At 66.3% G+C, this 228,350-nt stretch carries 204 protein-coding genes and 4 tRNA genes (1 of these 208 cut by a window edge); 95 read left to right on the forward strand and 113 right to left on the reverse strand.

Annotation, left to right across the window (positions count from 1 at the left end):
• Positions 1-753 carry the 5' portion of an aldo/keto reductase gene (locus HLH35_RS02895; RefSeq protein WP_182977707.1) on the reverse strand. The gene continues 135 nt to the left of window position 1, outside the view, so 753 of the gene's 888 nt are visible here — the first part of the coding sequence; it begins with the start codon at positions 751-753; the stop codon falls past the left edge of the window.
• Positions 754-895: 142 nt separating this feature from the next.
• On the reverse strand, positions 896-1,963 hold the full coding sequence (gene hrcA / locus HLH35_RS02900; protein ID WP_182977708.1) for a heat-inducible transcriptional repressor HrcA: 1,068 nt from the start codon (positions 1,961-1,963) through the stop codon (positions 896-898).
• A 248-nt stretch (positions 1,964-2,211) separates the two neighbouring features.
• Here hrcA and rph point away from each other — a divergent pair, with 248 nt between their 5' ends.
• Positions 2,212-2,961 (forward strand): ribonuclease PH, encoded by a 750-nt coding sequence (gene rph, locus HLH35_RS02905; protein WP_182977709.1) that lies wholly within the window; start codon positions 2,212-2,214, stop codon positions 2,959-2,961.
• On the forward strand, positions 2,958-3,575 hold the full coding sequence (gene rdgB / locus HLH35_RS02910; protein ID WP_182977710.1) for an RdgB/HAM1 family non-canonical purine NTP pyrophosphatase: 618 nt from the start codon (positions 2,958-2,960) through the stop codon (positions 3,573-3,575). The genes rph and rdgB overlap by 4 nt, the downstream gene beginning before the upstream one ends.
• 150 nt (positions 3,576-3,725) lie before the next feature.
• Here the strand turns inward: rdgB and HLH35_RS02915 are convergent, their stop codons facing one another.
• From HLH35_RS02915 to truB, 4 genes are all read right to left on the reverse strand, one after another.
• Complete coding sequence (locus HLH35_RS02915; protein WP_182977950.1) at positions 3,726-5,144, reverse strand: NAD(P)H-dependent flavin oxidoreductase; 1,419 nt, start codon at positions 5,142-5,144, stop codon at positions 3,726-3,728.
• 111 nt (positions 5,145-5,255) lie between these two features.
• On the reverse strand, positions 5,256-7,397 hold the full coding sequence (pnp, locus tag HLH35_RS02920; RefSeq protein ID WP_182977711.1) for a polyribonucleotide nucleotidyltransferase: 2,142 nt from the start codon (positions 7,395-7,397) through the stop codon (positions 5,256-5,258).
• A 314-nt stretch (positions 7,398-7,711) separates the two neighbouring features.
• Positions 7,712-7,981: a 30S ribosomal protein S15 gene (gene rpsO / locus HLH35_RS02925; RefSeq protein WP_182977712.1), complete on the reverse strand. Its 270-nt coding sequence runs from the start codon at positions 7,979-7,981 to the stop codon at positions 7,712-7,714.
• A gap of 24 nt (positions 7,982-8,005) precedes the next feature.
• Positions 8,006-8,926, reverse strand: coding sequence for a tRNA pseudouridine(55) synthase TruB (gene truB / locus HLH35_RS02930; protein ID WP_182977713.1), 921 nt, complete (start codon positions 8,924-8,926; stop codon positions 8,006-8,008).
• 156 nt (positions 8,927-9,082) lie between these two features.
• On the opposite strand from truB, the gene HLH35_RS02935 reads away from it, so the two are divergent.
• Positions 9,083-10,060 (forward strand): MlaD family protein, encoded by a 978-nt coding sequence (locus HLH35_RS02935; protein ID WP_246384800.1) that lies wholly within the window; start codon positions 9,083-9,085, stop codon positions 10,058-10,060.
• A gap of 300 nt (positions 10,061-10,360) precedes the next feature.
• On the opposite strand, the gene rbfA is transcribed toward HLH35_RS02935, so the two are convergent.
• From rbfA to rimP, 5 genes are read right to left on the reverse strand one after another with little or no spacing between them, the layout of a single operon-like run.
• Complete coding sequence (gene rbfA, locus HLH35_RS02940; RefSeq protein ID WP_182977714.1) at positions 10,361-10,798, reverse strand: 30S ribosome-binding factor RbfA; 438 nt, start codon at positions 10,796-10,798, stop codon at positions 10,361-10,363.
• Positions 10,795-13,479 (reverse strand): translation initiation factor IF-2, encoded by a 2,685-nt coding sequence (gene infB / locus HLH35_RS02945; RefSeq protein ID WP_182977715.1) that lies wholly within the window; start codon positions 13,477-13,479, stop codon positions 10,795-10,797. Before infB ends, rbfA begins: the two co-directional genes overlap by 4 nt.
• Before the next feature lie 12 nt (positions 13,480-13,491).
• Positions 13,492-14,133, reverse strand: a complete 642-nt coding sequence (locus tag HLH35_RS02950; RefSeq protein ID WP_182977716.1) for an RNA-binding protein — start codon at positions 14,131-14,133, stop codon at positions 13,492-13,494.
• A 32-nt stretch (positions 14,134-14,165) separates the two neighbouring features.
• Entirely contained in the window at positions 14,166-15,701 is a 1,536-nt protein-coding gene (gene nusA / locus HLH35_RS02955; RefSeq protein WP_182977717.1) for a transcription termination factor NusA, read from the reverse strand.
• A gap of 18 nt (positions 15,702-15,719) precedes the next feature.
• A complete protein-coding gene (gene rimP, locus HLH35_RS02960; protein WP_182977952.1) occupies positions 15,720-16,328 on the reverse strand; it encodes a ribosome maturation factor RimP in 609 nt (202 codons plus the stop codon).
• A 174-nt stretch (positions 16,329-16,502) separates the two neighbouring features.
• Between rimP and HLH35_RS02965 the strand changes: the two genes are divergently transcribed.
• From HLH35_RS02965 to HLH35_RS02975, 3 genes are read left to right on the forward strand one after another with little or no spacing between them, the layout of a single operon-like run.
• Complete coding sequence (locus tag HLH35_RS02965; RefSeq protein ID WP_182977718.1) at positions 16,503-17,105, forward strand: hypothetical protein; 603 nt, start codon at positions 16,503-16,505, stop codon at positions 17,103-17,105.
• Positions 17,102-18,370 carry an AAA family ATPase gene (locus HLH35_RS02970; RefSeq protein WP_182977719.1) on the forward strand — a complete coding sequence of 423 codons (1,269 nt, stop codon included), beginning with the start codon at positions 17,102-17,104 and terminating at the stop codon, positions 18,368-18,370. The genes HLH35_RS02965 and HLH35_RS02970 overlap by 4 nt, the downstream gene beginning before the upstream one ends.
• A 26-nt stretch (positions 18,371-18,396) precedes the next feature.
• A complete protein-coding gene (locus HLH35_RS02975; RefSeq protein WP_182977720.1) occupies positions 18,397-19,395 on the forward strand; it encodes a hypothetical protein in 999 nt (332 codons plus the stop codon).
• A 94-nt stretch (positions 19,396-19,489) separates the two neighbouring features.
• Here the strand turns inward: HLH35_RS02975 and HLH35_RS02980 are convergent, their stop codons facing one another.
• The 4 genes from HLH35_RS02980 to acnA all read right to left on the reverse strand — a co-directional run bounded on the left by HLH35_RS02980 (position 19,490) and on the right by acnA (position 25,628).
• Positions 19,490-20,377 (reverse strand): LysR family transcriptional regulator, encoded by an 888-nt coding sequence (locus HLH35_RS02980; RefSeq protein WP_182977721.1) that lies wholly within the window; start codon positions 20,375-20,377, stop codon positions 19,490-19,492.
• Between the two features lie 232 nt (positions 20,378-20,609).
• On the reverse strand, positions 20,610-22,103 hold the full coding sequence (locus tag HLH35_RS02985; protein WP_182977953.1) for an ABC transporter substrate-binding protein/permease: 1,494 nt from the start codon (positions 22,101-22,103) through the stop codon (positions 20,610-20,612).
• An 11-nt stretch (positions 22,104-22,114) separates the two neighbouring features.
• The gene (locus HLH35_RS02990; protein WP_182977722.1) at positions 22,115-22,858 is read right to left on the reverse strand and encodes an ATP-binding cassette domain-containing protein; all 744 of its coding nucleotides are present in this window, start codon (positions 22,856-22,858) and stop codon (positions 22,115-22,117) included.
• Positions 22,859-22,934: 76 nt separating this feature from the next.
• Complete coding sequence (acnA, locus tag HLH35_RS02995; protein WP_182977723.1) at positions 22,935-25,628, reverse strand: aconitate hydratase AcnA; 2,694 nt, start codon at positions 25,626-25,628, stop codon at positions 22,935-22,937.
• A gap of 221 nt (positions 25,629-25,849) precedes the next feature.
• Here acnA and ccmA point away from each other — a divergent pair, with 221 nt between their 5' ends.
• From ccmA to HLH35_RS03015, 4 genes are read left to right on the forward strand one after another with little or no spacing between them, the layout of a single operon-like run.
• Positions 25,850-26,524: a heme ABC exporter ATP-binding protein CcmA gene (ccmA, locus tag HLH35_RS03000; RefSeq protein ID WP_408870088.1), complete on the forward strand. Its 675-nt coding sequence runs from the start codon at positions 25,850-25,852 to the stop codon at positions 26,522-26,524.
• An 11-nt stretch (positions 26,525-26,535) separates the two neighbouring features.
• Positions 26,536-27,216 (forward strand): heme exporter protein CcmB, encoded by a 681-nt coding sequence (gene ccmB / locus HLH35_RS03005; RefSeq protein ID WP_182977955.1) that lies wholly within the window; start codon positions 26,536-26,538, stop codon positions 27,214-27,216.
• An 18-nt stretch (positions 27,217-27,234) separates the two neighbouring features.
• Entirely contained in the window at positions 27,235-28,494 is a 1,260-nt protein-coding gene (locus HLH35_RS03010; protein ID WP_182977724.1) for an acyltransferase family protein, read from the forward strand.
• The gene (locus tag HLH35_RS03015) at positions 28,385-28,810 is read left to right on the forward strand and encodes a GNAT family N-acetyltransferase (protein ID WP_182977725.1); all 426 of its coding nucleotides are present in this window, start codon (positions 28,385-28,387) and stop codon (positions 28,808-28,810) included. The genes HLH35_RS03010 and HLH35_RS03015 overlap by 110 nt, the downstream gene beginning before the upstream one ends.
• A gap of 11 nt (positions 28,811-28,821) precedes the next feature.
• On the opposite strand, the gene HLH35_RS20135 is transcribed toward HLH35_RS03015, so the two are convergent.
• The gene (locus tag HLH35_RS20135) at positions 28,822-28,953 is read right to left on the reverse strand and encodes a hypothetical protein (RefSeq protein ID WP_275944208.1); all 132 of its coding nucleotides are present in this window, start codon (positions 28,951-28,953) and stop codon (positions 28,822-28,824) included.
• A gap of 517 nt (positions 28,954-29,470) precedes the next feature.
• Entirely contained in the window at positions 29,471-30,601 is a 1,131-nt protein-coding gene (locus HLH35_RS03020; RefSeq protein WP_182977726.1) for a type III PLP-dependent enzyme, read from the reverse strand.
• Between the two features lie 318 nt (positions 30,602-30,919).
• Between HLH35_RS03020 and HLH35_RS03025 the strand changes: the two genes are divergently transcribed.
• Positions 30,920-31,843 (forward strand): YihY/virulence factor BrkB family protein, encoded by a 924-nt coding sequence (locus tag HLH35_RS03025; RefSeq protein ID WP_408870083.1) that lies wholly within the window; start codon positions 30,920-30,922, stop codon positions 31,841-31,843.
• 66 nt (positions 31,844-31,909) lie between these two features.
• On the opposite strand, the gene HLH35_RS03030 is transcribed toward HLH35_RS03025, so the two are convergent.
• Positions 31,910-32,560: a septal ring lytic transglycosylase RlpA family protein gene (locus HLH35_RS03030; protein ID WP_408870084.1), complete on the reverse strand. Its 651-nt coding sequence runs from the start codon at positions 32,558-32,560 to the stop codon at positions 31,910-31,912.
• Positions 32,561-32,868: 308 nt separating this feature from the next.
• On the opposite strand from HLH35_RS03030, the gene aroQ reads away from it, so the two are divergent.
• Genes aroQ through accC form a run of 3 tightly spaced genes read left to right on the forward strand, consistent with a single transcriptional unit; the run spans position 32,869 to position 35,124 of the window.
• Positions 32,869-33,327 carry a type II 3-dehydroquinate dehydratase gene (aroQ, locus tag HLH35_RS03035; protein ID WP_182947759.1) on the forward strand — a complete coding sequence of 153 codons (459 nt, stop codon included), beginning with the start codon at positions 32,869-32,871 and terminating at the stop codon, positions 33,325-33,327.
• Positions 33,324-33,770 carry an acetyl-CoA carboxylase biotin carboxyl carrier protein gene (locus HLH35_RS03040; RefSeq protein WP_182977728.1) on the forward strand — a complete coding sequence of 149 codons (447 nt, stop codon included), beginning with the start codon at positions 33,324-33,326 and terminating at the stop codon, positions 33,768-33,770. The genes aroQ and HLH35_RS03040 overlap by 4 nt, the downstream gene beginning before the upstream one ends.
• A gap of 1 nt (position 33,771) precedes the next feature.
• A complete protein-coding gene (gene accC / locus HLH35_RS03045) occupies positions 33,772-35,124 on the forward strand; it encodes an acetyl-CoA carboxylase biotin carboxylase subunit (protein ID WP_182977729.1) in 1,353 nt (450 codons plus the stop codon).
• Positions 35,125-35,273: 149 nt separating this feature from the next.
• Here the strand turns inward: accC and HLH35_RS03050 are convergent, their stop codons facing one another.
• The 4 genes from HLH35_RS03050 to HLH35_RS03065 all read right to left on the reverse strand — a co-directional run bounded on the left by HLH35_RS03050 (position 35,274) and on the right by HLH35_RS03065 (position 40,616).
• The gene (locus HLH35_RS03050; protein ID WP_182977730.1) at positions 35,274-37,508 is read right to left on the reverse strand and encodes an FUSC family protein; all 2,235 of its coding nucleotides are present in this window, start codon (positions 37,506-37,508) and stop codon (positions 35,274-35,276) included.
• A 215-nt stretch (positions 37,509-37,723) separates the two neighbouring features.
• Positions 37,724-38,254 carry an adenine phosphoribosyltransferase gene (locus HLH35_RS03055; protein ID WP_182977731.1) on the reverse strand — a complete coding sequence of 177 codons (531 nt, stop codon included), beginning with the start codon at positions 38,252-38,254 and terminating at the stop codon, positions 37,724-37,726.
• 149 nt (positions 38,255-38,403) lie between these two features.
• Positions 38,404-39,744, reverse strand: a complete 1,341-nt coding sequence (locus HLH35_RS03060; RefSeq protein ID WP_182977732.1) for a multidrug effflux MFS transporter — start codon at positions 39,742-39,744, stop codon at positions 38,404-38,406.
• A gap of 179 nt (positions 39,745-39,923) precedes the next feature.
• On the reverse strand, positions 39,924-40,616 hold the full coding sequence (locus tag HLH35_RS03065) for a TVP38/TMEM64 family protein (protein ID WP_338029278.1): 693 nt from the start codon (positions 40,614-40,616) through the stop codon (positions 39,924-39,926).
• A 164-nt stretch (positions 40,617-40,780) separates the two neighbouring features.
• Between HLH35_RS03065 and HLH35_RS03070 the strand changes: the two genes are divergently transcribed.
• Positions 40,781-41,881: a COX15/CtaA family protein gene (locus HLH35_RS03070; RefSeq protein ID WP_182977733.1), complete on the forward strand. Its 1,101-nt coding sequence runs from the start codon at positions 40,781-40,783 to the stop codon at positions 41,879-41,881.
• 547 nt (positions 41,882-42,428) lie between these two features.
• Here the strand turns inward: HLH35_RS03070 and treA are convergent.
• On the reverse strand, positions 42,429-44,231 hold the full coding sequence (gene treA / locus HLH35_RS03075; RefSeq protein WP_408870085.1) for an alpha,alpha-trehalase TreA: 1,803 nt from the start codon (positions 44,229-44,231) through the stop codon (positions 42,429-42,431).
• 232 nt (positions 44,232-44,463) lie between these two features.
• On the opposite strand from treA, the gene tldD reads away from it, so the two are divergent.
• A complete protein-coding gene (gene tldD / locus HLH35_RS03080) occupies positions 44,464-45,924 on the forward strand; it encodes a metalloprotease TldD (protein ID WP_182977734.1) in 1,461 nt (486 codons plus the stop codon).
• 147 nt (positions 45,925-46,071) lie between these two features.
• Here the strand turns inward: tldD and HLH35_RS03085 are convergent, their stop codons facing one another.
• The 9 genes from HLH35_RS03085 to HLH35_RS03125 form a co-directional block, all read right to left on the reverse strand.
• Entirely contained in the window at positions 46,072-48,498 is a 2,427-nt protein-coding gene (locus HLH35_RS03085) for a TonB-dependent receptor (RefSeq protein WP_182977735.1), read from the reverse strand.
• A gap of 354 nt (positions 48,499-48,852) precedes the next feature.
• Positions 48,853-49,884 (reverse strand): redoxin domain-containing protein, encoded by a 1,032-nt coding sequence (locus HLH35_RS03090; protein ID WP_182977736.1) that lies wholly within the window; start codon positions 49,882-49,884, stop codon positions 48,853-48,855.
• 97 nt (positions 49,885-49,981) lie between these two features.
• Complete coding sequence (locus tag HLH35_RS03095; RefSeq protein WP_338029279.1) at positions 49,982-51,907, reverse strand: CocE/NonD family hydrolase; 1,926 nt, start codon at positions 51,905-51,907, stop codon at positions 49,982-49,984.
• Between the two features lie 69 nt (positions 51,908-51,976).
• Positions 51,977-54,505: a TonB-dependent receptor domain-containing protein gene (locus tag HLH35_RS03100; protein WP_182977737.1), complete on the reverse strand. Its 2,529-nt coding sequence runs from the start codon at positions 54,503-54,505 to the stop codon at positions 51,977-51,979.
• A 362-nt stretch (positions 54,506-54,867) separates the two neighbouring features.
• Positions 54,868-56,361: a cytochrome P450 gene (locus tag HLH35_RS03105; protein ID WP_182977738.1), complete on the reverse strand. Its 1,494-nt coding sequence runs from the start codon at positions 56,359-56,361 to the stop codon at positions 54,868-54,870.
• A gap of 301 nt (positions 56,362-56,662) precedes the next feature.
• Positions 56,663-57,649, reverse strand: a complete 987-nt coding sequence (locus tag HLH35_RS03110; protein WP_220790512.1) for a lysophospholipid acyltransferase family protein — start codon at positions 57,647-57,649, stop codon at positions 56,663-56,665.
• Positions 57,650-57,738: 89 nt separating this feature from the next.
• Positions 57,739-58,941, reverse strand: coding sequence for a DUF1501 domain-containing protein (locus HLH35_RS03115; protein WP_182977739.1), 1,203 nt, complete (start codon positions 58,939-58,941; stop codon positions 57,739-57,741).
• Positions 58,942-58,943: 2 nt separating this feature from the next.
• Positions 58,944-60,251 carry a DUF1800 domain-containing protein gene (locus tag HLH35_RS03120; protein ID WP_182977740.1) on the reverse strand — a complete coding sequence of 436 codons (1,308 nt, stop codon included), beginning with the start codon at positions 60,249-60,251 and terminating at the stop codon, positions 58,944-58,946.
• A gap of 26 nt (positions 60,252-60,277) precedes the next feature.
• The gene (locus HLH35_RS03125) at positions 60,278-61,360 is read right to left on the reverse strand and encodes an FUSC family protein (protein ID WP_182977741.1); all 1,083 of its coding nucleotides are present in this window, start codon (positions 61,358-61,360) and stop codon (positions 60,278-60,280) included.
• A 108-nt stretch (positions 61,361-61,468) separates the two neighbouring features.
• Between HLH35_RS03125 and HLH35_RS03130 the strand changes: the two genes are divergently transcribed.
• Positions 61,469-61,933 (forward strand): MarR family winged helix-turn-helix transcriptional regulator, encoded by a 465-nt coding sequence (locus HLH35_RS03130; RefSeq protein WP_182977742.1) that lies wholly within the window; start codon positions 61,469-61,471, stop codon positions 61,931-61,933.
• 105 nt (positions 61,934-62,038) lie between these two features.
• Positions 62,039-63,547: a DHA2 family efflux MFS transporter permease subunit gene (locus tag HLH35_RS03135; protein ID WP_182977743.1), complete on the forward strand. Its 1,509-nt coding sequence runs from the start codon at positions 62,039-62,041 to the stop codon at positions 63,545-63,547.
• A gap of 44 nt (positions 63,548-63,591) precedes the next feature.
• Here HLH35_RS03135 and HLH35_RS03140 read toward each other — a convergent pair whose 3' ends face one another.
• A complete protein-coding gene (locus HLH35_RS03140) occupies positions 63,592-64,227 on the reverse strand; it encodes a TetR/AcrR family transcriptional regulator (RefSeq protein ID WP_338029280.1) in 636 nt (211 codons plus the stop codon).
• Positions 64,228-64,587: 360 nt separating this feature from the next.
• Between HLH35_RS03140 and HLH35_RS03145 the strand changes: the two genes are divergently transcribed.
• Entirely contained in the window at positions 64,588-66,168 is a 1,581-nt protein-coding gene (locus tag HLH35_RS03145; RefSeq protein WP_182977745.1) for an acyl CoA:acetate/3-ketoacid CoA transferase, read from the forward strand.
• A gap of 333 nt (positions 66,169-66,501) precedes the next feature.
• On the opposite strand, the gene HLH35_RS03150 is transcribed toward HLH35_RS03145, so the two are convergent.
• The 15 genes from HLH35_RS03150 to HLH35_RS03220 all read right to left on the reverse strand — a co-directional run bounded on the left by HLH35_RS03150 (position 66,502) and on the right by HLH35_RS03220 (position 83,665).
• Positions 66,502-67,536 (reverse strand): zinc-dependent alcohol dehydrogenase, encoded by a 1,035-nt coding sequence (locus HLH35_RS03150; RefSeq protein ID WP_182977746.1) that lies wholly within the window; start codon positions 67,534-67,536, stop codon positions 66,502-66,504.
• Between the two features lie 35 nt (positions 67,537-67,571).
• Positions 67,572-68,528, reverse strand: a complete 957-nt coding sequence (locus HLH35_RS03155) for an ABC transporter permease (protein WP_182977747.1) — start codon at positions 68,526-68,528, stop codon at positions 67,572-67,574.
• Entirely contained in the window at positions 68,525-70,030 is a 1,506-nt protein-coding gene (locus HLH35_RS03160) for a sugar ABC transporter ATP-binding protein (RefSeq protein ID WP_182977748.1), read from the reverse strand. Before HLH35_RS03160 ends, HLH35_RS03155 begins: the two co-directional genes overlap by 4 nt.
• A gap of 6 nt (positions 70,031-70,036) precedes the next feature.
• A complete protein-coding gene (locus HLH35_RS03165; protein ID WP_182977749.1) occupies positions 70,037-71,002 on the reverse strand; it encodes an ABC transporter permease in 966 nt (321 codons plus the stop codon).
• A 59-nt stretch (positions 71,003-71,061) separates the two neighbouring features.
• Positions 71,062-72,174 (reverse strand): sugar ABC transporter substrate-binding protein, encoded by a 1,113-nt coding sequence (locus HLH35_RS03170; RefSeq protein ID WP_182977750.1) that lies wholly within the window; start codon positions 72,172-72,174, stop codon positions 71,062-71,064.
• Between the two features lie 168 nt (positions 72,175-72,342).
• Positions 72,343-73,356: an aldo/keto reductase gene (locus HLH35_RS03175; RefSeq protein WP_182977751.1), complete on the reverse strand. Its 1,014-nt coding sequence runs from the start codon at positions 73,354-73,356 to the stop codon at positions 72,343-72,345.
• 66 nt (positions 73,357-73,422) lie between these two features.
• Positions 73,423-74,751 (reverse strand): MFS transporter, encoded by a 1,329-nt coding sequence (locus HLH35_RS03180; RefSeq protein WP_182977752.1) that lies wholly within the window; start codon positions 74,749-74,751, stop codon positions 73,423-73,425.
• 65 nt (positions 74,752-74,816) lie between these two features.
• Positions 74,817-76,016, reverse strand: a complete 1,200-nt coding sequence (locus HLH35_RS03185; RefSeq protein ID WP_182977753.1) for an MFS transporter — start codon at positions 76,014-76,016, stop codon at positions 74,817-74,819.
• A gap of 69 nt (positions 76,017-76,085) precedes the next feature.
• Positions 76,086-77,630, reverse strand: coding sequence for a carbohydrate porin (locus HLH35_RS03190; protein WP_182977754.1), 1,545 nt, complete (start codon positions 77,628-77,630; stop codon positions 76,086-76,088).
• Positions 77,631-78,014: 384 nt separating this feature from the next.
• Positions 78,015-78,941 carry an electron transfer flavoprotein subunit alpha/FixB family protein gene (locus HLH35_RS03195; protein WP_182977755.1) on the reverse strand — a complete coding sequence of 309 codons (927 nt, stop codon included), beginning with the start codon at positions 78,939-78,941 and terminating at the stop codon, positions 78,015-78,017.
• Complete coding sequence (locus HLH35_RS03200) at positions 78,941-79,702, reverse strand: electron transfer flavoprotein subunit beta/FixA family protein (RefSeq protein ID WP_182977756.1); 762 nt, start codon at positions 79,700-79,702, stop codon at positions 78,941-78,943. Before HLH35_RS03200 ends, HLH35_RS03195 begins: the two co-directional genes overlap by 1 nt.
• Positions 79,703-79,742: 40 nt before the next feature.
• Positions 79,743-80,600 (reverse strand): sugar phosphate isomerase/epimerase family protein, encoded by an 858-nt coding sequence (locus HLH35_RS03205; protein WP_182977757.1) that lies wholly within the window; start codon positions 80,598-80,600, stop codon positions 79,743-79,745.
• 1 nt (position 80,601) lies between these two features.
• On the reverse strand, positions 80,602-81,756 hold the full coding sequence (locus HLH35_RS03210) for a dihydrodipicolinate synthase family protein (RefSeq protein ID WP_220790514.1): 1,155 nt from the start codon (positions 81,754-81,756) through the stop codon (positions 80,602-80,604).
• A 2-nt stretch (positions 81,757-81,758) separates the two neighbouring features.
• Positions 81,759-82,526: a 3-ketoacyl-ACP reductase gene (locus tag HLH35_RS03215; protein WP_182977759.1), complete on the reverse strand. Its 768-nt coding sequence runs from the start codon at positions 82,524-82,526 to the stop codon at positions 81,759-81,761.
• Positions 82,523-83,665 (reverse strand): acyl-CoA dehydrogenase family protein, encoded by a 1,143-nt coding sequence (locus tag HLH35_RS03220; RefSeq protein ID WP_182977760.1) that lies wholly within the window; start codon positions 83,663-83,665, stop codon positions 82,523-82,525. The genes HLH35_RS03215 and HLH35_RS03220 overlap by 4 nt, the downstream gene beginning before the upstream one ends.
• Before the next feature lie 587 nt (positions 83,666-84,252).
• Between HLH35_RS03220 and HLH35_RS03225 the strand changes: the two genes are divergently transcribed.
• The 3 genes from HLH35_RS03225 to HLH35_RS03235 all read left to right on the forward strand — a co-directional run bounded on the left by HLH35_RS03225 (position 84,253) and on the right by HLH35_RS03235 (position 89,175).
• Positions 84,253-85,752, forward strand: coding sequence for an aldehyde dehydrogenase family protein (locus HLH35_RS03225; RefSeq protein ID WP_182977761.1), 1,500 nt, complete (start codon positions 84,253-84,255; stop codon positions 85,750-85,752).
• A complete protein-coding gene (locus HLH35_RS03230; protein ID WP_182977762.1) occupies positions 85,749-87,347 on the forward strand; it encodes a GMC family oxidoreductase in 1,599 nt (532 codons plus the stop codon). Before HLH35_RS03225 ends, HLH35_RS03230 begins: the two co-directional genes overlap by 4 nt.
• A 358-nt stretch (positions 87,348-87,705) precedes the next feature.
• Entirely contained in the window at positions 87,706-89,175 is a 1,470-nt protein-coding gene (locus HLH35_RS03235) for a carbohydrate porin (RefSeq protein ID WP_182977961.1), read from the forward strand.
• Between the two features lie 107 nt (positions 89,176-89,282).
• Here the strand turns inward: HLH35_RS03235 and HLH35_RS03240 are convergent, their stop codons facing one another.
• The 5 genes from HLH35_RS03240 to HLH35_RS03260 all read right to left on the reverse strand — a co-directional run bounded on the left by HLH35_RS03240 (position 89,283) and on the right by HLH35_RS03260 (position 93,420).
• On the reverse strand, positions 89,283-90,035 hold the full coding sequence (locus HLH35_RS03240) for a pyridoxine 5'-phosphate synthase (protein ID WP_182977763.1): 753 nt from the start codon (positions 90,033-90,035) through the stop codon (positions 89,283-89,285).
• Positions 90,032-91,018, reverse strand: a complete 987-nt coding sequence (gene pdxA, locus HLH35_RS03245; protein ID WP_182977764.1) for a 4-hydroxythreonine-4-phosphate dehydrogenase PdxA — start codon at positions 91,016-91,018, stop codon at positions 90,032-90,034. Before pdxA ends, HLH35_RS03240 begins: the two co-directional genes overlap by 4 nt.
• A 1-nt stretch (position 91,019) precedes the next feature.
• Positions 91,020-92,450, reverse strand: coding sequence for a dipeptidase (locus HLH35_RS03250; RefSeq protein WP_182977765.1), 1,431 nt, complete (start codon positions 92,448-92,450; stop codon positions 91,020-91,022).
• A 97-nt stretch (positions 92,451-92,547) separates the two neighbouring features.
• The gene (locus HLH35_RS03255; RefSeq protein ID WP_182977962.1) at positions 92,548-93,039 is read right to left on the reverse strand and encodes a protein-export chaperone SecB; all 492 of its coding nucleotides are present in this window, start codon (positions 93,037-93,039) and stop codon (positions 92,548-92,550) included.
• A gap of 90 nt (positions 93,040-93,129) precedes the next feature.
• On the reverse strand, positions 93,130-93,420 hold the full coding sequence (locus tag HLH35_RS03260) for a hypothetical protein (RefSeq protein ID WP_182977766.1): 291 nt from the start codon (positions 93,418-93,420) through the stop codon (positions 93,130-93,132).
• Between the two features lie 140 nt (positions 93,421-93,560).
• Between HLH35_RS03260 and HLH35_RS03265 the strand changes: the two genes are divergently transcribed.
• The 3 genes from HLH35_RS03265 to HLH35_RS03275 are packed head-to-tail and all read left to right on the forward strand — an operon-like array spanning position 93,561 to position 95,261.
• The gene (locus HLH35_RS03265; protein WP_182977767.1) at positions 93,561-93,905 is read left to right on the forward strand and encodes a LapA family protein; all 345 of its coding nucleotides are present in this window, start codon (positions 93,561-93,563) and stop codon (positions 93,903-93,905) included.
• Positions 93,902-94,609 carry an orotidine-5'-phosphate decarboxylase gene (gene pyrF, locus HLH35_RS03270; RefSeq protein ID WP_182977768.1) on the forward strand — a complete coding sequence of 236 codons (708 nt, stop codon included), beginning with the start codon at positions 93,902-93,904 and terminating at the stop codon, positions 94,607-94,609. Before HLH35_RS03265 ends, pyrF begins: the two co-directional genes overlap by 4 nt.
• A 4-nt stretch (positions 94,610-94,613) precedes the next feature.
• Positions 94,614-95,261, forward strand: coding sequence for a phosphoribosylanthranilate isomerase (locus HLH35_RS03275; RefSeq protein ID WP_182977769.1), 648 nt, complete (start codon positions 94,614-94,616; stop codon positions 95,259-95,261).
• Here the strand turns inward: HLH35_RS03275 and HLH35_RS03280 are convergent.
• Positions 95,246-95,617: a hypothetical protein gene (locus tag HLH35_RS03280; RefSeq protein ID WP_182977770.1), complete on the reverse strand. Its 372-nt coding sequence runs from the start codon at positions 95,615-95,617 to the stop codon at positions 95,246-95,248. The two genes, HLH35_RS03275 and HLH35_RS03280, sit on opposite strands and share 16 nt — an antisense overlap.
• A 170-nt stretch (positions 95,618-95,787) precedes the next feature.
• Positions 95,788-96,285 (reverse strand): DciA family protein, encoded by a 498-nt coding sequence (locus HLH35_RS03285; protein WP_408870086.1) that lies wholly within the window; start codon positions 96,283-96,285, stop codon positions 95,788-95,790.
• Between the two features lie 9 nt (positions 96,286-96,294).
• On the opposite strand from HLH35_RS03285, the gene mutY reads away from it, so the two are divergent.
• From mutY to hemH, 3 genes are all read left to right on the forward strand, one after another.
• Positions 96,295-97,362, forward strand: coding sequence for an A/G-specific adenine glycosylase (gene mutY / locus HLH35_RS03290; RefSeq protein ID WP_338029282.1), 1,068 nt, complete (start codon positions 96,295-96,297; stop codon positions 97,360-97,362).
• 201 nt (positions 97,363-97,563) lie between these two features.
• Positions 97,564-97,710, forward strand: coding sequence for a hypothetical protein (locus HLH35_RS03295; protein ID WP_182977990.1), 147 nt, complete (start codon positions 97,564-97,566; stop codon positions 97,708-97,710).
• Between the two features lie 92 nt (positions 97,711-97,802).
• Positions 97,803-98,840 carry a ferrochelatase gene (gene hemH / locus HLH35_RS03300; protein WP_182977772.1) on the forward strand — a complete coding sequence of 346 codons (1,038 nt, stop codon included), beginning with the start codon at positions 97,803-97,805 and terminating at the stop codon, positions 98,838-98,840.
• A gap of 46 nt (positions 98,841-98,886) precedes the next feature.
• Here hemH and HLH35_RS03305 read toward each other — a convergent pair whose 3' ends face one another.
• From HLH35_RS03305 to ppdK, 4 genes are all read right to left on the reverse strand, one after another.
• Entirely contained in the window at positions 98,887-99,225 is a 339-nt protein-coding gene (locus HLH35_RS03305; protein ID WP_408870089.1) for a hypothetical protein, read from the reverse strand.
• A gap of 187 nt (positions 99,226-99,412) precedes the next feature.
• Positions 99,413-100,012 carry a hypothetical protein gene (locus HLH35_RS20140; protein ID WP_182977773.1) on the reverse strand — a complete coding sequence of 200 codons (600 nt, stop codon included), beginning with the start codon at positions 100,010-100,012 and terminating at the stop codon, positions 99,413-99,415.
• 123 nt (positions 100,013-100,135) lie between these two features.
• Complete coding sequence (locus tag HLH35_RS03315) at positions 100,136-100,987, reverse strand: pyruvate, water dikinase regulatory protein (protein ID WP_182977774.1); 852 nt, start codon at positions 100,985-100,987, stop codon at positions 100,136-100,138.
• 125 nt (positions 100,988-101,112) lie between these two features.
• Complete coding sequence (ppdK, locus tag HLH35_RS03320; protein WP_182977775.1) at positions 101,113-103,797, reverse strand: pyruvate, phosphate dikinase; 2,685 nt, start codon at positions 103,795-103,797, stop codon at positions 101,113-101,115.
• Positions 103,798-104,063: 266 nt separating this feature from the next.
• On the opposite strand from ppdK, the gene HLH35_RS03325 reads away from it, so the two are divergent.
• Entirely contained in the window at positions 104,064-104,240 is a 177-nt protein-coding gene (locus HLH35_RS03325) for a DUF3311 domain-containing protein (RefSeq protein ID WP_182964735.1), read from the forward strand.
• On the forward strand, positions 104,240-105,718 hold the full coding sequence (locus tag HLH35_RS03330) for a sodium:solute symporter family protein (RefSeq protein WP_182977776.1): 1,479 nt from the start codon (positions 104,240-104,242) through the stop codon (positions 105,716-105,718). Before HLH35_RS03325 ends, HLH35_RS03330 begins: the two co-directional genes overlap by 1 nt.
• A gap of 20 nt (positions 105,719-105,738) precedes the next feature.
• On the opposite strand, the gene HLH35_RS03335 is transcribed toward HLH35_RS03330, so the two are convergent.
• On the reverse strand, positions 105,739-106,875 hold the full coding sequence (locus HLH35_RS03335; protein WP_182977777.1) for a glycosyltransferase family 61 protein: 1,137 nt from the start codon (positions 106,873-106,875) through the stop codon (positions 105,739-105,741).
• Positions 106,876-107,217: 342 nt separating this feature from the next.
• On the opposite strand from HLH35_RS03335, the gene HLH35_RS03340 reads away from it, so the two are divergent.
• Positions 107,218-108,324: a rhamnan synthesis F family protein gene (locus HLH35_RS03340; RefSeq protein WP_182977778.1), complete on the forward strand. Its 1,107-nt coding sequence runs from the start codon at positions 107,218-107,220 to the stop codon at positions 108,322-108,324.
• 161 nt (positions 108,325-108,485) lie between these two features.
• On the opposite strand, the gene HLH35_RS03345 is transcribed toward HLH35_RS03340, so the two are convergent.
• From HLH35_RS03345 to HLH35_RS03355, 3 genes are all read right to left on the reverse strand, one after another.
• Positions 108,486-108,562 (reverse strand) — tRNA-Pro (locus HLH35_RS03345).
• A gap of 118 nt (positions 108,563-108,680) precedes the next feature.
• Positions 108,681-109,262, reverse strand: a complete 582-nt coding sequence (locus tag HLH35_RS03350; protein ID WP_182977779.1) for an LOG family protein — start codon at positions 109,260-109,262, stop codon at positions 108,681-108,683.
• 72 nt (positions 109,263-109,334) lie between these two features.
• On the reverse strand, positions 109,335-110,540 hold the full coding sequence (locus HLH35_RS03355; protein ID WP_182977780.1) for an MFS transporter: 1,206 nt from the start codon (positions 110,538-110,540) through the stop codon (positions 109,335-109,337).
• Positions 110,541-110,650: 110 nt separating this feature from the next.
• Between HLH35_RS03355 and HLH35_RS03360 the strand changes: the two genes are divergently transcribed.
• Positions 110,651-111,247 carry an NUDIX domain-containing protein gene (locus HLH35_RS03360; RefSeq protein ID WP_182977781.1) on the forward strand — a complete coding sequence of 199 codons (597 nt, stop codon included), beginning with the start codon at positions 110,651-110,653 and terminating at the stop codon, positions 111,245-111,247.
• Between the two features lie 21 nt (positions 111,248-111,268).
• Here the strand turns inward: HLH35_RS03360 and HLH35_RS03365 are convergent, their stop codons facing one another.
• From HLH35_RS03365 to folD, 3 genes are all read right to left on the reverse strand, one after another.
• The gene (locus HLH35_RS03365) at positions 111,269-113,335 is read right to left on the reverse strand and encodes a M1 family metallopeptidase (protein ID WP_246384802.1); all 2,067 of its coding nucleotides are present in this window, start codon (positions 113,333-113,335) and stop codon (positions 111,269-111,271) included.
• Positions 113,336-113,490: 155 nt separating this feature from the next.
• A complete protein-coding gene (locus HLH35_RS03370) occupies positions 113,491-114,237 on the reverse strand; it encodes a methylenetetrahydrofolate reductase (protein ID WP_182977782.1) in 747 nt (248 codons plus the stop codon).
• Positions 114,238-114,250: 13 nt separating this feature from the next.
• The gene (folD, locus tag HLH35_RS03375) at positions 114,251-115,168 is read right to left on the reverse strand and encodes a bifunctional methylenetetrahydrofolate dehydrogenase/methenyltetrahydrofolate cyclohydrolase FolD (protein ID WP_182977783.1); all 918 of its coding nucleotides are present in this window, start codon (positions 115,166-115,168) and stop codon (positions 114,251-114,253) included.
• Between the two features lie 44 nt (positions 115,169-115,212).
• On the opposite strand from folD, the gene HLH35_RS03380 reads away from it, so the two are divergent.
• Both HLH35_RS03380 and HLH35_RS03385 read left to right on the forward strand, forming a co-directional pair.
• The gene (locus tag HLH35_RS03380; RefSeq protein ID WP_182977784.1) at positions 115,213-116,268 is read left to right on the forward strand and encodes a beta-eliminating lyase-related protein; all 1,056 of its coding nucleotides are present in this window, start codon (positions 115,213-115,215) and stop codon (positions 116,266-116,268) included.
• 409 nt (positions 116,269-116,677) lie between these two features.
• Entirely contained in the window at positions 116,678-117,259 is a 582-nt protein-coding gene (locus tag HLH35_RS03385; protein WP_182977785.1) for a CC0125/CC1285 family lipoprotein, read from the forward strand.
• A gap of 143 nt (positions 117,260-117,402) precedes the next feature.
• Here HLH35_RS03385 and HLH35_RS03390 read toward each other — a convergent pair whose 3' ends face one another.
• Positions 117,403-118,974 (reverse strand): Do family serine endopeptidase, encoded by a 1,572-nt coding sequence (locus HLH35_RS03390; protein ID WP_182977786.1) that lies wholly within the window; start codon positions 118,972-118,974, stop codon positions 117,403-117,405.
• Positions 118,975-119,115: 141 nt separating this feature from the next.
• On the reverse strand, positions 119,116-119,580 hold the full coding sequence (locus HLH35_RS03395) for a nucleoside deaminase (RefSeq protein WP_182977787.1): 465 nt from the start codon (positions 119,578-119,580) through the stop codon (positions 119,116-119,118).
• A 316-nt stretch (positions 119,581-119,896) separates the two neighbouring features.
• Between HLH35_RS03395 and HLH35_RS20145 the strand changes: the two genes are divergently transcribed.
• The 6 genes from HLH35_RS20145 (at position 119,897) to HLH35_RS03420 (ending at position 125,891) form a co-directional block, all read left to right on the forward strand.
• Positions 119,897-120,022, forward strand: a complete 126-nt coding sequence (locus tag HLH35_RS20145; protein WP_275944147.1) for a hypothetical protein — start codon at positions 119,897-119,899, stop codon at positions 120,020-120,022.
• A 141-nt stretch (positions 120,023-120,163) separates the two neighbouring features.
• Entirely contained in the window at positions 120,164-120,895 is a 732-nt protein-coding gene (locus HLH35_RS03400) for a gamma-glutamyl-gamma-aminobutyrate hydrolase family protein (protein WP_182977788.1), read from the forward strand.
• On the forward strand, positions 120,892-121,668 hold the full coding sequence (locus HLH35_RS03405) for a pseudouridine synthase (RefSeq protein ID WP_182977789.1): 777 nt from the start codon (positions 120,892-120,894) through the stop codon (positions 121,666-121,668). The genes HLH35_RS03400 and HLH35_RS03405 overlap by 4 nt, the downstream gene beginning before the upstream one ends.
• Before the next feature lie 7 nt (positions 121,669-121,675).
• Positions 121,676-122,254 (forward strand): 16S rRNA (guanine(966)-N(2))-methyltransferase RsmD, encoded by a 579-nt coding sequence (gene rsmD / locus HLH35_RS03410; protein WP_182977790.1) that lies wholly within the window; start codon positions 121,676-121,678, stop codon positions 122,252-122,254.
• Positions 122,255-122,421: 167 nt separating this feature from the next.
• Positions 122,422-125,127 (forward strand): FtsK/SpoIIIE family DNA translocase, encoded by a 2,706-nt coding sequence (locus HLH35_RS03415; protein WP_182977791.1) that lies wholly within the window; start codon positions 122,422-122,424, stop codon positions 125,125-125,127.
• Entirely contained in the window at positions 125,124-125,891 is a 768-nt protein-coding gene (locus HLH35_RS03420; RefSeq protein ID WP_182977792.1) for an RluA family pseudouridine synthase, read from the forward strand. The genes HLH35_RS03415 and HLH35_RS03420 overlap by 4 nt, the downstream gene beginning before the upstream one ends.
• On the opposite strand, the gene HLH35_RS03425 is transcribed toward HLH35_RS03420, so the two are convergent.
• The gene (locus HLH35_RS03425) at positions 125,849-126,394 is read right to left on the reverse strand and encodes a hypothetical protein (RefSeq protein ID WP_182977793.1); all 546 of its coding nucleotides are present in this window, start codon (positions 126,392-126,394) and stop codon (positions 125,849-125,851) included. The genes HLH35_RS03420 and HLH35_RS03425 overlap by 43 nt on opposite strands.
• A gap of 201 nt (positions 126,395-126,595) precedes the next feature.
• Here HLH35_RS03425 and HLH35_RS03430 point away from each other — a divergent pair, with 201 nt between their 5' ends.
• Entirely contained in the window at positions 126,596-126,841 is a 246-nt protein-coding gene (locus HLH35_RS03430; protein WP_182964717.1) for a DUF3126 family protein, read from the forward strand.
• A gap of 106 nt (positions 126,842-126,947) precedes the next feature.
• On the opposite strand, the gene HLH35_RS03435 is transcribed toward HLH35_RS03430, so the two are convergent.
• Positions 126,948-127,565, reverse strand: a complete 618-nt coding sequence (locus HLH35_RS03435; RefSeq protein WP_246384803.1) for a DUF2939 domain-containing protein — start codon at positions 127,563-127,565, stop codon at positions 126,948-126,950.
• A 189-nt stretch (positions 127,566-127,754) separates the two neighbouring features.
• Here HLH35_RS03435 and HLH35_RS03440 point away from each other — a divergent pair, with 189 nt between their 5' ends.
• From HLH35_RS03440 to pyk, 4 genes are all read left to right on the forward strand, one after another.
• On the forward strand, positions 127,755-128,588 hold the full coding sequence (locus HLH35_RS03440) for a HesA/MoeB/ThiF family protein (RefSeq protein WP_182977795.1): 834 nt from the start codon (positions 127,755-127,757) through the stop codon (positions 128,586-128,588).
• The gene (locus HLH35_RS03445; protein WP_182977796.1) at positions 128,578-128,970 is read left to right on the forward strand and encodes a DsrE family protein; all 393 of its coding nucleotides are present in this window, start codon (positions 128,578-128,580) and stop codon (positions 128,968-128,970) included. Before HLH35_RS03440 ends, HLH35_RS03445 begins: the two co-directional genes overlap by 11 nt.
• 151 nt (positions 128,971-129,121) lie before the next feature.
• Entirely contained in the window at positions 129,122-130,153 is a 1,032-nt protein-coding gene (locus HLH35_RS03450) for an SH3 domain-containing protein (protein ID WP_182977965.1), read from the forward strand.
• Between the two features lie 87 nt (positions 130,154-130,240).
• Positions 130,241-131,680 carry a pyruvate kinase gene (gene pyk / locus HLH35_RS03455; RefSeq protein WP_182977797.1) on the forward strand — a complete coding sequence of 480 codons (1,440 nt, stop codon included), beginning with the start codon at positions 130,241-130,243 and terminating at the stop codon, positions 131,678-131,680.
• Positions 131,681-131,759: 79 nt separating this feature from the next.
• Here the strand turns inward: pyk and HLH35_RS03460 are convergent, their stop codons facing one another.
• The 4 genes from HLH35_RS03460 to HLH35_RS03475 form a co-directional block, all read right to left on the reverse strand.
• On the reverse strand, positions 131,760-132,440 hold the full coding sequence (locus HLH35_RS03460) for a YoaK family protein (RefSeq protein WP_182977798.1): 681 nt from the start codon (positions 132,438-132,440) through the stop codon (positions 131,760-131,762).
• 407 nt (positions 132,441-132,847) lie between these two features.
• Complete coding sequence (locus tag HLH35_RS03465) at positions 132,848-134,365, reverse strand: efflux transporter outer membrane subunit (protein ID WP_182977799.1); 1,518 nt, start codon at positions 134,363-134,365, stop codon at positions 132,848-132,850.
• 4 nt (positions 134,366-134,369) lie between these two features.
• A complete protein-coding gene (locus HLH35_RS03470) occupies positions 134,370-137,531 on the reverse strand; it encodes an efflux RND transporter permease subunit (RefSeq protein WP_182977800.1) in 3,162 nt (1,053 codons plus the stop codon).
• 6 nt (positions 137,532-137,537) lie between these two features.
• Complete coding sequence (locus tag HLH35_RS03475) at positions 137,538-138,701, reverse strand: efflux RND transporter periplasmic adaptor subunit (RefSeq protein ID WP_182977801.1); 1,164 nt, start codon at positions 138,699-138,701, stop codon at positions 137,538-137,540.
• A 206-nt stretch (positions 138,702-138,907) separates the two neighbouring features.
• On the opposite strand from HLH35_RS03475, the gene HLH35_RS03480 reads away from it, so the two are divergent.
• The 3 genes from HLH35_RS03480 to HLH35_RS03490 all read left to right on the forward strand — a co-directional run bounded on the left by HLH35_RS03480 (position 138,908) and on the right by HLH35_RS03490 (position 141,527).
• Complete coding sequence (locus HLH35_RS03480) at positions 138,908-139,621, forward strand: TetR/AcrR family transcriptional regulator (RefSeq protein WP_182977802.1); 714 nt, start codon at positions 138,908-138,910, stop codon at positions 139,619-139,621.
• 247 nt (positions 139,622-139,868) lie between these two features.
• Positions 139,869-141,281, forward strand: a complete 1,413-nt coding sequence (locus tag HLH35_RS03485; RefSeq protein WP_182977966.1) for an MATE family efflux transporter — start codon at positions 139,869-139,871, stop codon at positions 141,279-141,281.
• Between the two features lie 42 nt (positions 141,282-141,323).
• Positions 141,324-141,527 carry a hypothetical protein gene (locus HLH35_RS03490; RefSeq protein ID WP_182977803.1) on the forward strand — a complete coding sequence of 68 codons (204 nt, stop codon included), beginning with the start codon at positions 141,324-141,326 and terminating at the stop codon, positions 141,525-141,527.
• 42 nt (positions 141,528-141,569) lie between these two features.
• Here the strand turns inward: HLH35_RS03490 and HLH35_RS03495 are convergent, their stop codons facing one another.
• From HLH35_RS03495 to HLH35_RS03530, 8 genes are all read right to left on the reverse strand, one after another.
• Complete coding sequence (locus HLH35_RS03495; protein WP_182977804.1) at positions 141,570-143,774, reverse strand: methyl-accepting chemotaxis protein; 2,205 nt, start codon at positions 143,772-143,774, stop codon at positions 141,570-141,572.
• 312 nt (positions 143,775-144,086) lie between these two features.
• Complete coding sequence (locus tag HLH35_RS03500) at positions 144,087-145,019, reverse strand: electron transfer flavoprotein subunit alpha/FixB family protein (RefSeq protein WP_182977805.1); 933 nt, start codon at positions 145,017-145,019, stop codon at positions 144,087-144,089.
• A gap of 2 nt (positions 145,020-145,021) precedes the next feature.
• Positions 145,022-145,771 carry an electron transfer flavoprotein subunit beta/FixA family protein gene (locus HLH35_RS03505; protein WP_182977806.1) on the reverse strand — a complete coding sequence of 250 codons (750 nt, stop codon included), beginning with the start codon at positions 145,769-145,771 and terminating at the stop codon, positions 145,022-145,024.
• An 83-nt stretch (positions 145,772-145,854) separates the two neighbouring features.
• Positions 145,855-147,504: an electron transfer flavoprotein-ubiquinone oxidoreductase gene (locus HLH35_RS03510; RefSeq protein ID WP_182977967.1), complete on the reverse strand. Its 1,650-nt coding sequence runs from the start codon at positions 147,502-147,504 to the stop codon at positions 145,855-145,857.
• Positions 147,505-147,616: 112 nt separating this feature from the next.
• Positions 147,617-148,261: a 2OG-Fe(II) oxygenase gene (locus HLH35_RS03515; protein WP_182977807.1), complete on the reverse strand. Its 645-nt coding sequence runs from the start codon at positions 148,259-148,261 to the stop codon at positions 147,617-147,619.
• 16 nt (positions 148,262-148,277) lie between these two features.
• Positions 148,278-149,651: an oxygen-independent coproporphyrinogen III oxidase gene (gene hemN / locus HLH35_RS03520; protein WP_182977808.1), complete on the reverse strand. Its 1,374-nt coding sequence runs from the start codon at positions 149,649-149,651 to the stop codon at positions 148,278-148,280.
• A 5-nt stretch (positions 149,652-149,656) separates the two neighbouring features.
• Positions 149,657-150,445, reverse strand: coding sequence for an OmpW/AlkL family protein (locus HLH35_RS03525; protein ID WP_182977809.1), 789 nt, complete (start codon positions 150,443-150,445; stop codon positions 149,657-149,659).
• A gap of 85 nt (positions 150,446-150,530) precedes the next feature.
• On the reverse strand, positions 150,531-151,007 hold the full coding sequence (locus HLH35_RS03530) for a hypothetical protein (protein WP_182977810.1): 477 nt from the start codon (positions 151,005-151,007) through the stop codon (positions 150,531-150,533).
• A gap of 183 nt (positions 151,008-151,190) precedes the next feature.
• Here HLH35_RS03530 and HLH35_RS03535 point away from each other — a divergent pair, with 183 nt between their 5' ends.
• Positions 151,191-151,943 carry a Crp/Fnr family transcriptional regulator gene (locus HLH35_RS03535; RefSeq protein ID WP_182977811.1) on the forward strand — a complete coding sequence of 251 codons (753 nt, stop codon included), beginning with the start codon at positions 151,191-151,193 and terminating at the stop codon, positions 151,941-151,943.
• Positions 151,944-151,961: 18 nt separating this feature from the next.
• On the opposite strand, the gene HLH35_RS03540 is transcribed toward HLH35_RS03535, so the two are convergent.
• On the reverse strand, positions 151,962-153,191 hold the full coding sequence (locus HLH35_RS03540) for an AI-2E family transporter (RefSeq protein ID WP_182977812.1): 1,230 nt from the start codon (positions 153,189-153,191) through the stop codon (positions 151,962-151,964).
• 299 nt (positions 153,192-153,490) lie between these two features.
• On the opposite strand from HLH35_RS03540, the gene pqqA reads away from it, so the two are divergent.
• From pqqA to HLH35_RS03570, 6 genes are all read left to right on the forward strand, one after another.
• Positions 153,491-153,571, forward strand: a complete 81-nt coding sequence (pqqA, locus tag HLH35_RS03545) for a pyrroloquinoline quinone precursor peptide PqqA (RefSeq protein ID WP_012224451.1) — start codon at positions 153,491-153,493, stop codon at positions 153,569-153,571.
• Positions 153,572-153,631: 60 nt separating this feature from the next.
• Positions 153,632-154,555, forward strand: a complete 924-nt coding sequence (pqqB, locus tag HLH35_RS03550) for a pyrroloquinoline quinone biosynthesis protein PqqB (protein ID WP_182977813.1) — start codon at positions 153,632-153,634, stop codon at positions 154,553-154,555.
• A complete protein-coding gene (pqqC, locus tag HLH35_RS03555) occupies positions 154,552-155,289 on the forward strand; it encodes a pyrroloquinoline-quinone synthase PqqC (RefSeq protein ID WP_182977814.1) in 738 nt (245 codons plus the stop codon). The genes pqqB and pqqC overlap by 4 nt, the downstream gene beginning before the upstream one ends.
• A complete protein-coding gene (gene pqqD, locus HLH35_RS03560; protein ID WP_182977815.1) occupies positions 155,286-155,579 on the forward strand; it encodes a pyrroloquinoline quinone biosynthesis peptide chaperone PqqD in 294 nt (97 codons plus the stop codon). The genes pqqC and pqqD overlap by 4 nt, the downstream gene beginning before the upstream one ends.
• Complete coding sequence (pqqE, locus tag HLH35_RS03565) at positions 155,576-156,676, forward strand: pyrroloquinoline quinone biosynthesis protein PqqE (protein ID WP_182977816.1); 1,101 nt, start codon at positions 155,576-155,578, stop codon at positions 156,674-156,676. Before pqqD ends, pqqE begins: the two co-directional genes overlap by 4 nt.
• 136 nt (positions 156,677-156,812) lie before the next feature.
• On the forward strand, positions 156,813-157,694 hold the full coding sequence (locus HLH35_RS03570) for a CPBP family intramembrane glutamic endopeptidase (RefSeq protein ID WP_182977817.1): 882 nt from the start codon (positions 156,813-156,815) through the stop codon (positions 157,692-157,694).
• Between the two features lie 72 nt (positions 157,695-157,766).
• Here HLH35_RS03570 and HLH35_RS03575 read toward each other — a convergent pair whose 3' ends face one another.
• The 3 genes from HLH35_RS03575 to HLH35_RS03585 all read right to left on the reverse strand — a co-directional run bounded on the left by HLH35_RS03575 (position 157,767) and on the right by HLH35_RS03585 (position 160,471).
• Complete coding sequence (locus tag HLH35_RS03575; RefSeq protein WP_182977818.1) at positions 157,767-158,243, reverse strand: TM2 domain-containing protein; 477 nt, start codon at positions 158,241-158,243, stop codon at positions 157,767-157,769.
• 169 nt (positions 158,244-158,412) lie between these two features.
• Positions 158,413-159,867 carry a DHA2 family efflux MFS transporter permease subunit gene (locus HLH35_RS03580; RefSeq protein WP_182977819.1) on the reverse strand — a complete coding sequence of 485 codons (1,455 nt, stop codon included), beginning with the start codon at positions 159,865-159,867 and terminating at the stop codon, positions 158,413-158,415.
• A gap of 34 nt (positions 159,868-159,901) precedes the next feature.
• Positions 159,902-160,471, reverse strand: coding sequence for a hydrolase (locus tag HLH35_RS03585; RefSeq protein ID WP_182977820.1), 570 nt, complete (start codon positions 160,469-160,471; stop codon positions 159,902-159,904).
• Positions 160,472-160,576: 105 nt separating this feature from the next.
• On the opposite strand from HLH35_RS03585, the gene HLH35_RS03590 reads away from it, so the two are divergent.
• On the forward strand, positions 160,577-161,206 hold the full coding sequence (locus HLH35_RS03590; protein ID WP_182977821.1) for a TetR/AcrR family transcriptional regulator: 630 nt from the start codon (positions 160,577-160,579) through the stop codon (positions 161,204-161,206).
• Here the strand turns inward: HLH35_RS03590 and HLH35_RS03595 are convergent.
• Positions 161,167-162,123, reverse strand: coding sequence for a serine hydrolase (locus tag HLH35_RS03595; protein ID WP_338029283.1), 957 nt, complete (start codon positions 162,121-162,123; stop codon positions 161,167-161,169). The genes HLH35_RS03590 and HLH35_RS03595 overlap by 40 nt on opposite strands.
• A gap of 199 nt (positions 162,124-162,322) precedes the next feature.
• On the opposite strand from HLH35_RS03595, the gene HLH35_RS03600 reads away from it, so the two are divergent.
• The 7 genes from HLH35_RS03600 (at position 162,323) to HLH35_RS03630 (ending at position 172,849) form a co-directional block, all read left to right on the forward strand.
• Positions 162,323-163,570 carry an FAD-dependent oxidoreductase gene (locus HLH35_RS03600; RefSeq protein WP_182977822.1) on the forward strand — a complete coding sequence of 416 codons (1,248 nt, stop codon included), beginning with the start codon at positions 162,323-162,325 and terminating at the stop codon, positions 163,568-163,570.
• A gap of 22 nt (positions 163,571-163,592) precedes the next feature.
• Entirely contained in the window at positions 163,593-163,985 is a 393-nt protein-coding gene (locus HLH35_RS03605; protein WP_182977823.1) for a c-type cytochrome, read from the forward strand.
• A gap of 169 nt (positions 163,986-164,154) precedes the next feature.
• Entirely contained in the window at positions 164,155-165,045 is an 891-nt protein-coding gene (locus tag HLH35_RS03610) for a LysR family transcriptional regulator (protein ID WP_182977824.1), read from the forward strand.
• A 168-nt stretch (positions 165,046-165,213) separates the two neighbouring features.
• On the forward strand, positions 165,214-166,806 hold the full coding sequence (locus HLH35_RS03615; RefSeq protein ID WP_246384805.1) for a serine hydrolase: 1,593 nt from the start codon (positions 165,214-165,216) through the stop codon (positions 166,804-166,806).
• Between the two features lie 233 nt (positions 166,807-167,039).
• Positions 167,040-168,260 (forward strand): FAD-dependent oxidoreductase, encoded by a 1,221-nt coding sequence (locus tag HLH35_RS03620; protein ID WP_182977826.1) that lies wholly within the window; start codon positions 167,040-167,042, stop codon positions 168,258-168,260.
• 31 nt (positions 168,261-168,291) lie between these two features.
• On the forward strand, positions 168,292-170,679 hold the full coding sequence (locus HLH35_RS03625) for a penicillin acylase family protein (RefSeq protein ID WP_182977827.1): 2,388 nt from the start codon (positions 168,292-168,294) through the stop codon (positions 170,677-170,679).
• 82 nt (positions 170,680-170,761) lie between these two features.
• Entirely contained in the window at positions 170,762-172,849 is a 2,088-nt protein-coding gene (locus HLH35_RS03630) for a S9 family peptidase (protein ID WP_182977828.1), read from the forward strand.
• A gap of 9 nt (positions 172,850-172,858) precedes the next feature.
• Here HLH35_RS03630 and HLH35_RS03635 read toward each other — a convergent pair whose 3' ends face one another.
• Both HLH35_RS03635 and HLH35_RS03640 read right to left on the reverse strand, forming a co-directional pair.
• Positions 172,859-174,616, reverse strand: coding sequence for a stimulus-sensing domain-containing protein (locus HLH35_RS03635; RefSeq protein ID WP_246384831.1), 1,758 nt, complete (start codon positions 174,614-174,616; stop codon positions 172,859-172,861).
• 65 nt (positions 174,617-174,681) lie between these two features.
• Positions 174,682-175,392 carry a response regulator transcription factor gene (locus HLH35_RS03640; RefSeq protein ID WP_182977969.1) on the reverse strand — a complete coding sequence of 237 codons (711 nt, stop codon included), beginning with the start codon at positions 175,390-175,392 and terminating at the stop codon, positions 174,682-174,684.
• Between the two features lie 257 nt (positions 175,393-175,649).
• Between HLH35_RS03640 and HLH35_RS03645 the strand changes: the two genes are divergently transcribed.
• The 6 genes from HLH35_RS03645 to trmB all read left to right on the forward strand — a co-directional run bounded on the left by HLH35_RS03645 (position 175,650) and on the right by trmB (position 182,754).
• Positions 175,650-176,279, forward strand: a complete 630-nt coding sequence (locus HLH35_RS03645) for a nucleotide exchange factor GrpE (protein ID WP_182977830.1) — start codon at positions 175,650-175,652, stop codon at positions 176,277-176,279.
• A 202-nt stretch (positions 176,280-176,481) separates the two neighbouring features.
• A complete protein-coding gene (dnaK, locus tag HLH35_RS03650) occupies positions 176,482-178,383 on the forward strand; it encodes a molecular chaperone DnaK (RefSeq protein WP_182977831.1) in 1,902 nt (633 codons plus the stop codon).
• A 190-nt stretch (positions 178,384-178,573) separates the two neighbouring features.
• Positions 178,574-179,698, forward strand: coding sequence for a molecular chaperone DnaJ (gene dnaJ / locus HLH35_RS03655; RefSeq protein WP_182977970.1), 1,125 nt, complete (start codon positions 178,574-178,576; stop codon positions 179,696-179,698).
• A 158-nt stretch (positions 179,699-179,856) separates the two neighbouring features.
• A complete protein-coding gene (dapB, locus tag HLH35_RS03660) occupies positions 179,857-180,633 on the forward strand; it encodes a 4-hydroxy-tetrahydrodipicolinate reductase (RefSeq protein WP_182977832.1) in 777 nt (258 codons plus the stop codon).
• A 167-nt stretch (positions 180,634-180,800) separates the two neighbouring features.
• On the forward strand, positions 180,801-181,988 hold the full coding sequence (metK, locus tag HLH35_RS03665) for a methionine adenosyltransferase (RefSeq protein WP_182966371.1): 1,188 nt from the start codon (positions 180,801-180,803) through the stop codon (positions 181,986-181,988).
• 16 nt (positions 181,989-182,004) lie between these two features.
• Entirely contained in the window at positions 182,005-182,754 is a 750-nt protein-coding gene (gene trmB, locus HLH35_RS03670; RefSeq protein WP_182977833.1) for a class I SAM-dependent methyltransferase, read from the forward strand.
• Positions 182,755-182,871: 117 nt separating this feature from the next.
• On the opposite strand, the gene HLH35_RS03675 is transcribed toward trmB, so the two are convergent.
• Together HLH35_RS03675 and HLH35_RS03680 are read right to left on the reverse strand one after the other, a co-directional pair.
• Positions 182,872-183,819 (reverse strand): SDR family oxidoreductase, encoded by a 948-nt coding sequence (locus HLH35_RS03675; RefSeq protein ID WP_182977834.1) that lies wholly within the window; start codon positions 183,817-183,819, stop codon positions 182,872-182,874.
• The gene (locus HLH35_RS03680; protein ID WP_408870090.1) at positions 183,816-184,397 is read right to left on the reverse strand and encodes a DedA family protein; all 582 of its coding nucleotides are present in this window, start codon (positions 184,395-184,397) and stop codon (positions 183,816-183,818) included. Before HLH35_RS03680 ends, HLH35_RS03675 begins: the two co-directional genes overlap by 4 nt.
• A gap of 164 nt (positions 184,398-184,561) precedes the next feature.
• Here HLH35_RS03680 and HLH35_RS03685 point away from each other — a divergent pair, with 164 nt between their 5' ends.
• Positions 184,562-186,538, forward strand: coding sequence for a S9 family peptidase (locus HLH35_RS03685; RefSeq protein WP_182977835.1), 1,977 nt, complete (start codon positions 184,562-184,564; stop codon positions 186,536-186,538).
• Between the two features lie 131 nt (positions 186,539-186,669).
• On the opposite strand, the gene HLH35_RS03690 is transcribed toward HLH35_RS03685, so the two are convergent.
• From HLH35_RS03690 to HLH35_RS03700, 3 genes are all read right to left on the reverse strand, one after another.
• A complete protein-coding gene (locus HLH35_RS03690) occupies positions 186,670-188,118 on the reverse strand; it encodes a sugar porter family MFS transporter (RefSeq protein WP_182977836.1) in 1,449 nt (482 codons plus the stop codon).
• A 101-nt stretch (positions 188,119-188,219) separates the two neighbouring features.
• Positions 188,220-189,638, reverse strand: coding sequence for a protein adenylyltransferase SelO (locus HLH35_RS03695; RefSeq protein WP_182977837.1), 1,419 nt, complete (start codon positions 189,636-189,638; stop codon positions 188,220-188,222).
• A gap of 70 nt (positions 189,639-189,708) precedes the next feature.
• Positions 189,709-190,764, reverse strand: a complete 1,056-nt coding sequence (locus HLH35_RS03700) for an enoyl-CoA hydratase/isomerase family protein (RefSeq protein ID WP_182977838.1) — start codon at positions 190,762-190,764, stop codon at positions 189,709-189,711.
• A 105-nt stretch (positions 190,765-190,869) separates the two neighbouring features.
• Between HLH35_RS03700 and HLH35_RS03705 the strand changes: the two genes are divergently transcribed.
• Together HLH35_RS03705 and HLH35_RS20150 are read left to right on the forward strand one after the other, a co-directional pair.
• A complete protein-coding gene (locus HLH35_RS03705) occupies positions 190,870-191,367 on the forward strand; it encodes a flavin reductase (protein ID WP_182977839.1) in 498 nt (165 codons plus the stop codon).
• A 37-nt stretch (positions 191,368-191,404) separates the two neighbouring features.
• On the forward strand, positions 191,405-191,530 hold the full coding sequence (locus HLH35_RS20150; protein ID WP_275944209.1) for a hypothetical protein: 126 nt from the start codon (positions 191,405-191,407) through the stop codon (positions 191,528-191,530).
• 60 nt (positions 191,531-191,590) lie between these two features.
• Here HLH35_RS20150 and HLH35_RS03710 read toward each other — a convergent pair whose 3' ends face one another.
• From HLH35_RS03710 to HLH35_RS03720, 3 genes are read right to left on the reverse strand one after another with little or no spacing between them, the layout of a single operon-like run.
• Positions 191,591-192,406, reverse strand: a complete 816-nt coding sequence (locus HLH35_RS03710) for a metal ABC transporter permease (RefSeq protein WP_182977840.1) — start codon at positions 192,404-192,406, stop codon at positions 191,591-191,593.
• A gap of 58 nt (positions 192,407-192,464) precedes the next feature.
• Positions 192,465-193,310: a metal ABC transporter ATP-binding protein gene (locus tag HLH35_RS03715; RefSeq protein WP_246384806.1), complete on the reverse strand. Its 846-nt coding sequence runs from the start codon at positions 193,308-193,310 to the stop codon at positions 192,465-192,467.
• A complete protein-coding gene (locus tag HLH35_RS03720; RefSeq protein WP_246384807.1) occupies positions 193,307-194,230 on the reverse strand; it encodes a metal ABC transporter solute-binding protein, Zn/Mn family in 924 nt (307 codons plus the stop codon). Before HLH35_RS03720 ends, HLH35_RS03715 begins: the two co-directional genes overlap by 4 nt.
• Positions 194,231-194,400: 170 nt before the next feature.
• Between HLH35_RS03720 and HLH35_RS03725 the strand changes: the two genes are divergently transcribed.
• The 4 genes from HLH35_RS03725 (at position 194,401) to HLH35_RS03740 (ending at position 197,290) form a co-directional block, all read left to right on the forward strand.
• On the forward strand, positions 194,401-194,892 hold the full coding sequence (locus HLH35_RS03725; RefSeq protein ID WP_182977841.1) for a transcriptional repressor: 492 nt from the start codon (positions 194,401-194,403) through the stop codon (positions 194,890-194,892).
• 124 nt (positions 194,893-195,016) lie between these two features.
• Complete coding sequence (locus HLH35_RS03730; RefSeq protein ID WP_246384808.1) at positions 195,017-195,739, forward strand: hypothetical protein; 723 nt, start codon at positions 195,017-195,019, stop codon at positions 195,737-195,739.
• 22 nt (positions 195,740-195,761) lie between these two features.
• Positions 195,762-196,760, forward strand: coding sequence for an asparaginase (locus HLH35_RS03735; RefSeq protein ID WP_182977843.1), 999 nt, complete (start codon positions 195,762-195,764; stop codon positions 196,758-196,760).
• Between the two features lie 17 nt (positions 196,761-196,777).
• The gene (locus HLH35_RS03740) at positions 196,778-197,290 is read left to right on the forward strand and encodes a peptide deformylase (protein WP_182977844.1); all 513 of its coding nucleotides are present in this window, start codon (positions 196,778-196,780) and stop codon (positions 197,288-197,290) included.
• Between the two features lie 133 nt (positions 197,291-197,423).
• Here HLH35_RS03740 and HLH35_RS03745 read toward each other — a convergent pair whose 3' ends face one another.
• The 8 genes from HLH35_RS03745 to trpB form a co-directional block, all read right to left on the reverse strand.
• Positions 197,424-198,311, reverse strand: a complete 888-nt coding sequence (locus HLH35_RS03745) for a sigma-70 family RNA polymerase sigma factor (RefSeq protein WP_182977845.1) — start codon at positions 198,309-198,311, stop codon at positions 197,424-197,426.
• Complete coding sequence (locus HLH35_RS03750) at positions 198,304-198,762, reverse strand: carboxymuconolactone decarboxylase family protein (protein ID WP_182977846.1); 459 nt, start codon at positions 198,760-198,762, stop codon at positions 198,304-198,306. Before HLH35_RS03750 ends, HLH35_RS03745 begins: the two co-directional genes overlap by 8 nt.
• Positions 198,763-198,835: 73 nt before the next feature.
• Complete coding sequence (locus HLH35_RS03755) at positions 198,836-199,801, reverse strand: nucleoside hydrolase (RefSeq protein WP_182977847.1); 966 nt, start codon at positions 199,799-199,801, stop codon at positions 198,836-198,838.
• Positions 199,802-199,946: 145 nt separating this feature from the next.
• Complete coding sequence (locus tag HLH35_RS03760) at positions 199,947-201,260, reverse strand: bifunctional folylpolyglutamate synthase/dihydrofolate synthase (RefSeq protein WP_182977848.1); 1,314 nt, start codon at positions 201,258-201,260, stop codon at positions 199,947-199,949.
• A 7-nt stretch (positions 201,261-201,267) separates the two neighbouring features.
• On the reverse strand, positions 201,268-202,143 hold the full coding sequence (gene accD, locus HLH35_RS03765; protein ID WP_182966330.1) for an acetyl-CoA carboxylase, carboxyltransferase subunit beta: 876 nt from the start codon (positions 202,141-202,143) through the stop codon (positions 201,268-201,270).
• A 119-nt stretch (positions 202,144-202,262) separates the two neighbouring features.
• A complete protein-coding gene (locus tag HLH35_RS03770; protein ID WP_182977849.1) occupies positions 202,263-203,018 on the reverse strand; it encodes a class I SAM-dependent methyltransferase in 756 nt (251 codons plus the stop codon).
• Between the two features lie 22 nt (positions 203,019-203,040).
• A complete protein-coding gene (gene trpA / locus HLH35_RS03775; RefSeq protein ID WP_182966325.1) occupies positions 203,041-203,868 on the reverse strand; it encodes a tryptophan synthase subunit alpha in 828 nt (275 codons plus the stop codon).
• A complete protein-coding gene (gene trpB, locus HLH35_RS03780) occupies positions 203,865-205,118 on the reverse strand; it encodes a tryptophan synthase subunit beta (protein ID WP_338029284.1) in 1,254 nt (417 codons plus the stop codon). Before trpB ends, trpA begins: the two co-directional genes overlap by 4 nt.
• Before the next feature lie 167 nt (positions 205,119-205,285).
• Here trpB and corA point away from each other — a divergent pair, with 167 nt between their 5' ends.
• Complete coding sequence (gene corA / locus HLH35_RS03785) at positions 205,286-206,260, forward strand: magnesium/cobalt transporter CorA (RefSeq protein WP_182977850.1); 975 nt, start codon at positions 205,286-205,288, stop codon at positions 206,258-206,260.
• A 239-nt stretch (positions 206,261-206,499) separates the two neighbouring features.
• Positions 206,500-207,810: a transcription termination factor Rho gene (gene rho / locus HLH35_RS03790; protein WP_182977851.1), complete on the forward strand. Its 1,311-nt coding sequence runs from the start codon at positions 206,500-206,502 to the stop codon at positions 207,808-207,810.
• Positions 207,811-208,014: 204 nt separating this feature from the next.
• On the opposite strand, the gene HLH35_RS03795 is transcribed toward rho, so the two are convergent.
• Both HLH35_RS03795 and HLH35_RS03800 read right to left on the reverse strand, forming a co-directional pair.
• Positions 208,015-208,986 (reverse strand): quinone oxidoreductase family protein, encoded by a 972-nt coding sequence (locus HLH35_RS03795; RefSeq protein ID WP_182977852.1) that lies wholly within the window; start codon positions 208,984-208,986, stop codon positions 208,015-208,017.
• 35 nt (positions 208,987-209,021) lie between these two features.
• On the reverse strand, positions 209,022-209,495 hold the full coding sequence (locus HLH35_RS03800; protein WP_182977853.1) for a methylated-DNA--[protein]-cysteine S-methyltransferase: 474 nt from the start codon (positions 209,493-209,495) through the stop codon (positions 209,022-209,024).
• 132 nt (positions 209,496-209,627) lie between these two features.
• Here HLH35_RS03800 and mnmE point away from each other — a divergent pair, with 132 nt between their 5' ends.
• The 6 genes from mnmE to HLH35_RS03830 all read left to right on the forward strand — a co-directional run bounded on the left by mnmE (position 209,628) and on the right by HLH35_RS03830 (position 215,327).
• On the forward strand, positions 209,628-210,962 hold the full coding sequence (gene mnmE, locus HLH35_RS03805; RefSeq protein WP_182977975.1) for a tRNA uridine-5-carboxymethylaminomethyl(34) synthesis GTPase MnmE: 1,335 nt from the start codon (positions 209,628-209,630) through the stop codon (positions 210,960-210,962).
• 14 nt (positions 210,963-210,976) lie between these two features.
• The gene (gene mnmG / locus HLH35_RS03810; RefSeq protein ID WP_182977854.1) at positions 210,977-212,839 is read left to right on the forward strand and encodes a tRNA uridine-5-carboxymethylaminomethyl(34) synthesis enzyme MnmG; all 1,863 of its coding nucleotides are present in this window, start codon (positions 210,977-210,979) and stop codon (positions 212,837-212,839) included.
• Positions 212,836-213,468 carry a 16S rRNA (guanine(527)-N(7))-methyltransferase RsmG gene (gene rsmG, locus HLH35_RS03815; protein WP_182977855.1) on the forward strand — a complete coding sequence of 211 codons (633 nt, stop codon included), beginning with the start codon at positions 212,836-212,838 and terminating at the stop codon, positions 213,466-213,468. Before mnmG ends, rsmG begins: the two co-directional genes overlap by 4 nt.
• Before the next feature lie 19 nt (positions 213,469-213,487).
• Complete coding sequence (locus HLH35_RS03820) at positions 213,488-214,276, forward strand: AAA family ATPase (RefSeq protein WP_182977976.1); 789 nt, start codon at positions 213,488-213,490, stop codon at positions 214,274-214,276.
• Positions 214,273-215,166: a ParB/RepB/Spo0J family partition protein gene (locus HLH35_RS03825; protein WP_182977856.1), complete on the forward strand. Its 894-nt coding sequence runs from the start codon at positions 214,273-214,275 to the stop codon at positions 215,164-215,166. Before HLH35_RS03820 ends, HLH35_RS03825 begins: the two co-directional genes overlap by 4 nt.
• A gap of 85 nt (positions 215,167-215,251) precedes the next feature.
• Positions 215,252-215,327: transfer RNA gene (locus tag HLH35_RS03830), tRNA-Lys, on the forward strand.
• 169 nt (positions 215,328-215,496) lie between these two features.
• Here HLH35_RS03830 and HLH35_RS03835 read toward each other — a convergent pair.
• Complete coding sequence (locus tag HLH35_RS03835) at positions 215,497-216,183, reverse strand: arylesterase (RefSeq protein WP_182977857.1); 687 nt, start codon at positions 216,181-216,183, stop codon at positions 215,497-215,499.
• Between HLH35_RS03835 and HLH35_RS03840 the strand changes: the two genes are divergently transcribed.
• Both HLH35_RS03840 and HLH35_RS03845 read left to right on the forward strand, forming a co-directional pair.
• Positions 216,182-216,943 carry an ABC transporter ATP-binding protein gene (locus tag HLH35_RS03840; RefSeq protein ID WP_182977858.1) on the forward strand — a complete coding sequence of 254 codons (762 nt, stop codon included), beginning with the start codon at positions 216,182-216,184 and terminating at the stop codon, positions 216,941-216,943. The two genes, HLH35_RS03835 and HLH35_RS03840, sit on opposite strands and share 2 nt — an antisense overlap.
• Positions 216,940-219,495 carry an FtsX-like permease family protein gene (locus HLH35_RS03845; RefSeq protein ID WP_182977859.1) on the forward strand — a complete coding sequence of 852 codons (2,556 nt, stop codon included), beginning with the start codon at positions 216,940-216,942 and terminating at the stop codon, positions 219,493-219,495. The genes HLH35_RS03840 and HLH35_RS03845 overlap by 4 nt, the downstream gene beginning before the upstream one ends.
• 74 nt (positions 219,496-219,569) lie before the next feature.
• On the opposite strand, the gene HLH35_RS03850 is transcribed toward HLH35_RS03845, so the two are convergent.
• Together HLH35_RS03850 and HLH35_RS03855 are read right to left on the reverse strand one after the other, a co-directional pair.
• Positions 219,570-219,645, reverse strand: a tRNA-Ala gene (locus HLH35_RS03850).
• A gap of 248 nt (positions 219,646-219,893) precedes the next feature.
• A complete protein-coding gene (locus HLH35_RS03855) occupies positions 219,894-220,532 on the reverse strand; it encodes a Maf family protein (protein ID WP_182977860.1) in 639 nt (212 codons plus the stop codon).
• A 431-nt stretch (positions 220,533-220,963) separates the two neighbouring features.
• On the opposite strand from HLH35_RS03855, the gene hemE reads away from it, so the two are divergent.
• Genes hemE through HLH35_RS03880 form a run of 5 tightly spaced genes read left to right on the forward strand, consistent with a single transcriptional unit; the run spans position 220,964 to position 224,784 of the window.
• A complete protein-coding gene (gene hemE, locus HLH35_RS03860) occupies positions 220,964-222,031 on the forward strand; it encodes a uroporphyrinogen decarboxylase (RefSeq protein WP_182977861.1) in 1,068 nt (355 codons plus the stop codon).
• Positions 222,028-222,747 carry an HAD family hydrolase gene (locus HLH35_RS03865; RefSeq protein ID WP_182977862.1) on the forward strand — a complete coding sequence of 240 codons (720 nt, stop codon included), beginning with the start codon at positions 222,028-222,030 and terminating at the stop codon, positions 222,745-222,747. Before hemE ends, HLH35_RS03865 begins: the two co-directional genes overlap by 4 nt.
• Positions 222,744-223,193: a protoporphyrinogen oxidase HemJ gene (hemJ, locus tag HLH35_RS03870; RefSeq protein ID WP_182966294.1), complete on the forward strand. Its 450-nt coding sequence runs from the start codon at positions 222,744-222,746 to the stop codon at positions 223,191-223,193. The genes HLH35_RS03865 and hemJ overlap by 4 nt, the downstream gene beginning before the upstream one ends.
• A gap of 37 nt (positions 223,194-223,230) precedes the next feature.
• Positions 223,231-224,115, forward strand: a complete 885-nt coding sequence (locus HLH35_RS03875; RefSeq protein ID WP_182977863.1) for an aldose 1-epimerase family protein — start codon at positions 223,231-223,233, stop codon at positions 224,113-224,115.
• 3 nt (positions 224,116-224,118) lie between these two features.
• Complete coding sequence (locus tag HLH35_RS03880) at positions 224,119-224,784, forward strand: SOS response-associated peptidase (protein WP_182977864.1); 666 nt, start codon at positions 224,119-224,121, stop codon at positions 224,782-224,784.
• 232 nt (positions 224,785-225,016) lie between these two features.
• On the opposite strand, the gene HLH35_RS03885 is transcribed toward HLH35_RS03880, so the two are convergent.
• Positions 225,017-225,361, reverse strand: a complete 345-nt coding sequence (locus tag HLH35_RS03885; RefSeq protein ID WP_182977865.1) for a hypothetical protein — start codon at positions 225,359-225,361, stop codon at positions 225,017-225,019.
• 178 nt (positions 225,362-225,539) lie between these two features.
• Positions 225,540-225,615, reverse strand: a tRNA-Ala gene (locus tag HLH35_RS03890).
• Positions 225,616-225,742: 127 nt separating this feature from the next.
• On the opposite strand from HLH35_RS03890, the gene HLH35_RS03895 reads away from it, so the two are divergent.
• The 4 genes from HLH35_RS03895 (at position 225,743) to HLH35_RS03910 (ending at position 228,055) form a co-directional block, all read left to right on the forward strand.
• Positions 225,743-226,051 carry a YggT family protein gene (locus HLH35_RS03895; RefSeq protein WP_182977866.1) on the forward strand — a complete coding sequence of 103 codons (309 nt, stop codon included), beginning with the start codon at positions 225,743-225,745 and terminating at the stop codon, positions 226,049-226,051.
• 102 nt (positions 226,052-226,153) lie between these two features.
• Positions 226,154-226,585, forward strand: a complete 432-nt coding sequence (locus HLH35_RS03900; RefSeq protein WP_246384809.1) for a YjjA family protein — start codon at positions 226,154-226,156, stop codon at positions 226,583-226,585.
• 52 nt (positions 226,586-226,637) lie between these two features.
• Entirely contained in the window at positions 226,638-227,387 is a 750-nt protein-coding gene (locus HLH35_RS03905; RefSeq protein WP_182977868.1) for a fumarylacetoacetate hydrolase family protein, read from the forward strand.
• Between the two features lie 155 nt (positions 227,388-227,542).
• The gene (locus HLH35_RS03910) at positions 227,543-228,055 is read left to right on the forward strand and encodes a UPF0262 family protein (protein ID WP_338029285.1); all 513 of its coding nucleotides are present in this window, start codon (positions 227,543-227,545) and stop codon (positions 228,053-228,055) included.
• A gap of 6 nt (positions 228,056-228,061) precedes the next feature.
• On the opposite strand, the gene HLH35_RS03915 is transcribed toward HLH35_RS03910, so the two are convergent.
• A complete protein-coding gene (locus HLH35_RS03915; protein WP_246384810.1) occupies positions 228,062-228,295 on the reverse strand; it encodes a RidA family protein in 234 nt (77 codons plus the stop codon).
• Positions 228,296-228,350: the final 55 nt, after the last annotated feature.

A 228,350-nucleotide genomic window follows, 5' to 3' on the forward strand; every position in this document is an offset into this window, starting at 1 on the left:
CAGCATCACCGGGGCCCGGCGCAGCAGCCAGGCCAGCGCCACCTGTCCCGGCGTGGCCCCCATATCGCGCGCCGTCCGGTCCAGCACACCCCCTTCCCGCGCCAGCGAGCCCGCCGCCAGCGGCGCCCAGGGAATGAAGCCGATCCCACGCGCGGCGCAATAATCCAGCACGTCCTCGGACGCGCGATTGACCAGATTATAGCGGTTCTGCACCGTCACGACCGGGAAGAAGCGCTGGGCCCGCTCGATCATCTCCACCGACACTTCGGACAGGCCGACATGGCGGATCAGCCCTTCCGCGCGCATCGCGGCGATGACCTCGAACTGCACCTCCGGCGGGCAGTCCGGCCCCACGCGATGCAACTGCCACAGGTCGATCCGCTCCACGCCCAGGCGGCGCATGCTCATCAGCACGCACTGGCGCAGATAGTTCGGATTGCCCACCGGCCGCCAGATGTCCGGTCCATGGCGGGTGTGGCCGCCCTTGGTCGCGATATGCAGCCCGGCATAAGGGTGCAGGGCCGCGCGGATCAGATCCTCGCTGACATAAGGGCCGTAACTGTCGGCGGTGTCGATCAGGGTAACCCCGCAGGCCACCGCGCGGCGCAGGGTTTCCAGCGCGCGCTCGCGGTCGGGCGGGTCGCCCCAGATTCCGCGCCCGGTAATGCGCATGGCACCGAACCCCAGGCGCGCGACCGGCAGGTCGCCGCCAATCAGGAACGTGCCGGCCTGGCGTGCATCGGGACGGGGCATGAAGGCTCTCCTCGAACATGCGCGCCGGGCGGAAACGAACGCACCGTCCCGGCAGCTAGGGCAGGAAGATGGCGGCACCAAGGCAGCCCGGCCTTTCACACCCGCGTCGGATCGCCACCAGCGCGCGTGTCCGGGCCGAGATTCAGCCGAGCATTCTGCCTATGACGCGCGCGGTATAATCCACGACGGGAATAATGCGCCCATAATTGAGCCGCGTGGGCCCGATCACGCCGATCGCACCCACGATGCGGTTACTTTCGGTCCGCGCCGGCGCCACCACCACCGAGGTGCCGGACAGGCCGAACAAGCCACTTTCGGCCCCGATGAAGATCCGTACGCCGTCCGATTCCTGGGCCAGTTCCAGCAGGCGCAGCATCGTCTCCTGCGTTTCCAGCCGCTCGAACAGCATCTGGATGGTGGACAGGCGCTCGATCTCCGTCACGTCGGCCAGCAGACGCGCCTGGCCGCGCACGAACAGCGTGCCGCCACGGTCCACGTCGCTCCACGTCGCCAGCCCGCTGGCCACGATCTCGGCCGTCAGATGGTGCAGTTCGCTGCGATTGGCGCTCATATCCGCACTGACATGCGCGCGCAGATCCTCAAGCGAGCGGCCGGCCAGCTGGGCATTGAGGTAGTTCCCCGCCTCGACCAGCGCCGAGGGCGGCAGGCCGATCGGGGTCTCGATCACCCGGTTTTCCACCTGCCCGTCCGCGCCCACCAGGATCACCAGCGCGCGCCGGGGGCCCAGGGCCACGAATTCGATATGCTTCACCGCCCCATCACCCTTGGGCGCCAGCACCAGCCCGGCGGCCGAGGACAGGCCGGACAGCATCGACGACGCCTCGGCCAGCGTGTCCTGCAACGAGCGCCCGCGCATCTCCAGCGAGTTGGTGATGGTCTCGCGCTCATCCTCGCTCAGGCTGCCGAACTGCAGCAGGCCGTCGACGAACAGCCGCACCCCCTTTTCCGTCGGCAGCCGGCCGGCCGACGCGTGGGGCGAGAACAGCAGCCCGGCCTCGGTCAGGTCCGCCATCACATTGCGGATGGTGGCGGGCGAGAGCGGCAGCGGCAGGCGCCGCGACAGGGTGCGCGAGCCGACCGGCTCGCCGGTTTCGACATATTGTTCGACGATCTCGCGCAGGATCGCCGCCGAACGGGCATCCAGCCCCGGCGGCAGGGCCGGACGGGAAGACAGCGTGCCGGGATTCATCCTGCTTGAAGCCTCCACGTTCGCAGCCGGAAATACCGGCCGAATTGAGCACTATACGAGGTTGCCGCCAAAGTTTCGATGCCGCCTGAACAGGTGGCGCGCGGGGCAACCGCTGCAACGGAATCTGGAGGCGCCGGCAGGCGATGACAAGCGCGGGCTGGCCATTATCCCCCGGCTCGGGCTATGCCCGCCTTTTCGGCGGCCCGCCCCGGAATACCCTGCCTGTCGATGCGGAGTATCGTTTGCCCATGACCACCCGCCCCTCGGGCCGCGCCCCCGACGCGCTACGCCCCGTCTCCATCGAAACGGGCTTCGCCCGCCACGCCGAGGGATCGGCCCTGATCCGCATGGGCGGGACGGAGGTGCTGTGCGCCGCCAGCGTCGAACCGCGCGTGCCGCCCTTTCTGCGCGGCCAGGGCAAAGGTTGGGTGACGGCGGAATACGGCATGCTGCCCCGCGCCACCCACACGCGTGGCGCCCGCGAGGCCGCAAAGGGCAAGCAGTCGGGCCGCACGCAGGAAATCCAGCGCCTGATCGGCCGCTCGCTGCGCGCCGTGACGGATTTGAGCGCGCTGGGCGAAATCTCGATCACTGTCGATTGCGACGTGCTGAACGCCGATGGCGGCACCCGCTGCGCCTCGATCACCGGCGCCTGGGTCGCCCTGCGACTGGCGCTGGAAAAGCTGGTGCGCAACCGCGTCCTGGCCCGCGTGCCGCTGACGGCGCAGGTCGCCGCGATCTCCTGCGGCCTGACCGGGGCCGGGCCGGTGCTGGACCTTGATTATGACGAGGACAGCGCGGCCGCCGCCGACGCCAATTTCGTCCTGACCGAGGCCGGCGGCATCGTCGAGATCCAGGGCACGGCCGAGCAGGCCCCCTTCTCGCAGGCGCAGTTCGAGGCCCTGCTGCGCCTGGCGCAGGACGGCACGCAGCATCTGTTCGCCGCCCAGCGCGCGGCGGTGGACGCCGCACTGGGCGCGCGGAGCGACGCGTCGTGAGCGGGGCGGAGGCACGCCGCCTGGCCGGTGGCGAACGGCTGGTCCTGGCCAGCCACAACAAGGGCAAGCTGGCGGAATTCGACGCCCTGCTGAGCGGGTATGGCATCACCATCGTCTCGGCCGGCCAGCTTGGCCTGCCCGAGCCCGAGGAAACCGCCGACAGCTTTACCGGCAACGCGGCGCTGAAGGCCGTGGCGGCGGCACAGGCCAGCGGCCTGCCGGCACTGGCCGACGATTCCGGCCTGTGCGTCGCCGCCCTGGGGGGCGCGCCGGGGATCTATTCCGCCCGCTGGGCCGGCCCCGACAAGGATTTCCCCGGCGCCATGGCCCGCATCCACGAAGGCATCGGCACGGACGAAGACCGGTCGGCCTGGTTCATCTCCGTCCTGTGCCTGGCCTGGCCCGACGGCACCGTCCGTACGTTCGAAGGCCGGATCGACGGGCAGATCGCCTGGCCGCCCCGTGGCGCCCACGGCCATGGCTACGACCCGATCTTCATGCCGGACGGCGAGACCCGGACCTTCGCCGAGATGCCGGAAGCCGAGAAGAACGCCATCAGCCACCGCGCCCGCGCCTTCGCTGCCTTCCGCGCCGCCTGCCTGCCTCCCGGATGAGGCAGGGGACAAGGGCGTTGCCCGGCTCTGCCCTTGACCCACCAAAGGGCAGCGCCCTTTGGAAACCCGTTCGTTATCAGCAGATTATCATAATTGGTCGCTTGAAACGCGAACGGGCCCCGATGGGGCCCGTTCCAACACTGCGCCGTGTCAGCGTCCGGTCAGGATGCGATCGACCAGTTGGCCGACCGTCGGCACGAACCCGTTGGCGTAGAACGGGTCGGTGCCGAAGCGCCACGCATTCGTGCCGCCGAACATCAGGTTGTTGTCCATCACTTCGTCGGCGCCCTCGGGGCCGGCATGGGCGATGGACTGAAGCGTCTTCTGGATGCAGAACGAGCGCGGATCGGCCTTGTGACCGTTGGAATAGTCCGGCCCCCGCTGGCTCCAGTTCGAGAAGCGGCATTCCGACAGGCAGCCCATGCATGCCACCTGATCGGCCAGGATCTCCCGCGCCTTCTCGGGCGCGACGAAGATCAGGGTGGAATCCGGGGTGCGCATGGCCTCGGTATAGCCCTCGCGCTCCCACAGAAGGACATGCGCGCGGTCGGCTTCGGTCATGAAGACCAGCCGGCCACGTGCACCCACGCCATAGGACGCCGTATGCTCGCCCACCGGTTCGGTGGAATAGGCAACCTGGCGCTCGGACCGCGCCTGGAGTTCCAGCAGGAACGGATTGTTCACCGCCGAGGAATAGAATCCGGTCGGCGAGAAGCGGTTCAGGAAGACATCGCCCTTCTTCAGGGTCAGCAGCCTGCGCTTCCACGCGTCGGGGATCGGGCTTTCCTGCGTCAGCAGCGGCCGGGTGCCGAACTGGAAGGCAATCGGCCCCAGTTCGGGATTGTCGATCCAGTCTTCCCATTCCTCCAGGCACCACACGCCGCCGGCCATGATGATCGGCGTCTCGTGCAGGCCGAAGCCGCGCATCGCCTGGCGCAGCGCCAGCACGCGGGGGAACGGGTCCTCGGGGTTGAGCGGATTTTCGGTGTTCGACAGGCCGTTATGCCCGCCGGCCCGCCACGGGTCTTCGTACACCACCCCGCCCAGCCCGTCGGGGTTCTTGTGGAACGACCGCTTCCACAGGGCGCTGAACGCCCGGGCGGATGAGACGATGGGATAATAATGGATGCCGAACCGCGCCGCGATCTCCGACAGGCGATAGGGCATGCCCGCGCCGCAGGTCAGGCCATGGATCAGTCCCGGCGCGCCTTCCAGCACCCCGGTAATGACTTCCTCGGCGCCGCCCATCTCCCACAGGATATTGGCGTGGATACGTCCGCGCCCACCGGCCAGATCATGCGCGATCTTCGCCTGCGCGATGCCGCCATTGATGGCATAGGCAATCAGTTCCTGCTGCCGTTCGCGCCGGTTGCGGCCATGATAGACCTGCGGGACGCGTCGTCCCTCGGCGTCATAGGAATCGGCATTGACGATCGACACCGTGCCGGCGCCACCCGCCGCCGCCCAATGTCCGGACGATATACCGGTCGAAACCGACACGCCCTTTCCACCTTCGATCAGCGGCAGGACATCCACCCCGCCCATGCGGATCGCATTGATCGCCTTCATCACTACCCTATCGTCCTCGCGCGGTCCCGACGGACCGGCGTCTCGTCCATACGTGCCCCGCACCCCGCGGGGCCGCGGCGGTGGAGCAGGCTGCCCCACCGCCGACCGGCTTCAGCGCGCCGGCGGCCGAGCGGGCTTGGCTCCGACATTCTCGGTGATGTCGGCGCCGGTCTCCTGATCGACGACGCGCATCGACAGCTTGACCTTGCCGCGATCGTCGAAGCCCAGGACCTTCACCTTGACCACATCGCCCTGGTTGACGACGTCCGTGGTCTTGGCAACCCGGCCCTGCGACAGTTCCGAGATATGGACCAGACCGTCGCGCGCGCCCAGGAAGTTCACGAACGCACCGAAATCGGCGGTCTTGACCACCTTGCCGGTGTAGATCGCGCCGATCTCGGGCTCGGCCACGATGCCGCGGATGCGCTCGATCGCCTTGTTGGCCTGCTCTTCGGCCGACGCCGCGATCATGATCGTGCCGTCATCGTTGATGTCGATCTTGGCACCCGAATATTCAACGATCTCACGGATCACTTTACCGCCCTGGCCGATCACATCGCGGATCTTTTCCTTGGGCACGGTGATGGTGGTGATCTTCGGCGCCGTCGAGGACACGTCGCTGCGCCCCTCGGTCAGGGCCTTGGACATCTCGCCCAGGATGTGCAGGCGGCCGTCGCGCGCCTGGCCCAGGGCGATCTTCATGATCTCCGGCGTGATGGACGTGATCTTGATGTCCATCTGCAGCGCGGTGACGCCCTGCTCGGTGCCGGCCACCTTGAAGTCCATGTCGCCGAGATGGTCTTCGTCACCCAGGATGTCGGACAGCACGGCGAAGCCGCGATCTTCCTTGATCAGGCCCATGGCGATGCCCGCCACCGGCCGCTTCAGCGGCGCACCGGCATCCATCAGCGCCAGCGAGGTGCCGCACACGGTCGCCATCGAGGACGAACCGTTGCTCTCGGTGATCTCGGACACCACGCGCATCGTGTACGGGAAGGTATCCTTGCCGGGCAGCAGCGGATGCACCGCGCGCCAGGCCAGCTTGCCATGGCCGATCTCGCGACGGCCGGGCGAACCCATGCGGCCGCACTCACCCACCGAGTAGGGGGGGAAGTTGTAGTGCAGCATGAAGTTGGTGCGGTACTCGCCTTCCAGCGCGTCGATCACCTGCTCGTCCTGGGCGGTGCCCAGGGTGGCGACCACCAGGGCCTGGGTCTCGCCACGGGTGAACAGGGCCGAGCCATGGGCACGCGGCAGGATGCCGACTTCCGACATGATCGGGCGAACCGTCTTCAGGTCGCGGCCGTCGATGCGCAGGCCGGTATCCAGCACCGCGCTGCGCACCACGTCGGCTTCCAGGTCCTTCAGGATCGGCTTGGCCGCATTGGCGTCCAGGCCTTCTTCCGTCAGCGCCGCCAGCACGGCGTCCTTCGCCGCGCCGACCTTCTTGTAACGCGCCTGCTTCACGCGCTCCTGATACGCCTCGGCGATCGAGGCGCGGCCCAGCTCGTCGACCCGCTTGCGCAGCGCCAGCTCCTCGGCCGACGGCTCGGCCAGGTCCCACGGCGCCTTCGCGGCATGCTCGGCCAGCGCGATGATGGCGTCGATGACCGGCTGGAACGATTCATGACCGAAGGTCACGGCGCCCAGCATCACCTCTTCGCTCAGTTCGCCCGCCTCGGACTCGACCATCAGCACGCCTTCCGACGTGCCGGCGACCACCAGGTCCAGCGCGCTGGTCTTCAGCTCCGCCAGGGTCGGGTTCAGCACATAGGCGCCGTTCTCGTAGCCGACGCGGCAGGCCGCGACCGGGCCGAAGAACGGAATGCCCGACAGGGTCAGCGCCGCCGAGCAGCCGATCAGGGCCACGATCGACGGATCGTTCTCCAGATCATGGCTCAGCACGGTCGCGACGACCTGCACTTCGTTGCGGAAGGCTTCCGGGAACAGCGGACGGATCGGACGGTCGATCAGGCGCGAATTCAGGACCTCGATCTCCGACGGGCGCCCTTCACGCTTGAAGAAGCCGCCCGGGATCTTGCCGGCCGCATAGGCCTTTTCCTGGTAGTTGACCGTCAGCGGGAAGAAATCCTGGCCCGGCTTGACGCTGCGGGCACCGACGGCGGTGCAGAGCACGACCGTGTCGCCATAGGTCACGACCACGGCGCCATCGGCCTGGCGGGCGATCTTGCCCGTCTCCAGCACCAGCGTGCGGCCGCCCCACTCGATCTCTTTGCGGTAGTAATTGAACATTCAGACACTCCCTGTCCGAAAGCCGCCCCGGACGGATGGGAGGGGTCCGGACAAGGGGATGAAGGACAGCGTCTCGGACGGCATGGAGCGATGACGGTGGCCCGCCAGAACACCATGTGGCCTGAAACGCTGCGACCCGGTCCGGATGTCTCCACCGACATAGGGGCAGCGTGTGACCCGGCCCACGATTGGGCATCGGGCAATGGCGGCCCCGCGACAACGGGGTGGCCACGCCATCCCGTCGGCGGAACGCACCAACGCGACCCGGCCCGTTGCCACGCATTGCGCGGCAGCGGACCGGATCGCGTGTCATCTCAGCGGCGCAGACCCAGGCGGCCGATCACGGCCTGGTAGCGGGCCTCGTCCTTGCGCTTCAGATAGTCCAGCAGGCCGCGGCGCTTGCCGACCATCACCAGCAGGCCGCGACGCGAATGGAAATCCTTCGCGTGGGTCTTCAGGTGCTCGGTCAGGTTCGTGATCCGCTCGGTCAGCAGGGCGACCTGGACTTCCGGCGAGCCGGTATCCTGGGCGGCGGTCTGGTATTCGCCAATCAGCGCCGTGCGGCGTTCAGCAGTAATCGACATCGGGTTCTCCACATTCAGATTCGGTTAAAGCATGCGGTCCGGGCGCAGCCAGCCATCTTCCAGCCGGCAAAGCCCGATCACGCGCCCCCCGTCCATCCCCCGGACAATCCCCTGGTCGGGATCGGCGGCGTCCGGAATGCGTCCCATCAGGCCCAGCAGGCTGATCGCCTGCCCGTGCGAAAGGGACTCTGCTTCCTCGTGGGTCAAGGCCAGCGCCGGGATGTCGGCCAGCGCGGTCGCGACCGGAAGAAGAAGATCCGGTGAGGCAGGCGCGTTGTCGTCGTTTGGCGCCAGTTTGTCCAGTGGAATCGCGTCTTCCTCGGCAAAAGGGCCGACCCGCAGGCGGCGCAGGGCGGCCACATGGCCGACCGTGCCGCAGGCCCTGGCAATGTCGCGCGCGAGCGAGCGCATATAGACGCCCTTGCCGGATTCCACCTCGAAAATCGCGGTGTCCTCATCGGGCCGCGCCACCAGCTCGAACCGGTCGATCCGCGCCGGCCGGGGCGGCAGCTCGGGCGGGCGACCGTCGCGCGCCATGTCATAGGCCCGCTCGCCCGCCACCTTGATCGCGGAATAGACGGGCGGCACCTGCATGATGTCGCCCCGAAAGGCCGGCAGCGCACGGCGGAAATCATCGTCCGAGGGACGAACCGGCGAGGTCTCGGTCACCGCGCCGTCGGCATCGTCCGTGTCCCTTGCCTCGCCCAGGCGCAGGGTGAACTGGTAGCGCTTGGTCCCATCCATGATGTAGGGCACCGTCTTGGTGGCCGCGCCGAAGGCGATGGGCAGCAGCCCGGTCGCCAGCGGGTCCAGCGTGCCGCCATGCCCCGCCTTGGCGGCGTCGAACAGACGCTTCACCCGGTTGACGACATCGGTCGATGTCATCCCCGTCGGCTTGTCGATGACCAGCCAGCCATCGATCGGACGTCCGCGCTTGCGTCGCATGGGGCAAAACCTTCTTGATCAGAATCCTGGAAGAGGCGTGCGTGTAGACGAGCCCTGAATGAGGAGCAATGCCGGATTGTGCCATGCCTGCTTTCTCATGAGGCCGGGGAGGTCCGAATAAAAGCCGATGATCACTCTTCTTCGTCCCCACGGCCGATGAGCATGCATCCGGGCCGGGTAGCCCGATGGGCGGCCATCCTGCTCTTCGTCGCCGGCGGGATCGCGCTGGGCTGCGCCTTCCTGGGCTCGTTCGGCCAGTTCGGCCTGCTGGCGCGCACCGAACGGGCCATGATCGTGTTCGACCATCCGGTGGGCGGCCTGCGCCCCGGCGCGGCCGTCACATTTCGCGGCGTGATGCTGGGCCGGGTCGAGCAGGTCGCCCTCGACGCCGATCCGCAGCAGGGCCGCACGCTGATTCCCGTCATCATCCGCATCCAGCCCGAGCGGATTCATATGACGGCCGGCGCGGATGCCTCGTCGCCCCACCAGATCCTGGTCCGGCTGGTGCGCGACGGATTACAGGCCGAACTCCATACCGCCAGCCTGGTCACCGGCCGCGTCGGCATCGATCTGGATATCGTCTCCGGCCCCATTCCGCCGCCGCATCCCGGCCTGTCGGACCTGGTGGAAATCCCGGCCCACGAATCCCGGCTGGCGATCCTGCGCCGCACCCTCACCACCCTGCCGATCCACAAGATGGCCGCGGAATGGCGACAGGCCGTGCAGGAAAGCCAAAAAATAGCGCAGACTCTGGATACCAGCCTGCCGCCCGTCCGCGCCAGCCTGGCGGCCACCGCATCAGCCCTCCAAACGGCCTCGGCCACGGCGAAAGCTGCCCGGCAAAAGACTGAAAACGACTGGCACGCCACCCGCACCGCGATCGCGCAGGCCCGGGCCACAGCCCACCAGCAGATCCATGATCGCGGCAGGGACATCCAGGCCCTCACCCGCGACAGCGAAACGGCCATGGCAGCCGCCCGGCAGGTCCGCTCCGACCTGCACACGCCCGACGATGCGTTGAAGGCCGACCTGGAGGCCACGCGGCGCGATATCGCGGCCGGCGGCACCGCGCTGCATGACGCGGCGCATAAGATCCGACAGGCGCCGGGGGTGCTGCTGCTGGGGACGAAATAGTCTTCGTTCTTTTTTGAAAAAAAGAACCAAAAAACTCTGATTCGTTCAGGAATTTTTTGCCGGGGCACACGATGCCCCTGAACAGATCAGAAGTCTTTTTGCTTCTTTTTCTTCAGAAAAAGAAGAGACCTTCTCTTGGAGGCCGTTTGCAAAGTCGCCCTGCCGAGCGAGAGTGCCGCGTAGCGGCACGCCCGGCGTGTATTTTTGAGCATCGGAGCGGAGCGGCCTTGATGGCCGTGAGCACCGAAGTGCCGCAAATGCGCGTCGGATCGCCGGCAGGGCGACTTTGCAAGCGGCCTCTCAGTCCAGGTCGCGCGCCACGTCGGGCTGGCTCAGCAGCGCACTGACTTCCATCGCATAATCCAGCGCCGTATCGGGCTGGAAATGGATTTCCGGCACCACCCGCAGCCGCAGATTACCCGACATGCGCGACCGCAGGAACGGCGCCACCCGCCGCAGCGCCGGCATCAGCGCGTCGACATCGCTCCGCCCCAGCCGCGCCACGAAGGCCGTGGCGTGCTTCAGGTCAGGCGACAGCCGCACTTCGGTCACGGTGATGCGGGCATCGACCAGTTCCGGGTCGCGGAATTCCGTGCGGGCGAACAGGTCGGCCAGCACGCGGCGCACTTCCTCGCCCACGCGCAACTGGCGCTGGCTGGGGCCGGAAGCGGCAAGACCGGCGAGTTTCCCCGCCGGCCCAGCCGTATTCACCTTCCCACGTGATGGGTTGCGGCTCATGCGGGGACCAGTTCCATTTCGTAGCACTCGACCACGTCGCCTTCACGCAGGTCGTTGTAGCCGGCGAAGGACAGGCCGCACTCATAACCGCGCGCCACTTCCTTGACATCGTCCTTGAAGCGCTTGAGCTGGCTGAGATCGCCCTGGTGGATGACGACGTTGTCGCGCAGCAGGCGCACACCGCACCCACGCTTGACCACGCCCTCGGTGACGTAGCAACCGGCAACCTTGCCCACCTTGGTGATGTCGAACACCTTGCGGATCTCGGCATAACCCAGGAACTTCTCGCGGTGCTTGGGCGCAACCTTGCCCTTGACCAGCTGCTCGACGTCGTCCGCGACCTGATAGATGATCGAGTAGTAGCGGATATCGACACCTTCGCGCTGCGCCAGCTCCCGCGCCTGCGTCGTGGCACGGACGTTGAACGCGATGATCACCGCGTCCGACGCCTTGGCCAGCTGCACGTCGCTTTCGGTGATCTGGCCGACACCGGCCGTCAGCACCCGCACCTTGACCTCTTCATGCTCCAGCTTGAGCACCGTGGTCTGCAGCGCCTCGGCCGAACCCTGGACGTCGGCCTTGATCAGTACGGCGACTTCCTTCTGGGCACCGGCCTGGATACGCGCCAGCATCTGGTCCAGCGTGCCGCGCGCGGCCGTCTGGCCGGCGGCCATGCGGTCCTTGATCACGCGCTGACGGAATTCCGAGATCTCGCGGGCGCGGTTCTCGTTCTCCACCACCACGAACGGCTCGCCGGCACCCGGCACGCCGGCAATGCCCAGGATCTCGACCGGGGTCGAAGGCAGCGCCTCCTGGATCTGGCGGTTGCGGTCGTCCAGCATCGCACGGACACGGCCCCATTCGGCGCCGGCCACCACGATGTCGCCACGCCGCAGCGTGCCCTTCTGCACCAGGATCGTCGCCACCGGGCCACGACCGCGATCCAGCCGGCTTTCGATCACCGAACCTTCGGCCACCCGGTCCGGGTTGGCGCGCAGGTCCAGGATTTCCGCCTGCAGCAGGATGGCTTCTTCCAGCTTGTCCAGCCCGGTACGCTTCAGCGCCGAGACCTCGACATCCTGGGTGTCGCCGCCCATCGATTCGACCACGATCTCATGCGACAGCAGTTCCTGACGCACCCGATCGGGGTTGGCGCCCGGCTTGTCGCACTTGTTGATCGCAACCACGATCGGCGCATTCGCCGCCTTGGCATGGCGGATCGCCTCGATCGTCTGCGGCATCACGCCGTCATCCGCCGCCACGACCAGCACCACCACGTCGGTCACCGACGCGCCACGGGCACGCATGGCGGTGAACGCCTCATGGCCCGGGGTGTCGATGAAGGTGATCTTGGCGCCCGAAGGCAGCGTCACCTGATAGGCACCGATATGCTGGGTGATGCCACCGGCTTCGGCCGCGGCCACGTCGGTGGTGCGCAGCGCATCCAGCAGCGAGGTCTTGCCGTGGTCGACATGCCCCATGACCGTCACGACGGGCGGACGCGGCAGCAGGTCTTCCGGCGTATCCTCGATGCCTTCGATGCCGATTTCGACATCGCTGTCGGCCACGCGGCGGACCCGATGGCCGAATTCCTGAATGACCAGCTCGGCCGTATCGGCATCCAGCGACTGGGTCACGGTCGCCATCACGCCCATCTTCATCAGGGCCTTGATGACTTCGCCCTGGCGGGCCGCCATGCGGTTCGCCAGTTCCTGGACCGTGATCGTCTCGGGCAGCACCACGTCGCGCACCACGCGAACCTGGTCGGAGCGCAGGCGCTCCAGCTCCGCCTGCCGGCGCTCACGCTCGCGCTGGCGCCGGACCGAGGCCAGCGAACGCGTCTTGTCGTCGTCACCCTCGATCGCCGCCTGAACGTCGATGCGGCCGGAACGGCGGTTGTCACCACCCTTCTTCGCCGGCGCGCCGCTCGGCTTGCGGCTGGGCACGACGCCGGGGCGACGCGGGGCACGGCGTTCTTCTTCCGTGTCGGGACCACGCCCCGTGCGCAGGCGCAGGGTCTCGCCCTGCGGCTGGGCCGGCGTCGCGGCCTGCGGGGCCGGACGGGTGGGCGTGACCGGACGGGCCGGCATGATGGCGCGCTCGGCCAGCGGGCGCAGGCGCTCCATCGGCGGGGCCAGCGTGACCTCGCCGGGGATCGGCACGGCCGAGACCACGGGACCGGCCGCCGTCGGGGCTTCCGCCGGCTCGGGGGCCGGCTGCGCGGCCTGCTCTGCGCGGGCACGGGCCGCCTCTTCCTGCTCGCGGGCTTCTTCCTCGGCTGCGCGCCGGGCTTCTTCCTCGCGCCGCCGCGCTTCCTCGGCGGCGGACAGGATCATGATCTTTTCCTGCTCGCGCCGCTCCTGCTCGCGGCGAACGGCTTCCGCCCGCTGCTCCTCGAGTACGCGCTGGCGGGTGGCCAGTTCGGCGGCGGTCAGCGCGCGGCCGCCATTGCCACCGCGCCCGCCAGCCCGGCCGCCACCGGACGAACCGGAGCCGCTGCCCGCGGGGGCGGGACCGGGGCCGCGCTTCTTGCGCACCTCGACCTGCACCACCTTCGAACGACCATGGCTGAAACTCTGCCGCACGGAACCGGCGTCAACCGTCCGTCCGACCTCCCTCCGGCCCGCCGGCCGCAGGGACAAGCGTCCCTTACCCTGATCCTGATCGTTGCCTTCGCTCATGTACCCGCCTGTTCACCCAAGTTCGCCGGATTGGTCCGACGAACCCGGAACCGCCCTGCCGGACAGCCCCGCAAAACGTTCACTATCAATGCGGACGCGCCGTGCCAGTTCGCCACGCGACATCGCCGCATGCACGACATGGTCACGGCCGAATGCCGCCCCCAGACCCGCCGCCGTAGGAACAACCGCTATCGGCAGATCCCGTGCGCCGGACAATAACCTCGTCCTCTCGTCAGGGCTGCCATCCTCGGCCTGTATCACCAGACCGGCGCGACCGCCCTCTATCCATTCCCGCACCTTGACGAAACCGTATGTCACCTGACCGGCCCGTCGTGCGAGTCCCACCGTCTCCAGTATCCGGCGCACCAGGCCGGCTTCCAGGATCGTATCCAGGTCGGGCGGAACAACGACCTGACCGCGGGCGGCGCGTGAGAACGCCCCCCGTGTCCGGGCCGTTTCTAGCACATCCCGCCGCGCGCTCAACCAGATTCCCCGTCCGGGCAGACGCGCGGAAAGATCGGGTGTCACAATCCGGTCGGGCGAGACCACGAAACGCAGCATCGTCTCGGGCGCCGCACGCTCCCGCGTGACGATACAGCGGCGGAGTGGCCCCCGCTCGTCGTCGTCCGGCTCGTGTTCGGCGTCCGCCGTCATATCCTGCCTCGCCTGCTCCGACACGCCGTGGCTCAGGCCTCCGGCACCTCCGGCGCGTCGGCCGGCTGCTCGCCCTCGAACCAGTGGGCACGCGCCGCCATGATGATCTCGTTCGCCGCTTCCTCGTCGATGACGTCGCCACCCAGGAACTCGACCAATTCGTCGCCGGCCAGGTCGGCCAAGTCGTCCAGGGTCTTCACACCCTTTTCACCCAGTGTCACCAGCATCTGGTTGGAAAACACGCCCAGGACCGCGATCTCGTCCGACACGCCAAGCCCACGGCGCTTCTCGTCCAGCTCGTCCTCGCGGCGCGCCAGGAAGCCTTCGGCGCGGCGGACCAGCTCGCTGGCCACATCCTCGTCGAAACCCTCGATCCCGGCCAGTTCGTCGGGGTCGGCATAGGCCAGTTCCTCGATCGAATGGAAGCCTTCCGTCACCAGAAGGCCGGCGATGACGTCATCGACGTCCAGCGCCTCGACGAACAGGCTGCTGCGACGGCGGAATTCCTCCTGCCGGCGCTCCGATTCCTCGGCCTCGGTCAGGATGTCGATATCCCAGCGCGTCAGCTGGCTGGCCAGGCGGACATTCTGTCCGCGCCGGCCGATCGCCAGGCTGAGCTGCTCGTCCGGCACCACCACCTCGACGCGCCCGGCTTCCTCATCCATCACCACCTTGGTGACTTCCGCCGGCGCCAGGGCGTTGACCACGAAGGTCGCCGCCTGGGGGCTCCAGGGAATGATGTCGATCTTCTCGCCCTGCAGTTCCTGCACCACGGCCTGGACGCGCGATCCGCGCATACCCACGCAGGCACCGACCGGATCGATCGAGGCATCGCGCGAGATCACCGCCATCTTGGCGCGCGACCCCGGATCGCGGGCCACGGCCTTGATCTCGATGATGCCATCATAGATCTCGGGCACTTCCTGGGCGAACAGCTTGGCCAGGAAGGCCGGATGGGTGCGCGACAGGAAGATCTGCGGCCCGCGCGGCTCGTCGCGCACATCATAGATATAGGCGCGCACGCGGTCGGAATTGCGGAAGCTCTCGCGCGGGATCAGCTCGTCACGGCGCAGCAGCGCCTCGGAACTGCCGATCTCGACCATCAGGTTGCCGTATTCCGTGCGCTTGACCGTGCCGTTCACGATCTCGCCCACGCGGTCCTTGAATTCCTCGAACTGGCGCTTGCGCTCATATTCGCGCACGCGCTGCACGATCACCTGCTTGGCCGTCTGCGCCGCGATACGGCCGAAATCGATCGGCGGCAGCGGGTCGACCAGATGCTCGCCCAGCTGGATCTCGGGCTTGAACTTGCGGGCGATGTGGAGCGGGATCTGCGTTTCCTCATTCTCCACGACCTCGACGGCCTCGGTCCAGCGGGACAGGCGGACATCGCCGGTCTTGCGGTCGATGGTCGCGCGAATGTCCTTCTCATGCCCATATTTGGCACGCCCGGCCTTCTGGATGGCCTGCTCCATCGCTTCCAGGACTTCCTCCCGGTCGATCGCCTTCTCGCGCGCGACGGCATCCGCCACCAGCAGCAGCTCGGGACGGGAAACGGACGTATCCATCAGAACCTCCAGGACGTCTTAGTGAGTCTTCCGCGCCGGCTTCTCGCCGGGCGGGACAGGGGTTTCCGGGTCTCCGTCGTCGGAGACCCCCATCATATGAGCGCTGGCGGCGATCAGCTCATCAGTCAGAACCAGTCGCGCGCGACGCATATCCGACAGCGGCAGCGCCACTTCGGTTCCATCTTCCAGCCGCAGCCGCCCGACCCCGTCCGCGGCACCCAGCAGGATGCCCGAAAAGCGCTTGCGGCCGTCGATCGGGATATTCACCTCGGCCTTCGCCAGATGCCCGGCGAACCTGTTCCAGTCCTTCGCCCGCGTCAGCGGACGGTCGATGCCGGCCGAGGAGACTTCCAGCGTCCAGGCACCCGGCAGCGGGTCCTCGATATCCAGCACCGCGCCCACCGCGTGGCTGATCTGTTCGCAATCCTCGATCGCGATCAGGCTGCCATCGGCACGGTCGGCCATGATCTGCACCGTCGGGCTCTCCCGGCCCAGGATCGCCACACGGACCAGTTCGAATCCCATATCGGCCAGGACGGGCGCCACGAGGGCGGCCACCTTGGCGTCCAGGCCGGTGAGGTAGGGTAGATCTGCGTCCAAAACAAAAAAGGCGGCCGGCAAGGCCACCCCCCAAGAAAAGCGGAAGATGAAGGAATGCAGCTGATATAGGCGATAACGCACGCCGCCGCAAGGTGCATGCGCCGGCAGCACCCCGGCGGTCCCCTGGGGCTACATTACATTACAATCACGTCCTCGTTTGCATGCTTGCCCAACCGCATGGGGCGCACGCATGATACGGACATGAGGCAGACGCCCGACCCCGAAGCACGCGCCGCGCCCGACGAGGCCGGACCCGGCAAAGGCCGGCCCCTATGGTACGGCCTGGCGGCGGGCATGATCGTCGTGGCCGGTTTCAGCGCCCGCATGGCCAGCCAGAGCGACCACCCGGCCCCGGCACCCGCCCCGATCGTCAGCGATGCCGCGCATGGTGCCGCCGCCGGGGCCGGCACCCTGAGCAGCACCCAGCAATTCGCCATGATCGCGCCCGACAACGCGCCGCGCGCCCTGCAGCAATCGGGACTGACGCCCGACCAGCAGGCCCGGATCCTGGCCGGCATCCGCAAGCGGGAATACCGGCTGGTCCAGATGCCGATCTATGACGAGGGCGGCACGGGCGGCATCGTGACCGTCAGCTCGGGCGGCATCACCCAGACCGTACCGCTGACCCCCAAGCCGCGCACCGTGCTGCTGCCCATCCGCATATCCGGCGAGGTCGATATCGCGCCGGTTTCCGATCCTGGCCCGGCCGGCGTGGCGCCGGGGGCCATCACGGTCCTGGGGCCGACGCCGCTGCCGGTCATTCACCGGGACCAGATGCTTGTTCTGGATGTGATCGTCCAATGAAGGCTCTTCTGCCCGCCCTCAACCGGCTGATGCCGGTCATGATGGTCATTTTCCTGGTCCTGGCCAGCCTGCAGGCCGCGGCCTCGCTACATCTTTCACTCGCCAGTCTGGCGCATTTCATGGAATGGTGTGCGCCGGCCTTTCCGGTGCTGATGGGCGGGAGCAGCCTGCTGGCCTTGGCGGGACTGATGTTCGAGACCCGCGCCGAACGGCTGGCGCGCAAGGGGCTACGGCGCCGACGGGGGTGGATGATGGATGTACTGGCCAGGCTGACCAATCGCACCGCGCTGGAAGAAATGCTGGCGCGCGAACAGAAAGAAACGGTGATCGATGCCGAGGAACTGGCCGCCAGCCTGCGCGCGCGGGTGATCGGGCAGGACCAGGTCTGCGAGGACATCGCCGCCCAGCTCCGCCGCCGCATGGCGCTGCAGGTGCGCGGCAAGCCGGTCGGCATCTTCCTGCTGGCAGGCCCGCCGGGCACCGGCAAGACCTACCTGGCCAAGCAGATGGCCCGGCAGCTCGACCGCCCGCTGCTGCATTTCGACATGACGCAGATGAGTTCGCCGCATGCCGCGACGCAGCTTTTCGGCTCGCCCAAGGGCTATGTCGGCTCCGACACGTTCGGCAAGCTGACCGGCGGCCTGAAGGAAAAGCCCGACGCCGTCGTCCTGCTCGACGAAATCGAGAAGGCGCATCCCGACGTCTTCAAGAAATTCCTCACCGCGTGGAATGACGGGCACGTCACCGAGGCCTCCACCGGCCAGCAGATCTCCACCGTCCGCGCCATCTTCGTGCTGACGTCGAACATCGCGACCGATGCCCTGTCCGAGATCGCCGACCGCCTGGCCGACGAACCCGACCGCATGCGCGCCGAGTCGGTCGAGGCCCTGCGCCAGGCCGGCTTCGCGCCCGAGGTGCTGAACCGCCTGGACCGCATCTTCGTCTTCCGCGCCCTGACCGGCCTGGACGTGGCCCGCGTCGCGGCGCTGGAGATCGAGGCCATGATCGAAAGCTACGGCCTGAAGGTGGAGACCGGCGGCATCGACGCGTCGCTGCTGTTCGAGGTCATGCGCCGCCAGAGCAAGATGGGCGCCGCCGCCAGCGCCCGCGACCTGGTACGGTCGATCGAAGACATGATGAGCGACTCGCTGATTTCCGCCCGCCAGCAGGGGGCGAAGACGGTGCGCGTCATTTCCGGCGAGAACGGCGTGAGCGCCGAGATCGCCAACGATACCGAGGCCCAGCGGGCCCGCGTCCTGCGCTGACCCGCTTTTCCCGTACGGCGACCTGAATGTCCGCAGCTTCCCGTCTCTGGCATCGCGCGCCGATCTGGCGCGCGATGCTCTATTGCATCCCCCTCTTCACGGCGCTGACGCTGCTCTATCCGCCGGCGTACCTGACGCGTGCGGTCCCGGCCCTGCGGCCGGTGTTCGACCGGATCAACCGCACCCTGGGCCGTACCCCGCCACCGCCGGCACCGTCATCCTCCCCCGACGCGCCGCCCGACGCCGCACCGCCCGCCCCACCAGTGGACGGCGCGCCGGACAATGGCCAGCAGACGGCGGGCGGCCCGCAACTGGCGGCCCCGCCCATCACCTCGGACCTGGCGGGGGCCATCCCCTTCGCCGGGCGCATCCTGCCCCTGCCCGCCGGCACCTGGCACCCGGTGCTGACGACGCAGAGCGGCCCGCACGGCGAACTGCTCAGCAACGTGCTGGTGCGTGCCGAAGGCGGCGTCGTGACCGGGGTGATCATCGCGCGCGCCAGCACGCAATCGCTGCCGCTCTCGACCGTCGATTCGATGAACAATGGCTGCCACGACGACCGGAACTACCTGTCCAAGATCGTCCCCAGCGCATCGAAAGTGATGGAATGCTGGTTCACCAGCCATGTCCAGATCGAGGGCCAGCCGCTGAGCGACAGCGTGGATATCCAGACCGCGTTCAACCGCCTGCACGTGCTGGGCTTCCCGATCCCGTATGTCATGCTGGTCGCGACCTGGAACTACGCCGAGGCCGCCGCCGATCGCGGTGCGAACATCGAAAACGTGACCATCCTGCTCAGTCCGGCCCGCAAGGGCACCATGACGCTGCCCGCCCCGCCGGAACAATGGCTGAAACAGGCCCTGCCGCAGAACCCGGGCGCCGAGCGCTTCGTCAACGCCGCCAATGGCTGGATGGACGGCTGGACGACCATGCTGCGGCGCGGCTTTCATGGCGACCTGACGAATGGCAGCCCCGAGCTGGTCCGCGCCAGCCGCGATCCGGCTTCGGTCCTGCCGGGCGAGTAATCTGTTCAGGAGCCTTGGCTTGAGCAAGCACAAGGCTCCTGAACGAACAAAAGTCTTTTTGCTTCTTTTTCTTCAGAAAAAGAAGATCCTTCCCCTACCGCAGCACATCCGAGATATCGATCAGGAAATCCAGCACCGTGCGCGTCCGCAACGGCAACGTGCGCGGCCCGGTATGCACGGCGTAGAACGGCAGTTCCGGCACCGCCCATTCCGGGAACAGGCGGACCAGCCGGCCGGCGGCGATATCTTCCATCACCTGGAAGGACGGCAGCAAACCGATCCCCAGCCCCGCGAGGGTAGCCTGGAGCACCGCCTCGCTGCTGTTGGCGCGGAAGGGGCCGCTGGCGGCGACCACGCTTTCCTCGCCATTGCCTTCGAAATGCCAGTCATGGCGCGTGCCGCCATAGGTATAGGCGATGCAGGGATGATTCAGCAGGTCACGCGGATGGGCGGGCGCGCCACGCCGGGCCAGATAGTCCCCGCTGGCAACTGCGATCCGCTTGACGGTGCCCAGGCGGCGGGCAATCAGCGATCCTTCCGCGATCTCACCCACGCGTACCGCCAGGTCCAGCCCTTCCTCGACCAGATCGCCGAACCCGTCGCGCATGATCAGTTCCACCGCCAGGTCGGGATGCTTGTCCAGCAACTCGCCCAGCCGGCTGGTCATGTACAGGCCGAAAGCCGTCGTGACCCCCAACCGCACCAGGCCGGACACCGACGCCCGGCGGCGGCCCAGCGCGGTTTCGGCGGTTTCCAGGATTTCCAGCACCTCGTAGGCATGGGGCAGCAGGCTGCGCCCATCCTCGGTCATCATCAGGCTGCGCGTCGTCCGGGCGAACAGAGTGGCGCCATAATGCGCCTCCAGCAGCGCAATATGGCGGGAAATCGTCGGCTGACTGGCGCCGGTTTCCCGCGAAACCGCGGAAAACGACCCGGTGGCAGCGACGCGAACAAAACTGTGAAGAGCGGATAGCAGATCCATGACCACATGACGTTCGGGTTGTCTTCGACTGGTTTTCTTTAGGCTTCCCGCCATTTATGCACAACGCGACATAAAACAGCACCGACATGTGCCAGACGCATCAACCATATTCCCGGCAAGAGCTTTGCCCTTGACCCACCAAAGGGCAAAGCCCTTTGGAAACCCATTCATTATCAAATAATTGGGGTGCAGGGCCTCAGGCCTTGGCGGGTCCAGGGCAGAGCCCTGGTTCTTAAATATGCCCCTGCCGCTGGCGCCCGGTATGAAACCGCGCTTCGGCCATACGGGCCAGCCGCACGAAGGGCAGACCCAGCAACAGATAGGCCACCCCGATCAGCAGGCCGGTGCCGAAATAATCATAATAGGTCGAAGACAGCCGCACATAGGTCTGGCTGAGCTCGGTCAGCGTGATCACGCTGACCAGCGACGAATCCTTCAGCAGCGAGATGAAATCGTTGGTCATCACCGGAATGACCATCCGCACCGCCTGCGGCACCACGACGAAGCGCAGGGCCTGGAAATGCGTCATGTTCAGCGCGATTGCGGCCTCGATCTGGCCGCGCGCCACCGATTGCAGCCCGGCACGGTAATTCTCGGCCTCATAGGCGGCATAATTCATGCCCAGCGCCAGCACGCCGGCCACGAATGGCGACAGGCGCAGGCCGATGCCCGGCAGGGCATAGAAGATGAACAGGATCTGGATCAGCAGCGGCGTACCGCGCACGATCTCGACATAGAGCGTCGCCAACGCACCCAGCCAGCGCGGCCCATACCGGCGCATCAGCGCCAGGGCCAGCCCCAGCCCCACCGCCAGCACCATGGCACAGGCTGAGACCGCGAAGGTCAGCAGCGCACCATGCAGCAGCAGCGGCAGGAAGCTGACATAGCGATCGAACCGCGCCCGCCAGCCGGCCGTCGGCGCGGTGGCGGCCCGGTAATGGTCCCAGGCATCAGGCGCAATCTCGGGCGTCGAGGCATCGCCGGTCAGCGCGGCCATGGCCGGCGTCCATAATTTCCAGCGCGCCAGAATGCGGTGCAGTTCGCCGTCCCGCATCATGCCGTCCAGCGCGGCATTCACCTGGTCGCGCAGCACGCTATTGCCCTGGGCGAAAGCGACGCCATACGCCACCTGCCCGATCGGCGCGCCCACCAGCTTCAGGTCCGGGTCCGGCGACCCATAATAAAGCGCGATGGTACCGTCCAGCAGCACCGCATCCAGCCGTCCGTTCTTCAGGTCGGTATAGGCGTTGGTCTCTTCCTCGTAAGACCGGATGCGGATCGACGGATCGGCCTGCAACATACGCTCGGCCGTGGTGTCCTTCAGCGTGCCCACGACATGCCCGTGCAATGCCGCCAACGTGTCCAGCCCCTGCTGGTCGCGCCGCACGGTGATGCGTTCGGTCGTCATGTAATAGGGCCGGCTGAACAGCACGCCCTGTTCATGCTCGGGGGTGATCTCGATCCCGTCGATCACCATGTCGTACAGCCCGCGCTGCAGGCCGGGAATCAGCCCGTCCCAGTCATTCTGGACGAACTGGGTCTGTCGGCCGAGGCGGCGGGCGATCGCCTGCGCGATCTCGTATTCATAGCCGGTCAGACGGGACTGGTCGGCCGGATCGTGAAACACGAACGGCACATTGGCCTCGGCATCAGACGCCCAGCGCAGGGGCGCGGCATGGCTGGCCACGGGCAGAAACGTCACCGCCAGCGCCAGCAGCAGGACCATCAGGCCGGCCTTCACAGGACGGACCTCAGGAACCGCCGCGTGCGCGGGTCTTCCGGCGCGACGAACAGCCGGTCGGGATCGTCGGCCTCGACGATCTCGCCGCCATCCATGAACACCACGCGGTCGGACGCCGCGCGGGCGAAGCGCATGTCATGCGTGACCACAAGCTGGGTCATCCCCTCATTGTCCAGGGTGCGCATCACCGACAGCACCTCTTCGGCCAGTTCGGGGTCGAGCGCGGATGTCGGTTCGTCATACAGCATCACGTCGGGGCGCATCGCCAGCGCCCGCGCGATGGCCGCGCGCTGCTGCTGGCCGCCCGACAGCGTATCGGGATAGCGTGTGGCCATGGCGGACAGGCCCACCTTGTCCAGCAACGCCAGCGCCTCGGCCCGCGCTTCGTCGGCCGGCATGCGCTTCACGCGCACGGGCGCCAACATGACATTGTCCAGCACGGTGCGGTGGGGAAACAGGTTGAAGGACTGGAACACCATGCCGACATGCGCGCGCAGGCGATGGGCGGCGTCCTCCTCCTGACGGGTCCAGCGTCCGCCGGTACGCGTGATCGTCACGCCGGCGATATCCACCGTCCCGGAATCGGGAATTTCAAGAAAATTGAGGCAGCGCAGGAATGTCGACTTGCCGCAGCCCGACGGCCCGATGATCGAAATCAGCTCGCCGCGCGCCACGTCCAGCGAGATGCCGCGCAGCACCGCGTACCCGTCGAAAATCTTGCGCACCTGATCGGCCCGCACGACGGACTCAGCAAAAAACGCCGGCCCGGGGAAACCCGGGCCGGCGCCAGACTCATCAAGCGGAAGAAGAGACCGTTCAGGCAGCTTTGGTCATCCCACGCAGCACATACTGAAGGATGCCACCATGCCGGTAATACTCGACCTCGTCCAGCGTATCGACGCGGCAGAGCAGCGGCACCGTTTCCTTGGTGCCGTCGGCGCGGGTGATTTCCATGTCGATCGTCATGCGCGGGGTGATGGTCTCCAGCCCCTTGATGTCGATGATTTCATCACCCTTCAGGTTCAGCGACTTGCGCGTCGTGCCGTCCTTGAACAGCAGGGGCAGCACGCCCATGCCGACCAGGTTGGAGCGATGGATGCGCTCGAAGCTCTCGGCGATCACGGCGCGAACGCCCAGCAGCAGGGTGCCCTTCGCCGCCCAGTCGCGCGACGAACCCATGCCGTATTCCTTGCCGCCGAACACGACCAGGGGCACGCCCTCGGCCTTGTATTCCATCGCGACATCGTAGATCGAGCCTTCCTTCCCGTCGGGGAAGTGCTTGGACAGGCCCCCTTCGGTGCCCGGCAGCATCTCGTTCTTGATGCGGATGTTCGCGAAGGTGCCACGGACCATGATGCGGTCGTTGCCGCGACGCGAACCGTAGGAGTTGAAGTCCTTCGCCGAGACCTGATGCTCTTTCAGGTAGACGCCGGCAGGCGAGCTTTCCTTGATCGAGCCGGCCGGGGAGATATGGTCGGTCGTGATGTTGTCGCCCAGCAGCGCCAGGACGCGAGCACCCACGATGTCACCCTTGGGCTTGGGCTCCGGCGTGATGTCCTGGAAGTACGGCGGGTCCTGCACGTAGGTCGAGGTCGGATCCCACTTGTAGGTCTCGGAACCGGTCGCGACCTTCAGGGCCTGCCATTCCTTGGTGCCCTTGCCGATCTGGCTGTAGCGCTTGATGAACTCCTCACGACTGATCGAGGAACCGATCAGGTCCGCGATCTCCTTGTTGGTCGGCCAGATGTCCTTCAGATAGACCGGCTTGCCGTCCTTGGAGGTGCCCAGCGGCGCGGTGGTGATGTCCTCGCGCATCGTGCCGAGCAGCGAGTAGGCGACCACCAGCGGCGGGCTGGCCAGGTAGTTGGCGCGCACGTTCGGCGAAATGCGGCCTTCGAAGTTGCGGTTGCCCGACAGCACCGACACGGCGACCAGCTTGTTGCCTTCGATCGCATCCACGATGTGGGACTCGAGCGGGCCGGAATTGCCGATACAGGTCGTGCAGCCATAGCCGACGGTGTTGAAGCCCATCGCGTCGAGTTCTTCCGTCAGGCCGGCGCGGTCCAGATAGTCGGTCACGACCTGCGAGCCCGGCGCCAGCGACGTCTTCACCCACGGCTTCGGCTTCAGGCCGAGCGCGCGCGCCTTCTTCGCCACCAGGCCGGCCGCGATCAGCACCGCCGGGTTGGAGGTGTTGGTGCACGAGGTAATGGCCGCGATCACCACGTCGCCGTGGCCGATCTCGTAGTTCGTGCCGGCCACCTTGGCCTTCTTGTGCGCATCGGCGGCGGGAACGCCCAGGCCACCGGTCAGCTCGGTTTCGAACGCGCCGGTCGCGTCCTTCAGGGTCACGCGGTCCTGCGGGCGCTTCGGGCCGGCCAGCGACGGCACGACGGTCGACAGGTCGAGTTCCAGCGTGTCGGTGAACACGGGCTCGGCCGTCTCGACCGTGCGGAACATGCCCTGCGCCTTCAGATATTCTTCCGTCAGCTTGATGCGGTGTTCGTCACGGCCGGTCTGGCGCAGATAGTCCAGCGTCAGATGATCGACCGGGAAGAAGCCGCAGGTCGCGCCATATTCCGGCGCCATGTTGGCGATCGTCGCGCGATCGGCAACCGGCAGATGGTCCAGCGCCGGGCCGAAGAATTCGACGAACTTGCCGACGACGCCCTTCTTGCGCAGCATCTGGGTAACGGTCAGCACCAGGTCGGTGGCCGTCGCGCCCTCGGGCAGCTTGCCCGTCAGCTTGAAGCCGATGACGTCGGGGATGAGCATCGCGATCGGCTGGCCAAGCATCGCGGCCTCGGCCTCGATACCGCCCACGCCCCAGCCCAGCACGCCCAGGCCGTTGACCATCGTCGTATGGCTGTCGGTGCCGTACAGCGTGTCGGGATAGACGTAGCTCTTGCCGTCGACGTCGGCCGTCCACGCGACCTGGGCGATATATTCCAGATTCACCTGATGGCAGATGCCCGTGCCCGGCGGCACGACCGAGAAATTCTCGAACGCTTCCTGGCCCCAGCGCAGGAACGCATAACGCTCGCCATTACGCTCGAACTCGATGGTGACGTTCTTCTGCAGCGCGTCCGGCGTGCCGGCCACGTCCACCATCACCGAGTGATCGATGACGAGGTTGACGGGCACCAGCGGGTTCACCTTCTGCGGGTCGCCATTCAGCTTCAGGATACCGTCGCGCATCGCGGCCAGATCGACCACGGCGGGCACGCCGGTGAAGTCCTGCATCAGGATGCGCGAGGGCTTGAAGGGAACTTCCTTCGCGCTGCTGCCTTCCGGCAGCCAGCCGGCAATCGACTTGGCATCGTCGACGCTGTACGACCGGCCGTCTTCGAAGCGCAGGATGTTCTCCAGCAGCACCTTCAGGCTCACCGGCAGGCGCGTCACATCGCCAATGGTCTTCTCAGCTTCCGGGATCGAGAAATAATGGTACGTCTTGCCGTCGACATTAAGCGTACGGCCTGTCTTGATTGAATCGTGCCCAACCGACTTCATTGGTTTTTCCTCCGTGGCGTCAGCAACGGATTATCCAATTGGGGCACGTGCTCCGCATATGAAGGCGGTGTGTTCCCTCTGGACAACCGGCTTGATCTCCCAACGGTCGTAGAACATACCCGGACGCAGTGACGACACAAGCTGGCCCCGGTAACAAGAACGCGGGAACACGCCTCCGCCGCCGTGCCGCCGCCGCCGACCCCAATCCGAGGACGATCGCCATTTCTGCCCCCCGCCCCCCCGCCGGCCCCTTGCTGAACGTCGAAAACATCTCTGTTTTCAGAGGGGAAAGACTGGTTCTCGACGGTGTCGGACTGCGGCTGGATGCCGGCGAGGCCCTGCTGCTGACCGGGCCCAACGGCGCAGGAAAGTCGACCCTGCTCCGCGTTCTCGCCGGATTGCGCAAACCGGAAGGCGGCCATGTGCTATGGGCGGGTATCGATGCCCTGGCCGACCGCACGGCCCATGCCGCGCGGGTGGCCTATCTCGGCCATCAGGACGCGCTGAAGCCCGGCCTGACCCTGCGCGAAAACCTCGCCCTGCCCGCCCGCGCGGCGGGGTCGGACCCGAAACAGGCCATGGAGGCACTCGATCTTCTGCCACTGGCCGACCTGCCGGCCCGCATGCTCTCGGCCGGGCAGAAGCGCCGCGCCGCGCTGGCGCGCGTGATGCTGGCCCGCGCACCGCTCTGGCTGCTCGACGAACCCAGCCTGGGGTTGGACACGAGCTCCATCGGGCTGCTGGAAGCCCTGTTTCACGCCCATCGCGAGACGGGCGGAATCATAATCGCAACCACCCATGTTCCCCTGCCCCTCCCCGATGCGCGGACCCTGGCCCTGCCGGGCGCGAGCGGCCTTGAAACCATGGAAGAGATGGACATGGAGTCGTGGTCATGAAGGCCGAGAGCATGCAGGCCTCCCTCCCCGCCCTGCTGGCGGCCGTCATCGGGCGCGACCTGCGGCTGGCGCTGCGCCATGGCGCCGACACGCTGGGCGCGGTGCTGTTCTTCATCCTCGCGGGCGCGCTGTTTCCCCTGGCGCTCGGCCCCTCGCCAGAGCTGCTGCGCCGGATGGCCCCTGGCATCGTCTGGGTCTGCGCCCTGCTGGCGGCCCTGCTGCCGCTGGACCGGCTGTTCGGATCGGAACTGGAAGACGGATCGCTGGACCAGTTGATGCTGTCCGGCCTGCCGCCGGCGCTGGTGGCGCTGGCCAAGATGATCGCGCACTGGCTGACCACCGGCCTGCCCCTGCTAATCGCCGCCGCCCCGCTGGCCATCATGCTGGGCCTGCCGATGCCGGTGCTGCCGATCCTGCTCGCGGGACTGGCATTGGGGACCGCCATCCTGTCGCTGATCGGCGGCATGGCGGCGTCGATCGTGCTGGGCGCGCGCCGGGGCGGCGTGCTGCTGCCGCTGCTGGTGCTGCCCCTGGCCACCCCGGCGCTGATCTTCGGCGCGGCGGCACTGGACGCGGCGCAAACCGGCCTGTCCTGGCGACCGGACCTCGAACTGCTGGGCGCCTTCCTGGCCGGCGCGCTGCCGCTCTGCCCACTGGCAGCCGGCGCCGGCCTGCGCGCGGCCGTCGAGTAAGGCCGCAGAACCGCATCCATGGCCGACACCCCGTCTGGAACCGGCAGGCTCGATGGCCGCAATCCCGGGATCGACCTCGTGCGCGGCGCATCGATCCTCCTGGTCGTCTCGCACCACATGGCCCTGCGGATTCCGCTGGCAAAGGCCGGCCTCGCCGGGATCGTCCCCCTGCCGATCCTTCGCCTCTTCAGCTGGTTCGGCGCCGAGGCCGTCTTCCTGTTCTTCGTCGTGTCCGGCTTTCTCGTCACCAGCCACACGATCCGGCGATGGGGCGCCCTGTCCACGCTGGACCCGCGCGCCTTCTATAGCCGGCGGCTGGCCCGCATCGCGCCCTGCCTGCTCGCCCTGGTCGGCATCCTGACGCTGCTCGATCTGCTGGGCGTCCCCAACTACGTCATCACCCGCGCCGACCAGTCCCTTGGGCGCGCGATCTTCTCCGCGCTGACCATGCATCTGAACTGGTACGAAGGGCGGACCGGCTACCTGCCGGGCGGCTGGGACGTGCTGTGGTCCCTCTCGATCGAGGAACTCTTCTATCTCGGCTTTCCCGTCCTCTGCCTGTGCCTGGCGCGCACTCCCCGGCTCCGCACCGGCCTGTTCGCACTCGTCGCACTCTCGCTGCCGCTCACCCTCGACGCCTTGGCCACCGCGCCGGAGGTCTGGCAGGAAAAGGCTTACCTGCCCGGAATCGCGGCCATCGCGGCCGGCGTCTGCGCGGCGATCATGGTGGCGGGCCGGCCCGCTCCGCGCCCGGCGATCGTCACGACCCTGGGCTGTCTCGCCACCCTGGCGCTGCTGGCAGTCTTCCTGCAGGAAAATGCCCTTTTCCGGATTCTGGGCAATAGCACGATGCTGGTGCTGACACTCGGCTGCGCCGCCATACTGGTCGCCTTCCACTGGGGCTGGGGACAACGGTGCCTGGCGCGCGGCACCAGATGGCTCCGCTCCTTCGGCTTCATGAGCTACGAAATCTACCTGACCCACATGTTCGTGGTGTTCCCGCTCGTCGGCCTGTTCCACCTCAGCGGCGGTACCATGCGCACCGGCTGGCTCTGGTTCGCCCCCGCCTTCATCCTGTCCTGGCTGCTGGGATGGTTGACCGATAGGCTGGTCTCGACACCAGCCAATCGTCGGCTTCGGATGTGGCTTCAGGTCGAGGCGGATACACATGACAGACACGACGATACGGATCACCGATCAGCCGACCGCCGAGGAATGCGCCGCTGTCCTGAACACGCTGCGGCGATTTACGCGCGCCACCGTTCCCGTCCTCGATAATCAGGATTTCGCCGCTCTGGTCAGCATGGATGGCGACACCATCGTTGGCGGCCTGATCGCATCCTCCCGCTGGGGCGGCTTTCACATCGAAATGCTGGCATTGCCCGACATAATGCGCGGCAAGGGCCTGGGCTCCCATCTGCTCACGCTGGCGGAAGAGGAGGCACGGCGGCGGGCCTGTCATCACATGTGGCTCGATACGCAGGCCTTCCAGGCCAGGCAGTTCTACGAACGCCACGGCTTCGCGGTCTTCGGCCAGATCGACGGACCGGCCCCGTATTACCCGCGCTATTTCATGCAGAAGGTTCTGGCATAACCCCCACCTGCTTACTGGATGTTGTCGCCCTCGCGCCGGCTGGTCCGCATGAGCCAGTCGATCTGGTTACGGACCTTCAGCCAGAACATGACGTCATCGGGCCGATCCTCCTCCAGGCAGCGGACGATATGACGCATCGTCATGCCGCGCGCCCCAGCGCCACACACAGCGATCAGAGAATGCGCCATCGCCCGGACACTGACCTTCTTCCGCGCACTCGGCTGCGATCCCTCCCGCGTATTTGCCTTGAACATTGATGATGATCCACAAGCCGTTTCGTCATGAGAGAGAGAGCCCCGCACACCACGCCGGGCCGTCACTTCCCGGATCGGCAACGCGCACGCCCCGGCATCGATCAGCAAAAAATGGCCGATCGAGTAGGAAGCGATCGTGCCCCTGCCCGCTTCATGGCGTGAGAATATAAAACAAGACCTTTCCAGTCCTATTTCGACTTACTCAAGCCCTTCAGGTTACCCCCGCTATTCTTGCTTAGATAGACCCGTAACGATGGTTTCATTATGGCTTATCGACAACGAATTATGTCGACCCACCCGCCAGGAGGAATCATCCTGAAAACAGAAAACTCGTCGCGAAGGGCGACGGGTTTCAGCAGCGGGCCGACCATCGGAAGCACCCCGCGAAAGGGCGCGTCCGCAATCGTCAGATATAATGCTCGGTCAGCGGCGCGAAACCGTTGAACCGGGTGGAGCAGTAGGTCGAAACATAAGCCCCGGTCGACAGCAGCTCGATCCGGTCGCCCGACGCCAGATCCAGCGGCAGGGCGTAGGGCGCCTTTTCGTACATGATGTCCGCACCGTCGCAGGTCGGGCCGGCAATCGCCACCTTACCCGTGGCGCCACCATCATGCGGCGTGCGGATGCCGTAGCGGATCGACTCGCCCTCGGTCTCGGCCAGGCCGCCGAAACGGCCGATGTCGAGATAGACCCAGCGCGTATCGTCCTTCAGCCCGCGGCGGGTCACCAGCACGACCTCGGACGACACCACGCCGGCATCGCCGACGATGAAGCGCCCGGGCTCGACGATCATCTCCGGCAGGTCGTTGCCGAAATGCTCGGTCATCGCATGGCTGATCGCCAGCGCGAACCGGTCGATCTCGGGCACGTCCTCACGGTAACGGATCGGGAAGCCGCCGCCCAGATTGACCATGCGCAGGTTCAGCCCCGCCGCGGCCAGGTCGGTGAACAGCATGCCGACCCGCGCGATCGCGGCTTCGTACGCATCGGTCGTCGTCTGCTGGCTGCCGACGTGGAACGACAGGCCATACGGGTCCAGCCCCAGCTCGCGGGCGCGCAGCATCAGGTCGCGCGCACTGTCCAGCGTGGTGCCGAACTTGCGCGACAGCGGCCATTCCGCACCCTCGTTCTCGACGATCAGGCGGCAATAGACGCGCGATCCCGGCGCATGGCGGGCCAGCTTTTCCAGTTCCTCGATGCAGTCGAAAGCATACATCGTCACACCGGCCGCATGGGCATTGGCGATCGCCGATACCTTCTTGACGGTGTTGCCGAACGAAATGTCCTGCGCCTGCGCACCCGCATCGAGGCACATGCGGATCTCTTCCCACGACGCGGCGTCGAAGGCCGAGCCCAGCGACACCAGCCGGCGCAGAATGGCTTCCGCCGGATTGGCCTTCACCGCATAATAGATGCGCGCCAGCGGCAGCACGTCGTGCAGCGAGCGATAGCGGGCCTCGACGCGGTCGACATCGACGACGAGGCAGGGCGTGGCGGGAGCATGCTCCGCCAGAAAATGGGCGATTTTGGGAGTCATCGCACCCAAATCCCTTCTGTGAAATCTACCCGGAACTTGCGCCGGACAGGTGTTGCGAAACGGTCTAACGGACCAGCGACCAGAACCGGGCCCCGAAGGGCCCCCAATTGCCAGAACGCTTGACGTCGTTGCGTAACCTCAGAGGGCCAGTGGCACGTGCGTTGTTGCGTGGAGAGCGCATATGGGGGCAAAGCACCTTGCGCGCAACAGAAAAATCGTCCCCTGCGCATGTTTTTTCGTTAGGTAGTGCAAACCCGCCGGGCGATGGCCGCCCACCACGGGGCGCACGCCGCCCCACACCCGACCGACGGAGCGAACTTGATCGTCCTGCAGCCAGACAAACCCGATCATCTTGCCGATACGCCCCCTGATCTGAGGCGACTCTGGCGGCCGGTCCTGCGCCGCATGCTCCATAACCTGACGTCGGACCAGATCACCCTGGCCGCGGCGGGATGCGCGTTCTATGCGACGCTGTCCCTGTTCCCGGCCATCAGCACCCTGATCTCGATCTACGGGCTGGTGCTGAACCCGGACACGGTGGAGCCGCAGCTCGACCTGCTGCGGCACCTGCTGCCGCCCTCGGCCTTCACCCTGATCGGCGAACGGATCCACACGCTGGCGGCCGAGCCCCATTCGTCGCTGACGCTCAACCTGATCATCTCCACCACCATCGCACTATGGTCGGCCTCGGCCGCCACGCGCTCGATCATCGCCGCCGTCAATATCGCCTACGGCACCACCGAGACACGGGGCTTCATCCGGTTCCAGATGGTGGCGCTGGGCATGACGCTGTGCGCGATCTGCGGCGCGGTGCTGACGCTGGCGGTCATGGTGGCGCTGCCGGTCCTGATCAATTTCATTCCCGAACGGCTGGGCCTGGCGCCGCCGCCCTGGTCGATCGAACTGCTGGTACAGATGGGCGGCCCGCTGCTGCTGCTGCTGTTCGTCCTCGTGGCCTGCACGCTGCTCTACCGGCTCGGGCCCAGCCGCCCCGCCGTCCCGTGGCGCCGCATCCTGCCCGGCTCCTGCGCGGCAACCCTGATCTGGATCGTCACTTCGGTCGGGGTCTCGTACTATATCGGCACCATCGCCACCTACAACGCCACGTACGGGCCATTGGGCGCGGTGGTGGCGACGATGATGTGGTTCTTCGTGACCGCCTATGTCGTCATGCTGGGCGCGGAACTGAACGCGGGGCTGGAAGAAGAAATGGAGCAGGCCCGCTCCGCCAAGCCCCAGTAACATGCGGTTTCAAAGGCCCCGCCGACCGCGGCAAGGCCGGCCCGCCGGCGACCGATACCAACCGGCTCAGTGGCGGTGGGCGGCGTCCGTCACGCGGCGCACCGCATGCGGCCCGGCGGCGGCAATCGCGTCCGCGCTGCTGTCCGAGGCTTCGGCCTGCGCGACTTCAACGGGCGAAGCCGGCTGAATCACGACATGGGCGGTCCCGGCATTGAGCATCCCCAGCTGTGCCGCAGCAGCGGGGGACAGGTCGATAATCCGGCGACCGAGGAACGGGCCACGGTCATTCACCGTCACCACCACCGAACGACCGGTATCCTGCGAGCGCACCAGCACCCGCGTCCCCATCGGCAGGGTCGGATGCGCGGCCGTCAGCGCCCTGGGGTCGAAATTGCTGCCCGACGAGGTCCGGCGCACCACCTCATGCCGGGGACGGCGCGCATGGCCATACCAGCTGGCCACCCCCTGCTCGGACCAGGCGAGCGCGGACCGGCTGGCGGCCGCCAGCGCATGCGACCGCCGCGCCAGCGCCGCGCGGACCGAGGCCGCCCACGCCGTCACGGGGCGGCCATCGGCCCCCGGGGCCTGGGCATCGGACATCGCGGCATCGGACGATGCACGCACCGGCGCCGTATCCACCCCCTCATGGGCACAGGCGGCCGACACGAAGAAAACGAGGCAGAGCAGCGACAGCATCGCCTGGCCACCCATTCGCATTCCTCGTCGTGTCCGGTGCAGTTCCAATGCGCTTTCAGTCCTCTTCGGATCAATCAGCCAGTATCGGGTCACAATAAAGCAGTCCCGCGACCGTTGAGTCCAGTTTTTTCCACCACGATACCGGCGCGACAGCCTGGCAAGATTCGGTGCCGCCCCGGTTTTCCCGTGCCGCCGGCATTTGCACCGTCAATTATGGCAATTTTCAGCCTTCATTACTGCCGCCCCCGATACAGGGCTGCGGCAGGGCCGCCGCACCGGCCATGATCATTCTCTTGGAACCGGCCGAAGGTCGTGCTACGGCGCCTGTGATGATAAAGCGCCCTCTGATCGCGGTCCTGAACGGGCCCAACCTGAACATGCTCGGAATGCGCCAGCCCGAAGTCTATGGTCGCGCGACCCTGGACGACGTGGAACAGATCTGCATCCAGGCCGCCGAGCGGCTGGATGTCGCCATCGACTTCCGCCAGACCAACGGCGAGGGCGAGCTGGTGTCGTGGGTGCAGGAATGCCGCAACCGCGCGCAGGGGATCGTTATCAATCCGGCCGCCTACGGCCACACTTCAATCGCCCTGCTCGACGCGCTCCTGGCCGTCGAGCTGCCGGTGATCGAGGTCCATATCTCCAACATTCACCGCCGCGAAGAATTCCGCCATCATACCTATTGCTCCCGGGCCGCCGCAGGAATCATCTGCGGTCTGGGCGTGCGTGGCTATGCAATGGCGCTTCAGGCGATGACAGACATGATTCTGGACGAGAACGATCGATGAGCCGACTGCTCGTGGACGCGGATGCCATTCGGGCATTGGCTGAAATTCTGACCGAAACCGGCCTGACCGAGATCGAGATCGCGGAGAAGGACAACCGCATCCGCGTTGCCCGCGCCGCGCCCGGCGTGGTCCATGCCGTGCCGGCGGCCCCGGCCGCCCCGATCGCGGCCGCCCCCGTCGCCGCCGCGCCGGCCGACCCGGCCAAGCATCCGGGCGCCGTCACCAGTCCGATGGTCGGCGTGGCCTACCTGACGCCCGACCCCAGCGCGCCCCCCTTCGTCACCGAAGGGCAGAGCGTCACCGCCGGGCAGACCCTGATGCTGATCGAGGCGATGAAAACCTTCAATCAGATCAAGGCCCCGCGCGCCGGCACGCTGAAGCAGTTCCTGGTCGTGTCGGGCGATCCGGTCGAATTCGGCGAAGTCCTGGCCATCATAGAGTAAGATGTTTTCCAAGATCCTCATCGCCAATCGTGGCGAAATCGCCCTGCGGGTCCTGCGCGCGTGCCGCGAAATGGGGATCCGCACGGTCGCGGTCCATTCCACGGCCGACGCCGACGCCATGCATGTGCGCCTGGCGGACGAAGCCGTGTGCATCGGCCCGCCGGCCTCGCGTGACTCGTACCTGAACGTTGCCGCCATCCTGTCGGCCGCGACCATCACCGGGGCGGACGCGATCCATCCGGGATACGGGTTCCTGTCCGAGAACGCCGATTTCGCCGAGACGGTCGAGGCCCATGGCCTGGCCTTCATCGGGCCGACCGGCCAGCACATCCGGATGATGGGCGACAAGATCACCGCCAAGACGACCATGCGGGCGCTGGGCGTGCCGCTGGTGCCTGGCTCGGACGGCGCGCTGGCCAGCCTGGACGAGGCCCGCGCGGTGGCCGAACAGGTCGGCTATCCGGTGCTGATCAAGGCCGCCGCCGGCGGCGGCGGGCGCGGCATGAAGGTCGCCCAGACCGCCGACGAGCTGGCCGAGGCCTGGAGCGTCGCCCGGACCGAAGCCCGTGCCGCGTTTGGCAATGACGAGGTCTATCTCGAAAAATACATGGACCGGCCCCGGCATATCGAGCTGCAGATCCTGGCCGATACCCATGGCAACGTCGTGCATTTCGGCGAGCGCGACTGCTCGCTCCAGCGGCGCCACCAGAAGCTGCTGGAAGAAGCGGGCTCGCCGGCCCTGACCGCCGAGCAGCGCGACGCGATCGGCGCCACCGCCACGGCGGCGCTGCGCAAGCTGGGCTACCGCAACGCCGGCACGCTGGAATTCCTGTATCAGGACGGCCAGTTCTGCTTCATCGAGATGAACACCCGCCTGCAGGTGGAACATCCGGTGACGGAAATGCTCTGCGACGTCGACCTGGTGCGCGAGCAGATCCGCATCGCCGCCGGCGAACCGCTGGGCTACGAGCAGTCGGACATCCGCTTCAGCGGCCACGCCATCGAATGCCGTATCAATGCCGAGGACCCGGCGACCTTCATGCCCACCCCCGGCACGGTGACGGTCTACCATCCGCCCGGCGGCCTGGGCGTGCGCATCGACAGCGCGCTCTATGCCGGCTATCGCGTGCCGCCCTACTACGACAGCATGATCGGCAAGCTGATCGTCCACGCCCCCACCCGGGCCGAGGCGATCGCGCGGATGCGCCGCGCGCTGGACGAATTCGTGATCGACGGCGTCAAGACGGTGATCCCCCTGCACCGCAAGATCCTCGACGATCCCGAATTCCAGAAGGGCGACTACACCATCCACTGGCTGGAACGCTTCGTCGCCTCCCAGGCCGGATCGCTTTAAGATTGAGCATACTCAGGGCTCTGCCCTGGACCCGGCAGGGCCTGAGGCCCTGCACCCCAATCATTTGATAACGAATGGGTTTCCAAAGGGCATCTGCCCTTTGGTGGGTCAAGGGCAACGCCCTTGGCAACGCCGGTCTTTCAGCGAAATTACCCGAAAGCGGTATCCAGATACGGGCTCGACGCGTCGAAGAACATCCGGTTGGTGTCCAGCTCGTAGGAAATCACGTTCAGGCTGGCCAGGGCGCGGTCCATTTCCATCCGCACGCCCAGATTGTCTTCGTGCCCGGCCTGGGCCGCGATCCGCTGGCTGGCCAGCTTGGCCGCGCGTGCGGTGCGGCCGTAATGGCCGCCATAGCGGCCGCTGAACTGCTCCATGCGGCCCATCATGGCCTCGATCACCTGGGTAGCAGCGACCGGCAGCAGATTGCGCGCCAGGATGCGGCGCAGGCGGATGATGTTCAGGCCGATCGTCATCGCCGAGAGCGTACCTTGCAGATAGGCATCGATCACCGGTTCCGGCGTCTCGCCGGCATTGGTCAGCAGCCGCACGAAACGGTCCACGTTCCGTTCGACCACGAAGATCGTGGTGGGCAGGCTGGGCGCCCGCGCCACATGCCGCAGGCCTTTCAGGATCTCGCTGCGCATCTGCCAGCGCATGGCGTTGGTATCGTTGGGCAGCACCAGCCGGAACGACCACATCGCGTACCACAGCGCCAGGATCAGCGGCATGGCGGTATTGAAGAAGGTGACTTCGTCCAGCCGCCCCTGATTGTCCGGGCCGAGCAGGATGGGCAGGAACAGATTATAGGATACGGCGGCCAGGATGATCGTGGGATAGGCAAATGCCAGCCCGCCCGCCAGCATCGGCAGGCTGAGGCACAGGGCCAGGACTTCGAAAGTCGACGGCGTCGCCAGCGTCCACAGCACCAGCACCGCCGACACCCCCACCGCCCACAGCGCCCCGGTCAGGAAGGCCTGCGTCGCCAGCGCCGGCTTCTCCAGCGTCGAGAACAGGCTGCACACGATCGAGACGAACATCAGGAACAGCAGCCCGACCGACCAACCGGTGGTCATCCAGATCACCCCGGCACCGAAGATCGTGATCGACGCACGCAGGCTGTTGGCGCCCGCCAGCCGCCAGTCGCGGAACGTCTTGATGCGATAATGGAAATGGTCGTGCGGCAGCGGGTGCAGGCTGGCCTCGAACTGGGTGATCGCCCCTTCCAGATCTTCCAGCATCGCATCCAGCGCGTGATGCAGCATGCGCTGCCATTGCAGGCCGCGCGCCTCGTCCTCGCTGGCCGGGGCCCGGCTGTCGCTGCCCATCTCTTCGCCCAGCGAATCCGCGATCGCCTGGCGGCAGGTGGCGCGCAATCCCGCCAGTTGCAGCAGGCTGGGCTGGATGTCGCCGGCCTGCAGCCGCGCGGGCAGGGCCAGCAGGAAGGTCCGCACGGATGCGGCCGTCGTGCTGAAGACATCGCCCTCCACATGGCCGGGCATGTGCAGCAGCGCCGACAGGTCCAGCCCGCGTGACAGCAGCACCGCCACGCGCGCCAGCGCGGCGCGGGCATGGTCGCCCTCATGCCCGTGATGGCGGCCCAGTTCCACCTCGGCGAACTCGATCTGGTCGCTCAACGTGGTGATGGTCGAAAACACGCCCCGCGCGCGCGTCAGGGCCTGCCCGTCGCCCCCCAGCAGGTCCGACAGCGCACGGGCGGCGCCGTCGATGGCGGTCAGGAAGTTGTGGGACAGCCGGTCGCGCGCCCGCTCGCCCAGCCGGAACTGGAACAGCGAGGAGACCGAGCTTTCCAGCACGATGCCCAGCACGATATAGGTCGCGCGCGCCATGGCGATCTGGAAGATATGTTCCGGGTCGGCAATGCCGTCCAGCGCGATGATGGCGTAGGTGAAGCCGCTGGCCCGCATCCCGTGGATGCGATAATTGGTCATGGTCGCCGGCCCGGGCAGCAGCGTGCCCACGAAGCAGAACAACCCGATCCCGACCGCCAGCAGCAGGATGAACAGCAGCGGCTGCTGCGGACAGGCCGCCACCAGCGCCACGGCGAAGATCGTGCCGACGACCATGCCGAACAGATGCCAGCGCGCCTTGGCCACGCTCTTGCCGCGCGTGCCCTGCGCGACCATCCACACCGTCAGGGCCGCCCATTGGGGGCTGCCCAGCTCCCACCACAATGCGATGCCCAGGGCGATCAGCGAGGTGATCGTGGTCCGCAGCGCATAGCCGAATGTCAGCAGGTCGGGGGCGAAGAGCCAGCGCAGATGGTCCTGCCGGCGGGAAAACCCCGACCAGAGCTGGGACCAGAGATCGCGCAGCCGGGCCAGATCAGGGGTCAGCGACGGCTCGCGACTATTTCCCGGCATCCATGCTCCTGCACTGCACCCGCCGCCGGACGGCGGTTTCACGTCCTCTCTCAGAGCCTGACCAAAAAGGCACACTGGCGGCGATCCAGCGCGCGTTTTCGGTCGGGCTCTTTAATCACCATTAGATCACCGCGCCATCCGCCGACAGCACAGGGACCGAATAGCAGAGGTCACGAAACCGTATTCCCCGGCCGCCGGGGCGGCCGGGGACAGTGTCAGTCGTCGTACGAGACCAGGGCCTTGACCGGCACATCCAGCCGCGCGCGTCCGCCCAGCGCGGTCAGTTCCACCAGCACCGAGGCCCCTACGACATTCGCGCCGACCTTGCGCAGCAGCGCGACCGAGGCCGCGAGCGTGCCGCCGGTCGCCAGCAGGTCGTCCATCACCACCACCCGCTGGCCGGGCACGATGGCGTCGGCCTGGATGTGCAGCGTGTCGCTGCCATATTCCAGCTCGTAGGAATGCGAGACCGTCTCGCCCGGCAGCTTGCCCGGCTTGCGCAGCATCACCAGGCCGCAGCCCAGCCGGCTGGCCAGCGGGGCGGCGGTCAGGAACCCGCGGGATTCGATCGCGGCCAGCATGTCCGGCGCCCAGGGGGCGACCTGGTGCGTCACCCGCCCCATCGCCACCTGCCACGCATCCGCGTTCCGCATCAGGGTGGAGATATCGTAGAACAGGATACCCGGCTTCGGAAAATCCGGAATGCCGCGAATGTGCTGCTTCAGGTCCATCGTGGCGGTCGTCATGTCCGTGTCCAAATCCATCCCGTAATAAACCGAATTCCATGGCGAAAGCCGGCCAGGACCTGTCGTCCGGGCCGGAAAAACCGCCGTGCTGTAGCTAGCCCGCCGCCGCCATCGCCCGCAAGCCCGGCGGCGGCCGGCATCAATGGATATCAATGGACCAGGGGCGGGGCGCCCGGTGCCTCTCCATCCATATGGACCGTATCGGCCGTCTCGGCCGCCTCGCCTGCCGGGCGCGCGGGCCGCAGCAGGACCATCAGCAGCATGATGACGGCCCCCATCAGCATCACGCCCGACATCGGCACCGGCGTGGTGCGCGGCAGCATGCCGACAAAGGCGCCGGCGACCGCGCCCAGCACATATTGCAGCGTGCCGATGAAGGCGGCGGCACTGCCGGCCAGGCGCGGATGGTCGGCCATCGCCCCCACGGCGGCATTCGGTCCGATGATGCCGGTCGTGCCCAGCGCGACCATCATCGCGAGGATCAGCGGCACCAGGGCGATCCCGTGCGGCACCGCCCCACCCCGGATCGCAAACGCCATGACGACCGACACCACCAGCATCCCCACCGTGCCCAGCACCGCAGTACCCACCGACATGCCGAGGATACGCCCGGCATCGATCCGCCCCACCAGCATGCCGTTGAGCTGCGAGGCCCCGATCATGCAGGCGGCGAACACGCCGAACAGCATGCCGAACCCGGCCGGCGTGAAGCCGAACAGATGGATGAAGACCGACGGCGCCGCCGACAGATAGGTAAACGACATGAAGCAGCCGAAACCGGCGATCATGGCATTGGTGATGAACCCCCGGTCGCGCGCCAGCGTCACATAACGGGTGGCCAGCGCAAGCGGGGAGAGGATGCTGCGCTCGCGCTCCGGCAGGGTTTCGGGCAGCACCCGCGCCACGAGGGCAGTACAGACCAGCCCATAGACCGCCGAGGCCCAGAAGATCGACCGCCAGGTGGTGAACGACAGCACGAAGCCGCCGAGCGTCGGCGCCAACACCGGCACCACCCCCATGACCAGCACCAGCCGCGACATCAGGCGCGCGGCCTCGTTGCCGTAGGAGATGTCGCGCACGCAGGCACTGGGAATCACCAGGCTGGCCGACGCCCCCAGCGACGCCAGCAGGCGAAAGCTGGAAAAGGTCCAGATATCGCCCGCCATGGCGCAGCCGACCGAGGCCAGCGTATAGACCAGCGTGCCGAGCAGCATGGGCATGCGCCGCCCGAACCGGTCGGACAGCGGCCCCATCGTCATCTGCCCGATCGCCAGGCCGACGAACCAGATCGCCAGGGTCATTTCCGCCGAGCCCGCCGGGGCGTGCAGCGACGCTTCCAGCGCCGGGAAGGCGGGAAGGTAGATATCCGTCGATACCGGCCCCACAGCCGTCAGAAACCCAAGCAGGATGGCGATCCAGTTCATGGGCCGGGAAGCGGAAGCAGTGGCAGGGGCATCGTCGGATCTCGCGGCTATCGCGGATGGCGCCATCAGCGGCACTCCATATAGAGATCGTCGGGACCTACTATCTCAGCGTGTCACCGTTTTTCATCATATAAATACTGTAAGGCTGCATTTCGCCTGACGCTGTGCATACGCGCAACAGCCCCCGGCAAGGCGGCCCGTGTCCCCGGATCAGACGGGCGGAACAGGGCTACAAGATGGCACGTTCACGGCACCTCCGGGGCATTCTCCCGCGACGCCATGCGCCGCGCCAGCCACAGGCCCAGCGCGCCGGACCCGGCGAACAGCACCGCCGCCAGCGCCACCTGCCAGCCATGGCCGATCCGCGCCCCGCCGCCCAGCAGCACGAACACCACCGTCTGCGGCAGGCTGCCCAGCAGCGTCGCCAGCACGAACGGCACGAACCCCGCCCCCGAAACCCCGGCCAGCAGGTTGAGCATCAGGGCCGAGCCCACGGGCAGCAGGCGGATGGTCAGGATGGCGGTGAAGGGATGCGCCGTGACAAACCCGTCCAGCCGGGCCAGGCGTCCGGCCAGGCGCCGCCGCACGCCGGCCCGCCCCACCCCGCGCGCCCAGCCGAACCCGCCGGCCGCCCCCGCCAGCGTGGCAAAGCTGGCCAGCACGATGCCCTCGGCCGCGCCGTAGGACACGCCGGCGGCGAAGCAGACCAGTTGGCGCGGCAATCCCACGGCACAGATCGCCGAACCGGCCAGCAGAAAGACCAGCCGCCCGCCCATGCCGTCGCGCAGCAGGGCGGTATCGCCCAGCACGCCCCGCAGGCCGGGCGCGTAGCGCAGGGCCAGCCCCACCGCCACGCAGGCCGCCACCATCAGTGCCGGCCGCACCAGCACGGCCAGCCCGTCGGCACGGGAAGACGGGGCAACGAGGCGATCGGTCACGCAGGGCGCCGGTCAGGACAGGGAAGGAAAGAGGCCACGGCGTCAGGTCCGATGCTGGAATCATTCATGGCGTGACGGGAGGCGCCGCACCCTGGCGGGCAACGCATGGGCCATGCACTAGCATCGGCTTGCGACCGGCGGCAAGGCGGGTCTAAATCCACCTCATGTCCGCACACACCATTCCGCAATCCGCCGCCCGCCGCGACGGGGCCTCGTCCCTCTCGTCCCGCAACCGGCAGCGCATCTCCACCTGGCTGTTCGTCATCTGCTTCATGCTGATCGGCATGATCGCGCTGGGCGGCTATACGCGCCTGACGGGCTCGGGCCTGTCGATCATGGACTGGCGGCCGGTGACGGGCATGATCCCCCCGCTGTCCCATGCGGAATGGGAGCGCCAGTTCGCGCTGTACCAGACCATCCCGCAATACAAGATCCTGCATGACGGGTTCGGGCTCGCCGGGTTCCAGAAGATCTTCTGGGCGGAATGGACCCACCGGTTCTGGGGCCGGCTGATCGGGCTGGTGCTGCTGGTGCCGCTGATCTGGTTCGCGGTCACGGGCGCGCTGACACGCGGCCTGATCGCGCGGCTGCTGCTGTTCTTCGTGCTGGGCGGGCTGCAAGGGGCGGTGGGCTGGTTCATGGTCGCCTCGGGCTTCGACCAGAACAGCACGGCGGTCGAGCCAGTGCGGCTGGTGCTGCATCTGTGCTGCGCCTTCGCCCTCTATATCGCGATCCTGTGGACGGCGCTGTCGGTGCGCACGCCGGTCGCCCCGTTCATTCCCGCCACGGTCGCGGTGGTGCGCACCAAGCGGCTGGTCTGGGCCGCCACGTTCCTGATCGGCCTGACGATCATCGCCGGCGGCTTCACCGCCGGCACGCATGCGGGCTTCGCCTACAACAGCTTCCCGCTGATGGAAGGGCACCTGGTCCCGCAGGGCTATGCCAAGCTGTCGCCGTTCTGGCTGAACTGGTTCGCCAACATTCCCGCCGTCCAGTTCGACCACCGGCTGCTGGCGACGGTGACCGCGCTGGTCATCGGCGGCACCGTGCTGAGCGGCCTGCGCACGCCGCAACTGGGCAAGAAGGCGCAGGACATCCTGATGCTCCTGGGCTGGGCGGTGCTGATCCAGTACGCGCTGGGCGTCACCACCCTGCTGCTGGTCGTGCCCGCCTGGGCCGGCACCGTGCACCAGACCTGGGGCGCCGTCCTGCTGACCGTCGCCATCGTGGCGCTGCACCGCCTACGCGGCGTCGGCCGCGTCTGAGAGCCTGGGCGGAAATGCGCGCTGGCGGCGATGACGCGCGTTGCCTGCGCTTCGGTGCTCATGGCCATCAAGGCCACTCCGCTCCGATGCTCGGAAACACACGCCGGGCGCGGCCCTTTGGGCCGCTCTCGCTCGCCAGCCCACATTTCCGCCCAGGCTCCCCAACCCCCGCCCACGTTCCAGCCCGTATTTTCAGTCATGCCCTGAAGGTGATCCGACGCGCATTGCCTGCGTTTCGGTGCTCATGGCCATCAAGGCCATTCCGCTCCGATGCTCGGAAACACACGCCGGGCGCGGCCCTTTGGGCCGCTCTCACTCGCCAGCCCACATTTCCGCCCAGGCTCCCCAACCCCCGCCCACGTTCCAGCCCGCATTTTCAGTCATGCCCTGAAGGCGATCCGACGCGCGTTGCCTGCGTTTCGGTGCTCATGGCCATCAAGGCCATTCCGCTCCGATGCTCGGAAACACACGCCGGGCGCGGCCCTTTGGGCTGCTCTCGCTCACCAGCCCACATTTCCGCCCAGGCTCTCCAAGGCCGCCCGAATTTTCAGTCCCGCTCTGAAGGCGGGGCGTTGGATGACGCAACGCTGGGCGGCGGCGTATTGGGCACCGGCACCGAGGGCGGAACGATGGCCGGATAGCGGTTCATCAGGCCCAGCAGCGTGCCGTTGGTCCAGCCGAAGCCGATCTGCATCGGATATTCGCCGCCCCCGGCCCCGCCCATCGGGCTGACCGACGGGTCCACCACGTCGTATTTCTCCAGCAGCACGCCCGATTTCTGGTAGGTCGTGACCACCCGCACCGTCCACCGGGCGGCGATCTCCCGCGCCAGATCGTCCTGCCCGTAGCGGACCAGCCCCATGATGGCCATCCATTCCTCGGGCGCCCAGCCGTTCGGCGCGTCCCATTGCTGGCCGGTGGCCTGTTCGGTCGTGACCAGCCCACCCGCCCGCAACAGCCGGGCCCGCGCCGTCGCCGCCACCATGCGCGCCTGCTCGGGCGTCGCGGCTTCCAGGAACAGCGGCACCATCGTCGCCACCGACAGAACCGGCGACAGCGCCTGTTTTTTCCAGTCGTAATCGAAGAACGCACCCTGGGCCGGGTCCCACAATACGCGCCGGATGGCGGCAATCCGCTCGGTCGCCAGTTGGGCGTAGCGCTGTGCCTGCGCCTGGTCCCCCCGCAGGCCATAGGCATGGGCCAGCGTCTGTTGCAGATGCGCGATCAGGCTGTTCAGATCCACCGGCAACAGGTCGGTGGTATGGATCGTGGTCAGCGTATGGCCGTCGGCCAGCCAGCGCGAGGAATAATCCCACCCGCTTTCCGCCCCGGCACGCAGGTTGCGATAGATCTCGGCGGCGGGCCGGTCGGACGCGGCGGCCGTGGCGATATCCTGCGGATAGCTCTCGTCGCGCGGCGTGTCCCGGTCGTCCCAGTAGCGGTTCATCACCGTTCCGTCCGCCAGGCGTACCACGCGGCGATGGGCCGTACCGGGCGCCAGCCCATCGGCCCCCTCCATCCAGTACTCATATTCGCGCTGCAATTGCGGCAGGAAAGTCGTGTAGGCGTCCGGCCCGTCATGCCGCGCCAGCAGGTCGACCATCAGCGCGAAGAAGGGCGGCTCCGACCGGCTGAGATAATAGGTGCGGCTGCCATTGGGCATGTGCCCATAGCCGTCGATCAGCGAGGCAATATCGCGCACCGTGCCGCGCAGCAGGTCGAACCGCCCGCTTTCCGACAGCCCGATCAGCGTGAAATAGGAATCCCAGTAATAAAGCTCGCGGAACCGCCCGCCGGGCACGACATAGGGCTGGGGCAGCGGCAGCAGCGACGAATAGGCGGGCGGCCGGTCCGGCGGCCGGCTCAGCACATCCCACATGCCATCGATATATTCGCGCACGCTCTCGTCCTGATGCCGGCGATAGGACACCAGGCGCTGCTGCGGCACCGAGAAATGCTGGGCCACGAAACTGTTGAGGTCGAACCCCGATTGCGCCTTCGCCTGCTCATACGCCGCCAGCAGGTCGCCCGGCGCGCGGTCGGGCACGGCATCGGCCGCCGTCTTGGCATCGGCGAAGATATGGGCGGCGGAAATGGCGGCAAACAGCCCGTCCAGCGCGATCGAGGGCGGCAGAAGATCGGCGGCCGGTGCGGTGACAGGCAGCGTCGCGGGCGCCGATGCGGGCGCGGACGCCATGACGGGCTCCGCCGACGCCGGCTGCGTGACCGGCAGCGCCAGCCAGGCGGCCAGCAGCATCCCCCCGCGCGACATCGCGCGGCGGCAGCGGCGGGGCATGGCGGAACCGCGACCGGGCCAGACGGCGCGTCGCACCGGAAGATGAAGCGTCACCAGGCGGGAAATCCTCGTTCGGTCAGCATGTTGGCAGGACAGAATGCCCTGCGGTGCCGAGGGCGCATAAGAAAAACGACCCGGATGGCGTGAAGTTCATCCCAAGGACGGACGATGGCGGCACTGGTCAAGCGCACGCTTTCGCCCCACATCGGAATACGATTATGAATTCCGGCAGGGCACCACCCACCCTGCCCTCCCGTTCCCGCGCACCGTCCGGAGTCCGCCCCCGATGACCTTGACCGACCAGATCCTGAATCCGCTGACGGCGACCGACCGGCTGTTCTTCGACCGCGCGGGCGCCACGCTCGACCGGTCGGCGACCGAGGCGCTGGTGCGCCGCACGCTGGACGGCATGGATGACGGCGAACTGTTCCTGGAATATCGCGAGAGCGAATTCATCTCGCTGGATGACGGGGTGATCCGCACCGCCACCTTCGACACCTCGTCGGGCTTCGGGCTGCGCGCGATCCTGGGCGAGGAAACCGGCTTCGCCCATTCCGACGAGCTGAGCGAATCCGCCCTGAAACGTGCCGCCGACACGGTGACGCAGGTGCGCGCCGGCCGCTCCGGCACCATGGCGGCGGCCCCGCAGGCCACCAACCAGCGCCTCTATGGCGACGCCAACCCCCTGGGCGACACCGATTTCGCCTCGCGCGCCGCCCTGCTGTCGGCGCTCGACACTTACGCCCGGGGCCGCGATCCGCGCGTGGTGCAGGTTTCGGCCTCGCTGGTGGCGGAATGGCAGGCGGTGCAGATCGTCCGGGGCGACGGCACCCGCGTCGCCGACCTGCGCCCGCTGGTACGGCTGAACGTGTCGGTGGTGGTGGAACGCGACGGACGGCGCGAAAGCGGCGGCCACGGCATGGGCGGGCGCTATGCCTATACCCGCCTGCTCGACGAAGCGGTGTGGAAAGGCGCGGTGGACGAAGCCCTGCGCATGGCCCTGGTCAATCTCGATGCCGTGCCCGCCCCGGCCGGCGAGATGGAAGTGGTGCTGGGCGCCGGCTGGCCGGGCATCCTGCTGCACGAGGCCGTGGGCCACGGGCTGGAAGGCGATTTCAACCGCAAGGGCACCTCCGCCTTCGCCGGGCTGATGGGCCAGCGCGTGGCCGCCCCCGGCGTGACGGTGGTCGATGACGGCACCCTGCCCGAGCGGCGCGGCAGCCTGACGGTCGATGACGAGGGCACGCCCTCCGGCCGCACGGTACTCATTGAGGACGGCATCCTGACCGGCTATCTGCAGGACCGGATGAACGCGCGGCTGATGGGCGTGCGCCCCACCGGCAACGGGCGGCGCCAATCCTACGCCCACGCACCGATGCCGCGCATGACCAACACCATCATGCTGGGCGGCAACGCCACCACCGAGGAGATGATCCGCTCCACCAAACGCGGCCTGTACGCCGTCAATTTCGGCGGCGGCCAGGTGGACATCACCTCCGGCAAGTTCGTCTTCGCGGCCTCGGAAGCCTATCTGATCGAGGACGGCCGCGTGACCACACCGGTGCGCGGCGCCACCCTCATCGGCAACGGCGCCGACGCGATGACGAAAGTGTCGATGATCGGCGGCGACATGGCGCTTGACCCCGGCATCGGCACCTGCGGTAAAAGTGGGCAGGGCGTGCCGGTGGGTGTCGGCCAGCCGACCCTGAAGATGACCGGCCTGACGGTCGGCGGCACGGGAAAATAAGGAGACATCTTCATGGCGCAGGACGAGCAGGATGACGCTTTTCCGCGCCTCTCGGACATGAAAAAACCTTTCAACGAACCCGTTCGCTGAAAGGCTTTTTCAGAACTCGGATTTCCCTGAACGGCGCCCCGAAGGGCGCCGCATGCATCAGAAGCCGGTCGAAACCGTCACGACCGCCGTGAAAGGCGTCTGGAGGTAATAGACAGGCTGCGCACCGGCAATGGTGCCGCCCCTCACCCCCGTCGTCCCATTGAGCGTGTTCTGGAACGTGTAGACACCGCTGCGGAACTTCGCATTGGTCAGGTTGGTCATGTTGAGCTGGATCTGCGGCGACTTCAGGAAGCCGAGGCTGCCGAAACGATAGCCGATATTGACGGCATCGGTGATGTAGTTCGGGATCGAACTGTCGTTCATCAGCGTGGCGTACTGCTTGCCGACATATTTGATCTGCGCACCCACGAACAGGCGCCCGTCATCATAATCCAGTCCGAGTGAGGCCATCACTTTCGGGCTGTTGATCTGGGTCTTGCCCGCCGTCGGCAGGTAATCGGATATGGTGACGCCGTTGCGCACACTGGTCGTCCCGATATTGTTGTCGATCCGCGCGGCCAGATACTCGAACGAGGCATAGGGACGCAGGTGATACAGGATCGGGCGTGTCGACACCTGCACATCGACACCGCGCGACGTCTGCCCACCGGCGTTGACGGTCTGGCTGTAGCTGGCCCCACCCGCCGAATCATACTGGGTCAGCGTCAGCAGGCGATTGGTCATGTTGTAGTTGAAGAAGGACACGCTGCCGATGACCGTATCGCCGTTATAGCGATAGCCGATTTCCTCGGAGATCGAATATTGCGGCGCCGAAGCCCCGCCACGCTGGGTCTGCGCCGCCGAGGTATTGGAGTAATAGTCAACGAGCGAGGTGTTCGACGGCACCTTGAAGTTCGTCGCGCCATCCACGAAAATCTGATGGTGGCGGTTGAAGTTCCAGGCAATGCCGATCTGCGGCAGCGGCTCGGCCACATGCAGGTTGCGATCGTAGGTGCCGCCGGGGCCCGTGACGTAGTTATAGACCCGGCGCGTCATCATGGCTTCCTTGAAGCCCAGATCGATATGCAGCTTGCGGTCGAAATAATCCATGCTGTCACCGATGAACAGCATGTTGATCTGCGACAGGCTCAGGAAGTCGCGATAATTATAGGGCTGGCCGTTGGGCATCTTGATCAGCGCATCGGTGCCCCAGACATTGAACGGCTCGCCCGTCGCCTGGTTGACCATACCCACGGGCGAATATTGCAGCAGGTTGGAATATTCATACCACCAGCCGGCCGTCAGATGATGATGGCTGCCGAGCTGGTAATTGACCTTGATCGTATTGCCGGGGCGGAACTGCTCCTGGTTCGAGGGCGTCAGCGCCAGATAGGTGGAACCGTTCGTCACCCGCCCATCGCCGTTCAGGTCGATCGGCACATACCGGCCACCGTAATAGGTCTTGCCTTCGGTCAGCGTGGAAGCGCCGGTGCCGTTGCCGATACCATGCCAGAAATAGGCGGTGTCATCGATCGACAGGCGCGAATTGATGACGATATGGGTCGGCAGGACGGCGACGACGTTGCGGAACGGGTTGACGTGCAGCTTGTAATAGCCGGTATCCGTCACGCCGCCGTAATTGGCGTCATAGTTCGTGCTGTAACCGGTCGTGCGATATTGCGACAGACTCGGGTTCAGAAAGAAATCACTGACCTGGTCGTTGTATGACACGGTCAGGCCGGTATGGCTGCCGTTTTCGAAATCCTTCACCAGCTTGAAATCGTAATGGAATTTCTCGGTCAGACCGGGGCCGCGATAGTTGTTGGCCTGGGTATGGCTGAAGGCGAACATGAACCGCACGCCGCTATTGCCGATATCGCCTGAATTCAGGCGCAGGAACTGGCGCGTCATGTCGAACGAACCGAACGAGATATCGAGCAGGCCGCCCATCTTGTGCGAGGGATTGCTCATCGTCGCGGCCACCAGGCCGCCGGCACCGCTGACGATCGGGCTGTCGAGATTGACCGAACCGGGCAGCAGCGAAACCGTCTCCAGGTCCTCGGCTTCCAGCACTTCATTCGAATAGAACTGGCCGCCGCCGATATCGTTCAGCGGCATGCCGTCCAGCGTCCAGCCGATATTCGTCTGGTCCAGGCCGCGGATCATCGTCGATCCGGAGTACAGGCCGAAGGAATCCTGATCCATCACGTTGGCGCTGGGCAGCATCTTCAGGATCTGCTGGATGTTCGTGGTCGGCGATTGTTTCGAGATAAAGTCGCGCGTGATGGTCTGGATCGCCTTTGGGTCCTTTTCAACCCGCATCAGTCCCGCGCCGGGCGAGCGGGTGAGCGCGGTACGACCGGTCACGTTGACGACCTCCGCCTGCGGTTCGCCCTGGGCCGGCGCGGCCGCCGAAGCTGCAGGCGTCACCGTTGCCGTGGCACTGGGGGCAACGCTGGTCGTCTGGGCACGCGCCGCCACGCCGCTCAGACCGGCGACGGCAGTGCTGGCAAGAAGAATACTCAGGCGAAGACGTGTGACCATGTACATGTACAGGACGGCCTTTTTCTTTTCATAAGGGGAAGAAGCAACAAAAGCCCCCGGACTCATCGAAGACTCACAATAGTTCCGGGAAACCTGACCACTCCGTCAAGCTCGTATCAGCAGCCAGCTTTCGCAAGCAACTGCCATTATCATGGCCGATCGCCTTCACCGGAGCCTGTTGCAAAATTGCATCGTTTCGGCCGACTGAACGCCCAGTTCATCAGAGCCTGTTGGGAAATGCGCGCAGGCGAGCGGGAGCGGCGCGCGAGGGCCGCGTCCATCGTGTGTTTCCGGGCATCGGAGCGCATGAAATGCGCGTCGGATCGCCGCCAGCCCACATTTCCCGACAGGCTATCAGGCCTTCGCAGCGCCCGGCGCGTCATGGAGGAAGGGGAGGCAGGCATAGCGGCGGCCACGCGTCACAGGCGCGACCGCATGCAGCACCGCGCAGGAAAACACGATGGCCCCGCCCAGGGGGGCGGTATATCGCGCCGGACCGATTTCCGGAAAGCTCAGTCCACCCCCGTCAAAATCGTCATTGAGATTGATCGAGACGGCGAAGCGGCGATGGGCCGTGGCCGTAACCGTATTGTCACGGTGCGGGCCGAAGCACCCATGATCGGCGGCGTCATAACAGGCCACGATCATGCGTTCCATGCGCGTGACCTGGAACTGGAAATATTTTGATATTTCCGGAACGATACGATTTATGACATGATACTGAAGCCGGGCGACCAGCGCCGGATCGCGCAGCACGCAGTCCCGTCGGCTCTTGAAGCCGATATCCGTCACAGGCAGGGAGCGCCCCGGTTCCTGCTCGGTAAAGATGGCCGACTGCACGCTGGCCTGCGCATGGAAATAGCGGATGAGCATCTCGCAGAGCGCGGGCTCCAATACGCCGGGCAGCATCAGGGCGGGCGTTGGCACCTGCCGCTGCACGGCCAGGGGGTCCGGGAGATGACGCAGGAAGGACAGGATCTGCCCGATCGAGGAGAGCGTATCGTCCGCGATCGCGGCGATCCGCAGCATCGGATCGACCAGCACCAGGCTCCTGCCGCCGGCCGGCACACCATAATGGTCGGCGGCCAGACGGTCCGCATCCAGGAAATGCCGCACCCCCGGCGGCTTCGCGCGCAGCAATCCCGCCACTTCGTCGCCAGGATCGGCGCTGACGCCGAAGAACTGGCAACGGACCCCGTCGAAGACCGGGTCGCCCGCCAGATGCCCCAGCCGCTCCCCGATCTCGGGACTGGCAGCGGAGGGAAAGAAATAGAGCAGGTTGTAACGGCCGGCCGCCATATCGAAACTGTACCGGCCCGACGGCGTGGTGCAGCGCTGGGTGAACCAGGGGGCCGGATCACCGGGTGCGAGGGATCGCCTGTTCATGTCATGATCCTTCGCCGCGAACACGCAGGCACGAAATCTGCGCGAAGCGGCATCGGATGCACAAGAGAGAAAAAGCGTCCCCCGAGGCGGCGAACGATCAGGGCGCCTTCACCGGGGCCCCATGAACCTCCAACCAGCTTTGCGCGATATCCACGCTGACCGTGGCCGGACGATAGGCGTCCTTGGGGGCGAGGAAGATATTGTCCACATAAGTCTGCGGATTGCGGTCATAGAGCGGGAACCAGCTCGACTGGATCTGGATCATGATCCGGTGCCCCGGCAGGAACGTATGGTTCGCCAGCGGCAGCACCATGTCATAGGCCTGCGCGACATTGGCCGGAATGGGATGCGGCTGCGCGAAGCTCTCGCGATAGCGGCCGCGCAGGATGTCCGCGCTGATCATGAGCTGATACCCGCCCATTTCGGGCTGATCGGCCACTTCATCCGGATAGACGTCGATCAGCTTCACGACGAAATCGCCGTCGGTGCCCGTCGTGGCAGCCGTCAGATGCATATGCGGCTGGCCACGGACGACGAACGGCGCCGTCAGCACCGGCGAGGTAAAGCTCAGCACGTCGGGGCGGGCCGCCATGTTGCGCTGGTCGGTCGCCAGCCAGTCCCGCCAGTTCGAACCCGGACGCCCCTTCGAGACGACAGGCCGCGCCACATACGGCACCGGATGATCGGGATCGGATACATAGCGCACGATCCCAGCCCACGCTGGCGGCGCCTGCAGGCCGAGGCCCTGGCCGGGTTCGAGATGCAGGGTGGTGCAGCCTGAAGCGCAGTCCCGCGGCGGCAACGCGTCCACGCTCTCCCACATATTGTCGCCGCTGCGGAAGGCGGTGACGCGCGCGGGCAGCGGGACGCTGCCATCCTTGAGGTAATGGGCCAGGAACGGTTCCAGAATATTCTTGCGGAAATACAGTCCGGTGTCGGACCGCAGCTTGACCGGCCCCATCGTGCTGGCCTCGCGGATCTCGCCGCCATGGCTCCAGGGGCCGACAGCCAACCAGAGATGCGACGCCGCCGCCGGATCTTTCTCCAGCGCATGATAGAGGGCAATGGCGCCGTAATTATCCTCCTGGTCCCACAGGCTGTGGACCAGCAGCGTCGGCACCGCCAGCCCCTCGCGCGGCAGCAGCCGGTCCATCGCCTGTTGCTGCCACCAATCGTCATAGGCCGGATGGGCCAGGATCTGGCGAAAGAAGCCGATCTGCTCCATGCCGCGCATACGGCCCGCCGCCCCGGCCGAACCCGCCCGCAGGAAAACGTCGTAGGAATCATACTGGCTGGCCCACCAGGTGGCCGTATTCTTCGGCGTGCCGTCCTGCTCGTAGATATAGGGCAGCATTTCCTCGCGGAACGCGCCGTTATGGAACCAGTCGTCGCCCATCCAGCCATCGACCATCGGGTTCATCGGCACCGAGACCTTCAGCGCCGGATGCGGATGGAACAGCGCGGTCAGGGCGGTATAGCCGTCATAGGACACGCCGATAATGCCGACCTTGCCGTTGCTTTCAGGCAGGTTATGCACCAGCCATTCGATGGTGTCCCAGGTGTCGGTGGCATGGTCGACCGAGGTACCGTTCAGCGGGCCGCGCAGCGGGCGGTTCATCACATACCGCCCCTCCGACCCGTATTTGCCCCGCACATCCTGGATGACGCGGATATACCCGCCATCGGCGATCACATCCGGCATGTTGTCATAGCCTTCCAGCATCGGCCCCATATTGCCGCTGGAGGCGAAGGCGACCATGTGGTCGGCATTATAGGGGGTGCGCGTCAGCAGGATCGGCGCACCATGGGCCCCCTTGGGAATGATGATGACCGTATGCAGCTTCGCACCATCCCGCATGGGAATCATCACATCCCGGCGGACATGATCGAAGCTGACATCCTCCACCTGGAAATGTTCCGGCATGTCAGGGGCGATGCCACCGCCGGAGACGGCGTGCTCCCCCGCCATGGCCGTCCATGGCAGGATGGCAAGACAGGCCGAAAGCAGCAGGATCTTTCTCACGCGACACTCATCCTCGGGCGCAGGCAGGGACAGCAGGCCGGGCCATGCGGGCCCGGCCTGCAAGCGGCATCAGAATTCGGCCGAGACGGTGCCGTAATATTCGCGCGGCGCCGCAACGAACAGGTTGGCGTTGTCATCGCCCGACACCGACGCCGCGCCATAGACACCGCCGATGTAATTCTTGTTGAACAGGTTGGTGACCCCCAGCGTGGCCTTGAGGTTCTGCGTGAAGCCGATCCGGCCGAAATTATAGGCCAGGTTGAGGTTCGTCACCCAATAGGCCGGGATATACTGGTCGTTGAGATAGGTCATGGGGCGCGAACCGATATAATTCGCGTTGAAATTGAACATCACCTGGCGCCAGGTATAGTTCAGGTTCGCCTTGTACATGAACTTCGGATAATAGACCTGGTGCTTGCCCTTCAGGCTGTATGTCGTGCCGCCATAGTTGATGGAGCGGCTTTGATATTCCGCGTCGTTCCAGCTGAAGCTGTTGGTGATTTCCAGCCCCCGCACAGGGCGGACCGTCGCCATCACATCCGCCCCGTTCATGGTCTCCCGCCCGACATTCAGGTACGCGCTGTGCGCCGTCGCAGCACTGCCTTCGGTGATGGAAGCCAGGCGGTTGTAGTAATCGGTATGATAGAAATCGACCGATCCCGAGAAGATGCGCGAATCATACCGGTATCCGACGATATAGTTCCATGTCCGCTCCGGACGCAGCAGCTTCGTGTTCGCATTGAAGACCTGCTGGGCCGTCAGGGTTGAATTGCCCAGCCCACCCCACGCCGTGCCGCTCTGCGTCTGCGAGTAATAATCGTAGGCGCGCATATTCTCTGCGATATCCCAGTAGAATTCATGGTGATCGAGAAAATGGTAATCGAAGTTGAAATGGGGCAGGAAAGCCGACGACGCGGTCATCGTGCCGTTCGCGGCATGGCGATAATAGGTGTTCCAGCCTTCGGCATCGAGTTGGCTGGTGAAATCCTTCTTCGTTCCGCCATGCGTCGTCTGGGTCAGGGATTTGAACCCGGCCAGCAGGGTCATGCCGGGGATGATCGTCCAGCGATCCTGCAGGAAGAACTGGAACGTATTGGTGTTGTACGTATCGTCGAACCACGTATGGGCCTGGCTGGGCTTGAAGTCCGAGTTCCAGTTATGCGCGTCGGTCAGATAATCTTCATACAGGCGCTCGTTATAGATCCACTGGTTGTTCTCGTACCACAGGCCGGTATCGATATGGTTGTTGTGCGGCGCCTCGATCGAGAATTTCTGCGTGAAGCCCAGGCGGCGCATGGCGGCATGGGCCATCTGCAAGGCCATCGGCACGCCCGAGACCGTACCGTCGGCCAGCAGGGCCGGCACCCCATAGCTGGGCGAGGTCACGAAATTATTGGTCCCGCCATGGATGGCGCTGCTGATATCGCCATAGGCGACCGTATCCGAGGCGAGGTTCCTGAGCAGGTCGAAATGCCCCGTGACCGCCGAGAGATAGGTGCGCTGCACCTGGGACGCATCCCAGGCATAATCGCCGATCTCGTCATTGGACAGGATACCCTCGTACCCCGGCGGGACATCACTGGTATATTGCGCATAATAGGCCCAGAGCTTGGCCTTTTCGTAATCCGGCTTCAGATAGGTCGAATAGCGGCCCATCTTTTCCCACATGTTCTTCGTCATGGTCAGGTAATTTCCCTGCGTGAAATTACCGTACCCGAAGAAGGCGGTTATCCTGCCCCGATCGCCGACCGGCTGCACGACCTTGGCATCGGCCTGCAATTCGCTTTGATAGCCCCACCCTTTCCACATATTCGTATTGGTGCGGGCAAAGGAGGCATAGAATTTGGTGCCGGTCGGGTTCAATATGCCGCTGTCCACGCGCCCATAGGTGCGATAGGCATTGTAGCTGCCGAATGTCTGGCTGATCTTGCCGCCGGCCTTGTCCTTGGGGTCGGAGGTCGTGTAGGTCATCGCGCCGCCGAGATTCTGCGCCGAGAACGAATCCAGCGCGCCGGCCCCCTGCGACATCGTCATGCCCGCCAGATCGTCCTGGATCATCGCCTGGGTGATCGACACGCCATTATAATTGGCAAAACCCTGGGTGCCGAGCGGAATGCCGTCCAGCGTCGCGCCGATCTGCATCTGGGTAAAGCCGCGCACGTAGAACGTATTGCCGTACGTATCCAGGCCGAAGGCATCGGTCGAAGCGAAATTGGCCCCCGGTGTCGTCAGGGAGAGAATCTGCATCGGGTTCGTGCCGGCAACGAAGCGATCCATCACCGCACGCGTCACGGCGACTTCGGCACCATGGCTGCGAACGCGCGATGCCTCGACCTGGATCGCTTCCGGGTCGTCATGGGCCGGCGCGGCACGGCGGGGATGCTGCGCGGCGGCAGGCCGCGCCGAACCGGCCGTGACCGCCTGCGCCGCCGCGCCCTGATGCGCCTTCTTCGCATTCTGCTTATGGGCAGGCGTCGTGACTTCGGCGGCGCCCGCCGAGGAAACGACCGAAACCACCGCAAGGCCCGCGATCGCCGTTGTGCGAAGCAACCCGGCCCTGACACGCGAGCCCTGCGTCGACCACCGCCGAACAGTCATTTCATCTTCTCCTGCCAGATGCGCCATATGCCGACACGGCAATCCTCCGGCCCGATCCGAGCGCCTGGTGCCGGATGAGCCATGCCGCGTTAACTCTTTGTCTGAATAGACTTTATTAGATTACCGTAACGTTACGGCGCAATAATATTGTCCGTCAACGATCAAAAAGAACCTTCTCTCATAACCTGAGGTTAAGAGGCTCCAAGAGGGTGCCTTGAAAGGCCCCTGCCGCGCGCGGCAGGGACACGCGCCGTCGATGATGATTTCACGGATGCCGGCAGGCACCGGCGTCGCTGACCTGCCCCAGGTCAGAACATCAGGAATACGGCCCCGTGGAACCGGTCACACCGTCCGGCCGCCGGTCAGGCGGAGTAAGGACAGCCGACAGCCGCCATCTCCCTTTCCCGCGCGGGCGGGGAAGTCACGGTGTCGCCTGTGGGGCCGCGCTGCCGGTGGACCAGCATCCCCGGCAGGCCATCGCGCGGCCGCAGCGTCAGCCGGCATTGCGGCACGATCTTCTGCTCCGGCGGCAGGACGATGCGGAACCGCTGCGCCAGGATGGCCAGGCAGAGAATGGCCTCGGTCATGCCGAAATGCTGGCCCGGACAGACGCGCGGGCCGCTGGCGAAGGGGATGTAGCTGTAGGGTTCGGGCCGCCCCCCGTCCATGAAGCGTTCGGGCCGGAATTCATGCGGGGCCTCGAACAGGCTTTCGGTCCGGTGCAGCAGCCACGGCACGATCAGGATCAGCGAACCGGGGCGGACCGCGATATCCCCGATCTGGTCCGCATCGCGATTCTGGCGGGCCAGGATCGGCACCGGGGGATAAAGCCGCAGGGTTTCCTCGATCACCGCCTGGCACCAGCGCAGGCGCGGCAGGTCTTCCACCGTCGGAGCACGGTCGCCGCACACGGCGGCGATTTCCTCATGCACCGCCCGTTCCACCCACGGCGCCCGCGCCAGCAGATACCATGCCCAGGTCAGCGTCGCCGCCGTGGTCTCGTGCCCGGCCATGAAGATGGTGGCCGCCTCGTTGCGCAGGGCCACCGCGTCCAGCCCCAGTTCGGGGTTGCGCTTCTGGCGCCGGATCAGCAGCTCCATCATCGAATTATGGCTGCCCCGGCCGGCCAGATGATCCTCGACGATCCGGTCGATCACATGATGCAGGCGCCGCACCGCGCGCCGCAGGGCCGGCGTGCGCATCATCGGCAGCCCCTCGTCCAGCCCCAGGAAATATCCGGGATTGGTCGAGTCCACCAGCGCCTGATATTGGGTGAAGCTTTCGGACACTTCGGCCGTGTCCGCATGGCCCAGTTCCTGGCCGAACACGCTGCGCGAGATGATCTCCGCCGTCAGCGCCGCCATTTCGGGCAGGATGTCGATGGTGGTCCGATCGGGGATCTGCTGCCAGCGCCGCGCCATTTCCAGGGCGGTCCGCTCGATGATGGGGCTGAAGGCGGGAACACGGTCCTTGTGCACGATGTCCGAGACCAGGGCGCGCCGCTGCCGCCAGGTCGGGCCGTCGGAAATGAACAACCCGTCGCCCAGCAGATATTCCAGCGCCCGCCGCATCTGGGGGCTCTTGCGCTCGTAATTGTCGCGCCGTTTCACCAGGATGTCGCGAATCACCTCGGGCGCATTCACCAGGACGATCTGGCGCCCGAGGATCCGGATCTGCGACACTTTTTCCTGATAGTCGCTCCTGCGCCATATCGAGAGAAAATCCTGCCGGGCCTGCAGCAGCAGATTCAGATATTTTCCCGGAGGTCCGGCATAATACGCGGCATGTACCGGTTCCAGGACGTGGTCGGAAACATGTTCCACAATCTCGACCGGCTGCAGGAACCGTGCGCGCATCAAAAAGCCCCTGACACCTCTATCGGAGACCGAGCATTCATTCACAACCCGCCAGAGATGTCAATAAATGAGGCGAATTTCCCGGTTGCCGTCACATTTCGAAAAAGTAATAGTGTATTTTTATCAAAATTCCTCATAACATCCATCCACGCCTCGCCCTCCCTTGAGGAAGCCATACAAGGATCATATTGCGCGAATTCTTTGGAACGACAGGCTCCGCCCAGTCAAATCCATGAGAATTTGACCGTTTTAGAACCTGTCCGGACATGCGCACTGGCGGCGGGAGCCGGCAGCCGGATCGTCAGGATACGAGGCGATTATCGACAAAATACCATTGCGGCGCATGCATGCGCACAAGCGGTTCCACAATCCCGTTCAGGCGCTCGACATCGTCCAGCAGGGATGACGCCGCGCCATCCAGCACGAAAGGTTCCAGAATCGTCAGGGTGAACCGCACCCCCGCTTCCCGCGTCAGATAAACCGGGCAGATCCGCGCGCCCGTGCGGCGGGCCAGGCGCGCCACCAGGGCATAATTGGTCTGGAGATTGGCGGCCCGGCCCAGGAACGGCGCCCGAATCTGGCCGTTGAACCCTTCGTCGCAGAACACCAGGAGCTGCCCGCCCTCTTCCAGCACACGCAGGGCGGGCCGCACGGCCTGGCGGCCGGGCGGCAGAAGCGCGATCCCCGCGCGCGTGCGCACATACCGCACGATCCAGTGCCGGGCCCGGCTGCGGGGCGGATCGTAATTGAGCGAGACCTTCAACCCCAGATCGGTCAGGCACTGCATCAGAACTTCCCAGTTGCTGAGATGCAGCCCCATGAAAATGACCGGACCATCCTGGCACGCTTGCAAATGGTCCACACCGACGCGGCGCACGCCGCCCGGCCTGCGGGCCAGGCGCGAAACCGCGGAATATTCGACCATCTGCCGCCCCTGCGAGTCCACATAGGCATCCACCATGCCCGCGATGGCATCCGAAGCGTGGTCTGGAAAGAGCGTTTCAAGATTGGCCCGGGCCCGCTGCAGGGGGACGACATAGGCACGCGGCACAAGCACCCGCCCCAGCCACCCACCGAAGCGCGAGCACAGGGCGGCCGGGACCATCCTGAATGTAAAAAAGAACGCCAGGTCAAAGAGGTTTCCGCGATTATCCCGCACCCAGTAGCGCAGGAAACGCTGACGGGCCTCGCCGCCGGCCAGCAGATCGGCCAGCGCGGGCCTCGCCGCCGGCTGGTATGTCCACGCCTTGCGTTTGCTCGGCGGCGGAGGCGGCACCATCAGGGACATGGGTGGAGGACCTGTGCATCGGAAGGAACATGTGTGGGCGAGACCGATCAGACCGCCCTTATCCGTCCGTCACGATGAAAAAACAATTCCTAGGCGACCCGCACCAGCCCATGCATCCTCTCGACCCTCGTCCCGGGAAAGATCCGCGCCAGCGCGCCGCCGGGCACGCCCAGATGGTCGCACAGCACCCCGGCCGCGACGGCACGCAGATCGGTCGTGGGCGCCAGGTCCCGGTTTTCGAAAAGCTGATCCTGCCGCAGGCCGGGCCATATGCCGCCGACCCGCCCCCCGGCAACGGCCCCGCCCATGAGGAGAGCAACGGTTGCCGTGCCATGGTCCGTGCCGCCGGTACCGTTCATGCGCACGGTCCGCCCGAATTCGGTCATGGCCAGCACGACCGTCCGGCTCCAGTCCGCCCCCAGCGCCCCGCGCAACGCCTGCACGCCGCGATCAAGCTGGGTCAGGGGCCCCTTGAGGCGGCCGACCTGGCCGGCATGGGTATCCCAGCCGCCGATCTCCAGCGCCGCGACACGGGGGCCGTTCGGGGCCGTCAACATGCGGCCCGCGGTGGCGGACAGGACGGAAAACGGGTCCGGCCTGTGCCCGTCGCCCGAAGGCGGCGCGGCCGCTTGCATGACGGAATCGGAGAAGCCGCGCGCCCTCAGCGCATCGCGAAAACCCGGCCCGGTGAGAGGATCGGCCGCGTTGAGCGCCGCGATCTGGCTGTAGAGTGCCGGGTCCGGATGCTGGCTGCCGGCCGGGGCGAAGGTGCCGACAGGCGCGGGCCCGCGCAGCATCAGCGGCACGGACAGGCCCATGGCCAGCCCGTAGCCGTCCAGGCGGTGCCCGCGCCCGGGCAGGGCTGCAACGGCGCGGTTCAGCCACCCGCTATCCAGCCGCCGGTCCGCGCCGCATTCAAGGTAATCCTGGGCCTCGAAATGCGACCGGCTGCGATAATGCCCGGCCACCGCGTGGATCGGCAGCATCTGTCCCACGCCATACAGATCATGCATCCCCGCCAGCGCGGGATGCAGGCCGTAGAAGCCGCCCAGATCCAGCAATCCTCCCTCCCGCCCCGGCTGCGGCAGCAGAAGACCCTGCCGATGCGTCGCAATGTCGGGGTCGCCATAGGGCGTGACGGCGGCAAGCCCGTCGAGCGCGCCGCGCAGGATGATCACGACGAGACGCGGATCATCCGGTCCGCTGCCGGACCCGGCGAGGGCCAGGGAGGCACGCCCGCAGGTCCAGCTTGCGGCAAGCCCCAGCAGGGCGGAACGGCGACGGAGCATCATGGTCAGCGCCTCTGGAATTCGGGGGAGGAAAACAGCAGGGCCAGCGCGTCCTGCCGCGATCCCGCCTGACGCATCGCCAGCACGGTCGGCCGGCGCAGGGCCGGTCCCAGCGCGGCATGGGCGATATCCAGCGGATCGCCCGAGCGGACATGCGCCGCCATGCGCCAGGCCCAATCTGTGCGTGCCAGCAGGTCGGCCGGGGCCGACCAGTCCGCCGCCCGGTCGCTCCATCCGTTCGGCAGCGGTGCCGTCCACAGCGGCTGGCCCAGCCTCGCGAAGGCATCGAGCAGAATATGCGCCGGGGCATGCGGGTCGTCCGGGCCGCTTGGCGCACCGCCCAGCGACAGGGCGCGCATGACCGCGGTGGCATAATCCATCGGCGAGCGGAACTTGCCGCCGGGCCGGCCGGCATCGGGCAGGTCGGCCAGCGCCAGCGACGCCGCGCCCAGATCGCCCCCGCTGGCCCGCAGGACCGACACGATCCGCGCGACATCGCGCGGTGCCGGCGTGTCGGAGATGAAATGGCCGACCAGTTGGGTCGCGATGTGGCGATAGGTCGCCGAATGCGTGCCCAGGACATGCAGCGCCTGCAGCCCGCCTTCCTCGCCTTCGGCAAACACCTGCCCCATCAGGGTTTTCGCACCGGGTTCATGCGCCTTGCCGCGAAAGACGAAGCCCGGCCTGTCGGCCTGCATGTCGATGCCCCAGCCGGTCAGGATGGCGGCGAACGCCGTCACATCGGCCTGGGTATAACCGGCGGCGGGCGAGACCGTATGCAGCTCCAGGCATTCACGGGCCAGGTTCTCGTTCAGGCCCTTGTGGCTCTTCCGCCCGGCCGGACTGTTCGGCCCGATGGAAGACGCATTGTCCAGATACATCAGCATGGCCGGATGACGCATGACGGCCAGCAGCATGTCCTCGAAACGCCCGGTCACATGCGGGCGGATCGCCTCGCGCATATAGGCGCCCACCACGCCGCGCGTGCTGCCCTGGCGCAGGCTGACAGTGAAATGGTTGAACCAGAACCACGCCAGCCGCTCGCGAAACGGCTGCCCGGTCATCAGCAGGCCGTCCAGCTGGGTCGCAATCTCGGCCCGAAGGATCGGCTTGATCAGCGGATCGCCCTGAAGCTTCTCCTTCTGCTGCGTACGCTGGGCAATCAGCCCGTCGGCGGTATCGCCAACCCCCGTGAAACGGGCCTCATCCGGCCCCTGGAGCTGGGCGGCCAGCCAGTCGCGCGAGGCCTCCTGCGGCAGATCCAAGCCGCGTTCGCCCCAACCGAACCGGTTGATGACACCGGAAAGCTGCATGACACTCTCCCGCCCCCATGCCTCCATTACTCTACAGCATGGGGCCGCTTTATGGCAGGAACCCGCCCATCAGAGCCCCGAGGGCCAGATATCCTGTTTTCATAAGCTCTTATCATTCTTGCAACGATGATATTCACCACGACAACCAGCCCCGCACCAACGATCGTGGCGATCAGGCGGTCGACCAGGATCGATTCACCGATGCTCTTCCCCCCGACCAGAATCATGATCAGCGGCGTCGTAACCATGCTGTAGAGCATATAGTTCTGTTTCCTGGCCACCATGCCCGCAACGCCAAGTCCGGTCAGGAACAGCATGAATTCCTCCCGCGAAGGATCATGAAACAGGAAGACGCACGACAGCAGCACGCCCAGCGATGCGCCAAGCGCACGCTGCGAGGCCCGGACCGGAACCGGGTCCAACGGTCGCCGGCACAGCAGCGCCACGGTCAAGGCCGCCCACAGGAGATGCCGATCCGGCCAGCGAGCATCCATCGACAGCGTCAGCGCCATCAGGACGGAGAGCCGGAGCGGAAACTGGCAGGACGACAGGCTGCGAAACGACCGGACCCATCGTCCGGCCTTCGCCCCCAGCCCGATATCGCGGGACGGCAAAACGCAGGCGGGCGCCCCTCTCCCCAAAACGGAGACCAGGCACGCCGCCGCAACACCCCCCGCCATCACCAGCACGACCATGGCATGCGGATGACGCGCCTGCCGGGCCATCTCGGTCAGGATCACGACAAAGACGATGAACCGGCCACAGACGAGCGCGGCAATCCGGTCGAAATTGCCGCACAATGCGGCAAGCGTCATGACACCCCACAACGCCAAATCGGCCCAGCCGCCCCAGCCGGCGATACCGACGCCGACCAGACAGGCCAGAAAAAGCGCAAGCGCAATCAGGACGATCTCTTCCCCCTGCGCCCGCGCAGACCCATGGCGCGTCGCATTGCTGCCGAGCATCGCCCCCATCGCGACCGCGAGCCCCGCCCGCTCCTGCCCCGCCAGAAGGCCGAACACGATCGGCAGCACGATCAGCGCACTGGAAACCACGACCTCCAGCCATCGCAGTTCCGCCTGCCGATCCAGGCGCAGCATGTCAGCCATATGGCTCTTGAAACCCACGGGGCCAGCCTCTTTGCTGTCATGGGCATACGCGAACCCATACGCTATGCGTAGCATATGACCGTCCAGAAGATACGCAGTACGTACCAAATGACAGACATACACACACGCGACATCGCCCGGCTGATGAGCGGCATGCTCTGGCTGGGGCGCCGCCTCCGCCGCGAGAGGCCGGAGGAGTCCGTGCCTCTCACCATGATCGGCATCATGGGCACGCTCTACCGGTTCGGCCCCATGCCGGCCGCCCGGCTCGCGGCACACGAGCTATTGCAGCCCCAATCCCTCACCCGGACCATCGCCGCGCTGGAACAGCGCCGCTACATCGCACGCCAGCCCAACCCGGCGGACCGGCGGGAAATCATCCTGTCGCTGACCCCACACGGCTTGCGCGCCCTGTCGGCCGACATGGAAAAACGACGCGAATGGCTGGCCGACGCCATGACCCACGCCCTGACACAGGAAGAGCGCAACAGATTGCTGGCCTGCGAGGACATCTTCGCGAAACTGGCCTGGTACGAAAAGAACGATCCGAGCCGCACGGAACAGCCTCTTTAAAGATTCGCTCATCCGAGGATGAACCGCTTCTTTTTCCGAGGAAAAAGAACCAAAAAGACATCGGCACCCCGCTTTCATTCCCGCCCCCTCACGGAAAGCCGCCTCATGAATGCCACCAGCACGCCACGACCGGATGACGACCGACTGGACCCGCATCTGCTGCGGATCGCGGCAGTGGTCGTCCTGGGCACCTTCATGTCGATCCTCGATACGACGATCATCAACGTGGCGGTCCGCGACCTGTCGCGGGATTTCGGGGCCTCGCTGGCCACGACGCAATGGATCTCGACCGGCTACATGCTGGCACTGGCGACCGTCATTCCCCTGACGGGGTGGGCGGCCGACCGCTACGGCACCAAGCGGCTGTACATGGCCTCGATCCTCCTGTTCCTCGGCGGCTCCGCATTGTCGGGGGCGGCATGGTCGATGCCCACGCTGATCCTGTTCCGCGTGCTGCAGGGGCTGGGCGGCGGCATGATCATGCCGACCGGGATGACGATCCTGAGCCATGCCGCCGGCCCCCGGCGCATCGGCCGGCTGATGGGCATCATCGGCGTGCCGATGCTGCTGGGGCCGATCTGCGGCCCGATCCTGGGCGGCTGGCTGGTCGATGACGTGTCGTGGCGCTGGATCTTCTTCGTGAACCTGCCGGTGGGCGCCATCGCGCTCTACGCCGCCCTGCGGGTCCTGGAACCGGACGAAGCCAAGCCGCACCATACCCTGGACTGGCAGGGCCTGCTGCTGCTGTCCCCCGGACTGGCGATCTTCGTCTTCGGCCTCGCCAGGATCGCGGCGGCCGGCAATTTCAGCGCGCTCGAGGGCGATATCGCCGCCGCGACGGGCCTGGCGCTCGTGACCGCGTTCATCCTTCATGCCATGCGCCATCGCGACCCGCTGATCGACGTCCGGATGTTCGGCCAGCGGACCGTCGGCGCCTCCGCCCTGACGACCTTCCTGTTCGGAACCGCTTTTTTCGGCATGTCCCTTGTCCTGCCGCTCTATTTCCAGATCGTCAGGCAAGAGCCGGCCTTCGGCGCCGGCCTCCTCCTGGCCGCGCAGGGCATCGGCGCGATGATCTCCATGCCCCTCGCCGCCCGCATGACCGACCGGCTCGGGCCGGGAAAAGTCGTCCTGACGGGGCTGGCATGCGTGGCGGCCGGCATGCTGGCCCTGAGCCGCCTCGAAAGCACCACGCCATTCTGGGTCATCGAACCGATCCTCTTCACGCTCGGCCTCGGGCTGGGCTCGACCATGATGCCGTCGATGAGTGCGGCGATGAGCACGGTGCAACGGCACCAGATCGCCCGGACGACCAGCGGGCTGAATGTGGTGCAGCGTGTCGGCGGCTCGATCGGCACCGCGCTGCTCGCGGTGGTGCTGAGCCATCAGATCTCCGGCATCTCCCCAATGGCCCAGGGCGGCCTGGCGGCGGTGAGCACCCTGGCCCCGGCCACGCAGGCCAGTCTGGCCGCCTCGCTCAATGTGGCATTCGGCCACACCTTCCTGTGGTCGTTCGGGATCATCCTCCTGGCCATCGGCCCCGCGCTCTTCCTGCCACGCAGGAAGAGCCGCATCCGGCCCGATGAAGGCGCGGCACTGTCGGCCATGGAATGACCGCGCCGCCCCGCATCACCAGCGGTCAGGCGCGCGCAAACCGTTTATTGACACACGATCTTGCGGATCGTCTCGATATTGAACTCTATCCTCTTCCTGAGGGACTGAGGCGCCATGAAATCGCAATTGAAGATGATGGACCCCGTAAACCGGTTGGTCAGGTAATAATATCCGATCGCGGCGATCGTGATGTTCAGTTGCATGGCATCGACACCACCCCGGAACGCGCCCGCCTTTTCCCCCCGGTCGAGAAGCGCCTGCAACAGCTTCAACCGACTCTGGCTGATGACGGGGATGATCTTCGAATCCCGCAGATGCACCGCCTTGTGCAGGTTCGCGCTGTTGACCAGCGTCAGGAACTCCGGATTGTCCAGATAATAGTTCCACGTAAACCGCACCAGCGTCTCCAGCGCCAGCACCGGCTCCAGATGATCGAGCTTCAGCGACTGCTCCGCCTGGTAGAGGTCCGTATAGGCATCCTCCAGGACACGGGTAAACAGCGCCTCCTTGCCACCGAAATAGTGGTAGATCATGCGCTTGTTGGCTTCGGCCTTCTCGGCAATGACATCGACCCGCGCCCCCGACAGGCCATTCATGGCGAATTCCCTCTTGGCCGCCGCCAGGATGCGCTTCTGCGTCGCCTCCGCATCGCGCGTGCGGGACGGGGCCGGAGCCGGCACGATCGTTTCCGGCTCTGTCGCCTTCCTGCGCGGTTCGCCCCGTTTGAGTGCGTTCGGTGTTCTTGACATACGATATCCTCGTCGCGGCGGCGACCAGCATGCGGCCGTCGAATGGATGCGACCAGATATGGCCACAAATTAACCCCTGACCGGGGCCGTCACAAGGCTTTTGCGGTCCCGTCCCCAGATCGAAAAAGACCGCGTCCACAACAAGTTCCCGGCTCCCGTCCCCCCCGGCGCCGCAAGGAGGCGCCCCATCAAACGCCAGTGTGATGGCGGCCCCGCCTTATCCCCTTGCGATCGCCCAGGCCGATAATATATCTAACCAGATAGTTACATTTAGCCAGAAGAGAATCCGGCATGTCGAAAATCAGAACGGCCGCGGACGTCGCATCGCTGGTGGAAGACGGCGCCATCGTCGCCGTGAATTCATCGAGCGGCCTGTGCTGCCCCGACGCCATCCTCGCGGCGCTGGGCGAGCGTTTCCGTACCGAGGGCGCGCCACGCAACCTCACGACCATCCACCCGATCGCCGCCGGCGACATGTTCGGCACCAAGGGCGTGGACCATCTGGCCCAGCCGGGCATGATCCGCAGGATCATCGGCGGCTCCTACCCGTCCGGCCCCTCCTCCGCCGAACCACCGGTCATCCGGCAGATGGTCAGGCGCAACGAGGTCGCGGCCTATAACGTCCCCAGCGGCATCATCTTCGACATGTTGCGCGAAGGCGCCGCGAAACGGCCGGGCGTGATGACGAAGGTCGGGCTCGATACCTTCGTCGACCCGGCGCAGGAAGGCTGCGCGATGAACGAGGCCGCCCAGGCCGAACCGGTCGTCAGCCGGATCGACTTCATGGGCGAGGAATGGCTCTATTTTCCCGCCATCCGCCCCACCGTCGCGATCATCCGCGCCACCACCGGCGACGAACGCGGCAACCTGACCTTCGAGGACGAAGGCGCCTATCTCGGCGCCATGGAACTCGCCCTCGCCGGCCACAATAACGGCGGCATCGTCATCGCCCAGGTCCGCCGCGTCGCCCAGGCCGGCACCCTGCGCCCCCACGATGTGCGGGTCCCGGGCATCCTGGTCGATTATGTCGTCGAAACCCCCGACCAGCTCCAGACCACCGCCACCCCATACGACCCGGCGATTTCCGGCGAGGTCTTCAAACCCCTCGACAGTTTCGCGCTGCCCGAATTCAACGTCGCGAAAATCATGGCCCGCCGCGTCGCCCGGGAACTGCAACCCGGCTGGGCGGTCAATATCGGCTTCGGCATCTCGGCCAACGTGCCGCGCATCCTGCTGGAGGAAGGCCGCCATGGCGAGGTCACCTGGGTGATCGAACAGGGCGCCGTCGGCGGCATTCCGCTGCTCGACTTCAAGTTCGGCTGCGCCGCGAACGCCGAAGCCTTCGTCGCCTCGCCCCACCAGTTCACCTATTTCCAGGCCGGCGGCTTCGACGTCTCGCTGCTCTCCTTCCTCCAGATCCACCCCAACGGCTCGGTCAACGTCTCCAAACTCTCGGCCCAGCCCCACGTCACCGCCGGCTCCGGCGGCTTCGTCGACATCACCTCCCGCGCGCGACGGATCATCTTCTCCGGCTATTTCAACGCCGGCGCCAAATTCTCCATCTCCGACGGCAGGCTGATCATCGAACGCGAAGGCAAGATCGCGAAAATCGTCGATGAACTGGAACAGATCTCCTTCTCCGGCCCCCGCGCCGTCGCACAGGGCCAGGAAGTCCTCTACATCACCGAACGCTGCGTCATGCAGCTCACACCCGACGGTCTGATGGTCACCGAAATCGCACCGGGCATCGACCTCCAGACCCAGATCCTCGACCAGGCCCGCGCCCCGCTGCGGGTCTCCCCCACCCTGCGCCTCATGGACGCCAGCCTGTTCCACCCCCACGTCAGCCCGGCCCGTCGAGCGGCGGCCTGACCAGCAAAAAGGGGGGCGGTGTTTCCGCCCCCCTTCGGCTCTCTTCTTTTTCTGAAGAAAAAGAAGCAAAAAGACTTTTGATCCGTTCAGGGCCATCGCGTGCCCCAGCAAAAAACTCCTGGACGAATCAAAGTTTTTTGGTTCTTTTTTTCAAAAAAGAACGGAAACCCCTGAGGCTGTTTGAAAAGTCGGCCTGCCGAGCGAGAGTGCCGCAAAGCGGCACGCCCGACGTGTGTTTTCGAGCATCGGAGCGGAGCGGCCTTGATGGCCGTGAGCACCGAAGCACAGAAAATGCACGTCGGATCGCCGGCAGGGTGACTTTGCAAACAGCCTTTAACCCACTGGGCTGATCTGCACCTTCAACACCCCCGGCCGATCCCGCAACGTATCGAACGCCGACTGGATCGCACTCAGCGGTACCACGCTGCCGGTAAAGGCTTCCACCTGAAACCGGCCATGCGTCAGCAATGTCAGCGCATCGTGCATGTCCTCGCCCATGCCGGCCACCGATCCCTTGATCGAATTTTCCTTCAGCACCATGTCGAGCAGCCGCAGCGGGATCGTGTCGTCCGGCCCGGTAATGCCGAACGCCGCGACATGGCCACCGGGCCTGATCAGCTCGAACGCCTGCGCATAGAGCGTGGGCGAGCCGATGCTTTCGATCACGATATCCGCCCCCCGTCCCCCGGTCAGGCTCCGGACCGTCTCCAGCACCCGGTCAGGCTGGGTCACCACCGCATCCGCCCCCGCCCGCGCCGCCAGTTCCGCCCGCTCGGGCGAGAGTTCCACGGCGATGATCGGGGCAGCACCCACCAGCCGCATCATCTGGATATGCAGATTACCGATCGGCCCGGCCCCCAGAACCACGACCGACTGCCCGAAGCCCACCCCGGCCTTGCGCGCGGCGCGCACGACACAGGCCACAGGCTCGGTCAGCGCCAGCACCTCCGGCGCCACGTCCTCCGGCGCCGGGATGATCTGCCGCGCCGGCACCGCGACATATTCGGCGAAGGCCCCATCACGATGAATGCCGACCTGACGCATCTCCGCGCAGTTCAGGATTTCGTTCCTGCGGCAGAAATAGCAGTGCCCGCACCCGATATTGATATCGGCCACCACCCGCTGTCCCAGCGCCAGACCGCTGACCCGCTCGCCCATCCGCGCCACGGTGCCGGTGAATTCATGCCCCGGAATGAAGGGCAACCGGTCCGCCGCATAATGGCCCTGGAAGATATGAACATCCGTCCCGCAGATGCCGCAGCGATCCACCCGCACCAGCACATCGTCCGGCCCCACGGGCGGGATCGGCACACGCGTCACCTCGAACTGTCCCGGTGCCATCAGCACCGCTGCTTCCATACTGTCCATGTCCGTTCTCCCGGATCGCCGCTGCGACGATCCGCCTATTTCACGATCCGCATCTTCGAGCGATCGATGGTCGAAGCGATCGCCACGATCAGCACAAGGCCGAAGAAAATCTGCTGTCCCATGGCGGGAATGTTCAGATAGAGCATGCTGGCCCGCACGACGGCGACGATCATCGTGCCGATCACGGTATTGACCACGCCACCCACACCGCCGGTCAGCGGCGTGCCGCCCACCAGCACCGCGACGATGGCCGGCAGCAGGAACCCTTCCGCCAGGGTGGGCGATCCGCCCGACAGCTTGACGGAAAAGACCAGTCCCGCAATCGCCGCGAACATGCCCGACAGCGCGAAGGCCAGAATCTTGTAACGCTCCACCCGGATGCCCGAGGCCACGGCCACCGGCTCGCCGGCGCCGATCGCCTTGAAGGTGCGCCCGGCCGTCATCCGCCCCTGGATGAACCACGCCGCCACCACCAGCAGCAGCGCCACGATCAGCTCATGCGGAATGCCGGCCGTGCGGCCCACCATCCAGCCGAAGGCGTGCCGCCGCATCTCCGCATCCATGTGCAGCGCCTGCTGGCCCGAGGCAAACTGCCCGACCGACAGCGCAATGCCCCCCACGGCCAGCGTGGAAATAAAGGACGGTACCTTCAGCCGCGTGGTGACCACCCCCGACACCGCGCCGAACGCCAACCCGGCGACAAGGACCAGCAACCCGGACCCGACGCCGAACGAGGGCAGCGCGATCGTCGTCAGCACCGTCGCCATGTTGGCGATGGACTGCGACGACAGGTCGATACTGCCGATATAGATCACCAGCGTCATGCCGATCGCCATGATCAGCAGCGGCACGATATCGGCCGCCAGGTTCAGCAGATTGTCCGGCCGCAGGAAATTGAAGTCCGTGATGCCGACCAGGATCACCAGCGTGGTCAGCGTGATCCACGGAAAATGGCGCCGCAGCCGCTCGGTCCAGGCCACGCGGTCGGTCATACCATGTGATGGATCAGGTCGTAGAGAGAGGGCTTTGCGCCCAGCTGACAAGTGAACCATGTCTTGATCTCTCCATCTTTGATGACGGCAATGGTGTGACTCAGGCCGATGGCCTCTTCCAACGTATCCGCAACCAGAATGACCCCGACCCCATCGGCGCACATGTCGCGCACCATGTCGTACACATCCTCCTTCGCGCCGATATCCAGGCCACGCGTGGGATGGTCGAGCAGGATGATGTCCGAGCCGCCGCTGCGCCATTTCGCCAGCACGACCTTCTGCTGGTTTCCCCCCGACAGGTTTCCGCAATCGGATTCTTCCGACGGCACCTTGATCGAAAGGCGCCTGATCCAGTCGCGCGCCAGGGCCCGCTCGGCGGGAATGTCCAGCACCCCGCCCCGGGAATAATGGCCCATCTGCGACAGCGTCATGTTCTCGTACACGTTCATGCCGCTGGCGATGCCTTCGATTTTGCGCTCGCGCGGAATATAGCCCACGCCCTGGGCGACACTGTGCGACGCGCTGAACGTGCGCATGGCCTCGCCCCGAATGCGGATCGTGCCCTTGTCCGGCTTCTTCAAACCGAAAATCGCCCGCAGGATGCCTTCGCGCCCCGCCCCTTCGACGCCCACCAGCGCCAGCACCTCGCCCGCATGCAGCGTCAGCGACACATCATGCTGCCGGCCGGGCAGCACGACATGGTCCAGCTCCAGCAACACCTTGTCGGCGTCATAAGGCTCCTGCCGGTTCTCACGATAATATTCCAGGGCGATATCGCGCCCGACCATCTTCTTCTGAATGGTCTCGACCCGCGCCTCCCTGGCCGGAATGACATCAACAACCAGCCCGTCCTTGAGCACATAGATGCGGTCGGACAGCGCGATGATCTCATCCAGCCGATGCGACACGAAGATGAACGAGGCCCGCCGGCGCAACTCCCGCACCAGGCTGAACAGCAGCTCGATCTCATCCTTCGACAGGACCGAGGTCGGCTCGTCCAGCAGGATCACCAGATGCCCCTCGACCCGCTCCTCCAGCGCCAGCACCTTCGCCAGTTCCACAAGCTGCCGCTGGGCAAAGGTCAGCCGGGAGGTGATCATGCCCGGGTCGATATCCAGCTTCACCTTGCGCAGTTGCACACGCGCGGCCTGGGCCATCTTCTTCCACCGGATCACGCCCAGATGGACGAACTGCTGCTCGAATCCCAGAAAGATGTTTTCCATCACGCTGAGGTTCGGAATCAGCGACTGCTCCTGATACACCATCCCGATGCCCATCTTCATCGCGTCGCGCGGACTGCGAAAATGGACCGGCGCACCGTCGATCTCGATGGTGCCGGCATCCGGCTGCACGGCACCGTAGATGATCTTCATCAGGGTGGACTTGCCCGCCCCGTTCTCGCCCACCAGCCCGATGATCTCACCGGGCGCGATCGACAGGTCGATCCCCTTGAGCACATGGACGCCGGGATAACGCTTTTCGACGTTCCGCAATTCGAACATGGCACATTACCTCGCGAAGGAGAGGGACCGGCGATCCATGGACAGGTACACCGCCGAGATGACGAGCAGCCCGAGCACACCGTCCTGCAGATAGTCAGGCAGCCCCACCACCACCATGCCGTTGCCGATGACATTCACGATCAGCACGCCGACCAGCGTGTTCCACACCCCGCCCGATCCGCCGGCCAGACCCGTTCCGCCAACCACGACCGAGGTGATGGAGAGGAACATGAAGCCCGTCCCGGTCTCGGTCTCCGCAATGCCCAGCCGCGCCACCGCCAGGATCGCTCCCAGCGCGAAGAAGATTCCGGCAAGGATAAAGCCGATCACCCGCACCCGGCCGACATTCAGCCCCGACGCCCGCGCCAGTTCCTCGCCACCGCCGATCGCATAGAAATTGCGGCCGATGGTCGTCCGGTCCTGAATGAACCAGGCCACCAGCAACCCGCCCAGCGCCGCATAAGCCATCAGCGGAAAGCTCATGAACCGCACGGTCAGCAGCGAGCGGAACAGCGGATCGTCGATCAGGATGCGGTTGCCGCCGGTCATCAGCAGCGACAGGCCGACCCCGACAAACCCCATGGACAGGCTGGCCATGAAGGAGGGAATCCGCAGCCGCACATGGATCAGGCCATTCACCGCTCCCAGCACACCCCCCGCAAGGAGCGCGCCTGGAATGGCCGCCCACCCAACATGCGCCAGCGACCCGCCCAGCCGGTTCAGCAGCATCGCGAACACCACCGCGCACACCGCCACCGTGCCTTCCATCGACAGGTCGATCGACCCCATCAGGATCACGAAGGTGGCGCCAACCGCCACCATCAGCGCCGGCGAAGACGAGACGGCAATGCGGGCAAAATTACGCAGGGACAGGAAATGGGGATTCACTGCCGTAAAGAACAGGACAAGCACCAGCAACACCAGAAACGGCACCCATTTTCTGATATTGTCCATCACAAGACCATGCTTCATGGTTGCATCTCGTTTGCATGAAACGACGCATCAGGACAGTCGGACAAAATCCCGGGATATCACGACCGGTACTGGATCTGCCCCTTGCTGAGGCCCCAGAAATCCTTCCAGTCATATTTCGGGTTGCTGTCTATATATTTGGCCTTGAAAGTGCTGGCATCCTTGGTGGTCACCAGCACGGTCGGCCCATAGAATTCCCGATGTTCCTTCGGCTCCTTGGAGGGTTTGAAAACCCCGGTCGCCGCGTAATAGGCGAGCGACGCGGTGACGCCACCGCCCCAATACGGGTTGGTGAACACCGTCGCCAGAATCTTGCCCTGCGCCACCAGCCCCACCGCCTGCGGGTTGCCGTCATAGGACACGACCGGCATGTTCTCGATCCCCTCGGCCCGCAGCGCCTCGATCACCCCATAGGCCATGGTGTCGCTGGCGCAATGCACGCCCTTGATCGCATCGCCGTAACGGGTCAGGAACCCCGACATCACCTGATTGGCCTTCTGCGTATCCCAGTCGGCGGCCTGCTCAGCCAGAAGCTCGACATTCGGATAGCTCTTCAGCGCGTTCTTCAGCCCCTGCAGCCGCTCGATCGCCGGATTGTTCGACGCAATACCGCCCAGATGCACAAGTCCGCCCTTGCCGCCCATGGCCTCGATCAGGATGCGCGCCGTCTGTTCCGACGGCCCCACATCCGACCATGTCATGTGCGAGACATAATTATCGCCGAAATCCCACGGATGCAGGTCATCGGTCTTGTTCCAGATCGTCGAGACATAGGCCCCCGCCCCCGCCACGGCTTCCACCACCGGCCGGCAGTTCGGCATGTCGTTGGGGTCGGCCGCCAGGGCCACCCCGCTGCCATAGCGCGAGAGCAGCGCCTTGATATCGGCAAGCGATTTCTCGCTGGACCCGCCATTGATCAGGTTCAGCAGATCACTCTTGGGCAGGCCCAGGCTTTCCACGAACGCCTCGCCGCCCGAGACGATCGAATTCCAGTACGGATTGGTCCGGTCGCGGTAGCTCCACGCGATCTTCGGGTTCTGCACCGCCGCCCGGGCAAAATGCGGCCGGAAGGACGCCGACGCCGCCAGTCCGCCGAGCCCATAGGCCGAGAGCAGAAGCAGGTTACGGCGATTGATCGTCTGCTGCTCGATATATTTTTTTATGAAGGACATAGCTGTCTCCGGGGCGCCTGCATTCCTGCATGTCGTCGGCTTCAGGCCGTTTTCACGACGATGCGGCGCTCTTATTATCGAACTAGATAGTTACCTAAATTCGCCCGCAAATCAACGAACCCGATCGCACAGCCGCGTGAAGTCCGGCCCACAGGCCGGACAGGCGCCTCACGGGGTCGGCGCATTCTCGCGCAGCAGCCCATGCCGCTTCAGGTCGGCCCAGAATTCCGCCGGAATCGGATGGCTGAACCATTTCAGGTTCTGCTCAAGCTGCTCGACCGTGCGCGTCCCCGCACAGAAGGACGGAATGGCCGGATGCGCCACGACAAACTGAAGCGCCGCCGCCGGCAGCGGCACGTCATGCTCGCGGCACACGCCTTCGATCCGCGCCACCCGCTCCATGATCTCCGGCGGCGCCGGCGCATAATTATACTTCGCCCCCGGCACCGCGCCGGTCGCCAGAATGCCAGAATTGAACCCCCCGCCGACCAGCACCGCCGCCCCCCGCGCCTCGCACAGCGGCAGGAACGCGTCCAGCGCATCCTGTTCCAGCAGCGTGTAGCGTCCGGCCAGCAGGAAACAGTCGAAATCCCGCATCGTCAGCGCCTGATGGCAGACCTCCCACTCGTTCACGCCCACGCCGATGGCCTTCACCACCCCTTCCGACCGCAGCCGCTCCAGCGCCCGCCAGCACCCGTCCATCGCCTGCGCGAACAGCTCGGGCTGGGCATCGCCCTGCGTGAAGCGGTCGATATCATGGATAAACAGCATGTCGATCCGCTCCAGCCCCAGTCGCTGGAGCGAATCCTCGAACGACCGCATCGTGCCGTCATAGCTGTAATCGAACGCCATCCGGTTGGGCGCGGCATTGCTCCACGGCGCGAAATCGATCTCCGACCGCCGCGCGGCATGCAGCACCCGCCCCACCTTCGACGCCAGCACGAATGCATCGCGCGCCTTCCACCGCAGCGCATGGCCCAGCCGCAATTCGGCCAGCCCATGCCCATACATCGGCGCCGTGTCATAGAACCGCACGCCCGCATCCCAGGCGTGCCGGATCATGTCATCGGCGACCTCATCCTCCATCTCGCGCAGGAAATTGCCGATCGGCGCGGTGCCGAACGCAAACGCGGTCACATCCAGGCCGGTCCGGCCAAATTTGCGCTTCTCCGAGGGTTGCATGCCCGGTCATCCTTTTCTTCTTTCCGATATTCTTCTTGTGCTCGGTTCTTGTTGCCAGGGGCGCTTCTACGCGCCCGAAACGGCATGCCTCCTACGCGGCATTCTTTTCCGCCATCCCGCAAGACAATTCCGCGGGAACAGATCCCGCCCGTTCAGGATCTGGATGATGAGCCACGCCAGAATGTATGCGCTCCCGCACACCGCAAACAGGATGGAATACCCCATGTTGATATCATTCAGATGGCGATAGTGATCCAGAAGAAGGCCGACCCCGAAAGGAAAGATCATGCCGCCGATCGATCCCGCCAATCCTCCGATTCCCTGCACCGACGCAATCATCTCCCTGGGAAAATGATCCGCCGGAATGGAATAGATATTCGCCGACCAGCCCTGATGGGCGGCAGCGGCGAGGCTGAGCAATCCCACCATCATCCACATCCCATGGATCTGCGCCGAAAAGGCCAGAGGCACGACCATCGCAGCCATGATCAGCATGGTAAGGCGGCGGGCAGCCATCACGCGCCACCCGCGACCGATCAGAAAGGACGACAGCCAGCCGCCGCCCACACTCCCCACGGAGGTCGCGCAATACACCACCATCAGCGGCAGGCCCAGATGCTGCAGGTTGAGATGATAGCGATCTGAAAAATAGGAGGGCAGCCAGAACAGGATAAAGAACCAGATCGGATCGGTCATGAACTTGCCGATGGCGAACGCCCATGTCGCCCTGACCTTCAGCAGGTCCATCCAGCGCCCCCCGAACGCCGGCCCGTCACTGTCCCGCCGGTCCTGGCGGATGTAACGCAGTTCGTCCGGCGAAAGCGCGCGCGTCTCTTCCGGCAGGCGATAGACGCCCCACCAGACCGCCAGCCAGACGAAACCCGACAGGCCGGTGGCGATAAAGGCCACCTGCCAGCCATATTGCGCGGCCAGCCACGGCACGGTCGCCGGCGCCATGATGGCACCGATGCTGGTCCCCGCCGTCACGATCCCCACGGCCAGCGAACGCTCGCGCGCCGGAAACCACTCGGAGACGGATTTGAGCGCGGAGGGAAAATTGCCGGCCTCCCCAAATCCCAGCAGCCCCCGCACCACCGCGAAACTCGCCATGCCACCGACAAACGCATGCCCGATAGACGCCACGCTCCATACCAGCATGCACAGCGCATAGCCCAGACGCGTGCCCAGCCTGTCGATCAGCTTGCCGAACGACACGAAGCCAAGGGCATAACAGGCCTGAAAGACGATCACGAGATAGCTGTAATCCTTTTCCGACCACGCGAATTTATGCTCGAGCAAAGGCTTCAGCAGGCTGAGCACCTGCCGGTCCACGTAATTGATGGTCGTGGCGGCGAAGAGAAGGCTACAGATCAGCCATCGATATCGTCCGATCACAATGTCCTCCATTATTATTTTTATTGCGAAGACAGGGAATTTTTAGAATCGGAATATGCCGCCCTTTAGTGGGCGGTCGCAGGGGCTCCCCTAGCCGCGCCGGGATTGCGCAGCAGAAGAAAGATGAAGACCATGACGCTGAGCAGAACCGTGCCCGCCAGCACACGGCTGTATGGCAAGACATAATGCGTGGCGAGCCAGGCTTGCAGGGTCGCATTGGCCGAGGTCAGCAGGAACCCGATCTGATACACAAAGCCTGCAAAGGTACTGCGGATGCTCTGCGGCGCCAGTTCGTTCAGATAGACCGGCATGACCCCATACACGCACATGACCAGAAACTGCATCGCAACGGCCGACAGCAAGGTCGCGATAAAGCCCGAGGACAGCATCCAGAAGGGCAGCACACACAGAATCGCCATTGCGGCCCGCACCACGACCCTGAGCCGTCCGAATCTCTGCGACAGCGTCCCCCCGCAGATACACCCCGCGACCGCCCCCATATTGTAGGCAACGGCGATGGTCGCGACCTGGTGCACCGACATCTGCCGCTCCAGGCGCATCAGGGTGGGATAGAGATCCTGCGTGGCATGGCTGAAGGTCGCCCCCGCGCTCATGAAGAGCACGGCAAAACCCAGCAACGACCAGTGCCCGCGCATCCCGCTCCGAAAATCCACCCTCTCGGCGCGCGCCACGCCGGTCGCAGGCGCCGGTGCAGGCAGGCTCAGCCGCAGGATGACAATGGCTGACGCAACCGCGACCCCAACCGCATACATGCCGCGCCAGCCCATCATGTCATAGCTCAGCCCGTACAGGACGGCCGCCAGCAGATAGCCCATCGGATACCCGCCCTGGAGCAGGCCGGATACGAACCCCCTCCGCGCAGGCGGGATATTGTCCAGAGCATATGCGGTACACACGCCCCATTCCCCTCCCATCACCACCCCGAACAAGCCCCTGAACATCAGAAACACGGGAAGAGACGGCGCCGTGCAGGCCCCCAGCTCGCAGAGGGTGAATGCCAGCATGTTCCCGACCAGCACACGCTTGCGCCCGACGGTATCGGCCAGTCCCCCGACCACCAGCGCGCCGATGATACGCGTCGCGAGGGGTAACGACATGGCCCAGGTCATGGTTGTCAGACTGGTGGAAAAATCCCGCGCAATGCCGGCAAGGGCGAAGGCGGTCACGAAGAAATCGAAGGCATCCATCGTCCAGCCGCCCAGACAGGCTACGATGATCCGGTTCTGCTGCGCGCGTGAAAACATTTTCTGTCATGCTCTCTTCTGAGGATACCGATCACGCAATCGCCCGCCCCTTTCCGGGCGCGCCCGATGTCACAACTGGGCAAGCAGCCGGAAACCTGCCAGCACGGCATTGGGATAAACGCGGTTCGCATCCGGATGGATGATATACTGCACGTCGGGCAGAATCTTTATTCCCCGACTGACGAAGGCCGTATAGGTCAGTTCCAGCACATGGAAATTTGTCTGCGGCGCCGCGACGCCATTCAGCAGCGGCAGTCCCATGTCGGACTGCATGTCCTGCTGCTGCGTGATCTGGCGATTGACACTCTGCCGCGTCCAGAAGAACGCAACCGCATCGGTGATCCTGCTGGCAATCATGCCCTGCGAGATGATCCCCAGCGTATACTGGCTCCGATTCGGCAGCGATGCCCCCATGTTCCAACCGGCCAGCCCGTACAGAATAAGGCCCTGATTGGCAGCAGGCCCGTACCGATAGATCATCTGGTCCGCCCCGACATACCATGCCCCGCGCTGACGTTCCGTTCGGCCGGGCAGATGGGATATCAGCTTCGGCCGACCATCGACCGATATGAACGGATCGGGATGGTCCGACGTGTCGACATATCCCCCCAGCTTGTAATGGCCCGCCATCTTTCCGGCGCCCAGAAGGGGCTCCCAGCCAATCTCCATCGGAATGACGAATCCCCGCTGGGCGAAAGAGAAATTGAATCCTGCGCGTCCGCCTTCAGTCGGCGAGACCTCGAACAACCCCGCCTGCGCATACAGGCGGTAACCGGGATTGAGGCGCCCCAGCATGCCCCATTGAGAAAACGGCCATGACCGCCATTTCGTGACATTGGAAAGTCCCGAAGGATGGGCGCAGGTAATCATGTTCAGCGCATAACAGCCCAGATAGGATGTGCCGAATTTCATGTTGGCCGGCATGCGGCCGAAATCGAAGACCAGTTTCCCGCCGAACAATGATTGCTCGAAATACATATAGACCAGCTTGTAGAGAACATTGCCGCCCGCGCCGTAATCTTCCTGCGGCTGGATCAACGGCGTCACACCCATGTAATCCGTCGCCACATTGCGGCCCGCCCGCTGGATGCCCAGCATGTGAAACGACAATCCCTTGATACGCGCCATCTTTGCCAGATCGAAATCGGTCCCCATCACCACCTGATGGGAATAGTCGAACCCTCTCCGCCTGCCACCGGCAACGTCGCCCAGGCTTTCGGTGAGATAGGTCAGGGTAAAGGTAAAGCCGTGATCTTCGAGCTTCGTCCGAAGCCCCCCGATGGAACCCAGGATACGATCATCCTTTGGCACAACCCGTATTTCCGGCCATGCGGACCCCAGGGCACTGGCCGCCATGCCCGTCCGCTCGCGTTCGCGACGCGGCGCAGCGATCCTGTCCTGCTCCAGTAGACCCATATCCCGCGCGGCCATGCGCAAAGTCGGGCGCGCATCCGTCCCCTGCGATGACCGGGAGGATTCGCGCGCAAGAGTACCAGTGCGGACAACCGGTTTTTTCGGCGCGGTCTGTGCAGCCGCACCATGGACAGACAGGCAGATCCACAGAAGAACAGGCAGGCGACGGGCCGCCATGCCGAAAATACGCGTCTTCATCATCGCTGCCTGCCAGAACGTTTCGGGCCTCGCGGGGCCTCGTCCCGCCTTCGGACTGACACCATGCGGCGCAGACAGCCGGGTCCTGCCATGCCGCCAGGGACTATGCCCCGTTCGGCCGGACAGGAGTCGATCGTTCCAGATGGTTTCCATCAGCCATATCTCGTCTTTCTTGTTTTTATTGGAATACCGTTCGGAAACACGCACGGGCTCGACACCGGCACGCTTTTCCTTCCGGAATTCGGAACAAAGGCTTGAGCACATGACGAGGTCTCGCCTCTTTTCTGTCCGTGCCCGGAGAATATTCTTTTTATATCCTTGTTTTCACAATCCTTTCTCGACGCCACCCATCCTCTTTCTCCACCGCCCCTGCCCTCCGGGCATCGGCTAGAGTTTTCCGGTCAGCTCAGGAACAATGGAAAAGAGGTCGCCCACCAGCGCGTAATCCGCGACCTTGAAGATCGGCGCATCCTCATCCTTGTTGATGGCCACGATCACTTTCGAATCCTTCATTCCCGCCAGATGCTGGATCGCCCCGGAGATGCCGACCGCGACATACAGGTCCGGCGCCACCACCTTGCCGGTCTGCCCCACCTGCCAGTCATTGGGCGCGTATCCCAGATCGACCGCCGCACGGCTGGCCCCCACGGCCGCGCCCATCTTGTCGGCCAGCTGGATGATGGCATCGAAACTCTCTTTCGACCCCACACCCCGCCCACCGGACACGACCACGCGGGCCGATGCCAGTTCCGGCCGTTCCGAAACCACCGCCATATCCTCGATCCACGATGACAGGCCGGGATCGGCCACCGCCGCCACACGCTCGACCGGCGCCCCCTCCTGCCGCCCCACCGCAGCGAAGGCCGAGGTGCGGACGGTGAAGACCACGACCGGGTCGGTGGACTGCACCGTCTGCACCGCATTCCCCGCATAGACGGGGCGATCGAACGACTCCGCGCCGTGCACGGCAATCACGTCCGACAGCACCATCACATTCAGCAAGGCGGCCACGCGCGGCAGGATGTTCCGCGCAAAGGCGGTCGCGGGGGCGGCAATATGCCGATACCCCGAGGCCAGCGATGCAATCAGCGCCGCCGCCGGCTCCGCCAGCCCATGCCGCAGGCTCTCGCTCTCGGCCAGCAGCACCTTCGACACGCCCTTGAGCGACGCCGCCTCCCGTGCCGCCTCGGCCCCCTCGCCGGCGGCCACCAGCACGTGCACATCCCCAAGGGGGGCCAGGGCCGAAAGCGTCCGCGCAACCGCATCGGTGGCCAGGCGCCCCTGGTGGGTTTCGGCCAGCAGCAGAACAGTCATCAGAGTACTCCCGCCTGGTTCTTCAGTTTCTCGATCAGCTCATCCACCGACGCCACCCGCACACCCGCGACGCGCTGCGGGGGCTCGACCGTGCGCACGATCTTCAGCCGCGGCGTGACGTCCACATCCAGCGCTGCCGCCGTGCGCTCTTCCAGCGGCTTCTTCTTGGCCTTCATGATGCTGGGCAGCGACACATAGCGCGGCTCGTTCAGGCGCAGATCGACGGTCACGACCGCCGGCAGCCTCACGCCGATGGTCTGCAACCCGCCATCGACCTCCCGCGTCACGACGGCACGGCCATCGGCGATCTCGATCTTCGAGGCAAAGGTCGCCTGTCCCCAGCCCAGCAGCCCGGCCAGCATCTGGCCGGTGGCATTCATGTCGTTATCGATCGCCTGCTTGCCCGCAATCACCAGATCGGGGCGCTCCGCCTCGACAATCCGCGACAGCAGCCTGGCCACCGCGAGCGGCTCGATGTCCTGGTTCACGTCCGATGTCGCATCGATCAGGATCGCCCGGTCGGCCCCCATGGCCAGCGCCGAGCGCAGCGTATCCTTCGCCTGCTGCACGCCGATCGACACGACGACGATCTCGGACGCCACGCCCTTCTCCTTCAGGCGCACGGCTTCCTCCACCGCGATCTCGTCGAACGGATTCATCGACATCTTCACATTGGCCAGATCGACCCCGCTGCCGTCCGTCCGGACCCGCACCTTCACGTTGTAGTCGATCACCCGTTTGACAGGGACAAGAATCTTCATGATTTCCTCGGCAAGTTCAGGGAGCGTTCAAACCAATCCCTCAGCAGACGGACCGGAAGCGTTCGACCATCACGTCCAGGACCTCCGCCGGGTCCCGCTTCCACCAATTGTTCACAGAGAAGATTTCCACCTCGCAGAAGCCCGCGTACCCGGCGTCCTCGACGGCCGCGCGCAGCCCGCGCAGATCGGCCACGCCATCACCCATCATGCCCCGATCCAGCAGCACGTCCGTCGTCGTCGCCAGCCAGTCGCACAGATGAAAGCCGAAGATGCGCCGCCCGGCCCGCGCCAGCTGGGCAGGCAGGTCGGTGTCCCACCACACATGATAGACATCGACCGCCACCCCCAGATGCTCGGCCCCGATCCGGTCACAGAGATCCAGCGCATCCCGCACCGTCGTCAGGCAGGACCGGTCCCCGGCATAGACCGGGTGCAGCGGCTCCAGCGCCAGCCGCACACCGCAGGCGGCGGCATGGGGCAGGATCTCGGCCACCCGGTCCGCCACCATGTTCAGGCTGTCCCGCACCCCCTTCGTCCCGGCCTCAACGCCGCCGGTCACGATCGTCAGCACCGGCGCGCCGAGTTCGGCGGCCTGATCGATGGCAAGGCGGAAATCGTCGCGGATCTCCGCCGCCCCGCGCGGCGCCAGCGGGCCGACCAGAAAGGGCGCGCGGCACAGCCCCACGACATTCACCCCGGCGGCACGGGCGCGGGCACCCAGCGCCGCAGCCCGCCCCGCAACCTCCCGCCGCCAGAACACGATGCCGCCGATCCCCCGCTCCGCGCAGGCATCGATGGTGCGTTCGGGCGCCCATCCGGCCCCAGCACCCGCAATGTTATGGCCCAGCGTCGCGGTATTCAGGGCCAGCACCGTCAGGTCATGACGAAAATCGCGCATCTCATGCCCCGTAAAGCGCAAGCAGCGATTTCATGCGGCTGGCGGCGCGCTCGGGGTCGCGCAGCAGGCCGCACCCGTCGGCAAGGCGAAAGATCCCGGTGAAATAGGGCAGCGGCCGCATGGCCTGCGCCCCGTTCACCATGATGAAATGGTCCTGAAACCCGTTGAGCCAGGCAAGGAAGACCACGCCCGTCTTGTAAAATCGCGTCGGTGCGCGAAAGATCAGCCGCGCCAGCGGCACAGTTGGGTCCAGCGCGGCATGAAAACCCGCCACATCGCCCTCGCCCAGCTTCGCAACGGCATAGGACGCCGCCGCCGCCAGCGGGTCGAAAATCCCCAGGAGGGCATGGCTGAACCCGCGTTCATCGCCCGCGATCAGTTCGGGATAGTTGAAATCATCGCCGGTATACATCCGCACGCCCTCGGGCAGGCGGCGGCGCAGGATGATCTCCTTCTCCTTGTCCAGCAGCGAGATCTTGATCCCGTCGATGCGCGACCGATTCTCCTCGATGATCGCCAGCACCGTCTCCAGCGCCACATCGAAATCGCGGCTGCCCCAATAGCCTTCCAGCTCGGGGTCGAACATCTCGCCCAGCCAGTGCAGGATCACCGGCTGCTCGCAACCGGCCAGAACGGTGCGATAGACCCGCTCGTAATCCTTGCCGCCCTTCGCCACGCGCACCAGCGCCCGGCTGGCCATCAGGATCAGCCGGCCACCCACGGCCTGAATGGCGTCGACCTGCTCCATATAGGCGCCGATCACCTGATCGACCGAGCGCGCCTGGAGCGGATCGAGATGATCCGTCCCGCAGCCATTGCCGATCAGCGCATCCGGCAGTTCCGCCCGCGTGCGCCGGATCAGTTCCAGCGAGCGCGGCCAGTCCATCCCCATGCCGCGCTGCGCGGTATCCATGGCCTCGGCAATGCCCAGCCCCAGCCCGGCCAGATAGCGCCGGAACTCCAGCGTCTTGTCCCAATCCACGGCGGCTTGCCCGGAGGGATCGGCTTCGGTGAACGGATCGGCCACCACATGCGCCGCCGAATAGACGATCCGCGCGGGATCGGGCGGCAGCACCATGTGCGGCAGGGGGGTGCCGGTCAGGACGTAATCCGCCATCCGGCCCGTTTCGTCAGGAAGTGCGATTTTCATGGCCATTCTCAAAAACGGGGAACAAGCATGCCGGCATCGGCCGAAATAACCTGCCCGGTGGTATAGGGGAGCTTGCCGGACGCCAGGGTCGCGATGATGGTCCCGATCTCCGCCGGTTCCCCCACGCGCGGCATCAGCGTCAGCCCGTCCATGGCGCGCCTGCGATAGGCCTCGATCACCGGCGCCGTCATGTCGGTGGCGATCAGGCCGGGCTGGACGTCATAGACGGCGATATTCTCGGGGCCGAGCCGCACGGCCAGCGCCTTCGACACCATCGCGGCCGCCGCCTTCGACACGCAATATTCCGCCCGCTGCACGGCCACCGCGACGGCATTGGACGACGTGACGTTCACCACCGAATGAAACAGCGCATCCGGCCGCGCCCGCGCCAGCAGCCGCCGCGCGAACGCCTGCGAGAGGAAGAACACCCCCCGCGCATTGACCGTCAGGCAGCGGTCCCAGCTCTCTTCACCAACCTCCAGCAGGTCGCCCCGGTGCAGCACACCGACACCGGCATTGTTCACCAGCGTCGTCAGCGGCCCCAGCGCGGCTTCGATCCGCACCAGCCAGGGCGCATGCGCGGCCGTATCGCCGACATCGAAGGGTGCCGCCATAACGGGCACGCCCAGCGCCTCCACCCGCGCCACCGCCGCGCGCAGCTCGTCATCCTCGACGGGCCCATTGATCGCCACCGCAAAGCCGGCCCGCGCCAGGGCCTCGGCGGCCGCCAGCCCGATCCCCCGCGAGGAACCGGTGACGAGCGCAACCTGCCTCATGCCCGCGCGCCCTTCTTCATCAGCTCGCGGGCAATAATCATGCGCTGGATCTGGTTGGTACCTTCATAGATCTGCGTGATCTTGGCATCGCGATACAGCCGCTCGACCTCGAACCCCCGGATATAGCCCGAACCGCCGAACACCTGCACGGCATCTGCCGTCCGCGCGACCGCAATGTCCCCGGCAAAGCATTTGGCCATGGAACAGGACCGCGTGGCATCCAGACCGCGATCGATCTTCACGGCGGCGGAATGCACCAGCAGCCGCGCCGCCTCGATATCCTTCGCCATGTCGGCCAGCAGCCACTGCACGCCCTGAAAGTCCGAGATCGGCTTGCCGAACTGCTTGCGGGTGCCGGCATAATCCACGGCCGCCTCCAGCCCCGCCTGGGCAATCCCCACCGCCAGGGCCGCAATGCCCACGCGCCCCTTGTCCAGCACGCTCATCATCATATGGAAGCCGCGCCCGGCCTCGCCCAGCAGCGCATCGCGCCCCAGCCGCACGTCAGAGAAATTCAGCCCCCCCACCTGGCTGGCCCGCTGGCCCATCTTGTGTTCCTTGGGGCCGCGCTCCACCCCGCGCGCATGCAGGTCGACGATAAAGATCGACATGCCCCGGGTGCCGGCCTCCTTGTCGGTGCGGGCCAGCACAAAGCCGGTATCGGCAACGGGCGCATTGTGAATCCAGATCTTGCCGCCGTTCAGCACCCAGCCGTCACCATCCTTCTCGGCGGTGGTGCGGATGCCGGAGACATCGGTGCCGGCCTCGGGCTCGGTGATGCAGTACGCCACCTTGCGCCGCATGGCGAGGATATCGGGCAGCATCGCCTGCTGCCGCTCCGTGCCATGGCGCACCAGCAGGGTGGAGATCAGCTCCACCAGCCCGCACTGGTCGGCCACGCTGGCATAGCCGCGCGACAGTTCCTCCATCACCACGGCATAGGTCAGCGTATCGAAACCCGGCCCGCCCAGCGCTTCGGGAACACCGATACCGAACAGGCCAAGTTTCGCCATTTCATCGAAAATTTCGGCAGGAAACCGCTCCTCGCGGTCCAGCGCCTCGGCAGCGGGGCGGATGACGTCGTCGGCGAAGGCCTGAACTGTCTCGCGCACCTGTTCCTGTGTCTCGTTCAGATACATTCCGGCATTCCCGCTCAATATGAACTAACTGGTTACATACATCCGGCACCGGGCGCGATCAAGGACAAAGCGCGGGCAAACCGGGCCACCCCCGATTCCAGGGAAGCAATTGCAATCACAGGCAATCCCGGCACGCAGGCCGCAATCGGACGCACAGTGATTATTCTACATCCTTGTTGTTTATATCTTTAATTTTCCAGAACACGACCCCATCCGTCCCGCACCGCGTCCGGCGCCCATCACGGCAAATTGAGTTACCCCGCCCGAGCCGGCGGTCTATCACAAGGTAACCAAATGGTGCATTTGGGCGAAGTCGTTCTCAAAAAATAAGTGCCGTCGCAAAAATCCGACACCAGGCATAATAAAAACGGGACGCCGAAAGATGATGAAGGCCGGAACCAGGCAACCGACAGTCAAGGCAGGCGCGGCATCCGCACGCCCCGCGCGCGGACGAACTCACCGGCCTTTCAACGGTTGATTCACCCCATGGGCGCGCCTGCGTCCATGCCGTGTCACGCCGCCCCTCACATCCGATCGCGTACCCGCAATATGCGCCCGACCACCCAACCAGGGAGGAAAGCTCGTCAATGAACATAATGGCCAATGGGGCGCATTTGCCTGAAACGCCCCGTGAATTCGGCTTCTTTGTCGACGGCGCCTGGCACGCCGGCCAGGACTGGTTCGAACGGACCTCTCCCAGCCACGACGTACCGGTCACCCGCGTTCCCCGCTGCACGAAGGAGGATCTCGACACAGCCGTCGCCGCCGCCCGCCGCGCGTTCGAGGATCGGAGCTGGGCCGGCCTGCCGGGGGCCGAGCGCGCCGCCATCCTGCTGCGCACCGCCGAGGGCCTGCGCCGCCGCCGTGACGAGATCGCCCGCTGGGAAGTGCTGGAAAACGGCAAGCCCCTGACCCAGGCGCGCGGCGAGATCGACCATTGCATCGCCTGTTTCGAGGTCGCGGCCGGTGCCGCGCGCCTGATGCGCGGCGACAGTTTCAACAATCTCGGCGACAACCTGCTGGGCCTGCTGCTGCGCGAGCCGATCGGCGTCGTGGGCCTGATCACGCCGTGGAACTTCCCGTTCCTGATCCTGTGCGAACGCGTACCCTTCATCCTCGCCTCGGGCTGCACGCTGGTCGTCAAGCCCGCCGAGGTCACCAGCGCCACCACCCTGATCCTGGCCGACATCCTCACCGAGGCCGGCCTGCCGCCCGGCGTCTATAACGTGGTCACGGGCTCGGGGCGCACCATCGGCCAGGCCCTGGCCGAACATCCCGACGTGGACATGCTGTCCTTCACCGGCTCCACCGGCGTCGGCCGCTCCTGCGTCCATGCCTCGGCCGACAGCAACCTCAAGAAGCTGGGGCTGGAACTCGGCGGCAAGAACCCGATCATCGTCTTCGCCGACGCCAATCTTCACGATGCCGCCGACGCCGTGGCCTTCGGCATCAGCTTCAACACCGGGCAATGCTGCGTCTCCTCCAGCCGCCTGATCGTGGAGCGTTCGGTCGCCCGCGAATTTGAATCGATCCTGACTGCCAAGATGAAGAAAATCCGTGTCGGCGACCCGTTCGATCCCGAAACGCAGATCGGCGCCATCACCACCGACGCCCAGAACAGGACCATCCTGGGCTATATCGCCCAGGGCAAGGAGGAAGGTGCCACGCTGCTATGCGGCGGCGAGGCGCTGGATCTGGGACGCGGCCAGTTCATCCAGCCGACGCTCTTTTCCGACGTCACCCCCTCAATGGGCATCGCCCGCGAGGAAATCTTCGGCCCGGTCCTGTCCTCCTTCCATTTCGACACACCGGAAGAAGCGATCGCGATCGCCAACGACACGGTCTACGGCCTCGCGGCCTCGCTCTGGACGCGCGACCTCGACAAGGCGCTGACGGTCACTCGCCGCGTGCGTGCCGGGCGCTTCTGGGTCAACACCATCATGGCCGGCGGCCCGGAAACCCCCATCGGCGGCTTCAAGCAATCGGGCTGGGGGCGGGAATCGGGCCTGCTGGGGGTCGAGGAATATACCCAGGTCAAATCGGTCCATATCGAAACCGGCGGCCGCACGCACTGGATCGCATCATGACGCAGGGATTCGACTATATCATCGTCGGCGGCGGCTCCGCAGGCTGCGTCCTAGCGGCGCTGCTTTCGGAAAACCCCTCGTCCCGCGTCTGCCTGTTCGAAGCCGGCAAGCGCGACACCAATCCGCTGATCCACATGCCGATCGGCTTCGCGAAGATGACGACCGGCCCCATGACATGGGGGCTGGTCACCACCCCGCAGAAACATGCCAACAACCGGCAGATCCCCTATGTGCAGGCCAAGGTGCTGGGCGGCGGCTCGTCGATCAATGCCGAAGTCTTCACCCGTGGCCACCCCTCCGATTACGACCGCTGGGTCGAGGAAGGCGCCGAGGGCTGGGGCTTTCGCGACATCCAGAAATACATGATCCGCTCCGAGGGCAACACGATGCTCTCGGGCCCCTGGCATGGCACGGAGGGCCCGCTCGGCGTATCCAACCTGTCGGAGCCCAATCCGGTCAGTCGCGCCTTCGTGCAAAGCTGCCAGGAACTCGGGATGCCCTACAATCCCGATTTCAACGGCCCGACGCAGGAAGGGGCGGGCATCTACCAGATGACCATCCGCAACAACCGCCGCTGTTCGGCCGCCGTGGGCTATCTGCGCCCTGCGCTGGGGCGGCCGAACCTGCATGTCGTCACCGGCCTCCAGGTGCAGCGCATCGTCTTCGAGGGCCGCCATGCCTGCGGCGTGGAATATCTCACCCGCGACGGCACACGGCGCATCGCCCGTGCCGACCGCGAAGTGATCGTCACCTCGGGGGCGATCGGCACGCCCAAACTGCTGATGCTCTCCGGCGTGGGCCCGGCCGCCCACCTGCGCCAGCACGACATCTCCGTGGTCCAGGACCTGCCCGGGGTGGGGCAGAACCTGCAGGACCATTTCGGCGTCGATGTGGTGGCGGAACTGAAAACCCATGACAGTCTCGACAAATACAAGAAACCGCACTGGATGCTCTATGCGGGCCTGCAATATGCGCTGTTCAAATCCGGCCCCGTGGCCTCCAACGTGGTCGAGGCCGGAGCCTTCTGGTATTCCGACCGGCAGGCCCTCTGCCCCGACCTGCAATTCCATTTCCTCGCCGGGGCGGGGGCGGAGGCCGGCGTCGCCTCCGTGGACAAGGGCATGTCGGGTGTCACGCTCAACAGCTACACGCTGCGCCCCAAATCCCGTGGCTCGGTCACCCTGCGCTCGTCCGACCCGCGCGAGGCACCGCTGGTCGACCCCAACTTCCTGGCAGACCCGGACGATCTGCGCGTGTCCGCCGAAGGCGTAAGGCTCAGCGTCGACATCTTCTCGCGTCCGTCGCTCAGCAAATATGTCCGCAAGGTCGCCGGCTTCGACCGCACCGTCACCACCCGGTCGGGGCTCGAAGCCTATGCCCGCGAATATGGCCGCACCTCGTACCATCCCACCTGCACCTGCAAGATGGGCCGCGACCCGATGTCGGTCGTCGATCCGCAATTGCGCGTCTACGGGCTGGAAGGCATCCGGATCTGCGACAGTTCGGTCATGCCGTCCATCATCGGTTCCAACACCAATGCCCCCACCATCATGATCGCGGAGCGGGCGGCCGATCTGATCCGGGGCAATGCGTAACGAGGGAATACACCCCACCCGTCGCACGCTGAAGCGATCTGGCAATAAAGAAACAATATTCGCGCCGGTTTTTTGATGAAAAACTACCGATCCGAAGGAAGCAGACACCGGCCGCAGCCGGATCGACGCGTATGGAATAACCCTCGTTAAAATATCATAAAATGTGAACGTGTAACAATGCAATAACAAACCGACCAACGCGCCACGCCGAAAGCACCAGCCCTTGCTCAGGGCGAAAAAGCGCCGGCACGAGTACGGGGAAACAATAAAAATGAAGATCCATACAACACAATGGACGAAATCCCTGGCCTTCACCTTCACCCTGATATCCTGCCTGCCCGGCGGACCCTCAGGCGCGATGGGCCAGTCCGTTTCACGAATCTCCCGTAAGCCACACCATGTTCCGGCACCGGCCCCACAACCGGCGCCAAAGAGCATTCACAAGCCCATCGTGTCGGTCCAGCCTCAACCGGTCCTCCTTCCGCCCGAAGCGGAAGATCTCGGAAACACCAAGCGGCAGCAGCTTTCCGACACGACGGAACATGCTTTCTTTCCGGCCAGTTTCGACGATTGGATGACGCAGAGCAGCATGACCGGCAATTGGGGCGGCCGAAGGACATGGCTGGTCGACAGGGGCGTCACCATCACCGGCCATTATTTTCAGGACAGCGCCGGAAACCCGATGGGCGGACAATCGCAGAATGTCCGCTACGCCCATGAACTCGGCATCAATGTCGATTTCGACCTCAAGAAACTGACCAGCCTGAATATCGGCCTGTTCCATTTCATCGTCACCTCCCGCGCCGGCCAGGGCCTGGGGGCGAAACTGCCGGCGCTGGACAGCCCGCAGGAAATCTACGGCTCGCCGACCGTCCGCCTCTCGCTGCTGTCGTGGGAAATGCCATGGAACAGATATGTGGCCACCACGGTCGGCGAGATCAACGCCGAGACCGATTTCGAAACCTGGTCCTATTATTGGGGCATGAACAATTACTGCCAGTTCCAGACCAATGCGATCTGCGGCATGCCGCAATCCATCGCCTACAATTCGGGCTACAGCTATTATCCCACGGCGCATCCGGGCGCCTGGGTCAAATTCTATCCCGCCGGCAACAACCATTATTCCATCCAGTTCGGCGCCTATTCCGTCGATCCCACGATCGCGAACACGCATAATGGGTGGAAACTGAACCTCCATGGCGCCACGGGCACCTTCCTGCCCTTCCAGCTCGTCTGGCATCAGGGCGGAAAGGACGATTACAGCGGCCCGCTCCAGACCAACGTAAAAGTCGGCGGCTACTGGGACACGTCGCAGGTCAGCGACGTCTATTCAAAACTCGGCATGTTCCAGATTCCGTCCCAATATCTCGTGGGCGCTCCCACTTCCACCGTGCGCGGCCGCTTCGGCGGCTGGTTCCAGTTCGACCGCCTGCTCCAGCGCGACGAATATGCCCCGCACCGAGGCACATCCTTCTTCGCCTCCTTCACCTGGGGCGATCCCCGCACCGCCATTTTCCCCTATTTCGTCGATTGGGGCATCACGCGCAAAGGCACCTTCGCCAGCCGCCCCGACGACACGGTCAGCCTCGGCATGAAGTATCTGTGGGTCAACGCGAAACTGACAAATTACGTGGCACAGCTACAAAAGGACGGAGCAACCGGCATCTACAAGCCCACGCAGGAACATGCGATCGAGCTCAATTACGGCTGGCACCCCGCCCCCTGGCTGCTGATCCGCCCCGGCGCCCAGTATATCTGGAGCACCGGCGGCACCAACCGCTACAAAAACCCGCTGATCCTGGATTTCGAGACAGGGATATCATTCTAAGATTCAAATATTTCCTGATTTCGGCGTAAAAACCCGTTCGTCAGCAAATGATCGGGGTGCAGGGCCTCAGGCCCTGCCGGGTCCAGGGCAGAGCCCTGGTTCTTCCCTCAAAGTTCTGGAAACTTCCTGGCCGCGTCCATGCACTGCCGCATCCGCGCGACGGTCGCGGCCAGCCCGTCGAAAATCGCCTGCCCGATCAGGAAATGTCCGATATTCAGCTCCACCACCTGCGGCAGGGCGGCGATCGGCCCCACATTGCCATAGGTCAGGCCGTGGCCGGCATGCACTTCCAGCCCGGCCTCATCGGCCTGGGCGGCGGCCCGGCGCAGGCGCTCATACTCGCCGGCACGGCCTTCGGCATAGGCACCGGTATGCAGCTCCACCACCGCCGCGCCGATGGCGGCCGAGGCCGCGATCTGGGCCGGGTCCGGATCGACGAACAGCGAGACCCGAATCCCGGCCTCGCGCAGCACCCGCACCTGCGGGGCCAGCGCCGCCGCCTGGCCCGCCACATCCAGCCCGCCCTCGGTCGTGATCTCGGCCCGGCGCTCGGGCACGATGCAGCATGCATGCGGGCGCAGATCCAGCGCAATGGCCACCATTTCGTCCGTCGCGGCCATTTCCATGTTCAGCGGCGCCGCAATCTCGGCCCGCAGCCGCGCTAGGTCCGCATCGCGGATATGCCGCCGGTCCTCGCGCAGATGGGCGGTGATCCCGTCCGCCCCGGCCGCCACGGCGGCGATGGCGGCGGCCACCGGGTCCGGATGGGTGCCGCCGCGCGCATTCCGCACGGTGGCGACATGGTCGATATTCACCCCCAGGCGCAGGGCCCGCGCGGGAGAGGCGGGGGAAAGGGTCATGCGGCGCTCCGGTTCCGGGTCATGTCGCGGGCCAGTTTCAGGGCAGCGATCAGGCTGGACGGGTCGGCCACGCCCTGTCCCGCGATATCGAAGGCGGTGCCATGGTCCGGCGAGGTCCGCACGATCGGCAGGCCCAGCGTCACATTGACCCCGCCCGCCATGTCGATCGTCTTCAGCGGAATCAGCGCCTGGTCGTGATACATGCACAGCGCCGCGTCATACCGGGCACGGGCGGTGGGCGTGAACATCGTATCCGGCGGCCAAGGCCCCGTCACGTCGATCCCCTCACCCCGCAGCGCCACGATGGCAGGGACGATGATCTCCCCTTCCTCCCCCCCCATCACCCCACCCTCGCCCGCATGCGGGTTCAGCCCGGCAACGGCCAGACGGGGGGCGGCAATCCCGAAATCACGCCGCAACGCCTCGGCGGTCGTCAGCCCGCACCGCACGATCTCGTCCGTGGTCAAACCATCCAGCGCCCGACGCAGCGACACATGAATCGTCACCGGCACCACCCGCAATTCGGGGCAGGCTAGCATCATCACTTCCCGCCCCGGCACGCCGCAGAGTTCCGCCAGATATTCGGTATGGCCCGGATGGGCGAAGCCTGCCTGCTTCAGCACCAGCTTGCTGATCGGATTGGTCACCACCGCCCCGACCTGCCCGCCCAGCGCCAGTTCCACCGCACGGGCAATGCTGCCGATCACCGCCGGCGCATTGGCCACATCCGGCGCACCCGGCCGCGTGGCGCAGGCCAACCCGACCGGCAGAACAGGCAGCGCCTCGGCAAATACCACGGCCGCCTGCGCCGCATCCGTCACCACACGCACCGGCACGCCGGGATACAATGCCGGGTCGCCCAGCACCATAAAGGCCGGCCCGCCCGCGCGCAGGGCCTGCCAGGCGGCCGCCGTCAGTTCCGGCCCGATCCCGGCCGGATCGCCCATTGTCATGGCCAGCACCTGCGGCACGCCGCCCTCCATCTCAGGCGGCGAACCGGCGGTCGCGCGCCAGCGCCTCCAGCACCCGCACCCAGGAACGGATACCCTTGTGGAACGAGATCAGGTCGTATTTCTCGTTGGGTGAATGGATGCGGTCATCATCCCGCGCAAAGCCGACCAGCAGCGAATCCATGCCCAGCGCCTGCCGGACCTCGGACACAACCGGGATCGAGCCGCCGCTGCCGATCGTCACCGCCGGACGGCCCCATTCCTCGCCCAGCGCCGCCAGCGCGGCGCCCAGCCCCGGCCCGTCCGCCGGCACGACGCTGGCCGAAGACCCGCCATGGGCGGCGAAGACAACGGTGCAGTCGGCCGGCAGCATGGCCTGCACATGGGCACGGAACGCCTCGCGAATGCGGACCGGGTCCTGGCCCGACACCAGCCGGAACGACACCTTGGCCGAGGCCTGGGCCGGCAGCACGGTCTTGAACCCGTCGCCGGCATAGCCGCCGCTGATGCCGTTGATCTCGAAAGTGGGGCGGCACCAGGTCTGCTCGACGGCGGTATAGCCGCGCTCGCCCGCCGGCACCGACAGGCCGACCGGCCCCAGGAATTCGGCGTCGGAGGGCGCGATGGCACGCCATTGGTCACGCACCTCGGCCGGCGGGTCCTGCACGCCGTCATAGAAACCGGGCAGCACCACCCGTCCGCTGTCATGATCGCGCACCGAGGCCAGAATCCAACTCAGCAATTCCAGCGGGTTGCGCGCCGCATTGCCGTAAATGCCGGAATGCAGGTCGCGATTGGCGCAATGGATCGTGATTTCCTCGCCCACCATGCCGCGCAGCGCGGTGGTGATGGCCGGCACGCCGCCATCCAGCATGCCGGTGTCGCAGATCAGCGCGACATCGGCGCGCAGTTCCTCACGATTGGCCTGCAGGAACGGCAGCAGATTGGCACCGCCGCTTTCCTCCTCGCCCTCGATCACCAGCGACACGCGCAGCGGCAGCGTGCCGTGCTCGGCCTTCAGCGCCCGCAGCGCCTCGACGAAGGTCATGACCTGGCCCTTGTCGTCGGACGCGCCGCGCGCGACGATCCGCGCCCCGGCTTCGTCGCGGACCACGCGCGGGTCGAACGGCGACGTCTCCCACAATTCCAGCGGATCGACCGGCTGCACGTCATAATGGCCATAGAACAGCACATGCGGCAGTCGCCCGGAGGATTCATCCGCCGACCGGTCATGCGCCACCACCATCGGGTGGCCCGGCGTCTCGCGCACCGAGGCCTCCAGCCCGATCGAAGTCAGCTCGTCGCGCAGCCATTCCGCCGCCCGGCGGCAATCGCCGGCATGGGCTGGCTGGGCGGAAATGCTGGGAATGCGCAGGAAATCGAACAGCCGCTCCAGGCTGGCCTCCAGCGTGCGGTCCACCCTGTCCAGCACCGGTGCCAGGTCACGTCCGTTCGTCATCGTCATTCATTCCTCGATCCGGAATGCGGCATATGCCGCGAGTCAGTCGGGAATGTGCGAACAGGACGCGCGAAATGCAATGCGTGCCGGCTGAACAGGAACGTCAGGCGGCCGCCCGCCGCGCACGCTGCAACGCGGCAAAATCCACCGCCTGCATCAGCACCGGCGGAAATCCGGCGTCCCGCGTCAGGTCCGCCAGCAGATTGCGCGCGGCCGGAAACAGCAGGGCCGGGATATCGATCAGCAGCAGCGGCTCCAGCACCTCCGGCGCGGCGATCCCCCCGGCCATGCGCAGGCTGACCAGCCCGGCATAGGCCAGGTCGGCCTCGTACACCACCTGCTCGCCCGGCGTCCGCCCCTGGCAGCGCAACACCAGCGCGACCTCGAACAGCGGCGAGCCGTCGGCGACCTGCCGCGCATCGACATCCAGGTCCAGATGCAGGCGCGGCAGTTCCTTCGGCGCGGCATGGATCGCCGGCGCGCCGGGCACCACCAGACGCACCGATTTGACATACTGGCTGACGATCTCCGCGCGTGGCGCGGCCGTTCCATCCGCCGCCCCGGCAATCGTGGCGGTGGCGTCTCCATCATGCATCTTGGTCACGTACTCCGGATCGTGAAGCCGCGACTGTGCTGCAGGCAAGATGAACGAGGCGTTTATCCGACGCTGTTTTTCTCGGATGTCTCAGATGAATTGTCCGCGCAGGAAGCCCAGCGCGGGCAGGGGGCGCCACGCACGCGGCAGGTCGGCACGGCGGATAGGCGTCACGCTGTATCGGGGCACCGGCTGGCGGGTCTGGCGCAGGAAGGACGCATAGGCCCGGACCTGCTGTTCCCGCCAGTCGCGGTCGGCCATCGCGGCCGGACGGGCGGGATAGATCTCGGCAATACGCAGGGCCCGGCCGACGGTCGCGACAACGGCCCAGACCACGTCATCCTTGCGCCCGGTGCGCTGAAACGCGATGATTTCACTCAAGAGCCTGCTCCGCCCCGATCCGGCAGACGACACCATGCCGGCGCGGTGGGAATCAAGGCCGATCTGCGGGCGTCGGCTCGCCGCACGGCAATGTCCCGATTTCCTTGCCGGACATCGCGCGAAACGGTAGGAGGCTGCCCATGCTGCGTTTACTTGTCACCGTGCCTTTCCTGCTGGGGCTGATCGTCTTCAGCGCCTGCAACCAGGAACCGATCCAGATGTGGTTCCTGGATTGGGGGTGGAAATCCTCGGTCGGCGTGCTGACGCTGATCGTCGCCGCCGCGTTCTTCATCCTGGGCGCGGTCGCGGTGTGGTTCGCCGAGCTGCGCCAGCGCGGACGCGCCCGCCGGGCGGAACAGCAGGTCCGCGCGCTGGAGGAACAGGTGGCCGAACTGCGCCGCCAGCAGGCCGAAACCTATAACCCGCCCCCCGCGCCAGTGGCCACCACCGTCCTGCCGGCATCGCACGAGGCCCCCCTGCCATGACCACCCGCCGCACGCGCCTGATCGTGGCGCTGGACACCAAGGACGAGGCCCAGGCCGCGCGCTGGCGCGACCAGACCGCCGCCAGTGCCGACGCCATCAAGCTGGGGCTGGAATTCACCTATGCGCGGGGGCTGGACGCAGTGCGCCGGGTCGCGGACGGGCACAGCCTGTTCCTGGACCTGAAGCTGCACGACATCCCCAACACGGTCGGTTCGGCCATCGGCAGCCTGGCCGAGACCCGCCCGGCAATGCTGACGATCCACGCCCAGGGCGGCAGCGCCATGATCGCGGCGGCCCGCGCCGCCGTGGACCGCGCCTTCCCGGCCGATGCCCGCCCCCTGCTGCTGGCGGTGACGGTACTGACCAGCATGGACGCCGACGCACTGCACGAAATCGGCGTCGATGACGACCCGTGCCAGCAGGTGCTGCGCCTGGGCGCACTGGCGATTGCGGCCGGCGCCGACGGGCTGATCTGCTCGCCGCACGAGATCGCCCCCCTGCGCGACCGGCTGGGCGACGCGCCGGTGCTGGTAGTGCCCGGCATCCGCCCCGCCGGGTCTGCAACCGGCGACCAGAAACGGGTCATGACCCCGGCCCAGGCCCGCCATGCCGGCGCCGACTGGATCGTGGTCGGCCGCCCGATCACCACCGCCGCCGACCCCGCCGCCGCTGCCGCCGCCGTGGCAGCGGAGCTGGCCGGCTGACCCGATGGCCCATCCCATCGGCATCAAGATCTGCGGCCTGACCGAGCCCGAGGGGCTGGAGGCCGCGATCGCCCATGGTGCCGACTGGGTGGGGTTCGTCTTCTTCGCGCGGTCGCCCCGCGCCGTCACGCCGATGCAGGCAGCAGCTTTGGCAGCCCGCGTGCCATCCGGCGGCCCGCGCCGCATCGGCCTGTTCGTCGCACCGGATGACGATGCGATCGCGGCAACGCTGGATGCCGTCGCGCTGGACGGGTTGCAGATCTACGCCCCCATGGCGCGCGCGCTGGAAATCCGCGAAAAATTCCGCCTGCCCGTCTGGCACGCAAACGGCGTCACCACAGCGGACGACCTGCCCGCCACGACGCCTCTGGACGGGCTGGTGATCGAATCACGCCCTCCAGCCGGGGCGAACCGGCCCGGCGGCAATGCGCAGCCGATCGACTGGACCATCACGAAAAACTGGCAGGCCCCCGTTCCCTGGATGCTGGCAGGCGGGCTTACGCCCGAGACCGTCGCCCGGGCGATCGCCCTGAGCGGCGCACCGGCGGTCGATGTCTCATCCGGCGTGGAAAGCGCGCCGGGCCGCAAGGACGCGCGTCTGATCGCGCGCTTCATCCAGGCGGCCCGGCAGGGCGCTCACCAGCGCCCGTAACCGTACGGATAGCCGTACACGGGGTACGGATAGGCGGGGTAGACCGGATAAGCCGGGTAGGCGGGATAGGCGTATGCCGGCGGATAATAGCGGTACCGGTACCCGTAACCGTAATAGGGCGAGGCAAGCGCCGAACCGGCCAGCACCCCGGCCCCGAACCCGCCGAGTCCCCAGCCCCAGCGCGGCCCCCAGCCGCCCCCACGCCAGCCCCAGCCGCCACCCCAGCCCGGCCCGCGTCCCCAGCCACCGCCACCGTGCCAGCCCCAGCCGCCATGCCCCCACGCCATGGCCGAGGTCGAAGATAATGGTCCCGCTACGGCCAACGCCGCCGCCAGCAGGAAAGCCATCTTGCGCATCGAAATTCTCCCTTCCAGCAGGAATAGGTCACGTCATCATGTCGGCAGGACAGGCGGCATGGTAAACCCGTCCGGCATGCACGATCACGGGATCGCGGTCCGCCTTCCTGTCGGTACACGGGCCATCCGGCGCCCCGATCCCGGCCTTTTTGTGGCAATCACGCCAGCCCTCAGCGACGTCCGGCACGCTCGCGGATACGCGCGCCCAGGGCGGCCAGCGCATCCTTCAGCGGGCCGTCCTCCATATCGGGAATCGGCACCGGCGGGGGCGGATCGCGCGGCGCGGGGCGCGGGGGTGGGGCCGCCCCCGCGACTAGGTCCTGCACCAGCTTCAGCGACCGCACGGTGCCATGCCCGCAGGAGCGGTTGACGCGGGCGATCAGTTCGGGCGCCAGATGCTGCAATTCCATCGCCACCGGTCCGGCGCAGCCCAGCGTCAACACCCCGGCCGACAGGCGGCGCGGCACGGTGCAACGGGCCAGATCCGGGCCGACAATCTCCGCCCAATCGGTCATCACCTGCGCCAGCGCAGCCGGATGCCGCCGAAAGGCCGGGCGGGCAACAGCCGGAATCAACGCCCCCAGGCTGCGCATCGTCAGCGCGCGCCGCGGTTCGGGCGGGGGTGCGGCCATGCCCGCGCGCTTGCCGTCGGTCCGATCCTTCGCCATAAGCGCCCCGTGCCTCCTTCTTCCGCCGCCCTGCTGCGCTGGTACGACCGCCATCGCCGGACCCTGCCCTGGCGGGCCCTGCCCGGCCGGACAGCCGATCCCTATCACGTCTGGCTCAGCGAAATCATGCTGCAACAGACGACGGTGGCGGCGGTCATTCCCTATTACCACCGCTTTCTCGACCTGTTTCCCACCGTCGGCGATCTGGCGCGGGCCGAATCCGACACGGTCATGGCCGCTTGGGCGGGTCTTGGCTATTACGCAAGGGCGCGCAACCTGCATGCCTGCGCCCGGGCCGTGGCAGCGGTCGGCGGCGGCTTTCCACGTGACATGGCGGGCCTGCTGGCGCTGCCGGGGGTGGGCACCTACACCGCCGCCGCTATCGCCGCCATCGCGTTCGGCCAGCCGGTGGTGCCGGTCGACGGCAATGTGGAGCGCGTGACCAGCCGGCTGTTCGCCCTGACCGATCCCCTGCCCGGATCGCGCAAGACCATCGCCCGGCACGCCGCGACGCTGAACGATTCCACCGAGGCCCGGGCGCGGCCATCCGATTTCGCCCAGGCCCTGTTCGATCTCGGGGCGGGCATCTGTACCCCGCGCCAGCCGGCCTGCGCGCTGTGCCCCTGGCGGGAGCCCTGCGCCGGCCTCCGCCAGGGCATCGCCGCCAGCCTGCCGGCCAAGGCGCCGCGCGCCGCCCGACCGGTACGCCATGGCGCGCATTTCCTGCTGACCGACGCAGGCGGCCAGATCCTGCTGCGGCGCCGGCCGGAAAAGGGATTGCTGGGCGGCATGCTGGAACTGCCGGGCACCGAATGGCGCCCCACGCCCTGGCGCGAGGCCGAAGCCCTGCCTTTCGCCCCGGCCCGCGCAGACTGGCGCGCGGCCGGGCGCATCACGCACGTCTTCACCCATTTCACCCTGCATGTGGACGTCTATGCCGCCCATGTCGGGCATTTCCCCAATACAATCGCCCGCATCGGCGGCATGGCCGTGCCCCATGCCGATCTGGATACGCTGGCCCTGCCGTCGCTGATGCGCAAATGCGTGGCCGCCGCATGGCCCGAACGCGCGACCTGATAAAAGCGCAGGGCTCCTGCCGCAGCCGTTCCGTCACTCGCCTGTCATTTTTTCTTGACGATTCATAAAGCGGCAAGCTTGACTGATCAGGCGGTCCGGACGGCCTGCTCCCAGGATCCGATCCCGCCGCAAATGCCTTCCGGCAAGCGAAACCCGCCAGGATTCCTCGGCGGCGCGCCGTTTCCGGAGGGGATGGAGAGCATGATGACCGTCATTACCGCGTTTCTGTCGTCATCCCTGCCGGTCCTGAGCCTGTGCCTTGCCATGGGCTGTGCCGCATTGCTTGCATGGCGCAACGCCCCGACACCCCAGCCGGTTCCCGTACGCGTCCGTTCGCGGCGTCGCTGATTACGCGCGTCACCGCGTTCCGTTCCGCCGGCATCAGTTCTGTCCGGATCCGTTTTGCCAGCATCGGGCGGGTCCTGTAGCATCCCGGCCCGATGACCTTCCTCACCGTCCGCCCGGGCGCTTCCATCGCCCCGTCCCGTATCGGCGTCCTGCTGACCAATCTCGGCACGCCCGATGAGACCGGCTATGGCGCCGTGCGGCGCTATCTGGCCGAATTCCTGTCCGATCGGCGGATCATCGAGGCCCATCCGGCCCTCTGGCAGCCGATCCTGCGCGGGCCGATCCTGACCCTGCGTCCACGCCGCACCGGCAGCGCCTATCGCCGTATCTGGAACGAGGAACGAAACGAGAGCCCGCTGCGTACGTACACGCGGGCACAGGGCGAAGCCCTGGCCCAGCGCCTGGCACCCGATGGCGTGGCGGTGGAATGGGCAATGCGCTACGGTACCCCTTCGATCGCATCAGGCATTGCCGCCCTGCTGCGCCGGGGTTGCGAACGGGTGCTGCTGCTGCCGCTTTACCCGCAATACAGCGCCACCACGACCGCCACCGCCAACGATCAGGCCTTCCGCGCGCTGATGCGCCTGCGCAACCAGCCGGCGGTGCGCACCGTGCCGGCCTTTCCCGATCATCCGCTCTATATTGCCGCGCTGGCCCGCTCCGTCCGCGAGACGCTGGCCGGCCTGCCCTTCGCCCCGCAGCAGATCGTGGCCTCGTTCCACGGCCTGCCGCGCGCCTATGTCGAACGCGGCGACCCCTATGCCGAGGAATGCACCCGCACCATGGCCGCGCTACGGCAGGCCCTGGACATGGATGAGACGGCAATGCCGCTGACCTACCAGTCGCGGTTCGGGCCCGCGCGCTGGCTGGAACCCTATACCGCACCGCTGATAGCGGGGCTACCGGCCCAGGGCATCACGCGCGTAGCGGTGATCATGCCCGGCTTCATGGCCGACTGCATCGAGACGCTGGATGAAATCGGCAACGAGGTCCGGTCGGAATTCCTGGGCGCCGGCGGCACCGATTTCGTCCTGATTCCCTGCTTGAACGCCGCCCCCGCCGCCATCGACCTGCTGGAGGCCCTGACACGGCAGGAACTGGCGGGCTGGCTGCCGGCGCGGCCGGCATAACCACGGACCGGGACCACTATCGGGCGATCCCGGTCGTGCCCACGCCTCAGTGCGGGGCGCCAGGTGCCTGCGGATGTTCCGCGTCCCACAGCGTGGCTTTCTGCTCGTCCGTCTTGCGCTGGCGATAGCGCTCCATCATGCTCAGATGCGGATCGACCGGATGCTCCTTGTCATACAGGGCCGCCTTCTCCCGCAGCCCCTTGCGGTATTCATGGCGGGTATACATGCCGGCGGCACAGCCCCCGACCGCACCCAGCACGGCATGATGGTTGGCCACATGACCGCCGACCGCACCGACCGCGCCATATTTCAGGCACCCACCCGGTTCGGCACGCGCCCCTGCGGCGAGGCCAGTCGACAGCAGGCCGGCAATCAGCAGCATCATCATGCCGCGCGTCTGGATCTTCTTCATCAGTCCTGTCCATGCTCCAATGCCGGGTGGTGGATGAAAACGCCCCCTTCCCCGACAATGTCAGTTTAAGACATAGTATGTCATGATAATGGCGTCAGCGTTCGCGCTCAAAAATCCCTGACGGAATCGCGGTTCCACACGACTCTGCCTCGTCAGCACATCAAGGGCTGTCACAGCTTTCGGTCAATGGATTGAAGAAACGGCCACCCGTGCAGGTCACGGTAGGCGAGGGCGCCTGGGGAAGAGGCGCAGGCGGTGCATTAGGCTGGGCTGCATATGGCTGCGCGGGGTAAGGCTGCGCAGGATAAGGGTAGCCATAGCCCGCAGGCGGATAGGCGCCGCCCTCGTACGCCGGCGGAGGGTAGTCGTCGTAATCAGCACCGTACCCATCGTCGTACGCACCATAAGCCGCGGCCCCGGCAGCCATGCCGAACATCGTGCCGAACGCCAGCGGCCAGCCCCAGCCTCCATAATAGCCGCCGCCCCAGCCGGGATAGCCCCAGCCACCCCAGCCGCCACGATAACCACCATAGCCGCCATACCCACGGTAATAGCCGCCACCGCCGCGATAGTAGCCTCCGCCGCCCCGATAGCCTCCGCCACCGTGCCAGCCACCTCCACCACCGCCACGATAGCCGCCGCCACCACCAAAGCCGTGGCCACCACCGCCACCACCATGCCCGCCACCGCCGCCGTGCTGAGCCAGGGCCCCGGCCGGCGCCATTGCCACACCCAGCATGAGCGTGGCCGCCCCTAACATCAGAAATCGCCGCATGTGCCGAATTCTCCCGCGTTTCCAATCCATATAGGCACGAAAGATGGTGTTTTTCAGATGGGGGAGGTATCGATATGTAACGCCAACTTCCGGACCCATGCCATATGGCTATGGCCTGTTTTCGGCGCGGCGCTCTTCCCAGTCGGCCATCAGGCCCATGATCGCGGCCGACGTTTCCTCGATCGAACGACGGCTGACATCGACCAGCGGCCAACCGTGACGGGCGCACAGGCGCCGGGCCCAGCGAACCTCCTCCTCGACCCGTTCGGGGTCGATATAGGGATTGCCGGTCCGCAGCAGCAGTTCGGACCGGCGGTCGCCCATCACATCCAGGCGATGGCGGCGGATGCTGATCAGCACGTCGGGATCGATGGTCAGCCCCACGATCGGGCGCTGGACATGCAGCAATTCATCCGCCAGCGGCAGATCGGGAATCAGGGGCACGTTCGCCGCCTTGACCCCGCAATTGGCCAGATAGAAGGAGGTCGGCGTCTTCGAGGCGCGCGAGATGCCGACCAGCACGACATCCGCATGGGACAGGCCGCCAATCTCCTGCCCGTCATCATGCGCCAGCACGAAATGCATGGCGTCGATCCGACGGAAATAGGCGTCGTCCATCACATACTGACCGCCTGGGCGGCCGATCGCCTTCTCGCCCAGCTCGTCCTGCAGCACGGCGGTGACCGGGTCCAGCACGTTGACCAGCCGCACCTTGATATGCGCGCAGCCGATCGTCAGCTCATGTTGCAGCCGCTGATCGACCACCGAGGACAGGACCGGCCCCCGATCCTGCTCGATGGCCTCCAGCACCCGCCGCAACTGGGAGCGGGTACGGATCAGGTTCCAGCGATGGCAGGTGACTTCGGCATGGCTGAACTGGGCGATCGAGGCCCGAACGACGGAATCCAGCGTCTGTCCGGTCGCATCCGACACCAGATGCAGCACGATGTGATGCGACATGGGGGCAAGCGGGCTCCGCCATCGGTCTCCGGGCGGCCCAGGCCATCCCGAAGAATGGAACAATCAGAAAAGCCGGCCCTGCCGCTCCCGCGAACGATGCGGGTGCGGCAGGGCTGGAACGACGGTCAGCGAACCTGCGCGGCCGGCGCCAGTGCGTCACGCGCGGCCAGCGCGGCCTGGGCCGCCGCCAGACGGGCGATCGGCACCCGGAACGGCGAACAGGACACGTAATCCAGCCCGACGGATTCGAAGAACCCGATCGACGCCGGATCGCCGCCATGCTCACCGCATACGCCCAGCTTCAGGCCCGGCTTGACGCTCCGCCCCTTTTCCGCGCCCATGGAGACGAGCTGGCCCACACCTTCCTGATCGATCGAGATGAACGGATCGCGCGCGATCAGGTCATGCTCCAGATAGAAGGGCAGGAACGTACCCACGTCGTCGCGCGAGAAGCCGAAGGTCGTCTGCGTCAGGTCATTGGTCCCGAACGAGAAGAAATCGGCCTGCTGCGCGATCCGGTCAGCCGTCAGCGCCGCGCGCGGCAGCTCGATCATGGTGCCGATGCTGTAGTCCAGCACCGCGCCCGTCGTGGCCAGCACCTCGGTCGCCGCCTGTTCGACGATGGTACGGGTCCGGCGCAGTTCGCTTTCCATGCCCACCAGCGGGATCATGATTTCCGGCACTACCGGCTGACCCGTTTCGGCCGACACGGCAATCGCCGCCTCGATGATCGCCCGGGTCTGCATGGCGTACAGCTCCGGATAGGTCAGCCCCAGCCGGCACCCGCGATGACCCAGCATCGGGTTGGATTCCGACAGCGCCGCCTTGCGCGTCGCCACCGCTTCCAGGCTTTCACCCATGGCGGCCGCGACCTCGGCCAATTCGGCCTCGCCATGCGGCAGGAACTCGTGCAGCGGCGGGTCCAGCAGGCGGATCGTCACCGGCAGCCCCGCCATGATGCGGAACAGGTCCTGGAAATCCTGGCGCTGGAAGGGCAGCAGCGCGTCGATGGCGCGGACGCGCGTCGCCGCGTCGCCGGCCATGATCATCTGCCGCACGAAGCCGATCCGGTCCGGGGCGAAGAACATGTGCTCGGTCCGGCACAGGCCGATGCCCTCGGCACCGAAATGGCGCGCGGTCTGCGCGTCGTCCGGCGTTTCGGCATTGGCGCGGATCTTCATCCGGCGCACATTGTCGGCCCAGCCCATCAGGGTGGAGAAATCGCCCGACAGGGTCGGCTCGATGGTCGCCACCTTGCCGGCGAAGACCTCGCCCGTGCCGCCATCCAGGGTGATCCACTCGCCCTCATGCAGCACCGTCGCACCGACCGACAGCGTCTTGGCCTTGTAGTCGACATGGATGCCGCCGGCACCGGCCACGCAGACACGACCCATGCCACGCGCCACCACGGCGGCATGCGAGGTCATGCCGCCACGGGTGGTCAGCACGCCACGGGCGGCGTGCATGCCATGCACATCCTCGGGCGACGTCTCGATCCGGACCAGGATCACATCCTCGCCCCGCGCGGCACGGATTTCGACATCTTCGGCACTGAAGACGATCGCGCCGCCGGCGGCACCCGGCGAAGCCGGCAGGCCGCGGCTGAGCATCGTGCGCGGCGCGTTGGGGTCCAGCGTCGGATGCAGGAGCTGATCGAGCGACGAGGGCGGAACGCGGCGGATCGCTTCCTCGTGCGAGATCAGGCCTTCCTCGGCCATCGCGATGGCAATGCGCAGGGCCGCGGCCGCCGTGCGCTTGCCGGTGCGGGTCTGCAGCATGTACAGGCGGTTGTTCTGGACGGTGAATTCGATGTCCTGCATGTCACGATAGTGACGCTCCAGGATATCGCGCACCGACAGCAGCTCGGCGTAGGCCTCGGGCAGCGCGCGTTCCATCGACAGCTCACCCTCGCGGGCCCGCTGCTGGGACATCGGCTGCGGCGTGCGGATACCCGCCACCACGTCCTCGCCCTGCGCGTTGATCAGGTACTCGCCGTAGAAGACGTTCTCGCCGGTCGAGGGATCGCGGGTGAAGCAGACGCCGGTGGCGCAGTCCTGGCCCATGTTGCCGAACACCATCGCCTGCACGTTGACGGCGGTGCCCCAGCTCGCGGGAATGTCATGCAGGCGGCGATAGGTATTGGCGCGCGGGTTCATCCACGATCCGAACACCGCGCCGATGGCGCCCCACAGCTGCGCATGCGGGTCCATGGGGAACGGCGCGCCGGTCTCGCGCTGCACGATCTCCTTGTAGCCCACCACGACATCCCGCCAGTCCTGATCGGTCAGCTGGGTGTCATCCTGCACGCCGGCGCCGCGCTTGGTTTCCTCGATCAGGTCCTCGAAGCGATGGTGCGACACGCCCAGCACGACCGAGCCATACATCTGGATGAAGCGGCGATAGCTGTCCCAGGCGAAGCGCGCATCGCCGGAATTGGCGGCCAGCCCCTCGACCGTCTCGTCATTCAGGCCCAGGTTCAGCACGGTATCCATCATGCCCGGCATGGACACGCGCGCGCCCGAACGGACCGACACCAGCAGCGGCGCCGCCGGATCGCCGAAACGCAGGCCAAGCGCGCCCTCGATCCCGGCCAGCGCCGCCCCGACCTGCGCGCGCAGGTCCTCGGGATAGGCGCGGCCATTGTCGTAGAACGCGGTACAAACCTCGGTCGTGATGGTGAAGCCGGGCGGGACAGGCAGGCCGATCGCCGCCATTTCCGCCAGGTTGGCGCCCTTGCCACCGAGCAACTCGCGCATACCGGCACCGCCTTCATTCGCGCTGCCACCGAAACTATAGACCCACTTTGTCATAGCTCTCTCCTCTGCTCCGCCCATTCTACTGTGGAACGTGAACATCTCCTGGTCCGACGCCGCATACACGCACTGTTTGTTCTTGCTCTTCTCAGTCAGGACCCCACCGGGTTCTTCTAGCCGGAAGGCGCATCAATTACGATCCTTTTTCACGCGACTGCTCTCCTCCTGGCCCCGCGAAAGCTGCCGGTTGACATGCCGACAGGGATGGGCAACCTCGTCGTTCGATGCCCGCAATCAATCAAGAAAATAAGGCCACAATCGGGATGAAAAAGCTGTACCTGGCTCTCCTACTGCCCTTTATCGGGTTGCTATGGCTTCCGTTCTATGACCGAACGGAACCAACCCTGCTGGGTTTCCCTTTCTTTTACTGGTACCAGTTCGCCTGGGTGCCGGCGACGTCCCTGCTGGTGTGGGTCGTCTGGAAGCGGGACGCACGCTGATGACATCGCACGTTCCTTCCACCCCCGCACTGGTCGTCTTCATCCTGTTCTTCGCCATGACCATCGTGCTGGGCAGCACGGTGTCGTGGTGGCGCGGCCGGAGTCACAAGGGGCAGTCCGCTGCCCACGGGTCCGAGGATTGGGGCCTGGGCGGCCGCCAGTTCGGCACCTGGATCACTTGGTTCCTGGTCGGTGGCGATTTCTATACCGCCTATACCGTCATCGCGGTGCCCGCCCTGGTCTATGCGACCGGCGCGTTCGGCTTCTTCGCCCTGCCCTATACGATCATCGTCTATCCGTTCGTGTTCCTGGTCATGCCCATCCTGTGGCAGATCGCCCATGACGGACGGCACGCGACGGCGGCGGACATCGTCCGTGCGCGCTTCGGCAGCCGGGCGCTGGAACTGGCCATCGCCGCCAGCGGCCTGATCGCGGTCATGCCCTATATCGCGCTGCAGCTGATCGGCATCCGCACGGTCATCGAGGCACTGGGCCTGCCGGGCGAAATCCCGTTGATCGTCGCCTTCATCTCGCTGGCCGCCTATACATGGCTGGGCGGCCTGCACGCGCCCGCGCTGACCGCCTTTATCAAGGATATCATGATCTATATCGCGGTCCTGGCCGCGGTCACGGTCATTCCCCTGCATCTGGGCGGCTACGGCGCCATGTTCGCCACCGCGGCGCAGCACCTGCCCCACCCGCCGGAAGGCCATGCCCTGATGCCGGGCCAGAGCGTGCCCTATGCCACGCTCGCCCTGTCGTCGGCGCTGGCGGCCTTCCTCTACCCGCATACGCTGACCGGCGTGCTGGCCGCGCGCTCGGCCGACACGATCCGCAAGAACGCGGTCATGCTTCCGGCCTATACGCTGCTGCTGGGCCTGATCGCCATGCTGGGGCTGATGGCCCATGCGGCCGGGGTCGTGACCACCAACACCTCCTCGATCGTCCCCAGCCTGTTCACGACGATCTTCCCCGACTGGTTCACCGGCTTCTGCTTCGCCGCGATCGCCGTCGGCGCACTGGTCCCCGCCGCCGTCATGGCGATCGGCGCCGCCAACCTGGTGACCAGCAACATCTCGCCCGGCCTGCGCAACAATGTCCGCGCCTCGCGCCTCATCGCCCTTGGCATCAAGCTGGGCGCGCTGGCCTGCGTGCTGTTCCTGAACGCCCATTTCGCCATCGACCTGCAGCTTCTGGGCGGTCTGTGGATCCTGCAGACATTCCCGGCACTGGTGCTGGGCATCACCAAGCTGCGCTTCTCCGCCCCGGCAATGCTGGCTGGCTGGGCGGTGGGCACGCTGTACGGCACCTATGTCTGCTTCCATGACGGGCTGAAGCCCACCCACATGCTCTCGATCGGCGGCATGCACCAGCTGGTCTCGACCGGCCTGCTGGCGCTGCTGGTGAATATCGGCACCGTGGTGGTGGTCAGCCTGCTGGTCCCCGGCCGCAGCCGGAAAGGGGCCACGACCGCCTGAACGGGCCGTCGGGCGGTGCCTTACGCTGCGCCGTCCGACACCAGGACCGGCCGCGTGCCGCACGACCACAGGCCCGACACCCGGCGCAGCACCCGCGCCACGTCGATCCCGGCCTCCCAGCGGGCGACATGATCCTGTCCTGTCGCCCCGGTCGGATACAGATCCGCCCAGTAATTCAGATGCCCGCGCATCGCCATCGCCAGGAAGCATGGATTGGCATGGTGATCGGGCACCAGTTCGTAGACCAGGGTGCCGGGTCGGCAGAATCCGATATTGGTCATGCCGGCCCCCAGGGGCCCCACCACCATTGCCGCCGCACGGAACAGGTCGATCTGCTCAGCGACCGGCATCCGCTCGGGCCTCACCACGCAGAACCCCTCCGCCGCCAGCGCCGCCGCCAGCAGGCCCTCGTTGGGGATCGCACGATTGCCCGCCCCACCCCGGTCGACATACAGCCGCAACCCCCGCCGACGGGTGACCGGCACCCGCGCCGCCATCCGCGGGAAAACCGACTGGCATAGCCGCGACAGCGCGAAATCGGCCGCCCCGGCCACGATATTGCAATAGACTACGCGATCCAGCCGGTACTGGCGCCCGGCCGCCAGTACCTGCCGGCCACCGCCATCCGCACCCAGCAGATCCAGCGTCTGGCGCTGCCACGGCAGCAGATCGGGCAGCAGCCAGGACAGCCGCCCCCGGCGACGAATCTCCGGCCGGTCCGACAGGGCCGCCATCACCGGCAGGGCATGCATCATCCAGTGATAGTAATTGCCCGGCCAGTGGTCGCTGCACGGCACTGCCATCCCCGGCCCCGCATGGCGGATCAGGCGGGCACGATCGACCCGCAACGCCGCCAGCAATTCGGGAGGCTGGAGGTAGCAGGTCTCCGCCACCAGATCTCCGTCCTTGATCAGCACCCGGCTGTCCACGTCATATACGACATCGCGCAGGACATGGGCCGTCAGCCCGACCGGCGTACTGACCCAATCAAGAAACGGGTTGGTAGCGCCATTGCGCCGCGCATCGGCCGGCGCAAAACGCGCGGCACGCGCTGGACAGGACTCAAGCAGCACCGAGGATTCGGCAATGTCCGCCAGCCGCACACGGCCGGGAGGGCGTCGGGAGCGGCGCAGGTGCCGCAGCAGCGAGAAGACCATGATCGTGCCAGCATGACGGCAAGAGATTGACCGCCCCTTAAGAGCCCACTTCAGAAACGACGCTGGCACCGGGCCCTGCATTCCGAACCTTGGAGCGGACATACAGGGCGAGAATCAATATTGCAGTAAATGTAACCAATTTCTTTAAACGGTAACATATTCCGCTGAAATGTAATTCATTTTGCGCCCACAAAATCAGAAATGATATAATTATCAACCACTACCACCAAGAAACACGTAGAAATTTACACAAATTAGAACTCAACATTTATCCGAAGAGCCCATATTTATATCCACATTCATTTTTAACCAAAAAAAGTATCATTACAGGAAGAAAAAGAAATGCCTTTCCTCAAGTCGATATATAGAGAATATCATATCGCAAGGAAATTCGTTTCCAGGTCATTTTTTCGCAGGATATTTATAGACCTGAACATAAAGCGGCAAAAAGAGCTGCTGAAATCCTACAAATCCGACATAAAAGATGTTATCGAATTATCCATATTGCCTTCCGACATCTATTGTATATTTGTTTATTATGAATTAGCCGAAGATGTATCGGATAGCGTAAAAAGAGTTATCCTGGAACTGAGAAGACATGATGTGAACATCATTCTGGCCTGCAACCATGAAATGACGATTACCCAAAAGGAATTTTTTATAGAAAACTGTTCCGCAATAATCTTCAGAGGCAACCAGGGATTCGATTTCGGCGCATATAAAGACGCGATACAGTATCTCGACAGACCGGTTTCCCGACTCATCATCATGAATGACAGCGTGTTCTTCTCAAGCCATGGGCTGAAGGAGATGATTCAAAGATTGCTTGGTCCTGAAGACGTTATTGCCGCATATGAAAACTGGAGCGGGACCGAGCACCATCATCTTCAATCATTCTGCCTCTCTGTTTCGGGACACGTCTTCAACGCCAGAAGCTTCAGGCAATTCTGGAATACGTATATTCCCGTCAACAATCGGGTTTATGCCATCGAACATGGTGAGAAAAAATTGTCACAGGCCATATTGAATGCGGCGCGTGACACGCATGTCATATACTCCGTCTCCGCACTTTATAAAAAACTCAAGGACAAAAAATTACCTCTTCGCGAGGAACCGTTTCTTCTTCCTCGCCCCTGGCGCGACCGGATATTCGAAACCGATCATACGGAACCGTATGATTACATTGCGACAAAGACAGTCGAACTAATCAATATCACCTCACCCATTCATGCCGGGGCCTATTATTTTCCCTCGGCCCTGGGCTCGCCGCTCTTCAAAAAAGACATCGTCTACAGGCACAGGTTTGATTTCTGGGAGGTAGAAACCTGGATACCCGATATCATGAGCGAAGACGATGCCGATGAATATCTGACCATCCTGCGCAAGCGGGGAGACGAGAACAAGCTCTCCCGCCTTGACCGGATCAAGTACGATCTGGGCGTGAAGTAATCTCTCGCATCCCGGAAAGGCACGATGACGCGGGCACCAGCGTCCAGACTGCAGCGGATTCGGCCGGGGATGACGCAAGCATGGCCCAGGCGGATGGTGCCGGCCTACGCGGCCATATCACCGCCCCACGGCGGCATTTTCCGCCTGACATCTTGGAAGTCTGGTCGGAGTGAGAGGATTCGAACCTCCGGCCCCTGCGTCCCGAACACAGTGCTCTACCAGGCTGAGCTACACTCCGAACTCGTGTGGGGGCTATACATGCCCTCCCGCCTCTCCGCAAGGGCCCCCGCCCCAACTAATCGCCCGGGCGGCCGTTTTTTGTCATGCCGCCGTCATATCCGGGCTGCCGGCCAGCCCTACAACCGGCTGGCATCATCGACGACCGGGCTGCGGATCACTGCCCCCAATCGTTCCATCGTGGTGGCCACGTCGGGCACGACCTCGAACAGATCCAGCGCGCTGGACTCGGCAAAGCCATTTTCCACCGCCGCCCGCAGCATGCCCAGCATCGGGTCGGCCCACCCCGCCACATTGACGATGAAGATCGGCTTGTCATGCAGCTTCAACTGCCGCCAGGTCATGATCTCGATCGTCTCGTCGAAGGTGCCCAGCCCGCCGGGCAGCACGACGAAGGCGTCGGCACGGGCGAACATCAGCTGCTTGCGACTGTGCATCGAGTCGGTCACCGTCAGGTCGGTTACGCCCTGATGCATCACCTCACGCGCCTCGAGAAAGGTAGGGATCACCCCGGATACCGCGCCGCCGGCCTCCAGCGTCGCATCCGCCACCGTGCCCATCAGCCCGACATCACCACCGCCATAGACCAGCCGCATGCCGGCTTGGCCGAGCCGGTGCCCCATTTCGCGCGCGGCCTCCTGAAACACGGGCCGGGCCCCGAAACGCGACCCGCAGAATACAGCGACGGCAGCAACGGACATGGATTCGTTATCCTCCAGAAGGTGGGTCATGCGCGCGATCGGCCCCGCCCGACCCCGCCGAGGCGGCTGCCGTCAGGCGGCGTCCGGGCGGGCCTGCCCCCGCAGCAGCAGGGTGGCACCGACCCCGGCCCCGGTAAACAGGGCAGAGACCAGAAACATCGGACCATAGCCCAGACTATGGATCACCAGCCCCAGCATCGGGCCGGAGAGGCCAATGCCGATATCGAGAAAGACGCTGAAGGCGCCCAGCGCCGCGCCCCGGTTCTGCGGTCCGGCGCGTGTCACCGCTTCCACCCCAAGCGCGGGAAAGACCAGCGAAAACCCTGCCCCCGTCAGCGCCGCGCCCAGATCGGCCGATGGCACGTCCGCACTCCGCCAGAGCAGCAGCAGCCCCCCGACCTCGACCAGCAACGAAACCACCGCCACCTTCATTCCGCCACGCAGGCCGATCTGGCGCGAGAAGAGCAGCCGCACCAGAACGAAGACCAGCCCGAACACCATCAGCCCCAGCGCCGCGCCATCCCAATGCCGGTCGGCGAAATACAGCGACAGGCAGGCCGAAATGGCCCCAAACCCGACCGACCCGCAGGCCAGAACGATACCGTAGGGCAGAACGCGCCAGAAAACCTGGGAGAACGGCATCACCTCGCCACCCTTGGCGATCGGCGGCACGGCGGCGTAGCGCGTGGCCAGCGCCAGCCCAAGCGCGGGCAACAGCGCCGAGAGTATCCCAACCCCCGCCAGCCCGCCCAGCGCCCCATGAGCCTGCGCCAGAACCGCGCCCACCGGCGCCCCGAAAGCGATGCCGCCATAGGAGGTGATACCGTTCCAGGAAATCACCTGGGCGGTCCGCTCCGCGCCAACGCGCCCGATATTCCACAGGATGGCCCCGGTCGCGGTCCAGCTTTCGCCGACCCCCATCAGAATCCGGCTGGCGACCAACAGCAGCACCGCAAGGACGGCCCGGTGCGCGAACAGCCCGGCCAGCATCAGCGCCAGCCCCGCGAGCACGCAGATCGCAAGCCCGATCATCACGGCCGGCTTCGCGCCCCGCTCGTCCACGAACCGCCCCGCCTGCGCCCGGGAGGCGAAGGTGGCCAGATATTGCAGCGACACGGCCAGACCCGCGACGACGGTGTTATAGCCGAGCGTGCCATGCACGAAGAGCGGAATGACCGCCAGCGGCAGGCCGATATCGACGTAGCAGATCAGGTTGAACAGAACGACGGCGAGAATTCGCAGCGTCGGGTTGGCCGGCCCGCTCCGTAAGACAGTCATGACGACGCGCACACTCCGTTATCCGGATAACATAACGACGCACGGCGCCATTAGCCAAGCATTGAGGACAGCGCGCCATGATCGGCCACCAGCGAAAGGAACCAGTACGCATGACCGCCGACATCTCAGCCCCTGCCGCCGACGGCCCGGATGCTTCGGGCGGCTTCGTCACGCTGTCCTCGCGGATCGCCTACGAGAACCCATGGACCCGCGTGCGCGAGGACATCATCCGCCGGCCGGACGGCGGTGAGGGGCTCTACGGCGTGGTCGAGCGCGGGGAATTCGTCGTCATCCTGCCGCTGGGCCAGGGACCGGACGGCCCCACCGTGACGCTGGTACGCCAGTATCGCTACCCGGTGCGGGCGAGGCTGTGGGAACTGCCGATGGGCATGTGGGAACATCGGCCCGACGCCGACCCCGAAACGGTGGCGCGGGGCGAACTGGAAGAGGAAACCGGCCTGCGCGCCGAACGGCTGCGCCATGCCGGCACCCTGTACCAGGGCGCCGGCTATTCGACCCAGCGCGGCCATGTCTATCTGGCCACCGGCCTGACGCAGGGCGTGCCCCGGCTGGAGGCGACCGAGGCGGATATGACCAGCCACACGATGCCGCTGGCCGAGATGGAACGGATGATCCGCGCGGGCGAGATCACCTGCATGGTCACCCTGGCCGCGCTGGCCCTGATCAAGGCGCGCGACTGGTTATAGCGCGACCGGCATTCCCCCGCGCTAATGCGCGGGGGGCGTCGCCGGCTGGGCGGGCGGCGCCGCCAGGGTCAGCGTGTTGTCGGCACGGTTCAGGTCCGGGATGTCATGCCCCGGGTCCAGGGTCACCGCCTGCGGGGTGCGGGCGCCCGGGATCGTCAGTTCGATCTCGTTGCGCAGGTACCAGGCCTCGGTCGGAATGGTCAGGCGCGCGTTGGTGCCGTCCGTGTAGCTGACCTGCAACGTCACCGGCAGAGGCAGCCAGCCCTTGTTGTCGACCGTCACCAGCAGACCATGGGCCGCGCCCTCGCCCGTGGGCGTGGCGGATTTCACCGCATAGTCCGGCCCCCAGTTGTTGAAATACCAGCCCCGCCAGAACCAGGACAGGTCCTCGCCCGTCTCGCTGTCCATCAGGCGGAAGAAATCCGAAGGCGTGGGGTGGCGATAGGCCCACACCGCGATGTAGCGGCGGAAGGCGCGGTCGAACCGCTCCGGGCCCAGGATCTGCTCGCGCAACAGCTTCAGCCCATAGGCCGCCTTGAAATAGGTCACCGGATGCCGATAGCTCTCGGGGATCAGGTCCGAGGGCGTCATCAGGCGGGGCGCAGCCGGGTCGCGCAGCACCGAAAGAATATCCTCGGCCGGCTTGCCGGTGGCGGGAGCGAATTCGGCATCGCGCTTGGGCGCGAACTCGCCGGAATTGAAATCGTCCGACGCATAGGTGTCGATGAAGGTGTTGAACCCTTCGTCCATGAAGGCATGCCGGCGCTCGTTGGAACCCACGATCATCGGGAACCAGCCATGGCCCAGCTCATGCGCCGTGACCCAGAACAGTTCCGGGTCCTTGTCGTGCATGCCGTCGAAGACGATGCCGGGATATTCCATCGCCGCGCCATACCCGCCCAGATTGATCGCGTTCGGCCACGGATAGGGGTACCAGCGACGCGAGAAATACTCGATCGCGTATTTCACGTACGAAGTGGACCGGTCCCACTGATGCGGCCCGACCGCTTCGACCGGATAGGCCGACATCGCCAGGCGCGGCACCGGCGCATGGCCCGGCTCGACCACCACCGGCGGCAGGTCCAGCCGCGCCGCATCCCACAGGAAGGCCGGCGAGGCCGCAAACGCCACGTCGCGCGTGTTGTTCATGCGGAAATGCCAGGTCTTGGTGCCGGTCTGGGCCACATGGCTCTTGGGGTCGTGGATATCGACCTCGGTGCGGATCATCACCCGTTCGTCGCTCTTGGCCGCCTGGGCCAGCCGGTCGCGCTCGGTCTGCGTCAGGACCTCGGCCTGGTTGAGCAGCGCGCCCGACCCGACGACGGTAAAGTTCCACGGCACCGTGATGCTGTAATCGATATCGCCATAGTCCAGGAAGAATTCCTGCCCCAGATAGGGCGCGGTGTCCCAGCCGCGCACATCGTCATAGACGGCCATGCGGGGGTACCATTGCGCGACTTCGTACACATCGCCGTTGCGGGTGGTGCTGACGGCGGTGCGGCCGCCCCAGGTGCCCGGGATCGTGTAATGCCAGACGATCTTCAGCCGGATCTTGCCGCCCTTGCCCTCCAGCGCCGTGGGCAGGGGCACCTGCATCCGCGCGTCGGAAATGACGGGCGTGACCGGGATGCTCTTGCCGTCCTGCTCGATCGACACGCTTTCGATCACGTCGCCATCCGTGTGCTCGGCATGGCGCTGCGGATTGACGAAATTGCCGCGCGAACCGTCACGATAGATGTTCTGGTCGAGCTGCACCCACAGCACGTCCAGCGCGTCGGGACTGTTATTGGCGTAGGTGATGATCTCGCTGCCCGAAAGCAGGCGGTTGGTGGGGTCGATCGCCGCCTTGATCTCGTAATCGGCGTCGTTCTGCCAATACGCGCCACCGGGCACGCCACCGGCCGAACGGGTGCTGCCCGCCGGCATCGGATAGGCGAGGGGGGCGAAGATGCGGGCCGGATCGGGCGACGGCATGGCGGACGCAGCGGCGGGCGCCGGGGCGGCCGGGCCCTCTTCGGCGGCGCGCGCGGGCGCCGTTCCGCCCACGATCAGCATGGCAGCGCCCAGAACCAGCCCGATCGCGGTCATGGAGCCGGCAATCCCCGGCTGAAACCCTGGCCCGGTGGACAGGCGTGGACATGGACGATGGTACGGCACGATCATAACCTCTCGGAGAAACGGACTCTTTCCCCGAGGCTAACGGAATTGTGGGGCGGAGGTAAGCCGTCCCACCCCGCTCCGTATCAGCCGAGCGCCTGCTGGATCGGCCCCAGATAGGCGGCCAGATTCACCCGTAGCGGCATCAGATAGACATGCCCGCCGGCCACCCGGACGGCACGGATCGCCCGAACCGCGAAGGCGATATTGGCCTCCAGCGTCAGGTCGAACCCATGGGGGAAGACGACGTGATTCGTCGTCTCCCAGTACGAACGGGATTTCGGGCCGATGACCGGCGAAATCCCCCAGAACACGGTTTCGCCCGCCAGCCAGCCCATGCAGAGGTCGAGCATCCGCATGTCGAATACCGGCTGGGTGAAGAAACCGGCGGCCCCCGCCTCCTTCTTGCGCGCCACCGCCTCCATCTCGCGCCAGGGGGCATGGCGCCAGGGGTCGAAGGCCGCATAGACCGTCAGATGCGGGGCCTCGCGCCGATAGCGGCGGATCACGCTTTCCGACGAATTGGGAAAGGTCCGGCGGCTGAGATCCGCCGGCGGATCGCCCCGCACCACCAGGATTTCCGTCAGCCCCGGCACATCCGCGCCCGGCAGCGGGCCATCGGGGTCGATATCGATCGCCCGGATATGCGGCACGACACGCGGCACGATCGGCTGCAGCAGCGGCACCGCGTCCCAGCCCTGCATGGGAAAGCGCATCAGGCTGGGCACGTTCAGCGTGTCGGCCAGCGGGAAATGCGCGCGGACCTGCCCCGCATCGCGCAGCAACGCCTCGGCGTCGCGCGGGATCAGCTCGACCGACAGGCGCGCCGTCATCGCCCCGTCGCCCTCAGGCCGCGCCGCCGACAATGCGCCGGGCGGCCGCCAGGGTATTGTTCAGCAGGCAGGCGATGGTCATCGGCCCGACACCGCCGGGCACCGGGGTGATCCGCCCCGCGCGGGTCACCGCCTCGTCGAACGCCACGTCGCCGACCAGGCGCGTCTTGCCGTTGGGCAGCGAGATCCGGGTAATGCCCACGTCGATCACGGCCGCGCCGGGCTTGATCCAGTCACCGCGCACCAATCCGTGGCAGCCGGTCGCCACCACCAGAATATCACCCTGCCGGGCCAGGGCGGCGGTGTCGCGCGTGTCGATATGCGCCACCGTCACGGTGCAGCCCTCGGCCAGCAGCAGGCGCGCCATCGGCCGGCCGACCAGATTGGACGCGCCGATGATCACGGCATGCAGGCCGCGCAGGCCGCCCAGTTCCGACTTCAGCAGCATCAGGCAGCCCAGCGGCGTGCAGGGCACGATGCCCGGCTGGCCCAGCGCCAGCCGCCCGGCATTGACTTCGCCCAGCCCGTCCACATCCTTGTCGGGATGGATGGCATTGGTGATTGCCACCGGGTCCAGCCCGGCGGGCAGGGGCAGTTGCACCAGAATGCCGTGAATTTCCGGATCGTGATTCAGCCGCCCGATCAGCGCCAGCAGCTCGGCCTGCGACGTGGTTTCGGGCAGCATGTGCATGAACGAGCGCATGCCCGCGCGATGGGTCTGCAGCGCCTTGTTGCGCACATAGACCTCACTGGCCGGATCGTTGCCCACCAGCACCACCGCCAGACCGGGCGTGACCTGATGGCGGTCATGGAACGCGCGGACCTCCTGTGCGATCGTCTGCGTCAGGTTCGCCGCGAACGCCTTGCCGTCGATCAGGCGCGCGGACGGGTTGCGAACGGACGCGGTTTCGGCGGAAGCTGGTTCGGTCATGCGGCACTCCGGACAACGGGAACGGAAAAGAGCAGGGGAATAGCGTGGTAGAGCAGATACGCAAGAACTTCAGCAGCGACAATGTCGTTCCGGCCTGTCCCGCCGTGATGTCCGCCCTGGTCGCCGCCAACGCCGACGCCGCCCCCGCCTATGGCGGCGACGCCTGGACGGCACGGCTGGGCGAGGTGGCGGCGGATATTTTCGAACACCCGGTCAAGGTCTTCCCCGTCGCCACCGGCACGGCGGCGAACGCGCTGGCACTGGCCGCCATCGCCCCGCCCTATGGCGCGATCCTGTGCGACGACAGCGCGCATATCGTGCAATCCGAATGCGGGGCGCCGGATTTCTTCACCGGCGGCGCCAGGCTGGTCACCATCCCGTCCGAGGACGGGCGCATGGCGCCAGTCGCCCTGTCCTACATGCTGGACCGCCTGCCCGCCGACAACGTGCAGAACCCGCTCCCGACGGCGCTGAGCCTGACGCAGGCGACGGAATGGGGCACCGTCTACTCCCCGGCGCGGATCGCCGAACTGGCGGCGTTGGCCCACGCACGCGGCATGGCCGTACATATGGACGGCGCGCGGCTGGCCAATGCCATCGCCCATCTCAGATGCAGTCCGGCCGAGGCGACCTGGAAGGCCGGCATCGACGTACTGTCGCTGGGCATGACCAAGACCGGGGCCATGGCGGCCGAGGCCGTGATCTTCTTCAATCCCGCACTGGCCGAACAATTCGCCCGGCGCCGCAAGCGCGCGGGCCATGTCTGGTCCAAGCAGCGGTTCCTCAGCGCGCAGATCCTAGCCTGCCTGGAAGACGATCTGTGGCTGAACAACGCCCGACAGGCCAATGCAATGGCACAGCGGTTGGCCAGCGGGCTGTTCCGCCACCCCGGCGCACGGCTGCTTTACGCCACCGAGGCCAACGAAATCTTCGTCGCATTGCCCCACCGGGCCATTACCCATCTGCGCGCGGCGGGCTTCACCTTCCATGACTGGCACACGCCGCCGGGGGTGGACGGCACCGTCATCCGGCTGGTCACCAGCTATTACACGCGCATCGCGGACGTCGATGCGCTCTTGGAGACGCTGGCGGCAGTCTGATACCGACTTCATCCTTGTGCTGGATCACGACCCAGGGCGCGGGTTTGGGACGACACGCCGAAAATCCCCTTCAGCGGGGTCGCCGGCATGGGCCGCCATGCCCGGAAGGCACAAAAAATTCCCCGATCATGCGTTGAACCCGGCGCGGGGGCGCACATTTACGATGAACCGCTGGCGCCCCCATGGCGCCTTTCATGTCCGAAAAGGACGAAGGCGCAGGGGGGAAGCTGATCGAGGCGTCTGCACGGGCGGACAGACGTGATTGAAGCCTGACGGTCCCAGGAAAAAAACAACCTGAGACCATCAGGCTCCAAAACAACAAGATGAAGCAGGAACGGCTCAGCCTGAGCCGCTTCAAGACCTGTGTCGCGCTTGTCGGGTCAGGAGCCCGAAACCGGGGAGACAGGATATGTCCAGGACCCGTATGCAGGTCCGCCAGATCGCCGCGATCGCCCTGTTGGGGCTGGTCGCGGCCTGCACGAACCCAACACCCTATCAACCAGCAACGGAGGAGGGCGAAGGATATACGACGCAGCAGATCGAAACCAACCGGTTCCGCGTATCCTTCCAGGGCAACTCGGTCACGTCACGACAAACCGTGGACACCTACATGCTCTATCGCTGTGCCGAGGTCACCTTGGAGAACGGCTATAATTACTTCGTGATCGTGAACAGGGCCGTCGACAAGAACACAGCCTATGAGGGCTATGGCGACAATCTCGCATGGGGCTGGGGCGGCGGCTGGGGATGGCGCCACGGCGGGGCCGGTTTTGGCCCGTGGGGAGGCACCGGCATGAATTACACGGAACCGGTCAACAGCTATGACGCGATCGCCGATATCGTGCTGTATCGGGGCACCAAACCAGCCAATGATCCCTACGCCTATGACGCACGCGAGGTCGTGACCGCGATCGGCCCGACGATCATGCGGATTGCGCCTGCGCCAAGGACATCGGCGTTGCCGACATCGCCGACAGGCACTGGATACTGATCCGGCAAAATGATGTGCACTGCGCGGCCGGATCGCAAGGCGACGATGCATCGTCGCACTGTGTCCGGCCGCGATGAATGAGGCCTAACCCCGACCGCCCCCATTCTTTCATGGAAAGAGTGGCGGCGGTCGGCAAACGGCAATCAATCGTTATCGTCTTCGTTGCCACCCGCATTGTCGCCATTGTCGGACGAACCCGGCGTCACGGCGATAAAGATGCTCTGCCCGTTGCGCAGGACACGCAGCAGCACCGACTGGTTGGCTTTCAGGGCCGCGCGAACGGCGGTAACCGTGGCACCGGGATTGTCGACCGGGCTGTTGCCGACGGCCTGGATCACGTCGCCGGCATGGATACCCGCCTGCTCGGCCACCGAACCCGCCTGAACATCGCTGACCACGACACCGCGCACCGATGCGTCCAGCCCAAGCTGCTGGCGCAGATCGGCGGTGAGGGGCGACAGCGAAACACCCAGGCGCGGGCCGCCGACCGAGTTCCTGTCACCGACCGCGCCGTCGGGCGACGGCGCGCCGGACAGGTTGGCGATCTTCACCGTGGCGCTCTGCGCCGCATTGTTGCGCAGGTACGCCACCGTCGCCGAGGTGCCCGGCGGCAGCGATGCGACCTTGACCGCCAGGTCATGCGGGCTGTCGATCTTCTGGCCGTTCAGCGTCGTGATCACATCGCCGGCCTTCAGGCCCGCCTTTTCGGCCGGGCTGCTGTTGCTGACGCTGGCGATCAGCGCACCCGTGGGCGGGGCGCCATCGGTGGCGGGCTTCAGGCCCAGCGCCTTGGCCATGGCCGGCGTGATCACCTGCGCGACCACACCCAGATAGCCGCGCGTCACGTGGCCGGTCTTCTGCAACTGGGAGACGACGTTCTTGACCACGTCGGACGGAATGGCGAACCCGATGCCGATCGAACCGCCCGAAGGCGACAGGATGGCGGTGTTCACGCCCACGACCTTGCCGTCCTGGGTAAAGAGCGGGCCGCCCGAATTGCCGCGATTGATCGGCGCATCGACCTGGATGAACGAATCATAGGGCCCGTCGCCGATATCGCGGCCCCGCGCCGAGACGATGCCCGCCGTCACCGTACCGCCCAGCCCGAAGGGATTGCCGACCGCGACCACCCATTCACCGGGCTCCACCTTGTCGGAATCGCCCAGCTCGATGAAGCGCAGCTTGCTCTGGGTAGAGACCTTCAGCAGCGCCAGATCGGTCTTGGGGTCGCGCCCGATGATCTTGGCGGGCAGGGTGGTGCCGTCATCGAGCGTCACCGTCACCTTGGTCGCGCCCTTGACCACATGGTTGTTGGTGACGACAAAGCCGTCCGCCGAGATGATGAAGCCCGAGCCCCGTGCCTCGACCGTGCGGCGCTGTTGCTGCTGCGGCATCATCTGGAACGGGAACGGAAAGGGAAAGGGCATCTGCTGCTGGCCCTGCATCCCGCCTTCTTCATCCACATCGTCCGCGCGGATGTTGGACGTGATCGAGACCACGGCAGGCCGGACCTGCTTCACCAGGTTGACGAAATTGGGCAGCGTCTGGGTCTGTGCGTCCGGCCGGATGACCCCTGTCTCATCAGCCCGTGCCGTGTCCACCATCACGGCCTGCGCCGCGCCGCCCAGCATGGTCGTGGCGACCAGCGCGGCCAAAACCCTGCCCCGCGTCCGGCGAGGGCGGAAAGACATCATCGGCTGAAACTCGTCAGTCATAGCATTCCTGATTGTTGCTGGGGCGACCGGGCAAGACGCCGCCCCTTCCTGAGGTATCGTCCGGCAGAGTACCGGGACCGACAAAACCTGTCCCGTACCTGTCAATGAAGGATGCGTTATCTAAGCGTTTCCCGCAAACTCTCACCCCCGCAATGTCTGGAAGAACCCGCGCAGCAGATCCGCCGCCTCGCGTTCGCGCACGCCGCCCACCCATTCGGGCCGGTGCAGGCAGTCCGGGCGGGCCAGCAGGCGCGGCCCGTGCTCGACTCCTCCCCCCTTGGGGTCATAGGCGCCGAACAGGATGCGCCCGACCCGGAAATGCACCGCAGCCGCCGCGCACATCGGGCAGGGTTCCAGCGTCACGACCAGCGTGCAGCCGGTCAGGCGCGGACTGCCCAGCCGCCGGGCGGCAGCCCGCATGACCAGCATTTCGGCATGGGCGCCCGCATCATGCCCGGCCTCGACCCGGTTGCCGTCACGGGCCAGTACGCTGCCATCGGGCCCCAGCAGCACGGCGCCCACCGGCACCTCGCCCCGCGCGGCGGCAGCACGCGCCTCTTCCAGCGCCATCTCCATCGGGTCGGCGGGGCGGGCGTCAGCCGGCATGGCACGGCACCCAGCCGGGACATGGGGAAAAACCGCAGAAACTCAGGTCCTGTCTTCGCCCGGTCATGAAACTCCGTCCTCGTCGGCCGCGTTCGCGTCACACCCCGTCAACACGCCCCATATGCCGGCGACTGGGGAGGATACGGCGTTCACAAGATATTACAGGATTACGCCGTGCCCGGGGCGAGCCCAACCGCGCGATCCGGGAAAAAATGTTGATTTTAATGGACAGCCTGGGTTGCGAGTGACAGTGTAACGAAACCGCCGGTAACGGTTCCTGAAACAATCGGGACCGATATGAAACAGGAGGCAGACGATGAATACGCTCACGTTGATCCTGGCCGCCGCTGCAATCGTCATCGGTTTTTCCGCCTGCGAACCCGAACTGATGGGCCGCCATACCATGACCGCGAGCCTGCATTCGATGGTCTCCGACGGCTGACGGCACAGACCGGCCGGCCGGCATTGCCTTTCCGGGGTCCCGGGCTGACGGTCCGGGCCTGAACGGAGCCTGCCGCCGGCGGCAGGCCCTTCCGCGCATAGCGGATTTCCCTGGAGGCAATATTCCTCTAGGTCAGGCGGAATGACCCGCTCCCGCCCCCTGATCGGCGTGACCCTGGACAGCGAAGCCGGCAGCCAAGACGGGCGCGGCTATTCGCGCTTTCCGTGGTACGCACTGCGCTGCAACTACATGGACGCCATCGCCGACGCGGGCGGGCTGCCGGTCGCGCTGCCTCACGGGGCCGATCTGGCTCCCCCCCTGTTGGCGCGGCTGGACGGGCTGGTCATCACCGGCGGCGCCTTCGACGTCGACCCGGCCCTGTACGGCGCGGATCAGCGCCATGACAGCGTCACCCTCAAGACCGACCGCACCGGGGCCGAGCTCGCGCTGGCACGGGGCGCCATCACATCGGGGCTGCCGGTGCTGGGCATCTGCGGCGGGCAGCAATTGCTGGCCGTCGCCCTGGGCGGCACGCTGATCCAGCATATTCCCGACGTCGTGGCCGGCGCGCTGGCGCACGAACAACCCAATCCGCGCAACGAGGCCGGCCATGATGTGGACATCCTGCCCGGCACGCTGCTGGCGCGCGTGACCGGCGCCACACGGATCGCCGTCAATTCCGCCCATCATCAGGCCGTGTGCGACCCGGGCCGGGCCGTCATCAGCGCCGTGGCACCCGACGGCGTGGCCGAGGCCATCGAATATCCGGACCATCCCTTCTGCCTGGGCGTGCAATGGCACCCGGAATTCGCCATATCCATGGCCGACAGACATATTTTTTCTGCCCTGATAGAGGCTTCGGGATCGAGATGACAAAGCGCGACGACACCAGCCGGCCCGAGCGCGGCGAACGGATCGCCAAATGGCTGGCACGCTCCGGCATCGCCAGCCGCCGCGACGCCGAACGCATGGTCGAGGAAGGGCGCGTACGCCTGAACGGCGAGGTCGTGACCCATCCGGCCACCTTCGTCGTGGCCGGCGACGTCGTGCAGGTGGACGGCGCGGTGGTCGAAAGCCCCGAGCGCACCCGGCTGTGGCGCTATCACAAGCCTGACGGGCTGGTGACCACCCACCGCGACCCCGAGGGGCGGCCGACCGTCTTCGCCTCGCTGCCCGAGGGCATGCCGCGCGTCATCAGCATCGGCCGGCTGGACCTGAACAGCGAGGGTCTGCTGCTGCTGACCAACGACGGCGAACTGGCCCGGCGGCTGGAACTGCCGTCCAATGGCTGGCTGCGCCGCTATCGCGTGCGCGTCTTCGGTGTGGTGGACGAGGCCCGGCTGAAAGCGCTGGCCGAGGGCAGCGTCTTCGAAGGCGTGCGCTATGGGCCGATCGAGGCCGGGCTGGATTCGCGCAAGGGCGACAATGCCTGGCTGACCGTAGCACTGCGCGAGGGCAAGAACCGAGAAGTGCGCAAGGTCATGCGTGGCCTGAACCTGCATGTCAGCCGGCTGATCCGCACCGCCTACGGTCCATTCCAGCTGGGCACCCTGCAACGGTCGGAACTGGAGGAAGTGCCGGGGAAGGTCCTGCGCGAGCAGATTCCGGGGCTGGGGCCGGCCCCGCGTCCGTCGCGCCGGTCCTGACCGGCCGATGCGGATCGTCGCCGGCCAATGGCGCGGCCGCGCGCTGGCAGCACCGCCGGGGCGCACCACCCGCCCCACCGCCGACCGGGTGCGCCAGGCCCTGTTCGACATGCTGCTGCATGCGCCCTGGGGCGGCTACGACCTGATGGAAGAGGCACGGGTGCTGGACGGCTTCGCCGGGACGGGCGCCCTGGGGCTGGAAGCCCTGTCGCGCGGCGCGGCCCACTGCACGTTCTTCGAGACCGACCGCACCGCCCTGGCCGCCCTGCGCGCCAATATCGCGGCCTGCGGGGCGTATGACCGCGCGACGGTGCGCGCCGGCGACGTAACCCGGGCCCCCGCCGCTGCCCATGCCTGCGACCTGCTGCTGCTGGACCCGCCCTATGGGCAGGGACTGCCGGAACGGGCCCTGGCGGCGCTGGCCCGGACAGGCTGGATCGCCCCCGGCGCCCTGATCGTGATCGAAACCGGCGCCGACGAGGCCCTGCCGGCCACCCCGATCCTGCCCGACGCGCCGCTGGCCGAGCGGCGGCATGGCGCGGCCCGGCTTTCGATCTGGCGGGCGGCCGACGACAGGCCGGAATAACGGCTGAACCGCCTTCTTTATTCCCAAAAGGCCGGGCTATACTTCCTGCCGCCTCCGGACCCAGGCCCGGCCGCCTCCCGGCGGGGCCGTCCGCTTCATCGTGCCTGCCATCGTGGCGGAACCACCCGTTCCACGCGATGAGGGCCCAGCGTACAGGACCCGAACATTTGCCGAGCTTTGGCCGCTATATTCCTGCCTCCCTGAACGCGCCGCGCATCCGGTCCGCCGCAAGGCAGAGGCTGGCCGAGATGGGAGGCATGGTGCTGTGGCTTCTGGCCCTGGCGCTGGCCGCGTCGCTGTGGAGCTATAATCCGCTCGACCCGTCGATGAACACGGCCAGCACCCAGCCGCCCACCAACCTGCTGGGCATGGCCGGTTCCTATCTGGCGGACGTGCTGTTGCAGAATGTCGGCATTACCTGCGCCCTGCCGATCCTGGCGATGATGGCATGGGGCTGGCGGGTCATCCGCCATACGGCCATGGGGTCGATCCTGCTGCGGGCGGTGGCCGTGCTGTGCGCCATGCCCGTCATGGGCGCGCTGCTGGCGGCCCTGCCGATGCTGCTCCCGATCCTGCCGACGCCGCATTGGCCCACCGAATCCGGCCCCGGCGGGGCGTTCGGCCTGTCGATCGCCCACACCGCCATCCAGGCGGGTGCGTCGCTGCTGGGCCCGGCCGGGCGGCTGGCCGTGTGGGTGCTGGGGCTGCTGCTGACCGTCCTGCTGGTACCGCTGGGGATCGGCCTGTCCTTCACCGAATGGGCGGCCATCGGCCGGGGCCTGCGCGCCGTCGCCCGGCAGCCGATGCGGCTGGCCCGCCGCATGCCGGCGCGTCCCGCCCCCAATGACCACCCCGCCGCCGACATGACGGGGCGCTGGAACGGCTCGCTGGACGGCATGGTGCCGCCCCCCCGCCCGGATCTTTCCGCCCAGGCCCGCGCCCCCGAGCCGCCGCGCGCGCCCCGCGCCGAGCGCTCGGCGCCGGAAGCGCGTTCCGCCATCCAGCCGGCGTCCACCCGACCGGCGGCCCGGCCACCCGCCCGGCCGTCGCTGGGCACGGGCTGGGTCCAGCCCCCCGGCATGGAAAGCGACACCGACAACGACGCCCCGCCCCTGCTGCTGGGAGGACCCGCGACGCAGGAACTGGCCCCCCGGCACGTGCCGGAACCCGCTCATTCCCCCACCCCGCCGCCCGCGCCGACGGCCGAGGCTCCGCGCCCGTCGCTGATGGGCCGGCTGTTCGGCAGCCGCCCCGACCCGGTCGAGCCGCCATCCGCCGCCCCCCGCGCAACCCCCAACAGCCAGGCCTATGCCGCGCCGCCCCGCTCCGACGGCCGCGACCCGTGGCGCCTGCCGCCGCTGGACCTGCTGAAACCCGCCCCCTCACATGCCCAGACCGGACCGTCGCAGGACGCGTTGCAGGCCAATGCGCGATTGCTGGAAACCGTGTTGTCGGATTACGGCGTGCAAGGGCAGATCGGGCAGATCCATGCCGGGCCGGTGGTCACCCTGTACGAGCTGGAGCCCGCGCCGGGCATCCGCTCGGCCCGCGTGATCGGCTTGGCGGACGACGTGGCGCGGTCGCTGTCGGTGCTGAGCGTGCGCATCGCCACCGTACCGGGCCGCAACGTGATCGGCATCGAAGTGCCCAATGCAAGGCGCGAGACGGTGTACCTGTCCGAACTGTTCACCGACGATGCCTGGCACCATGCGTCGTCGAAGCTCTGCCTGGCGCTGGGCAAGGACATTTCGGGCATGCCGATCTATGGCGACCTGGCACGCATGCCGCATCTGCTGATCGCCGGCACCACCGGATCGGGCAAATCGGTCGGCGTCAACGCCATGATCCTCTCGCTGCTGTTCCGCATGTCGCCCGAGGAATGCCGCCTGATCATGATCGACCCCAAGATCCTGGAACTGTCGATCTACGAGGGCATCCCGCATCTGATGACGCCGGTGGTGACCGAACCGGCCAAGGCGGTCGCCGCCCTGAAATGGACGGTGCGGGAAATGGATCGCCGCTATCGCGCCATGTCCCACCTGCAGGTACGCAATATCGGCGGCTACAACGACCGGGTGGCCGATGCAAGGCGGCGCGGCGAAGTCGTCTCGCGCCGCGTGCAGACCGGCTACGACCCCGAGACCGGGCGCCCGACCTTCGAGGAACAGCAGCTCGCCCTGGAATCCCTTCCCTATATCGTCGTGGTGATCGACGAGATGGCGGACCTGATGATGGTCGCGGGCAAGGAGATCGAAATGGCGGTGCAGCGCCTGGCACAGAAGGCCCGCGCGGCGGGCATTCATGTCATCATGGCGACGCAGCGCCCGTCGGTGGACGTGATCACCGGCACCATCAAGGCCAATTTCCCGACCCGCATCTCGTTCCAGGTCATCAGCAAGTTCGACAGCCGCACCATCCTGGGCGAGCAGGGGGCGGAGCAGCTGCTGGGCCAGGGCGACATGCTCTACATGCAGGGCGGCGGGCGGATCACCCGCGTCCATGGCCCCTTCGTCGCCGACGGCGAGGTCGAGGAAGTCGTGCGCTTCCTCCGCAGCCAGGGCGAGCCGATCTATGATGACGACGTGATCTCGTCCCAGGACGAGGACGGCGCGGGCAACGCTGGCGGCGGCAAATCGTCCGGCAACGGGCTGAGCGGCAGCTATGACGATGAAACCAGCCTGTTCGACCAGGCGGTCGCCGTCGTGGCGCGCGAGGGCAAGGCCTCCACCTCGTTCATCCAGCGTCACCTGTCGATCGGTTACAACCGGGCGGCCAAGATCATCGAGCAGATGGAAAAGGAGGGCATCGTCAGCCCGGCCAACCATGTCGGCCGGCGCGAGGTCCTGCTGCGCCGCACCGACGACGACGAATGACCCGGCGAACGCGCCGCCCCCCACCCCGGCCGGCTGCCCGCCCGGCCCTGCCTGCTCCGGGCAGCGGGGCCGATCCGTTTCCGGTCCTGTTTCGTGATGCCCGCTTCCTGGTCATCGACAAGCCGCCCGGCCTGCCGGTGCATGCCGGTCCCGCCGGCGGCCCGTCGGTCGAGGATGCGTTCCCGCTCCTGTCACGGCGGGCGGACGGACCATGGCTGGCCCACCGGCTGGATCGCGACACGTCGGGCTGCCTGCTGATCGCGCTGCGCAAGCAGCCGCTGCTGGCCGCGCAGGCGGCCTTCGCCAACGGGCTGGCGCGCAAGACCTACTGGGCCATGGTGCGCGGCCGCCCCGCCGCCGACAGCGGCACGGTGGCGATGACGATGGCCAAACAGTCGGACACACGGGGCTGGCGCATGGTCCAGGCCGCGACGGGACAGGATTCGCGGACCGAATGGCAGCTACTGGCCAGCGACGGACATGTCAGCTGGCTGGAACTCCGCCTGCTGACCGGGCGCACCCACCAGGCCCGGCTCCATTGCGCCAGTCTGGGCTGCCCGGTGCTGGGCGACGCGGTCTATGGCGACGCGACGGGCCCGGAGGCGCACAGGCTGCACCTGATGAGCCGCGCCCTCTCGTTGCCGCTGGAGCCGCCGGTCTGCGCCGTCGCACCCCCTCCCGATCATATCCGCGCCATCCTGGCGCGCCAGGGCTGGCAGGATCAGGATTTCTCCTCGAGCGCGCGCATGCAGTCGGCTCCCTGATCGAGCAGATGGATGTCATGCACCGCCCGGATTGCCGTGAGCGCCCGGGGGCGCCAGGACGCGGGTTCGGCCGCCGGCGCGCAGATCGTCCGGCCACCGAGCTGGTTACTGTTTTTCCGGTCCAGGATCGACAGGACCGCGCGCGGATTGCGGGGCAATGCCCGACGCAACGCCACCTGAAGCGAACGGCCCGTCGCAGGATCGGCGGCCGGCATCAGGTCGGGCAGCAGCGCGATCCAGTTCTCCCACCCTGCCGTCACCGCACGGCGCACGCGCGCCCATTCACGATCACGGGTCAGCATCCGCGCCACTTCAGGCGCGCCGTCCTGCCTGATCCGCTCGGCCAGCCCGCGCGCCGTCAGCGGCTGCGCTGCTTCCAGCGGGCCGAAGGCCGTGGTGACAGCCTCCGCGCCGACGGCAGGGAAGGTCAGCACCATGCTCGTCAGCAGCAGGGCAAGGCGCAGCGGCGTGAACAGGCGGGCGAGCAGGGGACGGCGGATCAACAAAAGGGCCTCCGGAACAGGATGCTGGCGGAACATGAAAATCAGACGATTGAGGCGGGAAGGGGGCTTTTCCGCGACGCGACGCTGTTGCGGGCGGGGCCTCGAATGCCTATAGCGAGCAGCATCAGATCGGGCACGGACGGCGTCCGCCCCGTCACCGGGGGCCGCCATCGGCCCACCCTTTCCGACAGAGAGCATTCCATGAGCAGCATGTCCGCCTCCGAAATCGCCCGCCTACAGGTATGCCTGCGCCGCCTGCTGGGTTCGCCCGAGCTGACGGTCAATCCGCCGCCGCGCGCCGGTCTTTCGGTCGAGGTCGCCGTGAAGGGCGAAATCATCGGCACCGTTCACCGGGACGAAGATGAGGGCGAGATTTCCTACGCCCTGCACATCACGATCCTGGAAGAAGACCTGCCGGCCGAGACGGCCACCCGCGCGGGCCGCTGAACCGCACCCCCCTCCTGCCCCGGTCAGCATGACCCGGGCGGAGCGGCAGGGCATGATGGACGAAAATCCGCCCGCCAAAAACGTGCCCATGGCTGCAGGCTCGCTGTCAGCGCGACAGCAGGGCAACCTGAGCCGGCGTGGCCGAAGCCTCGATCACCGGGCGATCGGACCGGCTGGCCGGCAGCTCGACCTCGGTGATCTTCCACCGCCAGCCCTGGATCCGCATCTGCAGGCGCAGCGGCGTGTCCCGCTCATGGCCCGGCAACACGGCGCGGGCCTCGAACATGTCGGGGCGCAGGAAGCGGATGCGCACATGATGCAGCATCGCGACGGGGGACATGGCGGACACCGGCTGCGCCGCCGGCATGACCTGCCCCATCAGCGTATCGAGGTTGGCGGCATTCACATGCACGTCAACCGCCCGGGACACCGCCGTTGCGGCAAAGGACGAACCGAATTCCGGCAGGTCGTCGTCACTGGCCTGCTGATTGCCGACGATCCCACCGATGATCTGCGATTTCAGACTGGCCTGGACGGCACGCCAGTTCAGGAACGTGCCGAGCGTGCGGGTGTCGTGGCCCTGAATGGCCGCCGAAACGGACCAGAGCGTCACGAAGGGCGAGGCCACGAACAGCGAGAGGGACATGACCAGAGTCACCGCGCAGATGCGGCGCGCCTGCTGCCGCCGAACGGCGACCATGTGACCGGCTGGCATCAGACGCATGAAACGGTTCATCAAAAAATCGCCTCTGTCTTGCTCCCGCATCATACGATAAACATATCGGCCATGCATGCGTTTCATGCCGCATGAAATAAATTGTTATAAAAAGTCAGGCCCCGCGCCCATTTCCACAGCCGCATTTCCACAGCCGCATGCAGGGCGCATCAAGAACGCCGAGACAGGGCAGGATGCATGATTCCTGAGTTTTCCGAGACCGAGATCCAGCGCTATGCGCGCCATATCCTGCTGCCCGAAATCGGCGGCACGGGGCAGGCCGCTTTGCGCGCCGCCAGCGTGCTGATCATCGGCGCGGGGGGCCTGGGCTCGCCGCTGGGCCTCTATCTGGCGGCGGCGGGGGTCGGCCGGATCGGCCTAGTCGATGACGATGTGGTGGATCTGTCCAACCTGCAGCGCCAGATCGCCCATACCACCGACCGGATCGGCCGGCCCAAGGTCGAGTCGGCGGCCGAGGCCATGCGGGCGGTCAATCCGCTGGTCCGCATCGACGCGCATGCGACGCGGCTGGATGCCGGCAATGCCCGGGCACTGATCGGCAGCTACGACCTGGTCTGCGACGGCAGCGACAATTTCCGCACCCGCTACCTGCTCGCCGATGCCTGCGCGCTGGAACGGCGAACCCTGGTCTCGGCCGCCGTCCTGCGCTTCGAGGGGCAGCTTTCGACCTTCCGCCCGCATCGTGGCGGCCCATGCTATCGCTGCCTTTATCCCGCGCCGCCGCGCGACGGCGCGGTGCCGTCCTGCGCCGAGGCCGGGGTCTTCGGCGCGGTTACCGGGGTCATGGGCACCCTGCAGGCCACCGAGACCCTGAAAGAGATCCTGGATATCGGCGAGAGCCTGGCCGGCCGGCTGATGGTCTGGGACGCGCTGGCGGCGCGCTTTCATACCATCCGCCTCTCCCCCGACCCGGACTGCCCCCTGTGCGGCACGCATCCCACCATCCACGACCTGTCGGCCCATGCGGCAAGCCACGCACCGAGCGGAGCCTGTGCGATCCATGCCGGCTGACGATCCGCGCCAAGGACTGGCGATCCTGCTGCTCGATGGCAGCTATGAGCGGGCGCATTATGCCCTGGTCCTGGCCGCCGGCGCGCTGGCCGTTGACCGGCCGGTGCTGCTGTTCGCCGCCGGCCATGGGGTCCATGCCCTGGCACGGGACTGGCACGGGCTGCGCGATGCCGGCACCGACGACACGGTCCAGGCCAGCGGCGTGGCGGGATTCGACGTGCTGCGCGACGCCGTGCTGGCCCTGGACGGCACGCTGATGGCCTGCGAATCCGGCCTGCGCCTGACCGGTCTGGCAGCCGATGCCCTGCTGCCGCAGGTGGTTGTGGCCGGCGTTCCCGCCTTTCTCGATGCCGCGCGCGGGCGGCAGGTCATCAGCTTGTGACGGGGCGGCCGATCCCGCCATGCCCAAGGGGCCGCAAATCCCCTTGCCGTGCGGCGCGCGCCTTGGCAGGGATGCAGCCATGACGCCCTCTTCCTTCCTTGCCCTCTCCCCCGCACCGCGTCGCACCAACGCGCGCGGATGCTCCGGCTGGATGCTCTGCGCGACGCTGCTGGTTCCGCTTGCGCCCCATGCCGCGGCGGCAGCCACGCCGGAACCGTCCAAGGCGGCGCACCATCATCATCACCACGCCGCCGCCAAGGCCACGGCCGCCGGCACCGCGCACCATAAGCGGCATCATCCGGCAGCAGCTTCCGGCGTGGCCACGGCGCACCATCATGGCCATATGGCCACCGCGCACGCGCCCGCCCATGCCGGCCCCGCCTCCCATCACCACGCGGCGATCGCACCCCATGCGGCACATGCCCGCCACGCGGCGGCCGTGGCGGCACCCGTCGCGGCCGCCGCAGGGGTGGCGGCAGCGGGGGCAGCGGGGGCAGCGGGGGCAGCGGCAGCCTCCAGCGGCGGGGCGGCTGTCGCCATCCCCCCGCCCGCGACGCCCGCCGAACCACCGGCCCCGGCCGACAAGGGCGCGATCACCGGCCTGCCGCTGCCCCGCTTCGCGGCGCTGCGCGCGGACGAGGTGAACATGCGCTCCGGCCCCGGGCAGCGTTACCCGATCGAATGGGTCTATCACCGCCGGGACCTGCCGGTGAAAATCGAGCGTGAGTTCGACGTCTGGCGCCTGGTCGAGGATTCCGACGGCCAGAAGGGCTGGGTGCACCAGGCGACGCTGGTAGGCACGCGCAGCTTCGTCATCCCCGGCCTGCCGCCGGTCGATCCGGCCCAGGCGGCGCCTCCGGCACCATCCGCCGGCGCGCCCGCCACGCCGCCCGCCGCCCGGCAGGCAACCAATCCACCGTCCGGCCATTTCGATAGCCGGGAGGTCGAACGCCTGGCGGACCCGGGCGCGGCTGCCTCCATCCCCGGAGCGGTCATGCTGCGTTCGGCCCCGGATGCCGGTTCGGCCCTTGTCGCGGTACTGAAGCCCGGCACGGTCGGCATCCTTCGTACCTGCGCGGCCGGCACCAGCTGGTGCCGCGTCAGCGTACAACATTATTCGGGCTGGCTGGACCGCAATGCGGTCTGGGGCCTGCTGCCGCAGGAGACCATTCAACCGTCCTGAAGACCGCGCGGGCCGAAGACGACCGCACCCGCCGGGGCAGAACGGAGCAAACTGGTCGCGGACAGAATCCAGAAGGAGAAAACGCCCATGTCCTCCGCCACCGCCTTACACCCCCGCCGCACCAAGATCGTGTCGACGCTGGGGCCGGCTTCGTCCACCCGCGACATCATCCGCGCGCTGGCCGAGGCCGGGGCCGACGTGTTCCGCCTGAATTTCTCGCACGGCACGCATGCCGACCATGCCGCACGCTACGAGATCATTCGCGCGGTCGAGGCCGAACTGGGCCGGCCGATCGGCGTCCTGGCCGATGTCCAGGGCCCCAAGCTGCGCGTGGGCACGTTCGAGCAGGGCAAGGTCACGTTGCGGACGGGGGCGTTCTTCCGCCTGGACCTGGATGATGCGCCGGGCAACGAGCACCGGGTCCGCCTGCCGCACCCCGAGATCATCCACGCCGCGACCGTGGGCAGCAACCTGCTGCTGGATGACGGCAAGCTGCGCCTGGTGGTGCGCGAGGTGGGCGTGGACCATCTGGACACCATCGTCGCCGTCGGCGGCGTACTGTCCGACCGCAAGGGCGTGAACGTGCCCGACATCGTGCTGCCGATCCCGGCCCTGACCGAGAAGGACCGCAGCGACCTGGATTTCGCCCTGGATCTCGGCGTCGATTATATCGGCCTGTCCTTCGTCCAGCGCCCCGAGGATGTGCAGGAAGCCCGCGCCATCGCCGGGGGCCGCGCCTGGATCATGACCAAGATCGAAAAGCCGCAGGCGATGGACAATCTGGACCAGATCGTCCGCCTGTCCGACGCGGTGATGGTCGCGCGCGGCGACCTGGGCGTCGAACTGCCGCCCGAAGCCGTACCGCTGGCGCAGAAGCACATCATCCGCCTGTGCCGCCAGCTGGGCAAGCCGGTGGTGGTCGCGACCCAGATGCTGGAAAGCATGATCAGCGCCCCCACCCCGACCCGCGCCGAGGCGTCGGACGTGGCGACCGCCGTGTTCGACGGCGCCGATGCCGTGATGCTGTCGGCCGAAACGGCAGCCGGACAGTTTCCGCTGGAAGCGGTCGGCATCATGAGCCGCATCGTCAGCCGGGTAGAGGAAGACGCAGTCTGGCAGTCGCTGATGCAGGCCAGTTGCCCGGCGCCGGAAGGCTTCGTCGCCGACGCCATCGCCGCCGCATCGGGCCAGATCGCCACCACGGTGGATGCGCGCGCGATCGTCGCCTTTACCCTGGCGGGGGCGACCGCCCTGCGCATCTCGCGCGAGCGGCCCTCCTGCCCGATCATCGGCCTGACGCCGAACGACGAAATCGCCCGCCGCCTGTGCGTCGTGTGGGGCGTCACCGCCCAGTCGGTCGGGCAGGAAACGCCGGTGCGCACGGTGGAAAACGTGGTGGACCAGGCGATCGAGGCCGCCGTCGCCAGCGGCCTGGCCCGCTCGGGCGACCGGATCGTGATCGCGGCGGGCCTGCCCTTCGGCGTGGCAGGCAGCACCAATACGCTGCGCGTTGCCAAGGTGCCGTAAGCGTCCAAGGGGCTCTGCCCCTTGACCCCGGCAAAGGCCGCCGGGGCCCTTGCCGGGTTTCAGGGCAGCGCCCTGAGGCTCAGGACGGGCCGAGCGTCTCCAGCCGTTCCAGCAGCGGATGGTCGCCCACATACAGCAGGCACCCGGCGCTGCCGATCAGCAGCCCCACCAGACCGATCGAGACCGACACCGACACGCTGGACATCAGCGCGCCCAGCACCGCACCCCCGAACAGGGCGAAAATCGCCACCACCCGCCGCCAGGCCCCTTTCGCCGGGCCCCCGGCCAACCGGCTGTCATGCATCAGCCCATGCAGCAGCATGGTGGCGGCCGGCAATGTCAGGTCCGTGACCTGGGCGTGACGGGTCGCGGAGGTCTGCAACCCCATGGCAACGGCCAGGACGACCAGCGTGGCATAGTACCGCCAGGCCGCGTCCTGCCACCAGACCAGGGCCGCCACCAGCACCAGCGCGCCCACCGCCATCAGCAGGTCCGCCACCGTGCGCCGGCGCGAGTGAGAGCGCCGGACCAGCCGGCCGCCCATCGCCGCCCCGGCCAGATAGGCGGTAATCGCCACCACGCCCGGCCCGGCGATGGATTCCCCCGATGTCAGATGCACCGCGATCAGGATGACGGTCGCGGTCATGTAGCCGGTGAAGACCTTCAGATGGGTCAGCGAAATGGCATCCAGCGCCCCCATGGCGACGGTGACCATAATGACGACAATAACCAGCCGTGGGTCGGGGGAAATCGGTTTCAATCCGGGCCTGTCCTCAGAAACGAGGCACCGCGCATATCGCAGGCAGGCCAATAAAAAAAGGTGCATCGTGAAAGATGCACCTTTTTTAAGGTCAGTCCGAGGGTTCGATCCCTCATTTTTAAGTCCCGCGATCGTATCGCCGCGGGTTTCTTGTTTTCAAGAGTGGGCCATTCCGGTCTTCTCACTCTGATGAAGCTTTAATGACGGGTTTTTTTCTACCGGTCAAACGAAATATGCAAATAAACGCCGTTTGATGATTTTGTTGCAGCGCACAATACATCGCAACGCACAATAAACGATCACGTTCCATTCACTGTTATTTCATGTCAGTGCCGAATTTTCGTGCAGACACAAAAAAGGCGGGTCCCGAAGGACCCGCCTCGCCTGTCCGACCGGTGCCCGGCCGTTCAGCCTTTCTGCGTCGCGCCGCCGACGATCCGGCTCGGCGGCGGCACGCTCTGTTCCGTCCATCCACCCCCCAGGGCGCGATAGACGGTGATCAGGTTCTGGTAGCGCGCCTCATGCACCGAGATCCGGCTCTGCTGCGCGCCATACAGCGTGCGCTGCGCGTCCAGCGTATTCAGGTACGAATCCACCCCGGCATCGAAGCGCAGCCGCGCCAGCCGGTAGGCATCGGCCGAGGAGTCCACCAGCGCATCGAGCTGGCGCGCCTGGTCCAGATAGGTCGCCCGCGCGGCCAGCGCGTCCGAGACCTCGTGGAACGCCGTCTGGATCGCCTTTTCATAGGCCACCATGCGCTGGTTGCGCAGGGCCTTGGCGGCCTGGAGCGTGCCCTCGTTCTGACCCCAGGTCAGCAGCGGGATCTGGATCTGGGGATTGACCCCGAACGTGGTGGCGCCCTGGGTGAACAGGTTGCGGAACTGCAGGCTGGATACGCCCTCCGACGCCGTCAGGGTCAGGCGCGGGAAGAAGGCCGCCCGCGCCGCGCCGATATCGTCGTTGGCCGACAGCAGCGAGAATTCGGCGGACTGAATGTCCGGCCGCCGGTCCAGCAGGTCCGACGGCAGTCCGGCCGGCAGGTCGGCCAGGACCGTCTGCTTCCCGAACGGCGCGGGGGCCGGCAGGTTGGCAGGCAGCGGGGCCCCCACCAACAGCGCCAGCTGGTTTTCGTCCTGCGCCACCTGGCGCTGGTACTGGGCATGGTTGGCCGCCGCCTGCTCCACCTGGGTCTCGACCTGACGCAGGGTGAGCTGGTTGGCCTCACCGTGATCGAAGCCGGCCTGGGTCAGGCGCAGCGTCTCCTTCTGCGACGCCAGCGTCTGGTCGGTCACCTTCAGCTGCTCGGTATCGGCCAGCCACGCCACATAGGTGGTCGCCACCTGCGAGATAACGCTGATCAGCAGGCTGCGCTCGCTGGCGGCCTGGCTGAGAACCTGGTCCGCCGCCTCGCGCGACAGGCTGCGAATGCGGCCGAACAGGTCGATCTCATAGGACGAGAAGCCGATACCCGCCTGGTAGAATTTGAAGACGTGGCCGTCGGCATAAGGCTGGCCGCTTTTACCCTCCTGCAGGCCCGGCGCGAAGCTGAGACCCGCATTGCCCGAAGGCGCCTGGTAGACCCCCTGCCCGGTCGATCCGATCTGCGGAAAGAGCGAGGCATGCTGCACCCGGTACTGGCCCTGCGCCTGCACCACGGCATAGGCCGCCGAACGCAGATCGCGATTGTCCCGCACGGCGAGCGCGATCAACGCCTGCAGCCGTTGGTCGACGAAGAATTCGCGCCAGCCCAGGTCCGAAGCCGCCGTGCCGATCTGCCCGGGAGCGCCGGCATGATAGGCCGGCCCCTGCGGCCAGGTCGACGCGACCGGCAAGGCCGGCCGCTTGTAGTCGGGAATCATGGTGCATCCCGACAGCGCCGCCAGGACCATCAGCCCGGCGCGGCGCGGAGAAAGAAACCCGTTCATGAACTCAGCTCTCCTGACCGGACGGCCCGGCGGGACGGGATAGATCGGCATGCGGGTCCACGCGGTCCTTCACCCGGCGAACCCGGAACAGCCGCAGCACCAGCACGAAGAACAGCGGCACGAAATAGATGGCCAGCAGGGTAGCCGACAGCATGCCGCCCACCACGGCGGTGCCGATCGCCACCCGCGCACCCGACCCGGCGCCGGTCGCGATCGCCAGCGGAAACACGCCGCAGACGAAGGCGATCGACGTCATCAGGATCGGCCGCAGGCGCTCACGTCCCGCCTTGACCACCGAGTCCAGCAGGCTGTCGCCGGATTCGAAGAAGGCCTTGGCGAATTCCACGATCAGGATCGCGTTCTTCACCGCCAGCCCCACCGTGGTCAGCAGCCCCACCTGGAAATAGACGTCGTTGGCCAGGCCCCGCCACAGCGTGGCGGTCAGCGCCCCCAGCACGCCCAGCGGAATGACCAGCATCACCGCGAAGGGCACCGCCCAGCTTTCATACAGCGCGGCCAGACAGAGCAGGATCACCGTCCCGGCCAGCGCGTAGAGCGGGCCGGTCGAGCCGCCGGATGCCATCTGTTCGAACGACAGACCCGTCCATTCATAGCCGATTCCGGGCGGCAGCTTGGCCAGCGCCTCCTGGATCGCCACCATCGCGGTGCCGGTGCTGTAGCCCGCCGAAGGCTGGCCCAGGATTTCGTAGGCGTTCAGCCCGTTATAATCCTCGACCTTCTGCGGCCCCACGACCCAGTGGCCCGAAGCGATCGCATTGAAGGGCACCAGCCCGTTGCCCACGTTGCGCAGGTACCATTTGTTCAGGTCCTGCGGCAGCATGCGCGCGTCCGGCTCGCCCTGGATATAGACCTGCTTCACACGGTCATCGCGCATGAACTGGTTGACGTAGATCGAGCCCAGCGCGCCCTCGACCATCGTGTTGATCTCGGCATTCGTAACACCCAGCGCATTCGCCTTCTCGCGATCGATGTCGAGCTTGTATTGCGGCGCATCCTCCAGGCCGTTGGGGCGGACCGCCAGCAGGCGCGGGTCCTTCGCCGCCGCCATCAGGATCTGGTTGCGCGCGGCCAGCAGCTTCTCATGCCCCACATGGCCGCGATCCTCCAGTTCCAGGTCGAAACCGGTCGCGTTGCCCAGTTCCAGCACCGCGGGCGGGTTGATGGCGAAGATCTGGGCCTCGGGATCACCCCAGAAATGCATCATCACCCGCATCGCGATCGCGGCGGACGAGCGCGCGGCGCCGGGGCGCAGATCCCAATCCTTCAGCCGGATGAAGAAAGCACCGGCATTCTGGCCCTGCCCCGCGAAGTTGAACCCGTTCATCGCGAAGACCGACACCACATTGTCGCTTTCGCTCTTCAGGATGTAGTCCGTGACCTTGTGGTTGACGGCAGCCGTCTGCTCCTTGGTCGCGCCCGGCGGCAACGTCACCTGGCCGAAGATCAGCCCCTGGTCCTCGTCCGGCAGGAAGCCCTGGGGCAGACGGGCGAACAGGAACACCACCAGCCCGGTCAGCAGCACATACAGCACCAGCGACACCGCGCTGCGCCCCAGCATCCAGCGCACGCCGGACTGATAGCCGGTGTTGATGCGGGCGAAGGTGCGATTGAACCAGCCCGCCGGGCCGCGCGTCTTCTCATGCGTGCCGGGCTTGAGCATCGTGGCGCACAGGGCCGGCGTCATGATCATCGCCACCAGCACCGACAGCCACATCGCCGCGACGATGGTGATCGAGAACTGGCGATAGATCACACCGGTCGAACCGCCAAAGGCCGCCATCGGCAGGAACACGGCCGTCAGCACCAGCACGATGCCCACCAGCGCGCCCGAGATCTCGTCCATCGAGACGCGCGCCGCCTCCCTGGGCGAGAGCTTCTTCTCCGCCATCACGCGCTCGACATTCTCGACCACCACAATGGCGTCATCGACCAGCAGGCCCACCGCCAGCACCATGGCCAGCATGGTCAGCGTGTTGATCGAGAACCCCAGCGCCCCGAGGATGCCGAACGTGCCCAGCAGCACCACCGGCACGGCGATGGTCGGGATCAGGGTCGCGCGGAAATTCTGCAGGAAGATCAGCATCACCACAAAGACCAGCGCGATCGCTTCCGCCAGGGTGATGACGACTTCCTTGATCGACAGGACGATGAAGGGCTCGGTATCCAGCGGATAGACGACCTTCAGCCCCGGCGGGAAGAATTTCTCGAGCTGCGCCATTTCGGCGCGGACCGCGCTTTCGGTCGTCAGCTGGTTCGCGCCCGGGGCCAGCTTCAGCGCCATGCCGACGGTCGGCTTGTTGTTGTAGAACGAACTGATATTGTAGGTCTGCGGTCCCAGCTCGACCCGTGCGACATCGCGGATGCGCACCTGCGAGCCGCCCTGGGCCACGCGCAGCAGGATGTTGCCGAATTCCTCGGGCGAGGTCAGGCGGGTCGGGCCGATGATGGTGGCATCCATCCGCGCGCCCGGGCTGGCCGGCAGGCCGCCGATCTCACCCGACGAGATCTGGATGTTCTGCTCCTGCAGCGCCGTCTGCACGTCGCTGATCGTCAACCCGTATTTGAACAGCTTGCCCGGGTCCATCCAGATGCGCATGGCATATTCGGAGCCGAACAGCGTGTGGTCGCCCACCCCCGAAACGCGGCTGATCGGGTCGGACACGTTCGACGCCACATAATCGGCGATATCGAAGCCCGACATGCTGCCGTCGGTGGAGATGAAGGCCAGCACCAGCATGAAGTTCCTGACCGCCTTGGTAACGGTCAGGCCCTGGGCCGTGACTTCGGTGGGCAGGCGCGGCTGGGCAAGCTGCAGCTTGTTCTGCACCTGGACCTGCGCGATGTCGGGATTGGTCCCCTGCTCGAACGTCAGGTCGATTTCCATCTGTCCGCTGGCGTAGGACTGCGCCGAGACATATTCCAGATGGTCCAGCCCGTACATCTGCTGCAGGATCGGCCGCACCACGGTGTTGTTCACCGTCTCGGCCGAAGCGCCGGGATAGGTCACGCTGATCGCGATCTGCGGCGGCGCGATGGAAGGATACTGGGCGATCGGCAGGCGGAAGACCGAGACCGCCCCCACCAGCATGATCACCAGCCCGATGACCCATGCGAAGATGGGCCGGTCAATGAAGAAGCGCGACATGGGTTCTTATCCCGCCTTGCCCTGCGGGGCGGGCTGGGCAGCCGCCTCGGTGGGGGAGACGGTGTCTCCGGGGTGGATCTTCTGCAGGCCGCTGACCACGACCCGCTCGCCCGGCTTCAGCCCGGCGGTGACGATCCAGTCGCTTCCCGCCGCCGGCCCGGTCGTGATGCCGCGAATGGAGACCTTGTTGTCCGCGCTCACGACCATGACCGTGGGGTCGCCGTGCGAATTGCGGGTGACCGCATCCTGCGGCACGCGCAGCGCCGTGGGGTCGACACCTTCTTCCAGCCGTGCATGCACATACATGCCGGGCAGCAGCATGTGCGCCGCATTCGGCATCACCGCACGGACCACCACGGTCGCCGTCGTCTCGTCCACGTTCACTTCCGAGAATTCCAGCCGGCCCGGCTGCTCGTAGGTGCTGCCATCCTCCAGCGTCAGGGTAACAGTGGCGGCGTCCTGCCCCGCGCGCTGCAGCCGCCCCTGCTCCAGCTCACGCCGCAGTTCCAGCAGCCTTGTCGCCGGCAAATTCACATCCACATAGATCGGGTCCAGCCGGGTGACGATCGACAGGTTGCTGCTCTGCCCAACCGTGGCCAGCGCGCCGACCGTCATCAGCGACCGGCCGATCCGGCCGGAAATCGGCGCCAGCACGCGGGTATAGTTCAGGTTGACCGTCGCACTTTCCACATTCGCACGGGCCTGGGCGATGTCGGCATCGGCCTCGCGCGCCGCCGCCAGGGCATCGTCATAATCCTGCCGGCTGACGGCATGGGCACGCACCAGCGGGCCGTACCGGTCCAGCTTCGCCTGGGCGGTCACCTTTGCCGCCTGCGCGTGCAGAAGCTGCGCCTTGGCCGCGTCATAGGTCGCCTGATAGGCCGACGGGTCGATCTGGTAGAGCTGCTGGCCCGCCGTGACGTCGGTGCCTTCGACGAACAGGCGCTTCTGGATCACCCCGTTCACCTGCGGACGGACCTGGGCGATCTCGATCGCCTCGGTCCGGCCCGGCAGGTCGGTGGTGACGCTGAACGGCGCCGCGCGCAGGGTCAGGACACCGACCTGCTGCGGGGGGGGGGCGGGGGGCGCTGCCTGGCGCTTGCATCCGGCCAGCGCCAGAGACGCACAGGCGGCAAGAAGGACGGCGCGATGGGGACGGGGGTACGTCATTGCGTGATTGAGCCCTGCGGAAACATAGGTCGCCGGCCCTGGCCGGGAAGCGGGAACGCAACGCCTGCGGCCTCGCGAAACCGTCCCATGCAGTACCGGCATATGGAAACCGAGTGGTTTTCTTGATCGGAAACTATTTCGTTTCTAAACTCCGGTCAATGCTCGCCCAGCCAGGGGCCCCCTCGAGACACGAAGGAATTGCCGGAATGCCCGTTACCGGGGCGACGACATCGGATCTTGTGCTTCCCCGCCCCCGCGAGCCCGAGGAATTGTGCCCGGAGAAGCGATGCGCGGGCCGCCCCCCCGTGCTGGAAGGTGGCGAACGGCGGGAACTGATCCTGAACGCGGCCTGCCAGGTTCTGGACAATCACGGCTATCATAACGCGTCGATGGACAAGCTGGCCCAGTTGTCGGGCATGTCCAAGAAGACGATCTACCAGATGTTTGCGTCCAAGGAGGACCTGTTCCGCACCCTGATCAGCGAGCGGCTGTTCGACATCAAGTATCTGGCGGTCCATTGCCCGGCCGGCATCACGCCCGAGGCCGAGCTGGTCCATATCCTGATGGCGATCGCGATGCGGGTGCTGGCGCCCGAGCGGATGTGCCTGGTCCGCGCCATCGTCGGCGAGATCCGGGATTCCGCCGAGATCCGCCGCATCATGCAGAGCATCGAGCTGTGCGGAAACTGCAACCAGATCGAGAAGTGGCTGGAGCGGCAGCAGCAGGCCGGAACCTGGCCCATCGACGATGTCGAGGATCTGGGAATCGGCCTGTTCAACATGACGGTGGGCAAGCTGATCCTCGGGGAACTGTTCCATTCCCGCGACCTGGTGACCCCGGACGAGATCGAGGCCAATATCCGCCGCTGGGTCCGCATCTTCCTGACCGGCCTGAAGGCCATCGAACCGGCCCATCCCTGACCGCCGCCTTTCCGCCACCATCTTCGGCCATGGTCAGGTGCCTGCAACGGGCCACCGTCCGCGCGGCACATGCATGATCGGGCTTTCGCGCGGCAGGAAAGAGGCTATCATCCGGACAATGATCCCAGGACCCTCAGGCAGGGCCGCGCGCGGCACCGGCGGCGCGGCCGGACGCGCAGCCGGGCCGGGCAAGGACGCGGCCCCCGTGAGGCCCTGCCGTCCCGCCCGTTTCTGCTCCGGCGACATCATGCGCCATGTGGTGGTCATGGCCGGCACCGGGGCAATCGGGCTGATGGCCGTGTTCGCCGTCGACCTGCTGAACCTGTTCTATATTTCACGGCTGAACGATCCGGCACTCACGGCCGCTATCGGCTTTACCGGCGCGGTCGGCTATGTCCAGATCGCGGTCTCGATCGGCATGTCGATCGGGCTGGGCGCGGTTACGGCCCGCCAGATCGGCGCCGGCCGGCATGACCGGGCGCGGCGCATCGCCTCATCCTTCCTGCTGGTCATGACGATCGTCATGGTCGCCCTGGGGCTGGCAACGGCCCTCTTCTCAACGCCGATCCTGCATCTGTTCGGCGCGACGGGGCAGGTAGCGGAACAGGCCGGCCAGTATATCCGCATCGTCTCGCCCGCCTTGTGGCTTGTCGCAGCAGGCATGGGCTGCTCCAGCCTGCTGCGCGCGGTCGGCGACGCCAAACAATCGATGAACGTCACTTTGATCGGCGCGCTGGCCTCGGCCATGCTCGACCCGCTGCTGATCTTCTGGCTGCATCTGGGGCTGGAAGGGGCCGCCATCAGCACCATCCTGTCCCGGGGGCTGGTCGCCGTTCTGGGCTATCTGGCAGTGCGGCAGCACGACCTGCTGACCATGCCGTCCACGCGCTATGTCCTGCACGACGCCAGACTGGTCGGCGGCGTGGCGATGCCGGCGATCCTGACCAATCTGGCCACCCCGATCGGCGGCCTGTTCGTCACCCACGCAATGGCCAAGTTTGGCCTGGCGGCCGTGGCCGGGCAGGCGACGATCGACCGGATCGTGCCCGTCGCTTTCGCCTTCGTCTTCGCGCTGACGGGCTCGGTGGGGCCGATCATGTCGCAGAACCAGGGCGCGGGCCATCTGGACCGGGTACGCCAGACGCTGGTGGCCGCTCTGAAACTGGTGGCGATCTGCGTCGCCCTGACCTGGGCGATTCTCCTGCCGGCGCAAAATCTCGTGGTCCAGGTCTTCGCCGCGCAGGGCGCCACGGCAGACCTGATCCGCCTGTTCTGCACCTGGACCGTCGGCGGCTATCTGTTCATCGGCATGCTGTTCGTCGCCAACACGGCGTTCAACAATCTGGGCTTCCCGCTCTATTCGACCCTGTTCAACTGGGGGCGGGCAACGCTGGGCACCATTCCGTTCGTCTGGATCGGCATGCGCTTCGGCCCCTGCGGGGTGCAGGTGGGGCAGGTGCTGGGCAGCGTCGTCTTCGGCGCCTGGGCCGTGCTGACGGCCTTCTCGGTCGTACGCAACCTCAAGCCCGGACGGGTGGCGCCCGGCCTGGCCGCCGAACTGCCGGGACGGACCGCCAAGAGCGCAATGGCCGAACTGAACGAACTGGACGAGGAAGAACAGATCGCCGACGACATGGCCGACCAGTCGGCACGAGCATGACCCTTCGCACCGGCGAAGGGACAGAGGGAAAGGACCGAAGCGATGTCCAGACTGACCGAGGAAGAACGGAACGCCCTGCCGGACGAGGCCTTCGCCCTGCCCGGACGGCGCTACCCGATCCATGACGCGGCCCATGCGCGCGACGCGCTGACCCGGGCGAGCGCCATGCTCCACGAAGGCCATCTGAGCCAGACCGAGTACGAGACGGTCGTGCGCCGGGCGCGCGCGGTACTGGGCGAAGACTGAAGGCGCCGGCCGGGATCGGCGCCCCGGCCCACTCGCCGGTTTTCAGGCGCGCGTGCGCAGCCGGCGTTCCACCCCGGCGCTGCGTCCGGGCAGCAGGAACCGGTTGACATGGTTCGCCAGCTTTTCCGTCTCGCCCGTCAGGCGGCGCGATGCGGCGCGGGAATGGTCGGCCACGGCGGCGTTCTGCTGGGTCGCCTGGTCCATGGTGCCGACCGCGATATTGATCTCCGACAGGGTGGCGGATTGCTCCTGTGCCGACACCAGGATCTGGTTCAGATTGTCGCTGATCCGGTCGATGAAGACCGAGATATCCTTCAACGCCGTCCCGGTATCGCCGACCCGCTGCGCGCCGGTCTTGATATCCGATCCGGTCTTCCTGACCAGCACATTGATGTCCCGCGCCGCCTCGGTGCATCGCAGGGCAAGGGCCCGGACTTCGCTGGCGACGACCGCGAAGCCACGACCGGCATCTCCGGCCCTGGCCGCCTCGACAGCCGCGTTGAGCGCCAGGATATTCGTCTGGAACGCGATGCCGTCGATCGCCTCGACAATCGAGACGATCTGTTTCGCATTGTCCTCGATCCGCTGCATCGCCTCCTGGGTCTGGCGCATGATGTCCGAGGACGCGGTGGCGGAACCGCGCGCCAGCAGGCCCACTTTCTGCGCATCGCCGATCTGCGTGGTCGAGCTGCTGACGCTCTGCGTAATCTCGTTGACGGCGGCGGCGGTCTGCTCGAGCGAGGCGGCCTGCTGCTCGGCGCGCTGGGCCAGGTTTCCCGCGTCGGACGCAACCTCTGCCATGCCCTTGCGGATGACCTGGCCCGACATGGCAATATCGGACAGCGCATCGGCGAGCTGACGGACGGACTGATTGAAATTCCGCCGCAGCGGCTCGAATTCGGCTGACAGGCAATCATCCAGTTCGAAGGACAGGTCGCCCTTTGCCAGCCTGTCCAGGCCCGCGCCCATCGTCCTGACGACCTTGTCGATGCTCCGCAGCTTCAGTTCCTCTTCCTGCCGGGTCTTCCGTTCCAGCTGCTCATGCCGGCGCCGGGCCTCCGCCGCTTCCGCTTCGGTCAGCCTGGCCTGCAGCAGCGAGGCGCGGAAGCCTTCCAGGCCATGGGCCACCATGCCGATTTCATCGTGACGGTCCGTCCCCGAAATCCTGCCATCATATCTGCCGCCGCTGAGGTCGGAGACCGAGGCCAGCAGGCCGCCGAACGGTTTCTTGATCAGCCGTCCGGAGATGAGATAGACGACCAGCACCGCCAGCACCATGAAGACCAGACCCGACGTCACGAGTGCGACGACATTGTCACGCACCGGCGTCGTCAGGGCGGATACGGGCACATCGACGACCAGGGTCCAGACATTGTCGAAGCCCGGGATCACGAAGGGGATCAGGATACGTTCCTGCGTGCCGCCCAGGAAACCACGCAGGATCCGGACCTTGCGGTCCTGGATCGCCCCGGACAGCGCGTCTTTCCCTTCTCCCTGATAAGGCTGCATCAGCAGCGTCTCGTCCGGGTTCGCGATCCAGAGCATGTCGTCGGAGAGCAGCGCGATGTTCCTGCTGCCGAATATATGCGCATTGCCCAGCAGGGTGACGATCCAGTCGAGCGGCGTATCGATGCCGGTCACCCCGATCTTCTTGCCGTCGAAGACCACGGGATAGGCGAAGGAGACCATTTCCACATGGTTGCTCTCCGCCACATAGGGGGCGGTCAGGATGCCGCTCCCCCGCGCCATCGGCAATGTGTACCAGGGATGGTCGTACTGGTCCTTGATGGCATGGTATGCAATCGTCCTGTCGGCCCTCCGGGTAAAATAGGGAAAGAAGATCCCGTTCGCATTGCTGCCGATCGCCTGCGGGTCCCTGCGACCATCGAAGCCCGAGGGCGCTTCCTCCATCCACATGCCGAAACTGTCGGTGAAGCGCGTCTCGCTTTCATTGAGCAGGCTGAGGACCGCCGCCCGGCTGCCGGTCCCGGCCTTGTGAGAGGCCTCGATCGACGCGGCCGTACTGCGGACGATGGCATTCTGCTCGGACATGCGCAGCACGATCTGGTCCACCAGGATCCGGCTCTGCGCGACAGCCTCCGAAAAGACGCTTTTTTCGACCTGGGACTTCATCATTCCGGCCGAGATCGTCACGGCCATCGCCTGGATGACGATGAAGGCAAGGCCGCACATCAGGACAATGCGCGTGGACAGGCTGTTCCACAAACGATTCGAATGACCGGGCATCAGGCGTTCTGTCCTTTGTACGCTCGCAACCTCTCGACGGAAAATATTATCTTTATTCGCCCATATCGTTTCAAATAAAAAACGATCTGTCGCGCGAAAGGCCCTGACATCAGGAAATCCGGACGCTATTTCCCTCCCGCGAGCCCCAGAAACTGGCGGTGTCAGGCAACTCCCTGACGCATTCATTCTATCCCGATCAATAAACGAACGGCCCGTCCGTCCCCGCAATTCATGGAATGAACTGTCAGGGACAAACGGGCCGCTGAAAAAAGCTAAAAAAACCAGAGTGAGGGACGGGCAGGGCCCGGAATATCAGCCCGCCTTGTCCAGCGCGGCTTCGACCTGCGGCAGGATGTCGAACAGATCGCCGACCAGCCCGTAATCGGCCACCTGGAAGATCGGGGCCTCGGGGTCCTTGTTGATCGCGACGATGATTTTGCTGTCCTTCATGCCGGCCAGATGCTGGATCGCGCCGGAAATGCCGACGGCGATATACAGTTCCGGCGCCACGATCTTGCCGGTCTGCCCGACCTGGTAATCGTTGGGCACGAAGCCGGCATCGACAGCGGCGCGCGAAGCACCGATGGCCGCCCCCAGCCTGTCGGCCAGGGGGTTCAGCAGCTTGAAGTTTTCCTCGTTCTGCATGCCGCGACCACCCGAGACGATCACCCGCGCCGATTCCAGCTCGGGACGCTCGGACTGCGACAGCGCGATCGAGACGAATTCCGACAGCGCCGGCCCTTCCGGCACCGTCACCTGCTCGATCGGGGCCGCGCCACCCTCGGCCGGGGCCGGATCGAAGGACGAGGCACGCACCGTCAGCACCTTCTTCGCATCCGACGACTTCACCGTCGCCAGCGCGCTGCCGGCATAGATCGGGCGCACGAACGTGTCGGCATCGACGATCGACACCACGTCGGGGATCGGCTGCACATCCAGCAGGGCGGCGGCACGCGGCAGCACGTTCTTGCCGCTGGCGCCGGAGGCCGCGACGATGTGGCTGTAGGCGGGGGCGAGGTCGGCGATCACCGCCGCCAGCGGCTCGGCCAGTTCATGGGCGGCCGCGGCACCGGCCGCGCGCAACACCTTGGCCACGCCGTCAATCCGCGCCGCCGCCTCGGCCACCGAAGCGTCGCCCGTCACCAGCGCATGCACCTCGCCCAGCGCGCGTGCGGCGGTCACGGCCGAACGCGACGCCTGGCGGATGATTCCGGACTCATGATCCAGGAAAACGAGTACGGCCATGATCAGATCACCTTCGCTTCGTTGCGCAGACGCGCCACCAGATCGGCGGCGGATTCGACCTTGATGCCCTGCTGGCGCGCCGGCGGCTCGGCCACCGAGACAATGGTCAGGCGCGGCGTCACATCCACGCCCAGATCGGCGGGGGCGATCGTCTCCAGCGGCTTCTTGCGCGCCTTCATGATATTGGGCAGCGAGGCATAGCGCGGCTCGTTCAGGCGCAGGTCGGCCGTCACGATGGCCGGCAGCGCCAGGGTCAGCGTCTCCAGCCCGCCATCGATCTCGCGCGTCACGGTCGCCTTGCCGTCCGCGATCTCGATCTTGCTGGCGAACGTCCCCTGGGCCCAGCCCAGCAGACCGGCCAGCATCTGGCCGGTGGCGTTCATGTCGTCGTCGATCGCCTGCTTGCCCAGCAGCACCAGGTCCGGGCTTTCCTTGGCCACCAGCGCCTTGAGGATCTTGGCGACGCCCAGCGGTTCCACCGCCACATCGGTCAGGACCAGGATCGCGCGATCCGCCCCCATCGCCATCGCGGTGCGCAGTGTGTCCTGCGCCTGCTGCACGCCGACCGACACCGCCACCACTTCGGTCGCGATGCCCTTTTCCTTCAGACGCACGGCTTCCTCGACCGCGATTTCGTCGAACGGATTCATCGACATCTTCACACCGGCGGTCTCGACACCCGTGCCGTCCGCCTTCACGCGCGGCTTGATGTTGAAATCGATCACGCGCTTTACGGGAACAAGAACCTTCATGGACCTCTTCGCCTGTCTGTCAGCGGGAATGTGGAGCACTCACCCCAAGGAGGGCGCCCCCAATAGCCCATTTCGCCGGAAAATCACATCCCACCGGGATAGTTCGGGCCGCCGGCGCCCTCGGGCGTCGCCCAGTCGATGTTCTGCACCGGGTCCTTGATGTCGCACGTTTTGCAATGCACGCAGTTCTGGGCGTTGATCTGCAGGCGCGGCGCGGTCTCGGCATCCGCCACTTCATAGACCCCGGCCGGGCAGTAGCGGCTCTCGGGGGCGCGGAACACATCCCAGTTCACCGTCTTCCACAGCGCGTCGCTGCGCAGCTTCAGGTGAACGGGCTGGTCTTCCTCGTGATTGGTCGCGGACAGGAAGACCGAGGACAGCTTGTCGAACGTGATCTTGCCGTCCGGCTTGGGATAGGCGATCGGCGGCGACACGCTGGCCGATTCCAGGACCTCGTTATCCGTATGGCGGTGATGCAGGGTCCACGGTGCCCGACCCCGCAGCAGCATGGCGTCGATGCCCGAATAGAGGGCGCCACCCTTCATGCCGAAGCGCGAGAAAGCGGGGCGGACATTGCGGACCGCGCGCAGTTCCTCCCACAGCCAGGATTTGCGCACCCGTGCGGTATAGGATGTCGGCTCGACCCGGCCGCCCTCCATCGCCTCGGCCACCGCCTCGGCCACCGCCTCGGCCGCCAGCATGCCGGACTTCATCGCGGTATGGGTGCCCTTGATCTTGGGCACGTTGAGGAAGCCGGCCGTATCGCCGATCAGCGCACCGCCGGGGAAGGTCAGGCGCGGGATCGACTGGATGCCGCCTTCCGACAGCGCCCGCGCGCCATAGGCGATGCGGCGCCCCCCCTCGAACGTGCCGCGGAAGGACGGGTGCAGCTTCAGGCGCTGCATCTCGTCGAACGGCGACAGCCAGGTGTTGGGATAGTCCAGCCCGACCACGAAGCCGTACGAGACCAGGTTCTCGCCGAAATGATACATCCAGGCGCCGCCATAGGTCCGGTTGTCCAGCGGCCAGCCGAAACTGTGCTGCACCAGGCCGGGACGGTGCTGTTCGGCCGGGACCTCCCACAATTCCTTGATGCCCAGCCCGTAAGTCTGCGGGTCCACGCCCTTGCGCAGATTGTACATCGCCATCAGCCGCTTGGTCAGCGAGCCCCGGCACCCTTCGGCGAACAGGGTATATTTCGCGCGCAGCTCCATGCCCGGCGCGTAGTTCGGGCCGGGCTCGCCATCGCGGCCGATGCCCATGTCACCCGTCACCACGCCCACGACGCGCCCGTCCTCGACCAGCACATCCGCGCCGGCGAAGCCGGGGTAGATCTCCACCCCCATCTCCTCGGCCCGCGCGGCCAGCCAGCGGCAGACATCGCCCAGGCTGACGATGTAATTGCCGTGGTTGCGCATGTGCGGCATCACCCGGTCCAGCATCGGCACGGCATAACCCCGGCTTTCGGTCAGGAAGAGCATCGCCTCTTCCGTCACCGGCGTATTCAGCGGGGCGCCCGTTTCGCGCCAGTCGGGCAGCAATTCGTCCAGCGCGCGCGGTTCGATCACCGCGCCGGAGAGGATATGGGCCCCGATCTCGCTGCCCTTCTCGATCAGGCACACCGTGGCCTGCGGCAGGATCTGCCGCAGGCGGATCGCCGCCGCCAGACCGGACGGGCCGCCACCGACAATGACAATATCGAATTCCATCGTCTCGCGCGCGTGTTCGGTCATTGCCTTTCTCGCCTCGTCCTGCAGTTGCTGCGCCATGAACGCCACGGCCTGGGTGGAAGATTTATGCCTTCCTAGAACCGAACGGGGCCGGAACGCAAAACCGGCGGACCGGTCAGCCCCCGGGGCCGAACGCCAGTTCCCCGGTCGCACGCCATTCGGACGAGACGAAATTGACGATCAGCGACCGGCGCAGGCCCAGGATCGGCCGGCGCACGAACCCATGCCAGCTTTCCTCGCCGGGCACGAACATCAGGCCGGAATTGAACACGCCGCTGGCCCGCGCGACCGGCCTGCCATCCGCCGTCATCAGGTCCGTGCCCCAGTCCGCCGCCCCAGGGCCGGTGGAAAGTGAAACCAGCAGGGTCAGCTTCTTGGCCCCGATATCGGTATGCGGTTCCAGCCAGAATCCGTCCGTGTCCAGGCACAGTTCCAGCCGCAGCGCGGTGCCGGCCAGCCGGGCGCCGCAGCACGCGGCAATGGCGTCCCGGGCCTCCGCCGCGTCGAACATGCGGGCCAGCAGGTCCAGGCCCGGATCGCGGCGCGTCCGGGGCGTGACGAAGACGCGCCGGCCATTGCGGGCATCGCGCCGGCCGCCGGTATCGCCGCCATGGGCGTCCGCCCCCGGGTCCCAGGCCAGCAGCGCGGCACGGGCCGATGGCGGCAGAACGTCGTCCAGCAGCCAGTGCGCGAACGGCCACGCCCGGGCCTGCGCCCCCCGTACCGACACGGACGCCTGATTGGGCACGGCACCGCTCATGTCCACCCCGGCAGGCCTACAGCGCGCCGGCATGGCGCTTGACGCCGGCGGGCGCATGATGCCCATCGAACATCGCCGCGATATTGCGCAGGAAGGGGCGCCCCTCCTCGGTCACGCGGATCAGGGAACCGTCCAGCACCACCAGCCCGTCCGCCTCGGCCTGGCGCAGGGCCGGCCATGCGCTGTCGTACCAGGAGGCCGGGACACCGTGGCACAGGCCCATGGCCACCGGGTCCACCCGCAGGTCGCACATCAGCCGTTCGATCACCGCGCCCCGCAGCCGGTCGTCATCGCTCCGGCACACGCCGCGCACCGCCGGCAGGCTGTCGGGCGCGGCTTCCATCGCCCGTGCGTAAAATGCCTGCGCCGGCACGTTCTGCGTCATGCCCTGGGGAAAGCTGGAAATCGCCGAGGCGCCGATACCGACCAGCACCGGCGCGGGATCGACCGTATAGCCCTGGAAATTGCGGCGCAGCGTCCCGCTTTCGGCGGCATGGCACAGCGCATCACCCGGCAAGGCGTAATGGTCCAGCCCGATGGCGCGATATCCGGCACGCCGCAGGGCCGCATCGATGCGCGCCCGCTGGGCCAGCCGCTCGGCCGGCGGCGGCAGCGCGCCTTCGGGCAGCAGGACCTGGCGCTTCTGCTTCCACGGCACATGGGCATAGCCGAACACCGCCAGCCGGTCCGGCCGCAACATGTCCGCGACCGTCCGCGCGGTGTCGCCCGCCCCTTCGACCGTCTGGTAGGGCAGGCCGTAGATCAGGTCGACATTGATCGAGCCGATCCCGGCCGCACGCATCCGGCGCACGCAATCCTCGGTCTGTTCCAGGCTCTGTATCCGGCCGCTGGCCGCCTGCACGGCCGGATCGAGATCCTGGACCCCGAGACTGGCCCGGTTGAATCCCAGCGCACCCAGCAGCGGCGGATAGTCGGCCGGCAGGAAACGGGGATCGAGTTCGATCGCGATTTCGGCGTCCGCCTCCACGGCGAACAGGCGACGGATCGTCTCCATCACCGCGCGCATGCTCGCGGGCGGCAGGGTCGTCGGCGTACCGCCGCCCCACTGCACATGCCGGACCGGACGACCGGGGCCGAGCCGCGCCGCCACCCGTTGCAATTCGTCGATCAGCAGTCGGGCATAGCCGGCCCGAAGGTCGGCATCGCGTACCACCGAGGTGTTGCACCCGCAGAACAGGCACAGCACGTCGCAGAACGGGACATGCAGGTAAAGCGAGACCGGCGTGCCCGCCGGAACCGCCCGAAGCCATGCATCGGCTTCGGCGGCGCCGACCGTGGCGTCAAACTGCGCGGCGGTCGGGTAGCTGGTATAGCGCGGCAGATTGCCCCCATACCGAACCAGAACGTCGGGAGGAGGCAATCCGTCCATCAGGGTCAGAACCGGTATTCGATACCGGCGCCAACCACGGTCGGGTCGAGCGAGTCATGCGCCTTGATGAAGGGGCTGCTGGTGCCGCGGTCATTGGCCCAGGCATGCATCCGCATGAACATCTGCTTGACGTCGAAATTGAAGAACCAGTTGCCCACCAGCTGATAATCGAAGCCCGCATTGACCGACGGGCCACCGGTAAAGCCGACATTCAGCTTCTGCACCAGGCCGCCGGCCGGCGAGACATTGTGGAACCAGGCCATCGTGCCGCCGACACCCACATAGGGGTTGAAGCGCTTGTGCGGCCGGAAATGCCACGCCAAGGTCACGGTGGGCGGCAGCACCCAGGCGCTGCCGACATCGACATGGGCCGCCCCGCCGACGCCCTCGGCCGCAACCTCATGCCGCGAACTGGCGGCGATCAGGTCCACCGACAGATTGTCGGTGAAGAAATATTCGAACGTCAGTTCCGGCGTGACCTGGCGCGTGGTCTTGATCCGGCCCGGCACCGCCGCGTTGTTGATCCACAGCTTGCTGTCGCGGTCTTCGGGCAGCACGCCCAGCGCGGACAGGCGGATCAGGAAATCGCCTTTACCCAGGCCGATCTTCGTGCTGGCGCAGGTCTCGAACAGGCCGCAATGGCTGCCGCGCGAGGGCGGCGGCGGGACGGCATCGGAGGTGACAGGCGCATTGACATAGGCCGACGGCGTCGCCGTCTGGGCACGTCCCGCGCCCGGCACCAGCGCCAACAGGCCGGCCAGGGCCGGGACGACGAGGCTACGGGTCAATTTCATCGTGTACGCCTTTCAACTTTCAGCGATGAATCACATCGTGTGGCGTGCATTGATCACGCACCGCCTGTCATCGCCTTGACATAAATCAAGCCATATTCTGCGATATCTCGATCAGCGTCCGAAACGACATCGGGTGGGTCATATCCCGCCCCCGCGTCGCCAGACGTGCCAGAAGGGCAGGCTGGTCCCCCGGCAGAATGACGCGCGCGCCGCCGCACCCGGCCTTGCACGCCATATTTTCCAATGCGGGCAGAAAGGCCTCCAGCACCGACCCGACCTCGCCGAAGGTCAGCGCGACGAAATGCTCCGCCGTCAGGACCCGCCCGTGGCGCATATCAGGATCGCAGCGAAAGGATATCAGTCCGCACGGCCGGCAGGCGGGGCCGTGGCGCGCCACGAGGATGCCCTGCCGGCCGTGCGGGCCCGTGCGCATGGCACGCCGCGCCAGGCGCATCCACGTTCCGCGTGCCATCGCGGGATAGGCCGTGCGCACCAGCGGATAGGCCAGCGCGACGTCCTCGGGCCGCAGAAGACCGACGACAAAGCCGGTGTCAGGGTTCATGATCGGGAGCGGCTGGGGCCATCCATGCCTGCACGCTTGGGTCCGATGCAGTAAAAGACATTGATTCAGATCAATTCAGCCCGCATTCTGTCCTATGTTCGGCCCGAGCGGACGGATGGCCGCCTGCGCCGAAACGACCGGCCCGCTCTCCGGCGGGCCTGAACCGGGAGGAACCCGGACGATATGTCTGACCAGACCACCTGCCGGCGCGATGCCCGCCCGCGCCGCCTGATCCTGGCCGGAGCCCACCGGCAGCCCGGCTATTGCCTGACCTGCGGCATCCGGGCCCAGAGCATATGCAGCGTCATCGACGATGACGACATCGCCCGGCTGGCCGAAACGGCGGTCGAGACGCTGGCCCTGCCCGGCCGCACCTTCATCGAGGAAGGCGCCCCGGCTACCGATTTCTACAATATCACCTCGGGCAGCGTGAAACTGTTCAAGGCGCTGCCCGACGGGCGGCGGCAGATCACGGGCTTCGCCACCACCGGGCATTTCCTGGGCCTTGCGGTGTCGGACCAGTACGCCTTCGGTGCCGAGGCGATCGACACGGTGCGGCTGTGCCGGTTTTCGCGGCCGCGCATGCGGCAGCTGATGGACGATTTCCCCCGCCTGGAACGCCGGTTGCTGGCGGAAGCGTCGAACGAGCTGGTGGCGGCGCAGAACCAGATGCTGCTGCTGGGCCGCAAGACGGCGCGCGAGCGGGTGGCCAGCTTCCTGCTGGAACGCATGCGCGAGGCCCGGGACCCGGCCGAGGACGTGCCGCTGCCGATGACCCGGTCGGACATGGCCGATTATCTGGGCCTGACGATCGAGACCGTGAGCCGGACACTGAGCTGGATGCGCACCGAACGGCTGATCGCGATCGGCAAAGGCCACACCGTGCGCATCACCGCGATGGAGCGACTGGAAGCCCTGGCCGCAGGAGAAAGCTGAAAAGCTTAGGCGCGGCTCCTACTCCACCTCATGGCTTGGCTCGGCAACGACGGCGGGCGGATGCGCCTTCGGGCCGCGCGTGGGGCCGCCCACGATGTGGCCGATCGGCGTCAGCACCTCGACATGGTCGCAGATGATCTTGAAGACCGCGAGCATCGGCACCGACAGGAAGGCCCCCCAGACCCCCCACAGCCAGTCCCAGAACATCAGCGACCCCATGACCAGCACCGGATTGAGCGTGAAGCGCCGGGCCAGGACCATCGGGGTGATCGTCTCGCCTTCCATCAGATGGATGCACAGATAGACCATCGGCGGCAGCAGCGCCTGAAGGACCGAGGGAAAGACGAACAGGCTGATGACGAAATAGATCACGATCCCGGTCAGCGGGCCGATGATGGGGATGTAGTTCAGCAGAAAGGCCAGCACGCCCCACAGCAGCGGGTTGGGTAGGCCGAACGCCCAGCATTGCAGCATGTTCGCCAGCCCGACCAGCACGTTGATGATCGTGATCGTCGTCAGGTACAGCGAGACGTTGCGTTCGATCTGGTAGGCGATCTGCACCGCGCGGCGCTTGTCGGCGAAGGTCGGCATGATCTCCACGAAGCGCCGCAGCAGGCTGTCGCCCTGCGCCAGCAGGAAGAACAGCATCAGCATCATGGTGAAGAGCTGGCCCACGAACGCCCGCGTCCCCAGCAGCACGCTGGAACCAAAGGTGCCCAGCCCCCCTTCGGCCGACGGCGCGGACGGCGCCAGCAGCGCGACGTGCCCACCGCCATGGCCGCTCCGGCCGCTGACCACGGCCAGGAAGTTCTCGATCCGTTCGTTGGCGGCCTGGATCATCCGCAGCGGCCCGCCCAGGACCGCCATATGGGTCTGGATCGCGGCCATGGTCTGCGGCGCACGGCTGATCCAGCCGGCGGCGGGCACCGAAATGGCGGTGCCGATCGCCCCCACCACCCCGAACAGGCACAGGATCAGGAACAGCGCCGCCAGCGTCTTGGGCAGCCGCAACCGTGCATGCAGCACGCGCATCGGCGCGGACAGAAGCAGGTTGGCAACCAGCGCCAGCACGATCGGCAAGATGATCGCCGCCGCGAAATACAATGTGTAGAAGACCGCCAGCACCGTCAGGATCAGCAGGCAGATCGTCTGCGCGCTAAAGCGGCTGCGGCGCACGACCTCTCTGGCCCGCTGCTGCTGGCGCGCCTCGAACGTATCGGCTTCTTCGCTCTCGGGAGCCAACTGCATGCCCCAGCCTCGCCAACGGCAACCGGCGGACAGGACCCGTCCCAACCGCCATGGGAGGTGGCGTAGTCCCCCGCCCGCGCCGACGCAAGGCATAACGCGTATCAGCATTGGTGCCGCGCGTCGGGCGCGGCGCATGGGGGGTCCTCTTCGGCCGCCTGAATTCACAGAAACGTGAGTGATCCCGACGGCAATGGTCCGGAAAATGCCGTGATCAAGACTTGAAAGCCGGCGCCATCGGGCGTCACATCCACCTTGAAAGCGGGAGCCCCGCCTTCATGACCTGAATGATGGAGGATCACATGGCCTGGACTGCTCCGAAGATCACCGAAGTTCCGCTGGGCGCGGAAATCAACAGCTACGTCTGCGGCCAGAAGAAATAAGCCGCACGAGACGCCGCCCAGCCTCGTGCGGGCGGCGTTTCTGTTCTAGATATCTGCGCCATGATCGACATCATCGTTCTCGGCGCGGCCGCTGGCGGCGGCTTTCCGCAATGGAATTCCAACGCACCCGGATGCCGGCGCGCCCGATCGGGCGACCCCGACGCCCTGCCCCGGACCCAGGCCTCGATCGCCATCAGCGGCGATGGCGCCCACTGGTTCGTCGTCAATGCCTCCCCGGACCTGCGCACGCAGATCGGCCAGACGCCGGCGCTGCACCCGCATGAGGGCCTGCGCTCCACCCCCATCGCCGGGGTGATCCTGACCGGGGGCGAGGTCGATACCGTGACCGGCCTGCTGACCCTGCGCGAACGCCAGCCCTTCGCCCTGCTGGGCACGCGCCCGGTGCTGGACCTGCTGGACGCCAACCCGATCTTCGAGGCACTGGACCGCGCCATCGTGCCGCGCCTGGCCCTGGCGCTGGACGCGCCCCATGCGCTGACCCTGCCCAATGGAAAGCCGGCCGGGCTGACGATCACCCCCTTCGCGGTGCCGGGCAAGGTGCCGCTCTATGCCGAAACCGGCCCCGACCCCGCCGCCATCGTCGAGAATGGCGAAACCGTGGGGCTGGCGATCACCGACGGCACACGCCATGTCTTCTTCATTCCCGGCTGTGCGCGCATGACCGACGCGCTGCGGGCACGCCTGCGGGGGGCGGATATCGTGTTCTTCGACGGCACGCTCTGGACCGACGACGAGATGCTGCGCGCAGGCGTGGGGCAGAAGACCGGGCAGCGCATGGGCCATATGTCGGTCAGCGGCACGGACGGCACGATCAGCGCGCTGGCCGATCTGGAGATCGGGCACAGGATCCTGATCCACATCAACAATTCCAACCCCGTCCTGCTGGCCGACAGCCCCGAGCGCGCGGCAGCCCGCGCGGCGGGATGGGACGTGGCCTTCGACGGTATGAGGATGACGGTATGACGGGCCTTCCACTCTCCCCTGACGAACTGGAGGCCGCGCTGCGCGCCATCGGCGCCGAGCGCTACCACAATCTGCACCCGTTCCACCGGGCGCTGCATGACGGCCGCCTGACGAAGGGCCAGGTCCAGGCCTGGGCGCTGAACCGCTATTATTACCAGTGCCGCATCCCCGCCAAGGACGCGACCCTGCTGGCCCGGCTGCCGACGGCGGAGCTGCGCCGCGAATGGCGGCGGCGGCTGGTCGATCATGACGGCGACGCCCCGGGCACCGGCGGCGTGGCCCGCTGGCTGAAGCTCACCGACGGCGTGGGGCTGGACCGCGCCTATGTCGAGTCGCTGGAAGGGCTGCTGCCCGCCACGCGCTTCGCGGTCGATGCCTATGTCGATTTCGTGCGCGACCGCTCGATCCTGGAAGCCATCGCCTCATCGCTGACCGAACTGTTCTCGCCCACCATCATCAGCGAGCGCGTGGCGGGCATGCTGCACCATTATGATTTCGTCACCCCGGAAACGCTGGCCTATTTCCAGCCCCGGCTGACCCAGGCCCCGCGCGATTCCGACTTCGCCCTGGCCTATGTCCGCGAACATGCCCGCACCATTGCCGAGCAGAAAGCGGTGCTGGACGCGCTGACCTTCAAATGCGCCGTGCTGTGGTCGATGCTGGACGCGCTGGATTACGCCTATGTCGTCCCCGGCCGCATCCCGCCCGGCGCCTTCACGCCCGAACCCGCATGACCGACACCCCCACCCCGCCGGTCGCCGAAGACAGTGTCGTGCGCTTCCTGCGCGGGACCCGCTTGCAGCACGACCGGGTGCGCGACCAGTGGGTGATCCAGGCGCCGGAACGCGCCTTCATCGCCGACCCGATCGCCGCCGAGATCCTGCGCCTGGTGGACGGCACGCGGCCGGTCGCCGCCATCATCGACATCCTGGCCGAACGGTTCGCCGCCCCCCGCCCGGTCATCGCCCATGACGTGCTGGAGATGATCGCCAGCCTGGCCCAGCGGCAGGTACTGACCGCATGACCAACGCCCCCGTCCTGCCACCGATGAGCCTGCTGGCCGAGCTGACGCACCGCTGTCCGCTGCAATGCCCGTACTGCTCCAACCCGCTGGCACTGGACGGGCGGGAAAACGAGCTGGCGACGGAAGACTGGCTCCGCGTGCTGGACCAGGCGGCGGAACTGGGCGTGCTGCAGGTCCATTTTTCGGGCGGCGAGCCGATGGCCCGCCGCGACCTGCCGCAACTGGTGCGTCACGCAGCCTCGCTGGGACTGTACAGCAACCTCATCACCTCCGGCGTGCTGCTGACCGAAGCCACCCTGGCGCAACTGGCCGAGGCCGGGCTGGACCATGTGCAGCTCTCGTTCCAGGACGTCGATACCGCCCCGGCCGAGACCATGGGCGGCATGCCGGGCGCGCAGGCGAAGAAACTGGCGGCCGCACGCCTGATCGTGGCCGAGGGCACGCCGCTGACGACGAATTTCGTCATCCATCGCGGCAATGTCAGCCGTATCGGCCGCATGCTGGACCTGGCGGTGGAACTGGGCGCGCGCCGGGCCGAAATCGCCCACACCCAATATTACGGCTGGGGGCTGGTGAACCGCGCCGCCCTGATGCCCAGCCGCGCCCAGCTTGAAGAAGCGACCCGGGCGGTGGAAGAGGCCCGCACGCGGCTGGCCGGCAAGCTCGCGATCGACTACGTCACCCCCGATTATTACGCCGACCAGCCCAAGCCCTGCATGGGCGGCTGGGGGCGGCGCTTCGTCAATGTCTCGCCCATCGGGCACGTCCTGCCCTGCCATGCCGCCGAGACAATCAAGAGTGTACCCATCCCCGACGTCCGCACCGACAGCCTGGCAGCAATCTGGGCCGACGCGCCGCTCTTCCGCCTGTTTCGCGGCACGGACTGGATGCCCGAACCCTGTCGCGGCTGCGACCTGCGGGAACAGGATTGGGGCGGCTGCCGCTGCCAGGCCCTGGCCCTGCTGGGTGATGCCGCGGCCACCGACCCGGTCTGCACCCGCTCGCCCGACCATGCCCGGATCAGCAAGATCCTGGCCGACCTGCCCGAGACACCGCCGCCCCTGGTCTATCGCCGCTACGGCAACGCGCCGGGCTGAGGGTAGCGGCAAGGACTTTGCCCTTGACCCACCAAAGGGCAAAGCCCTTTGGAAACCCATTCGTTATCGGGCGCGCCTTGCTTGTCACAAGAAACAGAACGACACTCATATGGAATAATTGATTCTCGGATTCATCATGTCCTTTTCTCCGCGCAACGCCCTATCGACTGTTACTCCGGTTGCGGGATATTTTATTCTTTCGTTTCTGGTGCTCAGATATATCCACCTGCCGGGCTTTGCCCGACTTGCCGACATGCCTGGTTCGGACCCTGCCGCACACGCCATCGCAAAGCTGGGCAACATGTGCCTGAGCGAGCTTTTCCTCCTGTTTCTGATCTGCTGCGTCACCGCGGCTTTCGCCGCGATCGAACACAGGGACGCTGCCTTCTGCGGTTTTCCCCTTAACCGGACGGCCTTCGTCCGCATCGCGCAGGGCTGCGGATTATCGCTTGTCGGTGCCCTGATATTGGCGGCATTCGAATATCTCTTCGGCGGCTTGCGCTTTACCGGCCTGATATGGAGCGGCCCGGTCACGATCAGCATCATCCTGCTCTCGGCCCTCACGCTCGCCGCCGTCGGCTTTACGGAAGAATTGTGGTTCCGTGGTTATCCGCAGCGGCGGCTCGAAGACGGCATCGGCTGGTGGCCGGCCGCTTTCATAACGTCCCTGGTCTTTGCCCTGTGCCATCTGGCGAATCAGGGGGAAAATATCGTCGAAATTATCCTGCTGTTTCTGTCCGGGCTCGTATTGTGCGGCCTTCGCCGTGTCACCTTCTCTCTCTGGCTGGGTGTCGGCGCCCATGCCGTCGCCGATTTCTCCGACATCATCCTCGGCTCGCCCGATCCACATGCCGACGACAGCCCGTTCCAGATCGTGCACCTGCTTGTCGACGGCCCCGCCTGGCTCAACGGAGGAGATAACGGCGTCATGTTCAGCGTTCCGGGCATCAGCACGCAGTATCTGATGATGCTCGTCGCCATCCTGCTTTTCAGGCCATCCCAACCGAAAGGATCCTGACCGCCTTCACCTTGCCTGCGTCGCGCCTCCCCCATGAGCGACCCCGGTCAGGGGGGGGCCGAGCGCCTCCGCTCAGAACCATTCTTTCTGATGGGCAACATACGTCTCGTAGAAATCCTGATCGGACTTCGAGATGTAAATAATGCCCTCGATAAAGGCTATCAGCCAGATAACCGCACCCGGTATCCCAAAAAAGATAAAGCCGAACATCGTAACAAGAAGCATTACGATACCGGCCTTGTTGTACCCCAGATAGAATTTATGGATACCGAACCCGCCCAGAAAAAACGCCAGCAGGCCCGCGACGACCTTCGACTTTTCCCCTGACGTATTGATATCTATATTGATGCTGCCCACCGGCGGATCAGGCATGACGAATATCGAGAGCGCCTCGCCATTGCTCTGATCGAAATCGACTTTCGCGCCTTTCTTCAAGGAAGAAAAATCGGATCTTACGCTCGTTCCCTTGAATGTGTATCGATTATTATCGTCCCCGCTGATCAAGCCTTCTCCATTTCTGGGGTCATAATCAAGAACGGTTCCGCGCATTTTGTTTCACCCGCAAATCTTATGCCGACTCTGTCAACTTAGAGATGCGGGATAATTTTCGTCAATTCGAAACGCCTGGCGTTTATAATTAAATTATATTCCAAACGGATGTAAAATAAACGGAAACATGGCGGGTGAATAGCAGAAGATCGCATCAATCCTGCACTCGTCAGGAACCGCGTGGACTATCCGGACCGATCGGCCCGGCGCCTGTCCCTCTCCCGGCCAGCCGCACCGGCAGCAAGCGGGTTGTGAGGAACAGCACCGCATGCAGCACGCACAACAGACCGAACGCCATGACAAAGAGCCGCGACGTCATGAACGGGCTGGCGGATGCCCGCCCGCCCAGGGTCATCGCGCACAGCGTCGTCCAGATCGGCCCCCCCAGCCTCTGCACGATATTCAGCGCCGTCGTCGCCACCGGCAGGTCCTGCCGCTTCACCGCGGCATATCCCGCGCTCATCGACGGAATGCCGATCGCGCCCATCCCGGCCCCCCGCAGAAACAGCGCACCGGCCAGGATTGAAAAAGCGATCCCATGCAGGGCAAGAAACACAAGCAGCAGAGTACCCGCAAACGCCGCCAGCGCACCGCATTTCGTCAGTTTGCGGATACCGAACCGCTCCGTGAGCCGCCCCATCAGAGGATAGGCGCACATCATGCCCAGCCCCATCGGGGTCATCATCCAGCCAACCCGGTCGGGCGACAGGCCACATCCATGGATCAGCCAGACCGGCACGAGCATCTGCCCGGCGAACAGGGCACCGTTCAGCAGGAACAGGGTGGCGACCGAAGCGGAAAAGACCCGCCCCCCGAACAACCGCAGGTCGATCAGGGCCCCATCGCCCTTCCGATGCGCCCACGCGCCATACAGCGCGAAGAGCAACAGCCCACAGCAGACCAGCGCGCCGCCCATTCGCTGGCCAAGACGATCGATACCGTAAAGAAAGAACACAAGAGCCGGCGAGAGCAGCGCCAGACCGGTCAGGTCGAGTACGCGCGGGCGCGTCTGCTGCCTGTCATCGGGCAGGAAATGCCACGCGAGTACAAAAGCCAGAAGACCGACCGGCAGGTTGAAGAGAAAGATCCAGCGCCAGGAGGCAAATGTCAGAATCCCGCCCGCGACGACCGGCCCCAGAAGCGGCGCCAGCAGGACCGGCATCACCACCATGCTGGCCACGCGCGGCATGTGCCGGCCGGCGGCGCGCGCGACCAGCATCTGCGCCATCGGTGCCAGCAGGCCGCCCGCCATGCCCTGCAACACGCGAAAACCGATCAGAGACGGTGCCGACCATGCCAGTCCGCACAGGCCCGATGCCAGGGTGAATGCGGCGAAACACCACAGATACAGCGCCCTGGCACCGATGCGATCGACCAGCCAGCCATTGAGCGGCAATGTGAGCGCCAGCGCCAGCAGATACCCGCTCATGACCCATTGGATGGTCGGAAATGCCGCATGCAGCGTGCCCGCCAGCCCCGGCAGCGAGACGTTCACGATCGTGGCGTCGAGCTGCGACATGAACGAACCGATGGCCGCAACACTGGCAATTTTCCAGATGCCGGGCGGCAGGCGGTCGCTCTCGCCCGGCGAGGCGGGCGCGGCTGCCTCCGGGACGCGGCTCATGCTGAAAAGCCGGGGCTGGGCATGCGGCGGTGGTTCAGGCCGTCAGTTCGACGGCATCGGTGGCCGTCACCCGGCCGAGCATCGGAAAGATATGGTCGAAGGCAAAACGATGCATCTCCACCGACAGGCCGGACGTCGCGTCCTCCGCCACCACCACCGCATAGCCATGCTCATGCGCCGCCCGGGCGGTGGATTCCACGCCCATATTGGTCGCAATCCCGCCGAGTACGATCGTCGTGATACCGCGCCGGCGCAGTTGCAGGTCCAGATCCGTGCCGTAGAAGGCGCCCCATTGGCGCTTCGTGACCATCAGGTCGCCCGGTTCGGCCAGACCGTCCACCAGTTCGGTCCAGTCCTCGGCAAAGCCACCCGGCGGCGGGGAAAACGGCCGATCGACCGGTGTACGTAGCGCATCGGCGAAATCGGGCGCGAAGGCGACATTGACCAGCACCACCGGCGCACCGGCCGCACGGAAACGACCAGCCAGCCGCCTGCCGCGCGCCACCACGCCGTCCCCCGGGTACGGCGCCAGGGCGCGGCCGACGATGCCTTTCTGGAGGTCGATCAACACCAGGGCGGTCCGGGAAGCGGAAAGGGATATCATGATGCGGTTCCGATATCGTTGCGCTCGTTCCCCCCGGCGCGTTGCCGGCTCGGGCGGGGGTCGATAGAATTTGAGGATAAACTCAAGCAGGGGCATTATTTGAGCATGTGCTCAACTTCGTCAAGGACCCATCGCACCGCGTTGCAGCCCCAGCGCGCGGTCGGCCGCCAGCGGGTGGCGGACCTGCTGGTGGCGGCATCCGACCTGATCGCCGAACACGGATACGAGGCAACGACCATGGCCGCGATCGCGAAACGGGCGGGCGCCCGGGTCGGGTCGCTCTATCGTTTTTTCCCGAACAAGGAGGCGATCGCCGATACCCTGCTGCACCAGCATCTCGACATACTGCGCGAGGCGTATGACGCGCTCGGCCAGCGCGCGGCCGGCGCCACGCCCGAGGAACTGGCCGATCTCCTGATCGATCTGCTGACCACGCTCTATCCGCGCGTGAAATCGCTTCCCGCCCTGATGGATGTCCGCACCGACCGGACCGAACTCAGCCGGCAGTCACGGGCCACGGCGCTGGGCGGTATTTCCGCCGCGCTGATCGCCTGCGCGCCGAAGCTGGACCGGCAGGAGGCCGACGATATCGCGACCGTGATGCTCAACAGCATGAAGACGATGCTGGGCATGGCCCTGAAGACCGTGCCGACATCGCCGGGCGCGCCGGCCGAACTGCGCCTGATGAACCGGCTCTACCTCGCAGCCCGATTGACGCCGTTGCGGTCGGGATAAGGCGCGGCCCGGCGATGATAGGCCGCGAAGACGGTCTCCGAAATGGCGTTCAGCACCTTGATGCCCGCCGCTTCATCAGGCAGGTCGCGGCTCAGTTCCACCAGGATATAGTGCGCCCCGTTCGGCAGGAAGACGATCGCGGCATCGTTGCGCACGCCATGGACCCACCCGGTCTTGTGGGCCACCGGCGTGCCTGCGGGCAGGCCGGGCGGGATGATGTCGTTGAAGGTCTGGCCGAGCATGACGCCGATCATCGCCCGGCTCTCGGCAGGGCCGACGATGGCACCATGGTCGAGCTTCTGCAGGAACCCACCCAGCCCGCGCGCGGTGACCCGATTGCGAATACCCTCCGCGTCGGCATCGAAATCCTCGATCATGCGGCCGAAGACAATGCCCTCCAGCCCCTGCCGCGCGACGACGGCACGGATCGGCATCACACCCAGCCGCTCGATCATCAGATTGGTGGCAAGGTTGCTGCTGTACTGGATCATCACCCGCAGCAGCTCGGTCACGGTGACGGACCTGCCGGCCTGGGCATAAAGCGGATCGTAGGAATCCTCTTTCTGGTCCAGCGAAAAGCTGCGCGTACCGACCAGCGAATGGAAGCGGTTATGGACGGTAACCGCTTCGTCCGGCTTCAGCGTACCGTCGCGGAAGGCAGCATAGGCGGCATCGAGGACAAGGAGCTTGATGGTGCTGGCGGCATTGATGGGTTCGTCACAGCGCAGGCACACATCCGGCGCCTGTCCCGACGGCGCGGCATAGACGGCAAATGCCCCCGGCTGGCCGGCGGTAATCCGCGCGACCGAATCCGCCAGAGCCTCCGCGCGGGCCGGCCGGGCCGCCGCGACCAGAAAAGCCAGCGCGCACAGGGCAGCGCCGCCGCATGTCAGAAAGCGCATTCCGGATAGCGGCACGTTCGATCTCCTCGCCGGCAAATTCGTCTCGTTATGAAAAGGTTATAATCTTCGTTTCCCGATCATACCAATTCACCGAGGTTCTTGCGGGTTAGCCTTGGGTTATGACCTGTGGAAAAATTTGGCCTTCCTAAGCGGGCCGCGATCGGCGAAGGAGGATGGAGCGGTCGATAAAGTAGCGGGGCGGTGCGGCGTGGTCATGGATACAGGCAGGATTCTTTCGCGCCGAGGCGTGTTCGCAGGCGGGGCCGCCCTGGGCGCGGTCACGATGATGGCGGGCGAACGCGTGCTGCTGCCGCATGCCGCATCGGCAGGGGATGCCCTGGCCCCACAGCACCGGCCCCGGCTGGCACCGCTGCATCCGCGCGTGGACCAGATCACCGACATCAAGGTCTGTATCCGGCCGTTTCGCGCCGCCGGCCCAAGGCTGGATGTCGAGCGGATCGGGGACAAGACAATCTTCCATAATTACGGCCATGGCGGCAGCGGCTGGTCCCTGTCCTGGGGTTCGGCCAATCTGGTGGTCGGCAAGGTCGCGGCGACACTGAACCGCAGGGTCGCCGTCATCGGCTGCGGCATCGTCGGACTGACGGCCGCGCTGACGGCGCAGCGCGCGGGCTTCGACGTGACGATCTATACGCGCGACCTGCTGCCGCACACACGCTCGGTCCGCGCCAACGGAAGCTGGACGCCGGATTCCCGGGTCGCGCTGACCCAGACCGCCGGTCCCGCCTTCGCCGACCAGTGGGAGCAGATGGCGCGATTCTCATGGGCCACCTACCGGACCTATCTCGGCCTGCCCGGCGCGCCGATCATGTTCGAGGATAATTACATCCTCTCGGACAAGCCCTTCGACGACAAGCCGCCACCTGCCCCGCCCGCCGGCGCTCCCGGGAGAATGCCGCGCGCAACGGAAGATTTCGCAATCTATGAAAGCAGGATCAGCGACATCGTCCCGGCGGTCGAGGATATTCCGGAAGCGGAAAACCCGTTCGCCGCGCCGCACGCGCGGCGCCAGTCGCTGATGATCTACAATTTCGGCGCCTATGGCCATCTGCTGCTGTCGGAGTTCCATCAGGCCGGCGGCCGCATCGTCATCCGCGAATTCCACAGCCCGCAGGATCTGACATCATTGCCCGAGAAGGTGATCATCAACTGTCCCGGCTACGCGGCGCGGGACTGGTGGCGCGATGACAGCCTGATTCCCGTCCGGGGCCAGACGGCGTGGCTACCGCCCCGGCCTGAGGCACCCTACGGCCTCGATTACCGGGGCGCGGCCCTGCTGTCGAAGACCGACGGCGTGATGATCCAGGCCGTCGATCTCGACGGGCTGGGCGAGATGACGGGCGTGGGCAATTCCTTCGAACATCCCGACCCGACGGAGGCCGCACGCGCCATCGGCGTATTCGCCGACCTGTTCGCGCGCATGCCAATGGTGGGCGGGTGACCTGATGATGCGGATCAAAGACATGATAACCCGCAGCGTGACCGCCTTCGCGCTCGGCCTCGCCCTTCTGCCCGGCCCGGCCCCGGCACGGCCGCCTGCCGCCAGCACGGCCTGCACCGAACTGGCGCACGGCGCGGACCTCTATCGCGCAGCCTGCGCGATGTGCCATGGCGCACGGCTGGACGGGAATTTCGAAACCCCGGCACTGACCGGCCGCTTTGTCGCCAACTGGGCAGGCGCACCGGTTTCGGCGCTTGAGGCCTATGTCCATCGGGCCATGCCGCTGATGGCACCGGGCACATTGTCGCCGGACGATACACGGGCGATCGTCGCGTTCCTGCTGGAGGCGAACAACCTCCCGCAGGGCAAGACCGTGCGCGTCGGGGTGCGGAAGGCGCTGGCCTGTCCATCGTAGAACCGGGTTTTATGTTCTCTTCTTTTTCTGAAGAAAAAGAAGCAAAAAGACTTTTATCCGTTCAGGGTCATCGTGTGTCCCCTGCACAAGGCTCCTGAACGAATCAAAAGTTTTTTGGTTCTTTTTTTCAAAAAAGAACAGAAACTCACCCAAGGGAGTCCAGACCGCCATGCGCCTGCGCCAGATCGAAGTCTTCTACGCGATCATGACGACGGGCTCGCTACGGCGTGCCGCCGAAGTTCTGCATGTCTCGCAGCCGGCCGCGAGCAAGGTGCTGCGCTACGCCGAACAATCGCTGGGGTTTGCACTGTTCGAGCGGGCAGGCGGCCGGCTGGTGCCGACGCGCGAGGCGCGGATCATGCTGCCGCATGTGAATGCCATTTTCGAAAAACTGTCGGACCTCAAACGCCTGACCGACAATCTGCGCTATGCGCGCGACGGGCATTCGATCAGCATCGGGTGCGTGCCGAGCCTGGGGTTGAGCCTGGTGCCGCGCGTGGTGCAACGGTACCGCGCCGACCACCCGGGCATGGAACTGACGATCGACGCGCTGCACGGCACCGAAATCGTGTCGCATATCCTCAACCATGATCTCGACCTCGGGATCGTGTTCGGCGATTACACGCGCGACGGGCTGACCGCGCTGCATATCGCCGATATTCCGCTGCTGATGATCGACGGCCAGGGCGGGGAGGGTCCCGTCAGCCTCGCCGCGATCGATCCGGCGCGCTATATCGGCCTGAGCGAGAACGATCCCACGGCCCGCCTGCTCGACATGGCGTTGGACGAGGCAGGGATTCCGGCCGCGGCCCCGGTGCGGGTACGCACCCATTTCATGGCGGCCGAACTCGTGCGCCTCGGCGGGGGCTGCGCCATCGTGGACGCCCTGACCGCGCTGCATCACCCGGGCCTGCCCCGGCCGCGCCCGCTCTCTCCGCCGCTGAGCGTGACCTGCACCGTCCTGTTCCGCGCCGACCACGCGCTGTCGCACATCTCGCAGAGTATTCTTGCCTTGTTGCGGAGCGAACTGGAAATCGATCTGGCCACCCTGGTGGCATGACGCGTCGGGACGATTACCCCAGGTTAAGGGAGACGTGCATCTGGGGAGGGGACGGGCCGAACGTTTCGTGCTCTTAATGGAACAGTTTCCCTTGCGGCCCGTCCATCATCCGGGGCCGGAATTTCGCCTTCAGGACCGTCGATGATCCAGCGTTTCCGACATTCATGCATGATGGCCGTCTCGGCGGTCGCTCTCCTGTCCGCGCCTTGCGCAACCCGCGCGGCATCGTTGCCGCCGGGACTGACGGAGCAGACAATCGGCACGACGGTCGAACGCGCCCGGCAGGCCTTCGACGTTCCCGGCATCGCTGTGGCGGTGGTGCAGGACGGACAGATCGTGTTCAGCCACGGCTATGGACGCCGGGCGGAGGACAAGGCCAGCGCGCCGGTCGACGGGCGCACCCTGTTCGCCATCGGCTCCAACACCAAGGAATTCACCGCGACGGCGCTGGCGCTTCTGGTCGATCAGGGCAAGCTGGACTGGGACGACCGCGTCATCGACCATATGCCGGATTTTCGCGTCGCCGATCCGTCGATCACGCGGGATTTCCGCGTGTCGGACCTGCTGACCCACCATAGCGGCATGGGTCAGGGTGCCGGGGACCTGATGCTGTTCTCGCACAGTACGCTGACGCGGCCGGAAATCCTCGCGGGCCTTCCCTTCATGCCCTTCACGGCGCCATTCCGCACCCAGTACGCCTATAACAATCTTCTGTATGTCGTGGCCGGCGCGCTGGTCGAACGGCTGACGGGGCAAAGCTGGGAAGATGTGGTCCAGAAGCGCCTGATCGACGCGGCGGCCCTGCCGGCCTGCCAGAGCACGCCCCCCGTCAGGGGCCAGACGAACGTGGCCACCGGCGAGGGCGAAAGCGGCATCCTGCCCGACAAGGCATCGCGCCGGCTGCCTGGCGTGGCCCCCGCCGGCGGCATCTGGTGCAGCGTGGACGGCATGGCCCGCTGGGCCCAGACCTATCTCAATGGCGGCCGCACGCCGGACGGCAAACAGGTCTTCAGCCAGGCCAGCCGCGACGCGCTATGGGCACCGCATGCACTGCTGCCCCTGCCCGATACGGCGGAGGCGACCAGGACCCATTTCCGTGCCTATGGCTATGGCTGGTTCATGGAGGATTTCTTCGGCCACAAGCGCGTCTGGCATACCGGGACCATCGACGGCATGGTCAGCTACGTGACCTTCCTGCCGGAGTTGAAGACCGGCATCGTCATCCTGACCAACCATGACGACCATAACGCCACCTATTCCATCGCGACCACGCTGAGCGCCTATGCCGCAACCGGCACCAGCGCGGACTGGGTCACGCACTGGCACGACGCGGAGAACGCCAAACGCGCGGCAGAGGCAAAGGCGGCCACCAGCACCGGCCCCGGCTCGCCCGCGCGTCCCTTCATCACACTGTCCGAAAGCACGCAGCAGGACTATGTCGGCACCTATCGCGACGATTGGCGCGGCCCGATCACCATAAGCCGACGCGGGCAGGACCTGCGGATGGCGTTCAGCCACACCGATGGCCTGACCGGAACACTCTCGGCCCTGCCGCACGATCTGTTCGTGGTCCGGTGGGACGATCGCGGGCAGGATGGTGGCGACGATGCCTATGTGCAGTTCGAACGCGATGTCTCGGGCAACGTAATCGCGATGAGCATGCGCCTGATCGGGTCCGATTTCAGCTTCGATGCACAGGATCTGCATCCGAAGAAAGTAAGTTCTTCTTTTGATGAAGAAAAAGAAGCAAAAGGGCTTTAATCCCTTCAGGGACATCACACGCCCCCAACCCAAGGCTCCTGCACGAATCAAAGGTTTTCTGGTTCTTTTTTTTCAAAAAAGAACCGAAACCACCGCCCTGCCATCCACCGGCTCGTTATGACAAAATAACAACCCCTTAACCACAGGTTATGAATGGATGGCCTCTTTGCATTGGCTGGAACGGTCCCTGACTTCTAGGCTCGCTCCATTGCCTATCGAGACGCGGGAACCCCATGGCCGGCAGACGGAGCATTACCATCATCGGCGGGGGCGTCATCGGTCTCACCGCCGCCTACACCCTGGCCCGAGAGGGGCACGACGTCACGCTGATCGAGCGCCGCGAGGATGTCGGGCAGGAAGCCAGTTTCGCGAATGGCGGGCAACTCAGCTACCATTATGTCACCCCGCTGGCCGATGCCGGTGTAGCGCGCGACGCTCTGGGCTGGCTGCTGCGCCGGCATGCGCCGATTTCGCTGCGGCTGCGGGCCGATCCGCATCAATGGCGCTGGCTGCTCGGCTTTCTGGGCGCATGCAACCGGCGCACCAATCGCAAGAATGCCGCCATCCTGCTCGATCTTGCCCTGAGCGGCCAGGCGGGACTCCAGACATGGCGCAATGCCGGACTGGACGATTTCCTGTGGCGCCGCCCCGGAAAGCTGGTTCTGTATCGCAATCCTTCGCAATTCCGCAAAGCGGCGCACACCATTACCGACCCGGAACGGCAACACACGCTGTCGCCCTCCGAATGCACGGCGATCGAACCTGCATTCGCCGGCCTGCAATCGCGGCTCGCGGGCGGGATCTTCTCGCCCGAGGACGAGGTCGGCGACTGTTTCCTGTTCTGCACGGCACTGCACAAGGCGCTGGCGGCGGAGCCGGGTTTTCGCCTTGTGCGTGGGCAGGCCGAACTCCGCCCCGGCTCGGGCGACCGGTGCGCCCTTGCTGTCAATGGCAGACCGTTCGAGACCGACCTCGTCATCCTCGCGGCGGGCATCGCCTCCCGCGCGCTGGCACGGCCGCTGGGGATCGACCTGCCGCTTTACGGCCTGAAGGGGTACAGCCTCACCACGCGGCCGCAACCCGGCACTCTGCCTTCGGTCAGCGTGACGGATTACGACAATCGCGTGGTCTATGCCGGGCTGGGCGACCGGCTGCGGGCGGCCGCGATGGTCGATATCGGGGCGGAAGACACCGTGCCCACCCCCCGACGCCTGGCCGAACTGCGCGCACTGGTGGCGGAGACGCTGCCGGGCGCATTCGGACAGGGCGAGGATACGCCCTGGGCCGGCCTGCGCCCGGCGACGCCAACCGGCGTGCCGGTCATCGGGCGCACCCGGTATGCCAATCTGCTGCTCAATGTCGGGCATGGCGCCCTCGGCTTCACGCTGTCGGTCGGCTCGGCGCTGCGGCTGAAAGAGATCGTGGCCGGGGTCGATGCCCAGGCCATCAGGTAACGAGCCATCAGGTAAGGAGGAAGAGGTCTTGATGCAGGCAACCCGTCGTGCGGTTCTTCTTGGCGGCGTCGCCGCGACCCTGTCCATTCCGATGCGCGGTGCCGGGGCCGCCCCCGTGCCGGCGGGCCTCGCCGGGCTCGACGGGCCGGTCGAGATTCTGGAAGATCGCTGGGGCGTGCCCCATGTACGGGCCCGGACCATCCCGGACGCCTTCTTCGCCGACGGGTATCTGGTGGCGCGGGACCGGCTGTGGGAACTGGATTTCGGCCACCGCCGCTCACTGGGCCGGCTGGCCGAAATTTTCGGCTCGGCGTTCGTGCCCTCCGACACCGCCAACCGGCTGGTGCTGTTCCGGGGCGATGCCGATCGGGAACTCGCAGCCTTTCCATCGCTGGTGCAGGACTGCGCACGCGCCTATGTCGCCGGGATCAACGCACGGATCGCCGAGGTGACGGCCACGCCATCACTGCTGCCGCCGGAATTCGCCATCTTCGCCTGCACGCCGCTGGAATGGGATGTCCTGGACCTGATCCGCATGCGCGCCGAAGTCGCGGGCAACACCCGCACCGAGATCCGCCGGGCGCGGCTGGCGGCACGGGGGGCACTGGCCTACGACGCCCTCGTGACACCACTGGAGCCGGCCCATGTGCCCCGCGTGCCGGACGGTCTGGATGTGGCGGCGGTGACCGAAGCCGATCTCGGACTGTTCGGCGTGTTGCAGGCCCCCCTGCCGCTGCACGGCCTGCACGCGGCGGCCGATAACGAGACAAGGCGGCGCAACGAGGGCAGCAATGCCTGGGTCATCGCCCCCACCCGCACCGCGACCGGGCGGCCCATCCTGGCGAACGATCCGCATCTGGGATTCGGCGCGCCGGGTCCGCGCCATGTCGTGCATCTGACGGCGCCGGGGCTGGATGTGATCGGCGGCGGCTCGCCGGGCATGCCGGGCGTCATGCAGGGCCACAACGCACGGATCGCCTTCGGGCGCACGAACTTCCATATCGATCAGGAAGATCTGTTCATCCTGCGCACCGATCCGGATGACCCGCTGCGCTATGCCCACCAGGGCGGCTGGAAGCGGATGGAGCAGGTCGAGACACGGATCGCGGTGCGTGGCGAGGCCGAGCGGGTGGTGAGCCTGTTCTATTCCGTGCACGGGCCGGTGGTGGCGCGGGACCCGGCCCGGCACCGCGCGACGGCGGTTTCGGCCACCTGGCTGGCCCCCGGCGCGAACGGCATGCTGGCCAATATCGGCATCGACCTCGCCCATGACTGGGCCAGTTTCCGCGAGGCGCTGCGGGTCCATACCAGCCCCACCAACTTCACCTATGCCGATATCGACGGGAATATCGGCTGGCAGGCCGCCGGCGGCCTGCCCCATCGCGCCGACGGCCATGACGGGCTGCTGCCCGCGCCGGGCGACGGGCGATACGACTGGCAGGGTCTGCAACCGCTGGAGGCACTGCCCAGCAGCTTCAACCCCGCGCTGGGCTGGTTCGGCACCTCCAACGAGATGAACCTGCCCCCGGACTACCCGGCCGAGGAACGGCGCGTCAGCTTCGAATGGCGCGACCGCTTCCGCCACGAGCGCGTGGCCCAGATGCTGGACGCGACCCCACGTGCGACCCTGGCGGACAGCGTGGCGCTGCAGCATGACACGCTGTCCGTGCTGGCCTTGCAGATGGTGCGGCTGCTGCCCGACATGCCGCCCGCCCTGGCCGCCGAGGCCGCGCTGCTGCGCGCATGGAACGGCCGCGTCGACGCCGACAGCGCGGCGGCGGCGCTGTATGAAGTCTGGTGGACGCGGCTGGAACGCGCGCTGCACGCGCTGATCATCCCTCCGTCCCTGCACGACCTGCTGCCCGGTCCGGTCAACGCCACGGTGCAGCTTTCCCTGTTCCAGTCGCCCGATTCCCGGTTCGGCGCCGACCCGGCGCAGGCCCGGGACAGGATGCTGGCCGACACGTTCGGCGCGGCAGTGGCCGAACTGCGCGAGCGGCTGGGTCCCCTGCCGGCCGCCTGGCGATGGGGCGCGCTGCACACCATCACCCTGCGCCATTCCCTGGCCGGCGTCCCGGCCGTGGCGGCGGCCTTTCCCGCCATTGGCGGCCCGGAAGCGGAAAGCGGCGGCGACCCGTACACCGTCATGGCCCGCTGGTACACCCCGATGGCGGGCGCGGCGCACGCCTATGCCGCGACCGGCGGGGCAAGCTACCTGATGGTGTGCGATGTCGGAGACTGGGACCGCTCCCTGTACCTCAATTTCCCCGGCCAGTCGGCCGACCCGCAGTCGCCGCATTACGCCGATTTCCTGCCCGTCTGGCTGCGGGGCGCGATGCAGAAACTGACCTTCAGCCCACGCAGCGTCGACGCGGCCACGATCCGGCGACTGACCCTTCAGCCGAAGCAGCAGCGATGAATCCGCCAGGCACCTCTCCATCATTCACCCGTGCCGAGGACGAGATCTTCACCGCCCTCGCCGGAGCCGGAAAGCAAGCCGCATGACCGTCCGATCCTCCCTTCTTGCCGCCTCCCTTCTTGCTGGCACGATGCTGCTGGCTGCCTCCATCCTCCCGGCACGCGCCGCACCGGCGGAGGACGGAACCCGCCTGGCCGGCCTGCTGGCGATGCCCTATGCCAACGGCCTGACCGGCGCCGCCGGCGCGCCGCGCGTGGCTTGGGTGGAGCGCCGGGACGGCGTGCGCAATATCCTGGTCTCGGACGGCGGCGCGGCGCCCCGCCGGGTGACGGCGTACACGAAGGATGACGGGACCGACCTGTGGGGGCTCGCCCTCAGCCCCGACGGACGGATGCTCGCCTTCGTCGAGGGAGGCGACGCGGAATATCCCGACGATGCACCACCGAACGCCGGCAATGCGCCGGTTCCCGGAAAGCAGACGGTGCGCGTCGTCCTGCCCGACGGGCGGATCGTCACGGCGGGGGAAGGGCATGCGCCCACCTTCTCGCCGGACGGGCACCTGCTGGCCTTCGCGCATGGCGGCACATTGCTGGTCGGCAGGGCCGGCGGCGCCCCCAAAGCAGTGCTGACGACGCGGGGAGCGATTACCGCCCTGCACTGGTCGCCGGACGGCGCGCGGCTGGCGATCGAAATCGATCGCGGATCGCATGATGTGATCGCCTTGTGGCAGGAGAAGTCCGGCGATGAAGCGCCCGTCTTCCTGCCCGCCGCCCTGGCTCATGACCAGATGCCGGCCTTCTCGCCCGACGGGCGCTCCATCGCCTTCCTGCGGGTGCGCAAGCCCCTGCCGACGGCGGAGCGCGGGAAGGGGCGCTTCTGGTCGATACAGGTCTATGACATCGCGACCGGCACGGAGCGCACACTCTGGACAGCGCCGGAAGGGGCGGGAAGCCGCTTCTGGGCGCCGGAAGATGTCGGGCTGGCATGGACGGGCGACGGCCGGCTGCTCTTTCCGTGGGAAGGCAGCGGCTGGCTGCGGCTGTGCGCGCTCACGACCGCCGCCACGCCGGCGGAACCGCGCTGCCTGACGCCGGACGGCGCCGAAATCGCGTCCTACCGCCTGTCGCCGGACGGCACACGCCTGCTCTATACGGCGAATGCCGGCGACGTGGACCATTGGCGCGCCTGGTCGCAGCCGCTCGACGGCGGCCCGGCCAGCCCGCTGACCGGCGAGGACGAGCAGGTCATGGACCTGACGACCGCCGGTCCGGCCATCGCGGTCATGGCCACGGGCGTCACCATGCCAGCCCATCCTGTGGTGCTGCAGGGCGGGACACGGCGGGTCCCGGTCGAACCCGCCGCCCCGGCCGGCTTCGCCTTCGTCACGCCCCGGATCGTCCATGTCCGTGGCGAGGACGGACGCGACATCCACGGGCAATTGTTCCTGCCGCCGGCCGGAACAGCGGGTCCGCACCCGGCACTGGTCTTCGTCCATGGCGGGCCGAGGCGGCAGATGCTGCCGGCCTTCAACCCGATGGGCTATTATTCCAACGCCTACATCATGAACCAGGTGCTGGCGGCACGGGGCTATGTCGTCCTGTCGGTGAATTATCGCAGCGGCACCGGCTATGGCCTGGCCTTCCGCGATGCGCCCGGCATCGGGCGGGCCGGCGCCAGCGAATATGGCGACGCGCACGCAGCCGGGCTCTACCTGCGCGCGCGCTCCGATGTGGTACCGGGCCGGATCGGGATCTGGGGCGGAAGCTGGGGCGGCTACCTGACGGCGCTGGCCCTGGCCCGCGACAGCAGCCTGTTCGCGGCCGGCGCCGATTTCCACGGCGTGCACGACCTGACCAAGGCCAGCCATCCCGGCCTGTCGCCCGAGGAGAGGCAGCAGGCGCAGGAGATCGAATGGCGCTCGTCACCAGCCGCCGATATCGCGCACTGGCGCGCCCCGGTGCTGCTGATCCACGGGGATGACGACCGTAATGTGGACTTCGAACAATCCGTCCTGCTGGCCAACCTGCTGACGGCGCACGGCGTACCGTTCGAGGATCACACCTTCCCCGGCGAGCGCCACGCCTTTCTCCGCACGCAGGACTGGCTCACCGCCTATCTGTGGACCCTGCGCTTTCTCGACGCCCATCTGCAGGCCGGGCACGCGCCGTAACGCGGCCCGTCATTTCTGGGCCGGACGCCGCGTGGGGGGGGCCGCCCCCTCCCCACCGCCGCGCGGCAGGGTGACGACGAAGCGCGCGCCCATCACCTGCCCGTCCGGTGCCATGCGGTTCTCGGCACGGATCGTGCCGCGCAGGGCCTCGACGATCTGGCGGCTGATGGACAGGCCCAGGCCCGAATGCTGGCCGAAATTCTCACTGGTCGGCCGTTCGGAATAGAACCGGTCGAAAATGCTGCCCAGCTTGGCGACGGGAATGCCCGGCCCCTGGTCGGTCACCGCGATTTCCACCATCCCGCCGGAGACGGCAGCGGCACTGAGCACGATCCGGCCGTCCGGCGGGGAGAACGAGATCGCGTTGCCGATCAGGTTGCGCAGCACCTGCACCAGCCGGTCCTCGACCGCCATCACGGTCAGCGGCCTGTCGGGCGAGGCCGCGCTGCTGACGCTGAGAATCGGCTGGCCGGGGCTGCGCGTCGCCTGATGGATTTCAGCCAGTACCGACAGCATCGGCACCACCGCCACCGGTTCGGCCCGCGCGCGCGACAGTTCGGCATCCACCCGGCTGGCATCGGAAATATCGGTGATCAGCCGGTCCAGCCGGCGCACATCGTCATTGATGATCGAAAGCAGCCGGCGCTGGCGGTTCAGGTCCTCGATCCGCAGCAGGGTTTCGATCGCCGAGCGGATCGAGGACAGGGGGTTCTTGATCTCATGGCTGACATCGGCGGCGAAACGTTCGATCGCATCCATGCGCGCCCACAGCGCCCGGGCGCTGTCCTGCAGGGCCCGCGCGACCTCGCCGATCTCGTCCCGGCGGGCCAGCAGGCGCGGCGGCACGCTGTCCGACCGGCCCGACGCTTCGCGGATGACATGGGCCGACGCCGCCAGCCGCAGCAGCGGCCGCGCGATGGTCAGCGACAGGTACCATGACAGCAGCACGGTGAGGGCCAGCGCCACCAGCACCAGCGACAGGATCGACGACCGCACCGCGAACAGCGACCGGTCGACATCGCGCGCCTGGCGCGTCAACTGGATGATGCCGACCGTCTGGCCCTCATGCATCACCGGCTCGGCCACGGTCACGATCAGGTGGCGGTTGGCGGTGCGGCGGATATAGGGCGGCATTTCCGGCGCCGCCTGCCCGCCCCCCGCCACGGGCTGGACCGAGGGATCGGTATCAGGCGTGTCCAGCGTGATGATCCGCGTGCCCGACAGGGTCGGCAGCATCGACAGCAGCCGGTCATAGAACCGCTCGACAAACCCCACATTGGGGGCGCTGTCGACAATCCGGTCGTCGCCATCATCGCCCGCGACGGGCGAGGGCAGGGGCTGGGCATCGATCTGGCCGCGCACCCGGCGATGCCGGACCGCCGCCGCCTCGACCCGGCTGTCCGCCACCAACTGCCCATCGGGGGCGAACAGCCGCGCATGGGCGCTGGGGCTGGGCTCGGTCAGGCGCAGCAGCAGCGGCCGCGCCTGGCTGGCGTCCAGCACCGGGTCCGCCCCGCGGCCGGACGTCACCGCATTCTGCCCCAGCGCGCCGGCATAGATGCGCGCCTGTTCGCGCAGCGCCATGACCTCGGCTTCCAGCAGACTGTTCTGGAACTGGTTCAGATAGACCAGGGTCAGCGCCAGCAGCATCAGCGGCAGCGCGTTGACCAGCAGGATACGCCGCATGAGCGGCGAGACGAGGCGCGTCCGATATTCATGGAAGGCCGACGCGGCATCATGGGTCTGGATCTCGGCCCATGACGTCATCGCCCGGCGGGCCTGCGCCAGCAGCCCGGACGGCGACACTCTTCCCGCCCCGCCGCGCACCGGCATTATTCTTCCTTGTACCGGTAGCCGATGCCGTACAGCGTCTCGATCTGGTTGAAATCCTCGTCCACCTGGCGGAATTTCTTGCGCACGCGCTTGATGTGGCTGTCGATGGTCCGGTCATCGACATAGATGTTCTCGCCATAGGCGGCGTCGATCAGCTGGTCGCGCGACTTGACCAGGCCGGGCCGGGCCGCAAGCGCCTTGACCAGCAGGAATTCCGTCACCGTCAGCTGGATGTCCTTGCCGCGCCACAGGCACTGGTGCCGGGTTTCATCCAGCGACAGGTCGCCGCGCACCAGGCTGCCGCCGGCGGCCGGGCCACCGGCCTCGACCCGGTTGACCTCGTTGCGGCGCAGCAGCGCGCGGATGCGCTCCAGCAGCAGCCGCTGCGAGAACGGCTTGGTGATGTAGTCGTCGGCTCCCAGGCGCAGGCCCATCAGCTGGTCCACCTCCTCATCCTTCGAGGACAGGAAGATGACCGGCAGCTGCGAGCGCGCCCGCAGGCGCTGCAACAGTTCCATGCCATCCATGCGGGGCATCTTGATGTCCAGCACCGCCAGGTCGACCGGACGGCTCATCAGCCCGTGCAGCGCGCTTTCGCCGTCGGTATAGGTGCGGACGTTGAACCCTTCGGCCTCCAGCGTCATCTGGACCGACGCCAGGATATTCCGGTCGTCATCGACCAGGGCGATCGTGTGTTTCGTCGGCTCCATCGCGGCGTTCTCGCTCCCTTCCAGGCCGGGGTCGGCCTTCCTCATGTCCGGCCGGGGCGGTGGTGCGGCCCCTCACAGTCCGGGCGGCATCTTAGACCCGGCCATGTGCCGATGTCATGACTGCCTGCTCATGACGATCCATCCATCTTCGTCCCACGCATTCCTGCCCCGCACGGGCCGGAAAGCCGCATGAACATCACGTTGATGGTGGTCGTTACGCCTTGTCCAAGGGCGCGGGCTCACCTACTTCAGAAGGCATGAGCCACGATACAGACCCCACCCACGTCGCCGACTCTCCGAGCGGAGAGACCGGGGCGTCCGCGCCGGGCCAACACCCCGGTCACGATCAGGACACGGTCCGGCCGGAAAGCGGCCAGACCGAGGCCACCCACCCCCATATCCAGGAGCTGGAAACAGCCCTGGAAGAAATGCGCGAAAAATGGCTGCGCTCCGAGGCGGAGATGCAGAACCTGCGCACCCGCACCAAGCGCGAGGTGGAAGATGCGCGGCAATATGCCACGCAGAAATTCGCCCGCGACGTCGTCGAGGCCGCGGAAAACCTGAAGCGCGCCCTGGGCAGCCTGCCCCCGGCCGCCGAAGGCGAGGATGCGCTGATCACCCGCATGCGCGAAGGGATCGAGAGCACCGAGCGGTCGTTCCTGGGCATCCTGGAGCGCAACGGCATTTCCGCCACCGATCCGGCCGGACATCCGTTCGACGCCCACCACCACCAGGCGATGGCCGAACAGCATAGCGACGAGCACGCGCATGGCACCGTGATCCAGGCCTGGACACCGGCCTGGACGCTGCATGGCCGCCTGCTGAAGCCGGCGATGGTCGTCGTCTCCAAGGGCGCCACCCCGGCGGCGGACAAGCCGGCGGGCTGAAACCGTCGGGCAGGAGGGCGGCCGCCGTCCGGCGACGGCGCCCTCTTGAAACGAACGCCATGGCTGAATACATGCTGAACACGGCCATGGCGGCACGGGCGGATGTGGTAAAACAGTCCAGTCATTCCGCCACACGGCAGATTTTCTAGGGTCCATTCCGGTGCTTCGGGCCGGTCCGGGCCGCTGACAGGAGAGAAGATACATGAGCAAGGTTATCGGCATCGACCTCGGCACGACCAATTCGTGCGTCGCGATCCGCGAAGGGGACGAAACCCGCGTCATCGAGAACAGCGAAGGCGCACGCACCACCCCGTCGATGGTCGCCTTTACCGACAGCGGCGAAATGCTGGTCGGCCAGGCTGCGAAGCGCCAGGCGGTGACCAACCCGTCCAACACGCTGTACGCGGTCAAGCGCCTGATCGGCCGCCGCTATGACGACCCGACCGTCACCAAGGACAAGGGTCTGGTCCCCTACAACATCGTCTCCGGCGACAATGGCGACGCGTGGGTCGAGGCGCAGGGCAAGAAATACGCCCCCTCGCAGATCGCCGCCTTCGTGCTGGGCAAGATGAAGGAAACCGCCGAGTCCTATCTGGGCGAGACGGTGACGCAGGCCGTGATCACGGTTCCGGCCTACTTCAACGACGCGCAGCGCCAGGCGACCAAGGATGCCGGCCGCATCGCGGGCCTGGAAGTCCTGCGCATCATCAACGAGCCGACGGCCGCGGCCCTGGCCTATGGCCTGCAGAAGAAGAACAGCGGCACGATCGCGGTCTATGACCTGGGCGGCGGCACGTTCGACGTGTCGGTGCTGGAAATCTCGGACGGCGTGATCGAGGTGAAGTCGACCAACGGCGACACCTTCCTGGGCGGCGAGGATTTCGACGCGCGGATCATCAGCTACCTGGCCGACGAGTTCAAGCGCGAGCAGGGCATCGACCTGCGCGCCGACAAGCTGGCCCTGCAGCGCCTGAAGGAAGCGGCGGAAAAGGCGAAGATCGAGCTCTCCTCCTCCAAGGAGACCGAGATCAACCTGCCGTTCATCACCGCCGACGCCTCGGGCCCGAAGCATCTGGTGCTGAAGCTGAGCCGCGCCAAGCTGGAAAGCCTGGTCGACGACCTGATCCAGCGCACGCTGGAGCCCTGCCGCGCCGCCCTGAAGGACGCGTCGGTCTCGGCCGCGGAAATCGAGGAAGTGATCCTGGTCGGCGGCATGACCCGCATGCCCAAGGTCATCGAGGCGGTGAAGCAGTTCTTCGGCAAGGAGCCGGCCCGCAACGTGAACCCTGACGAAGTCGTGGCCATCGGTGCCGCGGTGCAGGGCGCGGTGCTGAAGGGCGACGTCAAGGACGTGCTGCTGCTGGACGTGACCCCGCTGTCGCTGGGCATCGAGACGCTGGGTGGCGTGTTCACCCGCCTGATCGACCGCAACACCACGATCCCGACCAAGAAGAGCCAGACCTTCTCGACCGCCGAAGACAATCAGGGCGCCGTGACCATCAAGGTCTATCAGGGCGAGCGTGAGATGGCGGCCGACAACAAGCTGCTGGGCAATTTCGACCTGACCGGCATCGCCCCCGCCCCGCGCGGCGTGCCGCAGATCGAGGTGACGTTCGACATCGACGCCAACGGCATCGTCTCCGTGTCGGCCAAGGACAAGGCGAACGGCAAGGAACAGCAGATCAAGATCCAGGCGTCGGGCGGTCTGTCCGAGTCCGACATCGAGAAGATGGTCAAGGACGCCGAGGCGAATGCCACGGCCGACAAGGCCAAGAAGGAACTGGTCGAGGCCCGCAACCAGGCCGAAAGCCTGGCGCATCAGGTCGAGAAGTCGCTGGCCGAAGCCGGTGACAAGGTTCCCGCCGCCGACAAGGCCGAAGCCGAAGCCGCCGTCGCCGCGGTCCGCAAGGCCCTGGAAGGCAGCGACGCGGCGGCGCTGAACAGCGCGTCCGAGACGCTGTCGAAGGCCGCGATGAAGATCGGCGAGGCCGTCTACAAGGCCGAGCAGGCCGGCGCCGCCGGGGCGGGCGCTGCCGGTGCCACCGGGCCGAACGGCGAAAAGGTCGTCGACGCCGACTTCGAAGACGTGGAAGACAAGAAGTAAGCAGTCGGCCAGACAGGCCGGCGTTTACCGCGCGGCATGCGCCGGCCTTCGGGCCGGCGCCCTGCCCAAGCGAGGCGCCCCCTTCCCTGAAGGTGGGCGCTTTTCCATTGCATGACTGACAGGGCCGCATTCCGGCCGGCGCAACGATGCTCCGGTCTGTCGCGAAGCGGTCCCGCCAATGAGGACCATGATGGCCACCAAGCTTGATTACTACGCCGTACTTGAAGTCTCCCGCGATGCGAATGGCGACGAGGTGAAGAAGGCGTATCGCAGGCTGGCCATGCAGTACCATCCGGACCGCAATCCCGGCGACGCGTCGGCCGAGGCCCGGTTCAAGGACATCAGCGAAGCCTACGATGTCCTGAAGGACGACCAGAAGCGCGCCGCCTACGACCGGTTCGGCCATGCGGCGTTCGAGGGCGGCGGCCCCGGCGCCGGCGGCTTCGATTTTGGCGGCGGGCTGGGCGACATCTTCGAGCAGATGTTCGGCGACATGATGGGCGGCCGCCGCAGCGGCCGCCGGTCGGGCAGCGACATCCAGGTCCAGATCTCGATTTCCTTCACCGAGGCATTTTCGGGCGTCAAGAAGCCCATCACGGTGCCGACGCGCGTGGCATGTGAATCCTGCGACGGCACCGGCTCGGCCGACCGCGACCAGGGGGCCGAGACCTGCCCGACCTGCCACGGCGCGGGCAAGGTGCGCGCACAGCAGGGCTTCTTCTTGGTCGAGCGTGCCTGCCCGACCTGCCATGGCGCGGGCAAGGTGGTGCGCAACCCCTGCACCGCCTGCCGCGGCACCGGCACGGTCGAGCGCGACCGGACGCTGGAAATCGCGATCCCGGCCGGAGTCGAGGATGGCACCCGCATCCGCCTGTCGGGCGAGGGCGAGGCCGGCGGCAAGGGCGCCCAGCCGGGCGACCTGTATGTGCATATTGCGGTCGAGCCGCACCCGATCTTCCAGCGCGACGGGGCGAACATCTATTGCCGGGTGCCGCTGCGCATGACCCAGGCCGCCCTGGGCACCGAGGTCGAGGTCCCGGTCGTCGACGGGTCCCGCGCCAAGGTGAAGGTGCCCGCCGGCACCCAGACCGGCGAGAATTTCCGCCTGCGCGGCAAGGGGTTCTCGGTCCTGCGCTCTTCCGCGCGGGGGGATATGTATATCCAGGTTTCGGTCGAGACACCGCATCACCTGACCAAGCGCCAGCGCGAATTGCTGGAGGAGTTCGAGGCCGAGGCCGACGACCACGCGCGCGCCAATCCGGAGAATACGGGCTTCTTCAGCAAGGTCCGCGATTTCTTCGAAGGCAAGCTCTGACAGTCGGCGGCTGTACCGACGATACGCGCAGTTGAACGCCCTTTTGGTTGGGGGTAGAAAATCCGCTTATCCATGGTGATCCCCCCAACTCGCACCATGGATAATCCAGGCGGCGCGATCCCCCGGTCGCGCCGCCACCCGTTTTCCGGACTCATGACATGACGACAGACAGGATGCGGATCGGCATCGCCGGCATCAACGGGCGCGTCGGGCGCCTCCTGCGCGAAGAGGTCACGGCGGCCGGCGCCACCCTGGCCGGCGGCACCAGCCGCGCCCCGCATGCCGACAGGTCCGAGGGCCTGTTCGCCACGCTCGACGAACTGGCCCCGCTCTGTAATGCGGTGATCGACTTCACCCATGCCGTCACCGTCCGCGCGCACGCCGCCGCCCTGGCGAAAGCGGGGGTGGCCTGGGTGCTGGGCACGACCGGCCTGTCGGACATCGATCAGGACGCCGTCGCCACGGCCGCCCGCACCATCCCCGTGGTGCAGGCCGCGAATTACTCACCGGGCGTCACCCTGGTCACGCGCCTGGCGCGCCAGATGGCCGAAGTGCTGCCCTCCGCCGTCTATGACGCCGAAATCCTGGAAATGCACCACCGGCAGAAAGTCGACGCACCATCCGGCACCGCGCTCGCGATCGGCCAGGCAGTGGCCGACGGGCGGGGCATCGACCTGCCCAGCCATATGGAATCCGGGCGCACCGGCCATACCGGCCCGCGCCAGGCCGACGCGATCGGTTTCGCATCCCTGCGCGGCGGGCAGATCGTGGGGGAACATACGCTGACCTTCACGTCGGCCGGCGAACAGATCGCCCTGACACATCGCGCCTTCGACCGGCGCGTCTTCGCCACCGGCGCGGTGCGGGCGGCGCTGTGGCTGCGGGGCCGCCCGCCGGGGCTGTACACCATGGAAGACGTTCTGGGGCTTCACTGAATAGTTTCGCGGCCCGAAACGATCCGTCACGGCAATTCCCTTGTGGGATCGTGGTATCCCGCAAAAATACTTGACGATTTGTAGGTACTCGGCCAAACGGACCCGCCCGGACCCCGCATGCGTGGCGGTGTCGTTCCCTATCCCCGTACGAGACAGACAGGACCATCATGCGTAACAAAGGTGATTTTCTGTTCACATCGGAATCGGTATCCGAAGGCCATCCCGACAAGGTTGCCGACCGGATCAGCGATACGGTGCTGGACGCCTATCTGGCGGCCGATGGCGAATCCCGTGTTGCGTGCGAGACCCTGGTCACCACCAATCGCGTGGTCCTGGCCGGCGAAGTCCGTGGCCCGGCCTCCGTCACCACCGAGGCCCTGATCGAAGGCGCCCGCGCCGCGATCCGCGACATCGGCTATGACCAGTCCGGCTTCTCGTGGAAGAACGCGACGATCGAATCCTACCTGCACGCGCAGTCCGCCGACATCGCCGTCGGCGTCGACAGCGCCGGCGACAAGGATGAAGGCGCGGGCGACCAGGGCATCATGTTCGGCTTCGCCACCCGCGAGACCGAGACGCTGATGCCGGCGCCGCTGTTCTATTCCCATGCCATCCTGCATCGCATCCGCGACCTGCGTAAGGCCGGCGACGCGCGCGTGGCCAACCTGCAGCCCGACGCCAAGAGCCAGGTCACGCTGCGCTATGTCGACGGCCGCCCGGTGGGTGCCACCTCGGTCGTCATTTCGACCCAGCATGACGAAGGCGCCAGCCAGACCGCGATCCGCGAGGCCCTGCGCGAGATCGTGGTGGACGTGCTGCCGGAAGGCTGGATGTGCCCGGATGACGAATTCTACGCCAACCCGACCGGCGTGTTCGTCGTCGGCGGTCCCGATGGCGATTGCGGCCTGACCGGGCGCAAGATCATCGTCGACACCTACGGCGGCGCGGCCCCGCATGGCGGCGGCGCGTTCTCGGGCAAGGACCCGACCAAGGTCGACCGTTCGGCGGCCTATGCCTGCCGCTACCTGGCCAAGAACGTGGTCGCGGCCGGCCTGGCCGATCGCTGCACGCTGCAGATTTCCTACGCCATCGGCGTGTCGCACCCGCTCTCGGTCTATGTCGACCTGGACGGCACCGGCCGCGACGTGGACGAGGAAAAGCTGGGCCGCGTGCTGCGCGAAGTCATGAACCTGACGCCGCGCGGCATCCGCAAGCATCTGCGCCTGAACCGTCCGATCTATACCGAAACCTCGGCCTACGGTCATTTCGGCCGCACGCCCGACGCCGCCCGCGACAATTTCACGTGGGAACAGACCGATCTGGTGGACGCGCTGCGTGGTGCGTTCAACCGCTGATCACACCGGGGACCCCGTGACGGTATCCGAAACGACAACCCCTGCCTCGGCTGACGAGGCAGGGACGCCCACGGTTTCCGTCAAGGCGTCACCCGACCGGCTCTATGGCCGCCAGCGCGGCCACCCGCTGCGCCCGCGCCAGCAGCGCCTGCTGGACGAAACCCTGCCCCGCCTGCGCCTCGACCAGAGCCTTCTGGACGATCCCGCGCGCGCCTTCGGCCGCGTACCGGCCGAAATCTGGCTGGAGGTCGGCTTCGGCGGCGGCGAACATTCGCTGGCGCAGCACGAAGCCCACCCCGATGTCGGCTACATCGCCAGCGAAGTCTTCGAAAACGGCCTGTGTTCCCTGCTGTCGCGCCTGGTGCCCGACGATCAGGAGGCCACGGCCCCGGTCCCCGACCTGCTGCGGATCTGGGACGAAGACGCGCGCATCCTCCTGCGCGCCCTGCCCGAACGGTCGCTCGACCGCATGTTCCTGATGTTCCCCGATCCCTGGCCCAAGGCCCGGCACGCCAAGCGGCGCTTCGTCCACCCGGCCAATATCGCCCTGGTCGCCCGCGCGCTGAAACAAGGCGCGATCTGGCGCGTCGCCAGCGACGATCCGACCTACCAGGCCTGGGTCGAAGAGGTCATGGGCGCACAGGACCTGTTCGACACTGCGCCCCCCGCCACGACCCGCCCCGAAGGCTGGCCGCCCACGCGCTACGAGGCCAAGGCCCTGAAAGCCGGCCGCCAGCCGCTGTACTGGACCTTCATCCGCCGGTAAGAGCGGGGCTCTGCCCCGCACCCCGCCAAAGGCTGAGCCTTTGGAAACGCACCAAATGATCGGGTTTCCAAAGGGCGACTGCCCTTTGGTGGGGGTTCGGGGGCAAAGCCCCCGAGATCAGGACAGCGCAACCCCTGTCAGGCGCTCCGAAACACTCCACAGACGCCGCGCCACCGACAGGCTGAGGGCCTGTGGCGGAATGCGCGCCTCCGTCACCCGGCCGCGCCGCTCGCCCCGTCCGCCCGGGCCGTAATAGCCGCCATCCCGCGCATCGGGCGCCGTGGCGGCGAACAGGATCGGCCGCGCCCCGGCCTCGGCCGACTGGCCCAGATAGCGAAACCCCACGCGGACGAGGCGGCGCATCAGCCGTTCGGCAATGCCCTGCGGCGCCGAGGAACGGCTGACGGCAATGTCGGTCCGCGCCCAGCCGGGATGGGCGGCGATGGAATGCAGGCGCCAGCCGGCAGATTGCGCCACGCGGTTGAGTTCCAGCGCGAAGATCAGGTTGGCCAGCTTGCTCTGCTGATAGGCGCTGAAGGGCGTGTAGCGATGCCGGCCCTGAAGATCGTCGAAGACCATATGCCCCTGCCACGCCGCCAGACTGGCCACGCTGACCACCCGGCCGCCGCCCGCCGCGCGCAGCAGCAGGGGGCGCAGGCGGCCGGTCAGGGCGAAATGGCCCAGATAATTGGTGCCGAACTGCAATTCGAACCCATCCGCCGTTTCCTGCCGGCGCGGCGAGGCCATCACGCCGGCATTGTTCACCAGAATATCGAGCCCGTCGGTCCGTTGCGTCAGGTCCCGCACGAAATCGGCGACCGACCGCAGGCTGGCCAGGTCGAGCGGCAGAAACTCCACCCGCGCATCCGCCACCTGCTCGCGCAGCGCCTCCAGCGCCCGCGCCCCGCGTGCCGGATCGCGCCCCGTCAACAGCACACTCGCCCCGCGCGAGGCCAGGCCCCGCGCAACCTCATACCCCAGCCCGCCCGTCGCTCCGGTCACGACGGCAGTACGGCCCGTCAGGTCCGGTGCCCGGTCGATGGTCCATTTCGCGGCAATGCTCATGGCACGGACTCTCCTTGCTGTTCCCGCTCGGCGGCACGGGTCGCTTCGTCGGTCAGACGGATTTCGTTCTTCTTCAGAAAGATGAAGCTGCCACCCAGGACAAGGGCGGCAACGACGCCGAGCGTGATTCCAACCGGGCCGGAGAGGCTGAGGACCTTGTGCCCCAGATAATACGCCCCCAGCGCATAGCCACCGGCCCAGCCGATGCCGCCCAACGCATTGAAAAACAGGAACGTATGCCAGGGCATCTGGTTCGCCCCCGCCAGCAGCGCGACGAAGACGCGCAGGACGGCGATGAAGCGGCCGAAGAACACCACCTTGCCGCCATGGCGCCGGAACAGATAGCGCCCCAGCATCAGCCGGCGCTCGTTCAGGCCCACCTTGCCGCCATGACGTTCCAGCAGGCGATGGCCGTAGGTGCGACCGATCAGATAACCGAAATTATCGCCCATGATGGCGCCAACGATCGCCGCCACGGCGACCCAGGTAATATCCAGCCGATGCGTCGCGGCGCAATAGAGCGCCGAGGAAATGATCAGCGTTTCGGCCGGCAGGGGCAGCCCCATGCTTTCGAGCATGACGACGACCGCGATCACGCCGTACCCGTAATGCACGAAAAGAGATTCGAAGGAATGAAGCAGCGGACCAGACCCGTCCAGTGAGGCAAAGAGGGTGAGGAACCGTCTGGTCAGCGCGCTGTCAAGTCAATACGACAGACCGGCACCCATGACTGGAGGACCGCATGACCGACCCGACCGCCGGGACCGGCCCCGAACCCGCCATCCGCCCCTACGGCACATGGCCATCCCCCGTGACGGCGGCTCTGGTGGCCGGCAAGACAATGGGGCTGGGAAGCGTGCAGGCCTATGGCGAAGCCGTCTACTGGCTGGAGACACGTCCGGCCGAGGCAGGGCGGACGGTGCTGGTACGCTGGACCGCCGCCGACGGCATCCACGACGTGACCCCGGCACCGTTCGATATCGGCACAAGGGCCCATGAATATGGCGGCGGCGCCTATGTCGCGGCAGGCGGACGCATCGCCTTCAGCCATCGGCCGGATGGCAGCCTCTGGATCATCACGCCCGGCGCCACCCCGCGCGCCCTGAGCGACGTGGCCGGGCTGCGCTTCGCCGATTTCGCCTTCTCGCCCGACGGCAGCACACTGTTCTGCGTGCGCGAGGACCATCGCGCACCGGGCGAGCCGGTCTCCACCCTGGTCGCCTTCGCCGCCGACAGCGACACCGACCCGGCGGAACAGGCCGGCCATGTGCTGGTCTCCGGCCCCGATTTCGTCAGTTCCCCCCGCCCGTCGCCCGACGGCACCTGGCTGGCCTGGATCGAATGGGATCATCCCGCCATGCCCTGGGACGCCACGCGGCTGCGGCTCGCCCGGCTGGCCCCCGACGGCACGCGGGGCGTCGCGCTGGCCGACATCCGGACGCTGGCCGATGACGGGGCCTCGGTCATCGAACCGGCATGGGCCGGGCCCGCCACGCTGCTGGCCGCCTCCGACCGCGACGGCTGGTGGAACCTGACGCGCTGGACCGTCCCTGACGGAACGGCGGTGGCCATCGCGCCGATGGAGGCCGAAATCGGCCTGCCGCACTGGGTGTTCGGCCTGCGCAGCTACCAGCCACTGCCCGACGGCACGATCCTGGCCATCGCCATCGAGCACGGCCAGGCCCGCACCCTGCATCTCACCGGGTCGGTCGCGCGCCCGGTGGCGCTGGGCCATCCCGCGCAATGCCCAGCAATGCTGGCCGACGGATCGTTCGCCTGGCTCGACACCCCGCCAGACGGCGCGCCCGCCGTGCGCCATGGCCGGATGGACGCACCGTCACGCGTGCTGCGTGCCGCCACCACGCTGGGCCTGGCACCCGGCGACATCGCCCATGCGGAGACGATCCGCTTTTCCTTGCCCGACGGGCAGCATACCGGCCACGCCTTCTTCTATCCCCCCGCCAACAGCCGCTTCCGTGGCCCGGCGGATGAAAAGCCGCCACTGATCGTCATGGCCCATGGCGGCCCGACCGGCCGGGCCAGCAGCGCCTTCGCCTTCAAGGTCCAGTGGTGGACCAGCCGGGGCTTCGCGGTGGTCGATGTCAATTATCGCGGCTCCACCGGTTTCGGCCGCGCCTATCGCCGTCAACTGGAAGGGCATTGGGGTGTTGCGGATGTGGAAGACTGCGTCGCCGCCTGCCGCCACCTGATCGCCACCGGCCGCGTCGATCCCAACCGCATCGCCATTCGCGGCAGCAGCGCCGGTGGCCTGACCGTATTGCTGGCGCTCGCCGGGTCGGACCTGTTCGCCGCCGGCGCCAGCCTGTACGGCGTCACCGACCTGCGCGCCCTGGCGCAGGAAACCCACAAATTCGAATCCCGCTATCTCGACAGTCTGGTCGGCCCCTGGCCCGAGGCCGAAGCCACCTATCTGGCCCGCTCGCCCCTGACCCAGGCCGACGCCATCCGCACGCCGGTCCTGTTCCTGCACGGCCTTGCCGACACCGTGGTCCCGCCCGCGCAGGCACAGGCCATGGCCGATGCCTTGGCGGCCAGTAACGTCCCTTACGCACATTATACCTTCGAAGGCGAAGCCCATGGCTTTCGGCGCGAAGAAACGGTTCGCCGCGCGCTGGAACTGGAACTGGATTTCTATGGCCGGATCTTCGGGTTTACCGTTCCCGATGTGACGGAACGGGTGGTGTTGTCCGGCGTGTGAGCAAGGCAAGGGCTTTGCCCTTGGACCCACCAAAGGGCAGTCGCCCTTTGGAAACCCAGTCATTATACAGAATGGTTTCCAAAGGCCGCCGGCCTTTGGTGGGGGTTCGGGGGCAAAGCCCCCGATGGACGTTACTGTTCCACGATGGCCGTCTGTCCCCGACGCGGCCGGAAGCGCCCTTCCTGCAGCGCCTTCTCGATATCCTCAAGCGAGGCACCGCGCGTTTCCGGTACCAGGAAATAGACGAACAGGACCGATGCCAGGTTGACCCCGGCATAGAACCACATCGTCCCGCCCAGCGAGATCGTCTGCACCAGCGTCAGCGCCGTGCTGGTCACCAGCAGGTTGCTGCCCCACAGGGTGGCGGCATGCAGGCTGGTGGCGGTGCCGCGCATCGGCAGCGGGAACATCTCGGCCCCCAGCAGCCAGCCGACGACCTGAATGCCGCCCGAATTGAACATCATGAACAGCAGCAGGAAGACAATGATCATCCAGCTGCCGACACTGCCCTTGTCGGGATGAAGCATGAACATCAGCCCCAGCCCGATCAGGCTGAGGACCGAACCCGGCCCCATGATCAGCATCAGGCGCCGACGGCCGACCCGATCGACGACCAGCGAACCGGTCAGCGTCATCGCCAGATAGACGACCGCCACGCCCACGCTGGCCAGCAGCGCCGCCGAATGGCCGAACCCGGCATCCGACAGGAAGGTGGGGGCGTAATAGATCATCATCTCCAGCCCGCCGCACTGGGTGAAGAACGCCACACCGAACGCCGCGATCAGGGCCGGCCGCACCCAGGGCTGGGACAGACCGCGCCATCCCCGCTGATCGTCGGAAACATTTTCGGCAGCCGCGTGAATCTTCTTGATTTCCTTATGGATTTCACGATGACTCGTGCGAACCTTGATCAGTTCGCGGATCGCTGCCTTCAACCCCCGGTTCTCCGCCGTCCAGCGCGGGCTGCGCGGCAGGAAGAACATGGCAATGAACACGAACAGCGCCGGCCCGGCCGCGATCGCGATCATCGGCCGCCAGCCCCACGCATCGCGCATCGCAAAACCGACGATATTGGCAAGAAAGATGCCAATCCCGATCGCCACGTTGAACAGCGTGACCAGCCGCCCGCGCTTTGCCGCCGGCGCCAGTTCCGAAATATACATCGGCACCACCTGCGTCGATCCGCCGACGCCGAGGCCCAGATAGATACGGGCCGCGATCAGCGTGCCGACATCGGGCGCCATCGAACAGGCCAGCGCCCCCGTCACGAAGACGGCGGTGACGATCATGACGGTGGTGCGGCGGCCGAACCGTTCGGACAGCCAGCCGGTGCCCACGGCACCGATCACGGCGCCGGCCAGGATCGCCGAGGCCACCAACTCCTGCGCCGTGCTGCTCAGATGAAAATCCCGCGTGATCAGCAGCAAGGCACCCGAAATGATGCCGGTGTCGTAGCCGTAGAGGCCGCCACATATGGCGGCCACGGCGGCTGCGAGCCAGAGGGTCAGCCGCGCGTTATCCGAAATCTCGTATTCGGACACATGGGCCAGGCTTGTCGCTTGCGGTGAGAAATTCTGCATTCTGTTCTCCGTGTTCGGAAAAAACTGCCCTGGAACTCCTTGCTCCACAGACGCCCCCGGATGGCCGGATTGCCATGCCGGTATCCCGAACCGTGCCGCCGTCAGGCAGCAGGCGAAAGGGCAGCCTTCATGTCCCGGATCGACGCGAGCGTGTCATTGAGCATGCTCCAGTCATCCTGGTCCGCAATCGGCTGCCATATCCGCTCCACTGCGTCGATCAGCATGGTGCAGGGGACGGATCGGGAAAAATACGGACTGGAAAGATCCAGATCCGGTCGCGGGGAATAGGCATCGATCTGCCGACGCAGCGGCTCGAACTCCGCACCCGCATAGAAATGGGCATTGGGCCCGTTGAGCGCCCGATGCCTGCTCTGTGTTCCACCATACCAGTCGAAGAACAAATTTTCAAATCCTATTCCCGATCGTTCCAGAAACGTCCATGTCTCCGCCGACAGATCGCGGTCCTCATTTCTGGAAAGCGGTGACAAACCAAGGCGTTTCACGATGACGCCGTTCATCTCAACTTCATAACGATCCGGGAAATCGTCGAAGATCTTCTGAAGATCTTCGATTTCCGTCAGGGGAATCAGGCATTCCGCGAGGCGCGCCAGGGTCCACAGCGCGGCCTCGGGCTGGCGCCCGAACGCATACAGGCCCGACTGGTCGAAATAGGCTGCGACGAACGAAGGGTCGTATCGGGGCAAGAAGCGCCACGGGCCGTAATCGAAGCTTTCGCCCGTGATGTTGATATTGTCCGTATTCAGCACACCATGCACAAATCCCGCCCCCATCCACTGGGCCGCCAGACGCGCGATGCGGGTGCAGGCAATGTCGAACAGCGACGTCGCCGCATTGTCCCCGCCATGAGTGTCGGGGAAGTAGGTGGCCATGACATAGTCCACCAGCCGCGTCAGGCTGGCCCGGTCTTCCAGCGCGGCAAGGCGCTGGAAAGTTCCCACACGGATATGCGAATGGCTCAGCCGCGCCAGCACGCACGACCGGGTGGGCGACGGCTCGTCCCCACGCTGCAGCCGCTCGCCGGTCTCGATCACGCTCAGCGTCCGCGAGGTGTTCACGCCCAGCGCGTCCAGCATTTCACTGGCCAGGATCTCGCGCACCCCGCCCTTCAGGGTCAGGCGCCCGTCCCCGCCGCGCGACCACGGCGTGCGGCCGCTGCCCTTGGTACCGATATCCAGCAGCCTGCCGTCGCGCGCATCCCGCATCTGCGCGAACAGGAAGCCCCGCCCATCGCCCAGGTCGGGATTGTACTGGCGGAACTGGTGCCCGTGATAGCGCAGCGCCAGCGGCGCCGGCAGCCCGTCGGGCAGCGGGACGAAGCGCCCCAGATGATCGATCCATTCCGCGTCGGTCAGCGTATCCAGCCCGATCCGCGCCGCCGCGTCCTGGTTGCGGAAGCGCAGGATATGTTCGGGAAAGCGCGCCGCTTCCACCGGGTCGTAGAACGCATCCCCCAGCGTCAGATGCTCACGGGCGGGATGATAGGCGGCAGAGAACGGCATGGGTCAAAACCTCGGATCGAGGGTATGGGGCGACTGCCCAAAGGGGCGCGAAGGGGGAAACGGCGCGCGATCACGCCGGTTCGGGAAAGACGGGCAGGTCCAGCGTATCGGGGCGGGGGGCGAAACAGGCCTCGATCGCCGCATCGCCCAGCGCCTCACCCTCCATCCAGCGCGGCGCGTTGTCCTTGTCGACGATCTTGGCCCGCACGCCCTCGGTGAAATCGGGCAGGCGGATCAGGTTGCCGACCAGGCGATATTCCTGCTCCAGCACCGTGTTCAGATCCGGCAGGCGGCGCGCGGCATGCCAGGCGCGGAACGTGACAAGCAGCGACAGGGGCGAGGCCTGCTCCATCGCCTCGCGGTCTTCGGCCGCCCACGGCTCGGCACTGCACGCCAGCCGGTCGCGGATCGTCCCCAGGTCCGGCGCGTCATAGAGCGCGTTGATCGCCGCCAGCTCCTCCTGGACCGGGCGCGGGACGGCAGGGGCCAGATCCACCACCTCACCCGCCGGCCGCCGGGCGAGGGCGGCCGCCAGTTCCGGCAGGTCCGACGCCGCCAGCATCCGGTCGGCAAAGCCCGCGACCACGGCCTGCCCGCCCTGCATCCGGCCGCCCGTCAGGGCCAGGCGCAACCCGTACAGCCCCGGCGCGCGGGACAGCAGGTACGACCCGCCCGCATCGGGCGTCAGCCCGATCGCAACCTCCGGCATGGCCAGCACGCTGCGTTCGGTCACGATCCGGTGACGGACATGCGCACCCAGCCCGACCCCGCCGCCCATCGTGATCCCGTCCATGAACGACACGACCGGCTTGGGATATCCCGCCAGGACCGAGACCAGCCGATAGCCCGCACGGAACACCTGCGCCGCCGCATCGGGCCCCGCGTCGCGCGCCAGGGTGTAAAGGGCCCGCAGGTCCCCGCCGGCCGAAAACGCCCGGGGGCTGGTACTGTCGATCAGCACCGTCTCGACCGCCGGGTCATCCCGCCACGCGGCGAGCACCGCAGCGATCCCGCGATAGAGCGTAATATCCAGCGCATTCAGCGCCTTGGGGCGATTGACCGTCAGCCGCCCCAGGCGGCCCTGGCGGGAAATCAGCAGCGTATCGTCCGTCGCGTCGGCCTGCATGATGATGAGTTCCTTCCGTTTTCCCTGTCGTGATACTATGCCAGAACGATCAATGATGAAGATGTCGCCCCTACAGGAATGGAGGACGGCAGGAAGGGCGCGGGCATGAGTGTGGATTCCCAGACCTATCGGGACGCGATGGCGCGGCTGGGCGCGGCAGTGAATGTGGTCACGACCGGCACGCTGGCCGACCCGGTGGGCTTCACCGCTTCGGCCGTCTGTTCCGTCAGCGACGCCCCGCCCACACTGCTGGTGTGCATGAACCGCGCATCACGTGCGCGCGATGCCTTTCATACCGGCGGGCCGATCTGCATCAATGTCCTGTCCGCCGGCCAGCGCGACATTTCAGGCACCTTCGCCGGGCCGCTGGACATGTACGAGCGGTTTACGGTCGGCCATTGGACGACGCTGGCGACCGGCGCGCCGGCGCTGGAGGAGGCCGTGGCCTCCTTCGACTGCCGGATCGACCGGATTGTCGAGGTCGGCACCCACAGCGTCATATTCGGTGTGGTCGAAGCCATCCGCATCGGCGCGCCGGTGGGGGGCCTAGTCTATTTCAACCGTGCTTATCACGTGCTGCCGCATGGCGGCCACGACCACTGACCCCGCTTGCCGATCCCACTGTCTGGAGACATGCGCGATGTCCTCACGCCGCCGCCTGGAACACCCGCCGGTCATTGACGGCCGGATGCTGCTTGCCCTGCATGCCGGGCTGGGAACCGTGCTGGCCCTGATGGCATGGTGGTGCTGGTCCCTGCCGCCCTGAACAGGGCCGACAAGGCAGGGGACGAACCAGGATCGGAAAGCGGGTCGAAAGCCCGTTCCATCAGGTTTCGTCGGTACTTTCACGCCCCCCGGTGAAGCGCCAGGTGCCGACGGCCAGATAAAAGCCCGTGCTGAGCGCGCTGATCCAGAACGAGGCCGGGCAATCGGTCCACCAGGACAGGGCCAGTCCACCCCAACCCGCCCCGATTGCAAACAGGACCGACAACACGATCCCCCATCCCGGCGTGGCCGTCAGGCGCTGCGCCGTCGCCGCCGGCCCGACCATCAGCGCGAAGACCAGCAGCACGCCGGTAATCTGCACGCATTCCGCCGTCACAACCGCAACGATGGCCAGGAAGATGGTGGATACCATGCGCAGCTTTACACCACGGGCCTCCGCCGTCTCGGGCTGGAGGCTGGCGAACAGCAGCGGCCGCGACAGCGCCGCCATGGCCAGCACGCATCCCACACCCAGCACCAGCAGCCACCCCAGCATCGACCGGTCCACCCCCAGTACGTTGCCGAACAGCAGCGCCGTGGCGCGGGTGGCCGATGTGGTCAGGAAGTGCAGGAACAGAAGACCGCAGCCCAGCATGCAGGACAGGACCAGCCCGATGGTGACATCCCGCCCCTGCGTGGTGCCGCGCCCACCCAGCCCCATGGCCACCCCGGCCAGGACCGTGGCGCCCATCAGCCCCCAGAAGGGCGGCATGCCCACCAGCAGCGCGCCGGTCGCCCCCGCAAAGCCGACATGCGACAGCGCGTGGCCGGCAAAGCTCTCGCCCCGCAGCACCATGAAATAACCGACCAGCCCGGAGAGGATCGCAACGATACCCGTCGCGGCAAAGGCATGGCGCATGAATTCGAAGGCGAACATGATCGGATGCTACCGGTTCCGGACAGAAAAACAGAAAAGAAGAAGCGCCACCGCCCGCTCACGACTGCACCACCCCGTCAGCAACGACAAAGATGCGCCCGTTCGCCCGGATCACCTCGACCGGCATGCCATACAGGGCACTCAGCACCGGGCCGGTCACGACCTCATCCACCGTGCCCAGTCGCGCCGCCCCGCGCCCCACATACAGCACCCGGTCCATCACCCCCAGCAGCGGGTTGAGATCATGGGTGGAAAACAGCACCGCGATGCCGAGCTGGCGGCGGATCGTATCCACCAGCGCCACGACTTCCCGCGCGCGATGGGGGTCGAGGCTGGCCAGCGGTTCGTCCAGCAGCAGCAGGCGGGGCCGCCCCAGCAGGGCCTGCGCCAGCAGCAACCGCTGGCGTTCGCCGCCCGAAAGATGGTCGATCGGCCGGCGCGCCAGATGCATGGCCCCCACCAGATCCAGCACCCGGTCGATTTCCATCGCATCATGGCGGCGATGCCGGCCGGGGCGCCAGTCGCAGGGCAGGCCCCAGCGTTCGCCATGCAGGGCGGCGGCAATGAAGCTGCGCCCGTCCAGGCGCGGCGCCGAGCGGGCCGGGAATTGCGGCAGATAGCCGATATCGTGATTGCCCCGCCCCACCGGCCGGCCGAAGACCGAAATCCGCCCGGCCGCCACCGGCACCACGCCCAGAATGGCGCGGATCAGGCTGCTCTTGCCCGCGCCGTTCGGCCCCAGCATGCCGACGAAAGCCCCGGCAGGCACCGTCAGCCCGACATCGGACAGGATAATGCGGTCGCCGATGCGCAGCGTGACATGCGCCATGTCGACCGGCGGCATGGCGGGGGATGCCGGCGCGGGCGGTCCGCCGCAGCACCCATGGCCGTCATGACCGTTCATGCGGGCCCCTGGGCCGATCCTTGGGCGAGGGCCTGTTCCAGACGGTCCAGCACCCCGCCGATCCAGTCCTGATAGCGCGTGCCCGGCGGCAGGCTTTCGCCGACCCGCAGCACGGCAATGCCCGCCCCCCGCGCCAGATGGTCCAGCCGTTCGGTGGCCGGGCCGGTCGTCTGTTCGTTCAGGATCAGGACCCGCACCCGCCGCGCCGTCAGGTCCTGTTCGAACCCGGCAACCTCCGCGGGACCGGGATCGGTGCCGTTCATGACCGCACGCTGGAAGTCCGCATCATGCATCGTCAGACCGATCTGCCGTGTCATCAGGCCGAAGATCGGTTCGGACGCGGCCACCGGCACCCCATGATACCGTTCCCTCAGCAGCGCGATCCGCTGCTGAAGCGGCACCAGCGTGTCCAGGAACCGTTGCAGGCGGGCCTGCAATGCCGCACGGCGATCGGGGCGGATCGCGCCGCAATCGGCGGCGAATGCCGTCGCGACCGCGCGCACCATCGACAGGTCGTACCAGAAATGGGCATTGTCGCCGTCCCGCCAGCCGACCAGTGCCGCGACGGTCAGCACGACCGGCCGGTCGGCGCTACCGCCCCCCTCCATCAGCCGATCGATCCAGCCGTCATATCCTCCGCCATTGGCGATCACGATCCGTGCCGTGCCCAGCCGTCGCCCATCCATCGGACTGGCCTCGAACGCATGCGGGTCGGTGGCGGGATTGGTCAGGATGCTGCTCACGGCGACATCGGCCCCCCCGACCTGGCGCGCGATATCGCCCCAGACCGCTTCGGCGGCAACAACGGCAATCGGACTGTCGGCACGGGCCGACCGCCCCACCGATGCCGCCAGCATGACAGCCATCAGCCAGGCGCAGACCAGGCGAACCAGGCCCGACCGGGCGAGACGAAGGGGCAATATAAGGTCAGCAGACACGCGACAGGCCGTCAGCAGGAGGGTTGGCAGGTCAAAATACGTTATAATGTAACATATTTGAAGCCTTCATATAACGCGCTTTCCGGCGTATGGAAACCAGGGTGCCGCTCGGGCGGCATCTCTGAACAGATCGGGGGCATGGCGCGGCAGGTATGGCGGGGACGAGTTTCGCCGAAAAGACCGAGACACGGCTGGATAATGCCGAGCGCTTGTGCGCCGCGCATGGCTCGCGGTTGACCGATCTGCGGCGCCAGGTGCTGGGCCTGGTGCTGGAGGCCGCGCGCCCGGTCGGCGCCTATGACCTGCTGGACGGATTGCGCGCCGACAAGAAGGGCGCCGCCCCGCCTACGGTCTACCGCGCACTGGATTTTCTGCTGGAAGAGGGGCTGATCCACAAGATCGAGCGCCTGTCGGCTTTCGTGGGCTGCACGCATGCGCTGGATGGCAGCCATACCGAGGCAGGCCATCCTCATGCGGCGCAATTTCTGATCTGTACCGGCTGCGGCCAGGTGACCGAACTGGACGACCACGGCATCCTGCATGCGCTGATCGATGCCACGCGGCATATCGGCTTCACGGTGCGCCACTCGACCGTCGAGGCAGAAGGGCTATGCGCCGCCTGCCGCGACGTCGCAACGGCCTAAGGCGCGGGCCGGCTGGCATGGCGGTCCACTTCAGACTTCACGGCGAACGGCACGACTGAGGATTATGGTGAGCAACGGCTACAGGGTCAGGCCGACCGGCCTGACGACCCGGAATTCGGAACGCATGATCTTCCGGATAGACGATATGCAGGGGCGGCCGCGCGCGCGGATCGCCGCGAAAGATGGTGCCCAGGCCCTGATGCTGTTCTGGCAACGGCGCGGCCGGCAGATCATGGCCGAAGCCCTGCCCGACCCTGACCCCGTAGCCACCCTGCGACGGAATTTCGACATGGCACGCATCCTCCCGGATACCGCCGAACTGCCGCTGCCCGAACCGGCACCCCGCGCCGCCACACAGCCCGCGACCCGCCGGCCGCGCACACCGCGCCCGGTGCGCGACACCACAGACGCCGGACAGAACGATTTGTTCGCATCGGCCGCCGCCAGCCCGCCGCCTGCCGCCCCGCCAAAAGCCGAACCCACGCCACCTCGGCGGCAGGTCAGGCATCTGGATGCCGAGACCCTGCAACTGGCGCGCGTCCATTTTCGCGGGCTTCAGGCGTCCGACCCCGCCGACAGCTATCTGTACCACATCACGACCGAAGAAAATGCCGACGCCATGCTGCGCGACGGCCTAGCCATGAGCCGCCGCCATCCTCTGCTGCTGACCGAGCGGGGCGGCGTGCCCTACTGGCTGTCCCTGGTGGCTGATGACGATGATGCCAGCGAAGCCGATATCGCCGTGCTGCGCATGAAGCGCTTCATGATCGACGATCTGATCGAGGACGATCCGGATTCGACGCGCAGCTCGGGCAGCCCGAGCTACTTCCTGACCGGCAACACCTGACCCCCGAGGACGACACCCAGCCATGGAAACAGCAATCGCCGAGATCGAACGCGGCGGCCGCGTCGAATCCCGCCATGCCGGTATCGCCGTGGTGGTGGATGCCGATGGCAACGTGCTGTTCGCGCTGGGCGACATCGCGCAGCCGACCTATCCGCGCTCGGCGGTCAAGGCCTTCCTGGCCCTGCCGCTGGTCGAAAGCGGCGCCGCCGACCGGCTGGGGCTGGACGACGAGGAACTGGCGCTGGCCTGTGCCTCGCATAACGGCGAGCCGGCCCATGTCGCGGTCGCGGCACGGATGCTGGGCCGGGTGAGCCGCGACGTCGCCTGCCTGGAATGCGGCACCCACTGGCCGACCCATGCCGATGCCGCGCACGCGCTGGCCCGCTCGGGCGGCGCGCCCAATGCCCTGCATAATAATTGCTCCGGCAAGCATGCCGGCTTCGTCTGCCTGGCCTGCGACCGGGACGAGGATCTGGCGGGCTACATCCAGCCGGCCCACCCGATCATGCGCGAGGTCACGGCGGCGCTGGCCGACGTGACGGATGCAGCCCATGGGGAGGACAATCGCGGCATCGACGGCTGTTCGATCCCCACCTACGCCATCCCGCTGCGCGCCCTGGCCCATGGCTTCGCACGCTTCGGCACCGGCCACGGTCTGGGCCCGGAACGCGCGCGCGCGGCGGCACGGCTGCGCACCGCCGTGGCCCGCGCCCCCTTCATGGTCGGCGGCAGCGGGCGCTTCGACACCGTGCTGATGCAGGCGCTGGGATCAGCCGTGTTCAGCAAGATGGGGGCGGAGGGCATCATGGCAGCCAGCCTGCCGGAGCAGGGGCTGGGCATCGCGGTGAAATGCCATGACGGCGCCCCCCGCGCGGCCGAAGTCGCAATGGCCGCCCTGCTGACGCGCTTCCTGGGCCCGGAGACCCGCGACCACACGGTGCTGCGCGATCTGGCGACCCACGATATCCGCAACTGGAACGGAATGACGGTCGGCCGCGTCCGCGCTGCCGCCTTCATCTGATCCCAAGAGGCGTCCGAATGACCGCGCGCCCGATCGTCATGTTTCCGGACCAGCGCCTGCGCCAGGCGGCGGAGCCGGTTACACTCTTCGACGCGGCGCTGCGCACACTGGCCGCCGACCTGCTCGACACGATGCGCGCCGCCCCCGGTATCGGCATCACGGCGCCGCATATCGGCGTGGCACTGCGCGTCGTGGTACTGGACCTGCGCGACACATCGGGGCCCCGGACCTATATCAATCCGGAGATCATCTGGACGTCCGACGAGACGATCCGGCATGAGGAAGGCAGCGTTTCCATGCCGGGCGTCATCGAGCAGATCGAGCGCCCGGCCAAAGTGCGCGTACGGTACCAGGATCTCGATGGCCAGGAGCATATCGAAGAGTCCGAAGGCCTGCGCGCGATCTGCCACCAGCACGAAATCGACCAGCTGGACGGGATATTCTGGATCCAGCGCCTCTCCGCCCTGCGCCGCAATCGGCTGGTGGCACGTTATGAGAAGATCCTGCGCGCCACAGGACAAAGGCGGTAAAGAAGATCTTCTTTTGTCTTCCGAAAAAGAAGCAAAAAGACTTTCATTCGTTTTGGGCCATCGTATGGCCCAGCAAAAAACTCCCGAACAGATCAAAAGTTTTTTGGTTCTTTTTTCCAAAAAAGAACAAAGATCATAATCCCGCGCGAATCCTCCGCAACTTGTCAGGATTGCGCACGACATAAACAGCATTAACGCGCCCCTCACGACATGTCAGGGTCGTCACCTGCGGCAGACCATCATCCTCCAAGGTGACGAATCCCGGCTCCCCGTTGATCGGCCCCCGATACAGAACCGGCGGAACCCGATGCTGGCGCTTACGGGCCAGACCAACGAACAGGCGGCTGACTTTCTCGATTCCGTCAATGATTTTCCGTGCGGCGGGCCGAATGCCGCCGCCATCGGACACGAAGCGGACATCCTGGCTCAAGAGGGTGCGCAGGGCTGCTTCGTCCCCCAGGCGGGACGCCTGAAGAAACGCCTCGGTCAGTTTCCGGCCGGCCTCCCGACCCATAGGGTGTCGGATATCGGGCTGCCTGAGATGTTTGCGGGCACGAGACGCCATCTGGCGGCAGGCGGCTTCGCTCCGCTGCAATAACTCTGCCAGTTCATCAAACGGCATTTCGAAAAGATCGTGCAGGATAAAGGCTGCGCGCTCGGCCGGCGACAGGGCCTGAAGCGCGGACAGGAATGCCATGGACAGATCCTGTTCATGCGCATGCAGCCGGATCTGGGGCGCATCCTGCGTGTCCAGAACGGGTTCCGGCAGCCATGGCCCGACATAGTGCTCGTATCGGTGCGCGGAAGACCGCAGCCAGTCCAGGCAGAGCCGCGTCACCACCCGGGTGAGCCAGGCGCGGGGATGATCGATCGTGTCGGGTCCGGCGGCATGCCAGCGCAGGAATGCATCCTGCGCCAGATCCTCCGCGACCGACAGCGATCCGGTCATACGATAGGCAATGCCGATCAGGTCCGGCCTGATCGCGAGAAAGCGGGCCGTCGTCTCGGCGACGTCAGCCATGCTGGCCCGCTGACGGGCGCGGCTGGGCGCGGAACCCGATGGCGATGCGGTTCCAGTGATTGATCATGCCGATGACAAGCGTAAGCTGGACGACCTCCTGATCCGTGAAATGCGCGCGCAGGGCATCGAAATCCGCGTCCGGCGCATGCGTCTCGGCCACGAGCGTCAAAGCCTCGGCCCACGCCAGGGCCGCGCGTTCCCGGGGCGTATAGAAGGCAGTTTCACGCCAGGCCGGCAGCAGGACGACCCGCCGCATGTCTTCGCCCGATTTCTTCATGATCGCGGCATGCATATCGAGGCAGAAGGCACAGCCATTGATCTGCGAAACCCGCATCTTGACCAGTTCGATCAACGTGAGGTCGAGACCCGAGGATGTGAGAGCCTCTTCAAGCTCCAGCATCTTGCCCAGAAGGGCGGGAGCGGTCGCAAGATAGTCCAGTCGCGGGGTCATGATCGTCGTCCCTGTAAGCTGTTTGCCATAAGACGAAACAGGAGAGGGGTTTGTGACATGCCACCGTGAACCCTTATGCGATGAACGTCTCCGCATACAGCGCCAGCACACCACCCACATCGACATCCACCGCGACAGCACATGGCGACGCGTCCTCCCAGGCTGGAGCAGGTGGCCCCGGCATGCCCACCGGCTTCTGGATCGTCTGCCCATCGGCCAGCCCACCGCACACCACCCGGACCGGCCCATGCCGCAGGGTGAACAGATGCGGCGCCAGAACCTGGATCACCGCCAGGCTGTCATGGGCGAAAATGCCGGCCAGCCCGCGCGAGCGTTCGTGGAAGCCCTGATAAAAACGCGACACCGCGCGCAGGAAGGCACCATCCGGCCCGCCCCGCTCCGCCAGCCGATCCAGATAGGCGGCGTCCATCACCACCTGCTGCGTCACGTCCAGTCCCAGGACAGTGACCTTCCATGGTGCGGTCATCACCAGATCCGCCGCCTCGGGGTCCGACAGGATATTGGCTTCGGCGACCGGCGACACATTGCCGCCATGGCCATGCGTGCCAAACGCGCCGCCCATCAGACTCACGCCAGCCACCAGCCCGGCAATGGCGGGATCGTGCTGCAGGGCCAGCGCCAGATTGGTCAGCGGCCCGATAGCGATCAGCGTAACCTCGTGCGGATGGGCACGTACCAGATCGACGATCACCTGCCAGGCAGGACGCGGATCAACCGCGCGGGCCAGTTGCGCCGGCGGCGTCAGGTCGCCCAGCCCGCCCGGTCCATGCACATGCGGCACCCCGGCCCCCGCCGGGCGTACCAGCGGCGTGGCCGCGCCCTTGCCCACCGGCACACCCAGCCCCAGCCGCTCGGCCAGCCACAGCGCATTGTGCGTGACGGTGTCGATATCCAGATTGCCATGCACCGTGGTCACGCCCAGCAGGTCGAATTCCGGCCGCCGGGTCAGGAAACACAGCGCCATCGCGTCGTCCACGCCGGGGTCGGTGTCGAAGATGACTTTGTGCCGATGTGTCATGGGGGGCCCTCAAGGATGTTCTTTTTTGCAAAAAAGAACCAAAAAACTCTGCTTCGTTCAGGGACATCATATGTTCCCAGCACAAGGCTCCTGAACGGATAAGAGTCTTTTTGCTTCTTTTTCTTCAGAAAAAGAAGACCTTAACTCAACGAGCGACCCAACCGTCCTGCGCCAAGACAACCCCCGCCAGATACAGGCTGCCGCAGATCACTACCCGCCCCGGACCATCCGCCCCTTCGGCCAGACGCGCCAACGCGGCCCGCACGGTGGGGCCAGGGATGGCGCGGCCCGAAGACGCCGCCACGATCGCCTCGACCGGCAATGCCAGATGCTGGCCGGGCTCGGCCACCGCCTGGACGCTGGCGGCCTGCTCCAGCAGGGGGGCGAGAAAGCCCGTGGCATCCTTGGTCTGCTTCATGCCAACCACCAGATGAACCGGACGATCGGACCAGCCGGCCAGCATGTCGGCCAGCGCATGGCCGGCACCGGGATTATGCCCGCCATCCAGCCACAGTTCCCAGCCGGGCGGCAGCAGGGCGGCCAGCGCGCCATCCAGCCGTTGCAGACGGGCCGGCCATTCGGTGTGGGCAATGCCTGCCCAGGCCGCATCCGGCACTTCTAGTCCGCTAGCCCGTAACGCAGCCACCGCGAGCCCGGCATTGTCCACCTGATGCGGCCCCGGCAAACCGGGAGCCGGCAGGTCCAACACGCCCTGCGCGTCCGCATAGCGCAGGCCGCCTGGTGCCGGCGCGATCTCCCAGTCCACGTCACGCACCAGCAGGCGCGCACCGCATTCCGCTGCCTGGGCCCGCAAAACGGCCATGGCCTCGGGTGCCTGATAGCCGGTCACCGCCGGCACGCCGGGCTTCATGATCCCGGCCTTCTCGGCAGCGATCGCGGCCAGGCTGTTGCCCAGGAAAGCCTCGTGATCCATCGAAATCGACGCGATCGCGCAGGCAGCGGGCCGTGCGAGCACATTGGTGGCGTCGAAACGGCCACCCAGCCCGACCTCGATCACCGCCAGACGGGCAGGATGGTGGGCGAACAGGACGAAACCGGCGGCAGTCAGAACCTCGAATACCGTGATCGACGCGCCGTCATTGACACGCTCGACCTCCTCCAGCACCGCCACCAGTTCGTCGGTCGAGACGATACGACCGGCAACGCGGAAGCGTTCCGTCACATCCACCAGATGCGGCGAGGTCATGACATGCACCGGCCAGCCGGCCGCCTCGCCGATGGCGCGCAGATTGGCGCAGGTACTGCCCTTGCCATTGGTGCCGGCAACGTGGATCACCGGCGGCAGATGCTGTTCCGGATGGCCCAGGCGCGCGAGCAAGGCCTCCAGCCGGCCTAATGACAGGTCGATCAGGGCCGGATAGAGCTGGTTGAGCCGCTCCAGCACCGCGCCGGCACGACCGACGAATTCCGGCCCCAGCGCCGTCGGCGAGGTCGCCATCGACGGATCAGGCCGCCGGGCGGAGCGGCGTTGCACCCTGCCGATGGTTGAGTAGGCCGATCAGCCGGCCCAGCATGGCCGGCAGGTCGGCGCGCTTGGTCACCATGTCGATCATGCCGTGATCCAGCAGATATTCCGCCCGCTGGAAGCCCTCGGGCAGCTTCTCGCGCACCGTATCCTCGATCACGCGCGGGCCGGCGAAGCCGATCAGGGCATTGGGCTCGCTGATCTGCACGTCGCCCAGCATGGCGAACGACGCCGTGACGCCGCCGGTGGTGGGGTTGGTCAGCACGACGATATAGGGCAGGCCGGCATCGCGCAGCATCTGCACCGCCACCGTGGTGCGCGGCATCTGCATCAGGCTGATCATGCCCTCCTGCATGCGCGCACCGCCCGAGGCGGTAAAGACGACCAGCGGCGCCTTCTGCAGGATCGCCAGCCGCGCCGCCGCCACGAAGGCCTCGCCCAGCGCCGCGCCCATGGTGCCGGCGATGAATTCGAACGCCATCACGGCCACCACCGCGTCATGCCCGCCGATCTTGCCGTGGGCCACGGCCATGGACTCGTCCAGCTGCGACTTCGCGCGCTCGTCCTTCAGCCGGTCGGTATAGCGCTTGCGGTCGCGGAACGAGAGCGGATCGACCACCACCTTGGGCAGGTCGATCCGCGTACAGGCGCCCTCGTCGAACGTCCAGGCAAACCGCTCGGCCACCGTCGCGCGCATATGATGGCCGCAATGCGGGCAGACATTCAGGCCCTTCCGCAGGTCCTTCACCAGGATCATCTGGCTGCAGGATTCGCAGTTGGTCCACAGATTGTCCGGCACCTCGCGCTTGAGCAGACCGCGGATCTTGGGGCGGACGTAATCGGTCAGCCAGCTCATCACATCACTCCATCACACAAGGCGCACACGGGCCCCCGGAAACCCGCCTTCTTACAATCAGGGTCCTGGAAAGGCCAGATGGTTCTCTGGTTACAGCAGACAAGCGTGAAGAGGGAAATTCAGGCCGGCTCAGCCAGGAAGCGCGCGACGTCCAGCATGAAGCTGCCGTCTTCTTCCACCCCGAACAGCCGAATGACCTCTTCCGGCGCCGCCTGCTGCAGCGAGCGGATCGCCGCAACCCGCTCCGGCGGCGTCTTCGTCCGCGCCACCCAGCTTGCGAACGCCATACGCAGGCGATGCGTGCCCAGTTCCCGGACGGCGAAGCCCGCCCCGGCCAGCAAGGCCGCCCATTCCGCGACCGCATAGTCACGCACATGCGACACGTCACGCAGCAGTTCCAGCGTCTGCAACCAGCTATCGCCCAATGCGGATGCAGGGGCCGTCACGTCGATGAACAGGGCGACACCCGAGGGTGCCAGCACACGCCGCGCCTCGCGCAGTCCGGCAGCCGCGTCGGTCCAGTGATGGGTCGTGAACCGGCAGAACACCGCGTCGAACCCGCCATCCTCGAACGGCAGACGTTCGGCGGGGGCACGCACCGTCGAGATATTCGACAGGCCCCGCCGGGCCGCCTCCTGCGTCACGGCATCCAGCATCTGCTGGGTCAGGTCGCAGGCCACGACCTCCGCCACATGCGGGGCCAGCCGGTAACTGACATGGCCACCGCCGCAACCAAGATCCAGCACGCGGCGCAATCCCTTGCCCGCGACCAGCCGCTCGATCGCCTCCAGGTCCGCTCCCTCGGCATGGACGGCGCTGGTCACGTAATCCGGGGCGCGGGTGCCGTAATGCTGTGCGGCGTAGGGCTGGGTCATCTTGCGATCCTGCAGAACCCCCTCACGCCTTCCGTGCCGAGCGCACGGCCTCAGCCAGCGCCGAAAGCTGTGCCAGCACGCGCGGCAGGGTGTCGGGCGTCGCGCGGCCCTGTTCGTCCAGCGAATCTTCCAGCGTAGCGATCAGGGCCGAGGCCACCACGGCGGCATCGGCAGCACGGACGGCAGCGGCCGCCTGTTCGGGCGAGCGGATACCAAAGCCGATCGCCACCGGCAGGTCGGTCGCGGCGCGCAGGCGCGGCAGGGCCGCCGCCAGTTCGTCGCTGCTGGCGGTACGCGTGCCGGTCACGCCAGTAATGCTGACATAATAGATAAAGCCAGACGCATGGCCGCAGACCACGGGCAGGCGCACATCGTCGGTGGTAGGCGCCACCAGGCGGATGATGTCCAGCCCGGCCTCCACCGCCGGCCCATCCAGCAGGTCGGCTTCCTCGGGCGGCATGTCGACCACGATCAGCCCGTCCACCCCGGCACGCGCGGCGTCGGCACAGAAGCGGGCATGGCCGTAGGCCTCGATCGGGTTCAGATAGCCCATCAGGATGATCGGCGTGTCGGCATCGTCCTCGCGAAAGCGGGCCACCATCTCCAGCACGCGCACCATGCTGGACCCCGCCTTCAGCCCCCGGCGTGCCGCCAGTTGGATGGTCGGGCCGTCGGCGCTGGGATCGCTGAACGGCACGCCGATCTCGATCAGGTCGGCCCCCGCTCCCGGCATGGCACGCAGCAGCGCCAGAGAGGTGTCGTAGTCCGGATCACAGGCCTGCAGGTACGGGATCAGGGCACCGCGCCCCTGTTCCTTCAGGGCAGCGAAGCGGCGGGCGATGCGGCTCACAATGTCACTCCCAGATGTGCGGCGACGGTGAAGATATCCTTGTCACCCCGGCCGGAGATATTCACCACCAGCAGCGTCTCGGGGCTGAGCGTGGGGGCAATGACAGCCGCATGCGCCAGGGCATGGGCAGATTCCAGCGCCGGGATGATGCCCTCGGTCCGCGTGCAGAGCTGGAAGGCGTCGAGCGCCTGGTCATCGGTCGCGCCGACATACTCCACGCGCCCGATATCGGCCAGCCAGGAATGTTCCGGCCCGATGCCGGGATAGTCCAGCCCGGCGCTGATCGAATGGGCCTCGTCAATCTGCCCGTCTTCATTCTGCAACAGGTAAGTACGGTTGCCATGCAGCACGCCCGGCCGCCCGCGCAGGATCGACGCCGCGGTCTCACCGCTGTCCAGCCCCCGGCCTGCGGCCTCGACCCCGATCAGACGCACTGACGGATCATCGAGGAAGGGATGGAAGATGCCCATCGCGTTCGACCCGCCACCGATGGCAGCCACGATCACATCCGGCAGCCGCCCTTCGGCCTCCTGCATCTGGACGCGGGTTTCCTCCCCGATCACGGACTGGAAATCACGGACCATCTGTGGGTAAGGGTGGGGTCCGGCCACGGTGCCGACGAGGAAATAGGTGTCGCGGACATTGGTCACCCAGTCGCGCATCGCCTCGTTCATCGCATCCTTCAGCGTGCCGGCGCCGGAGGTCACGGGCACGACCTCGGCGCCCAGCAGGCGCATGCGGAACACGTTGGGCTTCTGCCGCTCGACGTCGGTGGCACCCATGTAGATGGTGCATTTCAGCCCGAACAGCGCACACACCGTGGCTGTGGCAACGCCATGCTGACCGGCCCCGGTCTCGGCCACGATGCGGCTGCGGCCCATGCGGCGGGCCAGCAGGATCTGGCCCATGACGTTGTTGAGCTTGTGCGAGCCGGTATGGTTCAGCTCCTCGCGCTTCATGTAGATGCGCGCGCCGCCCAGTTCCTCGGTCAGGCGGCGGGCGAACCAGAGCGGGCTGGGGCGGCCCACATAATCCTTCAGGTAATAGTCCAGTTCCGTGCGGAAGGCGGGGTCGGCCTTGGCCGCCGCATAGGCCGCATCCAGTTCCAGGACCAGGGGCATCAGCGTCTCGGCCACGAACCGGCCGCCGAAGATGCCGAAGCGGCCGCGCGGGTCCGGCCCGGCACGCAAGCTGTTGGGCAGCGCCTCTGCCACGCTGCGTTCCGCTCCGCTGGTATCTGCTGCGCTCACGTCGTTCTCCGGACCCGATTAGATGCAGGATATCGGGTGTTCTGGACCGCATGGCGGAAAATTACCAGCCTCGTCTCCACCCGGGAGAAGACGCCCGGGTGAATTGACAGGCAGCGTAGGCCCCCCGATACGAAAGCCAGGCGGGGAAGCGGAGAAAGACAGCATCCATGTTTGTTGCCCATTGTCCCGGTCAGGTACCTCGGCCGATCGTCACCGATGCCGACGCCACCGGCGTTGCCTGGCTGGATCTGCTGGACCCGACGCCGGATGAACAGGCCCTGGCGGCCAGGATTACCGGCCAGCGCATCCCGACCCGCGCCGACCTGGAGGAAATCGAAAGTTCCTCGCGCCTGTTCATGGAAGACGACGCCGTCTATCTGTCGACACCGCTGGTCCGGCGCATCCAGGACGATTTCTTCGTCTCGCCGGTCGGCTTCGTGCTGATGCGTGATCGGCTGCTGACGATCCGCTTCACCGAATTCTCGTCATTCGACCTGATCGCGAAGCAGATCACCGCCAGCAAGGAGACCTACAGCGGGGACGAGGTCTCGGTCCTGCTGCTGGAGGCGGTGGTCGACCGCATGGCTGATATTCTGGAGCATCTGGGCCAGTCGCTGGATACGCTGTCGCGCGACGTGTTCCAGGCGGACCAGCCGCGCCAGGCCGGCCGGGCCGACCAGATGCTGCGGTCGCTGCTGCGCCGGGTGGGGCGGTCGGGCGACCTGGCATCGTCGGTGCGCGACAGCCTGCTGGGCATGGAGCGGATCGCGATCTTCGTCAGCGAGAACAAGAAGCACGATCTGTCGGAAAAGCTGCGCGACCGGATGAGCACGGTGGCGCGCGACATCGTGTCGCTGAACGATTTCGTGTCCCAGATCTCCAACAAGGTCCAATTCCTGCTGGATGCCACGCTCGGCTTCATCAGTATCGAGCAGAACAACGGCATGAAGATCCTGACCGTGGTCAGCTTCATCGGGGTCGCACCCACGCTGGTCGCCGGGATCTACGGCATGAATTTCCACGATATTCCGGAGCTGAACTGGAAATACGGCTACTGGTATTCGCTGGCGCTGATGGCAGCGACGATCATCATCCCGCTGCTGTGGTTCTGGCAGAGGGGCTGGCTGGCCCGAGGCCGCTAGAACCTGCCCGTCAATGCCTGCCGGCGGCGACCCGACGCCCGGCCTTGACCGTTCGGGACGATTTCCTTATGATTTGGCCGTCGCCGGCGGGCTTTCGTCTGCCGGACGATCCCTTCGTATGGAACGTTGCTGGCCACTTTTCCGGTTTATCCGGTTTTCTCTGGCAGGCGCACTGATGCGCCACTTCCAGGCCGATCGTTTCCCCCCCGTCTATGACCTGCCCATCCAAGGCAACCTGAATGCATCTCGCCGAACTCAAGGCCAAAACCCCCGCGGACCTTCTGGCGTACGCCGAAAGCCTGCAGATCGAGAACGCATCGTCCCTGCGCAAGCAGGACATGATGTTCGCCATCCTCAAGACCCTCGCCGATAACGACCAGGCCATTCATGGCGAGGGGACGCTGGAAATCCTGCCCGACGGGTTCGGTTTCCTGCGCTCGCCCGAGGCCAATTACCTGCCCGGGCCGGACGATATCTATATCTCGCCCAGCCAGGTGCGGCGCTTCGGCCTGCGGACTGGCGACACGGTCGAGGGGCAGATCCGCGCCCCGCGCGACGGTGAACGCTATTTCGCGCTGCTGAAGGTCAACACCATCAATTTCGAGCCGCCCGAGGCGGTCCGTCATCGCATCAATTTCGACAATCTGACGCCGCTCTACCCCGAGCGCCGGCTGAAGATGGAAGTCGAGAGCGACGCAGTGGGCGGCGAGCCCGAAAAAGGCGGCAAGGGCACCAAGGGCGGCAAGGGCCAGACCAAGGATTTCACCCCAAGGGTGATCGACCTGGTCTCGCCGATCGGTATGGGCCAGCGCGCCCTGATCGTCGCCCCGCCGCGCACCGGCAAGACCGTGATGCTGCAGAGCATCGCCTCGTCCATTTCGGCCAACCATCCGGAAGTCTTCCTGATCGTGCTGCTGATCGACGAGCGGCCCGAGGAAGTGACCGACATGGCGCGTTCGGTGCGCGGCGAAGTCGTGTCCTCGACCTTCGACGAGCCCGCGACCCGGCACGTCCAGGTGACGGAAATGGTGCTGGAGAAGGCCAAACGGCTGGTCGAGCACAAGCGCGACGTGGTCATCCTGCTGGATTCCATCACCCGCCTGGCGCGCGCCTACAACACCGTCGTCCCGTCATCGGGCAAGGTGCTGACCGGCGGTGTGGACGCCAACGCCCTGCAGCGCCCCAAGCGCTTCTTCGGCGCGGCGCGCAACATCGAGGAAGGCGGGTCGCTGACCATCATCGCCACCGCGCTGATCGATACCGGCAGCCGCATGGACGAGGTGATCTTCGAGGAATTCAAGGGCACCGGTAACTCGGAACTCATCCTCGACCGCAAGCTGGCCGACAAGCGCACCTTCCCGGCCATCGACATCACCAAGAGCGGCACCCGCAAGGAAGAATTGCTGGTCGAACGCTCGGAACTGTCGAAGATGTGGGTCCTGCGCCGCATCCTGGCGCCGATGGGCACCATGGACGCGATGGACTTCCTGCTGGACAAGCTGAAATACAGCAAGACCAACAGGGATTTCTTCGACGCGATGAATACCTGAAGACAAGGAAGCAGGGGCCGGAGCGATCCGGTCCCTGTTTTTTATTGGTGAGGGTGTTTCCGTTCTTTTTTGAAAAAAAGAACCAAAAAACTTTTGAACTTTCAGGTCTCGTTCTGAGACGAAGACCTGCCCACCACGACATTCCAAAACGAACAAAAGTCTTTTTGCTTCTTTTTCTTCAGAAAAAGAAGAACTCTTCCCCCATCAAGGCAACAGGATCGTACTCCCGGTCGTCGCCCGAGATTCCAGCGCCGTCTGCGCCGCCCCGGCCTCAGCCAGAGCAAAACGCTGCCCAATCCGCACCGTCAGCACCCCCTGGATGATCAAATCGAACAATTCCTTGGCCCCCGCCAGCAGGGCTGAACGCTGGGCAAGATAAGTCGTCAGCCCCGGCCGTGTCAGATACAGGCTGCCGCGCGTGGCCAGCATGCCGACCGAAATGCCCGTGACCTCGCCCGACGCATTGCCGTAGCTGACCATCAGCCCACGCGGCGCGAGGCAATCGAGACTGGCGACGAACGTATCCTTGCCCACGCTGTCATAGACCACGGGCACCATGGCGCCGTCCGTCAGCTTGCGCACGCGCGCGGCCAGATTGTCATGCCCGATCAGGATATCGGCCGCACCGTTCTGCCGCGCCAGTTCGCCCTTTTCCTCGGTCGACACCACGCCGATCACCCGCGCACCGATATGCCGCGCCCATTGGCACACCAGTAGCCCCACGCCACCGGCTGCCGCATGAACCAGAATCGTCTCGCCAGGTTGGACGGCATGGACCTCGCGCAACAGCATATGGGCCGTCAGACCACGCAGCATGCAGCCTGCCGCGATATCGAACGGGATATCCGGCGGCAACGGCACGACACGATCGGCGGCGATGGTGCGGCATTCACCATAGGCGCCCAGGGCCGTAGGATAGGCCACCCGGTCACCGGGCTCGAAATCGGTCACCCCCGCGCCGGCAGCCATGACGACACCAGCACCCTCCATCCCCAGGATGGCCGGCAGAGAGGGCACCTTGTACAGGCCGGTGCGGAAATAGATGTCGATGTAATTGACGCCGATCGCCTCCTGCCGGATCAGGATCTCGCCCCGGCCGGGCACGGGCGTGGGCAGCGTCTCCAGTTGCAGAACCTCGGGGCCGCCATAGCCGTGGATGCGGATTGCCCTGTACATCGCCTGTATCCCTCTTCCTGTTCTGTCCGGCCGTATCAGGCGTGCGCGTCCGCCAGGGCGGGGATGGGAGCCCGCTCCAGTTCCAGCAGATAGATCTTGTCCGCCAACCCGCCATCGCCAGAATAGCCGCCCAGCCCCTGGGTGGAGACAACGCGATGGCAGGGGATCAGGATCGGAATCGGATTGGCCCCGTTGGCCTGGCCGATGGAACGGGGCGAACCGCCGACCTGAAGGGCCAAGTCGCGATAGGTGCGGGTTTCGCCCAACGGGATCGCACGCAGCGCCTGCCACACGGCCTGGCGGTACGGCGTGCCATACGGGGCCAGCGGCAGGTCGGCGAAATCGTCCGCCGCGCCATCAAAATAGGCGTCGAGCCGATCGCAGGTCTGCCGCAGCAACGGGGTCTCATCCTGATCGCGCCCCCAGCCCCAATCCAGGGCGACGATCGCGCCATCTTCCTCGGTCAGGGTCAGATCCCCGATGGGCGAGTGCATCGAAAGCTGCGGCATACCGGTCGTCCGTCCCTTTGATCCTGTATCCCGCACCATATCGGGACTGTCTGGTATTTTGTACTCTTCCGCCACAGGTTGCGACATGCAAGAGCGGCGAGCAGACGCCCCATGACGACAGGAACAGACACGATGCCCTCCGAACGGCCCCCGGCACGGACAGAACCCGATGCGCCGATCTTTGCCCTGGCCAGCGGAGCAGGGCGCGCGGCCATCGCGGTCATGCGCCTGACCGGTGCGGGATGCGGCGAGATCCTGCGCCGGCTCTGCGGCACGCTGCCCGCACCACGCCGGGCCACGCTGCGCGGATTGCGGCACGGAGCGGGCGATGCCGAACCTATCCTGCTGGACCGGGCGCTGGTGCTGTGGTTCCCCAGCCCGCACAGCTATACCGGTGAAGACAGCGCGGAGCTGCACCTGCATGCAGGGCCGGCCGTGATTGCCGCCGTGGCCGACGCGCTGGTGGCGCTCGGCGCCCGGCCGGCCGAACCGGGTGAATTCACCCGCCGCGCCTTCATGCGCGGCCGGCTGGACCTGATCGAGGCCGAAGGCATTGCGGACCTGATCGACGCCGAAACCGAAGCCCAGCGCCGCCAGGCGCTGGAGCAGGCCGACGGCACGCTGAGCCGCCTGTATGACGGATGGGCAACACGGCTGCGCACAATGCTCGCCCATCAGGAAGCATTGATCGACTTCCCGGACGAGGACCTGCCACCCGAAATCGAACAGGCGCTGATGGACGAACTGCGCAGCCTGACCGGCGAAATGCGCGCCCATCTGGACGATGGCGGACGGGGCGAGCGCCTGCGGAGGGGCCTGCTGTTTGCCATTGTCGGCGCGCCCAATGTCGGCAAGTCCAGCCTGCTGAACAGGCTGGCCGAACGGGACGTGGCCATCGTCTCGCCGCGCGCCGGCACCACCCGCGATGCGATCGAGGTGCGGGTGGTATTGGGCGATGTGCCCGTGACCCTGATCGACACTGCGGGCCTGCGCGAGACCGAGGACGAGATCGAAGCCGAGGGCGTGCGCCGCGCCCTGTTTCACGTGAAACAGGCGGACTGCGTGGTCGGCATGTTCGACGGCGACACACCGCCCGACGATCTACCCGCCAATGCCATCCTGGTCCGCAACAAGATCGACCTGAAACCCATGGTCGCAGGTCCACCCGACGCCATCGCCATCAGCGTGCGCGAAGGGATCGGGATCGAGAGTCTGACCAATTCACTGGCCGATCGGGCCCGTGCCCTGACGGCGGCACAAGCCGGGCCGCCGCTGACGCGGGCACGCCATCGCGCCGCGATTGAAGAAAGCGCTGGCCATCTGGCCGCCGCACTGGATATGCACTGGCCAGAGATGCGGGGCGAAGAAATGCGGCTGGCGATGCGCGCCCTGGGGCGCCTGACGGGCGCGGTCGGGGTCGAGGATCTGCTGGATACCGTCTTCGGCCAGTTCTGCATCGGCAAGTGAGGGAGCAGGCAAGGGTGGCTGGCGAATACGACGTCATCGTCATTGGCGGGGGGCATGCGGGGTGTGAGGCTGCGGCGGCTTCGGCCCGGTGCGGCGCGCGCACGCTGTTGCTGACGCATCGGCGGGACACGATCGGCGCCATGTCCTGCAACCCCGCGATCGGCGGCATCGGCAAGGGCCACCTGGTGCGCGAGATCGATGCGCTGGACGGGCTGATGGGCCGCGCCGCCGACCGGGCAGGGATTCATTTCAAGCTGCTGAACCGCTCCAAGGGGCCGGCCGTCCATGGCCCGCGCGCGCAGGCCGACCGCTCGCTCTATCGGCGCGCCATCCAGGAGCTGCTGGCCGAGACCGCGAATCTGGACATCGCGGAAGGCGGGGCAGGTGATCTGATCGTCGATGATGCTGGACAGGTGGCCGGCGTGGTGTGCGAAGACGGGCGCCGCATCGCGGCCGGCGCGGTGGTGCTGACGGCCGGCACCTTCCTGCGCGGCGTGATCCATATCGGCCATGACAGCCATCCGGCCGGCCGGGTCGGGGAAGCGCCGGCCCAGGCACTGGGCGAACGGTTGCAGGCGCTGGGCCTGCCGATGGGCCGGCTGAAGACCGGTACGCCGGCGCGGCTGGACCGCAGCACGATCGACTGGGACAGCCTGGCCGAAGACAAGGGCGATGCCGAACCCGAACCGTTCAGCCGCCTGACCGGCGCGATCGACAACCCGCAACTCTCATGCCGGATCACCGCCACCACGGCGCAGACCCATGCGCTGATCCGCGAGCATCTGCATCTCTCGGCCGTCTATGGCGGCGCCATTGCCGGGCGCGGCCCGCGTTACTGCCCCTCGATCGAAGACAAGGTGGTCCGGTTCGCCGAACGCGACAGCCACCAGATCTTCCTCGAACCCGAAGCGCTGCCGGGGAATGAGGGCGGGGACCTGGTTTATCCCAACGGTATCTCGACCAGCCTGCCGGCCGACATCCAGGAGAAGATGATCCACTCCATCCCCGGTCTGGAACGCTGCCGCATCGTGCGGCCCGGCTATGCGGTGGAATATGATTATGTCGATCCGCGCGCCCTGAGCCCGACGCTGGAACTGACGGCACTCCCGCGCCTGTTCCTGGCCGGCCAGATCAACGGCACGACCGGATATGAGGAAGCCGGCGCACAGGGAATCCTGGCCGGGCTGAACGCGGCACGCCGCGCCGGGGGCGGGCAGGGTGTGACCATCGATCGCGGCACCGCCTATCTGGGCGTGATGATCGACGATCTGACCACCCAGGGCGTATCCGAACCCTATCGGATGTTCACCTCGCGCTCGGAATATCGACTCAGCCTGAGGGCCGACAATGCCGATCTGCGCCTGACCGGCCTGGGGATCGGCTGGGGCTGCGTAGGCGCCGAGCGCACGCGCCTGTTCGAAGCCGACCGCACCGCCATCGATACGGCGATGCAGCGCGCGGGGCAGGAGAGCTTCCTGCCCGACGGCTTGCAGCAGGCCGGCATCGCCGTCTCCGCCGACGGGCGCCGGCGCACATTGCTGGACGTGCTGGCTACAGCCGCCACGCCGGACCAAGTGGCGCGGGTCGCCCCATGGTTCGCGGGCCTTTCCCCACGCGTCCGCCGCCATGTCGAAACCGAAGCCCGCTATAGCGGCTATCTGGCCCGCCAGGCGCGCGAGATCCGGCAATTGGAGGCCGAAACCCGCATCGCCCTGCCGCCCGATCTCGATTACCGCCATATCGGCGGCCTGAGCAGCGAGATGCAGGAACGTCTGGCCTCGGCCAAACCCGCCAGCTTCAGCGCCGCCCAGCGCATTCCCGGTGTCACGCCCTCCGCGCTGATGGCACTGCTGGCCCATATCAGGCAGGTGGCATGATGTTTCACGTGAAACCCGAAACCGTCGCCGAACTGCCAGCCGATCTCGGCCCGCGGCTGGAATGCTTCGCCGAGATTCTGACCCGCTGGAACGGCCGCATCAATCTGGTCTCGCCCCGCGACCTGCCACATCTGTGGGACCGCCACATCGCGGACTCGCTGCAACTGGCATCGCTGATCCCGCCCGGTGCGCGCCTGGCCGATCTGGGTTCGGGCGGGGGGTTCCCCGGCCTGATCATCGCGATCGCGACCGACGCCGAGGTGACGCTGATCGAATCCGACCAGCGCAAGGCGGCCTTCCTGCGCGAGGCCGCGCGGGCGGCAGGCGCACGCGTCACCGTGCTGGCGCGACGGATCGAAGAGGTCGACATCCCGCCGGTGCAGGTCGTGACCGCCCGCGCGCTGGCCGCCCTGCCGCAATTGCTGGAATGGAGCAGCCGCCTGCTGGCGCCCGATGGGTTTTGCCTGTTCCTGAAAGGCAGAAATGTCGACGATGAGTTGACCTCGGCCGCCGCCGACTGGCACATGGCAGTATCCCGATTGCCAAGCCGCACCAACGCGGACGGTACCATTCTCAAACTGGGTGAAATCACGCGTGCCAGACACTCAGAACGCGCAACGGGCCCCTGACGCCGCGCGCGCTTCCTGCATTCTTGCCCTCGCCAACCAGAAAGGCGGCGTGGGTAAAACAACCACGGCCATCAATCTGGCCGCCGGACTGGCCGAACGCGGCCTGTCCGTCCTGCTGGTCGACCTCGACCCGCAGGGCAATGCCTCGACCGGTCTGGGCGTCGGTTACGACGCAAGGCGACAGGGCACCTATGCCCTGCTGATGGACGATGTCGCGATGGCCGACCTGGCCCAGGACACCGAAATTCCCGGCCTGAAGATCATCGCCGCCGATACCGAACTGGCCGGCGCCGAGCTGGAACTGGTGATGATGGACCGGCGCGAATTCCGCCTGCGCGACGCCATCACCCGTGCCGCCAGCGGTTTCGACGTGGTCCTGATCGATTGCCCGCCCAGCCTGGGGCTGCTGACGCTGAACGCGCTGGTGGCGTCCGACGGCGTGATCGTGCCGCTGCAATGCGAATTCTTCGCGCTCGAAGGCATCAGCCAGCTGGTCCGCACCGTCGACCGGGTACGCCGCGCCTTCAATTCCGACCTGCATGTCGCGGGCATCGTGCTGACGATGTACGACCGGCGCAACAATCTGTCGGAACTGGTCGCCGCCGACGCGCGCAGCTTCTTCGGCGAACAGGTGATGGAAACGCTGATTCCGCGCAATATCCGCATCTCCGAGGCCCAGAGCCACGGGCGCTCGGTCATGGCCTATGATGGCCGGTCCAGCGGCGCCATGGCCTATCAGGCCCTCGCGGACGAGGTGATCGCCCGGAACGGTCTGAAGACTCCCAGAAAGAAGAAGGCGCGGGCATGAGCACCAAGAAAGACCAGACACGTCCGCGCCTCGGCCGGGGCCTCGCGGCCCTGCTGGGCGACCAGGCTCCCGCCGCCATCGCCCGCGTCTCGGGCCGGACGGAGCAGGACCGCACCGGCACGCTGGGGGTGGACCAGTTGGAGCCCGGACCGTTCCAGCCGCGCCAGGTGATGGAGCCCGAGGCCCTGGCCGAGCTGGCGGATTCCATCCGCACGCGCGGCATCCTGCAACCGATCCTGGTCCGCCCGCACCCCGAGCGCGCAGGCCATTACCAGATCATCGCCGGAGAACGCCGCTGGCGCGCGGCACAGATGGCGGCCCTGCACGAGGTGCCGGTCCATATCCGCGCGCTGGACGACGGCGACGCCATGGCCGCCGCCCTGGTCGAGAACCTGCAACGCGCCGACCTGAATGCCGTGGAAGAGGCCGAGGGCCTGCAACGGCTGCTGCAGGATTACGGCCTGACGCAGGAAGAGCTGGCCGGCGCGCTGGGCAAGTCGCGCTCGCACGTCGCCAACATGGTGCGGCTTCTCAACCTGCCGCAGCCGGTGCGCGCCGCCCTGCGCGACGGCCGGCTGACGGCGGGCCACGCCCGCGCGCTGCTGGGCCACCCCGACCCGGTCGCGGCCCTGAAGACGGTGCTGGAGCAGGGGCTGAATGTCCGCCAGACCGAAGCCCTGGTCCAGAAAGCCGTCCGCCAGTCAGCAAAGTCCGCTCTGGCCGAAAATGCCGAACGCAAGAACCCCGAAATCCAGGTTCTGGAACGCGACCTCACAGCCCGGCTGGGCCTGAAGGTCCAGATCTCGTTTGACGGGCGCGGCGGAGCCATCCGTATCCTCTATCAGTCGCTGGATCAGTTCGATACCGTACTTGCACGTCTGAACAGCTGAGAATGCAGGACATTTTTTCGATAAAACCGCTTGCCCTCATCCCCTGACGCTGTTAGAAGCGCGTCACCCGAGAGGGACACTCCATGGGCGCATAGCTCAGTTGGTAGAGCAGCTGACTCTTAATCAGCGGGTCCAAGGTTCGAGTCCTTGTGCGCCCACCATGGAGCCTTCGGAAATCCCTGACAAAACGAAGCGTCTTCCCTTCTTTTTCTGAAGAAAAAGAAGAAAAAAGACTTTGAATCGTTCTGGGCCGTCGCCTGTCCCCAGCACAAAACTCCTGAACGAATCAGAATTTTTTGGTTCTTTTTTGCAAAAAAGAACAGAAACCCCTCACGGCCGACGCGCCAGCCGCTCCACCAAAGGCACCATCCGCGCCACGATAACGGCGACCCCGGCGGGGTTGGGATGGATATGATCCGCCTGTTCCAGCTCCGGATGCGCCGCCACGCCATCGAGGAAGAACGGGTCCCACAGTATACCGGGCCGATGCGACAGGCGCTCGAACACGGCGCGGAAGGACTGGCTGTAACCCGCCCCCATATTGGGCGGCGCATACATGCCCGACAGCAGCACCGGCAGATGGGCCTGCTGCAGCCGGTCCAGGATCGCCGTCAGGTTCTGTTCCATCCGTGCCGGGTCCAGCCCGCGCAGCCCGTCATTGCCGCCCAGTTCCACGATCACCGCGTCAGGGTTATCGCCCAGCGCCCAGTCCAGCCGCGCCAGGGCATCGGTGCTGGTATCGCCCGAGACGCCGCCATCCAGGATCGTGATCGCATCGCCGCGCGCATCCAGCGCCGCCTGAAGGCGCGGCACGAAGCCGTCCGCGTGCGCCAGCCCGTATCCGGCAGTCAGGGAATCGCCCAGCGCCAGAATCCGCACCGGGCGATCGGCCGCGTGACAGGGCGAGATAAAGACAGCCCACAGACAGGCCAGCAGAAGCGGAAAAACCGTTCGGGCCCCATGCCGGCGCCGTGTAGCGTGCAGGCAGGACCATACCCTGTGGGAAGGAAAACGCATGGACGGCGACGGGCTCCCGAATGGACGGACGACGCTGGTCGAGGCACAGGATCTGTGGCTGACAGTGCCGGCCCGTGCCAGTGCGGTCAATCCACGCCGGGACGGCGAGGCCGGGCAGGGGGCATTGACGATCCTGCACGGGGTCAACCTGCGCGTGGCAGAAGGCGAGGCACTGGGCATCATCGGGCCTTCCGGATCGGGCAAGACGTCCTTGCTGATGCTGCTGGCAGGCCTGGAACGCCCGACACGCGGCACGATCCGCATCGCCGCCACCACGCTGGGCGACCTGAACGAAGACGCGCTGGCCCGTTTCCGGCGCGAGACGATGGGCATCGTCTTCCAGTCCTTCCAGTTGATCCCCACCATGACAGCGCTGGAAAACGTGCTGGTGCCGCTCGAACTGGCCGGCCGCCCCGACGGCGCCACCGCCGCCCGCACGGCACTGGATGCGGTGGGGCTGGGGCACCGGCTGGATCACCTGCCGGCCGAACTCTCGGGCGGCGAACAGCAGCGCGTGGCACTGGCCCGCGCCTTCGTCACCCGGCCGCGCCTGCTGCTGGCCGACGAGCCGACCGGCAATCTGGACAGCCGCACCGGTGCGGCGGTGATGGACCTGCTGTTCAGCCTGCAACGGCGATACGGCACCACACTCGTCCTGATCACCCATGATCCGGCCCTGGCGGCACGCTGCGACCGCCGCCTGCGCGTGGATGATGGACACGTCACCACCGACCACCCGATGCGGGAGCCCACCTCGTGAGCCAGTGGCGCCTGGCCGCCCGGCTGGCGTGGCGCGACCTGCGCGGCGGCATCGGCGGAATGCGTATCGTGCTGGCCTGCCTGGCGCTGGGGGTGGCCACCATCGGCGGGGTGGGCGGCCTGCGCGACATGATCCGCGACGGCATCGCCGGCGAGCAGCGCACCCTGCTGGGCGGCGACCTGTCGATCGAAAGCAGCGATCCGCTGCCCACCGAACTGGCCGTTTTCGCGACCGCGCACGGAGCCCGGGTGTCGGGGGTGCTGCGCATGCGCTCGATGCTCTACGCGCCGCGCGGCGCGGGTCAGGCCGATGCCCGGATGCTGGTCGAACTCTCGGCGGTCGATGATTCCTATCCGCTGGTCGGCACAATCGCGCTCACGCCGCAGGCTCCTCTCAATCGAGCCCTGGCGCCGGATCACGGCCTGCCCGCCCTGCTGGCCGACCCGCTGGTGATCGACCGGCTGGGGCTGAAGGTCGGCACGATCGTGCGGATCGGCACCGCCCGCTTCCATGTCGCCGGCAGCCTGGACCGCACCCCGGACGGCGCCGGCACGGTGACGCTGGCGCCCACGGTCATGACCACCCGCTCGGCCCTGGACGAAGCCGGACTGATGCAGCCGGGCGCCCTGGTCAACCACGCGCTGCGCCTGGCGCTGGATGGGCCGGCGGCAGAGCGGCCGGCCCGCGCCCACGCAATGGCCGCCGCGATCACCGCCCGCTTCCCGGACCAGGGGTGGCGTATTCGTGGCGAGGCCGACGCGGCCCCCGCCTTGACCCGCACCGTGGACCAGATGGCCCGCTTCCTGGCGCTGATCGGATTATGCGCCCTGCTGCTGGGCGGCCTGGGGGTCTCGACCGGCGTCGCCGCCTGGCTGGAGGGACGGGGACGGACGATTGCCATCCTGCGCTGCCTCGGCGCCTCGGGGCCGCTGATCCGGCGCACATTCGGCCTTCAGATCGCCGCCCTGTGCGGTATCGGCATCGGCGCCGGCATGGTGCCCGCCCTGTTGCTGCCGCCGTTGGCCGCACGCATGCTGAGCGGCCTGCTGCCGATCGAAACGACAATGGTGCCGCCGCTTCTGCCCGTGCTGACGGCCGGCCTGTTCGGCGTGCTGGTCGCCCTGCTGTCGGTGATCGTGCCGCTGGCCCGCGCCTGCGCCATCAGCCCGGCCTCCCTGTTCCTCGAACAGATCCAGCGCGGAACAATGCGCGTGCGGTCCTGGCGCGTCGGCACGGCATTGATCCTGTGCGTGATCCTGGCAGGGGTGCTGACGGTCCGGCTGGCGGACAGTCCACTCTTCGCCGCAGGCTTCCTTGCCGTCGTCCTGTTCGCCGCCGGCATCCTGGTCCTGGCCGGCACGACACTGCGCTGGGGTGTGTCCGCCCTGCTGGCGCGGCTGGATACGGCGCGGGGCGTGCCGAGGCTGGCGCTGGCGCTGTCTGCCCATCGCAATGCGACGACCACGCGCATGGTGACCGCACTGGGGGCCGGACTGGCGGCCATGGCCGCCATCCTGCTGACCGAGGGCGCGATGATGGCACAGTTGCGCGACCAGATGCCGCATAACGCCCCTGCCTTCTATTTCATCGATATCCAGCCCGGCGATCTGGACCGGTTCGACAGTCTGGCCAAGGCCCAGCCATCGGTTCGCGCGGTCCAGCAACTGCCTTCGATGCGCACGCGCGTCGTCGCGGTCGACGGCGTGCCGGCCGAACGGGTCAACGCCACGCCGCAGACGCGCTGGGCCCTGCGCGGCGATCACGGGCTGACCGTGGCGGCAACGCCGCCACCCGGCACTAGGCTGGCCGAAGGCACATGGTGGCCGGCCGATTATGACGGGCCCCCCCTGCTGTCGCTGGATGCCGGGCTGGCGCAGGGGTGGGGTGTGCAGGTCGGTTCCACCATCCGGCTGAACGTGCTGGGCCGCGCGATCGACGTCCGGGTTGCGAACCTGCGTGCCGTCGCCTGGCGATCACTCCAGCTCAATTTCGCGTTCGTCGTCTCGCCGGGCCTGCTGTCGCACGCGCCCCATACGTTCGTGGCCACGCTGGCCACCGACGGCCGCGCCGATCAGGATGCGGCCACGCTGGCCGCCATCACGGATGCGCTGCCCGGCGTGACCGGTATCCGCGTCGCCGATGTGCTGGCCCGGCTGACCGCACTGGCCGGGCAGATCGCCACGGCGCTGAGCGTCGCGGCCTCGATCATCATGGCGTCGGGGGCGCTGGTCCTGGCGGCGACCCTGGCCGCAGGCTGGCGCCAGCGGGTCGCCAATGCCGCCATCCTTCAGGCAGTGGGCGCGGGGCCGCGCCAGATCCGCACGATCTGGCTGATCGAATTCACGCTGCTGGGGCTCGTGGCCGGCATCTCGGCCATCCTGCTGGGCGCATCGGCCGCCTGGCTGGTCATGCGCCAGGTCCTGCAACTGCCATGGACGGCGGACTGGACGGCGGTGGGGGGCATGATGATCGGGACTCTGGCAGCCACGAGCCTGTGCGCGATGCTGGTCTGGAACCGGGCGCTGCGGCCCTTGCGGGGCAGGACACGATAATGGGCCAGGAAACGCTGCGTTTTCTCAGCCCGGCGTCATGATCAGATTGTCTGGAAAAATGGGCCGGAAGGGATTGGTGGAGCCAATCGGAATCGAACCGACGACCTCCTGAATGCCATTCAGGCGCTCTCCCAACTGAGCTATGGCCCCGTCCAACCGGCCCGCGCCGTCAGCGATGACGTGCGGGTGGGCGGGGTATAGCTGTGCCCTGTTTCCTTGGCAAGCCCGTCCGTGGATTTTTTCCGCCGTGTCGGGGGAAGGGAAGTTCCCTTCTTTTGTCTTCCGAAAAAGAAGCAAAAAGACTTTTAATCGTTCAGGAACATCGCGTGTTCCCAGCACAAGGCTCCTGAACGAATCAAAGTTTTTTGGTTCTTTTTTTTCAAAAAAGAACAGAAACCCTACGCAAGAACCACCCCATGCTGGCGCAGAAACCCCAGCAGCGGCAGCAGAGGCAGCCCCAGAATAGCCGCATGCTCGCCCGTCACCCGCTCGAACAGGTGAATGCCCGGCCCTTCCAGCCGATAGGCCCCGACCGAGGACAGGACGGCTTCGCCTTCCAGATCCAGATAGGCATCGAGGAAGGATTCGGAAAACCGCCGCATGGTCAGTTCCGGCCGGGCGACATGCTGCCAGATCACCTGCCCGTCGCGCATCACCACCACCGCGCTGTGCAGCACATGTGCCCGCCCGCGCAGGTTCAGCAACTGGGCCCGCGCCGCTGCCCGGTCGGCGGGCTTTTCGAACCATACGCCGTCGCATTCCAGGATCTGGTCGGCACCGATCACCACGCAATCGGGCTCGTGGATGCGCCGCGCCTTGAGTTCGGCGAGCAGCAGCGCGCAGTCGCCGGCCGACAGGCCCTCGGCGCGTGCCGATTCCCGCACCGTGGCTTCGTCGATGCGGGCAGGGCGGGTTTCGACGCGGATTCCGGCCTGTTCCAGCAGGTTGCGCCGGGTGGTGGACTGGCTGGCCAGTACTATCCGGGGCGACTCGGCCTGTAGAAGAGTCGCGATTAGTACTAATGACGAGTCGCTCATGCGCCGGCTCTCCGTACTGAAAAAAAGAAACCCTGTGATCGGACCGAACGAGTACTGGGGTACATGGGGATAGTACTCCAGACGCTTCTTGATCGTACCGAGTACCGTGGACAACCCTCACAGCCGCCGACACGGTGGGTTGTACACAGCCCCTTGTCGGCACATTCGGGATAACTCATCTAACCTTATGAATCCCTGTGTGAATGAAACTGTACACCTTGTGGGAAAGACGGGGTACGTTTTTGGAAATGCGGGTACCCCGTCATCCACAGGGCCTATTAACCTCATCAGCGTTTCTTTCTTCTTATTTCATGTTTAGAGGTTGGTCCGGAAATCTGGTGACGGCGTACCGGACCTTGATGTGCGGTCCTGTCATCCCCGAGAAAAGTACGGGATAGTCCCGAGATGAACGATGTGACGGCGGACAGGCGATGACGGACACAGGCAAACCCCTTCTGCGGGTCCTACAGGGCGAGGCCGTGTGGCCCCCGCCGCTCTGGCTGATGCGCCAGGCCGGCCGCTACCTGCCGGAATTCCGGGCCCTGCGCGATCAGGCGGATTTCATCACCCGCTGCATGACGCCCGATCTCGCGACCGAAATCACGCTACAGCCGATCCGGCGCTACGCCATGGACGGGGCGATCCTGTTTTCCGACATCCTGATCCTGCCCTGGGCAATGGGCCAGTCGCTGGAGTTCGTGCACGGCACCGGGCCCGTGCTGGGGCCGATCCGCAGCCAGGCCGATCTCGACCGGCTGGACCCGAAGCGGGTGCCCGAGGCGACGGCACCGGTGATGGAAACCCTGACGCGCCTGCGCGGCATCCTGGACGGTCCGGATACAATCGGCGCCGCGCAGGGCGGCCGCACCACATTGCTGGGCTTTGCCGGCGCGCCGTTCACCGTGGCGTGCTACATGGTCGAAGGCCATGGATCGCGGGAGTTCGACGCCACGCGCGGCATGGCCTATGCCGATCCGCTGCTGTTCGACCGGCTGATGGCCCGCCTGACCGAGGCGACCGCCGAAATGCTGGTGGCGCAGATCGATGCCGGGGCCGAGGCGGTGATGCTGTTCGACAGCTGGTCGGGCCTGCTGCCACCGAGCCAGTTCCGCCGCCACGTGATCGCGCCCACCCGCGCCATCGTGCAGGAAATCCATGCCCGCCGGCCCGGCGTGCCCGTGATCGGTTTCCCGCGCCTGGCCGGGGTGATGGCGACGGAATATGCGCGGGAGACCGGGGTGCGGGTCATCGCGCTGGATACCGGCGCGGACATGAATGCGATGCGCGGCCTGCTGCCCGACAATGTGGCGCTCCAGGGCAATCTCGACCCGCTGCTGCTGCTGGCGGGCGGCGATGCGATGACGCAGGAAGCCCGTGCCATCCGCGACGCGATGAAGGGCCGGCCGCATGTCTTCAATCTCGGCCACGGGGTGGTGCCGGCAACGCCGCCCGAGCATGTGGGCAAACTGGTGCGGGCAGTCCGGGAGGTCGGGCCATGAGCCTGGACGCGCTGCCCAAGGCCGTTCGTCCGGATGGGCGGCTCCGCCTGGTGATTTTTGATTGCGACGGCGTGCTGATCGACAGCGAGGGCCCGTCCTGCCGGCTGGTGGCGCAGGAATTGCGCCAGATCGGCCTGGACTATGGTGACGAGGAAGCGGTGCAGCGTCTGGCCGGACGGGCCCTGACGCGTATCAAGGTCGAAGCCGAGGCAGAGACCGGCCGCAAGCTGCCCGACGACTGGGCGACGATCGTGCAATACAAGCTCGTCGACCTGATGCGTGAAGAGGCACGCGTCATCGACGGCGCGCACGATATGCTGACGGCGGTGATCGGGCTCGATCTGCCGGTCCGGGTTGGCTCCAATTCCTCGATCGCCGAGATGGATGTAAAGTTTGCGCGCACCGGCCTGGATCAGTTCGTAGCCGATCGGGTCCACTCGGCGCGCGACATGGGCAAGCCGAAGCCCGATCCGGCCGTCTATCTGCATGCGGCCGAAACCGAAGGCGTGCCGGCGGACGAATGCGTCGTGCTGGAAGATACCGATACCGGCGCCAGCGCCGCGCGGGCCGCCGGGATGGCCTGCGTGCTGCTGCGTCCGCTCGACCTGCCGGCACCGGATTGGCCGGGCCTGTTCCGGATCGGGCATCTGTCGGAATTCGCCCCCTTCCTGGAGCGGATTCAGGCCGCCCAGGCAGCCCATGGAGCCCGGTCTTGATCCTGGGATTCCTGCCCTGGCTGGCATGGTTCAAGGCGCTGCACGTGATGTCGCTGATCGCGTGGATGTCGGGCATGTTCTATCTGCCGCGCCTGTTCGTCTATCATTGCCAGGCCGCGCCCGGTTCGGCCGAAAGCGCGCGCTTCAAGGTGATGGAACGCAAATTGCTGCGCCAGATCATGAACCCGGCCATGATCAGCACCTTTCTGTTCGGCACCCTGCTGGTGCTCACACCCGGCACTGTCGATTGGCATGCCGGCTGGTGGTATCTCAAAATTGTCTCGGTGCTCGGCCTGGCCGGCTTTCATGGCGCATGCGCGCGCTGGCGCCGCGACTTCGCGGAAGACAGAAACACGCGGCCGGAAAATTTCTATCGTGCGGCGAACGAAATTCCGACCATCCTGATGGCTGTTGTGGTGATCATGGTGATTGTCCGCCCGTTCTGATCGTCAAACACACGGGCCGGCATACGGAGGAAATGCGATGACGGATCATGTCTTCGGTTCGGACCGGATTACGGCCCGCGTTGCCGGACACGGCGCGGAATTGCAGTCGCTGGTCGACGGGGTCGGGCAGGAACGTCTGTGGGCCGGGCTGCCGGCCTGGCCCCGGCGCTCTCCGGTGCTGTTTCCCATCGTCGGTCGCCTGCCGGACGATACGGCCTGGATCGATGGCCGACCCTTTCGCCTGACCCAGCATGGTTTTGCGCGTGATCGCGCTTTTGCATGGCAGGACCGCCGGCCTGACGGATGCACGCTGGTCCTGACCGACGATGCAGACAGCAGAACGATTTTTCCGTTCCGCTTCGAACTGGCGCTGGATTATCAGGCCGTGGGCGATACGCTGCATGTGCGCTACCGGCTGCATAATCCCGACCCGGTTCAGGTCCTGCCGGCCTCGCTGGGCGCGCATCCGGCCTTTGCCTGGCCACAGCGCCGGGGCGTGGCCAGGCAGGACCATGTGCTGACCTTCGACCAGCCCGAACCCACGCCGATCCGGCGGATTGACGGCGGCCTGCTCCAGCCCACGCCATTTCCCTCGCCGATCGTCGGGCAGACGCTCGCCTTATCCGACGATCTGTTCATCGACGATGCAGTGATCATGGATGCACCGGCCAGCCGCAGCGTAAGCTTTCACGCACCGGACGGAACAGGCGTGACGCTGGCCTGGGAAGGGTTTCGCGAACTGGGATTATGGACCAAGCCGGGGGCCGATTTCCTGTGCATCGAACCCTGGTACGGTTTTGCGACACCCCAGGGTTTTTCAGGCGAATTCACGAACAAGCCCGGCCTGCTGCATATCGGTCCCGGCGAGGAATGGCATGGGGCATGGTCGGTTGCCGTCGATTTGGGCTCCGCGTCCACCTGAACGATGTGCGGACGGTTCGCCAATACCCTGTCGCTGGAGCGGATGCGGCAGGCCTTCCATATCGCGGGCTCCGCGCCGGACTGGCTGCCCTCATGGAACATCGCGCCCCGTCAGCCCGTGGCGGTGGTGCGCCGCCATCCGGTCAGCCTCGATCTGCGGCTGGATCTGCTGTTATGGGGGCTGGTTCCCAACTGGGCGCACGACATGGGCCGGCAGCCGATCAATGCGCGGGCGGAAACCGTTGCGACGTCCGGCATGTTTCGCGCCGCCTTTCGCTCCCGCCGCTGCCTCGTCCCCGCGACGGCCTATTACGAATGGCAATCCGGCCCATCCCCCCGGCAACCATGGGCCTTCGCCCGGCGCGACGGCCAACCCCTGGCCCTGGCCGCGATCTGGGAATCCTGGGAATATGAAGGCGATATCCTGCGCAGCTTCGCCATCGTGACCACGCAGGCCAATGCGGCAACCCGGCCCATTCACGAACGCATGCCCGTCCTTATCGCGGACCAGGATCGCGATGCCTGGTTCGGCGCCCCACCCGCAATCGCACAACAATTGCTGGCCCCGGCACCTGCCGACATGTTGCGGGCGTGGCGGGTCGGCACACGGGTCAACAAGGTCGGCCATGACGGGCCGGATCTTCTGGACCCGGTCGATGGCGAAGTCTGAAAATCTTATGGATCAGTAATTATTTTTATAAAAATGGTCATCGCACACGATGGTTTTTCTCGAACATTGAAGCGGTAGTCGTTCTTTTTTGAAAAAAAGAACCAAAAAACTTTTGATTCGTTCAGGAGCCTTGGGCTGGGGGCATGCGATGTCCCTGAACGGATCAAAGTCTTTTTGCTTCTTTTTCTTCAGAAAAAGAAGATGCGCTCTTCACGCAGGCAGACTTCCCCCGTCAGTGCCCAGTAAAAAAATCCCTGGTATCTTTCGCCGCGTTCGATCCCCAGTGACCGACCTTGCGGCCGGTCTTTTCGGTCCATTGTCCCGTGGCGTGGGCGGCATCGACCGTGCCGTTGCGTACCGTGTTCCAGCTTTTCGTGCCGGTCTTCCTGCTCCATCGCGCCGTGCCCTGCGCGGCATTGACGGTTCCGTTGCGCACCGTCCGCCAGTCTTTCGCGGCGGCCTGGCAGGTTTGCGACTGGCATGACGACGACTCGGCCGCGATGGCCCGAGGGGCTGCCACCACCAGCATTCCCGCAATCACGAATGCGTTGGCCTTGCTGAAAAATCCACGTTTCACCCGAATGGCTCCCTGTGTGTCCTCAGTTCTCTCCTGTGTAGCACCGGATCGGCGCGAGGATAGGGCACCGGAGACTCTCCGGCGTGAACGACCACAGGGCACACGGCCGCACGCGCGGGACAAACAGCGTCCAGCCAGAGAAATTTTCAGTGATGAATCAGGGGATTGTCCAGGCAAGTGGTGGAGCTGAGGGGAATCGAACCCCTGACCTCCTCATTGCGAACGAGGCGCTCTCCCAACTGAGCTACAGCCCCACTGCCTGACGGGGTGGATAAATAGCGGGTGCAGGATGTTTGTCAAGCGCGTTTGGACCCGGCCGGTGTTGTATGCTCCGGTAGGCTTCGATAGACTCGCCGCCCGTCCAATGCAGGGATCATCACGTTGCTCACGCTTATCTTCGGCCTGCTGCTCAATGTCATCAGGCTCTATACATGGGTGGTCATCATTTCCTGCGTGTTCAGCTTTCTGTACGCATTCGGTGTCCTGGATACCCGTAGCCAGATGGTCTGGTCGATCGGCCGGTTCCTGGATCGGCTGACCGAGCCGGCGCTGCGGCCGATCCGCCGCATCCTGCCCGCCACCGGCAATATGGATTTCAGCCCGCTGGTGCTGCTGCTGCTGATCCAGTACGTGCTGACACCGCTGATCAGGCAGCTTTACTACACGATGGCGTTCAACTCGGGATTCTGACTTGCGTGTCAGATTTTATTCGCTTGTCACGACATCATCATTCATATTCTGGCCATATCGACAGGTTATATTCGGCAAAGAGCCAGAAAAAGGATGTGGTGCATGAACCGTCACTTCGTTGCCTTGTCGTTCGCGGCCGTCATGGCGGCCGTATCGCTTTCCGGCTCGCGGTCGGCGCGCGCCCAGATGCCGTCGATGCCCGGCATGTCCGACATGGGGCAGGGCATGATGGGGACGATGGGCCTGCCATCGGTGTCCTCCGCCGGTTCCAGCAACCTGGTCGGGCTGCTGGGCTATTGCGTCCAGAACAATTTCCTGGGGGCCAGCACCGCCTCGCCGGTCATGAGCGCCCTCGGGCAGAAGGCCGGGATCAGCGGCCAGGGCGACAGCGCGTATCAGGCCGGCCAGCGCGGGCTGCTGGATACGGGCAACGGCAAGAGCTTCTCGCTCGCTTCGGCGGGGCAGGGCGTCAAGCAGCAGGTGACCCAGAAAGTCTGCAACATGGTGCTCAGCCGGTCTCAGTCGTTGCTGTGACCGATCGCGACGGAAAGGCCCGCTTCGGACACGCGGTGGGGCAGGCGTAACCGTGTCTGTCGAACAACTGGCTGAAGCCTTCCTTCGGGTCCGTGCCGGAGCGCCTCCGCTGGATTCTCTTCCCGGCGGCTATCATGTTTCCTCGGAAGACGAGGCCTATCGCATTCAGGATGCGACGCTCCGGGCCCTGGGGGGCAGAATTGCCGGCTGGAAGGTCGGGGCCCCTTCGCCGGATTCCGAACCGGCCACCGCGCCGATCCTGGATGCGACCCTGTTCGATACGGTGACGGTCCTGCCGCGCGGCCTGTGCCGCCTGATCGGGGTGGAGGCGGAGATCGCCTATCGTTTCGGCCGCGCCCTGCCGCCGCGCGAGGCGCCATATACGGCGCAGGATGTGCGTGACGCGATCGAATCCGTACATCCTGCCATCGAAATCCTCGATACCCGTTTCGTCACGCCGGGCAGCCAGCCCGCGTTCGATCATCTGGCCGACCAGCAGAGCCACGGTGCCCTGTTCGTCGGCCCGGCTCTGACAGACTGGCACGCTTTGGTGCCGACGCAAGAGCGGGTGACGCTTACGATCGACGGCCGCGTGGCCGTCGATCATGTCGGTGGCAATTCCGCCGGCGATCCGATCCGCATGCTGGTGTGGCTGGCATCGCATGCCGCCCGCTATGCCGGTGGGCTGGCGGCCGGCACCATCGTCACCACAGGCTCGACCTCCGGGACCGTCTTTGTCGAGCCCGGCACGCGGGTACGGGCCAGCTTCGCCCATCTGGGTTCGCTTTCGCTGACCTGCTGACTGGAATCTGAAACACGCGCAATCGGGCGGGTGGACAGGGACGTTATCCTGCGATCCCCTCGTGTCGGCGCCACGCACGATGTGTAATATGCTCCACCGGCCATGGCTCTCGCCCCGCGGGAGCGAACCGGGGCAGCAAAGGGAAAGGGGAGGCGGTGCATCCATTACCCGACAACCCACCGCATGACGGCGGGCCGACCGGTTCCACAGTGCTGGCGCGCGTCGTGCTTGAAGATGTCGAGAACGCGCTGACGAACAGCCGGGCACGGCAGAACGACGTCAACCAGGCGATTGCCGACCTGCAGCAGACGGCCCGTTTCCTGCCCGAAGGGCTGATCGGGCCCTTCATCCTGCATCTGTCGGTGCAGACCAACGGCCTCGTCTTCGATGTGCGCGATGCGCGCGACAGGCCGCTGCGCATCTATCGGATCTCGCTCACGCCCTTCCGCCGCCTGATCAAGGATTACGTCCTGCTGGTCGACAGTTTCGACGAAGCGGTGCGTGAAGGGAATACGATGCGCATCCGTGCCATCGATATGGGGCGGCGGGGCCTGCATAATGATGGCGCCGCGCTGATGGTTGAACGCCTGCGCGACAAGATCGACATGGATAACGAAACCGCCCGCCGCCTGTTCACGCTGGCCAGTATTCTCCAGCAGCGGCGCTGACAGCGTTCAGACCTGCGCAGGGTCGACCACGAGTTCGATTTCAATCAGGGTTCCGGGACTGTCGAATTCCGTGACCAGCCGCAGGGTGGTGCCGGGCCGGCCGGCACCGAATGCGTCACGCAACAGCGGAAAGCAGGACGGAAAACCGTCCGTGTCACGCATCAGGAAGATGATGCGCGTCACATCCTCCAGCCGGTATCCGTCGCGCGCCAGGGCACGGGCGCCACGGTCCAGGGCCACGCGGCATTGCTCCGTCAGACCGGGCGGTTTTCCCGTTGTTCGCGGATCGATCCCG

Source organism: Gluconacetobacter asukensis (assembly GCF_014174375.1).
GTDB lineage: Bacteria > Pseudomonadota > Alphaproteobacteria > Acetobacterales > Acetobacteraceae > Gluconacetobacter > Gluconacetobacter asukensis.

What these genes read in the sequence shown, in the direction of transcription:
- HLH35_RS03590 (WP_182977821.1), top strand. Translation starts at nt 160,577, where the DNA reads ATGTGCTCAACTTCGTCAAGGACCCATCGCACCGCGTTGCAGCCCCAG.
- hemN (WP_182977808.1), bottom strand. Translation starts at nt 149,651, where the DNA reads ATGGACGGATTGCCTCCTCCCGACGTTCTGGTTCGGTATGGGGGCAAT.
- HLH35_RS03515 (WP_182977807.1), bottom strand. Translation starts at nt 148,261, where the DNA reads ATGAGCGGTGCCGTGCCCAATCAGGCGTCCGTGTCGGTACGGGGGGCG.
- dapB (WP_182977832.1), top strand. Translation starts at nt 179,857, where the DNA reads ATGACGACAGACAGGATGCGGATCGGCATCGCCGGCATCAACGGGCGC.
- HLH35_RS03700 (WP_182977838.1), bottom strand. Translation starts at nt 190,764, where the DNA reads ATGCAGGCCGACGCGACGGACGATACGCTGCTGATTTCCCGCCAGGGC.
- HLH35_RS03195 (WP_182977755.1), bottom strand. Translation starts at nt 78,941, where the DNA reads ATGACTGTTCTGCTGCTGGCCGAAACCCACCAGGGGCGCCTGGCCACC.
- HLH35_RS03370 (WP_182977782.1), bottom strand. Translation starts at nt 114,237, where the DNA reads ATGACGGCGCGCCTGTCGGTCGAGCTGATCCCGCGCGACGCCGAGGCG.
- HLH35_RS03635 (WP_246384831.1), bottom strand. Translation starts at nt 174,616, where the DNA reads ATGACGTCATGGGCCGAGATCCAGACCCATGATGCCGCGTCGGCCTTC.
- mnmE (WP_182977975.1), top strand. Translation starts at nt 209,628, where the DNA reads ATGCCCTCCGAACGGCCCCCGGCACGGACAGAACCCGATGCGCCGATC.
- HLH35_RS03335 (WP_182977777.1), bottom strand. Translation starts at nt 106,875, where the DNA reads ATGGTCTTCTCGCTGCTGCGGCACCTGCGCCGCTCCCGACGCCCTCCC.
- HLH35_RS20145 (WP_275944147.1), top strand. Translation starts at nt 119,897, where the DNA reads ATGAATACGCTCACGTTGATCCTGGCCGCCGCTGCAATCGTCATCGGT.
- HLH35_RS03365 (WP_246384802.1), bottom strand. Translation starts at nt 113,335, where the DNA reads ATGACCGCGATCGGGCTGGTTCTGGGCGCTGCCATGCTGATCGTGGGC.
- acnA (WP_182977723.1), bottom strand. Translation starts at nt 25,628, where the DNA reads ATGAAGTCGGTTGGGCACGATTCAATCAAGACAGGCCGTACGCTTAAT.
- HLH35_RS03800 (WP_182977853.1), bottom strand. Translation starts at nt 209,495, where the DNA reads ATGCCGCAGCTTTCGATGCACTCGCCCATCGGGGATCTGACCCTGACC.
- pqqD (WP_182977815.1), top strand. Translation starts at nt 155,286, where the DNA reads ATGACCGACACCCCCACCCCGCCGGTCGCCGAAGACAGTGTCGTGCGC.
- HLH35_RS03405 (WP_182977789.1), top strand. Translation starts at nt 120,892, where the DNA reads ATGACAAAGCGCGACGACACCAGCCGGCCCGAGCGCGGCGAACGGATC.
- HLH35_RS03875 (WP_182977863.1), top strand. Translation starts at nt 223,231, where the DNA reads ATGACGGATCATGTCTTCGGTTCGGACCGGATTACGGCCCGCGTTGCC.
- HLH35_RS03825 (WP_182977856.1), top strand. Translation starts at nt 214,273, where the DNA reads ATGAGCACCAAGAAAGACCAGACACGTCCGCGCCTCGGCCGGGGCCTC.
- HLH35_RS03265 (WP_182977767.1), top strand. Translation starts at nt 93,561, where the DNA reads ATGCTGCGTTTACTTGTCACCGTGCCTTTCCTGCTGGGGCTGATCGTC.
- HLH35_RS03040 (WP_182977728.1), top strand. Translation starts at nt 33,324, where the DNA reads ATGAGCCGACTGCTCGTGGACGCGGATGCCATTCGGGCATTGGCTGAA.
- rbfA (WP_182977714.1), bottom strand. Translation starts at nt 10,798, where the DNA reads ATGAGCCGCAACCCATCACGTGGGAAGGTGAATACGGCTGGGCCGGCG.
- pqqA (WP_012224451.1), top strand. Translation starts at nt 153,491, where the DNA reads ATGGCCTGGACTGCTCCGAAGATCACCGAAGTTCCGCTGGGCGCGGAA.
- HLH35_RS03680 (WP_408870090.1), bottom strand. Translation starts at nt 184,397, where the DNA reads ATGCTCGAAAGCATGGGGCTGCCCCTGCCGGCCGAAACGCTGATCATT.
- HLH35_RS03585 (WP_182977820.1), bottom strand. Translation starts at nt 160,471, where the DNA reads ATGATATCCCTTTCCGCTTCCCGGACCGCCCTGGTGTTGATCGACCTC.
- HLH35_RS03465 (WP_182977799.1), bottom strand. Translation starts at nt 134,365, where the DNA reads ATGAACGGGTTTCTTTCTCCGCGCCGCGCCGGGCTGATGGTCCTGGCG.
- HLH35_RS03340 (WP_182977778.1), top strand. Translation starts at nt 107,218, where the DNA reads ATGCCTTTCCTCAAGTCGATATATAGAGAATATCATATCGCAAGGAAA.
- HLH35_RS02965 (WP_182977718.1), top strand. Translation starts at nt 16,503, where the DNA reads ATGAGGCAGACGCCCGACCCCGAAGCACGCGCCGCGCCCGACGAGGCC.
- pqqC (WP_182977814.1), top strand. Translation starts at nt 154,552, where the DNA reads ATGACGGGCCTTCCACTCTCCCCTGACGAACTGGAGGCCGCGCTGCGC.
- HLH35_RS03600 (WP_182977822.1), top strand. Translation starts at nt 162,323, where the DNA reads ATGGATACAGGCAGGATTCTTTCGCGCCGAGGCGTGTTCGCAGGCGGG.
- pyk (WP_182977797.1), top strand. Translation starts at nt 130,241, where the DNA reads ATGTCCTCCGCCACCGCCTTACACCCCCGCCGCACCAAGATCGTGTCG.
- HLH35_RS03155 (WP_182977747.1), bottom strand. Translation starts at nt 68,528, where the DNA reads ATGACCGACCGCGTGGCCTGGACCGAGCGGCTGCGGCGCCATTTTCCG.
- HLH35_RS03570 (WP_182977817.1), top strand. Translation starts at nt 156,813, where the DNA reads ATGTCCTTTTCTCCGCGCAACGCCCTATCGACTGTTACTCCGGTTGCG.
- HLH35_RS03480 (WP_182977802.1), top strand. Translation starts at nt 138,908, where the DNA reads ATGCCCGTTACCGGGGCGACGACATCGGATCTTGTGCTTCCCCGCCCC.
- HLH35_RS03325 (WP_182964735.1), top strand. Translation starts at nt 104,064, where the DNA reads ATGAAAAAGCTGTACCTGGCTCTCCTACTGCCCTTTATCGGGTTGCTA.
- tldD (WP_182977734.1), top strand. Translation starts at nt 44,464, where the DNA reads ATGACCTTGACCGACCAGATCCTGAATCCGCTGACGGCGACCGACCGG.
- HLH35_RS02950 (WP_182977716.1), bottom strand. Translation starts at nt 14,133, where the DNA reads ATGACGGCGGACGCCGAACACGAGCCGGACGACGACGAGCGGGGGCCA.
- HLH35_RS03900 (WP_246384809.1), top strand. Translation starts at nt 226,154, where the DNA reads ATGAACCGTCACTTCGTTGCCTTGTCGTTCGCGGCCGTCATGGCGGCC.
- HLH35_RS02935 (WP_246384800.1), top strand. Translation starts at nt 9,083, where the DNA reads ATGAGCATGCATCCGGGCCGGGTAGCCCGATGGGCGGCCATCCTGCTC.
- rph (WP_182977709.1), top strand. Translation starts at nt 2,212, where the DNA reads ATGACCACCCGCCCCTCGGGCCGCGCCCCCGACGCGCTACGCCCCGTC.
- HLH35_RS20135 (WP_275944208.1), bottom strand. Translation starts at nt 28,953, where the DNA reads ATGACGATGCGTCATATCGTCCGCTGCCTGGAGGAGGATCGGCCCGAT.
- HLH35_RS03190 (WP_182977754.1), bottom strand. Translation starts at nt 77,630, where the DNA reads ATGATGAAGACGCGTATTTTCGGCATGGCGGCCCGTCGCCTGCCTGTT.
- HLH35_RS02980 (WP_182977721.1), bottom strand. Translation starts at nt 20,377, where the DNA reads ATGGATCTGCTATCCGCTCTTCACAGTTTTGTTCGCGTCGCTGCCACC.
- HLH35_RS03235 (WP_182977961.1), top strand. Translation starts at nt 87,706, where the DNA reads ATGGGCCAGTCCGTTTCACGAATCTCCCGTAAGCCACACCATGTTCCG.
- HLH35_RS03135 (WP_182977743.1), top strand. Translation starts at nt 62,039, where the DNA reads ATGAATGCCACCAGCACGCCACGACCGGATGACGACCGACTGGACCCG.
- HLH35_RS03580 (WP_182977819.1), bottom strand. Translation starts at nt 159,867, where the DNA reads ATGAGCCGCGTCCCGGAGGCAGCCGCGCCCGCCTCGCCGGGCGAGAGC.
- rsmG (WP_182977855.1), top strand. Translation starts at nt 212,836, where the DNA reads ATGATGTTTCACGTGAAACCCGAAACCGTCGCCGAACTGCCAGCCGAT.
- truB (WP_182977713.1), bottom strand. Translation starts at nt 8,926, where the DNA reads ATGCGACGCAAGCGCGGACGTCCGATCGATGGCTGGCTGGTCATCGAC.
- HLH35_RS03710 (WP_182977840.1), bottom strand. Translation starts at nt 192,406, where the DNA reads ATGTTCGCCTTCGAATTCATGCGCCATGCCTTTGCCGCGACGGGTATC.
- HLH35_RS03675 (WP_182977834.1), bottom strand. Translation starts at nt 183,819, where the DNA reads ATGAGCATTGCCGCGAAATGGACCATCGACCGGGCACCGGACCTGACG.
- HLH35_RS03835 (WP_182977857.1), bottom strand. Translation starts at nt 216,183, where the DNA reads ATGCGTTTTCCTTCCCACAGGGTATGGTCCTGCCTGCACGCTACACGG.
- HLH35_RS03055 (WP_182977731.1), bottom strand. Translation starts at nt 38,254, where the DNA reads ATGACGACCGCCACGATGGACCTGAAGCAGCACATTCGCGGCATTCCG.
- rsmD (WP_182977790.1), top strand. Translation starts at nt 121,676, where the DNA reads ATGCGGATCGTCGCCGGCCAATGGCGCGGCCGCGCGCTGGCAGCACCG.
- HLH35_RS03115 (WP_182977739.1), bottom strand. Translation starts at nt 58,941, where the DNA reads ATGATGCTCCGTCGCCGTTCCGCCCTGCTGGGGCTTGCCGCAAGCTGG.
- HLH35_RS03795 (WP_182977852.1), bottom strand. Translation starts at nt 208,986, where the DNA reads ATGTACAGGGCAATCCGCATCCACGGCTATGGCGGCCCCGAGGTTCTG.
- HLH35_RS03645 (WP_182977830.1), top strand. Translation starts at nt 175,650, where the DNA reads ATGAGCCACGATACAGACCCCACCCACGTCGCCGACTCTCCGAGCGGA.
- pqqE (WP_182977816.1), top strand. Translation starts at nt 155,576, where the DNA reads ATGACCAACGCCCCCGTCCTGCCACCGATGAGCCTGCTGGCCGAGCTG.
- HLH35_RS03230 (WP_182977762.1), top strand. Translation starts at nt 85,749, where the DNA reads ATGACGCAGGGATTCGACTATATCATCGTCGGCGGCGGCTCCGCAGGC.
- HLH35_RS03160 (WP_182977748.1), bottom strand. Translation starts at nt 70,030, where the DNA reads ATGTTCGAATTGCGGAACGTCGAAAAGCGTTATCCCGGCGTCCATGTG.
- HLH35_RS03355 (WP_182977780.1), bottom strand. Translation starts at nt 110,540, where the DNA reads ATGACTGTCTTACGGAGCGGGCCGGCCAACCCGACGCTGCGAATTCTC.
- HLH35_RS03070 (WP_182977733.1), top strand. Translation starts at nt 40,781, where the DNA reads ATGTCCGCACACACCATTCCGCAATCCGCCGCCCGCCGCGACGGGGCC.
- HLH35_RS03690 (WP_182977836.1), bottom strand. Translation starts at nt 188,118, where the DNA reads ATGCAGAATTTCTCACCGCAAGCGACAAGCCTGGCCCATGTGTCCGAA.
- HLH35_RS03010 (WP_182977724.1), top strand. Translation starts at nt 27,235, where the DNA reads ATGGCCGACACCCCGTCTGGAACCGGCAGGCTCGATGGCCGCAATCCC.
- HLH35_RS03495 (WP_182977804.1), bottom strand. Translation starts at nt 143,774, where the DNA reads ATGCCCGGTCATTCGAATCGTTTGTGGAACAGCCTGTCCACGCGCATT.
- HLH35_RS03625 (WP_182977827.1), top strand. Translation starts at nt 168,292, where the DNA reads ATGCAGGCAACCCGTCGTGCGGTTCTTCTTGGCGGCGTCGCCGCGACC.
- HLH35_RS03175 (WP_182977751.1), bottom strand. Translation starts at nt 73,356, where the DNA reads ATGCAACCCTCGGAGAAGCGCAAATTTGGCCGGACCGGCCTGGATGTG.
- HLH35_RS03705 (WP_182977839.1), top strand. Translation starts at nt 190,870, where the DNA reads ATGAGTGTGGATTCCCAGACCTATCGGGACGCGATGGCGCGGCTGGGC.
- HLH35_RS02975 (WP_182977720.1), top strand. Translation starts at nt 18,397, where the DNA reads ATGTCCGCAGCTTCCCGTCTCTGGCATCGCGCGCCGATCTGGCGCGCG.
- dnaJ (WP_182977970.1), top strand. Translation starts at nt 178,574, where the DNA reads ATGGCCACCAAGCTTGATTACTACGCCGTACTTGAAGTCTCCCGCGAT.
- HLH35_RS03255 (WP_182977962.1), bottom strand. Translation starts at nt 93,039, where the DNA reads ATGCATGATGGAGACGCCACCGCCACGATTGCCGGGGCGGCGGATGGA.
- HLH35_RS03505 (WP_182977806.1), bottom strand. Translation starts at nt 145,771, where the DNA reads ATGAAGGTTCTTGTTCCCGTAAAGCGCGTGATCGATTTCAACATCAAG.
- HLH35_RS03210 (WP_220790514.1), bottom strand. Translation starts at nt 81,756, where the DNA reads ATGGCCATGAAAATCGCACTTCCTGACGAAACGGGCCGGATGGCGGAT.
- HLH35_RS03145 (WP_182977745.1), top strand. Translation starts at nt 64,588, where the DNA reads ATGTCGAAAATCAGAACGGCCGCGGACGTCGCATCGCTGGTGGAAGAC.
- HLH35_RS03525 (WP_182977809.1), bottom strand. Translation starts at nt 150,445, where the DNA reads ATGAAATTGACCCGTAGCCTCGTCGTCCCGGCCCTGGCCGGCCTGTTG.
- HLH35_RS03205 (WP_182977757.1), bottom strand. Translation starts at nt 80,600, where the DNA reads ATGCGCGATTTTCGTCATGACCTGACGGTGCTGGCCCTGAATACCGCG.
- HLH35_RS03760 (WP_182977848.1), bottom strand. Translation starts at nt 201,260, where the DNA reads ATGGCGACCTCGCCGACGGCGCTGGGGCCGGAATTCGTCGGTCGTGCC.
- HLH35_RS03275 (WP_182977769.1), top strand. Translation starts at nt 94,614, where the DNA reads ATGGCCCATCCCATCGGCATCAAGATCTGCGGCCTGACCGAGCCCGAG.
- HLH35_RS03485 (WP_182977966.1), top strand. Translation starts at nt 139,869, where the DNA reads ATGCGCCATGTGGTGGTCATGGCCGGCACCGGGGCAATCGGGCTGATG.
- ppdK (WP_182977775.1), bottom strand. Translation starts at nt 103,797, where the DNA reads ATGACAAAGTGGGTCTATAGTTTCGGTGGCAGCGCGAATGAAGGCGGT.
- HLH35_RS03250 (WP_182977765.1), bottom strand. Translation starts at nt 92,450, where the DNA reads ATGACGATGACGAACGGACGTGACCTGGCACCGGTGCTGGACAGGGTG.
- HLH35_RS03130 (WP_182977742.1), top strand. Translation starts at nt 61,469, where the DNA reads ATGACAGACATACACACACGCGACATCGCCCGGCTGATGAGCGGCATG.
- HLH35_RS03605 (WP_182977823.1), top strand. Translation starts at nt 163,593, where the DNA reads ATGATAACCCGCAGCGTGACCGCCTTCGCGCTCGGCCTCGCCCTTCTG.
- HLH35_RS03060 (WP_182977732.1), bottom strand. Translation starts at nt 39,744, where the DNA reads ATGGCGCCATCCGCGATAGCCGCGAGATCCGACGATGCCCCTGCCACT.
- HLH35_RS03315 (WP_182977774.1), bottom strand. Translation starts at nt 100,987, where the DNA reads ATGTCGCATCACATCGTGCTGCATCTGGTGTCGGATGCGACCGGACAG.
- rpsO (WP_182977712.1), bottom strand. Translation starts at nt 7,981, where the DNA reads ATGTCGATTACTGCTGAACGCCGCACGGCGCTGATTGGCGAATACCAG.
- HLH35_RS03090 (WP_182977736.1), bottom strand. Translation starts at nt 49,884, where the DNA reads ATGAACAGGCGATCCCTCGCACCCGGTGATCCGGCCCCCTGGTTCACC.
- HLH35_RS03400 (WP_182977788.1), top strand. Translation starts at nt 120,164, where the DNA reads ATGACCCGCTCCCGCCCCCTGATCGGCGTGACCCTGGACAGCGAAGCC.
- HLH35_RS03185 (WP_182977753.1), bottom strand. Translation starts at nt 76,016, where the DNA reads ATGTTTTCACGCGCGCAGCAGAACCGGATCATCGTAGCCTGTCTGGGC.
- HLH35_RS03110 (WP_220790512.1), bottom strand. Translation starts at nt 57,649, where the DNA reads ATGTCCCTGATGGTGCCGCCTCCGCCGCCGAGCAAACGCAAGGCGTGG.
- HLH35_RS03420 (WP_182977792.1), top strand. Translation starts at nt 125,124, where the DNA reads ATGACCCGGCGAACGCGCCGCCCCCCACCCCGGCCGGCTGCCCGCCCG.
- HLH35_RS03445 (WP_182977796.1), top strand. Translation starts at nt 128,578, where the DNA reads ATGCCGGCTGACGATCCGCGCCAAGGACTGGCGATCCTGCTGCTCGAT.
- HLH35_RS03840 (WP_182977858.1), top strand. Translation starts at nt 216,182, where the DNA reads ATGGACGGCGACGGGCTCCCGAATGGACGGACGACGCTGGTCGAGGCA.
- HLH35_RS03105 (WP_182977738.1), bottom strand. Translation starts at nt 56,361, where the DNA reads ATGCGCGCACGGTTCCTGCAGCCGGTCGAGATTGTGGAACATGTTTCC.
- HLH35_RS03030 (WP_408870084.1), bottom strand. Translation starts at nt 32,560, where the DNA reads ATGCGAATGGGTGGCCAGGCGATGCTGTCGCTGCTCTGCCTCGTTTTC.
- pnp (WP_182977711.1), bottom strand. Translation starts at nt 7,397, where the DNA reads ATGTTCAATTACTACCGCAAAGAGATCGAGTGGGGCGGCCGCACGCTG.
- HLH35_RS03240 (WP_182977763.1), bottom strand. Translation starts at nt 90,035, where the DNA reads ATGACCCTTTCCCCCGCCTCTCCCGCGCGGGCCCTGCGCCTGGGGGTG.
- HLH35_RS03630 (WP_182977828.1), top strand. Translation starts at nt 170,762, where the DNA reads ATGACCGTCCGATCCTCCCTTCTTGCCGCCTCCCTTCTTGCTGGCACG.
- HLH35_RS03500 (WP_182977805.1), bottom strand. Translation starts at nt 145,019, where the DNA reads ATGGCCGTACTCGTTTTCCTGGATCATGAGTCCGGAATCATCCGCCAG.
- HLH35_RS03125 (WP_182977741.1), bottom strand. Translation starts at nt 61,360, where the DNA reads ATGGCTGACATGCTGCGCCTGGATCGGCAGGCGGAACTGCGATGGCTG.
- HLH35_RS03540 (WP_182977812.1), bottom strand. Translation starts at nt 153,191, where the DNA reads ATGCAGTTGGCTCCCGAGAGCGAAGAAGCCGATACGTTCGAGGCGCGC.
- HLH35_RS03450 (WP_182977965.1), top strand. Translation starts at nt 129,122, where the DNA reads ATGCTCTGCGCGACGCTGCTGGTTCCGCTTGCGCCCCATGCCGCGGCG.
- HLH35_RS02970 (WP_182977719.1), top strand. Translation starts at nt 17,102, where the DNA reads ATGAAGGCTCTTCTGCCCGCCCTCAACCGGCTGATGCCGGTCATGATG.
- HLH35_RS03745 (WP_182977845.1), bottom strand. Translation starts at nt 198,311, where the DNA reads ATGGCTGACGTCGCCGAGACGACGGCCCGCTTTCTCGCGATCAGGCCG.
- HLH35_RS03385 (WP_182977785.1), top strand. Translation starts at nt 116,678, where the DNA reads ATGTCCAGGACCCGTATGCAGGTCCGCCAGATCGCCGCGATCGCCCTG.
- HLH35_RS03100 (WP_182977737.1), bottom strand. Translation starts at nt 54,505, where the DNA reads ATGACTGTTCGGCGGTGGTCGACGCAGGGCTCGCGTGTCAGGGCCGGG.
- HLH35_RS03755 (WP_182977847.1), bottom strand. Translation starts at nt 199,801, where the DNA reads ATGACACATCGGCACAAAGTCATCTTCGACACCGACCCCGGCGTGGAC.
- hrcA (WP_182977708.1), bottom strand. Translation starts at nt 1,963, where the DNA reads ATGAATCCCGGCACGCTGTCTTCCCGTCCGGCCCTGCCGCCGGGGCTG.
- accC (WP_182977729.1), top strand. Translation starts at nt 33,772, where the DNA reads ATGTTTTCCAAGATCCTCATCGCCAATCGTGGCGAAATCGCCCTGCGG.
- HLH35_RS03015 (WP_182977725.1), top strand. Translation starts at nt 28,385, where the DNA reads ATGACAGACACGACGATACGGATCACCGATCAGCCGACCGCCGAGGAA.
- HLH35_RS03490 (WP_182977803.1), top strand. Translation starts at nt 141,324, where the DNA reads ATGTCCAGACTGACCGAGGAAGAACGGAACGCCCTGCCGGACGAGGCC.
- HLH35_RS03165 (WP_182977749.1), bottom strand. Translation starts at nt 71,002, where the DNA reads ATGAAGCATGGTCTTGTGATGGACAATATCAGAAAATGGGTGCCGTTT.
- HLH35_RS03855 (WP_182977860.1), bottom strand. Translation starts at nt 220,532, where the DNA reads ATGAGCGACTCGTCATTAGTACTAATCGCGACTCTTCTACAGGCCGAG.
- HLH35_RS03280 (WP_182977770.1), bottom strand. Translation starts at nt 95,617, where the DNA reads ATGCGCAAGATGGCTTTCCTGCTGGCGGCGGCGTTGGCCGTAGCGGGA.
- aroQ (WP_182947759.1), top strand. Translation starts at nt 32,869, where the DNA reads ATGATAAAGCGCCCTCTGATCGCGGTCCTGAACGGGCCCAACCTGAAC.
- HLH35_RS03535 (WP_182977811.1), top strand. Translation starts at nt 151,191, where the DNA reads ATGTCTGACCAGACCACCTGCCGGCGCGATGCCCGCCCGCGCCGCCTG.
- pqqB (WP_182977813.1), top strand. Translation starts at nt 153,632, where the DNA reads ATGATCGACATCATCGTTCTCGGCGCGGCCGCTGGCGGCGGCTTTCCG.
- dnaK (WP_182977831.1), top strand. Translation starts at nt 176,482, where the DNA reads ATGAGCAAGGTTATCGGCATCGACCTCGGCACGACCAATTCGTGCGTC.
- HLH35_RS03640 (WP_182977969.1), bottom strand. Translation starts at nt 175,392, where the DNA reads ATGGAGCCGACGAAACACACGATCGCCCTGGTCGATGACGACCGGAAT.
- HLH35_RS20140 (WP_182977773.1), bottom strand. Translation starts at nt 100,012, where the DNA reads ATGTTAGGGGCGGCCACGCTCATGCTGGGTGTGGCAATGGCGCCGGCC.
- HLH35_RS02985 (WP_182977953.1), bottom strand. Translation starts at nt 22,103, where the DNA reads ATGGTCCTGCTGCTGGCGCTGGCGGTGACGTTTCTGCCCGTGGCCAGC.
- HLH35_RS03470 (WP_182977800.1), bottom strand. Translation starts at nt 137,531, where the DNA reads ATGTCGCGCTTCTTCATTGACCGGCCCATCTTCGCATGGGTCATCGGG.
- HLH35_RS03880 (WP_182977864.1), top strand. Translation starts at nt 224,119, where the DNA reads ATGTGCGGACGGTTCGCCAATACCCTGTCGCTGGAGCGGATGCGGCAG.
- ccmB (WP_182977955.1), top strand. Translation starts at nt 26,536, where the DNA reads ATGCAGGCCTCCCTCCCCGCCCTGCTGGCGGCCGTCATCGGGCGCGAC.
- HLH35_RS03360 (WP_182977781.1), top strand. Translation starts at nt 110,651, where the DNA reads ATGACCGCCGACATCTCAGCCCCTGCCGCCGACGGCCCGGATGCTTCG.
- HLH35_RS20150 (WP_275944209.1), top strand. Translation starts at nt 191,405, where the DNA reads ATGTCCTCACGCCGCCGCCTGGAACACCCGCCGGTCATTGACGGCCGG.
- HLH35_RS03305 (WP_408870089.1), bottom strand. Translation starts at nt 99,225, where the DNA reads ATGATGCTGCTGATTGCCGGCCTGCTGTCGACTGGCCTCGCCGCAGGG.
- HLH35_RS03770 (WP_182977849.1), bottom strand. Translation starts at nt 203,018, where the DNA reads ATGACCCAGCCCTACGCCGCACAGCATTACGGCACCCGCGCCCCGGAT.
- HLH35_RS03020 (WP_182977726.1), bottom strand. Translation starts at nt 30,601, where the DNA reads ATGACTCCCAAAATCGCCCATTTTCTGGCGGAGCATGCTCCCGCCACG.
- hemH (WP_182977772.1), top strand. Translation starts at nt 97,803, where the DNA reads ATGACCTTCCTCACCGTCCGCCCGGGCGCTTCCATCGCCCCGTCCCGT.
- HLH35_RS03435 (WP_246384803.1), bottom strand. Translation starts at nt 127,565, where the DNA reads ATGCGTCTGATGCCAGCCGGTCACATGGTCGCCGTTCGGCGGCAGCAG.
- HLH35_RS03120 (WP_182977740.1), bottom strand. Translation starts at nt 60,251, where the DNA reads ATGCAGCTTTCCGGTGTCATCAACCGGTTCGGTTGGGGCGAACGCGGC.
- HLH35_RS03395 (WP_182977787.1), bottom strand. Translation starts at nt 119,580, where the DNA reads ATGCCGGCTGACGCCCGCCCCGCCGACCCGATGGAGATGGCGCTGGAA.
- HLH35_RS03715 (WP_246384806.1), bottom strand. Translation starts at nt 193,310, where the DNA reads ATGAACGGTCATGACGGCCATGGGTGCTGCGGCGGACCGCCCGCGCCG.
- metK (WP_182966371.1), top strand. Translation starts at nt 180,801, where the DNA reads ATGCGTAACAAAGGTGATTTTCTGTTCACATCGGAATCGGTATCCGAA.
- HLH35_RS03150 (WP_182977746.1), bottom strand. Translation starts at nt 67,536, where the DNA reads ATGGACAGTATGGAAGCAGCGGTGCTGATGGCACCGGGACAGTTCGAG.
- HLH35_RS03295 (WP_182977990.1), top strand. Translation starts at nt 97,564, where the DNA reads ATGATGACCGTCATTACCGCGTTTCTGTCGTCATCCCTGCCGGTCCTG.
- infB (WP_182977715.1), bottom strand. Translation starts at nt 13,479, where the DNA reads ATGAGCGAAGGCAACGATCAGGATCAGGGTAAGGGACGCTTGTCCCTG.
- HLH35_RS03530 (WP_182977810.1), bottom strand. Translation starts at nt 151,007, where the DNA reads ATGAACCCTGACACCGGCTTTGTCGTCGGTCTTCTGCGGCCCGAGGAC.
- HLH35_RS03510 (WP_182977967.1), bottom strand. Translation starts at nt 147,504, where the DNA reads ATGACCGAACACGCGCGCGAGACGATGGAATTCGATATTGTCATTGTC.
- HLH35_RS03685 (WP_182977835.1), top strand. Translation starts at nt 184,562, where the DNA reads ATGACCGACCCGACCGCCGGGACCGGCCCCGAACCCGCCATCCGCCCC.
- HLH35_RS03475 (WP_182977801.1), bottom strand. Translation starts at nt 138,701, where the DNA reads ATGACGTACCCCCGTCCCCATCGCGCCGTCCTTCTTGCCGCCTGTGCG.
- HLH35_RS03215 (WP_182977759.1), bottom strand. Translation starts at nt 82,526, where the DNA reads ATGAGGCAGGTTGCGCTCGTCACCGGTTCCTCGCGGGGGATCGGGCTG.
- corA (WP_182977850.1), top strand. Translation starts at nt 205,286, where the DNA reads ATGTTTGTTGCCCATTGTCCCGGTCAGGTACCTCGGCCGATCGTCACC.
- HLH35_RS03050 (WP_182977730.1), bottom strand. Translation starts at nt 37,508, where the DNA reads ATGCCGGGAAATAGTCGCGAGCCGTCGCTGACCCCTGATCTGGCCCGG.
- HLH35_RS03735 (WP_182977843.1), top strand. Translation starts at nt 195,762, where the DNA reads ATGGAAACAGCAATCGCCGAGATCGAACGCGGCGGCCGCGTCGAATCC.
- HLH35_RS03575 (WP_182977818.1), bottom strand. Translation starts at nt 158,243, where the DNA reads ATGCGCGGAACCGTTCTTGATTATGACCCCAGAAATGGAGAAGGCTTG.
- HLH35_RS03610 (WP_182977824.1), top strand. Translation starts at nt 164,155, where the DNA reads ATGCGCCTGCGCCAGATCGAAGTCTTCTACGCGATCATGACGACGGGC.
- HLH35_RS03085 (WP_182977735.1), bottom strand. Translation starts at nt 48,498, where the DNA reads ATGGTCACACGTCTTCGCCTGAGTATTCTTCTTGCCAGCACTGCCGTC.
- HLH35_RS03440 (WP_182977795.1), top strand. Translation starts at nt 127,755, where the DNA reads ATGATTCCTGAGTTTTCCGAGACCGAGATCCAGCGCTATGCGCGCCAT.
- HLH35_RS03390 (WP_182977786.1), bottom strand. Translation starts at nt 118,974, where the DNA reads ATGACTGACGAGTTTCAGCCGATGATGTCTTTCCGCCCTCGCCGGACG.
- HLH35_RS03695 (WP_182977837.1), bottom strand. Translation starts at nt 189,638, where the DNA reads ATGCCGTTCTCTGCCGCCTATCATCCCGCCCGTGAGCATCTGACGCTG.
- nusA (WP_182977717.1), bottom strand. Translation starts at nt 15,701, where the DNA reads ATGGATACGTCCGTTTCCCGTCCCGAGCTGCTGCTGGTGGCGGATGCC.
- HLH35_RS03430 (WP_182964717.1), top strand. Translation starts at nt 126,596, where the DNA reads ATGAGCAGCATGTCCGCCTCCGAAATCGCCCGCCTACAGGTATGCCTG.
- HLH35_RS03350 (WP_182977779.1), bottom strand. Translation starts at nt 109,262, where the DNA reads ATGTCCGTTGCTGCCGTCGCTGTATTCTGCGGGTCGCGTTTCGGGGCC.
- HLH35_RS03730 (WP_246384808.1), top strand. Translation starts at nt 195,017, where the DNA reads ATGATCTTCCGGATAGACGATATGCAGGGGCGGCCGCGCGCGCGGATC.
- rho (WP_182977851.1), top strand. Translation starts at nt 206,500, where the DNA reads ATGCATCTCGCCGAACTCAAGGCCAAAACCCCCGCGGACCTTCTGGCG.
- HLH35_RS03220 (WP_182977760.1), bottom strand. Translation starts at nt 83,665, where the DNA reads ATGTATCTGAACGAGACACAGGAACAGGTGCGCGAGACAGTTCAGGCC.
- HLH35_RS03740 (WP_182977844.1), top strand. Translation starts at nt 196,778, where the DNA reads ATGACCGCGCGCCCGATCGTCATGTTTCCGGACCAGCGCCTGCGCCAG.
- HLH35_RS03200 (WP_182977756.1), bottom strand. Translation starts at nt 79,702, where the DNA reads ATGAAGATTCTTGTCCCTGTCAAACGGGTGATCGACTACAACGTGAAG.
- HLH35_RS03615 (WP_246384805.1), top strand. Translation starts at nt 165,214, where the DNA reads ATGATGGCCGTCTCGGCGGTCGCTCTCCTGTCCGCGCCTTGCGCAACC.
- HLH35_RS03330 (WP_182977776.1), top strand. Translation starts at nt 104,240, where the DNA reads ATGACATCGCACGTTCCTTCCACCCCCGCACTGGTCGTCTTCATCCTG.
- HLH35_RS03225 (WP_182977761.1), top strand. Translation starts at nt 84,253, where the DNA reads ATGAACATAATGGCCAATGGGGCGCATTTGCCTGAAACGCCCCGTGAA.
- accD (WP_182966330.1), bottom strand. Translation starts at nt 202,143, where the DNA reads ATGAGCTGGCTGACCGATTACGTCCGCCCCAAGATCCGCGGTCTGCTC.
- HLH35_RS03285 (WP_408870086.1), bottom strand. Translation starts at nt 96,285, where the DNA reads ATGGCGAAGGATCGGACCGACGGCAAGCGCGCGGGCATGGCCGCACCC.
- HLH35_RS03750 (WP_182977846.1), bottom strand. Translation starts at nt 198,762, where the DNA reads ATGACCCCGCGACTGGACTATCTTGCGACCGCTCCCGCCCTTCTGGGC.
- hemE (WP_182977861.1), top strand. Translation starts at nt 220,964, where the DNA reads ATGACGGACACAGGCAAACCCCTTCTGCGGGTCCTACAGGGCGAGGCC.
- HLH35_RS03865 (WP_182977862.1), top strand. Translation starts at nt 222,028, where the DNA reads ATGAGCCTGGACGCGCTGCCCAAGGCCGTTCGTCCGGATGGGCGGCTC.
- pyrF (WP_182977768.1), top strand. Translation starts at nt 93,902, where the DNA reads ATGACCACCCGCCGCACGCGCCTGATCGTGGCGCTGGACACCAAGGAC.
- HLH35_RS03170 (WP_182977750.1), bottom strand. Translation starts at nt 72,174, where the DNA reads ATGTCCTTCATAAAAAAATATATCGAGCAGCAGACGATCAATCGCCGT.
- HLH35_RS02915 (WP_182977950.1), bottom strand. Translation starts at nt 5,144, where the DNA reads ATGAAGGCGATCAATGCGATCCGCATGGGCGGGGTGGATGTCCTGCCG.
- folD (WP_182977783.1), bottom strand. Translation starts at nt 115,168, where the DNA reads ATGACCGAACCAGCTTCCGCCGAAACCGCGTCCGTTCGCAACCCGTCC.
- HLH35_RS03725 (WP_182977841.1), top strand. Translation starts at nt 194,401, where the DNA reads ATGGCGGGGACGAGTTTCGCCGAAAAGACCGAGACACGGCTGGATAAT.
- pdxA (WP_182977764.1), bottom strand. Translation starts at nt 91,018, where the DNA reads ATGGAGGGCGGCGTGCCGCAGGTGCTGGCCATGACAATGGGCGATCCG.
- HLH35_RS03620 (WP_182977826.1), top strand. Translation starts at nt 167,040, where the DNA reads ATGGCCGGCAGACGGAGCATTACCATCATCGGCGGGGGCGTCATCGGT.